Source organism: Streptomyces sp. R11 (assembly GCF_041051905.1).
Taxonomy (GTDB): domain Bacteria; phylum Actinomycetota; class Actinomycetes; order Streptomycetales; family Streptomycetaceae; genus Streptomyces.
Genome location: NZ_CP163432.1, coordinates 512127 through 737345 on the forward strand (window position 1 = coordinate 512127; position 225219 = coordinate 737345).

General features: G+C 71.3%; 201 protein-coding genes and 3 pseudogenes (2 of these 204 running past the window's edge). 105 read left to right on the forward strand and 99 right to left on the reverse strand.

Features of this window, described 5'->3' with window-relative positions:
- From treS to AB5J55_RS02445, 4 genes are all read left to right on the forward strand, one after another.
- Window positions 1-590: the 3' end of a maltose alpha-D-glucosyltransferase gene (gene treS / locus AB5J55_RS02430; RefSeq protein ID WP_369269032.1), read on the forward strand. It extends 1129 nt beyond the left edge of the window; only the last 590 of its 1719 coding nucleotides appear in the window; its start codon lies beyond the left edge, outside the window; the stop codon is at window positions 588-590.
- Between the two features lie 41 nt (window positions 591-631).
- Window positions 632-1993, forward strand: a complete 1362-nt coding sequence (locus AB5J55_RS02435; RefSeq protein ID WP_369269033.1) for a maltokinase — start codon at window positions 632-634, stop codon at window positions 1991-1993.
- A gap of 3 nt (window positions 1994-1996) precedes the next feature.
- Window positions 1997-4216: a 1,4-alpha-glucan branching enzyme gene (gene glgB / locus AB5J55_RS02440; protein WP_369269034.1), complete on the forward strand. Its 2220-nt coding sequence runs from the start codon at window positions 1997-1999 to the stop codon at window positions 4214-4216.
- Window positions 4217-4352: 136 nt separating this feature from the next.
- A complete protein-coding gene (locus tag AB5J55_RS02445; RefSeq protein WP_369269035.1) occupies window positions 4353-6260 on the forward strand; it encodes a long-chain fatty acid--CoA ligase in 1908 nt (635 codons plus the stop codon).
- 6 nt (window positions 6261-6266) lie between these two features.
- Here AB5J55_RS02445 and AB5J55_RS02450 read toward each other — a convergent pair whose 3' ends face one another.
- Together AB5J55_RS02450 and AB5J55_RS02455 are read right to left on the reverse strand one after the other, a co-directional pair.
- Window positions 6267-6836 carry a fibronectin type III domain-containing protein gene (locus AB5J55_RS02450; RefSeq protein WP_369269036.1) on the reverse strand — a complete coding sequence of 190 codons (570 nt, stop codon included), beginning with the start codon at window positions 6834-6836 and terminating at the stop codon, window positions 6267-6269.
- 10 nt (window positions 6837-6846) lie between these two features.
- The gene (locus tag AB5J55_RS02455) at window positions 6847-7449 is read right to left on the reverse strand and encodes a hypothetical protein (protein WP_369269037.1); all 603 of its coding nucleotides are present in this window, start codon (window positions 7447-7449) and stop codon (window positions 6847-6849) included.
- A gap of 347 nt (window positions 7450-7796) precedes the next feature.
- Here AB5J55_RS02455 and AB5J55_RS02460 point away from each other — a divergent pair, with 347 nt between their 5' ends.
- From AB5J55_RS02460 to AB5J55_RS02480, 5 genes are all read left to right on the forward strand, one after another.
- Complete coding sequence (locus AB5J55_RS02460; protein ID WP_369276066.1) at window positions 7797-9188, forward strand: NAD(P)/FAD-dependent oxidoreductase; 1392 nt, start codon at window positions 7797-7799, stop codon at window positions 9186-9188.
- A gap of 71 nt (window positions 9189-9259) precedes the next feature.
- Window positions 9260-11503, forward strand: coding sequence for an FUSC family protein (locus tag AB5J55_RS02465; protein WP_369269038.1), 2244 nt, complete (start codon window positions 9260-9262; stop codon window positions 11501-11503).
- Window positions 11504-11565: 62 nt separating this feature from the next.
- Window positions 11566-11787, forward strand: coding sequence for a hypothetical protein (locus AB5J55_RS02470; RefSeq protein WP_362389116.1), 222 nt, complete (start codon window positions 11566-11568; stop codon window positions 11785-11787).
- Window positions 11788-11833: 46 nt separating this feature from the next.
- Window positions 11834-13309 carry an aminotransferase class I/II-fold pyridoxal phosphate-dependent enzyme gene (locus AB5J55_RS02475; RefSeq protein WP_369269039.1) on the forward strand — a complete coding sequence of 492 codons (1476 nt, stop codon included), beginning with the start codon at window positions 11834-11836 and terminating at the stop codon, window positions 13307-13309.
- Between the two features lie 304 nt (window positions 13310-13613).
- On the forward strand, window positions 13614-14069 hold the full coding sequence (locus AB5J55_RS02480) for a cyclic nucleotide-binding domain-containing protein (RefSeq protein WP_369269040.1): 456 nt from the start codon (window positions 13614-13616) through the stop codon (window positions 14067-14069).
- A gap of 3 nt (window positions 14070-14072) precedes the next feature.
- Here AB5J55_RS02480 and AB5J55_RS02485 read toward each other — a convergent pair whose 3' ends face one another.
- Together AB5J55_RS02485 and AB5J55_RS02490 are read right to left on the reverse strand one after the other, a co-directional pair.
- On the reverse strand, window positions 14073-15371 hold the full coding sequence (locus AB5J55_RS02485) for an MFS transporter (protein ID WP_369269041.1): 1299 nt from the start codon (window positions 15369-15371) through the stop codon (window positions 14073-14075).
- A gap of 77 nt (window positions 15372-15448) precedes the next feature.
- Window positions 15449-16072, reverse strand: a complete 624-nt coding sequence (locus tag AB5J55_RS02490) for a LysE/ArgO family amino acid transporter (protein WP_369269042.1) — start codon at window positions 16070-16072, stop codon at window positions 15449-15451.
- 66 nt (window positions 16073-16138) lie between these two features.
- Here AB5J55_RS02490 and AB5J55_RS02495 point away from each other — a divergent pair, with 66 nt between their 5' ends.
- Window positions 16139-17047: a LysR family transcriptional regulator ArgP gene (locus AB5J55_RS02495; RefSeq protein WP_369269043.1), complete on the forward strand. Its 909-nt coding sequence runs from the start codon at window positions 16139-16141 to the stop codon at window positions 17045-17047.
- 145 nt (window positions 17048-17192) lie between these two features.
- Here AB5J55_RS02495 and AB5J55_RS02500 read toward each other — a convergent pair whose 3' ends face one another.
- Window positions 17193-17894, reverse strand: coding sequence for a TetR/AcrR family transcriptional regulator (locus AB5J55_RS02500; protein ID WP_369276067.1), 702 nt, complete (start codon window positions 17892-17894; stop codon window positions 17193-17195).
- A 142-nt stretch (window positions 17895-18036) separates the two neighbouring features.
- Between AB5J55_RS02500 and AB5J55_RS02505 the strand changes: the two genes are divergently transcribed.
- Window positions 18037-19254 carry a saccharopine dehydrogenase family protein gene (locus AB5J55_RS02505; protein ID WP_369269044.1) on the forward strand — a complete coding sequence of 406 codons (1218 nt, stop codon included), beginning with the start codon at window positions 18037-18039 and terminating at the stop codon, window positions 19252-19254.
- 104 nt (window positions 19255-19358) lie between these two features.
- A complete protein-coding gene (locus tag AB5J55_RS02510) occupies window positions 19359-19592 on the forward strand; it encodes a WhiB family transcriptional regulator (protein ID WP_369269045.1) in 234 nt (77 codons plus the stop codon).
- Between the two features lie 174 nt (window positions 19593-19766).
- On the opposite strand, the gene AB5J55_RS02515 is transcribed toward AB5J55_RS02510, so the two are convergent.
- Window positions 19767-20555 carry a hypothetical protein gene (locus tag AB5J55_RS02515; protein ID WP_369269046.1) on the reverse strand — a complete coding sequence of 263 codons (789 nt, stop codon included), beginning with the start codon at window positions 20553-20555 and terminating at the stop codon, window positions 19767-19769.
- Between the two features lie 117 nt (window positions 20556-20672).
- Here AB5J55_RS02515 and AB5J55_RS02520 point away from each other — a divergent pair, with 117 nt between their 5' ends.
- Entirely contained in the window at window positions 20673-21023 is a 351-nt protein-coding gene (locus AB5J55_RS02520) for a DUF488 domain-containing protein (RefSeq protein ID WP_369269047.1), read from the forward strand.
- A gap of 22 nt (window positions 21024-21045) precedes the next feature.
- On the opposite strand, the gene AB5J55_RS02525 is transcribed toward AB5J55_RS02520, so the two are convergent.
- Window positions 21046-22719 (reverse strand): FAD-binding dehydrogenase, encoded by a 1674-nt coding sequence (locus AB5J55_RS02525; protein WP_369269048.1) that lies wholly within the window; start codon window positions 22717-22719, stop codon window positions 21046-21048.
- Between the two features lie 24 nt (window positions 22720-22743).
- A complete protein-coding gene (locus AB5J55_RS02530) occupies window positions 22744-23370 on the reverse strand; it encodes a TetR/AcrR family transcriptional regulator (RefSeq protein ID WP_369269049.1) in 627 nt (208 codons plus the stop codon).
- A 119-nt stretch (window positions 23371-23489) separates the two neighbouring features.
- On the opposite strand from AB5J55_RS02530, the gene AB5J55_RS02535 reads away from it, so the two are divergent.
- The 3 genes from AB5J55_RS02535 to AB5J55_RS02545 all read left to right on the forward strand — a co-directional run bounded on the left by AB5J55_RS02535 (window position 23490) and on the right by AB5J55_RS02545 (window position 26327).
- Window positions 23490-24119 (forward strand): alpha-ketoglutarate-dependent dioxygenase AlkB, encoded by a 630-nt coding sequence (locus AB5J55_RS02535; RefSeq protein WP_369269050.1) that lies wholly within the window; start codon window positions 23490-23492, stop codon window positions 24117-24119.
- 185 nt (window positions 24120-24304) lie between these two features.
- Complete coding sequence (locus AB5J55_RS02540) at window positions 24305-25051, forward strand: MBL fold metallo-hydrolase (protein WP_369269051.1); 747 nt, start codon at window positions 24305-24307, stop codon at window positions 25049-25051.
- A gap of 40 nt (window positions 25052-25091) precedes the next feature.
- Entirely contained in the window at window positions 25092-26327 is a 1236-nt protein-coding gene (locus AB5J55_RS02545; RefSeq protein ID WP_369269052.1) for a DUF4032 domain-containing protein, read from the forward strand.
- A 12-nt stretch (window positions 26328-26339) separates the two neighbouring features.
- Here the strand turns inward: AB5J55_RS02545 and AB5J55_RS02550 are convergent, their stop codons facing one another.
- Window positions 26340-27212 carry a universal stress protein gene (locus tag AB5J55_RS02550; RefSeq protein WP_369269053.1) on the reverse strand — a complete coding sequence of 291 codons (873 nt, stop codon included), beginning with the start codon at window positions 27210-27212 and terminating at the stop codon, window positions 26340-26342.
- A 63-nt stretch (window positions 27213-27275) separates the two neighbouring features.
- Here AB5J55_RS02550 and AB5J55_RS02555 point away from each other — a divergent pair, with 63 nt between their 5' ends.
- From AB5J55_RS02555 to AB5J55_RS02575, 5 genes are all read left to right on the forward strand, one after another.
- The gene (locus AB5J55_RS02555) at window positions 27276-27632 is read left to right on the forward strand and encodes a VOC family protein (RefSeq protein WP_369269054.1); all 357 of its coding nucleotides are present in this window, start codon (window positions 27276-27278) and stop codon (window positions 27630-27632) included.
- Between the two features lie 131 nt (window positions 27633-27763).
- Window positions 27764-29440 carry an FAD-dependent oxidoreductase gene (locus tag AB5J55_RS02560; protein ID WP_369269055.1) on the forward strand — a complete coding sequence of 559 codons (1677 nt, stop codon included), beginning with the start codon at window positions 27764-27766 and terminating at the stop codon, window positions 29438-29440.
- Window positions 29437-30876 (forward strand): ATP-binding protein, encoded by a 1440-nt coding sequence (locus tag AB5J55_RS02565; protein ID WP_369269056.1) that lies wholly within the window; start codon window positions 29437-29439, stop codon window positions 30874-30876. The genes AB5J55_RS02560 and AB5J55_RS02565 overlap by 4 nt, the downstream gene beginning before the upstream one ends.
- Window positions 30873-31226: a UBP-type zinc finger domain-containing protein gene (locus AB5J55_RS02570; RefSeq protein ID WP_369269057.1), complete on the forward strand. Its 354-nt coding sequence runs from the start codon at window positions 30873-30875 to the stop codon at window positions 31224-31226. The genes AB5J55_RS02565 and AB5J55_RS02570 overlap by 4 nt, the downstream gene beginning before the upstream one ends.
- A gap of 41 nt (window positions 31227-31267) precedes the next feature.
- Entirely contained in the window at window positions 31268-34210 is a 2943-nt protein-coding gene (locus tag AB5J55_RS02575; protein WP_369269058.1) for an AAA family ATPase, read from the forward strand.
- Between the two features lie 16 nt (window positions 34211-34226).
- On the opposite strand, the gene AB5J55_RS02580 is transcribed toward AB5J55_RS02575, so the two are convergent.
- The 4 genes from AB5J55_RS02580 to AB5J55_RS02595 all read right to left on the reverse strand — a co-directional run bounded on the left by AB5J55_RS02580 (window position 34227) and on the right by AB5J55_RS02595 (window position 40871).
- Window positions 34227-35387 carry an SGNH/GDSL hydrolase family protein gene (locus AB5J55_RS02580; protein WP_369276068.1) on the reverse strand — a complete coding sequence of 387 codons (1161 nt, stop codon included), beginning with the start codon at window positions 35385-35387 and terminating at the stop codon, window positions 34227-34229.
- A 26-nt stretch (window positions 35388-35413) separates the two neighbouring features.
- Complete coding sequence (locus AB5J55_RS02585) at window positions 35414-37789, reverse strand: glycoside hydrolase N-terminal domain-containing protein (protein ID WP_369269059.1); 2376 nt, start codon at window positions 37787-37789, stop codon at window positions 35414-35416.
- Between the two features lie 62 nt (window positions 37790-37851).
- Window positions 37852-39660 (reverse strand): CBM35 domain-containing protein, encoded by a 1809-nt coding sequence (locus tag AB5J55_RS02590; RefSeq protein ID WP_369269060.1) that lies wholly within the window; start codon window positions 39658-39660, stop codon window positions 37852-37854.
- Window positions 39661-39683: 23 nt separating this feature from the next.
- Window positions 39684-40871, reverse strand: a complete 1188-nt coding sequence (locus AB5J55_RS02595; protein ID WP_369269061.1) for an ROK family protein — start codon at window positions 40869-40871, stop codon at window positions 39684-39686.
- Between the two features lie 206 nt (window positions 40872-41077).
- Between AB5J55_RS02595 and AB5J55_RS02600 the strand changes: the two genes are divergently transcribed.
- From AB5J55_RS02600 to AB5J55_RS02630, 7 genes are all read left to right on the forward strand, one after another.
- Entirely contained in the window at window positions 41078-42328 is a 1251-nt protein-coding gene (locus AB5J55_RS02600; RefSeq protein ID WP_369269062.1) for a serine hydrolase domain-containing protein, read from the forward strand.
- 100 nt (window positions 42329-42428) lie between these two features.
- On the forward strand, window positions 42429-43799 hold the full coding sequence (locus tag AB5J55_RS02605; RefSeq protein WP_369269063.1) for a CAP domain-containing protein: 1371 nt from the start codon (window positions 42429-42431) through the stop codon (window positions 43797-43799).
- 67 nt (window positions 43800-43866) lie between these two features.
- Window positions 43867-44544, forward strand: coding sequence for an AIM24 family protein (locus AB5J55_RS02610; protein ID WP_328883815.1), 678 nt, complete (start codon window positions 43867-43869; stop codon window positions 44542-44544).
- A 204-nt stretch (window positions 44545-44748) separates the two neighbouring features.
- Complete coding sequence (locus tag AB5J55_RS02615) at window positions 44749-45813, forward strand: tetratricopeptide repeat protein (RefSeq protein WP_369276069.1); 1065 nt, start codon at window positions 44749-44751, stop codon at window positions 45811-45813.
- An 89-nt stretch (window positions 45814-45902) separates the two neighbouring features.
- The gene (locus tag AB5J55_RS02620) at window positions 45903-46883 is read left to right on the forward strand and encodes a polyprenyl synthetase family protein (RefSeq protein WP_369276070.1); all 981 of its coding nucleotides are present in this window, start codon (window positions 45903-45905) and stop codon (window positions 46881-46883) included.
- A gap of 311 nt (window positions 46884-47194) precedes the next feature.
- Complete coding sequence (locus tag AB5J55_RS02625) at window positions 47195-48154, forward strand: threonine/serine dehydratase (protein WP_369269064.1); 960 nt, start codon at window positions 47195-47197, stop codon at window positions 48152-48154.
- 154 nt (window positions 48155-48308) lie between these two features.
- Window positions 48309-49919 (forward strand): serine/threonine protein kinase, encoded by a 1611-nt coding sequence (locus AB5J55_RS02630; RefSeq protein WP_369269065.1) that lies wholly within the window; start codon window positions 48309-48311, stop codon window positions 49917-49919.
- Here the strand turns inward: AB5J55_RS02630 and AB5J55_RS02635 are convergent, their stop codons facing one another.
- Window positions 49920-51356 (reverse strand): serine hydrolase domain-containing protein, encoded by a 1437-nt coding sequence (locus AB5J55_RS02635; RefSeq protein ID WP_369269066.1) that lies wholly within the window; start codon window positions 51354-51356, stop codon window positions 49920-49922.
- A 119-nt stretch (window positions 51357-51475) separates the two neighbouring features.
- On the opposite strand from AB5J55_RS02635, the gene AB5J55_RS02640 reads away from it, so the two are divergent.
- The gene (locus tag AB5J55_RS02640; RefSeq protein ID WP_369269067.1) at window positions 51476-52447 is read left to right on the forward strand and encodes an LLM class F420-dependent oxidoreductase; all 972 of its coding nucleotides are present in this window, start codon (window positions 51476-51478) and stop codon (window positions 52445-52447) included.
- A 142-nt stretch (window positions 52448-52589) separates the two neighbouring features.
- Window positions 52590-53633: a hypothetical protein gene (locus AB5J55_RS02645; RefSeq protein WP_369269068.1), complete on the forward strand. Its 1044-nt coding sequence runs from the start codon at window positions 52590-52592 to the stop codon at window positions 53631-53633.
- A 27-nt stretch (window positions 53634-53660) separates the two neighbouring features.
- Here AB5J55_RS02645 and AB5J55_RS02650 read toward each other — a convergent pair whose 3' ends face one another.
- Both AB5J55_RS02650 and AB5J55_RS02655 read right to left on the reverse strand, forming a co-directional pair.
- Window positions 53661-54143, reverse strand: coding sequence for a DUF6328 family protein (locus AB5J55_RS02650; RefSeq protein WP_369269069.1), 483 nt, complete (start codon window positions 54141-54143; stop codon window positions 53661-53663).
- A gap of 85 nt (window positions 54144-54228) precedes the next feature.
- Window positions 54229-55212, reverse strand: coding sequence for an aldo/keto reductase (locus AB5J55_RS02655; protein WP_369269070.1), 984 nt, complete (start codon window positions 55210-55212; stop codon window positions 54229-54231).
- A gap of 137 nt (window positions 55213-55349) precedes the next feature.
- On the opposite strand from AB5J55_RS02655, the gene AB5J55_RS02660 reads away from it, so the two are divergent.
- Window positions 55350-57041 carry a cholesterol oxidase substrate-binding domain-containing protein gene (locus AB5J55_RS02660; RefSeq protein WP_369269071.1) on the forward strand — a complete coding sequence of 564 codons (1692 nt, stop codon included), beginning with the start codon at window positions 55350-55352 and terminating at the stop codon, window positions 57039-57041.
- Between the two features lie 42 nt (window positions 57042-57083).
- Here AB5J55_RS02660 and AB5J55_RS02665 read toward each other — a convergent pair whose 3' ends face one another.
- Window positions 57084-58307, reverse strand: a complete 1224-nt coding sequence (locus AB5J55_RS02665) for an FAD-dependent monooxygenase (RefSeq protein WP_369269072.1) — start codon at window positions 58305-58307, stop codon at window positions 57084-57086.
- 347 nt (window positions 58308-58654) lie between these two features.
- On the opposite strand from AB5J55_RS02665, the gene AB5J55_RS02670 reads away from it, so the two are divergent.
- Complete coding sequence (locus AB5J55_RS02670; RefSeq protein WP_369269073.1) at window positions 58655-59077, forward strand: tyrosinase cofactor; 423 nt, start codon at window positions 58655-58657, stop codon at window positions 59075-59077.
- A 90-nt stretch (window positions 59078-59167) separates the two neighbouring features.
- A complete protein-coding gene (locus AB5J55_RS02675; RefSeq protein ID WP_369269074.1) occupies window positions 59168-59992 on the forward strand; it encodes a tyrosinase family protein in 825 nt (274 codons plus the stop codon).
- Between the two features lie 18 nt (window positions 59993-60010).
- On the opposite strand, the gene AB5J55_RS02680 is transcribed toward AB5J55_RS02675, so the two are convergent.
- A complete protein-coding gene (locus AB5J55_RS02680) occupies window positions 60011-60706 on the reverse strand; it encodes a ribonuclease H (protein WP_369269075.1) in 696 nt (231 codons plus the stop codon).
- 38 nt (window positions 60707-60744) lie between these two features.
- A complete protein-coding gene (locus AB5J55_RS02685; RefSeq protein ID WP_369269076.1) occupies window positions 60745-61548 on the reverse strand; it encodes a VOC family protein in 804 nt (267 codons plus the stop codon).
- 150 nt (window positions 61549-61698) lie between these two features.
- Here AB5J55_RS02685 and AB5J55_RS02690 point away from each other — a divergent pair, with 150 nt between their 5' ends.
- The 5 genes from AB5J55_RS02690 to AB5J55_RS02710 all read left to right on the forward strand — a co-directional run bounded on the left by AB5J55_RS02690 (window position 61699) and on the right by AB5J55_RS02710 (window position 67544).
- The gene (locus AB5J55_RS02690; RefSeq protein WP_369276071.1) at window positions 61699-62706 is read left to right on the forward strand and encodes a zinc-binding alcohol dehydrogenase family protein; all 1008 of its coding nucleotides are present in this window, start codon (window positions 61699-61701) and stop codon (window positions 62704-62706) included.
- A 319-nt stretch (window positions 62707-63025) separates the two neighbouring features.
- Window positions 63026-64462 carry a family 2B encapsulin nanocompartment shell protein gene (locus AB5J55_RS02695; protein ID WP_369269077.1) on the forward strand — a complete coding sequence of 479 codons (1437 nt, stop codon included), beginning with the start codon at window positions 63026-63028 and terminating at the stop codon, window positions 64460-64462.
- A gap of 16 nt (window positions 64463-64478) precedes the next feature.
- Window positions 64479-65537: a family 2 encapsulin nanocompartment cargo protein terpene cyclase gene (locus tag AB5J55_RS02700; protein WP_369269078.1), complete on the forward strand. Its 1059-nt coding sequence runs from the start codon at window positions 64479-64481 to the stop codon at window positions 65535-65537.
- Window positions 65538-65587: 50 nt separating this feature from the next.
- Entirely contained in the window at window positions 65588-66466 is an 879-nt protein-coding gene (locus tag AB5J55_RS02705; RefSeq protein ID WP_369269079.1) for a geranyl diphosphate 2-C-methyltransferase, read from the forward strand.
- A 118-nt stretch (window positions 66467-66584) separates the two neighbouring features.
- Window positions 66585-67544: an SGNH/GDSL hydrolase family protein gene (locus AB5J55_RS02710; protein ID WP_369269080.1), complete on the forward strand. Its 960-nt coding sequence runs from the start codon at window positions 66585-66587 to the stop codon at window positions 67542-67544.
- Between the two features lie 16 nt (window positions 67545-67560).
- On the opposite strand, the gene AB5J55_RS02715 is transcribed toward AB5J55_RS02710, so the two are convergent.
- Window positions 67561-68040 carry a VOC family protein gene (locus tag AB5J55_RS02715; protein WP_369269081.1) on the reverse strand — a complete coding sequence of 160 codons (480 nt, stop codon included), beginning with the start codon at window positions 68038-68040 and terminating at the stop codon, window positions 67561-67563.
- 124 nt (window positions 68041-68164) lie between these two features.
- On the opposite strand from AB5J55_RS02715, the gene AB5J55_RS02720 reads away from it, so the two are divergent.
- The 3 genes from AB5J55_RS02720 to AB5J55_RS02730 all read left to right on the forward strand — a co-directional run bounded on the left by AB5J55_RS02720 (window position 68165) and on the right by AB5J55_RS02730 (window position 70723).
- Entirely contained in the window at window positions 68165-69370 is a 1206-nt protein-coding gene (locus AB5J55_RS02720) for an epoxide hydrolase family protein (RefSeq protein WP_369269082.1), read from the forward strand.
- A gap of 110 nt (window positions 69371-69480) precedes the next feature.
- Window positions 69481-70119, forward strand: coding sequence for an ATP-dependent Clp protease proteolytic subunit (locus AB5J55_RS02725; protein ID WP_369269083.1), 639 nt, complete (start codon window positions 69481-69483; stop codon window positions 70117-70119).
- A gap of 1 nt (window position 70120) precedes the next feature.
- Window positions 70121-70723, forward strand: coding sequence for a ClpP family protease (locus AB5J55_RS02730; protein WP_369269084.1), 603 nt, complete (start codon window positions 70121-70123; stop codon window positions 70721-70723).
- Between the two features lie 15 nt (window positions 70724-70738).
- Here the strand turns inward: AB5J55_RS02730 and AB5J55_RS02735 are convergent, their stop codons facing one another.
- The 3 genes from AB5J55_RS02735 to AB5J55_RS02745 form a co-directional block, all read right to left on the reverse strand.
- Complete coding sequence (locus tag AB5J55_RS02735; RefSeq protein ID WP_369269085.1) at window positions 70739-71188, reverse strand: helix-turn-helix domain-containing protein; 450 nt, start codon at window positions 71186-71188, stop codon at window positions 70739-70741.
- Window positions 71189-71287: 99 nt separating this feature from the next.
- Window positions 71288-71743: an ATP-binding protein gene (locus AB5J55_RS02740; RefSeq protein ID WP_369269086.1), complete on the reverse strand. Its 456-nt coding sequence runs from the start codon at window positions 71741-71743 to the stop codon at window positions 71288-71290.
- A 99-nt stretch (window positions 71744-71842) separates the two neighbouring features.
- Window positions 71843-72991: a DUF6777 domain-containing protein gene (locus AB5J55_RS02745; protein ID WP_369269087.1), complete on the reverse strand. Its 1149-nt coding sequence runs from the start codon at window positions 72989-72991 to the stop codon at window positions 71843-71845.
- 170 nt (window positions 72992-73161) lie between these two features.
- On the opposite strand from AB5J55_RS02745, the gene AB5J55_RS02750 reads away from it, so the two are divergent.
- A complete protein-coding gene (locus tag AB5J55_RS02750; RefSeq protein ID WP_369269088.1) occupies window positions 73162-74448 on the forward strand; it encodes a streptophobe family protein in 1287 nt (428 codons plus the stop codon).
- A 19-nt stretch (window positions 74449-74467) separates the two neighbouring features.
- On the opposite strand, the gene AB5J55_RS02755 is transcribed toward AB5J55_RS02750, so the two are convergent.
- The 4 genes from AB5J55_RS02755 to AB5J55_RS02770 all read right to left on the reverse strand — a co-directional run bounded on the left by AB5J55_RS02755 (window position 74468) and on the right by AB5J55_RS02770 (window position 78858).
- The gene (locus AB5J55_RS02755; protein WP_369269089.1) at window positions 74468-75466 is read right to left on the reverse strand and encodes a serine/threonine-protein kinase; all 999 of its coding nucleotides are present in this window, start codon (window positions 75464-75466) and stop codon (window positions 74468-74470) included.
- The gene (locus tag AB5J55_RS02760) at window positions 75456-76001 is read right to left on the reverse strand and encodes a hypothetical protein (protein WP_369269090.1); all 546 of its coding nucleotides are present in this window, start codon (window positions 75999-76001) and stop codon (window positions 75456-75458) included. The genes AB5J55_RS02755 and AB5J55_RS02760 overlap by 11 nt, the downstream gene beginning before the upstream one ends.
- A gap of 10 nt (window positions 76002-76011) precedes the next feature.
- Window positions 76012-78357, reverse strand: coding sequence for an FHA domain-containing protein (locus AB5J55_RS02765; protein WP_369269091.1), 2346 nt, complete (start codon window positions 78355-78357; stop codon window positions 76012-76014).
- Between the two features lie 90 nt (window positions 78358-78447).
- Window positions 78448-78858: a hypothetical protein gene (locus AB5J55_RS02770; protein WP_369269092.1), complete on the reverse strand. Its 411-nt coding sequence runs from the start codon at window positions 78856-78858 to the stop codon at window positions 78448-78450.
- A 344-nt stretch (window positions 78859-79202) separates the two neighbouring features.
- Between AB5J55_RS02770 and AB5J55_RS02775 the strand changes: the two genes are divergently transcribed.
- Together AB5J55_RS02775 and AB5J55_RS02780 are read left to right on the forward strand one after the other, a co-directional pair.
- Window positions 79203-79598: a nuclear transport factor 2 family protein gene (locus AB5J55_RS02775; protein WP_369269093.1), complete on the forward strand. Its 396-nt coding sequence runs from the start codon at window positions 79203-79205 to the stop codon at window positions 79596-79598.
- A 70-nt stretch (window positions 79599-79668) separates the two neighbouring features.
- Window positions 79669-79956 (forward strand): DUF1905 domain-containing protein, encoded by a 288-nt coding sequence (locus AB5J55_RS02780; RefSeq protein WP_369269094.1) that lies wholly within the window; start codon window positions 79669-79671, stop codon window positions 79954-79956.
- Here the strand turns inward: AB5J55_RS02780 and AB5J55_RS02785 are convergent.
- A complete protein-coding gene (locus AB5J55_RS02785; RefSeq protein WP_369269095.1) occupies window positions 79946-80869 on the reverse strand; it encodes an AraC family transcriptional regulator in 924 nt (307 codons plus the stop codon). The two genes, AB5J55_RS02780 and AB5J55_RS02785, sit on opposite strands and share 11 nt — an antisense overlap.
- 101 nt (window positions 80870-80970) lie before the next feature.
- Between AB5J55_RS02785 and AB5J55_RS02790 the strand changes: the two genes are divergently transcribed.
- Complete coding sequence (locus tag AB5J55_RS02790; protein WP_369269096.1) at window positions 80971-81954, forward strand: oxidoreductase; 984 nt, start codon at window positions 80971-80973, stop codon at window positions 81952-81954.
- Here AB5J55_RS02790 and mgrA read toward each other — a convergent pair.
- Entirely contained in the window at window positions 81944-82939 is a 996-nt protein-coding gene (gene mgrA / locus AB5J55_RS02795; RefSeq protein WP_328883779.1) for an L-glyceraldehyde 3-phosphate reductase, read from the reverse strand. The genes AB5J55_RS02790 and mgrA overlap by 11 nt on opposite strands.
- Before the next feature lie 137 nt (window positions 82940-83076).
- Here mgrA and AB5J55_RS02800 point away from each other — a divergent pair, with 137 nt between their 5' ends.
- Window positions 83077-83964, forward strand: a complete 888-nt coding sequence (locus AB5J55_RS02800) for a LysR substrate-binding domain-containing protein (protein ID WP_369269097.1) — start codon at window positions 83077-83079, stop codon at window positions 83962-83964.
- A gap of 25 nt (window positions 83965-83989) precedes the next feature.
- Window positions 83990-84499 carry a DUF664 domain-containing protein gene (locus tag AB5J55_RS02805; RefSeq protein ID WP_369269098.1) on the forward strand — a complete coding sequence of 170 codons (510 nt, stop codon included), beginning with the start codon at window positions 83990-83992 and terminating at the stop codon, window positions 84497-84499.
- A 25-nt stretch (window positions 84500-84524) separates the two neighbouring features.
- Here AB5J55_RS02805 and AB5J55_RS02810 read toward each other — a convergent pair whose 3' ends face one another.
- Window positions 84525-85595 carry an adenosine deaminase gene (locus AB5J55_RS02810; RefSeq protein WP_369269099.1) on the reverse strand — a complete coding sequence of 357 codons (1071 nt, stop codon included), beginning with the start codon at window positions 85593-85595 and terminating at the stop codon, window positions 84525-84527.
- Between the two features lie 72 nt (window positions 85596-85667).
- Window positions 85668-86054 (reverse strand): VOC family protein, encoded by a 387-nt coding sequence (locus AB5J55_RS02815; RefSeq protein WP_369269100.1) that lies wholly within the window; start codon window positions 86052-86054, stop codon window positions 85668-85670.
- A 134-nt stretch (window positions 86055-86188) separates the two neighbouring features.
- On the opposite strand from AB5J55_RS02815, the gene AB5J55_RS02820 reads away from it, so the two are divergent.
- Both AB5J55_RS02820 and sph read left to right on the forward strand, forming a co-directional pair.
- A complete protein-coding gene (locus AB5J55_RS02820; protein WP_369269101.1) occupies window positions 86189-86647 on the forward strand; it encodes a pyridoxamine 5'-phosphate oxidase family protein in 459 nt (152 codons plus the stop codon).
- Window positions 86648-86766: 119 nt separating this feature from the next.
- The gene (sph, locus tag AB5J55_RS02825; RefSeq protein WP_369269102.1) at window positions 86767-87753 is read left to right on the forward strand and encodes a sphingomyelin phosphodiesterase; all 987 of its coding nucleotides are present in this window, start codon (window positions 86767-86769) and stop codon (window positions 87751-87753) included.
- A 22-nt stretch (window positions 87754-87775) separates the two neighbouring features.
- On the opposite strand, the gene AB5J55_RS02830 is transcribed toward sph, so the two are convergent.
- The 10 genes from AB5J55_RS02830 to AB5J55_RS02875 form a co-directional block, all read right to left on the reverse strand.
- Complete coding sequence (locus AB5J55_RS02830; protein ID WP_369269103.1) at window positions 87776-88681, reverse strand: aldo/keto reductase; 906 nt, start codon at window positions 88679-88681, stop codon at window positions 87776-87778.
- A 38-nt stretch (window positions 88682-88719) separates the two neighbouring features.
- The gene (locus AB5J55_RS02835; protein WP_369269104.1) at window positions 88720-89430 is read right to left on the reverse strand and encodes a chitinase; all 711 of its coding nucleotides are present in this window, start codon (window positions 89428-89430) and stop codon (window positions 88720-88722) included.
- A 334-nt stretch (window positions 89431-89764) separates the two neighbouring features.
- Window positions 89765-92530, reverse strand: coding sequence for a fumarate reductase/succinate dehydrogenase flavoprotein subunit (locus AB5J55_RS02840; RefSeq protein ID WP_369269105.1), 2766 nt, complete (start codon window positions 92528-92530; stop codon window positions 89765-89767).
- Window positions 92531-93042: 512 nt separating this feature from the next.
- On the reverse strand, window positions 93043-93864 hold the full coding sequence (locus tag AB5J55_RS02845) for an ABC transporter ATP-binding protein (protein WP_369269106.1): 822 nt from the start codon (window positions 93862-93864) through the stop codon (window positions 93043-93045).
- The gene (locus tag AB5J55_RS02850; protein ID WP_369269107.1) at window positions 93861-94721 is read right to left on the reverse strand and encodes an ABC transporter permease; all 861 of its coding nucleotides are present in this window, start codon (window positions 94719-94721) and stop codon (window positions 93861-93863) included. Before AB5J55_RS02850 ends, AB5J55_RS02845 begins: the two co-directional genes overlap by 4 nt.
- Complete coding sequence (locus tag AB5J55_RS02855) at window positions 94718-96073, reverse strand: ABC transporter substrate-binding protein (protein ID WP_369269108.1); 1356 nt, start codon at window positions 96071-96073, stop codon at window positions 94718-94720. The genes AB5J55_RS02850 and AB5J55_RS02855 overlap by 4 nt, the downstream gene beginning before the upstream one ends.
- A 14-nt stretch (window positions 96074-96087) precedes the next feature.
- Window positions 96088-96315 (reverse strand): ferredoxin family protein, encoded by a 228-nt coding sequence (locus tag AB5J55_RS02860; RefSeq protein ID WP_031480193.1) that lies wholly within the window; start codon window positions 96313-96315, stop codon window positions 96088-96090.
- An 85-nt stretch (window positions 96316-96400) separates the two neighbouring features.
- Entirely contained in the window at window positions 96401-97171 is a 771-nt protein-coding gene (locus AB5J55_RS02865; protein WP_369269109.1) for a GntR family transcriptional regulator, read from the reverse strand.
- Window positions 97172-97308: 137 nt separating this feature from the next.
- Window positions 97309-98502, reverse strand: coding sequence for an RNA polymerase sigma factor (locus AB5J55_RS02870; RefSeq protein WP_369269110.1), 1194 nt, complete (start codon window positions 98500-98502; stop codon window positions 97309-97311).
- On the reverse strand, window positions 98502-98855 hold the full coding sequence (locus AB5J55_RS02875; RefSeq protein ID WP_369269111.1) for a YciI family protein: 354 nt from the start codon (window positions 98853-98855) through the stop codon (window positions 98502-98504). Before AB5J55_RS02875 ends, AB5J55_RS02870 begins: the two co-directional genes overlap by 1 nt.
- Window positions 98856-99110: 255 nt before the next feature.
- Here AB5J55_RS02875 and AB5J55_RS02880 point away from each other — a divergent pair, with 255 nt between their 5' ends.
- The gene (locus AB5J55_RS02880; RefSeq protein ID WP_369269112.1) at window positions 99111-99551 is read left to right on the forward strand and encodes an SPW repeat protein; all 441 of its coding nucleotides are present in this window, start codon (window positions 99111-99113) and stop codon (window positions 99549-99551) included.
- A gap of 80 nt (window positions 99552-99631) precedes the next feature.
- Here AB5J55_RS02880 and AB5J55_RS02885 read toward each other — a convergent pair whose 3' ends face one another.
- Window positions 99632-100399, reverse strand: coding sequence for an ArsR/SmtB family transcription factor (locus AB5J55_RS02885; RefSeq protein ID WP_369276072.1), 768 nt, complete (start codon window positions 100397-100399; stop codon window positions 99632-99634).
- Window positions 100400-100598: 199 nt separating this feature from the next.
- Here AB5J55_RS02885 and AB5J55_RS02890 point away from each other — a divergent pair, with 199 nt between their 5' ends.
- The 3 genes from AB5J55_RS02890 (at window position 100599) to AB5J55_RS02900 (ending at window position 102151) form a co-directional block, all read left to right on the forward strand.
- Window positions 100599-101198: a hypothetical protein gene (locus AB5J55_RS02890; RefSeq protein WP_369269113.1), complete on the forward strand. Its 600-nt coding sequence runs from the start codon at window positions 100599-100601 to the stop codon at window positions 101196-101198.
- Between the two features lie 56 nt (window positions 101199-101254).
- Window positions 101255-101818, forward strand: coding sequence for a hypothetical protein (locus AB5J55_RS02895; protein ID WP_369269114.1), 564 nt, complete (start codon window positions 101255-101257; stop codon window positions 101816-101818).
- Between the two features lie 69 nt (window positions 101819-101887).
- Window positions 101888-102151 (forward strand): GlsB/YeaQ/YmgE family stress response membrane protein, encoded by a 264-nt coding sequence (locus tag AB5J55_RS02900; protein ID WP_328429850.1) that lies wholly within the window; start codon window positions 101888-101890, stop codon window positions 102149-102151.
- 92 nt (window positions 102152-102243) lie between these two features.
- Here the strand turns inward: AB5J55_RS02900 and AB5J55_RS02905 are convergent, their stop codons facing one another.
- Complete coding sequence (locus tag AB5J55_RS02905) at window positions 102244-103020, reverse strand: GNAT family N-acetyltransferase (protein WP_369269115.1); 777 nt, start codon at window positions 103018-103020, stop codon at window positions 102244-102246.
- Window positions 103021-103155: 135 nt separating this feature from the next.
- Here AB5J55_RS02905 and AB5J55_RS02910 point away from each other — a divergent pair, with 135 nt between their 5' ends.
- Window positions 103156-103641 (forward strand): nucleoside deaminase, encoded by a 486-nt coding sequence (locus tag AB5J55_RS02910; protein WP_369269116.1) that lies wholly within the window; start codon window positions 103156-103158, stop codon window positions 103639-103641.
- A 9-nt stretch (window positions 103642-103650) separates the two neighbouring features.
- On the opposite strand, the gene AB5J55_RS02915 is transcribed toward AB5J55_RS02910, so the two are convergent.
- Together AB5J55_RS02915 and AB5J55_RS02920 are read right to left on the reverse strand one after the other, a co-directional pair.
- Complete coding sequence (locus tag AB5J55_RS02915) at window positions 103651-104505, reverse strand: GNAT family N-acetyltransferase (RefSeq protein ID WP_369269117.1); 855 nt, start codon at window positions 104503-104505, stop codon at window positions 103651-103653.
- A gap of 204 nt (window positions 104506-104709) precedes the next feature.
- Complete coding sequence (locus tag AB5J55_RS02920; protein ID WP_369269118.1) at window positions 104710-105363, reverse strand: chaplin; 654 nt, start codon at window positions 105361-105363, stop codon at window positions 104710-104712.
- Window positions 105364-105634: 271 nt separating this feature from the next.
- Here AB5J55_RS02920 and AB5J55_RS02925 point away from each other — a divergent pair, with 271 nt between their 5' ends.
- Both AB5J55_RS02925 and AB5J55_RS02930 read left to right on the forward strand, forming a co-directional pair.
- Window positions 105635-107251, forward strand: a complete 1617-nt coding sequence (locus tag AB5J55_RS02925) for an alpha/beta hydrolase (protein ID WP_369269119.1) — start codon at window positions 105635-105637, stop codon at window positions 107249-107251.
- Between the two features lie 65 nt (window positions 107252-107316).
- Complete coding sequence (locus AB5J55_RS02930) at window positions 107317-108414, forward strand: chemotaxis protein (protein WP_369269120.1); 1098 nt, start codon at window positions 107317-107319, stop codon at window positions 108412-108414.
- Between the two features lie 70 nt (window positions 108415-108484).
- Here the strand turns inward: AB5J55_RS02930 and AB5J55_RS02935 are convergent, their stop codons facing one another.
- Window positions 108485-108898 carry an SsgA family sporulation/cell division regulator gene (locus AB5J55_RS02935; RefSeq protein WP_369269121.1) on the reverse strand — a complete coding sequence of 138 codons (414 nt, stop codon included), beginning with the start codon at window positions 108896-108898 and terminating at the stop codon, window positions 108485-108487.
- 434 nt (window positions 108899-109332) lie between these two features.
- Between AB5J55_RS02935 and AB5J55_RS02940 the strand changes: the two genes are divergently transcribed.
- Window positions 109333-110763, forward strand: a complete 1431-nt coding sequence (locus AB5J55_RS02940) for a PP2C family protein-serine/threonine phosphatase (protein ID WP_369269122.1) — start codon at window positions 109333-109335, stop codon at window positions 110761-110763.
- Window positions 110764-110821: 58 nt separating this feature from the next.
- On the opposite strand, the gene AB5J55_RS02945 is transcribed toward AB5J55_RS02940, so the two are convergent.
- Window positions 110822-112318 carry a hypothetical protein gene (locus AB5J55_RS02945; protein WP_369269123.1) on the reverse strand — a complete coding sequence of 499 codons (1497 nt, stop codon included), beginning with the start codon at window positions 112316-112318 and terminating at the stop codon, window positions 110822-110824.
- Window positions 112319-112564: 246 nt separating this feature from the next.
- Between AB5J55_RS02945 and AB5J55_RS02950 the strand changes: the two genes are divergently transcribed.
- A complete protein-coding gene (locus tag AB5J55_RS02950) occupies window positions 112565-113710 on the forward strand; it encodes an aminoglycoside phosphotransferase family protein (RefSeq protein ID WP_369269124.1) in 1146 nt (381 codons plus the stop codon).
- A gap of 243 nt (window positions 113711-113953) precedes the next feature.
- On the forward strand, window positions 113954-115885 hold the full coding sequence (locus AB5J55_RS02955) for an N-acetylmuramoyl-L-alanine amidase (RefSeq protein ID WP_369276073.1): 1932 nt from the start codon (window positions 113954-113956) through the stop codon (window positions 115883-115885).
- A 10-nt stretch (window positions 115886-115895) separates the two neighbouring features.
- On the opposite strand, the gene AB5J55_RS02960 is transcribed toward AB5J55_RS02955, so the two are convergent.
- From AB5J55_RS02960 to AB5J55_RS02990, 7 genes are all read right to left on the reverse strand, one after another.
- Complete coding sequence (locus tag AB5J55_RS02960) at window positions 115896-116393, reverse strand: hypothetical protein (protein WP_328883748.1); 498 nt, start codon at window positions 116391-116393, stop codon at window positions 115896-115898.
- 149 nt (window positions 116394-116542) lie between these two features.
- The gene (locus AB5J55_RS02965) at window positions 116543-117445 is read right to left on the reverse strand and encodes a universal stress protein (protein ID WP_369269125.1); all 903 of its coding nucleotides are present in this window, start codon (window positions 117443-117445) and stop codon (window positions 116543-116545) included.
- Window positions 117446-117627: 182 nt separating this feature from the next.
- Window positions 117628-117870 (reverse strand): DUF397 domain-containing protein, encoded by a 243-nt coding sequence (locus tag AB5J55_RS02970; RefSeq protein ID WP_363043009.1) that lies wholly within the window; start codon window positions 117868-117870, stop codon window positions 117628-117630.
- An 83-nt stretch (window positions 117871-117953) separates the two neighbouring features.
- Window positions 117954-119120 (reverse strand): thiolase domain-containing protein, encoded by a 1167-nt coding sequence (locus tag AB5J55_RS02975; protein WP_369269126.1) that lies wholly within the window; start codon window positions 119118-119120, stop codon window positions 117954-117956.
- Window positions 119117-120166 (reverse strand): thiolase domain-containing protein, encoded by a 1050-nt coding sequence (locus tag AB5J55_RS02980; RefSeq protein WP_369269127.1) that lies wholly within the window; start codon window positions 120164-120166, stop codon window positions 119117-119119. The genes AB5J55_RS02975 and AB5J55_RS02980 overlap by 4 nt, the downstream gene beginning before the upstream one ends.
- Window positions 120163-121134 (reverse strand): Zn-ribbon domain-containing OB-fold protein, encoded by a 972-nt coding sequence (locus AB5J55_RS02985; protein ID WP_369269128.1) that lies wholly within the window; start codon window positions 121132-121134, stop codon window positions 120163-120165. The genes AB5J55_RS02980 and AB5J55_RS02985 overlap by 4 nt, the downstream gene beginning before the upstream one ends.
- A 94-nt stretch (window positions 121135-121228) precedes the next feature.
- Complete coding sequence (locus tag AB5J55_RS02990; protein WP_369269129.1) at window positions 121229-122029, reverse strand: crotonase/enoyl-CoA hydratase family protein; 801 nt, start codon at window positions 122027-122029, stop codon at window positions 121229-121231.
- A 178-nt stretch (window positions 122030-122207) separates the two neighbouring features.
- Between AB5J55_RS02990 and AB5J55_RS02995 the strand changes: the two genes are divergently transcribed.
- The 3 genes from AB5J55_RS02995 to paaK all read left to right on the forward strand — a co-directional run bounded on the left by AB5J55_RS02995 (window position 122208) and on the right by paaK (window position 127393).
- Window positions 122208-123836 carry an acyl-CoA synthetase gene (locus tag AB5J55_RS02995; protein ID WP_369269130.1) on the forward strand — a complete coding sequence of 543 codons (1629 nt, stop codon included), beginning with the start codon at window positions 122208-122210 and terminating at the stop codon, window positions 123834-123836.
- A 116-nt stretch (window positions 123837-123952) separates the two neighbouring features.
- Complete coding sequence (locus AB5J55_RS03000; protein WP_369269131.1) at window positions 123953-125851, forward strand: sulfatase; 1899 nt, start codon at window positions 123953-123955, stop codon at window positions 125849-125851.
- Between the two features lie 246 nt (window positions 125852-126097).
- A complete protein-coding gene (paaK, locus tag AB5J55_RS03005) occupies window positions 126098-127393 on the forward strand; it encodes a phenylacetate--CoA ligase PaaK (protein WP_369269132.1) in 1296 nt (431 codons plus the stop codon).
- A gap of 27 nt (window positions 127394-127420) precedes the next feature.
- Here paaK and AB5J55_RS03010 read toward each other — a convergent pair whose 3' ends face one another.
- Window positions 127421-128920, reverse strand: coding sequence for an acyl-CoA synthetase (locus AB5J55_RS03010; protein ID WP_369269133.1), 1500 nt, complete (start codon window positions 128918-128920; stop codon window positions 127421-127423).
- Between the two features lie 119 nt (window positions 128921-129039).
- Here AB5J55_RS03010 and AB5J55_RS03015 point away from each other — a divergent pair, with 119 nt between their 5' ends.
- From AB5J55_RS03015 to AB5J55_RS03030, 4 genes are all read left to right on the forward strand, one after another.
- Window positions 129040-131466 carry a penicillin acylase family protein gene (locus tag AB5J55_RS03015; RefSeq protein ID WP_369269134.1) on the forward strand — a complete coding sequence of 809 codons (2427 nt, stop codon included), beginning with the start codon at window positions 129040-129042 and terminating at the stop codon, window positions 131464-131466.
- 336 nt (window positions 131467-131802) lie between these two features.
- A complete protein-coding gene (locus AB5J55_RS03020; protein WP_369269135.1) occupies window positions 131803-133179 on the forward strand; it encodes a cytochrome P450 in 1377 nt (458 codons plus the stop codon).
- Complete coding sequence (locus tag AB5J55_RS03025) at window positions 133154-134170, forward strand: (-)-alpha-amorphene synthase (protein WP_369269136.1); 1017 nt, start codon at window positions 133154-133156, stop codon at window positions 134168-134170. Before AB5J55_RS03020 ends, AB5J55_RS03025 begins: the two co-directional genes overlap by 26 nt.
- A 185-nt stretch (window positions 134171-134355) precedes the next feature.
- Window positions 134356-137265, forward strand: a complete 2910-nt coding sequence (locus AB5J55_RS03030) for an AAA family ATPase (protein WP_369269137.1) — start codon at window positions 134356-134358, stop codon at window positions 137263-137265.
- A 2-nt stretch (window positions 137266-137267) separates the two neighbouring features.
- Here AB5J55_RS03030 and AB5J55_RS03035 read toward each other — a convergent pair whose 3' ends face one another.
- Together AB5J55_RS03035 and AB5J55_RS03040 are read right to left on the reverse strand one after the other, a co-directional pair.
- The gene (locus AB5J55_RS03035; protein WP_369269138.1) at window positions 137268-138845 is read right to left on the reverse strand and encodes an acyl-CoA synthetase; all 1578 of its coding nucleotides are present in this window, start codon (window positions 138843-138845) and stop codon (window positions 137268-137270) included.
- Window positions 138842-139951: an NAD(P)H-dependent flavin oxidoreductase gene (locus AB5J55_RS03040; RefSeq protein WP_369269139.1), complete on the reverse strand. Its 1110-nt coding sequence runs from the start codon at window positions 139949-139951 to the stop codon at window positions 138842-138844. Before AB5J55_RS03040 ends, AB5J55_RS03035 begins: the two co-directional genes overlap by 4 nt.
- 167 nt (window positions 139952-140118) lie before the next feature.
- Between AB5J55_RS03040 and AB5J55_RS03045 the strand changes: the two genes are divergently transcribed.
- On the forward strand, window positions 140119-141894 hold the full coding sequence (locus tag AB5J55_RS03045) for a serine hydrolase (protein WP_369269140.1): 1776 nt from the start codon (window positions 140119-140121) through the stop codon (window positions 141892-141894).
- Between the two features lie 22 nt (window positions 141895-141916).
- On the opposite strand, the pseudogene AB5J55_RS03050 reads toward AB5J55_RS03045, so the two are convergent.
- Window positions 141917-142062 (reverse strand): annotated as a pseudogene (locus AB5J55_RS03050) (transcriptional regulator); the annotation flags it as partial.
- 28 nt (window positions 142063-142090) lie between these two features.
- Here AB5J55_RS03050 and AB5J55_RS03055 point away from each other — a divergent pair.
- A pseudogene (locus AB5J55_RS03055) lies at window positions 142091-142243 on the forward strand (SDR family oxidoreductase); the annotation flags it as partial.
- Between the two features lie 12 nt (window positions 142244-142255).
- Here the strand turns inward: AB5J55_RS03055 and AB5J55_RS03060 are convergent.
- From AB5J55_RS03060 to AB5J55_RS03080, 5 genes are all read right to left on the reverse strand, one after another.
- Complete coding sequence (locus tag AB5J55_RS03060; protein WP_369269141.1) at window positions 142256-143833, reverse strand: phytoene desaturase family protein; 1578 nt, start codon at window positions 143831-143833, stop codon at window positions 142256-142258.
- A gap of 74 nt (window positions 143834-143907) precedes the next feature.
- Window positions 143908-146148, reverse strand: a complete 2241-nt coding sequence (locus tag AB5J55_RS03065; protein ID WP_369269142.1) for a tetratricopeptide repeat protein — start codon at window positions 146146-146148, stop codon at window positions 143908-143910.
- Between the two features lie 63 nt (window positions 146149-146211).
- Complete coding sequence (locus tag AB5J55_RS03070) at window positions 146212-147054, reverse strand: oxygenase MpaB family protein (protein ID WP_369269143.1); 843 nt, start codon at window positions 147052-147054, stop codon at window positions 146212-146214.
- Between the two features lie 9 nt (window positions 147055-147063).
- Window positions 147064-148242 (reverse strand): acyl-CoA dehydrogenase family protein, encoded by a 1179-nt coding sequence (locus tag AB5J55_RS03075; RefSeq protein ID WP_369269144.1) that lies wholly within the window; start codon window positions 148240-148242, stop codon window positions 147064-147066.
- Between the two features lie 101 nt (window positions 148243-148343).
- Window positions 148344-148727, reverse strand: coding sequence for a ferredoxin (locus tag AB5J55_RS03080; protein WP_369269145.1), 384 nt, complete (start codon window positions 148725-148727; stop codon window positions 148344-148346).
- A 139-nt stretch (window positions 148728-148866) separates the two neighbouring features.
- On the opposite strand from AB5J55_RS03080, the gene AB5J55_RS03085 reads away from it, so the two are divergent.
- Window positions 148867-149208, forward strand: coding sequence for a DUF6479 family protein (locus AB5J55_RS03085; RefSeq protein WP_369269146.1), 342 nt, complete (start codon window positions 148867-148869; stop codon window positions 149206-149208).
- A 93-nt stretch (window positions 149209-149301) separates the two neighbouring features.
- Window positions 149302-150105 carry a polyphosphate kinase 2 gene (gene ppk2, locus AB5J55_RS03090; RefSeq protein ID WP_369269147.1) on the forward strand — a complete coding sequence of 268 codons (804 nt, stop codon included), beginning with the start codon at window positions 149302-149304 and terminating at the stop codon, window positions 150103-150105.
- 3 nt (window positions 150106-150108) lie between these two features.
- On the opposite strand, the gene AB5J55_RS03095 is transcribed toward ppk2, so the two are convergent.
- From AB5J55_RS03095 to AB5J55_RS03110, 4 genes are all read right to left on the reverse strand, one after another.
- Entirely contained in the window at window positions 150109-150990 is an 882-nt protein-coding gene (locus tag AB5J55_RS03095) for a universal stress protein (protein WP_369269148.1), read from the reverse strand.
- Between the two features lie 132 nt (window positions 150991-151122).
- Window positions 151123-153603, reverse strand: a complete 2481-nt coding sequence (locus AB5J55_RS03100; RefSeq protein ID WP_369276074.1) for a glycoside hydrolase family 65 protein — start codon at window positions 153601-153603, stop codon at window positions 151123-151125.
- Entirely contained in the window at window positions 153603-154376 is a 774-nt protein-coding gene (locus AB5J55_RS03105) for an HAD family hydrolase (protein WP_369269149.1), read from the reverse strand. The genes AB5J55_RS03100 and AB5J55_RS03105 overlap by 1 nt, the downstream gene beginning before the upstream one ends.
- Before the next feature lie 424 nt (window positions 154377-154800).
- Window positions 154801-155655, reverse strand: a complete 855-nt coding sequence (locus AB5J55_RS03110; RefSeq protein ID WP_369276075.1) for a LysR family transcriptional regulator — start codon at window positions 155653-155655, stop codon at window positions 154801-154803.
- An 80-nt stretch (window positions 155656-155735) separates the two neighbouring features.
- Here AB5J55_RS03110 and AB5J55_RS03115 point away from each other — a divergent pair, with 80 nt between their 5' ends.
- Window positions 155736-156695: a DMT family transporter gene (locus AB5J55_RS03115; RefSeq protein ID WP_369269150.1), complete on the forward strand. Its 960-nt coding sequence runs from the start codon at window positions 155736-155738 to the stop codon at window positions 156693-156695.
- Between the two features lie 89 nt (window positions 156696-156784).
- Here AB5J55_RS03115 and AB5J55_RS03120 read toward each other — a convergent pair whose 3' ends face one another.
- Window positions 156785-157450, reverse strand: a complete 666-nt coding sequence (locus tag AB5J55_RS03120; RefSeq protein ID WP_369269151.1) for a GntR family transcriptional regulator — start codon at window positions 157448-157450, stop codon at window positions 156785-156787.
- A gap of 94 nt (window positions 157451-157544) precedes the next feature.
- Between AB5J55_RS03120 and glyA the strand changes: the two genes are divergently transcribed.
- From glyA to AB5J55_RS03170, 10 genes are all read left to right on the forward strand, one after another.
- Window positions 157545-158879 carry a serine hydroxymethyltransferase gene (glyA, locus tag AB5J55_RS03125; RefSeq protein ID WP_369269152.1) on the forward strand — a complete coding sequence of 445 codons (1335 nt, stop codon included), beginning with the start codon at window positions 157545-157547 and terminating at the stop codon, window positions 158877-158879.
- Window positions 158876-160096 (forward strand): sarcosine oxidase subunit beta family protein, encoded by a 1221-nt coding sequence (locus AB5J55_RS03130; RefSeq protein WP_369269153.1) that lies wholly within the window; start codon window positions 158876-158878, stop codon window positions 160094-160096. The genes glyA and AB5J55_RS03130 overlap by 4 nt, the downstream gene beginning before the upstream one ends.
- A gap of 23 nt (window positions 160097-160119) precedes the next feature.
- Window positions 160120-160419: a sarcosine oxidase subunit delta gene (locus AB5J55_RS03135; protein ID WP_369269154.1), complete on the forward strand. Its 300-nt coding sequence runs from the start codon at window positions 160120-160122 to the stop codon at window positions 160417-160419.
- On the forward strand, window positions 160416-163280 hold the full coding sequence (locus tag AB5J55_RS03140; protein WP_369269155.1) for a sarcosine oxidase subunit alpha family protein: 2865 nt from the start codon (window positions 160416-160418) through the stop codon (window positions 163278-163280). Before AB5J55_RS03135 ends, AB5J55_RS03140 begins: the two co-directional genes overlap by 4 nt.
- A complete protein-coding gene (locus AB5J55_RS03145) occupies window positions 163273-163896 on the forward strand; it encodes a sarcosine oxidase subunit gamma (RefSeq protein WP_369269156.1) in 624 nt (207 codons plus the stop codon). Before AB5J55_RS03140 ends, AB5J55_RS03145 begins: the two co-directional genes overlap by 8 nt.
- Window positions 163897-164257: 361 nt before the next feature.
- On the forward strand, window positions 164258-165904 hold the full coding sequence (locus AB5J55_RS03150; RefSeq protein ID WP_369276076.1) for a serine/threonine-protein kinase: 1647 nt from the start codon (window positions 164258-164260) through the stop codon (window positions 165902-165904).
- 93 nt (window positions 165905-165997) lie between these two features.
- On the forward strand, window positions 165998-167959 hold the full coding sequence (locus AB5J55_RS03155) for an FHA domain-containing protein (RefSeq protein ID WP_369269157.1): 1962 nt from the start codon (window positions 165998-166000) through the stop codon (window positions 167957-167959).
- A 380-nt stretch (window positions 167960-168339) separates the two neighbouring features.
- Window positions 168340-169332, forward strand: a complete 993-nt coding sequence (gene dhaK, locus AB5J55_RS03160) for a dihydroxyacetone kinase subunit DhaK (protein WP_369269158.1) — start codon at window positions 168340-168342, stop codon at window positions 169330-169332.
- Window positions 169333-169378: 46 nt separating this feature from the next.
- Window positions 169379-169978: a dihydroxyacetone kinase subunit DhaL gene (gene dhaL, locus AB5J55_RS03165; protein ID WP_369269159.1), complete on the forward strand. Its 600-nt coding sequence runs from the start codon at window positions 169379-169381 to the stop codon at window positions 169976-169978.
- On the forward strand, window positions 169971-170393 hold the full coding sequence (locus AB5J55_RS03170) for a PTS-dependent dihydroxyacetone kinase phosphotransferase subunit DhaM (RefSeq protein WP_369269160.1): 423 nt from the start codon (window positions 169971-169973) through the stop codon (window positions 170391-170393). Before dhaL ends, AB5J55_RS03170 begins: the two co-directional genes overlap by 8 nt.
- Before the next feature lie 568 nt (window positions 170394-170961).
- Here the strand turns inward: AB5J55_RS03170 and AB5J55_RS03175 are convergent.
- Entirely contained in the window at window positions 170962-171624 is a 663-nt protein-coding gene (locus AB5J55_RS03175) for a TetR/AcrR family transcriptional regulator (protein ID WP_369269161.1), read from the reverse strand.
- A 156-nt stretch (window positions 171625-171780) separates the two neighbouring features.
- On the opposite strand from AB5J55_RS03175, the gene AB5J55_RS03180 reads away from it, so the two are divergent.
- From AB5J55_RS03180 to AB5J55_RS03190, 3 genes are all read left to right on the forward strand, one after another.
- Window positions 171781-172542, forward strand: coding sequence for an SDR family NAD(P)-dependent oxidoreductase (locus tag AB5J55_RS03180; RefSeq protein WP_369269162.1), 762 nt, complete (start codon window positions 171781-171783; stop codon window positions 172540-172542).
- 331 nt (window positions 172543-172873) lie between these two features.
- Window positions 172874-173851 (forward strand): fibronectin type III domain-containing protein, encoded by a 978-nt coding sequence (locus AB5J55_RS03185; protein ID WP_369269163.1) that lies wholly within the window; start codon window positions 172874-172876, stop codon window positions 173849-173851.
- A 167-nt stretch (window positions 173852-174018) separates the two neighbouring features.
- The gene (locus tag AB5J55_RS03190; protein WP_369269164.1) at window positions 174019-174552 is read left to right on the forward strand and encodes a hypothetical protein; all 534 of its coding nucleotides are present in this window, start codon (window positions 174019-174021) and stop codon (window positions 174550-174552) included.
- Between the two features lie 33 nt (window positions 174553-174585).
- Here AB5J55_RS03190 and AB5J55_RS03195 read toward each other — a convergent pair whose 3' ends face one another.
- A complete protein-coding gene (locus AB5J55_RS03195; protein WP_369269165.1) occupies window positions 174586-175137 on the reverse strand; it encodes a PadR family transcriptional regulator in 552 nt (183 codons plus the stop codon).
- Window positions 175138-175191: 54 nt separating this feature from the next.
- Window positions 175192-177207, reverse strand: coding sequence for an FAD-dependent oxidoreductase (locus AB5J55_RS03200; RefSeq protein ID WP_369269166.1), 2016 nt, complete (start codon window positions 177205-177207; stop codon window positions 175192-175194).
- A gap of 166 nt (window positions 177208-177373) precedes the next feature.
- Between AB5J55_RS03200 and AB5J55_RS03205 the strand changes: the two genes are divergently transcribed.
- Window positions 177374-178534, forward strand: a complete 1161-nt coding sequence (locus AB5J55_RS03205) for a M20 family metallopeptidase (RefSeq protein WP_369269167.1) — start codon at window positions 177374-177376, stop codon at window positions 178532-178534.
- A 19-nt stretch (window positions 178535-178553) separates the two neighbouring features.
- Here AB5J55_RS03205 and AB5J55_RS03210 read toward each other — a convergent pair whose 3' ends face one another.
- The gene (locus tag AB5J55_RS03210) at window positions 178554-178934 is read right to left on the reverse strand and encodes a hypothetical protein (RefSeq protein ID WP_369269168.1); all 381 of its coding nucleotides are present in this window, start codon (window positions 178932-178934) and stop codon (window positions 178554-178556) included.
- Between the two features lie 156 nt (window positions 178935-179090).
- On the reverse strand, window positions 179091-179960 hold the full coding sequence (locus AB5J55_RS03215; RefSeq protein WP_369269169.1) for a hypothetical protein: 870 nt from the start codon (window positions 179958-179960) through the stop codon (window positions 179091-179093).
- Window positions 179961-180230: 270 nt separating this feature from the next.
- Here AB5J55_RS03215 and AB5J55_RS03220 point away from each other — a divergent pair, with 270 nt between their 5' ends.
- A complete protein-coding gene (locus tag AB5J55_RS03220; protein ID WP_369269170.1) occupies window positions 180231-182312 on the forward strand; it encodes a SpoIIE family protein phosphatase in 2082 nt (693 codons plus the stop codon).
- Window positions 182313-182371: 59 nt separating this feature from the next.
- Here AB5J55_RS03220 and AB5J55_RS03225 read toward each other — a convergent pair whose 3' ends face one another.
- A complete protein-coding gene (locus AB5J55_RS03225) occupies window positions 182372-183223 on the reverse strand; it encodes a putative protein N(5)-glutamine methyltransferase (RefSeq protein ID WP_369269171.1) in 852 nt (283 codons plus the stop codon).
- Window positions 183224-183528: 305 nt separating this feature from the next.
- On the opposite strand from AB5J55_RS03225, the gene AB5J55_RS03230 reads away from it, so the two are divergent.
- The 3 genes from AB5J55_RS03230 (at window position 183529) to AB5J55_RS03240 (ending at window position 185578) form a co-directional block, all read left to right on the forward strand.
- A complete protein-coding gene (locus tag AB5J55_RS03230; protein ID WP_369269172.1) occupies window positions 183529-184134 on the forward strand; it encodes a sulfite oxidase-like oxidoreductase in 606 nt (201 codons plus the stop codon).
- Window positions 184135-184138: 4 nt separating this feature from the next.
- Window positions 184139-184918 (forward strand): ferredoxin reductase, encoded by a 780-nt coding sequence (locus AB5J55_RS03235; protein ID WP_369269173.1) that lies wholly within the window; start codon window positions 184139-184141, stop codon window positions 184916-184918.
- A 75-nt stretch (window positions 184919-184993) separates the two neighbouring features.
- On the forward strand, window positions 184994-185578 hold the full coding sequence (locus AB5J55_RS03240) for a hypothetical protein (RefSeq protein WP_369269174.1): 585 nt from the start codon (window positions 184994-184996) through the stop codon (window positions 185576-185578).
- 55 nt (window positions 185579-185633) lie between these two features.
- On the opposite strand, the gene AB5J55_RS03245 is transcribed toward AB5J55_RS03240, so the two are convergent.
- Entirely contained in the window at window positions 185634-187013 is a 1380-nt protein-coding gene (locus AB5J55_RS03245; RefSeq protein WP_369269175.1) for an 8-oxoguanine deaminase, read from the reverse strand.
- A 103-nt stretch (window positions 187014-187116) separates the two neighbouring features.
- Here AB5J55_RS03245 and AB5J55_RS03250 point away from each other — a divergent pair, with 103 nt between their 5' ends.
- From AB5J55_RS03250 to AB5J55_RS03265, 4 genes are all read left to right on the forward strand, one after another.
- Window positions 187117-188085, forward strand: coding sequence for an acetylxylan esterase (locus tag AB5J55_RS03250; protein ID WP_369269176.1), 969 nt, complete (start codon window positions 187117-187119; stop codon window positions 188083-188085).
- A 10-nt stretch (window positions 188086-188095) separates the two neighbouring features.
- Window positions 188096-188500, forward strand: a complete 405-nt coding sequence (locus AB5J55_RS03255) for a nuclear transport factor 2 family protein (RefSeq protein ID WP_369269177.1) — start codon at window positions 188096-188098, stop codon at window positions 188498-188500.
- Between the two features lie 125 nt (window positions 188501-188625).
- Window positions 188626-189792, forward strand: a complete 1167-nt coding sequence (locus tag AB5J55_RS03260; RefSeq protein ID WP_369269178.1) for a serine hydrolase domain-containing protein — start codon at window positions 188626-188628, stop codon at window positions 189790-189792.
- Between the two features lie 130 nt (window positions 189793-189922).
- Entirely contained in the window at window positions 189923-190681 is a 759-nt protein-coding gene (locus AB5J55_RS03265) for a GntR family transcriptional regulator (protein WP_369269179.1), read from the forward strand.
- On the opposite strand, the gene AB5J55_RS03270 is transcribed toward AB5J55_RS03265, so the two are convergent.
- Window positions 190651-191412 carry a class I SAM-dependent methyltransferase gene (locus AB5J55_RS03270; RefSeq protein ID WP_369269180.1) on the reverse strand — a complete coding sequence of 254 codons (762 nt, stop codon included), beginning with the start codon at window positions 191410-191412 and terminating at the stop codon, window positions 190651-190653. The genes AB5J55_RS03265 and AB5J55_RS03270 overlap by 31 nt on opposite strands.
- 5 nt (window positions 191413-191417) lie before the next feature.
- Window positions 191418-191975: a PadR family transcriptional regulator gene (locus AB5J55_RS03275; protein WP_369269181.1), complete on the reverse strand. Its 558-nt coding sequence runs from the start codon at window positions 191973-191975 to the stop codon at window positions 191418-191420.
- Between the two features lie 70 nt (window positions 191976-192045).
- On the opposite strand from AB5J55_RS03275, the gene AB5J55_RS03280 reads away from it, so the two are divergent.
- Window positions 192046-192444, forward strand: coding sequence for a nuclear transport factor 2 family protein (locus AB5J55_RS03280; RefSeq protein ID WP_369269182.1), 399 nt, complete (start codon window positions 192046-192048; stop codon window positions 192442-192444).
- Between the two features lie 111 nt (window positions 192445-192555).
- Here the strand turns inward: AB5J55_RS03280 and AB5J55_RS03285 are convergent, their stop codons facing one another.
- From AB5J55_RS03285 to AB5J55_RS03295, 3 genes are read right to left on the reverse strand one after another with little or no spacing between them, the layout of a single operon-like run.
- Window positions 192556-193818 (reverse strand): RNA polymerase sigma factor, encoded by a 1263-nt coding sequence (locus AB5J55_RS03285; protein WP_369269183.1) that lies wholly within the window; start codon window positions 193816-193818, stop codon window positions 192556-192558.
- Window positions 193815-194156, reverse strand: a complete 342-nt coding sequence (locus AB5J55_RS03290; RefSeq protein WP_369269184.1) for a YciI family protein — start codon at window positions 194154-194156, stop codon at window positions 193815-193817. The genes AB5J55_RS03285 and AB5J55_RS03290 overlap by 4 nt, the downstream gene beginning before the upstream one ends.
- Entirely contained in the window at window positions 194153-194866 is a 714-nt protein-coding gene (locus tag AB5J55_RS03295) for a YciI family protein (RefSeq protein WP_369269185.1), read from the reverse strand. The genes AB5J55_RS03290 and AB5J55_RS03295 overlap by 4 nt, the downstream gene beginning before the upstream one ends.
- Window positions 194867-194995: 129 nt before the next feature.
- On the opposite strand from AB5J55_RS03295, the gene AB5J55_RS03300 reads away from it, so the two are divergent.
- The 3 genes and pseudogenes from AB5J55_RS03300 to AB5J55_RS03310 form a co-directional block, all read left to right on the forward strand.
- Entirely contained in the window at window positions 194996-195823 is an 828-nt protein-coding gene (locus tag AB5J55_RS03300; protein ID WP_369269186.1) for a class I SAM-dependent methyltransferase, read from the forward strand.
- Window positions 195824-196066: 243 nt separating this feature from the next.
- Complete coding sequence (rho, locus tag AB5J55_RS03305; protein WP_369269187.1) at window positions 196067-197197, forward strand: transcription termination factor Rho; 1131 nt, start codon at window positions 196067-196069, stop codon at window positions 197195-197197.
- Between the two features lie 247 nt (window positions 197198-197444).
- A pseudogene (locus tag AB5J55_RS03310) lies at window positions 197445-198176 on the forward strand (D-alanyl-D-alanine carboxypeptidase family protein); the annotation flags it as partial.
- A gap of 32 nt (window positions 198177-198208) precedes the next feature.
- Here the strand turns inward: AB5J55_RS03310 and AB5J55_RS03315 are convergent.
- The 15 genes from AB5J55_RS03315 to AB5J55_RS03385 form a co-directional block, all read right to left on the reverse strand.
- Window positions 198209-199561, reverse strand: coding sequence for a glycosyltransferase 87 family protein (locus AB5J55_RS03315; RefSeq protein ID WP_369269188.1), 1353 nt, complete (start codon window positions 199559-199561; stop codon window positions 198209-198211).
- Window positions 199558-200952 (reverse strand): polyprenol phosphomannose-dependent alpha 1,6 mannosyltransferase MptB, encoded by a 1395-nt coding sequence (gene mptB / locus AB5J55_RS03320; protein WP_369269189.1) that lies wholly within the window; start codon window positions 200950-200952, stop codon window positions 199558-199560. Before mptB ends, AB5J55_RS03315 begins: the two co-directional genes overlap by 4 nt.
- A gap of 223 nt (window positions 200953-201175) precedes the next feature.
- A complete protein-coding gene (locus AB5J55_RS03325; protein ID WP_369269190.1) occupies window positions 201176-202117 on the reverse strand; it encodes a glutaminase in 942 nt (313 codons plus the stop codon).
- Between the two features lie 47 nt (window positions 202118-202164).
- Complete coding sequence (gene aspA / locus AB5J55_RS03330) at window positions 202165-203574, reverse strand: aspartate ammonia-lyase (protein ID WP_369269191.1); 1410 nt, start codon at window positions 203572-203574, stop codon at window positions 202165-202167.
- Between the two features lie 118 nt (window positions 203575-203692).
- Entirely contained in the window at window positions 203693-204709 is a 1017-nt protein-coding gene (locus tag AB5J55_RS03335; RefSeq protein ID WP_369269192.1) for an asparaginase, read from the reverse strand.
- Between the two features lie 49 nt (window positions 204710-204758).
- Window positions 204759-206198, reverse strand: coding sequence for an amino acid permease (locus tag AB5J55_RS03340; protein ID WP_369269193.1), 1440 nt, complete (start codon window positions 206196-206198; stop codon window positions 204759-204761).
- Window positions 206195-206872: a FadR/GntR family transcriptional regulator gene (locus AB5J55_RS03345; protein ID WP_369276077.1), complete on the reverse strand. Its 678-nt coding sequence runs from the start codon at window positions 206870-206872 to the stop codon at window positions 206195-206197. Before AB5J55_RS03345 ends, AB5J55_RS03340 begins: the two co-directional genes overlap by 4 nt.
- A 172-nt stretch (window positions 206873-207044) precedes the next feature.
- Window positions 207045-207884 carry an undecaprenyl-diphosphate phosphatase gene (locus tag AB5J55_RS03350; protein ID WP_369269194.1) on the reverse strand — a complete coding sequence of 280 codons (840 nt, stop codon included), beginning with the start codon at window positions 207882-207884 and terminating at the stop codon, window positions 207045-207047.
- A 95-nt stretch (window positions 207885-207979) separates the two neighbouring features.
- Window positions 207980-208354 carry a fluoride efflux transporter CrcB gene (gene crcB / locus AB5J55_RS03355; RefSeq protein WP_369269195.1) on the reverse strand — a complete coding sequence of 125 codons (375 nt, stop codon included), beginning with the start codon at window positions 208352-208354 and terminating at the stop codon, window positions 207980-207982.
- Complete coding sequence (locus AB5J55_RS03360) at window positions 208351-208698, reverse strand: DUF190 domain-containing protein (RefSeq protein ID WP_369269196.1); 348 nt, start codon at window positions 208696-208698, stop codon at window positions 208351-208353. The genes crcB (AB5J55_RS03355) and AB5J55_RS03360 overlap by 4 nt, the downstream gene beginning before the upstream one ends.
- Entirely contained in the window at window positions 208695-209144 is a 450-nt protein-coding gene (crcB, locus tag AB5J55_RS03365) for a fluoride efflux transporter CrcB (protein ID WP_369269197.1), read from the reverse strand. Before crcB (AB5J55_RS03365) ends, AB5J55_RS03360 begins: the two co-directional genes overlap by 4 nt.
- A gap of 163 nt (window positions 209145-209307) precedes the next feature.
- Window positions 209308-210282, reverse strand: a complete 975-nt coding sequence (locus AB5J55_RS03370) for an SMP-30/gluconolactonase/LRE family protein (RefSeq protein ID WP_369269198.1) — start codon at window positions 210280-210282, stop codon at window positions 209308-209310.
- 72 nt (window positions 210283-210354) lie between these two features.
- Window positions 210355-210642: an ArsR family transcriptional regulator gene (locus AB5J55_RS03375; protein ID WP_369269199.1), complete on the reverse strand. Its 288-nt coding sequence runs from the start codon at window positions 210640-210642 to the stop codon at window positions 210355-210357.
- Between the two features lie 222 nt (window positions 210643-210864).
- Complete coding sequence (locus tag AB5J55_RS03380) at window positions 210865-212433, reverse strand: arabinogalactan endo-beta-1,4-galactanase (protein ID WP_369269200.1); 1569 nt, start codon at window positions 212431-212433, stop codon at window positions 210865-210867.
- A gap of 121 nt (window positions 212434-212554) precedes the next feature.
- Entirely contained in the window at window positions 212555-214576 is a 2022-nt protein-coding gene (locus AB5J55_RS03385) for a beta-galactosidase (protein WP_369269201.1), read from the reverse strand.
- 184 nt (window positions 214577-214760) lie between these two features.
- Here AB5J55_RS03385 and AB5J55_RS03390 point away from each other — a divergent pair, with 184 nt between their 5' ends.
- The 6 genes from AB5J55_RS03390 (at window position 214761) to AB5J55_RS03415 (ending at window position 219937) form a co-directional block, all read left to right on the forward strand.
- Window positions 214761-216092, forward strand: coding sequence for an ABC transporter substrate-binding protein (locus tag AB5J55_RS03390; protein ID WP_369269202.1), 1332 nt, complete (start codon window positions 214761-214763; stop codon window positions 216090-216092).
- Window positions 216089-217012: a carbohydrate ABC transporter permease gene (locus AB5J55_RS03395; RefSeq protein WP_369269203.1), complete on the forward strand. Its 924-nt coding sequence runs from the start codon at window positions 216089-216091 to the stop codon at window positions 217010-217012. The genes AB5J55_RS03390 and AB5J55_RS03395 overlap by 4 nt, the downstream gene beginning before the upstream one ends.
- Entirely contained in the window at window positions 217009-217917 is a 909-nt protein-coding gene (locus AB5J55_RS03400) for a carbohydrate ABC transporter permease (RefSeq protein WP_369269204.1), read from the forward strand. The genes AB5J55_RS03395 and AB5J55_RS03400 overlap by 4 nt, the downstream gene beginning before the upstream one ends.
- Window positions 217914-218945 carry a LacI family DNA-binding transcriptional regulator gene (locus tag AB5J55_RS03405; RefSeq protein WP_369269205.1) on the forward strand — a complete coding sequence of 344 codons (1032 nt, stop codon included), beginning with the start codon at window positions 217914-217916 and terminating at the stop codon, window positions 218943-218945. The genes AB5J55_RS03400 and AB5J55_RS03405 overlap by 4 nt, the downstream gene beginning before the upstream one ends.
- A gap of 162 nt (window positions 218946-219107) precedes the next feature.
- The gene (locus tag AB5J55_RS03410) at window positions 219108-219458 is read left to right on the forward strand and encodes a VOC family protein (RefSeq protein WP_369269206.1); all 351 of its coding nucleotides are present in this window, start codon (window positions 219108-219110) and stop codon (window positions 219456-219458) included.
- An 89-nt stretch (window positions 219459-219547) separates the two neighbouring features.
- Complete coding sequence (locus tag AB5J55_RS03415) at window positions 219548-219937, forward strand: MarR family winged helix-turn-helix transcriptional regulator (RefSeq protein WP_369269207.1); 390 nt, start codon at window positions 219548-219550, stop codon at window positions 219935-219937.
- Window positions 219938-219983: 46 nt separating this feature from the next.
- Here the strand turns inward: AB5J55_RS03415 and AB5J55_RS03420 are convergent, their stop codons facing one another.
- The 4 genes from AB5J55_RS03420 to AB5J55_RS03435 all read right to left on the reverse strand — a co-directional run bounded on the left by AB5J55_RS03420 (window position 219984) and on the right by AB5J55_RS03435 (window position 222641).
- Window positions 219984-220835, reverse strand: coding sequence for an MBL fold metallo-hydrolase (locus AB5J55_RS03420; protein WP_369269208.1), 852 nt, complete (start codon window positions 220833-220835; stop codon window positions 219984-219986).
- Between the two features lie 237 nt (window positions 220836-221072).
- On the reverse strand, window positions 221073-221474 hold the full coding sequence (locus AB5J55_RS03425) for an SseB family protein (protein ID WP_369269209.1): 402 nt from the start codon (window positions 221472-221474) through the stop codon (window positions 221073-221075).
- A 163-nt stretch (window positions 221475-221637) separates the two neighbouring features.
- Window positions 221638-221892: a hypothetical protein gene (locus tag AB5J55_RS03430; RefSeq protein ID WP_369269210.1), complete on the reverse strand. Its 255-nt coding sequence runs from the start codon at window positions 221890-221892 to the stop codon at window positions 221638-221640.
- Window positions 221889-222641 carry a Type 1 glutamine amidotransferase-like domain-containing protein gene (locus tag AB5J55_RS03435; RefSeq protein ID WP_369269211.1) on the reverse strand — a complete coding sequence of 251 codons (753 nt, stop codon included), beginning with the start codon at window positions 222639-222641 and terminating at the stop codon, window positions 221889-221891. Before AB5J55_RS03435 ends, AB5J55_RS03430 begins: the two co-directional genes overlap by 4 nt.
- Before the next feature lie 224 nt (window positions 222642-222865).
- Here AB5J55_RS03435 and AB5J55_RS03440 point away from each other — a divergent pair, with 224 nt between their 5' ends.
- Window positions 222866-224212 (forward strand): phosphoribosyltransferase family protein, encoded by a 1347-nt coding sequence (locus tag AB5J55_RS03440; RefSeq protein WP_369269212.1) that lies wholly within the window; start codon window positions 222866-222868, stop codon window positions 224210-224212.
- Window positions 224213-224340: 128 nt separating this feature from the next.
- On the forward strand, window positions 224341-225219 hold the 5' portion of the coding sequence (locus tag AB5J55_RS03445) for a peptidoglycan-binding protein (protein WP_369269213.1). The gene runs 126 nt beyond the window's last position; only the first 879 of its 1005 coding nucleotides appear in the window; the start codon lies at window positions 224341-224343; its stop codon lies beyond the right edge, outside the window.

Consider the following 225219-nt stretch of genomic DNA (forward strand, 5'->3'; position numbering starts at 1 on the left):
AGCTGTTCACGGCCCTGCTGCTCGCCCTGCCGGGCAGCCCGATCCTGTACTACGGCGACGAGATCGGCATGGGCGACAACATCTGGCTCGGCGACCGCGACGCCGTCCGCACCCCGATGCAGTGGACGCCGGACCGCAACGCCGGCTTCTCCACCTGCGACCCGGGCCAGCTCTGCCTGCCGACCATCATGGACCCGGTCTACGGCTACCAGGTGACGAACGTGGAGGCGTCGATGGCCTCGCCGTCCTCACTGCTGCACTGGACCCGCCGCATGATCGAGATCCGCAAGCAGAACCCGGCCTTCGGACTCGGCACCTACACAGAACTCCAGTCCTCCAACCCGGCGGTGCTCGCCTTCCTGCGCGAATACGAGGACGACCTGGTGCTGTGCGTGAACAACTTCGCGCGCTTCGCACAGCCCACGGAACTCGACCTGCGCGAGTTCGCCGGCCGCCACCCGGTCGAGCTGTTCGGCGGGGTCCGTTTCCCGGCGATCGGCGAACTGCCGTATCTGCTGACCCTCGGGGGCCACGGCTTCTACTGGTTCCGACTCTCCCGAGTCGCATCCCGCATCGGCCGACGACTTTGAGCGTGAGCTTCGAGCGTGTGCCGAGGAAAGGACGGGTCACCATGCAGAAGACCGCAACTCCCCGATCGAGCCGTACGGTCGACGCGAGCCCCATGGCCTCGCTCGCCGGACTGCTGCGCGAGTGGCTGCCACGGCAGCGCTGGTTCGCGGGCAAGGACCGGCCCGTCACGGACCTCGCGCTGCTGTCGATGACGGAGCTGTTCCCGGGCTGTCTGCATCTGCTGGTGCACGCCGGTCACTCCGCGGTGCCCGCGCCCGGCGGCGCTCCCCCGGCCGGTGACTGCTACCAGCTGCTGCTCGGCGTACGCCAGCATCTGTCGCCACGGCTCGGCCGGGCGCTGATCGGCCGTGCGGAGGAGGGGCCGCTGGCCGGCCTGACGGTCTTCGACGCGTTGCAGGACCCCCGTTCGGCCCAGCTGCTCCTGGAGCGGCTGCGGCATCCCGGCACGGCGGGCCCGCTGTGCTTCGAGGCGGACCCGTCCGTGTCGGTGCCGGCGGGGCTCGTGCCCCGGGTGCTGGACGCCGAGCAGTCCAACTCCTCGCTGGTGTACGGCGATACGTTCATCCTCAAGCTGTTCCGACGCATCCAGCCCGGCGTCAATCCCGACCTGGAGCTGTCCGGCGCACTGGCCGAGCAGGGCTGCGGGCGAGTCCCGGCCCCCGTGGCCTGGTTCCGGACGACGCACCCGTGGGAGGCCACGCTCGGCGTGCTGCAGCCGTTCCTGCGTGACGCCTCCGACGGCTGGACGCTGGCGCTGGACGCGCTGGGCTCCGGCGGCGACTTCACGGCGGAGGCCCGCCAGCTGGGGCGAGCGACGGCGGAGGTGCATCTGGCCCTGGCGTCGGCCTTCCCGTCCCGGGCGCACGGCGAGAACGCCCGGATGGCGGCGGCGATGACCGAGCGTCTGGAGATCGCCGCGCACTTCGTCCCGGCCCTGCAGCCCTATGTGCCCGGCCTGCGCACCGCCTTCGGCGCGCTCGCCAGCTGCGACCCCGGGCCGCCTGACCAGCGCATCCATGGCGATCTGCACCTGGGGCAGGTGCTGCGGGCGGGCCGTGAGTGGTTCGTCATCGACTTCGAGGGCGAGCCGTCCCGCCCGCTCGCCGAGCGGCGCGGCGTCCACTCGCCGGTGCGGGACATCGCCGGCATGCTGCGCTCCTTCGACTACGCCGCCCGGCAGCGCCGTCCGTGGCGTCCGGAGTGGGCGCGCCGCTGCCGGGAGGCCTACTGCGCGGGCTATGCCGCCCTCGCAGGCTGGGACCCGCGCAAGAAGCACGGCTTGCTGCGTGCGTATGAGACCGACCGCGCCGTGTACGAGGTCCTGTACGAGGCCCGGCACCGACCCGACTGGTTGCCCGTACCGATGGCGGCGATCGAACGCCTCGCCGTGAGAGGAGCCTGACCCATGGCCCTGCACGAGACCTCGCGCCCCGAATCGGCCGGCCCGGGCCGGCGCGCTGCCGCGCCCGCACTCGATCCGGTCGACCGTGAGCGCCTCCTGTCGGGCGCCCACCACGATCCGCACGCGCTGCTCGGGGCGCATCCGGTCCCGGGCGGGATCGCCTTCCGGGCGCTGCGCCCATTCGCGCGTGCGGTGAGCGTCGTGGCCGACGGCGAGCGCACCGCGCTGGTCTCGGAGGGCGGCGGCCTCTTCTCCGGCGTGCTGCCGCTCAGGGAGATCCCGGCGTACACGCTGCTGGTGGCGTACGCCGAGGACGGGTCCGACGAGTGCGAGGTCCACGACCCGTACCGCTTCCTGCCCGCCCTCGGTGAGCTGGACCTCCACCTCATCCGGGAGGGACGGCACGAGGAACTGTGGAAGGCGCTCGGCGCGGAGCCGATGACCCACCAGGGCGTGACGGGCACCCGCTTCACCGTGTGGGCGCCGAACGCTCAGGGCGTGCGGGTCGCCGGGGACTTCACCTGCTGGGACGGGACGGCGTTCCCGATGCGGTCCCTCGGGGCGTCCGGGGTGTGGGAGCTGTTCCTGCCGGGCATCGGCGAGGGCACCCGGTACAAGTTCGAGATCACCTCCCGGTACGGCGGCCGGTTCCTCAAGGCCGACCCGATGGCGCGCCGTGCGGAGGTCCCGCCGGACACGGCGTCGATCGTGCACGCCTCGCACCACGAGTGGGGCGACGCGCAGTGGATGGCGCGCCGGGGTGACGTCCCGGTGCATCAAGCACCCTTCTCGGTCTACGAGGTGCACCTTCCGTCATGGCGCCCGGGGCTGACGTACCGCCAACTCGCCGAGGAGCTGCCCGCGTACGTCAAGGACCTGGGCTTCACCCATGTCGAGCTGATGCCGGTCGCACAGCACCCCTTCGCCGGGTCCTGGGGCTACCAGGTCACCGGCTTCTACGCGCCGGCCTCGCGGCTCGGTACGCCCGACGACTTCAAGTACCTCGTGGACGCCCTGCACCAGGCCGGCATCGGGGTGATCGTGGACTGGGTGCCGGCCCACTTCCCCAAGGACGACTGGGCGCTGAGCAGGTTCGACGGGGAACCGCTGTACGAACCCGGGGACGAGCGGCGCGCCGAGCACCCGGACTGGGGGACGTACGAGTTCGACTACGGACGCACCGAGGTGCGCAACTTCCTGGTCGCCAACGCCACGTACTGGTGCGAGGAGTTCCACATCGACGGGCTCCGGGTGGACGCCGTCGCCTCGATGCTCTACCTCGACTACTCACGGGAGTCCGGGCAGTGGGCGCCGAACGCCTTCGGCGGGCGGGAGGACCTGGCCGCGATGGCGTTCCTGCAGGAGATGAACGCGACCGTGTACCGGCGCAACCCGGGCGTCATCACCATCGCGGAGGAGTCGACCGCCTGGGACGGGGTGACGCGGCCGACCGACAGCGGCGGCCTCGGGTTCGGGCTGAAGTGGAACATGGGCTGGATGCACGACTCCCTGGAGTACATCGCCAAGGAGCCGGTGCACCGCAAGTACCACCACAACGAGATGACGTTCTCGATGGTGTACGCCTACAGCGAGAACTACGTCCTGCCGATCTCCCACGACGAGGTCGTGCACGGCAAGCAGGCGCTGGTCTCCAAGATGCCCGGCGACTGGTGGCAGCGACGCGCCAACCACCGCGCCTACCTGGGCTTCATGTGGGCCCACCCCGGCAAGCAGCTCCTCTTCATGGGCCAGGAGTTCGCGCAGGGCGCCGAGTGGTCCCAGGAGCACGGTCCCGAGTGGTGGCTGCTGGATCCCGGTTACGCGTCCGCGGGTGACCATCGCGGCGTCCAGGATCTGGTCCGGGACCTCAACGCGCGCTACCGGACGACGCCCGCTCTCTGGGAGCGGGACACCGAACCCGGTGGCTTCCAGTGGGTGCTGGGGGACGCGGCGGACGACAACGTCTTCGCCTTCCTCCGGTTCGGTGCCGACGGCAGCCCCCTGCTCGCCGTCTCCAACTTCTCCCCCGTCGTGCGGCACGACTACGCCCTGTGGGTGCCGGATGACGTCATCGCCTGGCAGGAGACCCTCAACACGGACGCCGCCCGGTACGGCGGCAGCGACGTCGTCAACCCCGACCCGGTGAAGCCGCAGGACAGCCGCATCCGGTTGACGTTGCCGCCCCTCGCCACGGTGTGGCTGTCGCCCTGCCCTCGCGCCTGAGATCACGCCTGAGATCACCGAACGGGGTCAATTGTCAGTTCTCGACACCACGCGCTCTCAGCTGGGCTAGATTCGGGCACCGCCGATAACGGAACTCATCGGTGATGTCACACCCGGTACACATCAGGAGCAGCGCATGCGCGACCTCGGCCTCGCTCCCCCGACTGTCACGCCCCTGACCGGCGGGCTCGCCGACAGCGTCTTCGAGATGGCGGCCCTCGATCCGACACTGCCGATGCTCGCGCGCCACCCCGATCCCTCCTCCACCACGTGGGAGGAGGTGACCGCCGTGGAACTGCGCGACGAAGTGACCGATCTGGCCAAGGGTCTGATCGCGGCCGGGATCTCACCGGGCCACCGCGTGGCCGTCATGGCCCGCACCCGCTACGAGTGGACGGTGTTCTGCTACGCCCTGTGGGCGGTGGGCGCCGAGGTCGTGCCGATCTATCCGACGTCGTCGCGCGACCAGGTCGAGTGGATCCTGCGGGACGCCGAATGCGTGGCCGTGGTGGTCGAGGACGAACAGGCCATCATGACGGTGGGTTCCGTGTGCGGATCGCTCCCGATGCTGCGCCATGTGTGGCAGTTGGACGCCGGGGGGCTTCAGCAGCTCGTGGAGTGCGGCGAGTTCATCCCGTTCGCGACGGTCGATTCGCTGCGCCGCATCGTACTGCCGGACTCCACCGCGGCCGTCGTCTACACCTCCGGCACCACGGGTCACCCGCTGGGCTGCGCGCTGAGCCACCGCGGTCTGGCGAGCACCTGCGACACCCTCCTCGCGGGCTGGGGCCACACCGTGATCCCGCCCGGCGAGCAGCAGGCGTCGGTCCTCGCCTTCCTGCCCTTCTCCCATGTGTACGGCCTGGTGGTGCAGGGGCTGGCCATCCGCGGCGGCATGCTGATGGGCCACGAACCCGAGCTGAACGCGGAGGCGTTGTCGACGGCGCTGCGCACCTTCCGGCCGACCTATCTGTGCGCCGTACCGTCGATCTTCGAGAAGATCTACAAGAACTTCCTGCGCACGGCCCAGCAGGCCGGCCGTGGCGCGCTGTTCGAGCGGGCCGCCGACACCGCCCGGGACTTCGCGGCGGCACTGGAACGGCAGCGGCTGGGCGGCGGGCCCGGGCCCCGTTACGATCTGCGGCTGCAACACGCCCTGTACGAACGCACGGTGTACCGCAAACTGCGGGCCGCGCTGGGCGGCAGGGTATGCCGGGCGACGTCCGCCGGCTCGTCCCTGAACCGTGAACTGTCCCTGTTCTACGAGGGCATCGGCATCTACGTGAACGACGCCTACGGTCTCACCGAGACCTGCGGCGGGGTCACGGCACCACCGCTGGGCCGGGAGCTGTCGGGAACGGTCGGGAAGGCACTGCCGGGGATGGACATCCGGGTGGCCGACGACGGGGAGATCCTCGTGCGCGGGCCATCGGTGTTCCAGGGCTATGTGAACGACGAGGCCGCGACACGTGCGGCGCTGCGCGGCGGCTGGCTGGCCACCGGGGATCTCGGGCGGCTGGACTCCGAGGGCTATCTGACGATCACCGGGCGCAAGAAGGAAGTCATCATCACGAGCGGCGGCAAGAGCGTCTCACCGGCGCTCCTGGAGCAGCGCCTGAGGATGCATCCGATGATCCATCAGGCGGTGATCGTGGGTGACAACCGGCCCTGTGTCGGGGCCCTGATCACCCTGGACCCCGACTTCCTGGCCTACTGGCGGGAATCACTCACGCTGCGCAGTGACGCGCGGATCCGGGAGGCGCGCGAGGAGAACGCGCTGCGGGAGGAGATCGGCCGGGCCGTGGCCGCCGCGAACAGCGCGGTGTCGCGCGCGGAGTCCATTCGCGTGTTCCGGGTGCTGCCGGCGCCGTTCGACGTGGCCAGCGGCCTGATGACGCCGTCGATGAAGCTGCGCCGGGACGCCATCGTGCGGCACTACGCCCTCCAGATCGACGCGATGTACCAGGCCCGTTCACGTGTGCCGCGAGACCACCTGGTGGACGAGCCGCCGCACTGGGACGACGCGGACAACGTCTTCGGCTGAGCGCACCTACTCGCCCGTGGTGAGCCGTACGACATTCGACTGTTCACCGAGGACGAAGGCGCGGATCCGGAAGGTGGCGTTCTTCTCGCCGGGCAGGGTGACCAGCGTCGTGGCGGTGACGTCCGGATCGACGACGGCGACGGGTTCGTACCCGGTGCTGTTCTTCTCGCGCATCTCCAGGAGGAATCCGTCCTCGTCCGAGGACGTGTCGGTCCAGGTGAAGCGGATGCCGTCCGGCAGTTCGGCGCGGGCCGGCCGGGAGACGGGGCCCCGGTAGGTCCGCAGGCGGTAGTGGAACGTGGTGTGCGGCATGAGGTCCGGGTGGCGGTAGTCCGACACCCGCCGGGGCAGGTAGTCCAGGACCGTGTAGGGACCCGTTTCCTCGGTGGCGAACTCCAGCAGGTGGCCCGCGACTCCCGGTCGGTGGTCCGTCCAGTCGAGGTCGATGTCCGTGGGTGTCGTGAGGACACCTCGCAGTGGCTTGTCGGCGTCCGCGGAGCCGGCCGAGCAGGCCGAGCAGGCCGGCAGCGCCAGGATCAGCGCTGCCGACGCCGCGATGCGCGCCTTTCCTCGCATACGGCAGCCGCTACTTGCGCCAGAATCGGATGTTGCTCCACTCCACGGTGGCCTGCCCGCTGCCGCTGTTGGTGCGGTAGGCGCCGAACTTGTCGTAGAAACTGCCGCCGGGGCTGTCGTACGAGTGCTTGAGCGAGCCGTTGATGTAGGTGCGGTGCTCGACGCCGACCTGGTGGACCGTGTTGACGCGGACCGTCGCGCCGACGGTCCCGGCGTTGGACAGCGTGGCACCGCCGTGCACCGCGTACAGCCGGCCGCCGCGCTCGACGGCGAGCATGAAGTACGGGCCGGAACCGGACTCGTTGAAGGTCTGCTTGAGGCTGATCCGGGTGCCGCTGAGGCTGGTGATGCGGAAGTAGCCCTCGAACTGGCGGGTTCCGCCGGTGTAGGTGGCGTAGCGCCGTTCAGCCCGTTGGTCGCCGCTCGCGGTGGAGCAGGTGAGCCGGAACGTCAGGCCGTCGACCTGGCCGCAGCCCCGTTCCTGCACGGTGTAGCTCGGTGACACCGACTGCCAGCCGCCGGGCTCGACTTCGGCGAAGGCATGCGGTGCGGCGAGCAGGGAGGTGGCGCACAGCGTCGTGGTGACGGTGAGAGTGCGCAGGCGTACGAGCATCCTGCCTCCTGTCGGATGGGGGGTGGACCGCACGTCACGCATCCGGCCACGCACATGGTGACGTACGCGGTCACGTACATGAACCACGATCCCTGACATGGACGATCGAGACGGACGTTAGGTTCAGACCAATCAGTCGTCAAGAGATCGAGCGGACACGTCTTTCACACCCGAACCGGTGTGCCCCCGCGCCGGTTGGGGCAAGGTGGCTGACGACGGGTTCATCTGCCTGCCGCACCCGGCTGGCGGAACGGCCGGTGGCGCGGTGGGATCGAGGCGTGCGAAGCCGCGATCCAGGGGCAGGCGAACGACGTCGAGGCAGACCGCCTGGAGCCGCAGAAGGGAAGATCACCGTGACACGACCCAGGATCCTGGTGGTTGGCGCAGGCTTCGCCGGAGTCGGCTGCGTTCGCCGACTCGAACGCAAACTCTCCGCCGACGAGGCCGAGATCACCTTGGTGACGCCGTCCTCCTACCAGCTCTACCTGCCACTTCTGCCCCAGGTCGCCTCCGGCGTCCTGACGCCCCAGTCGATCGCCGTGTCCCTGCGCCGCAGCCGCAGGTACCGCACCCGGATCATCCCGGGCGGCGCCATCGGCGTGGACCTCGCGGCCAAGGTCTGCGTCATCCGCACCATCACCGACCGGATCGTCAACGAGCCGTACGACTACATCGTGCTGGCCCCCGGCAGCGTCACCCGCACCTTCGACATCCCCGGGCTCACCGACAACGCGTACGGCATGAAGACGCTGGCGGAGGCCGCCTACCTGCGCGACCACGTCATCTCCCAGCTGGACCTCGCCGACGCCAGCCAGGACCCGGCCGAGCGCGCCGCCCGGCTGCAGTTCGTGGTGGTCGGCGGCGGATACGCGGGCACCGAGACCGCCGCATGTCTGCAGATGCTGACGCACAACGCGGTCAAGCGCTATCCGCGGCTCGACCCGCACCTGATCAAGTGGCATCTGATCGACATCGCGCCGAGGCTGATGCCCGAACTCGGCGAGAAGCTGGGCACCGCGGCCCAGAAAATCCTGCGCAGGCGCGGTGTCGACATCTCGCTGGGCGTGTCCATCGCCAAGGCGGGCCCCGAGGAGGTCACCTTCACCGACGGCCGGGTGGTCCCCACCCGGACCCTGATCTGGACCGCCGGTGTGGTCGCCAGCCCGCTGATCGGCACGCTGGGCGCGGACACGGTCCGAGGCCGGCTCGCGGTCACCGCGGAGATGAAACTGCCCGGCGACGACGGTGTGTTCGCGCTCGGCGACGCCGCCGCCGTACCCGACATCGCCAAGGACGAGGAGGGCGCCGTCTGCCCGCCCACCGCCCAGCACGCCATGCGCCAGGGCAAGGTCGTGGCCGACAACGTCATCGCGTCCCTGCGCAACCAGCCGCTGCGGCGGTACGAGCACAAGGACCTCGGCCTGGTAGTCGACCTCGGCGGCCGCGACGCCGTCTCCAAGCCCCTCGGCGTCGAGCTGAAGGGTCTGCCGGCGATGGCCGTCGCCCGCGGCTACCACTGGTCGGCGCTGCGCACCAATGTCGCCAAGACGCGCGTCATGACGAACTGGCTGCTCAACGCAGTCGCCGGAGACGATTTCGTGCGTACCGGGTTCCAGGCCCGCAGGCCGGCCAAGCTGAAGGACTTCGAGTTCATCCACGCGTACCTGACGCCGGAGCAGCTGCGGGAGCGCGTGGCCGGGAAGGGCGGTTCCGAGGCGCCCGAAGGGACGGCTGAGTGAGGTGACGGCCTCGGCTGGAAGCCTTCGGTTCACGGTGTGACCGGAAAGAGAGCGGGAGAGAGTACGTCGGCGTGAGGTCAGCGGGAGGGCCGGTCCGGGCGCGCGTGCGGGACCGTGTCGCGGCGTCGGACCCCGGGCTGCTGCGGCTGGCCGCGGGGCTGCGCACGGCGGGTGCGATCGCCCTCGCGGTGGCCGTGCTCGCCCTGCTGGGCGCCGATGTGACGCACCTGGTGACGGGCGCGCTGGCGGCGATGGTCGCCACCTTCGCCATCCGGGAGAAACAGCGCGGGCCGCAGGCCGTCACCCTCGCCCTGGGCCTCCCGGTGGCGCTGGCCTCGATGTCCCTGGCGGCAGTGCTGCACCGTCATGTCGTGGCCGGTGACCTGGCCTTCGTGGCGCTCATCTTCTGTGCCGTCTACGGCCGCAGGTTCGGCGACCGCGGCACCGCGCTCGGCCTGATCGGCTTCCAGACCTACTTCATGTCCCTTTTCGTCGGCGCCACCGTGTCCGGCCTGCCCGCGCTGTGCGGCGCGGTCGCCGTGGCCTTCGCGTGCAGCGCGCTGGTGCGGTTCGTGCTCGTGCCCGAGACACCGACTGGGGTGCTCGAACGGCTGCGCGGCGCCTTCCGCGCCCGGCTGGCCCAGCTGCTGTCGGCGCAGCTCGAGCTGCTCGGCGCCGGCCCTCAGGAGGCGGACCGGGCCCTGGAGCACGTACGCGAGGGCACCGCCCGCCTGCACGAGACGGCGCTGCTGATCCAGGGCCGGCTGGAGGAGGGAACCGCCGACGAGGCGATGGCCCGGCTCGTCCAACGGCGCGTCGCGGACGCCGAGATCGCGGCCGAACGCCTGGGGCTGTCGCTGCTCGCCGCACGCGGCGCCGAGCGCGCCGACACCCTGGCCATGCATCTGCCGGGCGCCCCCGTCCCGTCGGGCAGCCGGCATCCCGTCCGGGAGGAGGCCACCGTCACGCTGCGCCGTGACCTCGAGGCCCTGCGCCTGCTCGTCCTGCACCCCGTCGGTCAGGCCTCCGGCACAGCGCTGGCACAGGTCCGCAACCGGCTCCTCGCCTACCGCGACGAGGAGAACCTGCCCGACGCCTCCCCCGCCGTGCAGGATGCCTTCCGGGCCGTCGGCGAGGCCGCCCGCGCGGTCCTCGGGCTGCGGATCGCACTGGGCGGGGCCCCGGACGAGTCGGACGACAGCCCGGCCACGGCGCGCTCACGCGAGGAGCTGGACGCGGAGGACGCCGTGCTCGACGCCGGGGAGGAGGCCCCGTCGGAGGAGCCCGGCGGGCTGCGGCGCCCCACGACGCGTGCCGCCGTGCAGGTGGCCGTGGGTTCGACGCTGGCCATCATCGGCGGCGAGCTGCTGTCCCACGACCGCTGGTACTGGGCGGTGCTGACCTGTTGGATCGTGTTCCTCAACACCGCCTCCACGGGCGAGATCCTGGTCAAGGGCTACCGTCGTCTGCTGGGCACCGTGCTCGGCGTCCTGGCCGGCATCGTGCTGGCGGGTGCCGTCGGCCGTCACACCTGGACGGCGTTCGCGCTGGTGCTGCTGTTCGTCTTCGCGATGTTCTACTCGGCACCGCTGTCGTACACGCTGTCGTCCTTCTTCGTCACCTCGGCGCTCGGGCTGCTGTACACCCTGCTGCAGACCTACAGCCTCTCGGTGCTCGTGCTGCGCATCGAGGAGACCGCGCTCGGCGCGGCCTGCGGGGTGATCGCGGCCGCGCTGGTCCTGCCGGTGCAGACGGACCGCCGTACGAACGAACTGCTCGCCACCGTGCTGGAACGGCTCGGCGAGGTCACCCGCAGTTCCGTCGACCAGCTCAGTGGCGGACCGCCCGTCGAGCTGCTCGACCAGGCGCGCGACCTGGACCAGGCGCTCGCCGACCTGCGGGCCGCCACGCAGCCGCTCACGCATCCGGTGACGCCTCTGCGGGCCCGCAAGGAGACCGCACGCTATGTCGTCGCGCTGCTGGAGACCTGCGCCTATCACGCGCGTTCGCTGGCGGCGACCGCCGAACTGTTGCCCACCCATCCCTCGATCGCGGCGGACCCCCGGCTGCGCCGGGCCGCGGGGCGCATCGCGCACAACATCGAGGCGATCGCCGCGCACGTCACCGACGAGCTCTCCACGGCGGGCATCGAGACCGGCCCGAGCATCGCCTCGCTCCTGGGCCGGACCGTCCCCGGGGCACCGCGCTACGGCCGCGTCACCGACCGTGTCCTGCGGCATCTGCAACGCCTCGACGAGGCCGTGTCCGGTCTGGCCCGTCCACTGGGCGTGCCCGTGAAGGCGTCGGACGGATGACGGCTTGTCTGCGATACCGGGGATGAGGGCTCGTCCCGGCGATACCGGGGTACGCGGAAGTCATGACCGATGTCGTGGACTCAGACGAACTGCTGAGGCGCATGCAGCGCGCCAGGGCCTACGCCCGGCGGGAGGAGCGGGTCTGGCAGGCCCGCAGCAACGAGCTGGAGCATGCCGACCCCGCCGGCGCCCGGGACGCCGCCGTGCGGATGATCGCCTACGAGAGCGTGATCAACGTGCTGGACGAGTTCCTCTCCCCCGGCTCGCACACCGACGACGGCTGACCGGCGCCGCCGATTGGCACCGTCCCCGGTGGGCACCCGAGGCCGCATGACAGCCGATCACACCCGGGCCCCGGTCCTGGAAGCGCTGGCCGACTACCACCGCAAGGGGCGGACGTCGTTCTCGCCGCCCGGTCACAAGCAGGCCCGGGGAGCCGATCCCGCGGTGCGGGAGGTGCTGGGCGACGCGGTGTTCCTCAGCGACGTACTGGCCTCGGGAGGTCTGGACGACCGGCTGCACCACAGCGGCGTCCTGGAGCACGCCGAGGATCTGATGGCCGACGCCGTGCACGCGGAGCACACGTACTTCACCACGTGCGGCAGTTCCCTGTCCGTCAAGGCGGCGATGCTGGCCGTCGCGGGCCCGCACGAGAAGCTGCTGCTCGGCCGGGACGCCCACAAGTCGGTCGTGTCGGGTCTGGTCCTGTCCGGCATCGAGCCCGTCTGGGTCGAGCCGCAGTGGGACGCCGACCGGCATCTGGCCCACCCTCCGTCCGCGGCGGAGTTCGACAGGGCCTTCGAGCGCCATCCCGACGCCAAGGGCGCGCTGGTCACCAGTCCGACGCCGTACGGCAGTTGCGCGGACCTGCGGGCGATCGCCGACGTCTGCCATCGCCGCTCGCACCCGCTGGTCGTCGACGAGGCCTGGGGTGCGCATCTGCCGTTCCATCCCGGACTGCCGTCGTGGGCGATGGACGCGGGCGCCGACGTCTGCGTGACCAGCATCCACAAGATGGGCAGCGGCCTGGAGCAGGGTTCGGTCTTCCATCTGCAGGGGGATCTCGTCCCGGCGACGGTGCTGCGCATGCGGGCGGACCTGCTGGGCACCACCAGTCCGTCGGTGCTGATCTTCGCCGGCATGGACGGCTGGCGGCGGCAGATGGCCCTGCGCGGCGAGGAGCTCATGGGCTCCGCGCTCGATCTCGTGGCCGAGGTGCGGGCCGCCGTCGAGGAGATCCACGGGATGCACGTCAACGACCGGGACGACTTCTGCGGTGCGGAACTCGCCGCGGACTTCGACCCGCTGCCGGTCGTCATCGACCTCGACGGTCTCGGCATCTCCGGATTCCAGGCCGCGGACTGGCTGCGGGAGCACCGGAACGTGGACGCCCATCTGAACGACCACCGCCGCATCGCCACCCAGATCACCCACGGCGACGACCACGGGACGGCCGGCGAACTGCTCGACGCGCTCAAGTCCCTCGCCGAGGCGGCACCCGAGCTGCGCCCCGCGCCCCGGATCGACGTGCCGCCGCCGGCGCAGCTGCGCATGGAGCAGGACGTCACGCCCCGGGACGCGTTCTTCGCCGCAGCCGAGGACGTCCCGGTGGACAGGGCCGCCGGACGCGTCGCCGCCGAGATGATCACGCCGTATCCGCCCGGGATCCCGGTCGTGCTGCCGGGTGAGCGGCTGAGCGGACCGGTCCTGCGCTATCTCACCACCGGTCTCGCCGCGGGTATGAACCTCCCCGATCCGAGCGATCCTCGACTGGAGACGGTCAGGGTGGTGGCGGAGGGCAAGTGAAACCGGTCACTTACCCCGGTCTCGGCTACGCGGAACCCGCCAAGATGGTTTACGGTTCATTCATAAGTGGTCTCGGGGTAGACCGCGGGAAGACCGCAACCGTCCCCCCTGCACCACCAAATACGGCCCTGGCTGGTCTCCCCCGTCCAGCCAGGGCTTTTTAATGCCGCGGGCGCCCTGTCCCGCGACGATTCCCGGCCAAAACCGAAACCACGCTCCGCCGAGGTGCTCACGGCCGCCGTAGCGGCTGAAATGGACGCAGGGAAGCACCGGAACCTCAGTCGTCGGTGAGGAGCCCCGTGTCATGACCAAAGCGATCAAACTGCTGACCGCCCTTCCGCCGCCTCAGCGCCAGCACCTGATGGCGCTCGCCCGGGAGGTCTCCTTCCCGGAGGACGCCCGGATCTTCGAGGCGGGCGGCACGGCCGACCGCTTCTGGGTCATCCGCTCGGGCGCCGTCTCCCTCGACCAGCGCGTGACATCCGTGCAGCGCGTCACTGTGGCCAGCCTCGGCGCGGGCGATCTTCTCGGCTGGTCCTGGCTGTTCCCGCCGTACCAGTGGGACTTCGGCGCGGAGGCCTTCAGCCAAGTGCGCGCCTACGAGTTCGAAGCCGATGCCGTGCTCCGGCTGTGCGAGGAGGAACCGGCGCTCGGCATGTCCCTGATCAGGCACGTCGCCGAAATCCTCGCGCACCGGCTGGAGATGACCCGGGGCAAGCTCATGGAGCAGTACGGGCAGCATCGGCGCAGCGCGCTCTGACCCTCAGACCCGGTAGCGGCGCAGGGCGGGCACCGCCGCGGCGAGGCCCAGCATCGCGACGACGACGAGCAGTCCGCCGCCCACGGTCGCCGTGCGCGCCCCGAAGGCCGAGCCCGCCGTGCCGTGCAGTACGTCGGCGAGGCGCGGGCCGCCCGCCACGACCACCGTGAAGACGCCCTGCATCCGGCCGCGCATCTCGTCGCTGGCGGCGGACAGCAGGATCGACCCGCGGAAGACCATCGAGACCATGTCGGCGACCCCGGCGAGGGCCAGGAACACCACCGCGACCCACAGGCTGCCGCTCAGTCCGAATCCGGTGATGGCGGCCCCCCAGGCGACGACCGCGCCGATCACCATCCAGCCGTGCCGGCGGGCCCGGGAGAACGTGCCGGAGAACAGCCCGCCCAGCACGGCACCGATGGGGATCGCCGCGAACAGCAGGCCGAGGGCGAGTCCTTCGCCGTACGGCGCGTAGGTCTGGCTCGCGAGTTGCGGGAACAGGGCGCGTGGCATGCCGAAGACCATGGCGATGATGTCGGCCAGGAAGGACAGCAACAGCACCTTGTGCAGGGCCATGTAACGGAAGCCGTCCACGATCTCCCGTACGCCCGCGCGGCGTTGGGTGGTGGCGGCCAAGGGCGGCAGCGCGGGCAACCGTACGACGGCCCAGACGGTGACGCACAGGGCCAGCGCGTCGATGAGGTACAGCTCGGCCAGGCCGATCACGGGTATGAGCACGCCTGCCAGCAGCGGTCCGACCACCTGGCCCGTCTGCATGACCGTCGAGCCGAGGGCGTTCGCGGCGGGCAGTTCGTCGGCGGGCACCAGGCGGGCGATGGAGGCGCTGCGGGCCGGCGCGTTGAGCCCCCAGAACGCCTGTTGCACGGCGAGCAGCACCATCAGCACGGCCACCGACGCGGCGCCGGTGACGGCCTGGAGCCAGAACAGCACCGAGGTGACCGCGATGCCGCTGTTGGTGATCAGCAGCAGCTTGCGCCGGTCCATGCTGTCCGCGATGGCCCCGCCCCATAGCGCGAACACCACCAGCGGCAGCAGCCCGGCGAGGCTCGCGGCGCCCACCCAGGCCGAGGAGCCGGTGATGTCGTAGATCTGCTTGGGCACGGCGACCGCTGTGAGCTGGCTGCCGACGGCCGTGACGATGGTCGAGGACCACAGCCGGCGGTAGGCCGGGCGGCGCAGGGGCCGGGTGTCCATGGCCCAGCGTCGCCGGCCGCGCCGCGCGGGTATCACCGCGGACGGGTCCTTCTCCTGTGGTTCGGTGCTGCTCTCGCTGGTGTCCACGCGCTTCCTGGATGCTCGTTACATCTTTCTCGTCGGGGATCACTATCGCACCACCGGGCTGGTGTTCGGAGGACGGATCAGGAGCCGCCACCCCCGGAGATCAGGGAGATCCCCAGGACGACCATCGTCGCGGCGACCAGTCCGTCCAGGACGCGCCACGCGACGGGCTTCGCCAGGGGACGGCTCAGCAGGCGCGCCCCGAAGCCCAGCGCCGCGAACCAGCACAGGCTGGCGAGTACGGCGCCGAGGCCGAACGTCCAGCGCATCGGCCCGCGGTCGGCGGCGACCGTGCCGAGCAGGAAGACGGTGTCGAGGTAGACGTGCGGGTTGAGCCACGTCATCGCGAGGCAGGTCAGCACCGCCCGCCGCCGTGACCGCACCGCCTCGCCCTCCGCGAGCAGGGCGCCGCCCGGCTTGACGGCGCGGCGGGCGGCGAGGGCGCCGTAGCAGAGCAGGTACGCCCCGCCGACCCAGGCGACCGCGGTGAGCACCCCGGGCCACGCCACGACCACCGCGCCGACACCGGCCACGCCCAGGGTGATCAGGAGCGCGTCGGACAGGGCGCAGATGCCGACGACGGCGAGGACCGCGTCGCGGCGGATTCCCTGGCGCAGCACGAAGGCGTTCTGGGCGCCGATGGCGACGATCAGTGAGAGGCCGGTGCCGAATCCGGCGGCCGCGGTGGTCAAGGCGTTTGTCATGCCATTGACGCTAGGGAAGCGATCTCCTGACGTACAGCTAAAGATTCTTACGTATCATTAGCTCTCGTGAAGACCGAGCTGACCGAGCTTCCCCTCGACCAGGTGCGGACCCTGCTCGCCGTGGTCGATGAGGGCACCTTCGACGCGGCCGCTGCGGCGCTGCATGTGACGCCGTCCGCGGTGAGTCAGCGGGTGAAGGCACTGGAGCAGCGCACGGGGCGGGTGCTGCTGGTGCGCACGAAACCGGTGCGGCCGACGGAGTCGGGCGCGGTCGTCGTCCGGTTCGGCCGTCAGCTGGCCCGGCTGGAGCGGGACGCGCGGGCCGAGCTCGGCATGAGCGGCGCCGGGGAGGCGACCCAGGTGTCGATCGCGGTCAACGCGGACTCGCTGGCGACGTGGTTCCTGGCGGCGCTGACCCGTGTGCCGGAGGAGCCACAGCTCTGCTTCGAGCTGCGGCGCGAGGACGAGAGCCGTACCGCGATGCTGCTGCGGGAGGGCCTGGTGATGGCCGCGGTGACCTCCTCGCCGGATCCCGTGGCCGGGTGTTCCGTACGGCCGCTGGGCCGGATGCGCTATCTGGCGGCGGCGAGCCCGGAGTTCGCCGAACGGCATCTCGGCGGCTCGCTCGGGGACGCACTCACGCGGGCGCCGGTGATGTCCTTCGACCGCAGTGACGATCTCGAGGACGCGTTCGTCCGCAGGCTGCGGCACAGCCGCACAGGCGCGAGCGCTCTGCGGCACTACGTCCCCACCTCGGAGGGCTTCCTGTCGGCCGTGGTCGCCGGACTGGGCTGGGGCCTGATCCCGGAGGTCCAGGCGGAGCCCCTCCTCAAGGCCGGCCGCCTCGTGCACCTCGCCCCGGACAGGCCTCTCGACGTCCCGCTGTACTGGCAGCAGTGGAAGCTGGACTCACCGGCGCTGGCGGCGGTCACGCAGGCGGTTACGGAAGCGGCGTCCGAGGCACTTCGCGGCTGACGTCACGAGCGACCTGTTGCCGACGGTTCTGCGACGCCCTCGAGGGGCGCGGGCGGTATCCCTGTGCGGCTCAGCCGCGTATGGGCGACCGGCCACGACGGCGCCGCACCCGCACGACGGCATATCGCGGCACAACCATCGAGCACTACAACGCCTCCAACTCCGCCGCCGCGCTGGCCAAGAGCATCTCCAGCGCCGTCGGATACGCACTGGTCACCATCCGGTTCGCCAGCAAAGGCGCCGCCTCGGCGATCCGGGGATGGGTGGCCCGGGGCAACCGCGCGTACGTCGACCGCCACATGCTCTCGTCCGAACGCAGCGAGTCACTCGGCAGTGCCAACGACGCGGCGTCGAGCGCCGCGAACGCCAGCGCCTGGTCGATGAAGGCGTGGTAGATCCGCACGGTGTCCGGCAGCGAGAAGCCGGCGGTCCGCAGGACGTCCAGCACGGCCTCGTCGGCGGCGAGCTCGTTGGCCCGGCCGGTGACCCGGCTGGTCGTCAGCGCGGCGGCCTGCGGATGGGCCACGTACGCGGCGTGGATGCGCAGCCCGACAGCGCGCAGGTCCTCCCGCCACTCCCCCGTCCGCTCCCAGCCCTCCAGCGCCTGGCCGATGAGGGCGTCGCCGATGGCGAGGGTCAGGTCGTCCATGCCGCGGAAGTAGCGGTACAGCGTGCTCGGGTCGGCGTCGAGGGCCAGGCCCAGGCGGCGGGCGGTCAGGCCGGCGCTGCCGTGTTCGCGCAGCATGCGCAGGGCCGTCTCGACGATGAGCTGCTCGGAGAGGACCGTGCCGCTTTTCGTGGGACGGCGTCGGCGCCGTTTCTCCTCAGGAACGACCGGTTTCGGCACCATGCTCTCCGTTCCTGTGCCGCAGTCCCATGCCGCACGCTCCGCCTTATGCCAACGGCATTGACCTTACGTGAAGGGACCGCGTTGTATCTCTCGCGGGGCCCCACCACGTCGTAGACCTTCAATCCGAGGGAGTCTTGTCATGCGTGTACTGCTCGTGGGTGCCGGCGGGGTGGGTAGCGCCATCACCCGGATCGCCGCCCGGCGTCCGTTCTTCGAGGCGATGGTGGTCGCCGACTACGACCTCGCGCGCGCCGAGGCGGCCGTGGCGGCCCTCGGCGGCGACGCCCGGTTCCGGCCGGAGCGCGTCGACGCGAACGACGAGGCGGCGGTGGCCGCCCTGCTGGAGCGGCACGCGTGCGACGTGCTGCTCAACGCCACCGACCCGCGGTTCGTGATGCCGCTGTTCGGCGCCGCCCGCACGGCCGGGGCCACCTATGTCGACATGGCGATGTCGCTGTCACGGCCGCATCCGGAGCGGCCGTACGCGGAGTGCGGGGTCAAGCTGGGCGACGCCCAGTTCGAGGCGGCGGCCGACTGGGAGAAGGCGGGCGCGCTGGCCCTCGTCGGGATGGGCGTGGAGCCGGGCCTGTCGGATGTGTTCGCCCGGCACGCTGCCGACGAACTGTTCGACGAGATCGAGGAGATCGGCGTCCGCGACGGCGCGAACCTCACAGTCGACGGCTATGACTTCGCGCCGTCCTTCAGCATCTGGACGACGATCGAGGAGTGCCTCAACCCGCCGGTGGTCTACGAGGCCGGCCGCGGCTGGTTCACCACCGAACCGTTCAGCGAGCCGGAGGTGTTCGACTTCCCCGAGGGCATCGGCCCGGTCGAGTGCGTGAACGTGGAGCACGAGGAGGTGCTCCTGATGCCGCGCTGGGTCGACGCACGCCGGGTGACCTTCAAGTACGGCCTGGGCGAGGAGTTCATCGGCACACTGAAGACGCTGCACCTGCTGGGCCTGGACAGCACCGAGCCGGTGACCGTGCCGAGCGCCTCCGGGCCGGTGGCGGTCTCGCCCCGGGACGTCGTCGCCGCGTGTCTGCCGGACCCGGCGACGCTGGGCGAGCGGATGCACGGCAAGACCTGCGCGGGCACCTGGGTGCGGGGCGTCAAGGACGGCAACCCGCGCGAGGTGTACCTCTACCACGTGGTCGACAACCAGTGGTCCATGGCGGAGTACGGCAGCCAGGCCGTGGTGTGGCAGACCGCCATCAACCCGGTCGTCGCCCTCGAACTCCTCGCCACCGGCGCCTGGTCGGGCGCGGGCGTGCTGGGCCCGGAGGCCTTCCCGGCCCGTCCCTTCCTGGACCTGCTGACCGCGTACGGCTCCCCGTGGGGCATGCGCGAACAGTGACTGGAATCGCCGGTGTCCAACCGGGTTTCACTCACGCATCGACAGGCGACTCGAAAACGAGTAATGCTCCACCGAGGGCACGTCGACGATCGCAGGTGACTTTGATGGACGACTGGCGAGGGCACGGCGCCTGCCGCCATGAGGACCCGGACCTCTTCTTCCCGATCGGCACGTCCGGACCGACCTTGCTGCAGACGGAGCAGGCGAAGGCCGTCTGCCGGCGCTGCTCCGTCCGGGAGGAGTGTCTGCGCTGGGCGCTCGACATGGACCAGTTCATCGGGATCTGGGGCGGCAAGAGCGAGGCCGAGCGAAGGGCGTTGCGGCAGCGGGCCGGATGACCCATGGATCACGGAACGGCGCCGTCGGGCTCGGCGGCGACCGCCAACCGCAATGTGAACACGGACCCGGCGCCGGGGCTCGACCGTCCCCCTGGTGCGCGCCTTGCGCCGGGCCTCCAACCACTCGCGCCACTCGGCGAGTTCGTTGGGGGGCCCTGAGCCGTTCGGGGGACGTCAGCGGGCCAGCGACTCGGCGTCGCCCATGACGATGACGGGATGCCGCTCGGGATCCAGCGCCAGCAGGAGCAGCCTCATATGCTCCCGCGCGAGACTGACACAGGCCTGGGTGGGCGCTTCGTGGTCCACGTGGAGCCAGATGCCGCCGCCGAGCCCGGTGCCGAGCGGGCGGGTCCGGTCGAGGGGCGAGGTGCCGGTCCTGCGGTTGTAGTCGATGGCGATCACATAGTCGAAGGAACCGGCGAGGGGTTCGCCCTCGAAGCCGGTACCGCTGGCGGTGAATCCGTCGCTGTAGTGGTACGACAGCCTGGTCCCGGGGTCCTCGAGCAGGCCCCCGGCGTCCGTCAGTGTGAAGACCCCGATGGGTGAGCGCAGGTCGCCGGCAAGGTGGTTGTCGGTCCAGCCGCGCAACGCGTTGCGAGCGGGCCAGCTGCTGCCCGCCTTCCAACCGGTGTCAGTGCGCTCGTACAGGACGACGGTGGAGTATGAGGAGTTCCTGCCGCGTCCGGTCACGACGACGGCCTGCCGGGTCTCGGACGGCACCCTGGCCCAGGTCGCCGGGCCCAGTCCGGGCAGCTTCCACGCGGCGGCTCGGGCAGCGGCTTCGGTGGCGGCTCGAGCGGCGGCTTCGGTGGCGGCTCGAGCGGCGGCTTCGGCGGCGTGGGCGGGCCTGGGGGCGCGGGTGACAGCGGGCTCCTGATCCGGCGTCGCCGTGGCACCGGCGCCGCAGCCGGTCAGCAGCAGGGAGGCGACCAGCAGGGCGACACGGGACTTGTGCGTGATCATGCATCGACCTTGACCGACACTTGTAAGGAACTTGTAAGGATCCGTCGGATTCGGCGGGTCGCCACGCGCATCCGAGGGGCTCGCATCCGAGCGCGAGCGTCCGAGAAGGGCCCGGTCATGAGCGTTCGAATCCGTCGCGTCTACGAAGCACCCGAAGCCGGGGACGGCGTGCGTGTCCTGGTCGACCGGCTGTGGCCGCGCGGTCTGTCGAAGGACGCGGCCCACGTCGACGAGTGGCCCAAAGGACTGACCCCGTCGACCGAGCTGCGCCGCTGGTATCACGCGGGTGAGAGGTCATACGAGGAGTTCGCCGACCGTTACGAGGCTGAGCTGGCCACTCCGGAGGCGGCCGAACTCATCGACCGGGTAAGGGAGTTGGCCGACAAGGGCGCGGTGACGCTGTTGACCTCGTCGAAGACTCCCGAGCAGAGCCACGCCGCCGTGCTGGCCCGTCTCCTCCAGGAGTGAGGAGACGGGCCGTACGCCGCCGTCAGGCGGTCTGCCGCGCCGCGGCGCGTCCCGCCGTGCGGCCCGAGAAGAGGCAGCCGCCGAGGAAGGTGCCCTCCAGGGCGTTGTAGCCGTGGACGCCGCCACCACCGAAGCCGGCGACCTCGCCGGCCGCGTACAGACCGTCGATGGGCGTCCCGTCGGCTCCGAGCGCACGGGAGTCGAGGTCGGTCTGGATGCCGCCGAGGGTCTTGCGGGTCAGGATGTGCAGCTTGACGCCGATCAGCGGGCCGGCCGCGGGGTCGAGGATGCGGTGCGGGGTGGCGACACGGCCGAGGCGGTCGCCGACGTAGCGGCGGGCGTTGCGGATGCCCTGCACCTGGGCGTCCTTGCTGTAGGGGTTCGCGATCTGCAGGTCACGGGCCTCGATCTGGCGCCGGATGCCCTCCGCGTCGAGCAGCGGCTTGTCCGTCATCTGGTTCATCTTCTCGACCAGCTGCTCCAGGTTCGGCGCGGTCACGAAGTCCGCGCCGTTGCGCACGAACGCCGCCACCGGCCCCGGGGCGCCCTTGCCGAGCACCCGCTCCTTCAGGAACCCGGCACGGTCCTTGGCGGTGATGTCGGGGTTCTGCTCGGAGCCCGACAGCGCGAACTCCTTCTCGATGATCTTCTGGCTGAGGATGAACCAGGAGTGGTCGTGGCCGGCGATGTCCGCGTCGGTGCGCAGATGCCTCAGGGTGCCGAGGGTGTCGTAGCCCGGCAGGCACGGGTCGGGCAGTCGGCGGCCGAGGGCGTCGAACCACATGGAGGACGGCCCGGGCAGGATGCGGATGCCGTGGCCGGGCCAGATCGGGTCCCAATTCTGCAGACCCTCGGTGTAGTGCCACATCCGGTCGCGGTTGACCAGCCGTACGCCCGCCTCCGCGCTGATGTCGAGCATCCGGCCGTCCACGTAGGCGGGGACACCGGTGACCATCTCGGTGGGCGGGGTGCCGAGGCGTTCGGGCCAGTAGCGGCGGACGATGTCGTGGTTGGCGCCGATGCCGCCGGTGGTGACGACGACGGCCTGGGCGGTCAGCTCGAACTCGCCGACCCGGTCGCGGTTGGAGGCGACGCCCCGCGGAGAGTTGTCGTCGGCCAGGACGGTGCCGCGCACGCCGCGCACTGCGCCCTCCGCTATGACCAGCGCGTCGACCTGGTGCCGGTGGTAGAAGGTGAGCAGCCCGTCGTGCGCGGCCTGCCTGGCGTACCGGACGAAGGGCTCCACGACCCCCGTGCCGGTTCCCCAGGCGATGTGGAACCGGGGCACCGAGTTGCCGTGGCCATCGGCGCGCAGGTCGCCGCGCTCGGCCCAGCCGACCGTGGGCAGGAACTTGATGCCGTGCGTGTCCAGCCAGGTCCGCTTCTCGCCGGCGGCGAACTCCACGTACGCACGCGCCCAGCGCACCGCCCACGAGTCCTCGTCGTCCAGGCGGTCGAACCGGGCGCTGCCCTGCCAGTCGTTCCAGGCCAGGTCGAGGGAGTCCTTGATGCCCAGGCGGCGCTGCTCCGGGGAGTCGACGAGGAAGAGCCCGCCGAAGGACCAGAAGGCCTGCCCGCCGAGGTTGGCGGCGTTCTCCTGGTCCACCAGCGCGACCCTGCGGCCCCGGCTGGTCAGTTCGCTCGCGGCGACCAGGCCCGCGAGTCCTGCTCCGACGACGATGACGTCGGCATCCATGGCGACCGTCCCTTCCTCATGTCCTCATGCGGTGGTGTCGCTGCCGTCGGTGAGCAGCGCGGTGAGCAGTTGCCCCAGCCAGACGCGAGCGTGCTCGACGTCCTTGTCCAGCAGCAGTTGGGTGGTGACTCCGTCGTAGGCGGCGACCACGGCGTGCGCGGCGCCGTCGATGTCGCCGAGTACGGCGGGCAGCGCGCTGTGCACCTGTGCGCGGGAGAGCCGGTCGGCGATCGCCCCGCGCAGCCGTGCGCGGTGTTCCAGCAGGGTCCGCGCGACGGCCGGGTCGCGGGCTGCGTGCACCAGGAAGTCCGTCTTCACCAGCAGCCAGTCGCGGTCCAGCAGCAGCACGTCCGTCACCCGGTCCACGGCGGCCGGCACGTCCAGGTCGGGCCCGTCCTGGGCGAGCGCCCCGGACACCTGCTCCGCGATCAGGTCCGCGCGCTGCTGGTAGAGGGCGAAGAACAGCTCGTCCAGGCTGTCGAAGTTGGAGTAGAAGGCGCCCCTGCTGTAACCGGCGGCCTCGCAGACCTCCTCAATGGAGACACGGCCGAACCCCTTGGCGGCGAACACCGCGAACGCGGCGTCGAGGAGATTGGCGCGCGTGCGGACGCGGCGCCTGGTGACGCGCTTGGCCGTGCCCTCCACCGCCATGTCCGGACCTCCATTCGATACGGGAATGTATCCGATACATGAATGTATCCAAAGGGGGTTCGGTCAAGAACGAGGAATTCGATGGGAACAGATTTTCGATTCAGGAGTACGCTGAGACCATGGCCATGCACCTCCAGGGCTCCCTGTTCGACCAAACCGACGAGCTGCGGCTCGGGTCCCTCCCCGGGATCCGCCGGACCCCGCTCGGCCACGGCGCCTGGATCGACGTGCTGCCCGGCTGGCTCAGCGGGGCCGACGCCCTGTTCGAACTGCTGGCAGCCGAGGTGCCCTGGCGTGCGGAACGGCGCACGATGTACGACAACGTCGTCGACGTACCTCGCCTGCTCGCCTTCTACGGCGCTGACGACGCCCTCCCGCACCGTGTCCTGGTGGAGGCGCGCGACGCTCTGTCCGCGCACTACTCCGAGGAGTTGGGCGAACCGTTCACCACGGCCGGGCTCTGCTACTACCGCGACGGCCGGGACAGCGTCGCCTGGCACGGGGACCGGATCGGGCGGGGCGCGCGCGAGGACACGATGGTCGCGATCCTCTCGGTGGGCGCGCCCAGGGATCTGCTGCTGCGCCCCGCGCGGGGCGGCGGCGGGACGGTGCGCAGGCCGCTGGGACACGGCGACCTCATCGTGATGGGCGGCTCCTGCCAGCGGACGTGGGAACATTCCATTCCGAAGACCACGCGCGCCGCGGGACCGCGCATCAGCATCCAGTTCCGCCCGCACGGCGTGCACTGAGGCGGAGAGGCGGCCGCTTCGGGTGCGCGCGGGGGCTGCCTCCGGTGGACGGTGCCGGAGGCAGCCCTTCCACTGGGCAAAGCCCCATCACGCCCCCCCCACACGGTACGGACCCGCCGAACTCGCTTTCACCGAGATCTGCTTTGCTGTGTCCGTCGAGCACGGACCTCACACGCGGGACGATCATGCGCGCAGATGTGCAGCAAGTCGCGGACGGCACCTATCTGGTGCACGGCAGCAACACCAACTGGGTGATCCTGGCCGAAGGGGACGCCGTCACGCTGATCGACACGGGCTACCCCGGGGACCGGTCGAAGCTCCTCGCCTCCCTTGCCGAGGTGGGCAGTTCACCTCAGGCCGTCAGCGCCGTCCTGATCACCCACGCCCACACCGACCACCTGGGCAACGCCGAGTACCTGCGCGCCACGTACGGCACGCCCGTGTACCTCCACGAGGCCGAAGTACCGCACGCGCGCCGGGAGTTCCTGCACCAGGTCGACGTCGGGACGGTCCTGAGGAACGGCTGGCGCCCCGGTGTCCTGCCCTGGGCGATCCACGCGATCCGCTCCGGCGGCACCGCGCACGTCCCCGTCACCTCCCCCGAGCCGTTCCCGTCGGCCGGCCCGCTGGACCTCCCCGGCCGACCCGTCCCAGTGCACACGCCCGGCCACACCGACGGGCACTGCGCCTACCATCTGCCCGGCGCCGGAGTGGTGGTCTCGGGCGACGCCCTGGTCAGCGGGCACTCCACTTCTCGGATCAAGGGACCGCAACTGCTGCCCGACATGTTCCACCGCGAGCGGGCCCGCGCCGTCGCCTCGCTGGACGTCCTCGAAGGGCTCAAGGGCGATGTGCTGCTCCCCGGGCACGGCCCCGTACACCGTGGAGCCGTGCACGAAGCCGCTCTTCAGGCCCGGGAGCGCGCGCTCTAAGGTGAGCTGACGATCACGGCTAGGCGAGGACGAACGCCCCATGGCACTGCAGATCAGCGCGACGAACCCGGAGCACCCCGCGCTCCTGCTGGAACTGCCCTGGCAGCTGCCGCTCGAGGAGTGGCCGGAGGACATCCTGGTCCCGCTGCCGCGCGGTATATCCCGGCACGTCGTGCGCTACGCCCGCGCCGGCAGCGAGGTGATCGCCGTCAAGGAGCTCGCCGAGCGCCCGGCGCTGCGCGAGTACGAGCTCCTGCGCGACCTGGACCGCATCGGCATCCCGTCCGTCGACCCGCTCGCCGTGGTCACCGGCCGCACCGCCGCCGGCGGCGGCTCCCTGGAGTCGGTCCTGATCACCCGGCACCTGGGCGGCTCGATGCCGTACCGCTCGATGTTCGAGACGACGATGCGCCCGGCCACCATGCACCGCCTCATGGACGCGCTGGCCGTGCTGCTGGTCCGCCTCCACCTCGCCGGGTTCGCCTGGGGCGACTGCTCGCTGTCCAACACGCTCTTCCGGCGCGACGCCGGCGCCTACGCCGCGTATCTGGTGGACGCGGAGACGGGCGATCTGCACCCGCAGCTCAGCAACGGCCAGCGCGACTACGACCTGGATCTCGCCCGGGTCAACATCAGCGGTGAACTGCTGGACCTGGAGGCGTCCGGGGCCCTGCACCCCTCGGTGGACCCGATCGAGTTCGGCACCGAGATCTGCGCCCGCTACCACGGCCTGTGGGGGGAACTGACCCGCACGTCGGTGTACCCGGCGGGCAAGTACCACTACATAGAGCGCCGGATACGGCGACTGAACGACCTCGGTTTCGACGTGGCCGAGATGCAGATCGAGCACGCCACCAACGGCGACACGGTCACCTTCGTGCCCAAGGTCGTCGACGCCGGGCACCACCAACGGCAACTGCTGCGTCTGACGGGCCTGGACACCGAGGAGAACCAGGCCCGGCGCCTCCTGAACGACCTGGAGAGCTGGATGGCCACCCAGGACGACTACGCCCCGGGCGACCCCCTCGGCGCCCGCCCCGAGGTCCTCGCGCACCGGTGGGTGCGGGACGTCTTCCGGCCCACCGTGCGGGCCGTGCCCCTGGAGCTGCGCGGCTCCATGGACGCGGCCGAGATCTACCACGAACTGCTCGAACACCGCTGGTACCTGTGCGAGCGGGCGCAGCACGACATCGGCCTGGACGCGGTGGTCGAGGACTACATCACGAACATCCTGCCCAAGGCCCGGGAGACGCTGCAGCCGACTACGTCCGACTGACGTCCGGCCGGCTCAGTCGTGCGGCACCACGGCCACCGGGCAGTCCGCGAGGTGCAGCATGCCGTGCGCCACCGAGCCGATCCGGGCGCCCACGGCCGTCCGGTGCGCACGGCGCCCCACGACCATCAGCTGGGCCCGCCCGGAGACCGACAGCAGCACCTGCCCGCCGCTGCCCATCTCCACGTGCTCGACGACAGGGACGTCGGGGAAGCGCTCCCGCCACGGCCGCAGCGCCTCGCCCAGCGCCTTCTTCTCGTACGGCTCCAGTCCCCCGGCCTCGTCGAGGAGCTTCAGGGAGCCCGGGCTGTAGGCGAACAGCGGCGGCAGGGTCCAGGCCCGCACGGCGCGCACGGTCGCGCCACGCGCCGCGGCCGTCTCGAAGGCGAACCGCAGCGCGGCGGCGCTGTCCTCGGGGTCGCCCTGCTGACCCACGACGATCTCGCGCCCGGCGGCCTCGCCGGACGGCTCGTCCCCGGCCCGTACCCGCACGACGGGCCGCGTGGCCCCGGCGATCGCCTGCTGCCCGACGGAGCCCAGCAGGAACCCGACGACCCGGCCGTGGCCGCGCGAGCCCAGCACCAGTATCTCGGCCTCGTCCGCGGCGGCGATGAGCGTCTCGGCGGGCGGGCCTTCGACGATGTCGGTGGTCACGTCCAGGCCTTGGTGCCGCTCGGTGACGGTGCGGGCCGCCTCGGCCAGTCCGTCGCGCACCCACTGTGCCTGGGTGTCCTCGTCCCCCGCGTCGATCGCGTCGTGCGGCTGGAACCGCCAGGCGTGCACCACCCGCAGGGGGAGCCCCCGGCGGACGGCTTCGCGGGCGGCCCAGGCCAGCCCGGCGAGGCTCTCCTCCGATCCGTCCACCCCTGCCGTGATCGGGCGAGTCATTCCGGCTGCCTCCTCGTGTCGCGGTCACGTTCGTCGAACCCCAGTCTTCACTACCCTGCACCCATGGCTTTGGAGTGGGAGCAGGTGAACGTCGACGCGGCCGACGCCGTGGCCCTCGGCCGCTGGTGGGCCAAGGCTCTCGGCTGGGTCGTGCTCAACGACTCGGCCGACGAGTTCGAGATCCGGCCCGCACCGGACCGGCTGCCCGGCCTGATCTTCGGGCCGGTCCCGGAGGGCAAGACGGTCAAGAACCGCCTCCACCTCGACTTCCGCCCCGACGACCAGGAGGCGGAGGTCGCCCGCCTCCTCGCCCTCGGCGCGCGCCACGCGGACGTCGGGCAGAGCGGCGAGGAGCCGTGGGTCACGCTGGCGGATCCCGAGGGCAACGAGTTTTGCGTGCTCGGCCCACGGCGCACCTGAGCGCGGTCGGCGCCCGCATACCTGAGCGAAGCGGGCGGATCGAACATACGATGGCCGAAAGTCGGCTCGGCGACCGCGCCTCCTGACGTTCGCCGCCGCGCCGTGAACGCGAAGCCCGGGGTGGGAGACGTATGGCACAGGCGTCCGACGCAGCGCGGACCGTCATCCTGACCGTGGACGACGACCCGGGAGTGTCCCGTGCGGTCGCCCGCGACCTGCGGCGGCGCTACGGCGAGTCGCACCGGATCGTGCGCGCGGAGTCCGGCGAGTCCGCGCTGCAGGCGCTGCGCGAGCTGAAGCTGCGCGGCGATCTCGTGGCCGTGATCCTGGCCGACTACCGCATGCCCCAGATGAACGGCATCGAGTTCCTCGAACAGGCCCTGGACGTCTACCCCGGCGCCCGCCGCGTGCTGCTGACCGCGTACGCGGACACGAGCGCGGCGATCGACGCGATCAACGTCGTCGACCTCGATCACTACCTGCTCAAGCCGTGGGATCCGCCGGAGGAGAAGCTCTACCCGGTCCTGGACGACCTGCTGGAGGCGTGGCGGCGCAGCGACTACCGGCCGGTGCCCAGCACCAAGGTCGTCGGCCACCGCTGGTCGGCGCGCTCCTCGGAGGTGCGCGAGTTCCTGGCCCGCAACCAGGTGCCGTACCGCTGGTACTCCGCCGACGAGCCCGAGGGCCGGCGGTTGCTGGCCGCCGCCGAGCAGGACGGGCAGCGGCTGCCGCTGGTGATCACGCCGGACGGGACGCCCCTGGTGGCGCCCGAGGCACCCGAGCTGGCCTCGAAGGTGGGGCTGGCCACGATGCCGACGGCCGACTTCTACGACCTCGTCGTCATCGGCGGCGGCCCGGCCGGGCTCGGCGCGGCCGTGTACGGGGCGTCGGAGGGGCTGCGGACCGTGCTGGTGGAGCGGTCGGCGACGGGCGGGCAGGCCGGGCAGAGCTCCCGGATCGAGAACTACCTCGGCTTCCCGGACGGCGTGTCGGGGGCGCAGCTCACCGACCGGGCCCGGCGGCAGGCGGCGCGGTTCGGCGCCGAGATCCTCACCGCGCGCGAGGTGACGGGGCTGGAGGTCAGCGGGGCCGCCCGGATCGTACGGTTCTCGGACGGCTCGGCGGTCGCCGCGCACAGCGTGATCCTGGCGACCGGCGTGTCGTACCGGCAGCTGGCGGCGCCCGGCTGCGACGACCTGACCGGCCGCGGGCTGTACTACGGGTCGGCGCTCACGGAGGCGCCCGCCTGCCAGGGCCAGGACGTGTACATCGTCGGCGGGGCCAACTCCGCCGGGCAGGCGGCGATGTACCTGGCGCGGGGCGCCAAGTCGGTGACGCTGCTGGTCCGCGGCGAGTCCCTGTCGGCGTCCATGTCGTACTACCTGGTCCAGCAGATCGAAGAGGCGCCGAACATCTCGGTGCGGGCCCGGACGGTCGTGGAGTCCGCGCACGGCTCCGACCACCTGGAGCAGCTGACGCTGCGCGACGTGGACGGCGGGGGGACCGAACTCGTCGACGCCCAGTGGATGTTCGTGTTCATCGGCGCCGCTCCGCTGACCGACTGGCTGGACGAGACGGTGCTGCGGGACGAGCGCGGGTTCATCCTCGCCGGGCCCGACCTGTCGTCCGACGGGCGGCCGCCGGCCGGCTGGGAGCTGGACAGGCCGCCGTACCACCTGGAGACCAACGTCCCCGGCGTGTTCGTGGCGGGTGACGCGCGCTCCGAGTCCGCCAAGCGCGTCGCGTCCGCCGTCGGAGAGGGAGCCATGGCCGTCATGCTCGTCCACCGCTATCTGGAGCAGTCATGAGCGGGCAGCCGATGCCGTGCAACGCCCAGGAGATCGGGTCCCTGTTCCTGTTCGAGAAGCTCACCCCCGAGCAGCTCGGCAGGCTGTGCGACGAGGGGCGGGTGGAGCAGTTCGAGCCCGGACCCGTGTACACCGAGGGTGACCCCTCGACCTGTTTCTACGTGATGATCGAGGGCACCGTCGTGCTGTCCCGCCGGGTCGCCGGCGACGACGTGGAGGTGACGCGGACCTCGCAGCGCGGGGTGTACGCGGGGTCCATGCAGGCGTATCTGGGTGACCGGGTGCGGCAGGTCTACAACAACTCCATGCGCGTCACCGAGCCGACGCGGTTCTTCGTACTGCCCGCGGACACCTTCGCGCAGATCATGCAGGAGTGGTTCCCGATGGCGGTGCATCTGCTGGAGGGGCTCTTTTTCGGTTCGAAGAGCACCCAGCAGGCCATCGGGCAGCGCGAACGGCTGCTGGCGCTCGGCTCGTTGTCCGCCGGACTCACTCATGAGCTCAACAACCCCGCGGCGGCGGCCGTACGGGCGACCTCCACGTTGCGCGAACGCGTGGGCAAGATGCGGCACAAGCTCGCCATCATCACGCAGGGTTCGTACTCCCCCGAGGTCATCGCCAACCTCATCGAGATCCAGGAACGCACCGCCGAGCGGGTCGCCAAGGCCCCCACACTGAGTCCGCTGGAGGCCGCCGACCGGGAGGACGCGCTCAGCGACTGGCTCGACGACCAGGGCATCCAGGAGGGCTGGCGGATCGCGCCCACCTTCGTCCAGGCCGGTCTCGACGTGGACTGGCTGGACCAGGTCGCGGCGGCCGTGGACGAGGAGATCCTGCCGAGCGCGATCGGATGGCTCAACTACACCGTCGAGACCGAGCTGTTGATGGACGAGATCAACGACTCGACCACCCGCATCTCGCATCTCGTGGACGCCGCCAAGCAGTACTCGCAGCTCGACCGCGCGCCCTTCCAGAACGCCGACGTGCACGAACTCCTCGACAGCACCCTGCTGATGCTGTCGGGCAAGATCGGCCCGCAGATCAAGGTCGTCAAGGAGTACGACCGTACGCTCCCGAGGGTTCCCGCGTACCCGGCGGAACTCAACCAGGTGTGGACGAACCTGATCGACAACGCCGTCTCGGCCATCAACAGCGCGGGGGGCGAAGGGACGTTGACCGTGCGGACGGCTCCGGATCACGACCGGCTGCTGGTGGAGTTCCGTGACACGGGTGTCGGCATCCCGGCGGAGAACCGGGGGCGGATCTTCGATCCGTTCTTCACGACGAAGCCCGTGGGTGAGGGCACCGGGCTCGGGCTCGACATCTCCTGGCGGATCGTGACCAACAAGCACCACGGCACGATCCAGGTGCAGTCCGAACCGGGCGACACGCGCTTCCAGGTCCTGCTTCCACTCACGTCCGAGGAGGCTTCATGAACGACGTCAACGGCATCGATCCGAGCGTGCCGCCGAGCGGCAGTGGGTGCGGGGACTGCGACGCGGCCGGCGGGTGGTGGTTCCATCTGCGGCGGTGTGCGCAGTGCGGGCATGTGGGGTGCTGTGACAGTTCGCCCGCGAAGCACGCGACGGCGCATTTCCGGGAGACCGGACATCCCTTCGTGCAGAGCTTCGAGCCGGGTGAGAGCTGGTACTGGAACTACGACACGAACGAGATGTACGAGTCGGGGCCCGAGCTTGCGGCGCCCGGGAGTCATCCGGCCGAGCAGCCGACGCCGGGGCCCGCGGGGCGGGTGCCGGACGACTGGGCGAAGACGTTGCGCGCCTGACGGGCAGAAGCCATGTCGGTGGTGAGTGACAGGATGTATGCGTGTCGCAGACCTCTTTCACCACGCCGCTCATCGGGCGAGACGGCGAGCTCGCTCGCCTCTTCACGGCGCTGGAGCGTGCCCGGGACGGTGAGGCCCGGGCCGTCCTGATCTCCGGGGACGCCGGGGTGGGCAAGACCCGGGTGCTGGACGAGGTCGCGGGGCGGGCGGCTCGGGACGGCATGGTCGTCCTCACCGGGCACTGTGTCGATCTCGGCGATGTCGGGCTGCCGTATCTGCCGTTCACCGAGGTGCTGGGAGTGCTCGCCGGTGACGAGCGGTTCGCGGACGTCCTCACCGCGCATCCGGTGGTCGGGCGGCTGTTGGGGGGCGGTACGGACGCCGTGAGTGACCGGCTGCGGTTGTTCGAGGGCGTCGCCGGGCTGCTGGCCGATCTGGCGGACGTCGCACCGGTGCTGCTGGTGCTGGAGGATCTGCACTGGGCCGACCAGTCGTCGAGGGATCTGCTGCGGTTCCTGCTGAGTCGTGGGCTCTTGCAGCGGCAGGCGGGTGGGGCGCCCGCGCATCGGTTGGCCGTGCTCGCGTCGTACCGCGCGGACGACCTGCATCGGCGGCATCCGCTGCGGCCGCTGCTGGCCGAACTGGTGCGCCTGCCCGTCGTGGAGCGGCTGGAGCTGCGCCCGATGGCCGACACCGAGGTGGCCCGGCTGGTGCGCGCCGTCCAGGAGCGACCGCTGCCGGACAGCACGGTCCGGCGGATCGTCGAGCGGGCCGAGGGAAACGCCTTCTACGCCGAAGAACTGGTCGCGGCGACGGACACCGAGGCCTGCGGGGTGCCCAGCGGGCTGGCCGACGTCCTCCTCATCCGGTTCGAGCAGCTGTCCGACACCACCCAACAGGTGCTGCGTACGGCCGCCGTGGCCGGGCGTCGCGTCGAGCACGACCTGTTGCGCGGCGCCGTGGGGATTTCGGAGGAGGAACTGGAGTCGGCGCTGCGTGAGGCAGTGGGACGGCAGTTGCTCGTGTCGGGCGACGGCGACACGTACGCGTTCCGGCACGCCCTCGCGCGTGAGGCGGTGTACGCGGATCTGCTGCCCGGTGAACGGGCCCGGCTGCACGGTGCGTTCGCCCGGCTGCTCGCCGGACGCGGCCGGCCGGACGAGACGGCGGCGGAGCGCGCCCACCACTACCGCGAGAGCCACGATCTGGCCGAGGCCCTGGCCGCCTCGCTGGAGGCCGCCGACCAGGCGCACCGGGTCGGCGCGCCCGCCGAGGAGCTGCGGCACCTGGAGAGCGCCCTGGATTTGTGGTCGTCGGTGGAGCCGTCCGCGCGGCCGTCGGGCGAGGGCACCGACCGGGTGACGCTGACGCTGCGCGCCTCGGCCGCCGCCGCGCACGCCGGGGAGTCGCACCGCGCGGTCTCCCTCACCCGCTCCGCGCTCGCGGACGTCGGGCAGGACACCGACGCCGAACTCGCCGCCCGGGTGCGCTACACACTCGCCGGGAACCTGCTCGGCGTCGACAGTCTGACAGCGGCCTACGCCTACAGCAGCGAGGCACTCGCCCTGATCCCGGCGAAGCCCCCGTCGCGGACGTGGGTGTGGGCGGCGGCCACGCATGTCCTGGCGGCCCGCCACGTCGGGGAGAAGGAGACCGCCCTGCGGGTCGCCCGCGAAGCCCTGCGCATCGCCGAGAAACTCCAGGTGACGGACGCCCGGGCGGACCTGCTCATCTCGCTGGCCGTTCTTGAGGCCGGCGGCCGGCGCACACCGCAGGGGCGTGAACGGCTGCGCGAGGCCCGGGATCTGGCGCAGCGTTCGGGTAACGCCCCGGTGGAAATGCGTGCCCTGTTCAGCCTCGCCGTCGGCTGCTACGAGTCCGGGGACCTCGAGGAATCGCTGCCCTGGTTGGCGGAAGGGCTGGACCGGGCCCGGCGTGCCGGGTTGCTGTCCTCGCTGTATCCCCTGGAGATGCGGTACCTGCGGCTGCTCGTGCTGTACACGCTGGGCCGTTGGGACGAATGCCTGAGCGTGGCGGCGGCCGACGCCGACGTGCTGCCCGCGGCGGGCGGATACACGGCCGGTCCCGCGCTGTACGTCGCTCTCGCGCGCGGTGACTTCGCGGCCGTCGAGCAGGCCCGCGCCCTGCTGGCGGGTCACTTCGACTGGATGGGCACGCTCATCGCGGGCATCGCGCTCACCGACGCCGCCGCGTGGCGCGGTGACGTGGAGGCTGCGGTGGAGCGGATGCGGTCCTCGGTCGCGGCGCTCACCGACGACGCGGGGACGCTTCCCGACGCCACGATCCGGCTGGCCGCCCTCGCGCTGTCCGCGGTCGGCGACCGGGCGGCCGAGCTGCGCCTGGCCGGTGACGAGGCGGGGCTGCGCCGCTGGGCGGACACGGCGACCGAACTGGTCGAGCTGGCGCGGACGACGGCCGCACGCGGCGGGGACGGCAGGCCTCAGGGCCCGGAAGGCATGGCGTGGCTGGCCCGTGCGGAGGCGGAGTGGGCGCGGACGGTGTCCGGGCCGGACGTGCGGGCGTGGGCGCAGGCGGTGGCGGCGTTCGACTACGGCGACGCGTACGAGCGGGCGCGCTGCCGGCTGCGGCACGCCGAGGCCCTGCTGGCGGCGGACGAGCGTGAGGCGGCGGCCACCGAGGCCCGGGCGGCACGGGAGACGGCGGCCCGCCTCGGTGCGACGCTGCTGCTGGAGCGCGTGGACGCACTGATCCGCCGGGGCCGCCTGGCGGACACCCCCGCCGACCGCTCCTCCTCGCTCACGGCCCGCGAGCAGGACGTGCTGCGGCTCCTCGCCCTCGGCCGCAGCAACCGGCAGATAGGCGAGGAGCTGTACATCACGGGCAAGACGGCGAGCGTCCACGTCTCCAACATCCTCGCCAAGCTGGGCGCCGCGAGCCGTACGGAGGCGGTGGCGATCGCCTACAGGGAAGACCTGATCACCCGCGAGGATGCGGTGGGCTGACGCCCCGTCGTGCACGTCAGCCGGTGGTGTCGCAGTCCAGGGCGGTCAGGTCGACGGCGTCGGCCATCGCCTGCATGCCCTTGTCGTTGGGGTGGATGTGGTCGCCGCCATCGAGGGCGGGCAGCATCCGTGCGGGGTCGTAGGGACTGCGCAGGACGCGGTCGAAGTCGGTGACGGCGTCGAACTCGCCGCTGGTGCGGATGAACTCGTTGACCTCCTGGCGTACGGCCTCGCCGGCCGGGTCCCATTCGTGCCAGCCCTTGAAGGGGGCGACGGTCGCGCCGACGACGCACTTGCCGGCCGCGTGCGCCCGGTCGACGATCTCGCGGTAGCCCTCGATCAGGTCGTCGGCCGTGACCCCCGTATGGGCCTTGATGTCGTTCACGCCCTGGAAGAGGAACACGGTCCGCACACCCGGGTGGGACAGGACGTCCCGCTCCAGCCGGTTCAGCGCGCTCTCTCCGGGGCCGTCCTCAAGAACCTTGTTCCCGGAGATCCCCTCGTTGGCCACGCCCTTCACCGCCGTGTCCGAGCGTTGCAGTCGGCGGGCGAGATAGTCGGGCCAGCGGCGGTTCAGGTCGGTGGTGGACTGCCAGCCGTCGGTGATGGAGTCCCCGAGGGCGGCCACCGCTCCGGTGCCCGCGCGGGCACGCACGGAGACGGCGTCGAGATAGAACCAGGACCCGGTCGGGATGGTCCAGGCGGCGCCGCCCTCGTCGGCGGCGTGGTCGCCCTGGGTCGCGTACGACGTCTGCATGGCCATCCAGTGCCCGGTCGCCGGGCCGCCCGCGTCCGGGCTGTGCAGGCTGACGACGAGGTTGGTCGCGGCGGGCAGCCTGCCGGGCAGCGGGTCGCTCCACACGGTCTCGCCGGCCGGCACGGTGACCGAGCGCTCACCGCCGAAGCTCAGCCGCCGGTTGCTGCCGCGCCGCAGCTCCGCGCCCTGCTTCTGGATGCCCGCGTAGACGTTGTCGAAGGTCAGGGGCCGGTCCCCGAAGGCGTTGGAGAGCCGGATCCGGGTGTCCGTTCCGCCCACGCTGGTATGCACGACGAGCCGGTAGCTGCGGCCGGCGACGCCGTCTGCCATGCGGTCGGCGCTCGCCGCCCAGGTGACGACACCGCTCGCGTCGGCGGTCGCCTCCGCGGGCGGCGACTGGCAGGCGACGACCGTCAGCAGGACGGCGGCCAGCGGGAGCCCGGCCCTCACTCGGCGAAGTCCTTCAGCGTGACCGACGCGCCGGGCCGCAGGGTGACCGTGCGGGACACATCACCGAAAGCGACCGTCGTGGTGCGGCCGCCGACGCTGTGGATCCGGGCCTCGGTCGGGCGTCCGCCGCGCCAGCGCAGATCGACCTCGAAACCGCCCCGCGCCGGGACGCCCCGCACATGGCCCGAGTCGGCCCAGGCGTCGGGGAGCGCCGGGAGGAGCTCGACGTGGCCCGGCCGGGAGTACAGCAGCATCTCCACCATCGCGGCCGGGGTCCCGAAGTTGGCGTCGATCTGGAAGATGCCCCGGCCGCGCTCCACCTCGTAGATGTCGAAGAGGTTGAACGCGGTGCCGTTGCTGCCGTCGGTCGACGGGCGGAGGTTGTTGACGACCAGCTGGTAGGCGTTGTCCGCGTTCTTCAGGCGGGCCCAGCACAGGCTGCGCCAGGCGTTGGCCCAGCCGAAGCTCTCCATGCCGCGCGCGGTGAGCAGGGCGGTGGCGCCGGCGACGATCTCGGCCGGGGTGGAGCCGTCGGGGCGGATGCGGTCGCCGGGGAACAGGTTGATCAGCGGGGACAGGTGGCGGTGCGTGGTCTCACCGAGATTGTCGGGCGACATCCACTCCTCCAGCCAGCCGGTGGTCGGGCTGACCTGCGGCAGGTACAGCTTTCTGCGCAGTGCGGCGATCGTATCGGCGTAGTCGGTGTCCCGCCGGAGTTCGGCGGCCGCGGTGCAATAGTTCCCGAACATTGTCCACACGACTTCCTGAGCATAGGTGATGCCCTTGGCGTCCTGCGGACCGTGCTCGGGAGACCAGTCGCGGTCGTCCACGAGCACCTCCTTCGAGGTGCCGGGGAGGGTGACGGTGAGCAGCCGCGCCTCCCAGAACTCGCACGCGCCCTTGAGGAGCGGATAGATCTTCCTCAGGTACTCGCGTGACCCGGTGTACTCGTAGTGCTCCCACAAGGTGGTGCACAACCAGGCGTTGCCCGCCGGATGCCACCACCAGCCGCTGCCGCCGTAGGGGTTGGTGGAGAAGGCGACGGCCCAGCCTGCGTTCTTGCCGCTGGAGTTGCGGTAGCGGTTGCGCGGGTCGTTGAACAGGCGGCGGGTGGTGTCGGTCCAGGAGGAGAGCTGGGCGAGGCAGTAGTCCGTGAAGGCGTCGAAGCAGGGTGACAGGCCGGTGCGGTCGGCCATCCAGTAGTTCATCTGGATGTTGATGTCGGTGTGGTAGTCACCCATCCAGTCCGGGTCGTTGCCGTCCAGCCAAAGGCCCTGGAGGCCCATCGGCAGGCTGTCACGCGAGCTGGTGATCATGAGATACCGGCCGTACTGGAGGTAGGCCGCTTCCAGTTCCGGGTCGGGTTCGGGATCGCGGGTGCGGGCGTGCAGGCGCTCCCAGGTGTCCAGTTCGCGCTGCGCGTCGGTGGAGGTGCCGAGGGAGAGGCCGAGTCGTCCGTACAGGGCGCGGTAGTCGGCGACGTGGGTGCGCCGCAGGGCGTCGGCGGATTCCTCGGCGGCGGCGCGGGTCTTCGTACGGGCGAGGCGCTCCGGGTCGAGGGAGGGGTTGCGGAAGCCGGCCTCGGCGTCGGGCGCGTAGTTGGTGCCGGCGCTGACGACCACGGTGAGGTCCTTGCAGCCGGAGAAGTCGATACGGGTGCCGTTGACGGTGACCTTGCCGCCGCTGCCGCGGGCCTGTACGGCGGCGCCGTAGCGCAGGCCGTTGGGGAGGGCCGCGCCGAACGACTCGGCGGTGGTCGGCTTCTCGCCGTGGGTGCCGGTCAGGGTGATGGTGCCGGTGTAGCGGCCGCCGCCGCTCTGCGTGAAGCGCAGGACGATGACGTCGTCGGGGTGGCTGGCGTACATCTCGCGCCGGTAGGTCACGCCGGAGCGGACGTAGGAGCTGGTGACCAGGCCCTGGGCGAGGTCGAGGGTGCGGCGGTAGCCGGAGACGGCGCCGAGGTCGTGGTCGGGGATGTCGGCGGTGAGCCTGGCGAGCAGCGTGAAGGAGCCGAAGTCGGAACGGCCGTAGGGGAACTGGCCGTCCTGGTCCAGGGTGTCGTTGAGACCGCCGGTCCACATGGTGGCGTCGGTGATCAGGAGAAGCTCACGGCCGGGGTCGTTGCTCGCGAGGGCTCCGATGCGGCCGTTGCCCAGGGGGAGGCCCTGTTCGATGAGTGAGCTTTCGTCGCCCGGGGCCTGCCACCACAGCCGCTCGCTGGAGGCGTCGGCGGGGAGCGGGACTTCGGCGGGGCGGACGGGGGCGGCGGAGGCGGTGAACGTGGGCAGCGTGCCGAGGGCGGCGGTGAGGCCGGCGGTGGTGGCGAGGGAGAGGAGGGTTCTTCGGCTCGGCTCGTTCGGGCTGGTGTTCATGCGGGGCTCCGGATGCGTCTGGGCCGGGGCCCGGCGCGCGGCCGGGCCCCGATGGAGGGAGGTCAGAGAGACTTCTGCACGTCGATCCGGTCGATGTCCGGCGCGTAGCCGGTCCCGCTGTCGAACGTGATCGTGTTCGCCCCGGCCTTCAGCTTCACCGGCACGTGGACGCTGTTCACCGTGCCCCAGTCGCCCGTGGACGCGAACTTGTGCGAGGTGCCGCCGCCTCCGTTGGCCGAGACGGAGATCGAACGGGCGTCACCGCTGACGTAGGCGACCTTGATCTGGTAGGTGCCGGCCGTGGGGACCACTACGTCGTCGAGGGTCAGCTTGCCTCCGGTGTAGAGGTTGCCGACCTTGCGGCCGTCGGAGCAGGCGGAGCAGTCGGCGACGGAGGCGTTGCCGCTCAGGGTGCCCGCCTCGGCCTCGTAGGCGGTCCAGGCGAGGTCGGTGCCGCGCGGGGTGACGGTGAACAGGCGGGAGCCGTGCGCGGGGAGGGCCTGGGTGATCTTGTCGGCGTGGGAGCCGAGGCTCTCCTCGTGCCACACGTCGCGCACCGAGGCCCTGCCCTTGAAGCCGAGGGTCGACCAGTTGGCGGTCACCGAGGCGGGGGCGTCGGAGAGGTTGAACAGCGCGACGGTGTAGGTGCCGTTCGGGTTCTTCGCGGCCCACACCTGCTGGGGGTCGGAGGCGGTGACGGGCTCGGCGGGCGGGGCGCTGCTCTGGTTGATCGCGATGACCTCGCGGTTGGTCAGCAGCGACAGGCCGTAGGAGTCGAGCCTGGTGAGGTCGTCGCCAGTGAACAGCGGAGACTTGGCTATGGCCCACAGGGTCGCGTAGCTCTGCCGCTCGGCTTTGGTGAGGCCGTCCATCTCGCCGTTGCCGACGTTGAGGGAGTCGAGGTCGTTCCAGCCACCGGGTCCGGCGTGGGCGGTCCAGGCGGGGGCGTCGTCCCAGCGGTCGTCGACCGAGTTCTCCCAGGTGACCAGGGTGTTGCAGTAGCACTCGACGTCGGTGTCGATGCGCCAGCCGTTGGAGTACTTCTTCCAGTCCTCGACGTGCCCGTAGTCGAGGGACCAGGACAGCTCCAGGTGGATCGGGCGGCCGGCGGTCCTGATGGCCCTCTGCCAGGCGGCGACGTCGGCGACGTTGTTGTAGTTGTCACCGCTCTTGAAGGAGCCGGGGCCCACGCCGTCGAGCTTCAGGAAGTCGTAGCCCCAGTCGGCGAACATCTGCGCCTGGGAGTCGATGTACTTCTGGGCGCAGGGGTTCGAGAAGTCGATCTTGTAGGCGCTGTCCCAGCCGTTGGTGGTGCGCAGGTCGTCGTGGACGATGTCGCCGGTGGTGCAGCCGTCGGCGTTCCAGATCGGGTTCTTGCCGTCGTTGTACGCCCCCTTCTCCAGGCCGACCGGAAGATAGATGCCGGCCTTCAGGCCCTTGGAGTGGATGCGGTCGGCGACGGCCTTCATGCCGCTGGGGAAGCGCAACGGGTCGGCCTTCTGCCGGCCGTACTCGTCGAACTGCGACTTCCAGGACCAGTCCATCCACCAGCCGGCGTCGATGTTGACGTACTCGTAGCCGTACTTCTTCAGCTTGGCGGCCATGGCGTCGGTCTGCTTGGTGACGTTGGCCTCGGACAGGTAGCTGTAGTCGCCCTTCGGGTTGAGGCCCGGGTACTTCGACGACTGCATGGTCCAGCTCGTCCAGCCCATGTAGGGCTTGGCGGCCACGGTGGAGGGCGGGGCGGCCGGCGGCATGGGCGTCTCGGCCTGTGCGGCGGGGACGGCGGCCGTGACACCGGCGGTGAGGGCCAGGACCACGACGGCTCTCAGGGCGCGTGCGGGCATGACGGAGTACGAGGATGACCTCATGGGTCGTACCTCCCGGGGTTGGTTCAGCGGTACTGGGGCTGGTCGTCGGCTCTGATGAAGGACTGGATCGCGGTGGCCGCGGCCCCGCGCGCCCACTCCTCGAAGGGCAGCGGGCGGGTCTGAACGTCGCACTGGGCGGCGGAGCCGAACGCGGCCGCGGCGAAGGCGTCGCGGATCTGTTCGGCGAACAGGTCGTAGGCGGCGAGTCCCTCGCCGGAGATGATCACCCGCTCGGGGCCGAGCAGGTTGGCCACGGTGGCGATGCCGCGTCCGATCGCCGCGCCGGCGCGCGCGTAGGCCTCGCGCGCTCCGGCGACACCGCGGTGGGCGAGGGCCACGGCCTCTGCGGTGTCGGCGACCTCGACGCCGGTGGTCTCGCGGATCCGCCGGACGATCGCGGCGTCCCCCGCGATGGCCTCCACACAGCCGCGGTTGCCGCAGTGGCAGGGCGGGCCGGCAGGGTCGACGGTCACGTGCCCGATCTCCCCGGCCACGCCGTGCGCACCGGCGACGACGCGGCCGTGCACCACGAGGCCGCACCCGATACCGGCGCCGACGGTCACCACGGCGAAGTCGGAGAGCCCCACGCCGGCGCCGAACCACTGCTCGGCGACGGTCAGGGCCCGTACGTCGTTGTCGACGGTGACCGGCAATCCGGTGGTCGCGGCGGCGAGTTCGGCGAGGGGCACGTCCCGCCACTCCAGGAACGGGGAGTAGCGGACGACTCCGGCGCCGCGGTCCACGTCACCGGAGACGGCGATTCCGAGGCCGAGGACCGGCACGCCCGAGTCGCCGGCCTCGGCGAGCAGTTCGCCCGCCAGCTCGGCGACCGAGGCCAGCACGCGCTTGGGCTCCCGGTCCGGGAGCGGGGCGTGCCGGGCGACGCGGATGCGGCAGCACAGGTCGGTGAGGACGGCGATGACCTCGTCGCCGGTCACCTTGATGCCGATGAACAGCGCCCGTCCGCCGTCGACCCGAACCGGGTTGGCGGGGCGGCCCAGCGCGGGCCGGGCCGGCTCGTCCACGTCCTCCACCAGGTAGCCGGCTTCGATGAGCGGCCGGACCGCCTTGGTGACGGCGGCCGGGGACAGTCCCGCGCGCCGGGCCACCTCCAGGCGGGTGAGCGGGCCATGGCTCAGGACCGTGGTGAAGATCTGCGAGGCGGCCGGTGTGTTCGCCGGGAACGTCTCGGCACGGCGGATCGAGGACATGCCCGGAACCTAGAGGGCTTATTTTCCGCCGTCAATAAAAGAAGCAGGATTCCTTGACGAACCACTGAAGGACTCCCACCCGGTGATCCCAGCCTGTCCAACTGTGCGTCGTCTGTGGCGATCTGACGCGATGCGAGAGGGTTGCCCCGCGCGAAGCTGATCGTTCTCGTATGAGCAGCACATAGACAGAAACGTGAGGAATCCGGATGGTCTCAGCAACGGTGGTCAGAGGTACGGCGGTAGCGGCGGCCGTGATGTCGCTCCTGGCGGTTCCCGCCCACGCCGCGCCCGGGCGACCCGGCGCCGCCGCGGTCGACGCCAAGGCGGCCGGCCTGCCCGCCCCCGACGTCGACGGCATCTGGACCGTCCTGCGCACGGCGCGGCAGCACGGCGCACCCGGCGCGATCGCGCGCCTCGACGACGGCGACTCCGCCCACTGGGCGGCGGTGGGCGTCGCCGACCGCAAGTCAGGGCGGGCCATCAGCAACGCCGATCGGTTCCGTATCGGCAGCGTCACCAAGACCTTCTCGGCCGTCGTCCTGCTGCAACTGGTCCAGGAGAAGCGGCTGCAGCTGGACGCTCCGGTCAACCGCTATCTGCCGGGGCTGCTGCCCGACGGCGGCATCACGGTGCGGCATGTGCTCAGCCACCGCAGCGGCCTGCACGACTACACCAACGAGATGTTCGCGCGGACGGTTCCCGGCTTCGAGGCGGTCCGCACCAAGGTGTTCACGTACCGTCAGCTGGTGAACCGGTCCCTGAGCAAGCCGCGGACCACGAAGCCGGGCGGCGCCTACTCCTACTCCAACACCAACTTCGTCGTCGCCGGAATGCTCATCGAGAAGCTCACCGGGCGCTCCGTGGGCACCGAGTACCGGAAACGCATCATCGAACCGCTGAAGCTGCGCGACACCTTCTACGTGCACCCCGGCACGAAGATCCCCGGGCGTCACACCCGCGGCTATCTCACCCCGGACACGGCCGGCGCGGCGCTCGTCGACGCCACCGAGCAGACGGTGTCCTGGGCGCAGAGCGCGGGCGCGGTCGTCTCCAGCACCCGGGACCTCAACACGTTCCTGTCGGCGCTGCTCGGCGGCCGGCTCACCTCCCGGGCCCAGCTGGCCCAGATGCAGCGCTGGGTACCGGCGGGCGGCGTGCAGTCGTACGGGCTGGGACTGCGGCGCCGCGATCTGTCGTGCGGGGTCTCCGTGTACGGCCACACCGGCGCCGTGCAGGGCTACTACACGTACGCGTTCGCCTCCAAGGACGGCAGGCGCAGCCTCGCCGCGCTCGCCAACACCTCCAACAACGGCACGGTCCTCAACTCCATGATGGGCACGCTGGAGTCCGCCTTCTGCGGCAAGAAGGCGAAGCCGCAAAAGCGTGCCGCTGTGGTCGAACGGCACGAGGACATCGAACCCGGGATCCGGCTCCCCCTGGGCCCGAACGCGAGCTGAGGACGCGGGCGGGTCGGGAACCCGCGAGATCCGGTGGACGTTTCCAGGACAACCCCACCGGCATCCCACCGGATCTCGTACGACCCACCAGGACGGCCCGATGAGCGAGTTGGTTCCCGGGGGCAATCTGCCCCTCCCGGGCGGCAGCGTGACCGTCCGGGTGCCCGGCCCGTTCGACGTGTCCGCGCTCATCACCGACGACAGCGGCAAGGTCCGCGGCGATGCCGACTTCGTGTTCTACAACCAGCCGTCCGCGTCGGGCGCCCTGCTCCAGGGCGACGCCCTGACCGTCGACCCGCCGCGCCTGCGCCCCGGGGCCACGCGGGTCACGGTGGTCGTCAGCCCCGCCGACCCGGGTACTCCCCTGGGCCGCCTACCGGCCCCCGTGCTCCACGTCAGCGGCCCGGGCGGCCGCGCGGTCGCCCGGTTCGCACCGCCGCGCCCACGGCAGGAGACCTTGCTGCTGCTCGCGGAGATCTACCGGCGTGGCGAAGGATGGAAGCTGCGGGCCCTGGGGCAGGGGTACGCGGACGGGCTGGCGGGGCTGGCGCGCGACTTCGGAGTGGACGTCGTCGAGGACGCGACGCCGAGCCCGGTCGCGGCGGCACCCTCACCGATCACTCCGGCCGGACCGGCGGCTCGGTCCACGATGCACACCCTGTCCGCCCTCACCGTCCCGCACGTCCCCGCCCCCGATCGCGACGGCTTCCTTGGCCTGGTCAACTCCGCGCGCGCCAGTGCAGGTTCACCGCCCGTGGCCCTTGACGCGCGCCTGGCCTCCGCCGCGCAGGCCCACGCCTCCGCCATGGCAGCGGCGAACCAGCTCGGCGTCGAGGGCCGCGACGGCGTCTCCGTGTACCAGCGCATCACCGGGACCGGGTACGCGTATCTCACCGTCGGCGAGCACCTGGTCTCCGGCCCCCGCACCCCCGCCGACTTCGTCGCGTACTGCCTGCGCACCGAGCAGCCCCGCCGCACCCTGCACGACCCGGCCTTCACCCACGCCGCGCTGGCGCACGTCACGGGCGGCCGCTCGGGCGACACGTACTGGACGGCGCTGTGGGCCAGGCCGTTGGCCCCCGGCGACCTGTCCCGCACGGCGACCGAGGTCGTCGACCTCACCAACCGGGAGCGGGCCCGGGCCGGCCTGCGTCCCCTCGCCGTCGATCCCGCGCTCAGCACCGCGGCGCAGGCCTACAGCGCCGACATGGCGACCCGCGCCTTCTACTCCCACACCTCGCCCGAGGGAAGCCAACCCTGGGACCGGGCCGCCGCCGCGGGCTCCCGCATGCGCTCGATCGGCGAGAACATCGCGTGCGGCCAGCGCTCCCCCGCCGAGGTCGTGGATGGCTGGATGAACAGCCCGGGCCACCGCGCCAACATCCTCAAGCGCGACTTCACCCACATCGGGATCGGCTTCGCGGGCGGCGGGCCAGCCGGCACGTACTGGACTCAACTCTTCGGCGCCTGACGGTTCCGGGGGAATCCGACACGCCGCGATCTAGGCAGAACGGGAGCGTCCGGGACAGGATGCCCGCATGAAGGGTGACCTCTTTTCCAACGAGCACATGGTCCAGCCCGCCACGGCGCCGGGCATGACGATCGAGAACGCCAAATGCATCAAGTACGCGGTGAACGGCGAGATGCACGCCCGTCAGGGGGCGATGGTCGCCTACCGCGGCAACCTCCAGTTCGAGCGCAAGGGCCAGGGCGTGGGCGGCATGCTCAAGCGGGCGGTGACCGGTGAGGGGCTGCCGCTGATGGCGGTGCGCGGGCAGGGCGAGGCCTGGTTCGCGCACGAGGCGCAGAACTGCTTCGTCGTCGACGTGGACCCCGGCGACGAGTTCACGGTCAACGGTCGCAACGTCCTGTGTTTCGACGCCTCGTTGTCGTACCGGATAGCGACGGTGAAGGGCGCCGGCATCACCGGCGGCGGCCTGTTCAACAGCGTCTTCACGGGGCAGGGCAGGCTGGGCCTGGTGTGTGAGGGCAATCCGCTGGTCATCCCGGTCTCGCCGCAGTACCCGGTGTACGTCGACACGGACGCCGTCGTCGGCTGGACCGCGGGCCTGGACACCTCGCTGCACCGCTCGCAGTCGCTCGGCTCGATGCTGCGCGGCGGTTCCGGGGAGGCCGTGCAACTGATGCTGCAGGGCCAGGGCCATGTCGTCGTCCGGCCGAGCGAGGCGACACCGCAGAAGTCCCAGCAGCACTGAGACCGCCCGTGAGGTGATCTGCGCCTCACGAGCAACCCTGTCCGCCTTGCCGACGTCTTGATCGACAACAAGTGAAGCCCTGGCCGCCCTTTCCGGCCAGGGCAGGTTTTCAACGCTCTATACACGCCATGTATACCCATTACGTATACGCACTGCGTATACACAGAGGGTAGAGACGGCGTGTATATCGATCGAGAGGCATCGATGTACGGCAAGGCATTCGCCCCGGAGTACCAGGGAGCCCTGACCAAGCTGTCCGTGAACTCCTCGCTGACCGACGTACTGGCCGCCGGCACCGAGCAGTTGAGAGCGGCCGAGCGCGCCGGGCAGCACGGCGAGGCGGCACGCTCGGGGCTCGCGGTCGCCGAGGCGCACCGCCGGCTGGGGCAGATCGGGGACGCGGACCGGGCGTGGAAGGCCAGCTACCGCGCCGCCCGGGAGGCCGACGACACCGCGGCGATGGCCTGGGCGCTGTGGAGCGGCGGCACGCTGGCCCGGCAGCGCGGGTCGTTCGCCCTGGCCCGGCGGCTGCTGCAGCTCGCGGCGGACTTCGGCGAGCGCGGCGGCGACATCGTCGTACGCGGCTACTCCCTGGCCGGTCTCGCCGAGACCGGCCGCATCCAGGGCGACTACGACGCCGTCCACCGGCTGCACGAGCAGCTGCTGGCCGAGGCTCGGCGGCGCGGCGAGGCGCGGCACACCGTGTGGGCCCTGGAGGGCATCGCGCAGATCCACCGCAACACCGGCTCGTACGACACCGCGTACGACCTGTTCGAGGAGGCGGCCGAGATCGCCGCGGGCGCCGAGGACCGGCGTGGCCATGCCTGGGCGCTGCGCGGGCTCGCCGACGTCGTCTCCGTGCGGGACGGCGACACGGAACGGGCCCTGACCCTGCTGTCCGAGGCGGAGACCACGTGCCGGGCGATGAGGCTGTCCAGCGCGCTGGCCTACAACCACAAGATGCGCGGCAACGTCCTCTACCGCGCCGGGCGTTACGCCGAGGCCCGGGACCTGTACGAGCAGGCGCTCGCCGAGTTCCGCGCCATGAGCGAGCCGCGCGGGGAGGCGCTGTCCCGGCTGGGGCTGGCCAAGTCGCGTGCGCAGCTGGGGTGCGACCGTGCCGAGACGGCCGCCGAACTGACCGAGCTCGCCGGGGTGCTGGAGCGGATCGGGCTGCGGCACGCCCGGGAGATGGTGGCGCGGGCGCAGGAGGAGTTCGGCGTCGGCGAGGATGCCATGGCGGGCGCCGGGGCGGGGGCCGTACGGTGACGGCTTCTCCTTCTGCTCTCCGAGCTCCGTCCGGCGTCCAGCAGCACACTTCGTCGGTTCAGGCTCCTCCACCCGACGCCCGCCAAGTCCTGGACCGCTGCCGCGCATTGGTGCGGCCCGCGCTGCGGGAGGCCGTGGGGCGGACCCATCCGTGGGTCGGTGAGATGGCCGCGTACTCCTTCGGCTGGTGCGAGGTGGGTGGCGCGCCGGCCGCCGCCTCAGGCGGGAAGGGCGTACGGCAGACGCTGGCCGTGCTCGGGGCCGAGGCGGTCGGCGCGCCCGGGCGGCTCGCGGTGCCCGGGGCCGTCGCGGTGGAGCTGGTGCACGCCTTCTCCTTGCTGCACGACGACATCATGGACGGCGACACGTCCCGGCGCCGCCGCCCCACCGTGTGGAAGGCGTACGGCACGGGGCCCGCTGTCCTCGCGGGTGACGCGCTGTTCGCGCTCGCCGTCGAGACGCTGGCCGCGGCACCGGCGGGGCCGCAGGCCGTACGGCTGCTGTCCGTGGCGTTGCAGGACCTGGTGCGCGGGCAGGCGGACGACCTGCTGTTCGCCACGCGTCCGTGGACGGGGCCGGAGCGCGTGCGGCCGGACGAGTACCGGACGATGGCCGAGCACAAGACGGGCGCCCTGCTGGGCTGCGCGGCCGCGCTGGGGGCCCTGCTCGGCGGTGCGCCGCCCGCGACGGTCACCGCGCTCGACCGGGCGGGCCGGCACCTGGGCGTCGCCTTCCAGGTGGTCGACGATCTGCTGGGCATCTGGGGCGACCCGGCCGTCACCGGCAAACCGGTGTACGGCGATCTGCGGGAGCGCAAGAAGACGTTCCCCGTGCTTGCCGCGCTCGACTCGCCCGACGGCGGCCGTCTCGCCGCCCTCCTGGAGTCGTCCGCCGACCCCGCCGAGGTGGCCTCGCTGATCGAGGAGGCGGACGGCCGCTCGGCCGCGCTCGCGGAGGCCCGGCGCCACGTGACCGCCGTGGAATCCGCACTGGCCGACGTACCCCTGAAGGCCGGGCCCGCCGCGGAGTTGCGGTCACTGCTCGACTTCCTGATGCGGCGCGACCTGTGAGGGCCCGGCTCCGAGCTGGGCGGTGATCGCCGAATCATCATCGCGCCCGCGGCGAGCCCATGTTGACCGCGTCATGTGACCGCCACTCAGCCCCCTCAGGCCGACGTACCACTGCAGGCCCGTCCGCCGGGGAACTGCGGTCGCTGCTCGACTTCCTGATGCGGCGCGACTCGTGAGGGCCCGGCTCCGAGCGGGGCGGGGATCGTCGAGTCATCGTGCCGTCCGCGGCGACCCCGAGTTGACCGGCGCCGTCTCCCGCGTCAGGGTGCCAACGGCGTGGACCCCGCCCCCACGCCGGAAGGGTGACTGCCTTGATCGGGATCTCCGACGTCGAAGCCGCGGCCGACCTCATCGCCGGCCACGTCGTCCACACGCCGACCGTGCCCAGCCCCGGACTGTCGGCCCTGCTCGGCGTCCCGGTGACGGCCAAGCTCGAACTGCTGCAGCGCACCGGCTCGTTCAAGGCCCGAGGGGCGACGGCGAAGCTGCTGTCGCTGACCGAGGCGCAGCGCGCGGCCGGGGTGGTGGCGGTCAGCGGCGGCAACCACGGGATCGCCCTCGCGATGACGGCCGCCGGCCTCGATGTGAAGGCGACCGTGGTGATGCCGCGCTCGGCGCCGGCCCGCGCCGTGGAGATCGCCCGGCACGCCGGGGCGTCGGTCCGGCTGACGGACGATATGGACGGAGCGTTCTCCCTCGTCACGCGGCTGCGGGACGAGGGGCTGACGCTGGTCCACCCCTTCGACGACCCGTTGGTGATCGCCGGCCAGGGCACCGTCGGACTGGAGCTCGCCGACGACGCCGGTGAGCTCACGGACGTGATCGTCAGCGTCGGGGGCGGCGGACTCATCTCCGGCGTCGCGGTCGCACTGCGGGCCCGCCGTCCGGACGTACGGATCTGGGGCGTGGAGACCGAGGGCGCCGAGGCGATGTCCGAGGCGCTGGCGGCGGGCGGGCCGGTACCGGTGGCGCTGTCGTCGATCGTGTCCACGCTGTGCGCGCCGGCCGCGTCCCGGCTGACGTACGACCATGTGTCCGCCCTGGTCGACGAGGTGCTCGTGGTGCCGGACCGGGAGGCGGTGCGGGGCGTGCTCGACCTCGCCGAGCACGCCAAGGTGTGGACCGAGCCGGCCGCCGGCTGTCTGCTGCCCGCGGCGCGGCGCGTCCTGGACCGGGTCGGGGACGGCGCGCGGCTCGGGCTGGTGGTATGCGGGGGCAACGCGACGACCGGGGACGTGCTGCGCTGGGCGGCGGATTTCGGGGTTCACTGAAACGCCGGCTCGAATTCCTTACTTTTTCGTCAGGTTACTCACGCGTCAGAAGCAAAGGAAAGGAACGGCCCTTTAGTTGAGGATTTCGTTGAACGCTTCCCGTCCCGTCTCTCGTACTTCCTGTGAGAAATGAGAAACAGGGGTTCAGCGAGGGATGGCCATGGTCAAGGCGCGCGTCTCCACATCCGAGTTGGTCGCCGGGAGGTACCGGCTCGTCGATATCGTGCACAGCGAGACGAACCGCGTCAGTTACTACGGCGAGGACATCGAAACCGAACGCCCGTTCCTCCTGATACAGATCGGGCTCCCCGACGACCCGAGCCCGGACGACAGGCGCCGAACCACCTCGCGCCTCCTGCGCACCTCCGAGCGGATGGGGCTGCTGCGCCCGGGCGCGGTCGCCACGGTCGTGGACGCCATCGAGGACGGCGGGAACCTGTGGATCGTCACCGAGTGGATCGACGGCACGCCCCTCGGTGAACTCCTCACCCAGCAGGGCACGTTCAACTATGTGCGGGCCGCGCGCATCGGCCTCGAACTGCTCGACGTACTGGAGGCGGCGCACGTCGCCGGCATCACGCACGGCGAACTGAGCCCCGGCCAGGTCTTCGTGCGCGGCGACGGCACCGTGGTGGTCACCGGCTTCGGGCTGGCCGGCGCCACCCTTGCGCCCCGGGTCGCCGCACCGTCGTACGCCTCACCGGAGCAGGCCCGCGACGAGCGCATCGGGCCGGCGTCCGACCTGTGGGCGCTGGGCGCGATCCTCTACGCCATGGTCGAGGGGCGTCCGCCGTATCGCGAACGGGACCGGCCCGAGGCCACGTTGAAGGGCGTGGACCGGCTTCCGCTGCGCGCCCCAGTGCGTGCCGGGCCGCTCACCCAGGCCGTGCAGGGACTGCTGCGCAAGGACTCCCGGGAGCGGCTGAGCAGACCCGTGGTCCGCGAGGCGTTCGTGCGCGCCCTCAACGAGGATCCCGAGACGCCCCTGCCGTCCGAGCCGCGCCCCCGGATGCGCGGTCTGTACGCCGTCGGACCGGGCCGGGGCAGGCGCGCCATGATCGCCGGCACCGCGCTCGCCGTCGTCACGGTCGCCGCGGCCGTCCTGTTGGTGACCAGCGACCGGTCGGACGACTCGGACCCCACGGCGGCCGGTACGGCACCCAGCCCGTCGGCCTCCGCCGAGGAGCCCACGGCTCCGGCTCCGACGGCGTCCCCCACGAAGGAACCCACGGCCTCCCCCACGAAGAGCGCGCCGGAGACCGCATCGCCCACCGCGTCCCCTTCGGGCACGGCGCTGCCCTCCGGCTTCCGGACGTACACCTCACCGGAGGGCTTCTCCCTCGCCCTTCCCCAGGACTTCAAACCCCTGAACACCACGCGCGCCTCGGACCTGGCCTACCGGGTCGTGTTCGGCGCGCAGGGCGATCCGCGCACGCTCGCGGTCACCTACAGCGAACGCGTCGGCCCGGACCCCGTCGCCGTGTGGCGCGACGACGTCGAGCCCGGACTGAAGCAGGCCGACGCCGACTACGAACGCATCGGCGACATCGAGGCCACCACGTACCAGGGGTACAAGGCCGCCGACATCCAGTGGCTCGCCGATGGGGACGACACCCGGGTGCGCACCTTCGGCCGCGGCTTCCTCATCGGCGACCATCTGGGCTACTCGCTGCGCTGGACGACCCCGGCGGACGACTGGAACGACGCCGACAACCAGGAGGCCCTGGACACCGTCCTGCGCACCTTCCGGGTGCCCGAAGCCTGATCAGGCCGGCATGCGGGGTGCGCACATCGCCCGCAGCGGCAGGCGGTGCAGCGGTTCCGTCCGCCAACGCGTCGTGAACGTCCGGTCCTTGAGCGAACACGTCACCTCCAGGTGGTGCGGGGTCTCCAGGAAGGCGATGTCCACGACGAGGGTGTCCGCGTCGGTCCAGCCGCCACTGACCGCGGTGGGCACGGCCCCCTCGGTGACGGTCCAGCCGGCCTTCCCGAGCCGCAGCCGAAGCGGGTGGCCGTCCTCGGTGAGCGTCAGGGCCCAGCCGTCTCCGTCCGGCGCGAGATCGATCGAGGTCAGCCTCGACAGGTTCTCGTCGACATCGCCGTACGGGGTGAACGCGGCGGCGGACCAGGCCTCGGCCTGCCGGGGCGGCTCGGGCTCGCCGGCAGCGGGCGGCAGCGCCAGGCCCGCCAGCCGCTCGGCCAGGGCCACGTCCGCCGCCTCGCCGCCCGTCAGGGGCGCCGGGCGGAACGCGGGCAGCAGATGCTCCCAGACCAGGTCCAGGAGAGCCTGCATGTTCCAGGTGTCCGCGGTCGTCGCGATCACGGCGTCCTGCTCGGGCAGCACCAGGCAGAACTGACCGAACGCGCCGTCTCCGCGATAGCCGTGCCGGGACATCCAGAACTTGAAGCCGTACCCGTGCTGCCAGTCGTCCCCGGGCATGACACCGGAGTTCGAGATCTGCGGGCGTGTCGCCTCGGCCACCCACCACTCGGGCAGCAGCCGCCGGCCGTCCCACACCCCGCCCCGCAGATACAGCCGGCCCAGCCGGGCGATCGCGTCAGTCGTGGCGTGCAGTCCGCTGAACCCGAGCTCCCGGCCGTCGCGGTAGCGCAGCCACGCGACCTCGCCGATGCCGAGCGGGTCCAGCAGGCGCGGCCGGAGATAGTCGGTCAGCGACTGGCCGCTCGCACGCTGGACGATGGCGGCGAGCGTGAAGGTGGCGGGCTGGTTGTAGGCGAAGACCGTGCCCGGGTCGCGGGGCGGCGCTGCCAGCAGGAACCCGCGGACGAGGTCCTCACGGTCCAGTGCGCGCGCCTCGTCGAGTGCGTCGGTCTCGTGCCCGGTGGCCATGGACGCCACATGCCGCACGAGCATCGCGCGGCTGCGCGGATCGGTGATGTCGGCGTCGAACTCGGGGAAGTACGAGATCACCGGGTCGTCGAGGCGGATGAGCCCCTCGCCGGCGGCGATCCCGGCTGCGGTCGAGGTGAAGCTCTTGCTGATCGAGTAGAGCAGGTGCGGGCGTTCGGGGGTGTACGGCGCCCACCAGCCGGACGCGACGAGCCGGTCGTGGCGCAGGATCATCAGGCTGTGCGGCTCGATGTCGGGGGCGGCGTCGAGGGCGTCGAGGAAGGCGAGGACACCGGAGGCGTCGACGCCCTGGGCGGCGGGCGTGCTCGAAGGCAACGGGCGAACACTCATACGAGCATCCTCTCCGATGCCGGGGCGATGACAGAGGCATTCGCGCCCGGACTCCGGACACCGTCCCGTGCGTCCCGTCGATCCCGTTTTCACCACCCGTGTCCGGGGACTCGGGCCGCATGGTGCAGATCGGATACACGATGATGACCGAGCAGGCCGCCCCTCGTGACCTGGTGGACCATCTGGTCCGCGCCGAGGAAGCCGGCTTCGACTTCTCTGTGACCTCGGACCACTACTTTCCGTGGCTGCGTTCGCAGGGTCACTCTCCGTACGCGTGGAGTCTCCTGGGCGCGGCCGCCCAGGCAACGTCGCGGATTCCCCTGATGACCTACGTGACGTGTCCGACGTTCCGCTACCACCCGGCGGTGGTGGCGCAGAAGGCGGCCACCATGCAACTGCTGTCCGAGGGACGGTTCCGGTTGGGGCTCGGCTCCGGCGAGAACCTCAACGAGCATGTCGTGGGCGGTGGTTGGCCGTCCGTGGATGTGCGGCACGAGATGTTCGAGGAGGCGGTGGAGATCATCCGCGCGCTCTTCGAGGGCGGCCATGTGAACCGTCGCGGCACGCACTTCGACGTGGAGTCGGCCCGCCTGTGGGACCTGCCGGACCAGCCGCCGCCCATCGGCATCGCCGTCTCCGGTGAGCAGTCCTGCGAACTCGCGGGCCGGCTCGGCGACCTGGTGATCGCCACGGAGCCCAAGGCGGACCTGCTGGCGGCGTTCGACCGGCACGGCGGCGCGGGCAAGCCGCGCGTGGGGCAGCTGCCCGTGTGCTACGACCCCGACCGGGACACCGCGATCAAGCGCGCCCACTCCCAGTTCCGCTGGTTCGGCGGCGGCTGGAAGGTCAACGCGGAGCTGCCGCACCCGGACTCCTTCGAGGCGGCGACCCGGTCCGTCACGCCGGACGATGTCGCCGACGCGATCCCGTGCGGCGACGACGTGGACGCCTTCGTCGAGGCCGTCCGCCCGTTCGCCGCGGCCGGCTTCACCGAGGTCGCCCTCGTCCAGATCGGCGGCGAGGAGCAACGGCCCTACATCGACTGGGCGGAGACGACGCTGCTGCCCGCGCTGCGGGACGCGCTCGGCTGACGCACGCGAGCGCACACGCACCGCACCGCACCCGGCGGCACGGGGACCGCGAGAGCGTCGTCCGCGGGTGCCATAGGCTGCCGGTCGGCACCTGCGCCTTCCCGGCGGTGCCTTCCGAGCAGCCCCAACAGGAGAGTCATCCGTGACACTGGCGTTCGTCCCGCCCGAGACGTCCCCCGCGTCCCAGCCCCCGTTGTCCGATCTCGTCGCGCGGGACGCGCGTGAGTTCGGGGTCTACGCGCGGACCGGAGGGTGGGCCTTCGGCCTCATGGTGGCGCGCAGCGTACGGCCCGGCGGGCAGAGCGCGGGCGAGACGCCGAAGGTGTCCGCAAAGGAGTTCGCCGAACTCGCCGGATGCTCCCCCGACCGCGTCATGCGCTACTACAAGGCCTGGGACCGCGCCGCCGACGACGGTCTCGTCCCGCACTTCGAGGCGCTCACGCCGGGCGAGGAGGTGGAGCTGCCCGACTCCGACGTGTGGCTCAGCTACTACGTCTCCCGCAACAGCGCCACCTCGGAGCGGGGCACCGCCATCACCGAGGCCGCCGAGGCCGAGGGCATCCGCCCGACGAAGGCGCTGGAGGTCGCCGAGAACCCCACCGCGCTGCGTGCCGCGATCCTCGCCGACCCCTCGACCGCCCGCGCGGCCCGCCAGGCGCTCCTCGACCGGGTACGCGAGGACCCCGATCTGCAGGCCGAGTTGGCGCGGGACGTCGTCCGCACCGACGACCTCAAGAAAGCCGTCGCCACCGAGAGCCGGGCGGCCGACCGGATCGGGTACGTCCGCCAGATCGCCGAGTCCGGCCAGATCAAGACCCCGGCCGGGCAGACCGTGGACGCGCCCGTCGACGTGCGCCAGGAGGCCGAGCGGCACTTGTCGCTCATCGACGAGCTGGAGGACGAGCAGGACACCGGCGAGTGGGCCACCGAGGCCTACGACACCATGAAGTCCCTCGTCGCCGAGACCGTGGAGGCCGACCCCGAGCTGCGGGTGCAGGAGCGGCGGACGAAGTTCTACAGCAGCCTGCAGCGGGCGACGAAGGTCTTCGAGGAGCTGACCTTCGACGATGTGCAGGAGTTCGTCGAGGACGACATGGTCCAGCAGTTGGAGGAGCTCCAGCAGGCCATCACCACGTGTATCACCGCGCTGCGCGGGGCCCGGTCAGGCCCCGGGCGGGAGGAGTAGCCGCTCACATCCGGGGGCGCCGCCGCTTCACTCCGTGTGGCGGTGGCGTGCCCACAGCGGCAGCACGAACCAGCACAGCAGGTACCAGAGGACCACGCCCGTGACCAACCAGGGGACGTAGTCGTCGTGGGTGGCGACACGGAGGATGAGCAGCAGCGAGCACGCTGTCGTGGCGAGGAGCAGGAGCAGGCCGACCAAGGTCAGCCGAGAGGCCCACTGCACGGCATGCTGCTTGATGCGTCGTCCCGACACCAGCCGGTGCAGGGACACGGGACCGATCAGGGCTCCGGTGGCGGTGGCACCCAGCACGACCGTCACGATGTAGATCGTCTGGTCGGTGCCGCTGAGCGTGTCGTACTTCGTCGTGAACACGACGGTGAGCAGAAAGCCGAACAGGATCTGGACACCCATCTGGGCGACCCGGACCTCTTGGAGCAGGTCGGTCCACATGCGGTCGGCCCGCTCGTCCTCGGTCTCGTCGCGTCCCGTCCGTCTTTCATGCTCAGTCATGCGCTACGAGTAACCGCAGCGCCGAGCGCTCAAACGGTGTGGTTCCGGGAGCAGTCGGGTGGCCACCGCCGCAGACGCAGCGCGTCTACCAGCGGCCCGCCACCTGGTCCTGGATCCGCCGGTCGTAGAGGTCCCGGATCGCGGTGAGCGTGTCCCGGGACAGCTCCGGCAGCGCGGCGGCGGCAGCGTTGGCGCGGGCCTGCTCGGGGGTACGGGCGCCCGGGATCACGGTGGTCACACCCGGCTGCTGGATGATCCAGCGCAGCGCGAGCTGGGCCGGCGTGTAGCCCTCCGGGACGAGTTCGGCGAACTCCGCGGCGGCCTCGACGCCGGTGGCGTAGTCGACGCCCGAGAAGGTCTCGCCCTGGTCGAAGGACTCGCCGTGCCGGTTGTAGGTGCGGTGGTCGTTCGCGGCGAAGACGGTGTCCTTGGTGTACTTGCCCGACAGCAGGCCGGAGGCCAGCGGCACCCGGGCGATGATGCCGACGCCGGCCTCGTGCGCGGCGGGCAGCACCTCGCGCAGGGGCTTCATGCGGAACGGGTTGAGGATGATCTGCACGCTCGTGACACCCGGGCGGGCGATCGCGGTCAGCGCCTCCTCACAGGTCTCCACGCTGACGCCGTACCGGGCGATGCGCTCCTCCGCGACCAGGGTGTCGAGGGCGTCGAACACCTCGTCCGTCGAGTAGACGGGCGTCGGCGGGCAGTGCAGCTGGACCAGGTCGAGGCGGTCGACGCCGAGGTTGCGCCGCGAACGGTCGTTCCAGGCGCGGAAGTTGTCGAGGACGTAGTTCTCGGGGATCTGGTCGACGCGGCGGCCCATCTTGGTCGCCACGAAGATGTCCAGCTCGGGCCTGGCGCGCAGGAACGTGGCGATGGTCTGCTCGCTGCGCCCGTCGCCGTACACGTCGGCCGTGTCGAAGAAGGTCACTCCCGACTCGACCGCCGCCTCCAGCACCGCCAGGGCTTCCTTGTCGTCGACGTCTCCCCAGTCGGCGCCCAGCTGCCACGTACCGAGACCGACGACGGATACCCGCTGACCCGACCTACCGATTACACGCTCGTCCATGGCGTCAGTGTGTCATTCGCCATCCATGTCCGCGGAACAGGCCCCTCCGCCTCGTCACCTGTGAATCCATCACTCACACGGGTGAATCAAATCGACAGGCGAGCAGTGCCTGTCAAGGCGGTCCCTAGCGTGAGCCCGTGACCGACGACTTCAGCCGCAGGGGCTTCCTGCGCACGGCAGCCGCCCTGACGGCCGTACCGACTCTTCTGCCGGCGGATCCGGCCGCCGCGGCACAGGAGTTGCCCGACTTCCCGGCCGATGTGGCGCTCTACCGCTCGGCGTACCGCAACTGGGTCGGCGAGATCACTGCCGACGGCCTGTGGGCCTGCGCACCGGCCCGCCCCGAGCGGGTGGTCGCCGTCGTCAACTGGGCCTGGCGGCACGGTTGGAGAGTCCGCGCGCGAGGTGCCTCGCACGGCTGGTCGCCGCTGACGATCACGCAGGGCACCCCGTCGGACGCGCCGGTCCTCCTGGTGGACACCGCCTCCCATCTCACCGGCCTGTCACTGGAGTCGCCGACGGCCGTGCGCGCCGGCACCGGCGTCACTTTGGAGGCCCTGCTCACCTACCTCGAGGAACACGGCCTCGGCGTCACCGCCGCGCCCGCGCCCGGCAACCTCACCCTGGGCGGCGCCCTGGCCGTCGACGCGCACGGCACCGCCGTACCGGCGCGCGGCGAACAGCGGCTGCCCGGGCACACGTACGGTTCGCTGAGCAATCTCGTATTGTCGCTGACGGCCGTCGTCTGGGACGACGCCAGTAGCGCGTACGTGCTGCGGACGTACGGCCGTGACGAGGCGGACTGCGCCGCCCTGCTCGCCCATCTCGGCCGCTCCCTGGTCACCGAGGTCGTGCTGCGCGTGGGCGCGAACACCAACCTTCGGTGCGTCAGCCGTACGGACATCCCGGCCGCCGAGCTGTTCGCCGCGCCCGGCACCGACGGACGCACCTTCGCGAGCTTCCTGGACCGGGCCGGGCGGGTCGAGGCGATCTGGTTCGCCTTCACCGAGTTCCCGTGGCTGAAGGTGTGGAGTGTCTCCCCCACCCGGCCCCCGGCCTCGAGGCGCGTGACCGGGCCGTACAACTATCCCTTCTCCGACAACGTCCCGACCCCGGTCGCGGACCTGGTGGGGCACATCGTGTCGGACGGGGCCTGGTATCTGGCACCGGTGCTCGGCAACGCGCAGTACGACGTGGCCGCGCTCGGACTCGTGGCGACGCTGTCGGCCGACATCTGGGGGCCGTCGAAGAACACGCTGCTGTACTTGCGGCCGACCACGCTGAGGATCGCCACGAACGGCTACGCCGTGCTCACCAGCAGGGCGCAAGTGCAGCGCGTCGTCGCCGAGTTCACGGCCTTCTACCGGGAGCGTCTCGCGGCGTACGCCGACCGGGGGCAGTTCCCCGTCAACGGGTCGGTGGAGATCCGGGTCACCGGCCTCGACGATCCGGCGGACGCCGGCCTGGACGGGGCGCGGACCCCCCTGCTGTCGGCGCTCCGCCCACGCGACGACCGTCCCGAGTGGGACACCGCCGTCTGGCTGAACATCCTGACGTTGCCCACGACGCCGTACGCGGAGGCCTTCCTGAGCCAGATCGAGCGGTTTCTGCTGCGCACCTTCGACGGCGAGTACGCCATGACCCGCGCCGAGTGGTCCAAGGGCTGGGCCTACACGAAGGAGGCCGCCTGGAGCGACGGAGAGGTGCTGGGCACGGTCGTGCCCGGCACGTTCGGGGAGGGCGTGTGGGGCGGGGCTTCCGGTGTCCTGGACCGCCTCGACCCGCACGGCGTGTTCGGCAACGCCTTCCTCGACCGGTTGTTCCGGTGAGGCTCCAGGCCCGCGGCACCGGCATGATCCAGACGACTGGCTCTAGGTGCGGGACGCCAGGGACCTGGCGTGCACGGTGCGTGCGACCTTCGGTCCGAGCCAGCGCTTGAGACGGCGCATGGCCTCCAGTTGCCCGGCCGCCCTGTCGATCTTGTAGTAGAGCTGGGGCGGCAGGTGCGGCAGCAGGGGTGAGTGGCGCTGGCCGAGCAGCGCGAACATCTGGTCCGGGGGCAGCTGGAGGTAGCGGGGCAGGTTCTCGTACCACTGGGCGCTGTAGCGGGCCGCGCTCTGGATGGACAACAGGGCCTGCTTGCGCTCCTGTTCGTAGTGGGCGAGCGCCTCCGGGAGGACCGGGTGCTCGTGCAGCGCGTCGGCGAGGGCGATGGCGTCCTCCAGGGCGAGGGTGGTGCCGGCCCCGATGGAGTAGTGCGTGGTGTGGGCGGCGTCGCCGAGCAGGACGAGGTTGTCGTGGTACCAGGTTTGGTTGGAGAAGGTGCGGAAGGGCCGCCACCGGTCGCTGCCGTCGGCGCCGGAGCGGCCGATGAGGGGGTGGCCCTCGAGGACGTCGGCGAAGAGCCTCTCCAGCAGGGCCAGTCCATCGGCCTCACTCGCGGTGTCGAAGCCCAGGCCGGTCCAGGTCTCGGGGGCGCATTCGACGACGCAGGTGCTGGCGCCGGGACCGAAGCCCTGGCCGTAGCCGTACCCGTAGCACCAGATCCAGCCGTGGGCGGTCTCGACGAAGGCGAAGGTGAACGCGTCGAAGACCTTGCTGGTGCCGAGCCAGAGGTAGCGGTTGCGGCCGGCCCTGGCCCGGGTACCGAAGTGGTCGGCGTACTGGGTGCGCAGGGAGCTGTGGACGCCGTCGCCCGCGACGACCAGGTCGGCGGCGGGAAGGTTCTCCGGCGTGATCTCGTGCTCGTAGTCCAGCCGTACACCCAGTGCGCGGGCGCGTTCGGCGAGGATCTCCAGCAGCCGGTGGCGGCCGATGCCGTGCCCCGAGTCGCTGGGCCGACGGGTCGTCACGCCCCGGACATGGGCGACGCCTTCGTCCCAGCGGACCGAGCTCTCCTCGATGGCGCGAGCGGACACGGGGTCGTGCTCGTACAACTTGACGAGCAGTCCACGCCAGTAGGTGACGCCCCAGCCGTAGGTGGAGCCCTCCGGATTGCGCTCGTGGACGGTGATGTCGTGCGACGGGTCCCGCAGCTTCAGCAGGATCGAGAGGTAGAGGCCGGCGGGCCCGCCACCGACACAGGCGATCTTCACACATACCCCTTGAAAATATGCAAATCGACCATATCCACTCGGCAGGGTAGCAGGACGGACACCCCTTCCCGCGGCATTGCGGATCGCGCCACTTTCCGCGCGTGAGGTGGACCACGCGCGCCGGCTCCGCCGGTGAAGGACCATCCGGAACGCGATCTCCCGGGGGAGGAATTTCCCGTTCCGGGGCTTGACGGCCGCCATCGCGGCAAGATCACCTTCATTCAACCTTGCACGACATGTAGTTACTTGTCCGGATCGGGGCCAACCACTGCCGAGGGATTTCTTCCGCTCCCGTCCGGCCCGATAGGCATGCGGAGTCGTCAACCGAACGAACTCAGGAGGTCCGCATGCCGGAACTCAGCCGTCGCCGTGCGCTCACCGCCGCGGCCGCCCTCGCCACCGTGGCCGGTGTCCAGACGGTCACCGCCCCCACCGCCACGACCGCGTCCGCCACCCCCACCGCGTCCACCAGGTCCTCCGGATCCGCCGCCGGGCACGACCACCACGTCCCGACCCCGTCGCCCTTCGACGAGGTCTACAAGGGCCGCCGGATACAGGGCGGGCCGGCTTCGGGCGGCGGTCACGAGCACCACGGCGGCGGATACGCCGTGCTGGTCGACGGGGTGGAACTGCATGTGATGCGCAACGCCGACGGCAGCTGGATCAGCGTCGTCAGCCACTACGAGCCGGTGCCCACGCCGCGCGCCGCGGCCCGCGCCGCCGTGGACGAACTGCAGGGCGCCGCACTCCTCCCCTTCCCCACCGGCTGACCGCCGACCGACACACCGGCCGACCGCCGACTGCCCGCCGTCCGTACGCCAACTGACGCGCCCCACCCGCACTTTGGAGCACCAGCGACCATGACCGTCCGCAAGAACCAGGCCCTGCTCACCGCCGACGAGAAGCGGCGATTCGTCTCCGCGCTCCTGGAGTTGAAGCGCAGCGGCCGCTACGACGAGTTCGTCACGACCCACAACGCCTTCATCGTCGGCGACACCGACAACGGCGAGCGCACCGGACACCGTTCACCGTCCTTCCTGCCCTGGCACCGCAGATTCCTGCTCGAATTCGAGCGCGCGCTGCAGGAGGTGGACGCCTCGGTCGCGCTGCCGTACTGGGACTGGAGCACCGACCGCTCGATACGGTCCTCGCTGTGGGCGCCCGACTTCCTCGGCGGTACGGGGCGCAGCCGCGACGGACAGGTGACGGACGGGCCGTTCGCGGCATCGACCGGCAACTGGCAGATCAACGTACGCGTCGACGGGCGTACGTTTCTGCGACGGGCGCTCGGCGCCGGCGTCCGGGAGCTGCCGACCCGGGCCGAGGTGGAGTCGGTGCTCGCCATGCCGACGTACGACATGGCGCCCTGGAACAGCGCCTCGGACGGCTTCCGCAACCACCTGGAGGGCTGGCGCGGCGTCAATCTGCACAATAGGGTGCATGTGTGGGTCGGCGGGCAGATGGCGACCGGCGCGTCGCCCAACGACCCGGTGTTCTGGCTGCACCACGCCTACATCGACAAACTGTGGGCGGACTGGCAGCGCCGGCACCCCGGCTCTCCCTATCTGCCGGCGGCCGGAACGCCCAACGTGATCGACCTCAACGACACGATGAAGCCGTGGAACGACGTACGCCCCGCGGACCTGCTGGACCACACCGCGCACTACACCTTCGACGCGGCCTGAGCCCCGTAGGGCGCATCGTCATGCCTCGGCGGTCCGGCACTCCGGGTGGCCCCAGCCCTGGGGGTTCTTGGCGATGGACTCGCCCGCCGCGTAGCCGCGGCCGCAGAGGCAGCGGCCCGGGAACTTGGCCTTGATGGTGCGCGAGGAGCTGCCGTTCTTCCGCGGCGCGGCAGACTTGCGGCGCGGGGCCGACTTGGCCTTCGGGGTGTCCGGGGAGGGCGGCGGCTCCGGTGAGCCGAGCCCGCTGCCCGCGGCCTCCTGCACGGTCGCGGCCTGGCTTGCGGCGCGGTCGGCGAAGTCGTTCAGCGGGTCGCCGTCGACCTGGTGGGCGGGGACGTAGCGGAACTCGACCGTGCGGCCGTCGAGCAGTTCGTCGATGCGTACGACCAGATCCTGGTTGGCGACCGGCTTGCCGGCGGCCGTCTTCCAGCCGTTGCGCTTCCAGCCCGGCAGCCAGGTGGTGACGGCCTTCATGGCGTACTGCGAGTCCATGCGGATCTCCAGCGGTACGCCGGGGTCGGTCGCGGTGAGCAGCTGTTCCAGGGCGGTGAGTTCCGCGACGTTGTTGGTGGCCCTGCCGAGCGGCCCCGCCTCCCAGCGGGCCGGAGCCTCGGTCTCGTCGGCAACGACCCAGGCCCAGCCCGCCGGTCCGGGGTTTCCCTTCGAAGCCCCGTCGCACGCGGCCACTACACGTTCACGCATGTGCCCGATCATGCCATGGGCGGGCCGGGTGCCCGGAATCGCGGAGTCGGTCAGGAGACGTCGCTGAGCTTGGGCATGTCGCCCTCGGTCGTGCTGGTGTCGATCACCGAGAAGTTCGCGCCCTGCGGGTCGCTCAGCGCCGCGAACCGACCGAACGGGCTGGTCATCGGGCCGAAGCGCAGCACGCCGCCGAGCTTGGTGGCCTTGGCGACGGCGTCGTCGCAGTCGGGGACGTTGAAATAGACGTTGATCCACGGCGGGATGTCGGGCGGGAAGTCGTCCGTCATCTTCATCCGGCCCAGGGCCATGTTGTCCTTGCCGAGCGTGTAGAGCCGGAAGTCCATCTCCCCGTCTTCCATCTGCTGCTGCCCGTAGCCGAAGACGGCGGGGAAGAAGGCGTCGGACTTCTCCGGCTCACGGGTGAAGATCTCCGACCAGCAGAAGGCCCCGTGCTGATCCATCTCCGTCTCGAAGCCCTTGTGGGTGCCGGGCTGCCAGACACCGAAGACGACACCGCCGGGGTCCCGGGCCAGGCACATGCTGCCGAACTCGCCGACCGCCATCGGCTCCATCAGGACCTCGCCACCGTTCTCACGGATCTTGGCGGCGCTCGCGCCCGCGTCGGAGGAGGCGAAGTAGAGGCACCACTGCGACTGGCCCTCCTGGCCGGGCATCGGCGGCACCACCGCGGCGGCCGCCTTGCCGTTCGCGTAGGCCTGGGTGTAGTTGCCGAACTCCGTCGACTCCTCGCCGAAGGTCCAGCCCAGGACGTCGCCGTAGAAGCTCTTCGCTCCCTCGACGTCACTGAACATCGCGTCGGCCCAGATCGGGGTTCCTTCAGGTTTCACGGCCATGGTCGCGGCCCTCTCCCGGATCGGTGAGTTGTCCGGATTCTTACGCTAGCCACCAGGCCCTCCGGCCGCGCGCCGAATGGCCGGTTCCGCTCCAGACTGGGGTGGACGGCAGCCGGTCGGCGAACGGGACACGGTATGGCGGACGGGACGATGCGCGCGTGGTCGGTGGTCGAGCCGGGGCCGGTCGAGTCGGGGTCCCTGCGCCCGGTCGAGAAGCCGGTGCCGGTGCCGGGGGACGACGAGCTGCTCGTGCGCGTGCTGGCGTGCGGGGTGTGCCGTACGGATCTGCACGTCGCCGAGGGTGATCTGGAGGTGCATCGGCCGGGTGTGACGCCGGGGCACGAGGTCGTCGGCGTGGTCGCGGGGTTCGGTGCGGCCGTGGGCGGTTTCGGCATCGGGGAGCGGGTGGGGGTGGCCTGGCTGCGGCGGACCGACGGTTCGTGCGGGTACTGCGCGCGGGGCGCCGAGAACCTGTGCCCGGCCTCGACGTACACCGGCTGGGACGCCGACGGGGGGTACGCCGAGTACACGACCGTGCCGGCCGCGTTCGCGTACCGGCTGCCCGCCGGCCTGGACGACGTGGCGGGCGCGCCGCTGCTCTGCGCCGGGATCATCGGGTACCGCGCCCTGCGACGGGCCGCGCTGCCACCCGGCGGGCGGCTCGGGCTGTACGGCTTCGGGGGCAGCGCCCATCTCTGCGCGCAGGTGGCGATGGCCGAGGGTGCCACCGTGCACGTCCTCACGCGCGGGGCGGCCGCGCGGCGGCTGGCGCTCGATCTGGGCGCCGCCTCGGCGCGCGACGCGCAGCAGATGCCGCCCGAGCCGCTGGACAGCGCGATCCTGTTCGCGCCGGTCGGCGAGCTGGTCCCGGTCGCGCTGCGGGCCCTCGACCGGGGCGGCACGCTGGCCGTCGCGGGCATCCACCTCTCCGACGTCCCGGCACTGCGCTACGAGACCGAGCTGTTCTACGAGAAGCAGCTGCGCAGCGTCACCTCCAACACGCGCGCGGACGGCCGTGAGTTCCTGGCGCTCGCCGCCGAGCACTCCGTACGTGCCACCACGCACACCTATCCCCTCTCCCGGGCGGACGAGGCGCTGCGGGATCTCAAGGCCGGACGCTTCGACGGGGCGGCCGTGCTGGTGAACGACCTCTCCTGAGCCGCGCGCCGCCCACGCGCCGGACGGGGCACGAAGCACGAGAGCTCGCAGATCGCACCCCTCGCGCCCGCACCTCGGGGCGAACGCGACCGGCGTGCAGGCATGGGCGAGTGTGCCCTCTGCTTCCAGGGAGAGTTTGCACCACCCAGGTGATCAAACCGCCCCCTTCACGCCGTACCGACCCCACCACCTGCGCTGTTTGGCTTGTCCCTGCGGCGCGTGCGGCTCACCAGTGCCACTGGGCACCCTCATCACGCGCCCGCGGTTGCCGTCGCCACCGACCACTTCGCTCACGCCCGATCACCCTCTAGGGAGATACGTGTCCGTACCCGACAGCGCCACCGGACCCGCCACCGACGACTCCGCCCCCTCCGCCGACGGACAACTCACCAGTCTCAGCACCCATGCGGCGCGCCAGCTCACCACGACCACCAAGTCCGAACCGCAGATGCAGGCCATCTCCTCGCGGTGGCTGCTGAAGATGCTGCCGTGGGTGGACGTCAAGGGCGGCACCTACCGGGTCAACCGGCGCCTGCAGCTGCGCGTGGGCCGTGGCCGGGTGCAGTTCGAGCACAACGGCGCCGACGACATCAAGGTCATCCCGCAGACGCTCACCGAACTGCCCACCCTTCGCGGCTACTCCGACATCGATGTCCTCAAGGAGATCGCGAGCCGTTTCCGGGTGCGCGAGGTCCGGGCCGGCCAGGTGCTCGTCGCGGCCGGGCAGTCGGTCACGGAGGCCTATCTCGTCGTGCACGGCCGCTTCACCCGCTTCACCGAGGGCAAGTACGGCGAGGAGGAGATCCTCGGGGTCGTCACCGACGGCGACCAGATCGGCGACGAGGCCATCGGCCAGTCCGACCCGCTGTGGCGGAGCTCGGTGCGTGCGGAGACCGCGGGCGTACTGCTGGCACTCCCCTGGGCCGTGGTCGCGGAGTTCGTCGACCGGGTGCCGTCCCTCGCGGCGCACCTGGAGGCCTACGGCGAACGCCAGAAGCTGCCCATGAACCGCAAGGGCGAGGCCGACGTTCCGGTGCAGGCCGGCCACATCGGCGAGCCGACGATCGACGGTGGCTTCGTCGACTACGAACTCGCCCCGCGCGAGTACGAGTTGTCCCTCACCCAGACCGTGCTGCGCGTGCACACCCGGGTGGCCGACCTCTTCAACGACCCGATGAACCAGACCGAGCAGCAACTCCGCCTCACCATCGAGGAGATCCGCGAACGGCAGGAGTGGGAGCTGGTCAACAACCGGGAGTTCGGGCTGCTGGCCAACGCCGACCACGGGCAGCGCGTCAGCACCTTCACGGGGCCGCCGACCCCCGACGACATGGACGAACTGCTGTCGATGCGCCGCAAGACCAAACTGTTCATCGCCCACCCGAAGGCGATCTCGGCCTTCTTCCGGCAGTGCAACCGGCGCGGTCTGGTGCCGGGCACGGCGAACGTCGACGGGCACGAGATCCCCGCCTGGCGCGGTGTGCCGATCTTCCCGTGCAACAAGATCCCGATCAGCCCGCAGCACACCAGCAGCATCATCGCGCTGCGCACCGGGGAGGGCGACCAGGGAGCCATCGGCCTGTATCAGACGGGCATCCCGGAGGAGTACCAGCCGGGCCTGAACGTGCGGTTCATGGGCATCGACGCCAACTCGATCATGCGCTACCTCGTCACCGCCTACTACTCGATGGCGATCCTCGTCCCCGACGCGGTCGGGATCCTGGAGAACGCCCAGATCGGCCGGACGGCCGAGTGACCGCGTGGAGCACCCGATGAGCACGCCCTCCCCCGCCTCCGACTTCGCGCTGCCGGGACCGCCGAACATCGCGAGCTCGTTCCGCACCCAGCGGCGCACCGGGGCGATCCCCGGGCTCCGGTACCGGCAGGTGGCTCCCGCCGATCCCGTGAAGGCCGCGGAGGTCGACCGCAGGCTGGAGGAGTGGGCCCGGCATCTCGATCTGTTCCCCGAGGCGTGGAAGGGCGACTTCTCGGGGTTCCAGTTCGGGCGGGCCGTGGTGCTCCAGCACCCGGAGGCGCTCGATCTGGAACGTCTGACGGCCGCGGGCGAGTTGCTGCTCGCCGAGAACGTCGTCGACTCCTGCTACTGCGAGGAGGACGAGGGGCGGGGCGGCGCGCGCCGCGGCCTCGGAGGCCGGCTGATCATGGCCCAGTCGGCGCTCGACCCGTACCACGGCATTCCCGAGCTGGAGGAGGAGTGGCGGCACGGCGTGCGGGCCGACGGTCCGCTGCGCTCGTACCACTTCGCCCTCCAGGACTACGCCGCCTTCGCCACCCCGAGCCAGACCGACCGCTTCGTCCACGACATCGCCCGGCTCCACCTGGGCTACCTCGCCGAGGCGGCCTGGGCGGAGACCCGGTACGTCCCGCAGGTCTGGGAGTACCTGGTGATGCGGCAGTTCAACAACTTCCGCCCCTGTCTGTCGATCGTGGACGCCGTCGACGGCTACGAACTGCCCGAGGCGGTCTACGCCCGCCCCGAGATCCAGCGGATCACGGCGCTGGCCTGCAACGCCACCACGATCGTCAACGACCTGTACTCCTTCACCAAGGAGCTGGCGAGCGACCCCACCCATCTGAACCTGCCGCAGGTCATCGCCGCGAACGAGCGCTGCGGTCTGAAGGCCGCCTACCTCAAGGCCGTCGAGATCCACAACCGGATCATGGCGGCCTTCGAGGAGGAGTCGGCCCTGCTGTCCGCCACTTCACCGCTGGTCGAGCGGTACGCCCGCGGGCTGTCCGACTGGGTGGCCGGCAACCACGAGTGGCACTCCACCAACACCCACCGCTACCACCTGCCCAACTACTGGTAAAGCGCGATCGAATGACAGAGCGTCACAGGTACCAGCACGAGGAGTCACCGTTGACCATCGCCCCCGACGCCGGCACCAAGGCAGCATCGGTGCCTACCCAGTCCACGTACCAGACCCGCGTCGCGGACTACTGGAACGCCGAGGAGAACCCGGTCAACCTGGAACTCGGAAAGCTCGACGACCTCTACCACCATCACTACGGCATCGGAGCCGCCGACCGCTCCGTGCTCGACGAACGCGACCCGGACCTGCGGCGGGAGCGCATCACCACCGAACTGCACCGGCTGGAGCACGCCCAGGCCGAACTCCTCGCCGAGCGGCTCGGCCCCCTCTCCCCCACCGACCGCGTCTTCGACGCCGGTTGCGGGCGCGGCGGCGGCAGCGTCACGGCACATCTGCGGTACGGCTGCCACGCCGACGGCGTCACCATCTCGCAGAAGCAGGCGGAGTTCGCGAACGCCCAGGCCCGCAAGCGAGGCATCGACGGCCGGGTGCGCTACCACCACCGCAACATGCTGGACACCGGGCTGCAGACCGGGGCGTACGCGGCCTCCTGGAACAACGAGTCGACCATGTACGTCGAGCTCGACCTGCTGTTCGCCGAGCACGCCCGGCTGCTGCGCCGCGGCGGCCGCTACGTGACCATCACCGGCTGCTACAACGACACCTACGGGCGCGCCTCCCGCGAGGTGTCCCTGATCAATGCCCACTACATCTGCGACATCCACCCACGCTCGGAGTACTTCCGCGCCATGGCCCGCAACCGGCTCGTCCCGGTCCATGTGGAGGACCTCACCGAGGCGACCATCCCCTACTGGGAGCTGCGCCGTGAGGCCGAGCACCTGGTGACGGGCATCGAGGACACGTTCCTGAACGCGTACCGCAACGGCAGTTTCCAGTACCTGCTGATCGCGGCGGACCGCGTCTGACCGACCGTCGGGCTCGCGTCGGCCATGGGTCTGCCATGGCCGACGCGCGTCTTCCGCCTTGGGCCCGGCTGTGCTTGCCTGGGAAACCGTTTTCGGTGCCCGGGGCGGGAGTTGCCGTATGCGCAGGCCGTGGATCGTGGGGCTACTGCTGGCCGTCGTACTGCTCGGCGCGTGCGGTGATCCGGCGTCCGGTCCGGAGGCAGCGCCGCCTCCCGACTCACCGCAGGCCTCGGTGACCACCCAGCAGCGGGCGCCGGCCTCGCCGAGCGCGAGCGCCGCCACTGGCACTGGCACTGGCACTGGCACTGGCACTGGCACTGGCACTGGCAAGAACGCCCCTGCGGAGGGCCCCGCCGTGCTGTACCTGGGCGACTCGCTCGCCATGGAGGCGCAGGACGTGCTCGGGCAGGAGCTGCGCCGCGAGCTGGGGGCGACGTACACGAGCGCGCCGTATTCGGGAACGACCCTGTGCGACTACCTGGAGGGCACCGGCGAGCGGTCCCTCGTGCCGGTCGCGGACAAGGCGGCCGCCCTGGTGCGCAGGTTGCGGCCGGACTTCGTGGTGCTGCAGTTCTGGGGGAACGCGTGGGGCTACACGCCGTGCATGGACGGGATCACCCATGACGCCTCGCCCGAGAAGTACTTCAAGCGGTACGAGGCCGACCTCAAGCGGCTCACGGACCAGATCGCCGCGGCCGGTGAGACGCGGATCGTCTGGGTGCTGCAGGGCCCGGACCCGATCACTCCCGACCGGGTCCGGCGCGTCAACGCCCTGTACGAGTTGCGGGCCGGCGCCTCGGACGGCCTGCTCGCCGACGCGGGCAAGGCGCTGAGCGCGGCCGGGGCCCGTCACTCCTGGGTCCAGTACCTGCCGTGCACGGCGTACGAGCGCGAGCACGCCGAGTACTGCACCCAGCCCGACCGCGGCCGGACCGCCCTGCACCGCGACGACGACTACTTGCACTTCTGTCTGGCGCCCACGACCTCGAAGCCGAGGCCGTGCCCGGTCCGCTCGCCCGGGATCCTGCGGATGGCTCGGGAGATCACGCGGGTGATCGGCACGCACGCCGGCGGTTGATTGCGGGGCCGGTTCCCTACCCGACGTAGGCCTTCTCCAGGGCGGCGATGTCGAACTTGCTCATCTCCATGAAGGCCTTGGTCACGCGGGCCGCCTTCGCCGGGTCCGGGTCGGTGACCATGGCGTCGAGAGTGTCCGGAACGACCTGCCAGGACAGCCCGAACCGGTCCTTGAGCCAGCCGCAGGGGCCGGGCTCGCCGCCGCCCTCCGTGAGCTTGGCCCAGTAGTAGTCGATCTCCTCCTGGTTCCCGCAGAAGATCATGAAGGAGGTCGCCTCGGTGAACTTGAACTGGGGGCCGCCGTTGAGCGCGAGGAACTTCTGGCCGTTGGCCGTGAACTCGACGGTCATGACCGAGCCCGCCGGCTGGAACGCGCCCTCCGGGTAGCGCGCAACCTTGCCGATGCTGGAGTTCTTGAACACGGAGACGTAAAAGTTGGCGGCCTCCTCGGCCTGGCCGTCGTACCAGAGACACGTCGTGAATCCGTCGGTTGCCATGGGTACCTCCTGGGCGTGCGGAACGCTGTCATCTGTACCGACCGATCCTCGCCCCGGAACTCATCGGTCGCGCGGCCGGCTAATCCACGTGGCCGTTACATCATTCGGAACTAGCATCGCCGTCATGACGCCTTCGCCCGCCGACAACGGCATCCACCCCTTCCGCATCGACATTCCACAGAGCGACCTGGACGACCTGCACGACCGCCTGGACCGCATCCGGTGGCCCGACGAACTCCCCGGGGTCGGATGGACCTACGGCGTGCCTTCGGAGTACCTGCGCGAGCTGGTGCGCCACTGGCGGCACGAGTACGACTGGCGGGCGGCGGAGGCGCGGCTGAACGAGTGGCCGCAGTTCACGACCGAGATCGACGGGGCGCATGTGCACTTCGCGCACATCCGCTCGCCCGAGCCCGACGCCACCCCGCTGATCATCACGCACGGCTGGCCGGGTTCGATCGTGGAATTCATGGACGTCGTCGGTCCGTTGTCGGACCCGGCCGCGCACGGCGGCGATCCCGCCGACGCCTTCCACGTGGTCCTGCCGAGCATCCCCGGGTTCGGGTTCTCCGGACCCACCCGGGAGACCGGCTGGGAGGCCCGCCGGATCGCCGACGCGTGGGTCGAGTTGATGACACGCCTCGGCTATGAGAGGTTCGGTGCCCAGGGCGGCGACTGGGGCGCCGGGATCTCCCGCGAGCTGGGCCGCGTCCACCCCGACCGGGTCATCGGCATCCACCTCAACCTCCTGCCCGGCGCGCAGGCGTCCTCCGAGCCGACTGAGCAGGAGCTGGCGCGGCTGAGCCCCGAGGAGCGGGAGCGGACGCTCAGCTCGTGGCGCCGATGGGCCAAGTGGTTCCGGGACGGGACGGGCTACTTCCACCTGCAGTCCACCCGGCCGCAGACCCTGTCGTACGCGCTGACGGACTCGCCGGTCGGCCAACTCGCCTGGATCGTCGAGAAGTTCCAGGAGTGGACCGACTCCGAGCAGTTGCCCGAGGAGGCCGTCGACCGGGACCTGATGCTCACCAACGTGACGCTGTACTGGCTGACGGGCACGGCGGGATCGTCCGCCCGGGTGTACTACGAGCGCGCCCATGCCAAGGGAGACCGCGTGGCCGCGCAGCACGAGCCCTCGACCGCCCCGACCGCGGTGGCGTCCTTCCCCGGCGACCCGCAGATCCCCCTGCGGCACAAGGCGGAGCGGACGGAGAACATCGTGCGCTGGACGGAGTTCGACCGGGGCGGGCACTTCGCGGCGATGGAGGAGCCGGACCTGCTCGTCGGGGACGTACGGGCGTTCTTCCGGCAGGTGCGCGAGAAGGGCTGACGCCCCGCTCTGCCGGTAGCGAATCTGCCGCGGGCAGAGAATCCGCATTCCGGCGTCGTCCGAGGTCAAGAGTGGAGTCGAAGGCATCCCCGCCACCACGAGGAGAACCGATGACTCCACTCACCACGCTCGCGCCGCGGGCAGAGGAGGGTGACACCGCGCCCACCCGCTTCGACGACCAGCTGGCCGCCCAGCTCCTCGGCCAGCGCATCGTCCTGCTGGGCACCCAGGTCGACGAGGTCTCCGCGAACCGGGTCTGCGCGCAACTGCTGATCCTGTCCGCGGAGGACCCGCGCACCGACATCAGCCTGTACATCAACAGCCCGGGCGGCTCGGTGCACGCGGGTCTGGCCATCTACGACACGATGCGGCTGATCCCGAACGACGTCGCGACACTCGCCATGGGCTTCGCGGCCAGCATGGGCCAGTTCCTGCTGAGCGTGGGCAGCGCGGGCAAGCGCTACGCGCTGCCGAACGCGCGGATCATGATGCACCAGCCGTCGGCGGGCATCGGCGGCACCACCGCGGACATCGAGATCCAGGCGGAGAACCTGGAGTTCACGAAGAGGACCATCGAGCGGATCACCGCCGAGCACACCGGCCAGACCCCGGAGACCATCTCCCGGGACGGTGACCGCGACCGCTGGTTCACGGCCGAGGAGGCCAGGGAGTACGGCATGGTGGACCAGGTCGTGGAGTCCCTCGCGGATGTCCGCCCGGCCGCCTCCAAGCGACGGATGGGGCTGTGACATGGGGAACTACACGATTCCGTACGTCGTCGAGCGGACCGCGCACGGCGAGCGGTCCTCCGACGTGTTCAGCCGGCTGCTGTCGGAGCGGATCATCTTCCTGGGCACGGAGATCGACGACGGTGTGGCCAACGTCGTCATCGCGCAACTCCTGCATCTGGAGTCTTCGGCTCCGGAGAACGAGATCGCGATCTACCTCAACTCCCCCGGCGGCTCGTTCACTTCGCTCATGGCGATCTACGACACGATGACGTTCGTGCAGGCGCCGATCTCCACCTTCTGCGTCGGGCAGGCGGCGTCCACGGCGGCCGTGCTGCTGGCCGGCGGGGACCCCGGGCGGCGGTTCGTGCTGGAGCACGCGCGGGTGCTGCTAGGTCAGCCCGCCTCCGGCGGCAGCCGTGGCGTGGTGTCCGATCTGGCCCTCCAGGCCAAGGAGATGGTCCGGATCCGCTCGCAGGTCGAGGAGGTGCTGGCCCGGCACACCCACCACGACATCACGACGCTGCGCGCGGACATGGACCGCGACAAGGTGTTCACCGCCGAGGAGGCCGTGGCGTACGGCCTGGCCGACGAGGTGCTGAGCCGGCGCCTGGTGGGGGTCTGAGGCGCCGGCGCGACCTCACGCCGCGAGGCACATCCCGTCGTGGCGTGAACCGGCCCTGGTGCGGCTGCCGGTGGCGGCTCGGTGACCGGTGAGCCGGACGAGCTCGCCCTGCGCCTGCGACAGCAGGTCGGCGAGGCCGAGTCCCAGGGCGTGGGCGGCGGCCGCGAGAACCTCCGAGGAGGCCTCCTTGCGGCCGCGCTCCACCTCCGAGAGATACGGCATGGAGATCCGGGCCGCGTCGGCCACGTCCTTCAAGGTGCGCTCCTGGGCGAGGCGCTCGCGGCGCAGGACGTCGCCGACGAGGTCGCGCCACAGGGGTTCCCTGGGGGCCGGGGCGGGCGGTGCGGCGGCGGGCGCGGGCGCAGGGGTGGCAGGGCGTTCGGACGCGGGGCGGGTCGTTCCCGGGCGGGCGGCGGGCGGGCGCAGGGGAATGACGCGGGCTTCGTTCGGCGCTTGTTTGCTCACTTTCCCAGCCTATGAGCGTGGGACGGCAGGGGAAGGGGTCGGCGTTCCGCCCTGGGGGAAATCGCGGCTACGAACCGGCACGGGATTCCCGGCCGGCCTTCACTCGTCGGCCAGCCTCAGCACGGCCCGCACCCGCTTGCCGACCGGCACCCGTTCCACGGCGACTTCGGCGACCAGCGCGTGGACGATCTCCAGTCCGTGCCGGCCGACCCGCTGCGGATCCTTGGGGTAGCGGCGGGGCAGCGCGGCACTGCTGTCGTACACGCACACCGTCACCGCGTCGTCGGTGCCCTCCAGATCCAGGATGTACGGGCCGTTGCTGTGCCGGTCGGCGTTGGTGACCAGCTCGCTGACCACCAACAGCACCTTGTCCTCGGCCGGCTGCCCGATCGTGGCGCACCACTCGGTCCTGAGCCGCCCGAGGAACAGCGCCGCGAAGGACCGCGCCTCGGCGATGCATCCCTGTTCGCCGCTGTAGTGCGCCGCCCGCCGAAGCGGTTCCACGGGCACGTCGAAACCAGTCGGAATCACTGCCCCGTCCACGTGCTCGATCATGCGTTTCTCTCTCGGAAGCCGGCCCCGGCCGGACGCTGCTGCACCAGTCCTGTTACCCAGAGCGGGGCCGCGCAGTCCCCGTGCAGGTCGCGCCGTACGTCACAGCGGCGACGACTGCGATGTGTCCTCCGTGGGCGCCGACTGGGGCGTCGTGGTCGTGTCCTCGTCCGGCGGCGGGACAGAGGTCTCGGGCGACTCGGGCTCGGTCGTCGGGGGTTCGGAGGTCGAGGGTTGCGGAGTGGACGGTTCCGGGGTTGGTGTCGGCGGGCTGGACGGGGAACTCGGCGACTTCGGCGTCGAGACGCTCACCGACGGGGAGGGCTTCACCGGCCGGTCGGTCTTCCGGTCCTTGTCGCCGTCGTCGCCGCGCTCGCGGGCGACCCACTCGTCGCGCTCGTCGTCGAAGATGACGAACACGTTGACGACCGTCGTCGAGGGCACGACCACGACGACGTTCGAGGAGCGGTACGACGGCCAGGAGTCTCCCGTCCGCTTGAGTGTGCCCTGCTGGGCGACCGGCGGGGTCAGCGGGTTGCCGCATGCGCAGCGCACCCGGGGCACCCCGCGGTCGTCGACCATGACCGCCGTACCGCTCTGGAGGACGGCCTGGTAGCCGTTGGCGGCGCCGTCGCGGTAGCCGTGGTTGGTGACGCGGGTGTCCATGCGCAGCTGGACGGGGGTGAGCGAGCGCAGATAGGCGGGGACGTCGGAGGGGTCGACACGGGCGACCGAGGCGAATGCCCTGTTCTTCTCCGGAGCCGCTTGAAGGTACTCGATCTGTTTCTCGACGTCGCATGCGGCGGCGTTGCGGCTGCCGCCGTACAGGCCGGGCGCGCCGCCGTCGACCCCGCGTACCGCGTTCGACGGTGCCGACTCGGTGGCCGCGGTGGGGGTGGCGGGCGGGGCGGAGCTGTCCGTGGCGGTGGACTCGGTGAACGGGTCGGGTCCCGTCTTGCCGGCGGCCTGGAGGAAGACCTCGCCGCCGGCGGTCGTGCCGTTGCCGCCGTTGCCGCCGTCACCGCGGGAGAGGACGACGGCGAGGATCACTGCGGCCACGACCACGACGGCGATCGCGGCGATGCGGGGCGCGGACCGCCACCAGGGGCGGCCCGGTTCGGGGCCGGGTGCTCCGGTGCCGCCGGCGGACGGGGGCTGCGAGGGCGGGCCGGAGGGTGGCTGGGAGGGGCCCGACAGGGGGCCCGAGGGCGGTCCTGTGGGGCGGCCGGACGACGGAGGTTCGACGCTCACGAAGCCTTCTTCCCAGCGTGCTGGATGGCGCTTTCGCCGCGCACCTTTGTCTCTTTTGTCGCTTCTCTACGTTGAACCCATTCTGTGCTCCGGTGCCGCGTCGCCCGCAAGCCGACGCGGACGGACCTCCCGGCGGGCGGGGCGGTGAGGCGCTGCTTAGCGTGGGCAGGGTGAGCGCGCTGACCACCTCCCGTCCGGCCGTGGCCGCCCATGGCTGGGTGCAGGCCCTTCTCGCGGTGCTGGCCGGGCTGGTGGCGATGGTGGTGGTCGCCACGCTCGGGCTGTGGGCGGCCGGGGCCGCGGACCTCCCGGACAACGCCTTCCCCCGTGTCGTAGCGGCGACCGTCGTCACGGCGGTCGGCGGCACGATCGAGCTCTCGGGGAACGCGGGAGGGCTGGCCGAGTCCGACGCCGGTCTGACCGTGATCCCGCTGTCCGTCACACTCACCGGTGCGCTCGTCCTGGCCGCCGGTTTCCTGCGTCCGCTGCGGCATCGGGCGGTCGCCGGCGCCTGGGAACTGGCCGGCTGGGCCGCCAGGATCGCCGTACTGTGGCTGGTCGCGCTCCTGGGGCTGTCCCTCGCCGCCAGCCAGACGTTCACCCTCTCCCTGCGTGACCTCGGGGAGGACGCGCTCGGCGACCTCGGCGACCTGTTCGGCATCTCGCCCGAGGTCGGCTTCACCACGCACGTCCCGGCGACCTTGTTCTTCGGCCTGCTGTGGCTGGCGGGCATGCTGGTGCTGGCCCTGCTGGTGTCGCGCGGGGCTCCGCTGCCGGGCCGGCTGCTGCGCTTCCAGGAGTCGGTGCGGCCGGCCGCGTACGCCATGGTGGCGCTGCTGCTCACCTATGTCGTGGTGGGGGTCATCATCGGCCTGGTCGTGGCGGCGACGCGCGGGCACGCGTCCGAGACGTTCGCGGTGATGCTGCTCGGTCTGCCGAACCTGGTGTGGCTCGCCCTGACGATCGGGCTCGGCGCGACCTGGAACGGGCGGGTGGACGGGCCGTTCGGACTGCCCATGCCGCACGTACTTGACGAGGTGCTGCGCGGTCGGGAGGCGGCCGAGCTCAATCTGGGCACGCTCGCCGAACACGACGGCAGGGTGTGGTGGCTGGTCGCCGTCGACGCGGTCCTGCTGCTGGCGGCCGCGTTCGTGATGGCGAGGCGTTCACCGGCCCGGTTGCGGGCCTGGCAGCACGCCGTGCACATGGCGGTCGCGCTCGCACTGACGGTATTGATGATCTGCCTCGTCGGCCGGACGTCGGCGCACTACGGCCTGTCGGTGCTGGGCATCGGTGACCTCGGCGGGGATCTGGGCGGCGAGCTGTTCCTGCGGCCCGAGGTGTGGGGCGCCATCGGCCTGGCACTGCTGTGGGGGCTGGTCACCGGGTTCCTCGGCGGGCTGTCGGCGAAGCGGGTGCGGCACCGGGGCGAGGTGCCGCCGCGCGCGGAAGGATGAGCCGCCGCACCGGCCCCGGTCACCGCCGGAAGACCGGCTCGGCCCAGCGGGGCGGTGGTTTCGGCTCGCCCTTCGCGGACCCCTTCGGACGCTCCACGACCCTCAGGTCCACCTCCGTCGGCGGGTGCCCCTTCGCCGCACCGCCCGCGACCGCGGCGCGCAGGTCGGCGACGAAGGCGAGGCAGGAGTCCTGCCGGTCGTCGGGGCTCTTGGCCAGGGCCCTGGCGAACACCGCGTCGACGGCCGCAGCGAGGTCCGGGCGTGCGTCGGTCAGGGGCGGTGGCTCGTCGTACTGGTGGGCCCACAGCAGGGCCATGTCGTTGTCGCGGCGCAGCGGCGGGTGGCCCGCCAGGCACTCGTAGACCACGCAGGCGAAGCCGTAGACGTCGCAGCGCGCGTCCACCGGCTTGCCCGAGATCTGCTCAGGGGCCACGTAGTCGAGGGTGCCGACGAACTGACCGACGGTCGTGAAGCCGGTCAGGGACAGCGACTTCTTCGTCAGACCGAAGTCGGTGAGGTACACGTGCTCGGGGTGATCGCTGTCGGTGCCGCGCGCGACGAGGATGTTGCCCGGCTTCACGTCCCGGTGGACCAGGCCGTGGTCGTGCGCCGCATCGAGGGCGGAGGCGACCTGGGCGGCGATGCGCAGGGCCGTCGGGGGCGGCAAGGGGCCCTGGCGGTCGAGGAGATGGCGCAGGTCGCTGCCGGAGACGTAGCGCATGGCGATGTACAGGACGCCGTCCGTCTCACCCGCCTCGAACACCGGCACGATGTGCGGATGGTCGATCGCGGCGGCGACCCGGGACTCGTGGGTGAAGCGGCTCCGGAAGGTGTCGTTGCGGGAGAGTTCGGGGGCGAGGAGCTTCAGGGCGACGGTGCGGTCCAGGCGCAGGTCGCGGGCGCGGTAGACGACCGCCATGCCCCCGCGGCCGATCTCGCGCTCGATGCGGTAGCCCGCGATCTCCCGGCCGATCAGCTCCGAGGGGCGGCCGGAGAACAGGCTCGTGTCACGGACCATCGGGTGTCACGACCTGGGTCGGGGCGTGGCCGGGGTCCGTGGCGGCGCGGGGACCGTCGTCCGTGGCGTACGTGCTCAGCCGGGTGCCGTCCGCGTACGCCCACCGGCCGTGGTCGGCGTCGTAGAGCCACATCGACTCACCGTCGACGACGACCCCGATGCGCAGCCCCGACGTGCGGATGCGGAAGGCCTCGCCGTCCAGGCCGCCGGCCGCGAGGTCCTCGACCGCGGACCGGTAGCCGGCCAGCACCCGCTCGACGCGGGTGAGCAGCGGGCGCGGGTCGGCGGCACTCGTGAGCGGGGCGTCGTCGGCGGTGGGCGGGTCCTGCGGTACGGCGACCAGGTGGCGGCCGTCGACCCAGGCCGACCAGCCGTTGGCGCACAGGATGTGCCCCCAGTCGCCCTGCCGCTCGACGAGCTGGACCGGCAGGAACGCGTCGAGGGGCACGGTGGGCCGGGCGGGGTCGGGTGTTTCCCAGGCGGGCATGCCGTGCTGGGGGACGACGTGGGTGGGCCGGAAGCCGGGGGAAGCCATGGGCTCTCGCCTACTTCCGCATGACGACGGGTTCGCGGCGGCGCAGCAGCCGGGAGACGACGTAGCCGAAGACCGCCGAGAGCGCGACGAGCATGGCCACGTTGAGCAGCCACACGCCGGCGGAGTGCTCGAACAGCGGGTCGCCGGTCAGGTCGCCGGGGACGAGCCGGGACAGCTCCAGGGTGCCGGCCATCGCGCCGAGCGCCCATCGGGAGGGCACGACCCAGGACAGCTGCTCCAGGCCGGGAACGCCGTGGAGTTTGAGCAGTGCTCCGCAGAACACGACCTGGACGATGGCGAGCAGCACCAGCAGCGGCATCGTCACCTCCTCCTTGCGCACCAGCGCGGAGACGACCAGGCCGAGCATCATCGCGGTGAAGGCCAGCAGGGCGACGGCGACGGTGATCTCGACCAGCGGCGGCATCACCACACCCTCGCCGCCGGGGGCGTTGAGATCGACGCCGAGCAGGGCCACCAGGGTCAGTACGACCGCCTGCAGCACGGTGATCGTCCCCAGGACCACCACCTTGGACATCAGGTACGCCGATCTGGACAGGCCGACCGCCCGCTCCCGCCGGTAGATGACGCGCTCCTTGACGAGCTCGCGCACGGCGTTCGCCGCGCCCGTCAGGACGCCGCCGACGCACAGGATGAGCAGCGCGTTCATCGCCGTCTCCTGGGTCAGCCGGCTGCCGGCCAGGGCGCGGGCCATCGCGCCCATCACGAACGGCAGGGCGATCATGATCGCGAGGAAGGTGCGGTCGGCGGCGAGCGCGGTGGCGTAGCGGCGGATGAGCGTGCCGAGCTGGGCGCCGCGGCTGCGCGGCCGGGGCGGCCGGGCGATCACGACCGGGCCGGTGCGGGGCTGCCGGGGCTGTCCGGTCGCGTCCGAGATGTACTGCCGGTGGTAGAGCGAGCTGCGGTAGTCGCCCGCCCAGTCCCGCTCCTGGTCGCGTTCGAACGCCTCGAAGGCCTCCGGCCAGTGCTCGAACCCGAAGAAGAGCAGGGCCTCCTCGGGCGGACCGTAGTAGGCGATGCGTCCACCGGGGGCGAGGACGAGGAGCCGGTCGCAGATGTCGAGGCTGAGCACGCTGTGCGTGACGACGATGACGGTACGGCCGTCGTCGGCCAGGCCGCGCAGCATGTTCATCACCGAGCGGTCCATGCCGGGGTCGAGCCCGGAGGTCGGCTCGTCGAGGAACAGCAGCGACGGCTTGGTCAGCAGTTCCAGGGCGACGCTCACGCGCTTGCGCTGCCCGCCGGAGAGGCTGTGCACGGGCTGCCCGGCGCGCTGCTCCAGGCCCAGCTCGTGGATGACCTCGTCGACCCGGGCCCGGCGCTCGGCCTTGGCGGTGTCCTGGGGGAAGCGCAGCTCGGCGGCGTAGGACAGGGCGCTGCGGACGGTGAGTTGTGCGTGCAGGATGTCGTCCTGCGGGACCAGGCCGATGCGCTGCCGCAGCTCGGCGTAGTCGCGGTAGAGGTCGCGGCCGTCGTAGAGAACGGTGCCGTGGTCGGCGGGGCGCTGGCCGGTGAGGGCGTTGAGCAGCGTGGACTTCCCGGCACCGCTCGGTCCGACGACGGCGAGCAGGCACTTCTCCCCCACCGGGAAGGAGACGTGGTCGAGGAGGGTCTTGCGGCCGTGGTCGACGGCGACCGCGAGGTCCTGCACCTCCAGGGAGACCTCTCCGGTGTCGACGTACTCCTGCAGCTGGTCCCCGACCAGGCAGAACGCGGAGTGGCCGATGCCGACGATGTCGCCGGGGCCGATGGGGGCGGTGGTGACCGGACTGCCGTTGAGGTAGGTGCGGTTGTGGCTGCCCAGGTCGGCGATCTCGTACGTCCCGTCGGGCAGGACGTGCAGCTCGGCATGGTGGCGGGAGACGACCAGGTCGTCGATGACCAGGTCGTTGTCGGCGGCGCGGCCGATGCGGACTGCGCGGGTGGGCAGGGGGCGGACGGAGGTGGGTCGGCGGAAGGTGCCGGTGAGGCCGGGCATGGATATCGCCGAGGGGCGTTCCGGCGCGGCGGGCGGGCCCGGGCGGTCCAGCAGCACCGCGCGGGGGCCGTCGGCCGGGTTGCCGAAGCGGATGACGGTGCCGGGTCCGACGTCCCACTCGCGGATGCGGTGGCCTTCGGTGTAGGTGCCGTTCGTGCTGTTCTCGTCCGCGAGGGTCCAGTGGTCGGCGCCGGGCCGCAGTACCGCGTGGTGCCAGGAGACACGGGCGTCGTCGATGACGATGTCGCTCAGCGGGTCGCGTCCGACGCGGTAGTCACGGCCGGGGGTCATCACGGTGGAGCCCGACTCGGTCTCCAGGACCAGTACGGGCGCAGTCGGTGCGACCGGCCGCTCCGCCATGCCAGGATTCTATCGATCTGCCCCTGTATGCGCTGCCTGCGCTCACGGCGTCCCCCTGCGCTCGGGGCGCGTTCCTTCGGCAGCGGGGGTTCAGGCGACGGGGACGACCAGCGCCGGGACGGTCCGCTGCATCCGCAGGGCGTCGATCGACTCGGCGAGCAGTTCGTACTCGGTGGTCTCGTCGCTCACGGCGATCCGCACCAGCCGACCGGCCGCCAACTCGTCGGCCACCAGCTCCTGTTGATCGTCGTCGCCGCACCATGCGCGCAGCACGGCCGGCACGTCGGGCACATTGTCCGCGACCGGGACGAGCGCACTCGCAGGGAAGTGCGCGGCGTCCGGTCGCGGGTCTAATCGCTCGGCCATCCAGGAGGCCCGGTCACGCAACCACCACAGCGCGAGGGCCAGGGTGGGCGCCCGGTAGGTTCCCAGGGGTACACCTATGCGCCGGCCGCCGCAGACGCCGTACGCGGTGACATGGCAAAGGAACTCGTCGTGCACGTGACCTCCCCCGTGTTGCCGTGTTCGCCTGTCGGCGGACCTCGCTTTCCCTACGGCTCGTGAGCGGTGCGTAAGGGCGCCGTCGCCCCATGTGAGGCACCCTCGTAGTTGAGTATGTTCACTACTGAAACACTGTCACCATGACTTTCCGGCCAGTCTCCTGGCATATTCACAGCCGGTGTTGGCCGAAACACGGCGGGTACACGTCAACCCCGTGCATGACCGGGCATTACCTCAGGAGTAATCGAGCTTTCCGGCGCCGGCGGGCATCGTTGCGGTACCCGGTCACCGCGAGCGGGATCCGGGTTCCCACCACTGACGACCTCGTTGGAGGCTGATCGCCCATGTCCGCGTCCGCGCCCGTGACCACCGAACGCTACGAGATCGCCGTCGCCCGCTACTTCGACGCGTGGAACACCCGCGAGCCCAATGCGCTGGCCCGGGCGGTCGCCAACGCCTGGTCCCCGCAGGGCGGTTACACCGACCCGCTCGCGGACGTCCGGGGCCATGAGGGGATCGCGGCCGTCGTCGCGGCGGCGCACGCACGGTTCCCCGGCTTCGTCTTCCGGCGGACCGGCTCCGTCGACGGCCACCACGACACGGCACGGTTCTCCTGGGAGCTGGTGAGCGAGGTCGACGGGGCGGCTCCGGTCGCCGGGTCCGACGTGATCACGCTGGACGCCGAGGGACGGATCCTGTCCGTCCTCGGGTTTCTGGACCGAGTGCCGGGCGGGGCGTGAACTCCGCGATGAGTTTCCGGGCTCGCGGTGGTCTCCTCAGTACGTGACCACCGCGAGCGAAGGAACCACCATGACCACCACCGCCAAGCTGGACGAGGAGTTCACCGCCGTCCTGCGCAAGAGTCCGAGCGAGGGCGGCTGGACCTATCTCGTCTGGCCGAGGAGCGTGGAGTTCTTCGGCACCCGCGGGCTCGTCAAGGTCCGCGGCACGATCGACGGGCAGCCCTTCCGCAGTTCGTTCATGGCCATGGGCGACGGCACGCACAAGCTGCCCGTGAAGGCCGACATCCGCAAGGCCATCGGCAAGGCGGAGGGCGACACCGTGACCGTGCGTCTGGAGGAGCGGATCAGCTCCTAGCCGCCTCACGATAGCGCCGGGGCGCGACGCCCAGCGCCCGCTTGAAGGCGTTGCTGAAGGCGCTCTCGGAGGTGTAGCCGACGGAACGGGCGAGCGCCGCGACCGGGGCAGTGTCCTGCCTGAGGGCACGGGCGGCCAGGCTCATGCGCCAGTTCAGCAGATAGGTCAGGGGCGGCACCCCGGCCGCCTCCTTGAACCGTACGGCGAAGGTGGTCCGGGACATCGCGGCCGCCCGGGCGAGGTCCTCCAGCTGCCAGGGGTGGCCCGGATCGCCGTGCATCAGGCGCAGGGCCGGGGCGAGCCGTTCGTCGGCCAGGGCCCGCAGCCAGCCCGGCGGCAGCCCCTCGGACTCGACGAGGCAGACCCGCAGCACCTGCACGAACATCAGCTGGGCCAACTGGTCGGAGGCGAACTCGACACCGGCCCGGCGCGTCTTCATCTCCTCGGCCAGCTGCCCGATCAGCCAGCGCAGCGCCGAAGCCTCGGCCACGTCGGACCGTACGTGGATCAGCTCCGGGAGCGCCCGGCGCAGCAGTTCACCGCTGTCCCGGCTCAGGTCGATGTGCCCGGAGACGCAGGAGACATCCTCGTCCGTGCCCTCACCGAGCCGGGCCGAAGAGGTGACGGGGTCCACCGTGACGTCGGCGGAGTCCAGTGGTTCGACGCCGAGCGCGCTGCACAGGACGTACGGCCGGCGCCCGTCGGAGACCACCACGTCCCCCTCGGACAGCTTCAGCGGCTCGCCGCCGTCCTCGCGGACCAGCAGGCAGCCGCCCCGCACCACGGCGATCACCTTCAGCTTGTCGCGCCCGCGCAGCCGGATCGCCCAGGTGCCGCCTGCGGTGAAGCCACCGGAGAACACGCTGCGGGCATCGGCGACTGCGAGGGCCTCGGACAGCGGATCTGCGGTCATGCTCGAACTATCACGCAAGTAATGCGGATTCTCAAGCATTCATCGTACGGATACCCGAACCTACGGTGGTCTGGTCGGCTCACATCGAGGAGATACGCACCATGACCACCGCACAGCACCCCCTGCCCTCCGGCTTCGGCGCCGCGTCCACCGCCGAGGAGGTGATCAAGGGGGTCGACCTGACCGGCAGGGTCGCGATCGTCACCGGCGGCTACTCCGGCATCGGGCTGGAGACGGCCCGGGTGCTGCGCTCCGCCGGCGCCGAGGTCGTCGTACCGGCGCGGGACCTGGAGCGGGCACGGGCCGCGCTGCAGGACGTGCCCGGCGCCGAGGTCGAGTACCTGGACCTGCTGGATCCGGCGTCGATCGACGCCTTCGCGGGTAAGTTCCTGGCCTCCGGGCGTCCGCTGCACATCCTGGTCAACAGCGCCGGGATCATGGCGACCCCGCTGACCCGGGACGCACGCGGGTACGAGGCACAGTTCGCCACCAACCACCTGGGGCACTTCCAGCTGGTCGCCCGGCTGTGGCCCGCCCTGGTCGCGGCTGACGGGGCGCGGGTCGTGGCCGTGTCGTCGCGGGGCATCCGCTTCGGCAACGTCGACTTCGACGACCTGCACTTCGAGCACCGCGCCTACGAGCCGTTCGCCGCCTACGGCCAGTCCAAGACGGCGAACGCGCTCTTCGCCGTGGAACTCGACCGGCGCGGGCGGGGCCAGGGGGTGCGGGCCTTCGCCGTGCACCCGGGCACGATCATCGAGACCGGCCTCGCCAAGCACGTCTCCGCCGAGGTGGTCCGGGCGGCCGGTGTCCTCGACGAGCACGGACGGCCCGTACGGGACCCGTCCCGCCAGCTGAAGACGGTCGGGCAGGGAGCCGCCACCAGCGTCTGGTGCGCCACCAGCCCGCAGCTGACCGCACTGGGCGGGGTCTACTGCGAGAACTGCGACGTCAGCCCCCTGGTGGCCGAGGCCGAGGAGGCCGAGTGGCGCGCCGGAGCGGAGACGCCGGGCGTGCTGTCGTACGCCGTGGACCCAGAGGCGGCGGCCCGCCTCTGGGAGGTCAGTGAACGCCTTATGGCTTGAGGATCGCCTCGATGCGGGCCAGTTCGTCGGCGTCGAAGTCCAGGTTGCGGGTGGCCGCGACGCTGTCCTCGATCTGCTGCGCGCTGCTCGCGCCGACGAGCGCCGAGGTCACCCGGCCGCCGCGCAGCACCCAGGCCAGGGCCAGCTGCGCCAGGGTCTGGCTGCGGGACTTGGCGATCTCGTCGAGGGCCCGGAGCTTGCCCAGCAGCTCGTCGGTGATCGCGTCGGCGTTCAGGAACGGGCTGCCGCTCGCGGCCCGCGAGTCCTTCGGGATGCCGTCGAGGTAGCGGGAGGTCAGCTGGCCCTGCGCGAGCGGGGAGAAGACGATCGAGCCGACCTGGAGCTCGTCGAGGGCGTCGAGGAGTCCCTCCTCCTCGGGGCGGCGGTTCAGCATCGAGTAGGCAGGCTGGTGGATGAGCAGCGGCGTGCCCAGCTCGCCCAGGATGCGGGCGGCCTCGCGGGTCTGCTCCGCCGAGTAGTTGGAGACGCCGACGTACAGCGCCTTGCCCTGCTGCACCGCCGAGTGCAGGGCGCCCATCGTCTCCTCCAGCGGAGTGTCCGGGTCGGGGCGGTGCGAGTAGAAGATGTCGACGTAGTCCAGGCCCATCCGCTTCAGGCTCTGGTCGAGCGAGGACAGCATGTACTTGCGCGAGCCCCACTCGCCGTACGGGCCGGGCCACATCAGATAGCCGGCCTTGGTGGAGATGATCAGCTCGTCCCGGTACGGCGCGAAGTCCGCCTTCAGCGCCTCGCCGAACGCCGACTCGGCGGCGCCGGGCGGCGGGCCGTAGTTGTTGGCCAGGTCGAAGTGGGTGACGCCGAGGTCGAAGGCGCGGCGCAGGATGGCCCGCTGGTGCTCGACCGAGCGGTCCGCCGGGCCGAAGTTGTGCCACAGGCCGAGGGACAGCGCGGGAAGCTTGAGTCCGCTGCGGCCGGTGCGCCGGTAGGGCATGTCCGCGTAGCGGTCGGTGTGTGCGGTGTACAACGCGACTCCAGAGGGGTTGGCACAGGGAGGACGGCTCCGAGGAACCGGTGTTCCAGTCGCCGTCCACTCTGTCGTGACCTGCCGGCAGTGGTCCAACAGGTAAATCAGATGGGATTCAGCGGCTACGCTGCTCAATCATGGAACTGCGCCATCTCCAGCATTTCGTGGCGGTCGCCGAGGACCAGCACTTCACCCGGGCGGCCGAGCGCCTCCTGGTGTCCCAGTCGGGTCTGTCGGCCTCGATCCGGGCCCTGGAGCGGGAGTTGCAGACCCCGCTGTTCGTGCGGACGACGCGCCGGGTGACGCTCACCCCTGCCGGCCGGGCGCTGCTGTGCGAGGCGGAACGGATCCTCGCGCAGGTGCGGGCCGCCCATGAGGCGGTGGCGGCGGTGCAGGGCGTGCTGCGCGGGATGCTGGCGCTCGGGTCCGAGCAGTGCATCGCCGGGGTGCATGTGGCGGGACTGCTGGCGGCCTTCCGGCGGGCGCATCCGGACGTGGAGATCTGCCTGCGTCAGGCGGGCTCGGGTGCGCTCGCGGAGGAGGTCGCGGCCGGACGCCTCGATCTGGCCTTCGCCGTACGGACCGCGCAGGAGGACACCGACCAGCTGCGGGTCGTACCGCTGACCGGCGAGCCGATGACCGTCCTGTGCCATCCGAGCCACCGCCTCGCCACCGCCGGCGCCGCCGTCACTCCGGAGGAGCTGGGCGGCGAGGTCTTCGTCGACTTCCACCCGGACTGGGGGCCGCGCCGCACCACCGACGCCGTCTTCGCCGCCGCGGGCGTACGGCGTACCGTCGCCCTGGAGGTCAACGACGTGCACAGCCTCCTGGACCTGGTGGACGAGGACCTCGGCATCGCCGTCGTGCCCCGCCACTTCCGGGACAAGCGGCGCTCACTGACGGCCCTGCCGGTGAAGGGCACCGGCGAGACCGTCTACGAGACGGTCGCCCTCCTGCCGCCCGAGCAGGCCACCAGCCCGGCGGCCCGGGCGCTCATGGCACTGCTGGAAACAGAGGGCGCGTGACGGACGGGTGCGCGATGGTGGAGTCATGCATGCGAAGGACATCCTCATCGACGGGTACAACCGCATCCAGGAAGAAGTCCACGCCGCCGTCGAGGGTCTCGACCCCGACGACCTGCACGCCCGCCCCTCCCCCGAGGCCAACTCCGTCGCCTGGCTGATCTGGCATCTCACCCGGGTCCAGGACGACCACATCGCCGACGCCTTCGGCCTCGACCAGGTGTGGCTGACGCAGGACTTCCAGAAGACCTTCGGGCTCGACCTGCCGCGCCACGACACCGGCTACGGCCACACCTCGGCGAAGGTCGCCAAAGTACGGGTGGACTCCGGTGACCTGCTGACCGGCTACTACGACGCCGTTCACGCCCAGAGTCTGGGGGCGCTGCGGGAGGTGGCCGCCAAGGATCTGGAGCGCATCGTGGACGAGCGCTGGGATCCACCGGTCAGCCTGGGCGCACGGTTGGTCAGCGTCCTGTCCGACGATCTCCAGCACGTCGGACAGGCCGCCTACGTCCGCGGGCTGGTCGTGGGCTCCTAGCCCGCGGACCGGTGCGGACCGCTGCTCAGAGCGCGGACCCGTAACCGGGCAGTACGACGTCCTCGATGAGGGCATTGCGCTCGTCGAACGGGATGAACGCGCTCTTCAGGGCGTTCACCGTGACCGTGCGCAGGTCCTCGACCGTCCACCCGGCCTGCTCGACCAGCAGGGACATCTCGCGCGTCATCGTCGTACCGGACACCAGACGGTTGTCGGTGTTGAGGGTGACGCGGAAGCCGAGGTCCTTCAGCGCGGTGATCGGGTGCTCGGCTATGGACGTGGCGGCGCCCGTCTGGAGGTTGGAGGTCGGGCACATCTCCAGCGCGACACGGCGGTCGCGCACCCAGCCGGCGAGCCGGCCGAGCTTGCCGTCCACGATGTCGTCCGTGATGCGCACGCCGTGCCCGATGCGCTGGGCGCCGCACACCTGGAGGGCCTGGTGGATGCTGGACAGGCCGTCGGCCTCACCGGCGTGGATGGTGAAGGGCACGCTCTCGCGGCGCAGGTGCTCGAAGGCGTCGACGTGGTCGGCGGCGGGGAAGCCCGCCTCGGCACCGGCGATGTCGAAGCCGACGACACCGGCGTCCCGGAAGGCGACGGCCAGGTCGGCCGCCTCGCGCACCCGGTCGAACATCCGCATCCCGCACAGCAGGGTGCCGACGCGCACCGGAGTGCCGGCGGCCGCGGCCTTGGCCATGCCCGCCGCCAGGCCCTCCTGGACGGTCTCGACGACCTCGGCGAGGGTCAGCCCGCCGTTGGTGTTCAGCTCGGGGGCGTAGCGCACCTCGCCGTAGACGACGCCGTCCGCGGCCAGGTCGAGGACGTACTCCTCGGCGGTGCGCAGGAGCCCCTCGCGGCTCTGCATCACGGCGAGGGTGTGCTCGAAGGTGGCGATGTATCGGACCAGGTCGCCGGAGTTCGCGGCCTCGAAGTACCAGGCGGCGAGCTCGTCCGGGTCGGTGGTGGGCAGGGTGTGGCCGACCGCCTCGGCGAGCTCCACCACGGTGGCGGGGCGCAGGCCGCCGTCGAGGTGGTCGTGCAGCACGGCCTTGGGGAGGCGACGGATGACGTCGGCGTCTACGCGCGTAGCAGTCATGGCGGAGTCTTTCCTTGAGCGGGGCGGTTCGAAGCGGCGGGCGGAGGGGCGGCCCAGGAGGTGGGAGGTGGATCAGCCAGCGGGCTGGAGCAGGTCCCAGCGGTTGCCGTACAGGTCCTGGAAGACGGCGACCGAGCCGTAGGACTCGTGCCGGGGCTCCTCCAGGAAGGTCACGCCCGCGGCGAGCATGCGGGCGTGGTCGCGGGCGAAGTCGTCGGTGTGCAGGAAGAACCCGACGCGCCCGCCGGTCTGGTCGCCGACCCGGGCCCGCTGCTCGTCGCCCTTGGCGCGGGCCAGCAGCAGTCCGGTTCCCTGATCGCCCGCCGCCACGACGACCCAGCGGGAGCCGTCCGGGCGCGGGGTGTCCTCGACCAGCCGGAAGCCGAGGGCTTCGGTGTAGAAGCGGATCGCCTCGTCGTAGTCGTCGACGACGAGGGTGACCAGGGCGATGTGTCGCATCGAGACCTTCCTTGAGGTGCGATTGACGGGAGAGGTTATACGTAAAACGTCCAGGGCGCCAGTCCTGACCGGGACCGCGGCCCCAGGCCCGCCGCCCGAGGTGCGACAGGCGGTCGCCGACTAGCGTGCCGGGAATGACGATCATGGATGGTGCGCGCAGCCCCGAGCGCCGCAAGCAGGACGTTCTGGACCGGCTGGAACGGGAGACGGACATCTGGGTGGCCTCGGCGGACAGCCACGGGGTGCCATGTCTGGTCGCGCTGTGGTTCGTCTGGGACGGCGAGGCGTTGTGGATGGCCACTCGCCCCGGCAACCCCACAGGGCGCAACCTCCGCATCGGACGTCGGACCCGGCTGGCTCTCGGGGACACCCGGGACGTCGTCCTCATCGACGGCGGCGTGGAGGTCCACGGCGCCGACGAGGTGCCGGCCGCGGCTGCCGAGGCGTTTCACGCGAAGACGGGCTGGGATCCACGGAACGACTCGCCGACGTACGCCTACTACCGGGTGCGGCCGCGCTCCGTACAGGCCTGGCACGAGGTGCACGAACTGCCGCAGCGGCACCTCATGCGAAACGGAACGTGGCTTGTCTGAACAAGTTTCGCGCGTACGTCCCCACGCCATCCATTTCCCGCACAGGTGTTACCTGGGAGTAACTCCTGATGGTTTGATGTGCGGCGCCACGCAACCCCCTTCAACCACAGGGAGATCCAGTGACGCTCTCCGCACACCGCCGCGCACAGGGCTCGATCGTGCTCGCGCTCTCGCTCGCCGGTGCCGGTCTTGCCTGCTCGGCGCCCGCCGCGTCGGCCGCCGAGCAGGCGCCGCCGCTCAAGTTGTTGTCGTACAACGTCTTCCTCTTCAGCAAGACTCTGTACCCGAACTGGGGCCAGGACCACCGGGCCGCCGAGATCGCCAAGGCGCCGTTCGTGCAGGGCAACGACGTGGTCGTGTTCCAGGAGATGTTCGACAACTCCTCCTCGGACGCGCTGAAGAACTCCCTCGCCGGCCGCTACCCCTACCAGACGCCGGTGGTCGGACGCGGCAAGAGCGGCTGGGACGCCACCGGTGGCGCCTACTCGGCGACCACACCCGAGGACGGCGGAGTCACGATCCTGAGCAAGTGGCCGGTGCTGCGCAAGGAGCAGTACGTGTTCAAGGACGCGTGCGGATCGGACTGGTGGTCGAACAAGGGCTTCGCGTACGTGGTGCTGAACGTGAACGGCACCAAGGTGCACGTCGTGGGCACGCACGCGCAGTCGACCGATCCGGGCTGCGACGCCGGTGAGGCCGCCGCGACGCGCAGCCGGCAGTTCAAGGCGATCGACGCGTTCCTGGACGCGAAGAACATCCCCGCGAGCGAGCAGGTTCTGGTCGCCGGTGACATGAACGTCGACTCGCACACGTCCGAGTACGGCTCGATGCTCGCCGACGGCGGGCTGGTCGGGGCCGACGCGCGGACCGGGCACCCGTACTCCTTCGACACGGCGGACAACTCCATAGCCCGCGACCGCTACCCCGACGACCCGCGCGAGGACCTGGACTACGTCCTGCACCGCGCGGGTCACGCCCGTCCCACCGTCTGGAAGAACGACGTCGTCAAGGAGCAGAGCGCGCCCTGGACGGTGTCGAGCTGGGGCACCGACTACACATACACGAACCTCTCCGACCACTATCCGGTGACCGGGTTCGCCGGCTGAACCATGCCCTGCCGGCTGCGGCTCAACCGGTCTGCTGTCGCGCCGTGTTGAGCCGGGCCAGCTCGTCGCCGGTGAGGCGCAGAGCTCCCGCGGCCACGTTCTCGGCGAGGTGGTCGGGGTTGCCGGTGCCGGGGATGGCGAGGACGTGCGGGCCCTGGTGCAGGGTCCAGGCGATGCGCACCTGGGCGGGGCTCACTCCGTGCGCCTGCGCCACGGCGAGTACCTCGTCGCCGTGGGCACCGGACGCCCCCCGCTCCCCGGTGTCGCCCGCGACGGCGTAGAACGGCACGAAGGCGATGCCCTGCTCGCCGCACAGGCGCAGCAGTTCGTCGGCCTCGGGGTCGGGCCGGTCGAGCGCGTACCGGTTCTGCACGCTCACCACGGGCGCGATGGCCTGTGCCTCGGCGAGGTGCCGTGGCTCCACGGCGGAGACGCCCAGGTGCCGGATCAGGCCCGCCTCGCGCAGTTCGGCCAGGGCGCCGAAGTGCTCGGCGATGGAGTCCTGCCGCATGCGGCGCAGGTATACGACGTCCAGGTGGTCGCGGCCGAGCTGGCGCAGGTTCTCCTCGACGTGGCCGCGCAGCTGGTCGGGGCGGGCCGAGGTGCCCCATTCCCCGGCGTAGTCGCGGAACGGGCCGACCTTCGTCGCGATGACCAGGTCGTCGGCATACGGCCCCAGCGCGGTGTTGATGAGTTCGTTGGCCGCGCGCAGGGCGGAGAAGTAGAAGGCGGCCGTGTCGATGTGGTCGACGCCCAGCTCGACCGCCTTGCGCAGTACGGCGATCGAGCGTCCCCGGTCACTGGGCGTCCCGTGGTGGAAGGCGGCGCTGCCCGTCAGCCGCATCGCGCCGAAGCCGACGCGGGTCACGGACAGGTCGCCGAGCTTCCAGGTGCCCGCGGCGTGCGCGGTGATCATCTCTGAGGTCATCGGCGGAGTCTCGCACACGCCTCAGGCACAGGGGGGCGTCAGCAGTAGAGGTTGCCGCCAGGAGTGACGCCGAGGATCTGCGTGAAGCGCTGGTAGGCGTCCACGCGGCTCTGGACCTGCGCGGGGTTCTTGCCGTCGCACTCCAGGGAGCCGTTGATGCTGCGGATGGTCTGACCGAAGCCGGCCTGGTTCACCATGGCGTTGTGGGGGGTCATGGTGCCGGGGCCGGACTGGGTGTTCCAGTACCACAGCCCGGTCTTCCAGGCGACGGCCGACTCGTTCTGCACCCGCCAGGGGTTGTTCAGCAGATCGATCCCGAGCGCGTCACCCGCGGCCTTGTAGTTGAAGTTCCACGACAGCTGGATCGGACCGCGGCCGTAGTAGGCGTCCTGGCCCGCGGGACAGCCGTACGGCTGGCTCCGGTCGCAGTAGTGGGGGTAGTTGGCGGTGTTCTGCTCGACAATGTGGACCAGGCCGCCGGTCTCGTGGTTGACGTTGGCGAGGAAGGCGGCCGCCTCCTGCTTCTTCACCGTGTCGCCGCCGGTGTTGGCGAAGCCGGGGTAGGCGCTGAGGGCGGCGGTCAGCCCGCTGTACGTGTAGAACGAATTCCGGTTCGGGAACATCTGGTTGAACTGCGACTCGCTCACGACGAACCCGGCGGCGGACGCGCTCGGGGCCGGCTGAAGCAGCAGAGCTGCGCTGCCCAGGGCGAGTGAGGACAGCAGTGCGGCTATGCGGCGCCTCGACACAGGATCAACTCCTTTGCGGAGCACGGCCGCACCCGGACAAGGGCAGGACGAAGCAGAGCCTTGAGCGCACGCGCCGACGGGGTCGGCCACGGCGTGGGGGCGGCCGTGGTGGGGGGTGTGGAGACACACTCAACCGCGTTGGTATGTACCAGTCAAGGGTGTAGACCAAATAAGGTGTAGACCAATCAATCGGCCCGGGGGCCAATGGAGTCGAGACGGCCACGCGGGCGCCCCCAGCCGTGGCTGTGAGCGCCCGGGGGCGGTGATCCGGCGTACGAGCGGCTTCCGGTTGCGTGACGCCGGCCAGCTCAAGGGAGTTGGCGGCGGCGCCGGATCACCGCACCGCTCGGCCCGCGTACGCCCGGACGTCTGCGTCCGGGTCGTTCACCGCGGTGGCCAGTGCCGCACGGGCGTCCTCGTGTGCGGCATGCCGCAGCAGGCTGAGTACCGCGGCCTTGCGCACGTCGGCGTCGGTGTCGCGCAGCAGCTGGGCGAGGGCGGGGACACCGTCTTCCGGTGCCGCTCCGCCGAGGGCCTTCGCGGCGCCCGCGCGGACCTGCCACGCCGGGTCGGTGAGCGCCGCCGTCACGGTGGCGCGGAGTCCGTCCGGGACGCCGAGGACGCCCAGCGCTTCCAGGGCCGCGGCACGGACCAGGACGTCGGGGTCGTGGGTCAGGGCGTGCAGGGCGGAAGGCGTACCTTGCTGCGCCCGCGCGATGTGCGTGGCCAGGGCGGCGAACCCGCGCGCCACGGCGACCCGTACCTCACGCGCGGCGTCGCCGGCCGCCTCCGACAGGGCCTCGACCGCGTCCACCGAGACCAGGGCGCGTACGGTGGCCAGGCGTACCTCGGTGTCCGGGTCGGCCAGATGCACGGCGAACAGGGCCGCGTCGCCCAGGCGCAGGGCGCGCAGCACGTCCAGGGCCGCGGCGCGGGCCGTCGGATCCGCCGCCGTCAGTGCGGAGACCAACGGTGCCCTCAACTCCGGCTCCGCCGTGAGGACTTCGGCCAGCTCGCGCAGTGACGACGCGGCCGCGGCGCGCACCTGTCCGTCACTGTCGGTCAGGGCTGAGCCCAGCGCGGGGCCCGTTCCGGGTGGGGCCGTCTCGGTCAGCGCCTTCACGGCCGCGAGACGTACGGCGGCGTCCGGGTCCTTCAGGTAGGGCTCCAGCGCCGGGAGATCGGGTTCCTCCTCCGAGAGCGCGACCAGTTCGAGGATCCGTTCCCGGTTGGACTCCGAGGCTCCGTGCGTCGGGCCGTCGGACGGTGCGTTCTCGCCCGGTTCCGCGGGGCCCACCGCCGGCGGTACCTCCCGGCGTCCCGCCGTGGCCGTCGGGAGCGGATCCACCTCGCCCAGGTGGCGGGAGGGGCCGCCGGTGGGGGTGAACTCGTCGACGGGCACGAGGTAGGGGGCGACGGGACGCGCCGTGAACTCCATGGCTCCCGAAGGACCCTTGCGCAGGTCGAGGTGGTGCAGCCACTCCGTGTCGTCCCGCTGGGGGTGGTCGAGGCGCTCGTGGTAGAGGCCCCAGCGGGACTCGGTGCGGGCGAGCGACGACCGGGCCGCCATCTCCGCGCAGTCGCGGATGAACGAGACCTCCGCGCAGCGCATCAACTCGTGCGGTGTCCGGGCCCCCATCTCGGCGATCTCGTCCCGCATCCGCTCGAAGTGCTCCAGCGCCAGGGAGAGCCGGGCGCCGCTCTTGGGCGGAGCGACGTAGTCGTTGACGAAGCGGCGCAGCTTGTACTCGACCTGGGGCTGAGCCGGACCGTCGGGGTTGCGCAGCGGTCGGTAGATCAACTCGTGGGCCTCGGCGAGCTGGTCCTGCGGCAGCTCGCCCCGGTACGCCTTGTACCGGGCCGCGTCCTCGCCCGCGAGGTCTCCGAAGACGAACGCCCCGATCATGTAGTTGTGCGGGACGCAGGCCAGGTCGCCCGCCGCGTACAGGCCGGGGACGGTGGTGCGGGCGTGGTCGTCCACCCGTACGCCCGAGGCGGAGTGCCCGCCGCACAGGCCGATCTCGGAGATGTGCATCTCCACGTCGTGGGTGCGGTAGTCGTGGCCGCGCCCGGAGTGGAAGGTGCCGCGGGTGGGGCGCTCGGTGGAGTGCAGGATGGACTCCAGGGCCGAGATCGACTCCTCGGGCAGATGACTGAGCTTGAGGTAGACCGGTCCTCGGTCGGAGGCGACCTCGGCGGCGAACTCGGCCATCATCTGCCCGGACCAGTAGTCGGAGTCGACGAACCGCTGCCCGTGCCGGTTGACCTGGTGGCCGCCGAACGGGTTGGCGACATAGGCGCAGGCCGGGCCGTTGTAGTCCTTGATGAGCGGGTTGATCTGGAAGCACTCGATACCCGTGAGCTCCGCGCCCGCGTGGTACGCCATCGCGTAGCCGTCCCCGGCGTTGGTGGGGTTCTCGTACGTGCCGTACAGATAGCCGCTCGCGGGCAGCCCCAGCCGGCCGCAGGCCCCGGTCGCGAGGATGACGGCACCCGCCCGCACGACCACGAAGGCCCCGGTGCGGGTGTTGAAGGCCGCGGCGCCGACCGCCTTGCCGTCCGCGGTCAGGACCCGCACCGGCATCAGCCGGTTCTCGATACGGACCTTCTCGCGCACCTCCCGCCTGCGCAGCTGCCGGTAGAGGACCTTCTTGACGTCCTTGCCCTCGGGCATGGGCAGCACGTACGAGCCCGAACGGTGCACCTGGCGCACCGCGTACTCGCCGTGCTCGTCCTTCTCGAACTTCACCCCGTAAGACTCCAGACGCTGCACCATCTCGAAGCCCCGGGTGGCCGTCTGACGGACCGTCGACTGGTCGACGATGCCGTCGTTGGCGCGGGTGATCTCGGCGACGTAGTCGTCCGGTTCGGCACGGCCGGGGATGACGGCGTTGTTGACGCCGTCCATGCCCATGGCCAGCGCTCCGGAGTGCCGTACGTGTGCCTTCTCCAGCAGCAGCACGGACGCACCGCGCCCGGCGGCGGTGAGCGCGGCCATGGTGCCGGCGGTACCGCCGCCGATCACCAGGACGTCGCAGCTCAGCTCCTCCGCCGAGTCGAGGGCGGGGATCTCCGTCAGGGTCGCGGTCGCGGTGGTCATGGCAGGGGTGCCTTTCAGGACGTACGGGGGCAGCCGGGGGTCGCGCGGGGAGCCGGTGGGTGCTCGGGACGTGGGGCCGGGGCTACTCGAACGCGGGGGGCGAGGTTGCTTCGGAAGTACGGGAGCCGATGGTTGCTCGTGGAGTGCAAGGGCCGAGGGTCGCTCGGGAGGTACAGGGGCGAGGGTTGCCCGGGAGTGCGGGGCCGAGGGTCGCTCGGGACGTACGAGGCCGAGGGTCGCTCGGGACGTACGAGGCCGAGGGTCGCTCGGGACGTGCAGAGGCCGAAGGTTGCTCGGAACCTGCAATGGCCGAACGTCGCTCGGAACATGCAGGAGGCCGAAGGTTGCTCGGAACATGCAGGAGGCCGAAGGTTGCTCGGAACATGCAGGAGGCCGAAGGTTGCTCGGGACGTGCAGGGGGCCGAAGGTTGCTCGGAACGTGCCTGGGCCGGAAGGGCTCGGACCTGCCGGAGCCGAGGAAGGTCGGACGGACCGTGGCGGCCGAGGTCCCTTCAGGACGAGCGCGAGCCGAGGGACTCGAGGATGTCGTGGCGCAGTGCCACCGTCGCGGGATCGTCGCGGGCTCCGCGGTCACGGGGTCGCGGTACCGTCCGGACATCGGTGAGGCCCCCCGCGCCGAGCAGGGCGACGCGGTCGCCGAGGAACAGTGCCTCGTCCACGTCATGGGTGACGAAGACGACGGTGGCGCCGGTCCCGCGCAGCACCTCCACCAGCAACTGCTGCATGCCCGCCCGGGTCTGGGCGTCCAGGGCACCGAAGGGCTCATCCATGAGCACGGCCCGCGGCTGCCCGGCGAGCGCGCGGGCGAGTTGCACCCGCTGGCGCTGCCCTCCGGAGAGCCGGTGCGGCAACTGCCGCTTCAGGTCGGGCAGGCCGACCCGGTCCAGCCACTCCTCCGCCCTGGACCTGCGCTCGACGCGGCCCAGCCCTCTGATGGCCAGCGGCAGTTCGACGTTGGCGCGGGCCGTACGCCATGGCAGCAGCGCGTCCTCCTGGAAGACCAGCGCCCGGTCCGCGCCGGGACCCGTGACGGGTCGCCCGTCCTGGGCGACCCGTCCGGCGAGCGCGGGCAGCAGCCCGGCCAGCGTCCGCAGCAGGGTCGACTTCCCGCACCCGGACGGGCCGACCACCGTCAGGATCTCGCCGGGGGCGGCTTCGAGATCGACCCCGTGCAGTACGACGGCACCGGGTCGTCCGAGGTCCGTCCCGGTGAGGCTGAGACGCGCCCCGGAGGCGGGAGGTTCGGCCTTCGAGGCGGTGGAGGACGTATGGATGGCGGCGCCGGTGACGGCGGTGTCCGATTTCGTGCTCATGACGTGGCAGTCCCCTCGCGTCGCGGCAGCCAGTGCGTCAGGCGGCGTCCCAGGAGCTCCACCACGGTGGAGGTCAGCCAGCCGAGCACGCCGATGCTGACGATGCCGGTGAACACGCCCGGGTAGTCGAGGACGGTGTAGTCCTGCCAGGTGCGGTAGCCGATCCCGTACTCGCCGGAGATCATCTCCGCGGAGATCACGCAGATCCAGGAGACGCCGATCCCGACCGACAGCCCGCCGAAGATCCCCGGCAGCGCGCCGGGCAGCACCACGGAGGCGAGCACCCGCCACCGTCCGCCGCCCATGGTGAGCACCGCCTCCTCCCACACCGGGGCCAGCGCACGCACCGCGTGCCGGGTGGCGACCAGGACCGGGAAGAAGGCGGCGGTGAAGGTGATGAAGACGATGCCCTGCTCGTTGCTGGGGAAGAGCAGGATCGCCACGGGTACCAGCGCGATCGCCGGGACGGGCCGCAGCACCTCCAGGACCGGTCCGATCAGGTCCGCTGCCCAGCGGGAGCGGCCGACTGCCACGCCCGCTGCGACGCCGAGCACCGCCGCGAGCAGGAACCCGGTGACGATCCTGCGCAGACTGTCGGTCACGTCCTGCCAGTACGCCCCGTCGGCGAGCCGTTGGCCGAACTCCCGGGCCACGTCGGTGACCGACGGGAACTGGTCGAAACGCAGCCACAGTTGGACGTCCAGCGTGGTGAGCAGCTGCCACACCGCGAGCGCCGCAAGCAGAGACAGCACGCGTACGACCGGTCGGAGGCGGGCCGTGCGCCGAGCGGGTGCCGGCCGCACGGACGCCTTGCTCGCTTGCCCCGGCTTCCTCGGCGGGGCGGTCACCGCGGTCATGACGCCTGCTCCAGTGCGGTGGCGTAGGAGACGGTACGGGCGCTGGGGTGGGCCTGGATGTACGCGCGGGCGGCGGAGGCGGTGACGAACGGCCGCAGCTCCTTGCCGTCCTGGACCCAGACCGCCTTGGCGGCGTACCAGCGGGTGCCGTTGGCGGCGTCCGGTACGTAGGCGGCGCGCACATCGCCCTTGTGCCCGGCGACGAACTTCAGCAGCGCGGCGGGCGAGTCGAAGGGCCGGGTGCTGTCCTCGCCGTCGAGCCACACCTCGCTGCGCGAGGGCTCGGAGGTGGCGGCGAGCCGCTCGGCGTACTCCTTGCCGTACACGCGCTTGATCGGGCCGTCGTCGACGAAGGCGTCCACGTCCACGTCGCCCACGAGTTTCGCCGAGCGCAGGACTGACACGTCCTTCTTCAGCGCGGAGACGAGCTGGGGCTTGACGGTCGGGTCGAAGGTGGCGATGCCGCCGCTGCCGTTGTAGAGGTAGACGACCTCCGGGGGCAGGCCGGTGGCCTCGGCGACCTTCTCGGCGGCCTGGACGGGGTTTTCGTTCAGGTATCGCGTCGCCTCGATCTGCGCGGCGAGGAAGGCGTCGAGCACCTTCGGCCGCTGCTCCGCGAAGTCTTCACGGACCGTCACCCCGTGGAAGGTGGGCAGGTTCAGTTCCGCACCGTCGTACAGTGCCTTCGCCTTGCCCTGGAAGGCGAGCAGTCCGGGCCACGCCACGAACTGCGACAGGGCGTCGGCGCTGCCCGCCTGCAGTGCCGAAGCGCCCACCGACGGCTGCTGGTTGAGCTTGCGGATGTCCTTCTCCGGGTCGAGTCCGGCGCGCTGCAGCGCCCGTACGAGGGTCCCGTCGGCCGCCGAACCGATGCTGGTGGACACGTTCTTGCCCCGCAGGTCCTTGAGCGAGGCGAGCTTCGAGTCCGGCGCCGTGACCACGGTGTTGAGGGCGCCGCGCAGGTTGTAGCCGGTGACCGAGACGAGCCGGGTGGGGCGGTTCAGCTGTTTGCCGCGGGCGGCGTTGATCAGCAGCGGGAAGTCGCCCATGGACCCGATGTCCATCTTCCCCGCGGTCATCTGCGCGGTGATGGGCGCGCCCGTGGCGTAGTCCTGCCACTGGACCTTGTAGGAGATCCCGTCCCGTTTGCCCTGGGCGGCGAGTTCGCGTTCGAAGTAGCCGAGGGAGCGCAGCAGGGTGCCGGCGGTGACGGTGTTGATGGTCTTGGACTGGTAGCCGACGGTGACCGTGACGTGCTTGTCGTCGCCGGCCGCCGCATTGCCGCCGCAGCCCGTGACGAGCGTGCTGACGAGAGCTGCCGCGAGCAGGGCCGCGGGAGTCGTGCGTTTCATGGGGAGAGGGCCTTTCACCGCAGCAGGTAGGGCATGTTGACCGTGACGGCCCCGGTGGGGCAGCGGGCGGCGCAAGGGCCGCAGTACCAGCATTCGTCCACGTGCATGTACGCCTTGCCGCTGTCGGGGTTGATCGCCAGGGAGTCCAGCGGACACATGTCGACACAGAGCGTGCAGCCGTCGATGCACTTCGACTCGTCGACGGTCACGGGCACGTCGGCCCGCTGGGGCACCAAGGGCATGGCTGTCTCCAGTGAGGTACTGCGAGGGGTGAGTTACGCCTGATGTCCGACTCCTGGCATCAGGCTCCGCGTGGATCGCGGGTGATCACAGGGAGCGGCGCAGCAGCCCGCTCATCGCGATCCGGTCCCCGCGGAACCGGATGAACTCCAGGTCCACGGGCCTGCCGTCGCACAGATGGGTGAGGCGCTCCAGCATCAGCACGGCGGTGCCGCGCGGTGCCTGCAGGACGGTGGCGGAGTGCGCGTCGGCGTTGACGGCCTCCAGGGTGATCTCCGCGTGCCCGAGCGGTTGCCCGGTGATCTGCTCCAGCAACCGGAAGACGTCGGTGTTCTCCAGGTCGGCGCCGATCAGTTCACTGCCGATGTCCAGCGGCAGATAGGTGAGGTCGAGGGAGAGCGGCAGACCGTTCAGCTTGCGCAGCCGCTCGATGTAGAGGACGTCGGTGCCGGTGGGCAGCCGCAGTCGCTCGGCCACGGGTGCGGGCGCGGCGACCGGGCCCATGGTGCGCACCTCGTTGCTGACCTGGCCGTGTTCTCGCAGGGTCTCCGCGAGTCCCATCAGCCGGTCGAGTCCGTGCGAGTACTTCTCGGCGACGACGACGGTGCCCACGCCGGGCAGCCGCTCGACGAGCTGCTCGGCACGCAGCAGGTCCAGTGCGTGCCGGACGGTGTTCCGTGACATCTGGTAGTCGGCGGCGAGCACGTCCTCGTGCGGCAGTACGCCCCGGGGAAATCCCCCGGTCAGCACGAGGTGCCGCAGCAGGTCCGCGAGTTGCCGCGCCCGGTCGGCACGCAGCCGCCGGCGGCGGGCTGCGGCGAGCGGCGCGGTGTGCTCGCGGGTTCGTTCTGCTGGCATGCGGTGACCATACCGACGGTTGTCGCTCAGTGGTGTTACCGAACTATTGCGCCACCTGATTGCCTCTCACCAGGACGCTGACCTGCAACTTCCCGGGACTGCGTCCCGGTTTCGCCACTACGCGCCCTGCTCGGCCGTCAGCTGCGGACGAGTTCACGGCGGCGGCGTTCGAGGTACGCCCGCTCCGCGGGGTTCTCCGCCAGCGCGAGGGCGGACTCGTACTCTCGCACGGCCTCCGTGTGGCGGCCCAGGCGGCGCAGGAGGTCCGCGCGGACGGCGTGGAAGACGTGGTAGCCGTCGAGATCCAGCGCGTCCACGAGGTCGAGGGCCGGAGCCGGGCCTTCGACCTCGGCCACGGCGACGGCTCGGTTCAGAGCCACGACGGGGCTGGGAGCGATGGCCAGGAGGTGGTCGTAAAGCTGTCGGACCTGTCCCCAGTCCGTGGCCTGCGGGGTCGGCGCGTCGCTGTGCACCGCCTGGATCGCGGCCTGGATCTGGTACGGCCCCGGCCGGCCCAGGCGCAGGCAGCGGCGGACGAGCGACTGTCCCTCGGCGATCAGTTCACGGTCCCAGCGGCCGCGGTCCTGTTCCGGGAGCGGTACGAGCTCGCCGCGTTCGTCCTGCCGGGCGGCCCGGCGGGACTCGACGAGGAGCATCAGCGCGAGCAGCCCGGTCACCTCGGGCTCGTCCGGCATGAGTTCGGCCAGCAGACGACCGAGGCGTACGGCTTCCGCGCACAGGCCCGCCTCACCCTCGTACCCCTGGTTGAAGATCAAGTAGAGGACGGCCAGCACCCCCGCGAGCCGGTCCGGCAGGTCGGCGTCGCGGGGCACGCGGTACGGGATGCCGGCGTTGCGGATCTTCGCCTTGGCCCGCACCAGCCGCTGGGCCATCGTCGGCTCCGGCACCAGGAAGGCGCGCGCGATCTGCGCGGTGGTGAGCCCGCCCAGCAGGCGCAGGGTCAGGGCGACCCGCGCCTGGACGGCCAGGGCGGGGTGGCAGCAGGTGAAGATGAGCCAGAGCCGGTCGTCGCGCACGGGGCCCTCCTCGGGAGGTGCATCGGAGGTGTGCAACAGGGCCGCCTGGGTGTGCCGTTCGGTCCTGGTGGCTTCGCGGCGCAGCCGGTCGACGGCGCGGTTGCGGGCGGTGGTGATGATCCAGCCGGCGGGGCTCGGCGGCACGCCGGTTTCCGGCCAGCGCCGCAGGGCCGTGGTGAAGGCGTCCTGGACCGCTTCCTCGGCGAGGTCGATGTCGCCGAGGAAGCGGACGAGTACGGCGACCGCGCGGCCGTACTCCGCACGGAAGACGCCTTCGACGTCAGCGGCCGTCATCAGTCCTCGGCCTCGCCCATGAACGGTCGCACCTCGATCGGCAGTGTGGTCGCCAGCGCAAGCTTGCGGCCCCATCCCAACGCCGCGTCCAGATCGGGCGCCTTGATGAGGCTGATGCCGCCGAGCATCTCCTTGCCCTCGGCGTACGGTCCGTCGGTGACCAGGACGTCGCCGTCGCGGGGCCGCAGCACGGTGGAGGACTCAGGGCCGTGCAGTCCCCCGGCGAACACCCAGGCTCCGGCCTCGCGCAGCTCCCGGTTGAGGGTGTCGAGGTTCTTCTCGATCTCGCCGAGGACGTCCGGAGCGGGCGGTTCTCCGACGGGTTGCATCACATTGAGCAGGTAGTACTTCATGACGGTCTCCTGGGACGACGTGGTGGTCTGCCGGTCTCCCGGCCTCTCACCTCCTACACGAACGGCATCCGCCCGGATCGACACACCGCACACGGACACCGGTGAGAAGTTTCCGGAGAGCCACTCCGCATACATCGCCATGAACCCGTCGAGCTCTACACATAAAGAAAAAATAAGCGCAGAATGTATTTAGGCGGCGCTTACCGCACACCGCACCAGACGCGGTCAGAGCCTGCGATTCAAAGGAGACGAGTCATGGCCAACGTCTCGCCCACCAGAGGTGACATCACAGCTCACCCCGATGTACCCGAAATGCGCGACCGCTACGACCGCATGCTCGGCGGTCGCGATGTGGCGCTCGTGGACGGACCGGTGTTCCTGCTCGGTCTGTACTGCGCGGCATCCCCCTGGATCCTGCACTACACGACGAGCCAGCCGGCACTCGTGACCCACAACCTGATCATGGGCATCGCGATCGGCCTGCTGGCCCTCGGGTTCACCCGGGCACCGGAACGCATGTACGGCCTGAGCTGGGCCTTCTGCGCGATGGGGGTCTGGATGATCATCGCACCGTGGGTCGTCGGGGAGAGCCCGGACGCGGGCGTCATCGTGAACAACGTCATCATCGGCGCGCTGGCCGTGATCCTGGGGCTGGTGTGCGCCGGTACGGCGGCGAAGAGCACCCCGAGGCCATAGCGGCAGACCAAGAGCAGGACGCGTAGGCCGGTCCGCGCCCGCGGGTCGGCCCACGTGCGTCCGCCTCCGGGCGACCACGCTCATCGGGTCGGCATCAACCACGGTTCCTGGGGCAGGACATGGCCGGTCTCCAGGAGCGACTTGAGGTTGGACAGCACCGCCGGCCAGCCGGACGACACGTCGGCACGCGCGCTCTCGTCCGGCAGGTCCTCGTGGGTCACGGTGAGACGGACGATCTCGGCGTGCTGCTGGATGTCGAAGGTGACCCGGGAGTACTTGTCGTCCTGCCCCTCCTCGTCGGGCGCCACCCAGGTGGTGACAAGACGGCTGGGACGCTCGCTCTCCACGACGGTGCCCACCACGTCGGCGATGCCCGAACCGTCCGTACGGACGTGCTCCCAGCGGGAACCGGCCCGCCAGTCCGAGACGTTGCTGTGGCCCCAGTAGGCGGCGGTCAGATCGGCGTCGGTGAGGGCGTCCCAGACCTTCTCGGCGGTGCTCTCGATGTAGGTGACGTACACGTACGTGGGCTTGTCGGTCATGGCTTCCTCGGCTCGTCGTTTCACTGCCCCGAGCACGCGCAGGCGCGGACTCTCGAACTTGTCGATCCACCGCTCCTGGATCTCGTGGAGCGGTACCGGATTGAGGTAGTGCAGCTTTTCCCGCCCCCGCCGCACCGTGCTGACCAGGTTGGCGGCCTCGAGGACGGCCAGATGCTGGGTCACCGACTGGCGCGCCATGTCGATACGCGCACACAGCTCACCCAGTGTCTGCCCGTTGTCCTCGTGCAGCCGGTCCAGCAGCCGCCGGCGGGTTCCGTCGCTCAGCGCCTTGAAGACCTGGTCCATCTCGGGGTCATCATCTGATCGCACACTCAACGTTATGCAGGTAATTACCTGCATGTCAATCGGGACAGGTGAGCCACCTTGCCCGCTTCTACCCATAGCTGCCGAATGCCTGTTACACGACATATGGGAGCCCTTGATGAGGGATCCGTAGCTTCGAACGCATCGGCACGAACGAACCCCACCGAAGGACGATCCACTGATGCGTGCTCCCCGCACCCTGCGCACCGCCCTCATCGCCACCGGCGTCACCGCCGCGGTGGGCGTCTCGGCCGCCGGCGCCTTCGCCGTCGACGCGCCCTCCACCCCGACCGTCAGGCCCGCGGCACACCTGTCCAAGACCAAGCGCGTCCACGTGAAGACGGTGAAGCTCGCGGACAGGGTCACCCGGGCCAAGGTCTACAAGACCGGCAAGAACCGCTACGAGGCGGAGCTCTGGGCCAAGGACCGCCGGTACGGCGCCCTCTACACCCAGGGCAGGGCCGCCTACGCCCAGAACAACGGGCTGCACGTCACCCTCCACCCGAACGGCAAGGTCACATCCTGGGTCCAGCAGGCCAAGCCGAAGCCCAAGCCGGTGGCCAAGCGCGTCCTGGTCGCCGCGCCGACGCTGGCGGACGGCACGACGAAGGCGAAGCTCTACAAGCTGACGGACAACCACTACGAGGCCGACCTCTACGCGGGCACCACCCACCTCGACACCCTCGTCGCCCACGGCCACGCCGCGCACGGCGAGGACAACGGCCTGCACGTGTCCCTGCAGCCGGACGGCGAGTTGAGGTCCTGGCTGGACGAGCACTGACCTGGACGAGCAAAAACGCCTCGCCAAGCGTCCCCGCTCCCGGGCACCCTGCCCGCATGGACCAAGCGGAAGTACTGCTCATCGGCGGAAGGGCCGGGGTCGGAAAGACGACGGTCGGCTGGGAGGTGTCGGCCCGGCTGCGGGATGCGCAAGTGGCGCATGCCGTGATCGACGGTGACTTCATGGGGGCCGTCCATCCGGCGCCGACGGGCGACGCACACCGGGCCGGTGTCACGGAGCGGAACCTGGTTGCCGTGTGGGGGAACTACGTCGCCCTCGGATACCGGCGTCTCGTCTACACGAACACGGTGAGCGTGCTCGACGAGGCCGCGCCCATGTTCCGGCGGGCCATGGGCGCCGGCGTACGGCTCGTACGGGTCCTGCTCACCGCCACCGACGAGACTGCCGAACAGCGGCTGGCGGGGCGGGAGCTGGGCTCGGAGCTGGAGCACGAGACGAGGAGCAGCGCGCGCAACGCTCGGCTTCTTGAGGAGCGGGCGCCTGTGGGTGTGGTGCGCGTGGTGACGGACGGCCGCTCGGTGATCGACATCGCCTCGGAAGTGGTGGCCGTCACCGGCTGGGCCGACATGGGAGTTGGCGGGGCGTCGGCCACTGGTTGAACCGGGACGGACTGTCCCTGCCTGGAGGGGGAACTCAACCCTTGCGGGGACAGGAGGAAGAGGGGCGAAATGGAGATCTCGGGCATCATCAGTGCCATCGTGATCGGCATCATCATCGGTGTGCTCGGGCGGCTCGTGATTCCGGGCCGTCAGCGCATCGGAGTCCTGTGGACGATCCTCGTCGGCATCGTGGCCGCACTGCTCGGTTCGGCGATCGCGGCCGGCCTCGACGTGGGCGACACCGACGGCGTCGACTGGGTCGAGTGGCTCATCCAGATCGGCCTCGCCGCGCTCGGCGTCGCCGCACTGGACCGGACGAAGGCTCGCCGCTGACGCCGCACCCGAAGACAAGGGGCAGCGTGACGTTCAGGCGATTCCCGCGACGGCCCGCACGGGCGGCGAGGCCGTCGCGGCGAGCCACGCCGCTACGGAGTGAACACGTACGGGGTCGTGGTGGTCAGCGGCTCGAAGCCCAGCCGTTCCAGGATGGGACGGCTCGTACTCATGGCGTCGACCTGGAGGTACCGATAGCCGCGATCCGCGGCGGCGCGGGCGCGGTGGGCGACGAGTGTGCGGTAGATGCCGCGGCCCCGCCAGCCCTCGACGGTCCCGCCTCCCCACAGCCCTGCGAACCGCGTCCCCGGCACGAGCTCCATCCGCGCGGCGCTCACCGGAGTGTCACCGGCCAGCGCGACGACGGCGACCACCGTGTCCGGGGCGGCCGTGAGCCTGCCGAGCAATTGGTGCCGGAGCGCAGAGCCGTCGACGCCGAAGGCCTTCTCGTGCACTTCGGCCACCAGGTCGACGCCCGCCCGGTCGGTCACGGGCAGCACCCGGATGCCTTCCGGCGGCTCGGCGTCCAGGGTCAGGTCGGCGACCTCGCCGATCATCAACGTCTCCTCGGGCCGGGGCGCGAAGCCGGCGTCCCTGAGCCGTTGTCCGAGGTCCGCCGGGAGATCATGGCCGTAGAGCTTCCACTCGAACTCGCGCCCGAGCCCGGAGAAATGGGCGATCTGCCCGGCGATCGCCTCGTCGACGCTCGCCTCGTCCAGGTCGGACCACACGATGCCGTTCCAGCCGCGCGCGGACGACACCTGGCGCACGACCCCGTCCACCCGCTCGACCAGGGCGTCGGGGCCGTCCGGCCGCGCGCCTTCGCGCATGTCCCGGTCGAAGAGGGCGAGCACCGCGGCATGATCCATGGCGCGACCTCATCACGGGGCCACTGCCCGGGCAACACCTTTTATGACGAGCCGGCACCTCCTCGCCGTCCGGCCGTACGTCGACGAAGCTGGGGTGCGCAGGGAAAGCCGCACCGCTGGGAGGGCCCGTACACCATGGCCGCGAAGGACACCGAACTGCCGTATCTGCGCCGCTGCGTCGCGCTCGCGACCGAGGCTCTCGAGGCCGGGGACGAGCCGTTCGGCTCGGTGCTGGTGGGGGCGGACGGCACCGTGCTCGCCGAGGACCACAACCGGGTGGCCTCGGGCGACCGCACTCGGCACCCCGAGTTCGAGCTGGCACGCTGGTCCGCGGCCCATATGACGCCCGAGGAACGGGCGGCCGCGACGGTGTACACCTCGGGCGAGCACTGCCCGATGTGCGCGGCCGCGCACGCCTGGGTCGGCCTGGGACGCATCGTGTATGTCGCCTCTTCGGAGCAACTGACCGTCTGGCTGGCCGAGTTGGGCGTACCCGCCGGACCGGTACGGCCGCTGCCGATCCGGGAGATCGCACCGGGCGTGACCGTCGAGGGCCCGGTACCCGAACTCACGGAGATCGTCCGCGCGCTGCACGTCCGGTTCCACCGGCCTCAGGGCTGAGCCCGCCCGCTAGCCGAGCTCCAGCGTGGTGACGCCGAAGACGCGCTCCCGGGCGTACCGCCGCACCGGCCCGGTGTACATACGGGCGGTTTCGAAGGACGGCGTGAGCCCTGCCTCCTCGGCGAGCGCGACGCCCGCCGGGTTGGTCTCGGGCACGTCGACGGCGACCTCACGGCCGGCCGCCTCGGCGGTCAGGGCGGCGAACAGGGCCCGCGCGTCCTCAGGAGTGTCGGCGAAGAGCGGGCCGATGCGCGGGCAGTCGTGGCCGGGGCGGATCACGCCGTAGCCGGTGACCCGGCCGCCGGTGCGGCGGACGACGGCGTGATGTCCTGGGCCGGTGAGCCAGTGCGCGAGGAAGCGAGGGCGGTCGGCGGGGGTGCAGGCGCTGTCGTACGCGGTGATCTCCGCCAGATCCTCCGGCCGTACGGCGTGGACGTCCGCCGGGGCCTGGGCGGCGGGCGCGGTTCCGCTGAAGCGGAAGGTGCGGTGGGCGAGCTCGAAGCCGGAGCGGCGGTAGTTGTCCTGCTGGTCGACGACGCCGTCGAGGCCCACCGTGCGGTTCTCCGCGTGCGCCAGCGCGGTCTTCCAGGTGGTGAGGCCGAAGCCCTGGCCGCGGACGTCGGGGCGGACCAGGTACCAGCCCAGGAAGCTGTAGTCCGCTCCGTAATTGACGACGGAGATCGCCGAGACGGGCTCGCCGTCGATCCGGCCGATGAAGAAGCCCTCGGGGTCCTGCGCGAAGAATGCCTCACTGTCCGCGAGCCCCGGGTTCCAGCCCTCGCCGACGGCCCATCCGCGGACGACCGGCCAGTCGTCGAGGCCGGCCTGCGTGATCACGAGGTCCTGGGGGGCCGGGGACGCCATGGGTGTGCTCCGTTCCGTGCGGGTTCGGGGGATGCGGGCGTGGTGATCGCCCGCGCCCACAGCATCCTCGCGGATCTTCCGGGAGCACGTCACGGCATGATCAAGCCGTTGCCCCGCGCAGGTGGCCGTTCGGACGGATGTGCGCATGACGAAGGCCCCACCGCCCGCCGGGTGGGGCCTTCCCTACCGCGCGTGAGGCGCGGGTCAGCTCACCGCCTGCGGGCGGAAGCGCCGGTACAGCACGGCTCCGCCCACTACGAGGAGCGTGCCGCCCGCCGCTGCCGCGGCGAGGGCCTGGTCCGCGCCCGTGTGGGCGAGGGTGCCCTCGGGCTCCCCCTGCGGGACGGGCGCGGGCGGGGCCGGCCGGGGCTGGTGTGCCCGGGGCGGTGCCGGCTTCGGCGCCGGCTTCGCGGTGTCGGAAGGGCGGTCGCCGGGACCGTTCACCGACTCGTTGTCGATCGCCGCGTTCCCGACGCCGACCACGTTCACGCTGTTCCCGCTGACGTTCACCGGGAGGTGAACCGGGAGCTCGACGACGTTGCCGGACGCGATGCCCGGCGAATCCTTTCCGCGGCCCTGGGCCGAAGCCCCGCTGTGCGACGCCGCGCGCTTCTTGCCGCCGTCCTCGTTGGCGCAGGTGTTGCCGACGGCCGGATTGAGCAGCCCCACCACGTTCACGGTGTTCCCGCACACGTTCACCGGCACATGCACCGGCAGCTGAACGGTGTTGCCGGAGAGAAGCCCCGGCGATTCGGCCGCAGCACCATCCGCCACGGAGTCGGCATACGCCGGGAACGTCACAGCCATCGCGCCCGAGGCGGCGACGGCGATCACACCGTATCGGGTAACCCGTCTCATAGGTTCCCTGCCTTCCAGACATGGTCGCGGGCACTCGCCCGCACCGGATAAAACGCAGGCGAACCATCCGAGTTATGGCTAATCGGCCATTCACCCCATCGAGCGTCAGGGTTGTCGAACTAGCGGTAAAAACTTCCACCGGCAACGAAAGGGGCACAGGGTACGCCCGCACGGGCGGTCCCGCACGTCCGGAGGCGTGCGTTCCGGGGCCCGCCTATCGTGAGCCAGGACGCCGTTTACCGGTCCGCGACGGGCGTCCCTGGAGGCATCGATGCTTGCCCACCTGTCAACGCGGCCCGTGCTTCGCCGCTGCGCGGTGACCGGCGCGGTCGGGCTGGCCCTGCTCGGCACGGGGCTGCCCACGGCCACGGACAGCGCCGAGCCGGACCTCACGCGGTTCTACCGGCAGAAGGTCACCTGGGCGAAGTGTCCGGGCGAGGCGCCGAAGGACATGCAGTGCGGCAAGGTCACCGTCCCTCTCGACTATGCCCGCCCCAAGGAGGGGACGCTCGACCTGGCGCTCGCCCGCTACCGGGCCACCGGCGACAAGCAGGGCTCGGTGCTGGTGAACTTCGGCGGGCCGGGCGGTGCCGGCGTCCCCCAGTTCGCCATGGGCGGCAAGGAGTTCATGGAGCTGACGGACGGCTACGACATCGTGACGTTCGATCCGCGCGGCGTCGGCAGGTCCTCGCCGGTCAGCTGCGGGGACGGCGAGGAGAACATCGACATGGCCGAGGACGGCACGGAGCTCGGCCGTGATCCGCAGTCCGTCCTCGCCCACTTGAAGAAGGCGGCCGACGCGTGCGCCCGGCACTCCGGCCCCGTCCTCCCCTACATAGGCACGATCAACGCCTCGCGCGACATGGACGTGATGCGCGCGGCCCTCGGCGACAAGAAGCTCAACTATCTCGGCTTCTCCTACGGCACACGGCTCGGCTCGGTGTACGCAGCCCAGTTCCCCGACAAGGTCGGCCGGTTCGTGCTCGACGGCGTGGACACGCTGACCGAGTCGCTGATGGAGCAGGGCGTCGCGAGCGCCAAGGGGCAGCAGCAGGCGCTGGACGAGTTCATCAACTGGTGTGTGCAGGACATCGCCTGTCCGTTCGGGCAGGACGCGCGCGAGGCCCGCAAGCAGGTCGTACGACTCGTCGACTCACTGGACGAGAATCCGGTGCCCTCGGCGTTCGGCGAGCCGTTCACCGGCCAGGACCTGGTCGGCGCCCTCGGCCAGGGGCTCTACAGCGAGGAGATGTGGCCCTCCCTGGAGCGGGCCCTTGCCTCGCTGGTCGAGGACGGCGACACCCACGCCATCGAGGCCTTCGCGGCCGGCGGTGCCGCGCCCTGGCGGCGCGCGGAGACCGAAGACCCCGAGGGGACCGATGGCCCCCAGGAGTCCGAGGAGCCCGACGGCGGCCTGGTCGACGAGGAGGACGTCCCCCTCGACAACCTCCCCGCGGCCCTGATGGCGGTCAACTGCGCGGACGACCCCGACCGCCCCACCGGCAAGCAGATCGTCGACGGCCTCGACGACCTGCGCGCCGAGTACGAGCAGGCGTCGCCGGTCTTCGGCCCCTACCGGCTCACCGGGGTGCTGATGTGCTACGGCCGCCCCAAGGGCACGGACTTCATACGCGACGACGTGAAGGACGTGGACACGCCGAAGATGCTCCTCGTGGGCACCCGCGGCGACCCGGCCACGCCTTACCGCTGGACCGAGGAGACGGCGAAGCGACTCGGCCCATCCGCCGTGGTCCTCGACAACAAGGGCAGCGGCCACACCGGATACGCCTCTTCCAAGTGCGTGCACCGCAAGGTCGACGCCTTCCTGCTGTACGGCACGCTGCCGCCCGACGGCAGCTCCTGCGGGCCCGAGGAGCGCCGGCAGTAGATCCAGGGCGAGGGTGATGGATTGCCCCAAATGCCCGATCGGTGAATCGGTCCTATCGTGCTCTTATGGAGCACGCACTCAGTCCCACGACCCTCTCCGAGCTGCGGCGCCCGCGCCCCTATCCGGCCGTGTCCGTGCTGACGCCCACGCATCCCCGGGAGCCCTATCGGGCCCAGGACCAGGTCCGGCTGCGCAATGTCGTGGCCGAGGCCAAGAAACAGCTGGAGGCCGATCCTTCGGTCACCCGCGAGCGCCGGGTCGATGTCGAACGGCAGCTCGATCAGGCCCTCGCCGAGATCGACCTGACGCACGCCGAGGACGGCCTGGTGATCTTCGCCGCTCCGGGCGAGCACCAGGTGTGGTCGGTCGCCCGCACCGTGCCCGAGCGCGTGGTGCTCTCGGACACCTTCCTGACCCGCAACCTCGTCTCCGCACAGGCCGCCGAGCGACCGTTCTGGGTGCTCTCGGTCTCCGCGGACCGCATCACCCTGTGGCACGGCGCCCTGGACCGCGTCACCGAGGCCCGCGTCGGCGGCTTCCCGCTGACCCGGGACATCCAGAACTTCGACGCGGAGCGCCAGGAACAGATCGGCGACGTGCCGAGCAAGTTCCGCGACGAGGACACGCGCCACTTCCTGAAGGAGGCGGACTCCGCGCTGGGCGCGGTACTGCAGCACAACCCGGGGCAGCTGTACGTCACCGGTGAGCCGGCCGCGCTGTCCCTGCTGGACGAGATCGGCGGCATCACCAAGTCCGCCGTGCACGTCCCCCACGGCGGGCTCGCGCACGGCACCCGCGAGGCGGTGTGGCAGGCGGTCCGGCCGGTCATCGACGCCGAGAACCGCAGGGGGACCGACGCCGTGGCCCGGGAGCTCGAAACCGCCCTCGGCCGCAAGGCGTTCGCCGCCGGCGTCGACGAGGTGTGGCGCAGCGCGCGCGAGGGCCGGGTGCGGCTGCTGGCCGTCGAGGAGAACTACCGCGTGACGGTGCGCGGCGAGGACGGCGATCATCTGATCCCGGCGGAGAGCGGCGACCTCGACGCCCGCGAGGACATCGTGGACGAGATCGTCGAGCAGTGCCTGGAGACCGGCGCCGAGGTCCGCTTCGTGCCGGACGGCACGCTGATCGACGCCCAGGGGATCGCAGGCGTGCTGCGGTACTGACGCCGAAGCGTCGAGGAGGCACAGCGGCCGCCCGTTCGCCTCCTCGTACGCTGCCGCGGGCGCGCTCACGTCATACGCTGCCGAAGAGCGCGCTCAGGCCGCGCTCCACGACCGCCCCGAGGTCCTCGTCACCGGACGCGACCACCGCGTACGTCCGCAGCAGGAAGCGGTTCAGGGCGGCGGTGTCGAACTGGAGCAGGGCCATGCCGTAGGGCGAGTGCAGCTCCACGACCGTACGCTCCTCGCCGCACGGCCAGATGTGCACGTCCCCGTCCCCGGCCGGCCCACGCAGCCCCGCTTCCAGCAGGCCGCGGGCAAAGGTCCAGGTCGCACCGTGACCGTCGAGGGAGACGTCGCCCGGGAAGTCGACGTACACCGCCAGCGGGTCCGTGGAGGCGTAGCGCAGCTTGGCGGGCACGGACAGTTCGCGCTCGTCCCCGGTGATCAGACGGGCGTGGGCGGGCTGCTCGAGGGCGATGTCCATGGGCGGTCTCCCCTGCGGGTCGGCGGTCGGGCTCGGTTTTTTGCCGCTGCCCTCTTACGACCCCGCAAGTGCCCTTTGCATTACGTCCAAGTGGACATCATTTTTGTGACCTGCGTCACTACCGATGAGTGCAACCCCGCGAGGGGTACCCGTCACCGCCCCACCCCTAGAACATGCGACCGTCGAACATCCGAATGACCGCCGTACAATCGCCCGCGAGGACCGCCAAGTGGCGTACGCCGCCTACGACTTGACCCACCCGACGACGTACACCATCAGTATCGGATGAGCCCTCCGTGAAGACTCTGGCATATGCCGGACGCACCACCGAATCGGGTGTTGCCAAATCCCTTACGGGGCGTCGCGGGCTGTGCGACAGTCGTAACGGTCCTTCCGTCAGCCTTGGTCGTACCGTCCCCGCATCGGAGTGCGTCATGCCGTCCCATCTCTCTGCGGACCGCCCCGCCGCTCAGCCGCCCGGACGCGGCTCGGTCGACGCGCTGATAACGCAGACGCGACGGCTCAAGGGCGACGTCGACGCCGTACGGCGGGACACGCACAGCGACGGTTCGGACCCGCAGGAGCGGTGGCAGCGGGCCCTGTGCGATCTCGCCCTGCACCATCTCAACGATCTCGACGAGCACCTGGCCCAACTGCGGGACGGCCCGGCTCCCGCCTCCCCGGCGCCCGACACCGCGCCCCTCGGCCGTGCCGTGCCGCCCGCTCCCCGGCGCGGCTCACTGCTCAGCCGGGTCGGCAGCGCGGAGTGGAACCTGCTGACGGACGAGGCCAGTTGGTCCGGCGAGCTCTACGAGATCCTGGGGCGCGACCCCGCCGCTCCACCCCTCACCCTTGACGAGCTGCCGTCCCTGGTGCTCGACGAGGACCGGTCGAAGCTGACGGCGATGGTCACCGACTGCCTCATCGACGCGAAGCCCATCGACGGGGAGTTCCGGATCGTACGGCCGGACGGCGAGGCCCGGACCGTGCACATGATGGGCGAGCCCGTGCTCGACACTGACGGCAGCACCGCTTCGATGTGGGCCGTGCTGCGGGACGTCAGCGAACTGCGCCGCTGTCGGCGTGCGGTGAGTGAGACCCGTGACTCGCTCCAGCGCGACCGGCACCACGCACAGACCGAGCACCGGCTCGCGGTCGAGCTGCAGGAGGCCGTGCTGCCGCCGTGGCGTGGCTCCCTGCGGCTCCCGCACCAGGGCCCCCGGACACTGGACCTCGCAGCCCGGCACATGCCGTCGTCGACGAGCACGCTGATCGGCGGCGACTGGTACGACGCGCTCGCACTGGCCGACGGCGAAACGCTGTTGAGCGTCGGTGACCTCACCGGGCACGGCGTCGCCGTGGCCTCCGGCATGGCGACCCTGCTGGGGGCCGTACGCGGCATGGCGATGGCCGGCACCCAACCGGGGCAACTGATGTCCTGGCTCAACCAGTTACTCGACGCCACCGTCCAACCGGCTCTCGGCAGCGCCGTCTGCTGCCGCTACCGGCCCGAGACCCGCACCCTGGTCTGGGCGCAGGCCGGACACCCCGCCCCGCTGCTGTTCCGCGACGGGACGGGGCGCATGCTGAACGCGCCGGACGGCGTCCTGCTCGGCGCCACCTCGGGTGCCGTCTACGCGCAGGCCGAAGAGACCCTCGAGGTGGGCGACGTGCTCCTGCTGCACACCGACGGGCTGGTGCCGGGGCACAGCGCGGCGGACTCCGTGAACAGCCTCCTCGGCCTGGGCCCCCGCATCGCCGAGGCAGGCACCGCACAGGACTGCGTACGGCTGGTCGTCGAGGAGTTCGGTGAGAGCGAGCGCGAGGACAACGCCTCTGTGCTCGTGGCCAGGGTGACGTCCTAGAACTTCAGCGGCCCAGGACGTTCCGGAACTTCCGGGAAGGGATCAGCGCACAGTCCCCTTACGCCCGTGCGCTGTTGCCGCCGCCCGGCTTCTTCATCTTGGGCAGCGCCAACTGGATCTCCTCCCGCAGTTCGTGGATCTTCGGGTAGCTGGAGTACTCGGCGGTGAGTCGGTACATCTGGCGCAGCCGGTCCCAGGTGCGGCCCGACGAGTTGGAGCCCATCGACATCAGGGCCAGTCGTGCGTAACGGTCGGCCTGTTCGGGGTCGTCCGCGATGAAGCAGGCGGACGCCATGGACAGATGGTCGAAGATCTTCGACCGCTCGCGCCCGTCGACGCGCAGGGCCAGGGCCTTCTCCGCGAAGTGCTGGGCGTGTGCGGCCGCGCCCGGCTCGAACTCGGCCAGCGTGCGGTAGGCCAGGGCCTGCATGCCGTACAGATCCTCGTCCTTGAAGGTCTGCATCCAGCTCGGTGGCGGCACGTCGCTCTTGTCGGAGACGAAGAGGTCCTCCGCCTGTCCCAGGGTGCGGCGCATGGCCTGGCCCCGGCCCATCGACGCCTGCGCCCAGGCCTCGATGGTGTGGAACATGGCCCGGGTGCGCGGCAGCACCTCGTCACCGGAGCCGGACTGGGCGAGTTTCATGAGGTCGAGTGCGTCGTCGGGCCGGCCGAGGTGCACCATCTGGCGAGCCGCTCGGGAGAGCGCCTCTCCGGCGCGGGGCCGGTCGCCGCCCTCTCGGGCCGCGTGGGCGGCGATGACGAAGTACTTCTGGGCCGTGGGTTCCAGGCCGACGTCGTGCGACATCCAGCCCGCGAGGACGGCGAGGTTGGCTGCGACGCCCCACAGGCGCCGCTGCAGATGTTCGGGGTGATGGTAGGCGAGCATGCCGCCCACCTCGTTGAGTTGTCCTACGACTGCCTTGCGCTGCAGCCCGCCGCCGCGGGCCGCGTCCCAGGCCCGGAACACCTCGACCGAGCGCTCCAGTTCCTCGATCTCCTGCGACCCGATGGGGGCGGCCTCGTAGCGGTCGAACCCGGCAGGGTCGGCGTGCAGGGGGTCGTCGAACTGGGGGGCGTCGGCCTTGAGGGCCGGGTCGGTGTGCAGCCAGTCGTGCATGGCGCTGCTGAGTGCGGATCCCGCGGCGAGCGCGGCACCCGCGCCCACCAAGCCGCGTCGGTTGAGCATGAGGTCCATTCCCGTGAATTCGGTGAGGACCGCGGCGGTCCGTTCGGGCGCCCACGGCACACCGTCGGGATGCTCAACGCTCCCGCCGTCCTGCCGTTTCCCCGCACGCCCGTGCCGGACCAGACCGAGGTCCTCGATGGTCACGACACGGCCGAGACGCTCGGTGAACAGGGCTGCCAGCACCCGCGGCACCGGATCGCGCGGGATCTCTCCCATGTCGATCCACCGCCGCACCCGCGAGGTGTCGGTCGACAGCTGGGGGTGGCCCATGGCCGCCGCCTGCCGGTTGACCAGCCTCGCGAGTTCGCCCTTGGACCAGCCGGCCAGGCCGAACAGGTCCGATAGGCGGGTGTTGGGTTCTCCGCTCACGTCAAGCCCCCAGGTTCTCGGCTGAGTTGACAGTAGCCCGGTGAAAGATGCCGGGCGACTATTCGCCAGGGTTCGCCAGGGTGCGCCAGATGGTGTGCCACTGCGCATCGGGTGTCAGGTAGGAACGCGCCACCCCGACCCGGTCGCCCTTTGGAATATGGCTAGTGCATTCCCCAGGGTGCACCCGGGCGGCCGGATCGGGCAGCGCATCGTCGTCGCAGGCACACGAAGGGATCTGTTTCTCCCATGTACGCAGCATCGTCCTCCGTGTCCGCCCCGCCCCGGTCGCTACGTTCCCGCCCGGCGGGCAGCGGCCCCTACCTCGCCCCCGCGCGGCCGGCGCCCGCCCCCGTGCTCGGCGCGGGCCGGCCGCCGCGTGCCGCGGGGCTCGGCACCCAACCGCTCAGCGGGAGACTCGACTTGTCCGGCCCCCAGGGCACCCAGCTGCGCACCGCGATCGCGTCGGTGCACCGGATCTGCCCGGAGTTCGCTCCGGTGCAGGTGCTGCGCCGCAGCGGGCGGTCCGTCCTCCTGGTCGGCACGACCGGGCGCAGCACGGCCGTCGCCAAGTGTTTACTCGACCACTCCCCGGAGTGGTCGGAGCGGATCCGCCACGAAATAGCGGCATACCGCTCGTTCGTCCGGCACCGCCCTCCGGTGCGCGTGCCGAGACTGATCGCAGCGGATCCGGACAACTGCACCCTCGTCATCGAGCGGATGCCGGGCCGGGTGGCGGCACTGCAGCGGCACCCGTTGGAGACGCCGCCGCGTGCGGACATCCGGGCGGCACTCGGCGCGATCTGCCGGCTCAACGCGTGGCGGCCGCCGGCGGGCACGTTCGACGCGCCGCTGGACTACGCGGCCAAGATCTCCCGGTTCCACGAACTCGGGCTGCTCACCGACCGGGACATGGGGGATCTGCAGAAGCTGCTGCACGGCATCGCGGCGACCGCGGGCCGGCAGGGCATGGGCCAGTTCTGCCACGGCGACGCACTGCTCTCGAACATCCTGCTCTCACCGGCCGGTCCAGTGCTGGTGGACTGGGAGCACGCGGGCTGGTACCTGCCGGGCTACGACCTGGCGGTGCTGTGGTCGGTGCTGGGGGACGCGCCGGTGGCCCGGCGGCAGATCAGCCAGATCGCCCAGTCGGCGGGTCCGGCGTCACGGGACGCGTTCCTCGTGAACCTGATGCTCGTGCTGACCCGTGAGATCCGTACCTACGAGACGGCCGTGCAGCGTTCGATGCACGACGCTCCGACCCCGGCGGCACCGGGAGTGGCCCACCCGGGTGCTGCGCCGTCCGGCGAGGAACAGCGGCTGCTGCTGCGGCGGCTGCACGACGACTGCCAACTGGCCCGACGGGCCGTGCGCGCGGCGGTCGGCACTCGCTGACGGGGACGGTGGTCCGCGGTGCGCCCTGGAGACAGCGGCGTACCGCGGGCTTTCGTGTGCACGGCGTCATTGGGATACGCCACTGACGCCCCGCAGGCCAGGAGACCGCCGCCACGAAACTCCCGGGAATCCCGCTTGACAAGGGAATTCGCCTGCTCATTGGCATGATTGACGGATCGTCGGACAGCCGGTACCACAGACGCACGCCCGGCCCCCGCACGGCTCAACGCGTCCGACCGTCCCCTGGAGGCTCCCTTGCGTGGATCCGTCACCGCCTTGGCAGCAGCGACACTGTTGTTCCCGTTGCTCGGCGCGGCGCCGTCCGACGCCGGGAGCTCGGCGAACGGCCTGCAGTCGGCCTTCGCGTCCGCCGCCGCCGAGTACCACGTGCCGCAGAGCGTGCTGCTGGGCGTCTCCTACCTGCAGTCCCGCTGGGACGTGCACGCGGGCGCGCCGAGTGTGACCGGCGGTTACGGCCCGATGCACCTCACCGACGCCCGTACCGCCCTCGCCGAGGCGCCGCCGCACCACAGTGAGGGCTCGGAGGACGCGCGCGGCGACAGCGCCCGCGCGCCCCTGCTCCCCAAGACGAAGCTGCCGGAGCCCGCCACGATCCCGGCCCGCCTCAGGACGCTGCCGAAGGCTGCCGAACTGACCGGACTGAGCGCTGAGCGGCTGCGCAGGGACCCGGCGGCGAACGTGGCCGGCGGCGCCGCCCTGCTCGCCGCCGCGCAGAAGGAGCTGGGCGAACCGCTGAGCTCCGACCCGGCCGACTGGTACGGCGCGGTGGCCCGCTTCACCGGCGCCGACGACACGGCGGCTGCGGCGGCGTACGCGAACGACGTCTACGACGTGCTGCGCACCGGACAGAAGCGCCACACGGACGCGGGGCAACTGGTCGCCCTGGCCGCCCATCCGGGCCTCTCCCCCGACGCCGGGCAATTGCGGCGGGCGGGGCTGCGCAAGCCCGGCGCCGCCGAGACCGAGTGCCCGCCCACGGTGTCCTGCGAGTGGATCCCGGCGCCGTACGAGGAGTTCGGGGACAGCGACTACGGCAACCACGACCTGGGAGGCCGGCCGGCGTCCCAGAAGATCGAGAACATCGTCATCCATGACACGGAGGGCGCCTGGGAGGGCGTCCTCGAGATGGTGCAGGACCCGACGTATGTGTCGTGGCAGTACTCGCTGCGCTCCACCGACGGCCACATCGCCCAGCATGTGAAGGCCAAGGACGTCGCCTGGCACGCGGGCAACTGGTACGTCAACTCCAAGTCGATCGGCCTGGAGCACGAGGGTTTCCTGGCGAAGCCGGACGCCTGGTACACGGAGGCGATGTACCGGTCCTCCGCGCGCCTGGTGACGTACCTCGCCAAGAAGTACGGCATCCCGCTGGACCGGCAGCACATCCTCGGCCACGACACCGTGCCGGGTCCGACCTCGTCGACGATCGGTGGCATGCACACCGACCCTGGCCCGTACTGGGACTGGCGGCACTACTTCGAGCTGCTGGGCCGCCCCTTGGTGCCCACCGCGGGCCCGAACGGCGGTCTGGTGACGATCCGCCCCGACTACGCGACCAACAGGCCCCGGTACACGGGCTGTGTCACCGCGGGCCAGCCGTGCGCGGACCACGGTTCGAGTGCGGTACGGCTGTATTCCGGGCCCGGCGAGTCGTATCCCCTGATCAAGGACGTCGGCTTGGGTTCGGCCCCGACCACCGGCGTCAACGATCTGTCGTCACGGGTCTCGACCGGCCAGCAGTACGCGGTCGCCGGACGGGACGGCGACTGGACGGCGATCTGGTACCTGGGCCAGAAGGCGTGGTTCAAGAACCCGGCCACGAACCCGACCGCGGTGCACGCGGCCGGCCGCGTGGTGACGCCCAAGGACGGCGTGCAGACCGTCCCGGTGTACGGACGCGCCTACCCCGAGGCCTCTGCCTATCCGTCGGACGTGCCGGCCCAGGCGGTGTCACCGCTGCCGTACACCCTGCCCGCGGGCCAGAGGTATGTGGTCGGTGCCAAGGTGCCGGGCGAGTACTACTACGCGGTGTCCTTCGACACGGCCTCGCACCGGGTCGTGACCGGCAAGGACATGTACTACGAGATCCAGTTCGGGCACCGCGTGGCGTACGTGCGGGCGGCGGATGTGCGGGAGCTGCCCTCGGGGTCGTAGCCGGGACGATTCAGCCCTGCTGGAAGAGCTCCGCGGGCAGCGGCTTCAGGAGGGCGTAGAGGTCGTCCGTGATGGGGCGGTCCCACGCGGCGATGGTGACCAGGACGTTGTCGCTGCGGTCGAACTGCACGCAGGAGATCCGGCTCTCGGAGAGCTTCAGGCGGCGCACGATCAGGAGGTTGTCGCCCTGCATCACCGGCACGTCCTCGCTGCCGACGACGGTGACCTCCTCGTCGTTCTCCAGGGCCAGCAGCAGCTGTGCGACCTCGAAGGGGATCTCGTCCTCGTCGACCTCGCGGGCCGGGGAGCCCTCCGGCAGGTTGCCGATGATCATCGCGGGGCCGCGGCCGCCGAAGAGGTCGTAGCGCAGGAAGACGCCCTGGCAGCTGCCGTCGGGGGCGGGCAGCAGCCCGGCGCCCAGATTGCCGGGCCAGTCGCCCGGATCCATGGCCAGAACGTCGAAGTCGGGCCCGGCGGGCGTGGCGCTGCGGCGGCGGAGGAACGACATGTCGCCATGGTACGTGGCCGGGCCTTATGCGTGGCGTGCGGGCATGGGTTCGAGGCGTGCTGCCTGGCCTTCGGGAGAGGTTTCCGAGTTGTCTCACGACGAGGGCGTGGTGCGGCCCGTGGCGGAGGAGGTGACCCGCCTCGGGCCCCTCAATCCTCCGGCGGCGGCGGTACGACGGCGACCGGGCCGGCGGTGTGCAGGAGGACGGCGTGGGTCACCGAGCCGATCATGCGGGCGGGGGCCAGGAGGCGCCGTCGATGGCGGCCCACGACGACCAGGTCCGCGTCCCTGGACGCCGAGACGAGGTGGCCGGCCGCGTCGCCCGGGGCGATGTAGAGCCGGGCGTGGACCTCGGGGTGGCGCTCGCGGTGCTGGGCGAGAGAGCCCTCGGCGAGGGTGCGGGTCTCGGCCTCGACGGCGTCCTGGTCCTCGGACGGGGGCACGATCTGGGCGGTGGCTGCCGTCCAGACGTGCAGCGGCCAGTCGTAGGCGGCGATGACCTGGAGCCGGGCGCCGCGCAGGGCGGCCTCGGTGAAGGCGAAGGCGAGGGTGGTCTCGTCGGGACTGTCGACCTGAAGGCCGACGACGACCCGCGGGCCAGGCTCGATCGGCGTGTCGTCGTGGACCTCGCGTCCCGGCTTGGGTACCACGACGACCGGACATCCGGCATCGCGTGCGGCGGCCATGCCGTTGGAGCCGAGCAGCAGGCTGGCGAAGCCGCCACGACCCCGGCTGCCGAGCACCAACAGCTGCGCGGTGGAGCCCAGTTCGGCAAGCATCGCGGCGGGAGCGCCCCCGAGGGCGAGATACTCCGTGGCCGGCCGCTCGGCTCTCCCCTCCAGATACCGGCGTACCCGCTCGAGAACCGGATCATCCGCCGGATCCGGCCGGCCGGTGGGCAGTGCGACGGGCTGGGCCCACGCGGCGTACTGCTGCACGTGGACCACCCGCAGCGGCGCCTCGCGCACCAGGGCGGCCTCGAAGGCCCAGTCCAGTGCGACCAGGCTGTCGTCCGAGCCGTCGACCGCTGCGATGACCGGCAGGGTGCTCATCGGTTCCTCACCTCCGGAAATACGACCCTTCCCGCTTCCGGGGCCAGCCTGGCTCAGGCGTCGGCCCGAGGGGCGTTCTCAAGGTCGCGTGTCCGGAAAAACGGGCGGAACACCCCCGGATCGGCCCGAAGGCGGCCGACGCGCGGGGCGACCGCCCGCCGGCTCGCCTGCGTCCCACGGTGTCAGGTCAGGTCGAACTCGCCCTCCCTCGCACCCGACACGAAGGCACCCCACTCGGCGGGTGTGAAGATCAGGGATGGGCTCTCCGGGCGGCCGCTGTTGCGCATCGCGATGAACCCCTCGACAAAGGCGATCTGGACATCCCCCAGGCCACGGCTGCTCGAGTGCCAATCGGCGTCTGCGAGGTCCAGCTCCGGCTTGTCCCAGCCCGTGATCGGCTGCTGCTGGATGGTGCTCTCGGCCACGTCCGTGCTCCTCCCGATTCGTCGTCCGCGGGCCAGCCTAGCGATCGGTTCCGGGTGCCGACAGGCCACGTGAGGGGGACCTTTCAGGACGTCGGGGGTTCTGCTCCCACGAGCCACATCGAGAAGAACTGGGACCCGCCTCCGTAGGCGTGCCCGAGGACCCTCCTGGCCCGCTCCACCTGGTGTTCTCCGGCCTGACCGCGCACCTGGAGGGCCGCCTCCGCGAACCGGATCATGCCGGACGCCCCGATGGGGTTGGTGGAGAGGACGCCGCCCGACATGTTGACGGGCAGGTCGCCGTCCAGCTCGGTCACGCCGGACTCGGTGAGCTTCCAGCCCTCGCCCTCGGCGGCGAAGCCGAGGTTCTCCAGCCACATGGGCTCGTACCAGGAGAACGGCACGTAGATCTCGGCGGCGTCGATGTCCCGGCGCGGGTCGGCGATCCCCGCCTGCCGGTAGACGTCGGCCGCGCAGTCCTTGCCGGCCTGCGGCGACACGGCGTCCTTGCCGGCGAAGAGGGTGGGCTCACTGCGCATCGCCCCGCCGAGCATCCAGGCGGGCGGGCGGGGGGCGCGGGCGGCTCCGGCGCGGTCGGTGAGGATCATCGCGCAAGCGCCGTCGGAGGAGGGGCAGGTCTCCGAGTAGCGGATGGGGTCCCACAGCATGGGCGAGGCCTGGACCTTCTCCAGGGTGATGTCGTGCTCGTGCAGGTGGGCGTAGGGGTTCTTCAGCGCGTTGCGCCGGTCCTTGTACGCCACCAGCGAGCCGACCGTGTCGGGCGCGCCGCTGCGCCGCATGTACGCGCGCACGTGCGGGGCGAAGAAGCCGCCCGCCCCGGCGAGCAGGGGCTGCTGGAAGGGGATCGGCAGGGACAGTCCCCACATGGCGTTCGACTCGGACTGCTTCTCGAAGGCCAGGGTCAGCACGGTGCCGTGCACGCGGGCCGCGACCAGGTTGGCGGCGACCAGCGCCGTGGATCCGCCGACCGAGCCGGCCGTGTGCACCCGCAGCATGGGCTTGCCCACCGCGCCGAGCGCGTCGGCGAGGTACAGCTCCGGCATCATGACGCCCTCGAAGAAGTCGGGCGCCTTGCCGATGACGACGGCGTCGATGTCGGCCCAGGTCAACTCGGCGTCGTCGAGGGCGCTTCGGGCCGCTTCCCGCACGAGCCCGGCGATCGACACGTCCCGGCGCGCCGCGACGTGCTTGGTCTGGCCGATGCCTACGACGGCCACGGGCTCCTTGCTCATCGCGGATCCCCTTCGAGTACGGCGACCAGGTTCTGTTGCAGACAGGGTCCGGAGGTGGCGTGCGCGAGTGCCCGGTCGGACTCGCCCCGGTGGACACGGGCGGCGGCCTCTCCGATGCGGATGAGTCCGGCGGCCATCACGGGGTTGGCGCCGAGCGCTCCGCCGGAGGGGTTGACGCGCACGCCGTCGCCGAGCTTCAGCGCCTTGCGCAGGACGATCTCCTGGGAGGTGAAGGGCGCGTGCAACTCCGCGGTGTCTACAGGCCGTTCGAACGCACCGGCCCGCTCGGCGGCGAGCCGGGTCGAGGGCGAGTCGGTCAGGTCACGGACGCCCAGGCTGTGTGCCTCGATGCGGTGATCGATGCCGCGGATCCAGGCGGGCCGGTCGCACAGTTCGCGGGCCCGCTCCCCCGCCGCGAGGATCACCGCGGCGGCACCGTCACCGATGGGCGGGCAGTCGCCGGTACGCAGCGGTCGTACGACGTACTCCCCCTGTGGCACCGAACCCCGTAGCTGAGCATGCGAGTTGGCGGTCGCGTCGGTGCGGCTGCGGGCGGCGACGGCGGCGAGCGCGGGTTCGTCCGTGTCGCCGGCGTCGATGAGGGCCTGGGCCTGGAGGGCGGCCAGGGCGACGGAGTCGGGCCAGAGCGGGGCGACGTAGTAGGGGTCGAGCTGGCGGGTGAGGACGTCGCGGAGCGGACCCGGTGAGGACTTGCCGTAGGAGTAGACGAGCGCGGTGTCGGCGTCCCCGGTCAGCAGCTTGGTCCACGCCTCGTACAGCGCCCAGGCGCCGTCCGTCTCGACGTGCGACTCGGAGATCGGCGGCCAGGCGCCGACGCCGTCGAGGGCGAGGGTGAAGGAGAAGGCACGGCCGGCGAGGTAGTCGCTGGAGCCGGAGCAGGTGAAGCCGATGTCGGCGGTCTTCAGGCCGGTCTGCGCCAGCACCTCGTGCAGGACAGGCATGAGCATCTCCACCTCGGAGAGCTCCTCGCTGGTGCGCCGGTGGTCGGTCTGCGCGAAGGCGACGACGGCGATCTCGCGGTTCACAGCAGCTCCCTGTAGGTGTCGTAGTCCGCGTCGGGCTCGCCCGTGGGCCGGTAGTGGTCGGGGAAGCGGGAGCCCTGGGTCCACACCGGTCCGACCCGCAGGCCCATGCGCACCTGGTCGTACGGGATGCCGCCGATACGGGCGTGCAGGGCGAGGTCGGCGCCGTCGAGGGCGATGTGGGCGTAGACGTACGGCACTTCGATGTCGAGGTTCTTCGCCTTGATGTTGACGATGCAGAACGTGGTGACTGTGCCGCTGGGGCCCACTTCAACCTGTTCCAATGTGGCCACGCCACATGTGGGGCACGCACCCCTCGGCGGGACGTACACCTTGCGGCAGGACGGACAGCGTTCGCCGACGTTGCGTCGCTCGGCCAGGGCGTTGATGTAGGCGGTCTGGGCGCGGCCCGGTGAGTACGTGTAGTCGAGCCGGGCGGCGGCGACGATGCCGGTGATCGGGTCCTCGAACCGGCCGGTGTGACGCACCGGTTGGGCCGAGCTGCCGTCGTCCGGGCCGTGGTCCTCCGGGGCGTCGTCGTACGGCTCGAAGCAGGCGATGTCCGTGATGGCGCCGGTGCGTTCCCCGGCCCAGCGGACGCGGACACGCATGCCGGTGTGCACGGCGTCGGGGCCGGGGGCGTCGAGGGCGTGCAGGAGGGCGGTGTCGGCACCGTCGAGGCGGACCAGTGCCCAGGCGAAGGGCGTGTCGAGGGGCTGGTCGCGGCGGGGGGCGTGGTTCCAGGCCCAGGTGGTGACCGTGCCGGTGGGGGCGACCTCGACCAGGTCGCGGATCTCCTCGGCGGTGACGGGGTCGTACTCGACGGGTGGGACGAGCGTGCGGCCGTCGCTGGTCCGTACCCCCAGCACGACGCGTTCGCGCAGGCCGGTGAGGAAGGCGCTCTGGACGGGGCCGAGGGAACGGGTAAAGGGGAACTCGACGACGAGCGGTGCTTTGAGGACTTCGGGCATCGAGAGCGTGCCTCCTTCGGAGGTCGGGGTGCGGGAGGCGGGCGGCAAGCCGCATACGGCCTTCGGGCTCCAAAGGGCCCGGGCCGGCGCGGCGCTACGCGCGCTTGTAGACGGGTGGCCGCTTCTCCGCGAAGGCGCGGGCGCCCTCCTTGGCGTCCGCCGTGTCGAAGACCGGCCAGCCGCGCTTGAGCTCGGCGGCCAGACCATCGGCCTCCGTCATCTCGGCCGTCTCGTAGACCGACGCCTTGACGGCCTCGACGGCCAGCGGGCCGCAGGCGTTGATCTGTTCGGCGATCTCCAGGGCCTTGGCGAGTGCCGTGCCGTCGGGGACGACATGCCCGATCAGGCCGACGCCGGCGGCCTCGCGGGCGCTGTACGGGCGGCCGGTGAGCAGCATCTCCAGGGCGTGGGTGCGCGGGATCTGGCGTTGCAGACGGACCGTGGAGCCGCCGATCGGGAACAGACCGCGCTTCACCTCGAACAGCCCGAACGTGGCCGACTCGCCCGCGACCCGGATGTCCGTGCCCTGGAGCATCTCGGTGCCGCCCGCCACGCAGTACCCCTCGACCGCCGCGATCACCGGCTTGCGCGGCCGGTGGTGGCGGAGCATCGCCTTCCAGTGCAGGTCGGGATCGGCCTTGAGCCGGTCGCGGTACTGCTCGCCCGCCATGCCGTTCCCGGCCAGGGCCTTGAGATCCATGCCCGCGCAGAAGGTGCCACCGGCCCCCGTGAACACGATCGAGCGGATCGAGTCGTCCGCGTCGGCCTCGGCCCAGCCGTCGTGGAGGCCGACCAGCATCGGCAACGAGAGCGCGTTCTTCGCCTCGGGCCTGTTGAGCGTGAGCACCAGTGTGGCGCCCTCGCGCCGCACGGCGAGATGTTCCGTCCCAGCCATGACCAGTCTCCCCTCTTACAGAACGAGAACAGGTTGCAGTAGGCGCGGAGGCACTTCAAGGGTTTTCTGACAGTCAGTCAGATTCTTTTGCGCGGAGGCTTCACAGTTGTGCCGCCCTTTGCTCTGATGACCGGCGAACCGTTGGAGAGCCAGGCCGTGGCCGAGGTCAGGAGGAGCGGTGGAGTACAACATTGCCGACCTGTTCGAGTCGGTCGTCGACGCGGTTCCCGACCGCGAGGCGCTCGTGTACATCGACCACCCGGGCACGGGCGTGGAGCGCCGACTGACGTACGCGCAGCTGGACGCGGCCGCCAACCGGATCGCGCACCATCTGATCGACAGCGGGATCCGCCCCGGCGAACACCTCGGGCTCCATCTCTACAACGGCATCGAGTACCTGCAGACGGTGCTGGGCTGCCTGAAGGCGCGGATCGTTCCCGTCAACGTCAACTACCGCTACGTGGAAGAGGAGTTGGTGTACCTCTACCGGGACGCCGATCTGGTGGCCCTGGTCTTCGAGGCGGAGTTCACGGACCGGGTGGCGGCGGCACTGCCGCGGGTGGACGGGCTGCGGCATCTGGTGCGGGTGGGCAGCGTGACCCCGGGCGCCGCCAAGGCGCCGGTCGTGCCCGCCGTGGCCTTCACGGATGCCGAGGCCGCCGGGTCGCCCGAGCGCGGATTCCCGGCGCGGTCGGGCGACGACCAGTTCATCATCTACACCGGCGGCACCACGGGGATGCCCAAGGGCGTGATGTGGCGCCAGGAGGATCTGTTCTTCTCGGGCCTGGGCGGAGGGGCGCCCACCGGCGAGCCGGTGAAGAAGCCGGAGGAACTCGCCGAGCGGGTGGCGGCCGGCGGCGACGGGATCACCTTCTTCCCGACCGCCCCGCTGATGCACGGGACGTCCACGCTGACCGCCTTCATCGGCTTCAACTTCGGCCAACGCATCGTGATCCACCGCAAGTTCGTCCCGGAGGAGGTCCTGCGGACGATCGAGAAGGAGAAGGTCACCAGCGTTTCGCTGGTCGGCGACGCGATGCTGCGGCCGCTGGTCGACGCGCTGAACGGGCCGATGAAGGGCACGGACTGCTCGTCGATGTTCAGCGTGTCGTCGTCCGGGGCGATCATGTCGGACACGGTGCGCCGGCAGTTCCAGGAGCTGGTTCCGAACGTGATGCTGCTGAACAACTTCGGCTCCTCGGAATCCGGCTTCAACGGTACGGCGACCGAGGACTCCGGCCCCGAGCGCGGCTTCCGCATCCGCGTCAACTCCCGTACGCAGGTGGTCGATCCGGCGACCCACGAGCCGGTCGCCGTCGGCGAGGTGGGCCGGGTCGCGCAGTGCGGTCACGTGCCGCTCGGCTACTACAACGACCCGGGGAAGACCGCCGAGACCTTCTTCGAGAAGGACGGCGAGCGGTGGGTGCTGCTCGGCGACATGGCCACGGTCGACGCGGAGGGCGTCGTCACGGTGCTGGGCCGCGGCTCGCAGTGCATCAACACCGGAGGCGAGAAGGTGTACCCGGAGGAGGTCGAGCAGGCGCTCAAGTCCCACCCCGACGTGTACGACGCCCTGGTGGCCGGGGTGGCGGACCCGAAGTGGGGGCATCACGTGGCGGCCGTGGTGCAGTTGCGGGCGGGGGCGGTACGGCCGTCGCTGGCGGACATCCAGACGCACTGCCGCTCCCATCTCGCGGGTTACAAGATCCCCCGCCAGCTGGTGATCACCGACTCGATCCGGCGCTCGCCCAGCGGCAAGGCGGACTACCGGTGGGCGCGCGAGGTGGCGGCGGCAGCGGACGGATGAATTCCGGGCAGGTCTGATTGAACCTAAGGTGACGTGCGGACGTACTCGTGGTGGCAGGCTCGATCATCGGGCGCTGTTTGCCATGCCATCGCAAGACCGCACGGGAGGACCTCCGGGTGTCGCAGGAGGCAGCAGAGCAGGTAACACGAGAGCCGGAGGACTCGACAACGGCTGAAGCGGGCGAGGCCGCCGAGGCGGTCGACGCGGCTGAGGGGGAAACGGCGGTCGAGGAGGCCGACCCGGCCGAGGCGAAGGAGGCGGCCGAGGGGGCCGACCCGGCTGAGGCGGAGGCGGCGGCGGCGGTCGAAGGCACCGACCCGGCCGAGGCGAGCAGCCCTGCGGAGCCGCCCGGCTCCCCGTCCCCCGGCTGGTTCGGCTGGCGCCGCCGCTACCCCCGTACGGCACGCGGCGTCACCGTGGGCACGACCGTGCTGGCCGGGGCGTTCCTGCTGTTCGCGCTCCTCGTGCCGAACCGGCTCGAACGGCTCGGCCCCGAGGCGTTCTTCCGTCTCCCCGCCGAGGGGATCCTGCTCGCGGGCCTGCTGCTGGCCCTGCCACCGCGGTCACGGCGGCTGATGGCGGTGGTCTCCGGTGCGCTGCTCGGGCTGCTCACCGTCCTGAAGTTCGTCGACATGGGCTTCTACCAGGTGCTGGCCCGCCCCTTCGACCTGGTCCTGGACTGGATCCTGCTCGACGACGCGGCGGAGTTCGTGCGGGAGTCCTTCGGCCGGACCGGGCAGGTGCTGGCGGTCGTCGGCGTGATCGTGCTGTTCGTCGCCGTGCTGGTCCTCATGACGCTCGCCATGGTGCGGGTGACGAACCTCATGGTCGGCCACCGTGCCGTCGCCGCCCGCACGACGCTGATCCTCGGTACCGCGTGGATCACCTGCATGACGCTGGGCATCCAGGTCACCGGCGTGCCGCTCGCCACCAAGGGCAACGCCGAGTTCCTCAACAACCGTGTCGAGCAGGTGCGCGCGGGCCTCAGGGACGGGCGGGTCTTCCAGAAGCAGGCGGCCGTCGACGCCTTCGCGAAGACCCCGCCGGACCAGCTGCTGACCGGGTTGCGCGGCAAGGACGTCCTGTTCACGTTCATCGAGAGCTACGGCCGTGTAGCCATCGACGACCCTGCGATGGCACCCCAGCTCGACGCGACGCTCAAGGAGGGGACGAGCAGGCTCAAGGCGGCCGGGTTCCAGTCGCGCAGCGCCTGGCTGAAGTCCCCGGTGACAGGGGCCGGCAGCTGGCTCGCCCACTCCACCTTCCTCTCCGGTCTGTGGATCAAGAACCAGCAGCGGTACCGGAGTCTGACGACCAGCGACCGCGCGACGCTGAACAGCTACTTCCGCAAGACCGGCGCGTGGCGCACGGTCGGCGTCGTGCCCGGCGTGCGGCGGGCCTGGCCGGAGGGCAAATACTTCGCCCTCGACCACATCTACGACTCCGAGCACCTGGGCTACCAGGGCCCGTACTTCAGCTGGACTCCCGTGCCCGACCAGTTCAGCCTGGAGGCCTTCCAGCGTCTGGAGCACGGCAAGAAGGACCGCGAGCCGATCATGGCGGAGATCATCCTGGCCTCCAGCCACAACCCCTGGTCACCCATCGCGCGCATGATCGACTGGGACGACCTCGGCGACGGCTCGGTCTTCCACCGGATCAAGAAGGAGGGCACGGACCCCAAGGAGGTCTGGAAGGACCCCGAGCGCGTCCGCACCGAGTACCGCCGCGCCATCGAGTACTCGATCCACAGCCTCACCGAATGGGTCGAGCGCTACGGCACCGACGACACGGTCCTCGTCTTCCTCGGCGACCACCAGCCCGTGCCGACCGTCACCGCCGGCAGCACCAGCAAGGACGTCCCCGTCACGGTCGTCGCCCGCGACCCGAAGGTCCTCGAAAGGATCGCCGACTGGCACTGGACGGACGGCCTCAAGCCCGAGCAGAACGCTCCGACCTGGGGCATGGACAAGTTCCGGGATCGCTTCATGACGGCGTACGGGCCGCAGGCGAAGTGAGGACCACTCGGGTCGAGCCGAGTCATACCGAACGTCGGGACGCGCCGCCCTCCGTCCCTCGGGGCGGCAGGGCGCCAGTGGCGTTGTCCCGTCCCTCCCGCCGCACTTCCCGCTGCGCGCTCTCACTCGCAGAAAGTGCGGCCCGCCCCCTTGCCTGATCAACGAGCTCCTGGATTACTGATCCCGAACACCCAGACCGAATGATCGGTCGTCCGGATTGGCGCGGTTGGCGAGGGAGAAGTCCCCATGGCGGATGCGACGGAGCTGCTGGACTCGGGGGAACGGCTCGCGCCGGAAGCGTTGCGGGCGTTGCAGCTGGAGCGGTTGCGGACGTCGCTGCGGCATGCGTACGACAACGTGCCCTTCTACCGGGACTCCTTCGACAAGGCGGGCGTACGGCCCGACGACTGCCGTTCGCTCGCCGATCTGGCGCACTTCCCGTTCACGACCAAGGCCGACCTGCGCGAGAACTACCCGTACGGGATGTTCGCCGTGGAGCAGGACCGTATCCGCCGCATCCACGCGTCCAGCGGCACGACCGGCCGGCCCACGGTTGTCGGCTACACGGACGGCGACCTGTCCCTGTGGGCCGACATGGTGGCCCGGTCCATCCGGGCGGCGGGCGGCCGGCCCGGGGACAAGGTGCATGTGGCGTACGGCTATGGGCTGTTCACCGGCGGGCTCGGCGCGCACTACGGTGCCGAACGGCTCGGCTGTACGGTCATCCCCGCGTCCGGCGGCATGACGGCCCGCCAGGTCCAGCTGATCCAGGATCTCAAGCCCGAGATCATCATGGTGACGCCGTCGTACATGCTCACCCTCCTCGACGAGTTCGAACGGCAGGGCGTCGATCCGCGCGGGACCTCCCTGCGGGTGGGCGTCTTCGGGGCCGAACCCTGGACCGAGCAGATGCGTCGCGAGATCGAGGAGCGGTTCGCGATCGACGCCGTGGACATATACGGGCTGTCGGAGGTCATCGGGCCCGGGGTCGCGCAGGAGTGCGTGGAGACCAAGGACGGGCTGCATGTGTGGGAGGACCACTTCTTCCCCGAGATCGTCGACCCGATCACGGGCGAGGTGCTGCCCGACGGCGAGGACGGCGAGCTGGTGTTCACCTCCCTCACCAAGGAGGCCATGCCCGTCATCCGCTACCGCACCCGGGACTTGACGCGGCTGCTACCGGGGACCGCCCGGGTGTTCCGGCGGATGGAGAAGGTCACCGGGCGCAGCGACGACATGGTCATCCTGCGCGGCGTCAATCTCTTCCCCACCCAGATCGAGGAGATCGTGCTCCGGACGCCGGGTGTGGCACCCCACTTCCAGCTGCGTCTCACCCGTGAAGGCCGGCTCGACGCCCTGACCGTCCGGGCGGAGGCCCGCCCCGGCGCGTCCGCCGAGACCCGGGACGCGGCGGCGCAGGTCATCGCGGCGGCCGTGAAGGACGGCATCGGGGTGTCGGTCGCCGTGGAGATCGTCGAACCGGAGTCGCTGGAACGCTCCGTGGGCAAGATCCGGCGCATCCAGGACCTGCGCCCCCGCTAGGGCCTGTTGCCCTGGGCGCCGGCGAGATCAATCGCGAGCGAACCTCTCCCGCAGCTCCCGCTTGAGGATCTTCCCGCTCGCGTTGCGCGGCAGCCCGTCCACGAACACCACCCGCTTCGGCGCCTTGAAGTGGGCGAGCTTCTCGCGCGCGTGGTCGATGAGTTCGGTGTCGCTCACCTCGCCGCGCGGGACGACGACCGCCGTGACGGCCTCGATCCAGCGCTCGTCGGGCAGGCCGATCACGGCGACCTCCGCGACGCACGCGTGGGTGTACAGGGCGTCCTCGACCTCACGTGACGCGACCAGTACGCCACCGGAGTTGATGACGTCCTTCACCCGGTCGACGATCGTGAAATAGCCCTGCGCGTCGCGCACCGCGAGGTCCCCGGAGCGGAACCAGCCGTCCCGGAAGGCGTCCGCGGTCTCCTCGGGCTTGTCCCAGTAGCCCTCGCAGAGCTGCGGGGAGCGGTAGACGATCTCGCCGGCCGTGCCGTCCGGCACCTCCTCGCCGTCCTCGTCGACCACCCGGGCATCGACGAAGAGGACGGTCCGGCCGCAGGAGTCCATCCGGCCCTTGTGTTCGTCGGGGGCCAGAACCGTGGCCAGCGGGCCGATCTCGCTCTGGCCGAAGCAGTTGTAGAAGGCGAGCTTCGGCCACCGCTCACGCAGCTGCTCCAGGACCGGCACCGGCATGATCGAGGCGCCGTAGTACGCCTTGCGCAGTCCCTCGAGGTCGCGGGTCGCGAAGTCGGGGCGGCCGGCGAGGCCGATCCAGACCGTGGGCGGGGCGAACAGGCTGTCCGCGCGGCCCGCCTCGATGAGGTCGAAGAGCTGGTCGCCGTCGGGCGACTCCAGAATGATGTTGGTGGCACCGACCGCCAGGTACGGCATGAGGAACACGTGCATCTGCGCCGAGTGGTAGAGCGGGAGCGAGTGGACGGGACGGTCGCCGGGGCTCAGATCGAGGGCGGTGATCGCGCTCAGGTACTCGTGGACCAGGGCGCGGTGGGTCATCATCGCGCCCTTCGGGAGGGCCGTCGTACCGGAGGTGTAGAGCAGCTGGACCAGGTCCTCGCCGCGCGGCTCCGGGCCGTCGTGGGCGGCTGCCGTGGCCTGCCGTGCCAGCAGTGAGTCGTCGGCGTCGCGCAGCGGCATCGCGGGGACGCCGTCGGGCAGTCGGCCTGCCAGGCCGGGGTCGGCGAGGATCAGGGAGCTGCCGGACTGGCGGACGATGTAGGCGAGGTCGTCGCCGGTGAGGTTCTGGTTGACGGGGACGTGCACGAGGCCTGCGCGGGCGCACGCCAGGAAGGCGATCAGATACGCGCTCGAGTTGTGGCCGTAGGCGGCCACCCGGTCGCCGGGGGTGAGGCCCTGGTCGAGCAGGACGCTCGCCGCTCGGGAGACGGCCTCGTCGAGTTCCTCGTACGTCCACGCACGCTCGCGGTCCTCGACCGCGACGCGTGCCGGGGTGCGTCGGGCGCTGCGGCGCAGCACTCCGTCAACCGTGCTGCCGTGTCCTGGCGTCATGACACATGATCCTCGGTGCGTCGCAGGGACGGGTCAAGAAGCAGGCCCGACACTGACCGGGGACACATACCCGTTGGTATGCTCAACGGCTCCTTCCCTCAATGACGTTGGGAGGCACCATGCGCACCCGCCCCAGACGGTTCGTCGTCGCGGCCGTCGCCCTGCTCGCCACCGTGGCCGGGCTGCCCGCGGCCGCGGCCGACCGGCAGGACCCGCACAACCGGCACGAACAGCTCTCGCACGGCGGTCTGTCCGCCGTCGTCCGCTATACCGAGTACGGCATTCCGCACATAGTCGCCAAGGACTACAGGTCCATGGGCTTCGGCACCGGTTGGGCGCAGGCCGCCGACCAGGTGTGCACGCTCGCCGACGGGTTCGTGACCGTGCGCGGTGAGCGTTCGCGTTTCTTCGGCACGGACGCGGCGACCGACCTGTCACTGTCCTCGGCCACCACGAACCTCTCCAGCGACCTGTACTTCCGTGGCGTACGCCAGACCCGCACCGTGGAGAAGTTGCTCGCCGAACCCGCTCCGCGCGGCCCGAGCCGGCAGGCCGAAGACCTCATGCGTGGCTTCGCCGCCGGGTACAACACCTGGCTGAAGCAGAACCGGATCACCGACCCCGCGTGCAAGGGCGCGGCCTGGGTGCGGCCGATCACCCCGCTGGACGTGGCCGCGCGCTCCTACGCCTTCGCGGTGCTCGGCGGCCAGGGCGGCGCCGTGGACGACATCACCTCCGCCCGGCCGCCCAGCGGTTCGGCCGCCCGCGGCAGGGGCATCGGGACGAGCCCGGATGCCGCGGCCCTGGTCCGGGCCGTGCGCGAGCGGACCGCCGACGCGGACATGGGGTCGAACGCGGTCGCCTTCCGCGGTGACACCACGGCCAACAGGCGCGGTCTGCTACTGGGCAACCCGCACTACCCGTGGCACGGCGGACGCCGCTTCTGGCAGGCGCAGCAGACGATTCCCGGCGAGCTCGACGTCGCCGGTGGATCCCTGCTCGGGTCGCCGACGATCTCCATCGGCTACAACTCCCATGTGGCGTGGAGCCACACCGTCGCGACGGGTGTCCCGTTCAATCTGCACAGGCTGACGCTGGATCCTGCCGACCCCACGGTCTACCTCGTGGACGGCAGACCGGAGCGGATGAAGAAGCGGACCGTGACCGTCGCGGTCAGGGGCGGTGCCCCTGTCAGCCGCACCCAGTGGTGGACACGGTACGGCCCGGTCGTCGCGTCCACCGACGGTGACCTCCCGCTGCCGTGGACGGCTACGACGGCGTACGCGCTCAACGACCCGAACGCGGCCAACATGCGGTTCGCCGACACCTCGCTCGGCTTCAGCAAGGCGCGCGGCACGGCCGACGTTCTCGCCACCCTCGCCCGTCACCAGGGTCTCCCGTGGGTGAACACCATCGCCGCGGACCGCTCGGGGCACTCCCTCTTCACCCAGTCGCAGGTGCTGCCCCGCATCACCGACGACCTGGCGGCGCGGTGCTCCACGGACGTCGGCAAGGCCACCTACCCGGCCGCGGGACTCGCGGTCCTCGACGGCTCCCGCGGCGACTGCGCGCTCGGCAGCGACGCCGACGCCGTTCAGCCCGGGATCTTCGGGCCCGCGCGCATGCCGACGCTGAAGGACGCGCCGTACGCGGAGAACTCCAACGACAGCGCCTGGCTGGCCAATGCCGACCGGCCGCTCACCGGCTACGAGCGGGTCTTCGGCACCATCGGCACGCAGCGCTCCCTGCGCACCCGCGGCGCGATCGAGGACGTGGCGGCGATGGCGGAGCGGGGCGGTCTGACCGTCCGGGATCTGGAGCGCCAACAGTTCAGGAACCGCGTGCCGGCGGCCGCCCTGGCCGCGACCGACATGGCGAAGGCGTGCGCCGCGCTGCCGGGCGGCACGGCAACGGGCAGTGACGGCAAGGCGGTTGACATCACGCAAGCCTGCCCGGTGCTCGCGGCGTGGGACCGCACCATGGACACCGGCAGCCGGGGTGCCCTGCTCTTCGACCGGTTCTGGCGGAAGCTGACGGCGAAGGTGCCGGCCGCCCAGCGGTGGAAGGTGCCGTTCTCGGCGTCGGACCCGGTGCGCACGCCGAACACGCTCAACACCGCGGCGCCCGGCTTCGCCACGGCCCTCGCGGACACGGTCGCCGAACTGCGGGCGGCGGGCATCGCCCTCGACTCCCGCCTCGGCGAGCACCAGTTCGTCGTGCGCAACGGTCAGCGCATCCCCGTTCCGGGCGGCACGGAGGGACTCGGGGTGTGGAACAAGATCGAGCCGGTGTGGAAGGCGGCTCAGAGGGGCTACACCGAGGTGACGACCGGCTCCAGCCACATCCAGGCGGTGGGCTGGGACGGCAGCCGCTGCCCGGTGGCCCGGACGCTGCTGACGTACGCGCAGTCGTCGAACCCGAACTCGGCCCACTTCCGGGACCAGACGCGGTTGTTCTCGGGTGAGCGATGGGTGACGGCGCGGTTCTGTGAGAAGGACATCCTGTCGTCGCCCGTCCTGAAGGTGATCCGCGTGCACGAACGCTGAACGACTGTGGTCCCGTCCCCTATGGGACGGGACCACACCTGAGTGACGGATGAAGACGGCCCGTCGAAGCACGATGCACAAACGACCATTTCGACGAATGCTTCTTTTGCCACTCTGTGCTCCCGTGCGCCCCTTTGGAGAAAGGTTTCGGGAAACCGAACACCGCTCGGACTGGGCAGGACTTGTCTCAAGTATCAAGTCCGTGGCACGTTCAGCGATTTCGCGTGCCGCGTCAGGCAGGAGGTATACATGAGCCGTGATGTTCCCGCCCAGGAGCGAGTATGGCGGACAGGTACTGCTCCAGGCATATTCCCCATCCTCGGTCACGGTATCCCGTTGTTCCGCCGACCGCTGGCGTTTCTGAATTCTTTGCCCTCGTACGGGGATCTGGTCGAGATACGGCTGGGCCCCCGGCGTGCCTGGATGGTGTGCCACCCGGAGCTGGTCCACACGATGCTCAAGGACCCGCACACCTTCGACAAGGGGGGCCCGCTGTACGACAGGCTCGGGAAGCTGATGGGCGACGGCCTCGTCACCTGCCGACAGCCGACGCATCGGGAAAAGCGCACACTGTTGCAGCCCGCCTTCCGCCCTTCCCACGTCGCCGAGTACACGGACCTGGTGACCGAGGAGGCTGAGGCCGTGTGCCGCGCATGGCCGATCGGTCAGGATGTTCCTGTCACCGAGGCGATGATGGCGCTCACGACACGGGTGACCAGCCGTGTCCTCCTCTCCGATTCCCTGGACGACCGGACGACTGCCGAGGTGCGGGACTGTCTCACCGCGGTCGTCCGCGGCCTGTTCGTCCGCACGGTCGTACCGATCGACGCCCTGTTCCGCCTCCCGACCCCCGCCAACCGCCGCTATCGGCGCGCGCTCTCGCGCCTGCACGAGATCATCGACACGTCGATCGCGGAGCGTCGCCGGGGCGCCGACCGCGACGACGTGCTGGGCACGCTGCTGAAGGCCGCGAACGGCGACGGACCGACGTCGGCGATCACCGATCAGGAGGTCCACGACCACCTGATCACGCTGCTGCTGACGGGCGTCGAGACCCAGGCGCTCGCCCTGGCCGCCGCTTTCAGTCTGCTGGCCCGCAATCCGGAGGCGGAGCGACGTCTGCACGCCGAGCTCGACTCCGTCCTCGCCGAAGGCCGGCGGCCCGGTCCCGAGGATCTGCCGTACCTCGTCTACACCCGGTGCGTCGTATCCGAAACGCTGCGCCACTCCTCGCCCGGTTGGCTGTTCACGCGCGTCGCCACCAAGGAGACGGAACTCGCCGGATGCCGCCTGCCCGAGGGAGCCGCCGTCCTGTACAGCCCCTACCTCCTGCACCACGATCCCTCGTCGTTCCCGGAACCCGAGCGTTTCGATCCCGACCGCTGGCTGCCGGGGCGGCCCACCGCCGAACAACGTCGCGCGATGATGCCGTTCTCCACGGGCAACCGCAAATGCCTCGGTGACGAGTTCGCGATGGTGGAGGCCACCCTCGCGCTCGCGACCATCGCCGGCCGCCGGCGCCTGCGCCATCTGCCGGACCATGCCGACCGGAAAGCGCGCCCCGGGATCACGATGGGACCGCGTGCCCTGGTCATGATCTGCGAACCCCGTTCCCGTGTGCCCTCCCCCGACTCGCGCCCGCCCCGAGCGATGGCCGCTCAGCGCACGCCGGACACCCGAACGGCAGGTGACCACGTTGTCGACGACGCATGAGGAAATCACGCTGGCCGTACCGGACGGAATGCCGGACTCCAACCTCCGGGACCTGATCGACACCAACCTCCACATGCCTTTCCCATTCCGGCGGAATCCTCATGAAGCCGAGGCCGCGACCGGGGTCGACGCATGGCTGAGGGTATGGGGGCTGACGGACGAACCGGATGTGGCGGCGATGATCGCCCGCACTCGCCCCGCGGAACTCGCCAGCTACACCAGTCCCACCGTGGATTTGGGCGTCCTTCAGATCGTGGCCCACCAGATCGCCTATCAGTTCGTCTTCGACGACCTCGCCGAGGACCTCGGTCGAAGCTCTCCGGGCAGGCTGCTGCCCATGCTGTGCGAGAGTGTCGCGATTCTGCGGGACGGGCGACCGCCCAGCACTCGCCTCGGAGCCGCCCTGGCCGATCTCCACCGCCAGGTCCGGGAGCACTGCACACCCGCGCAGGCAGCGCGATGGGCCTGGCAGAGCTGTGAATACGTGCACGGCCTGTTGTACGAAGCCGTGGCCCAGACCCACCCCCTTGTGCTGCGCACCGGCGACTGCACCTCCATACGGTCGCTGACCGCGGGCGTCGAGCCGTTCTACCCGCTGTACGAGGGCGCCCGGGCGAGCGAACTGACCGACGCCGAGGTGCATCATCCCGTCGTGCGGCGACTGAGCCGGCTGTCGGCCGACGCGGCGGTGTGGACGGCCGATCTGTTCTCCGCGGTGAAGGAGCAGCACGCGGGCGAACTGATCAACCTTGCCCTGGCCCACCAGCGCGAACGACGGTGCTCCCTGCAGGCGGCCGTACTCCTGGCCATCGAGGAGATCAACAGCACCATCGAGCAGTTCCAAAGGCTCCGGGCCGGGATCGAACCGGCGTTGAGCCCCACGGGCATCGCCTATGTGGAGGGCATGATCGGCTGGATCCGCGGGTGCTACGACTGGGCCCGCACCGTGCCTCGCTACGCGGATGTGACTTCGGTGCCGGCCGTGCCGTAGCCCCTCCTGACGTGCTCCCGTTTCCATCACCAGGGAGACGTCCATCCGAGTCCACTACCCAGCGGGAGGGCGTTCTCCCACCTACGGTGCACGATTCACCCTATGGTGCTCAATTCGGCCTGCCGCACCTCGCCGAGGCGTACGCTCGGCTCCTCCGAGCCGAACGACAGAAGGCGGTACGGCACATGGCGATGGAGCCGCGGCACCCGATCACGGAACAGCGGACGTTGATCGAGCGCCGACGGGAACTTCAGGCCCTCGACGCCGCGTTCAAGGAACTGCGACGTACCTCGGACGGTGTGCCGCAAGCCAGGCGCAGGGGGCTGCTCGCCTTCAGCGGACCGGCTGGGTTGGGCAAGACAGCACTCATCACGCAAGCACGTGAGCGCGCCATGGCATCGGGATTCACCGTGCTGTCGGGCAGAGGCGGGGAGAAGGAACAGGGGTCGGCGTTCCGCGTGGTGCGCCAGTTCGTGCAGCCCTCGCTGGCGAGGATGGACGGAGCGGAACTGCGCGCCTTCCTGGGAAGCTGGTACGACGTCATGGCCGCCGTGCTCGGCCTCGAGGCGAGGGGCCCCGCCCCCGCACCGGATCCGACCGGGGTCCGCGAAGGCCTCGACTGGGTCATGACGTGCCTCACCATCAAGAAGGCACCCGTTGTCCTGCTCCTGGACGACCTGCACTGGGCGGACGCCGAGTCCCTGAGTTGGCTCGATTCCTTCGCGTCACGGGTCGATGACCTGCCCCTGCTGATCGTGGTCGCCTACCGGCCCGAGGAACTGCCGTCCGAAGCGGGCGAACTCCGTACGCTCGTCGGACATCACGGAGAGCGCCCTCACGACCTCGCATGCCTCACCGCCGACGGCGTGGCACAGATCATCAGGAACCAAGTCGGTGAGAGAGCCGACGACGTGTTCTGCAAGGAATGCTGGTCGGCCACGGGAGGGAGCCCTTTCGAGACGGTCGAACTCGCCATCGGCCTCGCCGAGCGGAAACTGAGCGGCAGCGAGGACGACCTTCCCGCGATGCGTGAACTGGCCGCCGCGATCAAGGGTCCGGGGCTGATCGAGCGTCTGGAAGGCCTCGACACCGCGACCGTCCGCTTCGCGCATGCCGCCGCCGTGCTGGGGTCGCCCTTCTCACCACAGCTCGCCGCGACCATCGCGGTACTCGGCGACGAGACCGCCGCCGAGGCGACGCAGAAGCTCCGCGCGGCGCGGATCCTCACCGACGGCCACGGCCCCGAGGGTGAGCTCGAGTTCGTCCATCCGCTGATCACCACGACGATCTACCGGTCCATCCGCTCCGGCTTCAGGGCCGGTCTGCACAACGCGGCCGCGGAGGCCGTCCTGAACGCGGGGTACGGCCCCACCGCCGCCGCCCGGCATCTGCTGGAGGTGCCCTGCGAGGGCAGACCCGAGACGGTCGACTGCCTGCGCGAGGCCGCTCGCGAGTACCTCGGCGCCGGGGCGACCGAGGCCGCCCGGCGCATGCTCACCCGCGCGTTGAAGGAGCCACCGAGCCCCGAGGACCGCGCCGCGGTCCTGCACGAACTCGCGTGCGCCACCTTCCTGATCGAGCCCACGGCCACGGTGCGCCATCTCCGGCAGGCGCTGGCGGAGCCCGACGTCGACCCCGACCTGCGCGCTTCCATCGTCTATCGGCTGACGACGGCGCTCGCCCACACCGATCGGATGGCCGAGGCCGCGACCGTGGCCGCCGAGGAGGCCCGGCAGGCCACGAATCCGCGCGTCAAACTGCGTATGCAGGCCGATCAGTTCGTCTGGAGCACGATGCGCGCCGACGATCCCGACTCACCCGCCCGCTCCCGGACACTGGCGCGGCTGGCCGAGCAGCTGCCCGGCCGCAGCCTGGAGGAGCGCTACATCCTGGGACTGCGGGCCTGGGACGCCGTCCTGCGCGGCGAACCGCGCCGGACCGCCCTCACCTATGCGGAGAAGTCCCTGCGCGGCGGCATGAGCTGGACCGATGAGAACCGGGGCTTCGAGGTCCCCCTCTCGGTCGCCCTGGTGTTCATGTACAGCGACCAGCCGCGACGGGCCGAGGAGCTGTTCGAGCAGGGGATCGCGGAATGCGTGGGCAAGGGCTGGCACGGCTCCCACCTGGCCTTCGGCCAGTCCATCGCCGGCTATGTCCGCTACCACCGCGGTTGTCTGGCCGAAGCCGAGGACCTGGTCCGGGAAGGCCTGCGCATCGCCGACAAGGTGGACGGCGTCGTGGCCGCCCAGTGGTACGGCGTCAGCGTCCTGATCCAGACGTTGCTGGCCCGTGGCCGGATCGCCGAGGCCCGCGCGCTCGCCGACGACAACCACTTCGGTGAGATGGCTCCGAACGCCGTCATCTATCCCGACCCGCGCACCGTGTACGCGGAACTGCTCCTGGCCGAGGGACGGCACACGGAAGCGGCGGCGCTGCTGTCCGCGGTGGGGGACTGGCTGGACGGACGGGCCTGGCGCAACCCGGCCTGGTGCCCGTGGCAGCTGCGGCTCGCGACAGCGCTCGCCCCCACCGCCCCGGACGAGGCGATCCACCACGCCCAGGACGCCGTCAAACGTGCCCGGGACTTCGGCGCCGCCTCCACCATCGGGCAGGCCCTCCACACCCTCGCCGAGGTGACCGGCGGACCGGCCGCACTCGACCTGTACGCGGAGGCGATCGACCACCTGGAGCAGTCCCCCGCCTCGTACGAACTCGCTCGCGCCCAAGTCGGCCACGGCGCCGCGCTGTCCCGCAACGGTCGGCTCCAGGAGGCTGCCGACCGGCTCTACCAGGGTCTGGAAGGCGCCGTCCACTGCGGTGCCGAGGCGCTCGCCGTCCGCGCCCGGGAGGAACTCTCGACGGCCGGTCTGCGCCCGCTGCCCCTGCGCTACGTGCAGGCGGACACACTGACCGCGCAGGAGCACCGTACGGCCGAACTGGCCGTCGAGGGACACCCGGTGACTGTGATCGCCAAGGAACTGCACCTGACCGAGCAAGGCGTGCGGCAGTTGCTGTCCAGCGTCTACCGCAAGATCGGCACCGACGCGGCAGGCCTCGCCAAGGCCTTGGAGGCACCGCCTCGTCTGCGTCCTTGACGTCACACGGGGCGCGTGCGCCCCTCCCAGTACGGTTCCCGCAACCGCCGCTTGTACAGCTTCCCGTTGGGATCCCGCGGCATCTCGGCGATGAAGTCGACGCTCTTGGGCCGCTTGTACCCGGCGAGTTGCCCGGCACAGTGGTCGAGGATCGCGGCGGCGAGGGCGGGACCGGGCTCGTGGCCGGGGGCCGGTTCGACGACGGCCTTGACCTCCTCGCCCCAGTCGTCGTGCGGGATGCCGAAGGCGGCGGCGTCGGCAACGGCCGGGTGGGCGAGCAGGGCGGACTCGATCTCGGCCGGGTAGATGTTGACCCCGCCGGAGATGATCATGTCGATCTTGCGGTCGCGGAGGAAGAGATAGCCGTCCTCGTCGAGGCAGCCCAGGTCGCCCACGGTGAAGAAGTCGCCGATGCGGTTCCTCCTCGTCTTGGCCTCGTCCTTGTGATAGCTGAAGCCGCCGGTGTTCATCTTCATGTAGACGGTGCCGAGTTCGCCGGGCGCGAGACGGTTGCCGTCGTCGTCGAAGATCGCGAGCTCGCTGATCGGCCAGGCCTTGCCGACCGTTCCGGGCTTCTTCAGCCAGTCCTCGGCGGTCGCGAAGGCCCCACCGCCCTCACTGGCGGCGTAGTACTCCTCCACGCAGTGGCCCCACCACTCGATCATGGCCCGTTTCACATGGTCGGGGCACGGGGCGGCGCCGTGGATGGCGTGCCGCATGGAGGAGACGTCGTAGCGGCCCCGTACGTCTTCCGGGAGCGCGAGGAGACGGTGGAACTGGGTCGGGACCATATGGGTGTGCGTGCACGTGTGGTTGTCGATCAGGCGGAGCATCTCCTCGGGCGTCCACTTGTCCATCAGGACCAGCCCGTGGCCGATGTGCAGGGACGCGCCCGCGAACTGGAGGACCGCGGTGTGGTAGAGCGGCGAGCAGACGAGGTGCACGTTGGCGTCGAACGGCTTGATGCCGAAGATGCCGAGGAAGCCGCCCAGGTAGGACTCCTCGGGCGGTTTGCCGGGCAGGGGGCGGCGGATGCCGCGGGGGCGGCCCGTCGTGCCGGAGGTGTAGTTCATGACCCAGCCGAGCTCGCGCTCCGCGGGTGCCGACTCCGGTCGTCCGTCGACGAGTTCGGCGTACGGCCTGAAGCCCTCGATCTCGCCGACGGCGTACCGGTGGGTGGCCGGGAGGCCGGCCTCGTCGGCGGCCTGGCGGGCGGGGTCGGCGTAGCGCTCGTGGGCGATGAGCACCTTGGCGCCGGAGTCGGCGACGATCCAGGCGATCTCGGGGCCGACGAGGTGGTGGTTGACGGGGACCAGGTAGAGGCCGGCCTGGGTGGCGGCCAGGTATGCCGTGAAGAACTCGACGCTGTTGGGGAGGACGACCGCGAAGGCGTCGCCGCGTCCGAGGCCGGCCGCGCGCAGGCCGTGGACGAGACGGTTGGCAGCGGCGTGCAGACGTCCGGCGGTCCACTGCTCGCCGTCGGGGGCGACGAGGACCGGGCGGTCGGGATCGGCGGCGGCCTGGGCCCAGAAGCCGACCGGCGGGGTGCTCCCGGTGGGGGTGGCGGGGGTGCTCGTCACTGGCCGCTCCTTCCGGCGATGCGGTTGATGCGGTGCACGGCCTGTTCGAAGCCGCGGGTGAGGTCGTCGACGACGGCCTGGACACTGCGTTCGCTGTTCATCCGGCCCACGATCTGGCCGACGGGTGTGCCGAGCAGCGGCTCGACCTCGTACTTCTGGATCCGGGAGACGGCCTCGGCCACCAGGAGTCCCTGCAGGGGCATGGGGAGGGTGCCGGGCCCGTCCGGGTCGTCCCAGGCGTCGGTCCACTCGGTGCGCAGCTGGCGTGCGGGCTTGCCCGTCAGGGCGCGGGAGCGGACGGTGTCGCCCGACCCGGCGGCGAGCAGTTTGCGGGTCAGGCCGGGCGAGTGCAGATCGGCCTCTGTGGTGGTCAGCCACATGGAGCCCAGCCATACACCCTGGGCGCCGAGGGTGAGTGCCGCCGCCACCTGTTGGCCGCTGCCGATGCCCCCGGCAGCCAGCACGGGCAGGGGGTCGACCGCCTCCACCACCTCCGGGGTGAGCACCATGGAGGCGATCTCACCGGTGTGGCCGCCCGCCTCGTAGCCCTGGGCGACGACGATGTCGATCCCCGCCTCCGCGTGCTTGCGGGCGTGCCGGGCACTGCCGGCAAGAGCCGCGACGAGCACGCCCCGGTCATGCGCGCGTTCCACGACGTCCGCGGGCGGTGAACCGAGGGCGTTGGCGAGCAGCTTGATCGGATAGTCGAAGGCGACGTCGAGCTGGGTGCGTGCGACCTGCTCCATCCACCCGGTGATCCGCCAGCCGGACGCCTCGCCCTCGGCCAGTTCGGGCACGCCGTACTTGGCGAGGGTGGCCTCGACGAACTGCCGGTGCCCTTCCGGGATCATCGCCTCGACGTCGGCTTCCGTGACGCCCTCGACCTTCTTCGCGGGCATGACGACGTCCAGCCCGTAGGGCCTGCCGTCGACATGCGCCTCGACCCAGTCGAGGTCGCGTTTGAGGTCGTCGGGGGCGGTGTAGCGGACCGCGCCGAGCACTCCGAAGCCGCCGGCCCTGCCGATGGCCGCGGCGACGGCGGGGAACGGCGTGAAGCCGAATATGGCGTGCTCGACTCCCAGTTTCTTGCTCAGCTCCGTCTGCATGGGCGCAGGATGCCGCAGTCCTCCGGACGACGGAAGGCCTTTTCTGATACACCGTCAGATCTCTTGAGTGGCGATCCCGTTGACACCACTCCCACCTGACACGAAAGTTTCATCACGCAAGGTGATCCCGAAAGATACTTTCAGCCGGAGTGGCGGGAGGAACCTCGATGACCGACGGCAGAACCGGACTGACCAGGCGTCAACTGGGCAGAACCGCGATGGCCTTGGGCGGCGCCCTGACCATCGCCTCCTTGCCCGCGGGACCCGCGGCGGCAGCCGCAGCGACGCGCACCGCAAGCCCCACCCTGCGCCACGGCTCCCCCGAACGCGCCGGCCTCCTCCCCACCCATCTCCGCCGGCTCGTCACCGACGCCGAGAGGTTCCTGGGCCCCTCCCCCAAGCACCCCTGGTACGCCGGCGCCGTCCTCCTCGCGGGCCGCGGCGGCACCGTGGCCCTGCACCAGCCCATCGGGATGGCCGTGCGCTACGAGGCGTACGACGAGAAGACCGACACGGGCGTGGAGTTCCCGGCCGACCAGCAGATCCCGATGGCCGAGGACACCGTCTTCGACCTGGCCTCGGTGTCCAAGCTCTTCACGTCGATCCTCGCGGTGCAGCAGATCGAACGGGGCGAGCTCGGGCTGGAGGCGACGGTCGCCTCCCACCTCCCGGATTTCGGCCGCGCGGGCAAGCAGGACATCACGGTCCGTCAGCTCCTCACCCACACCTCGGGGTTCCGCGCCTGGATCCCGCTGTACAACGCGCCGACGTACGAGGAGAAGCTCCAACTCATCTGGAACGAGGCGCCGCTGAACCCTCCGGGCACCAAGTACCTCTACTCCGATCTGAATCTGATCTCCCTCCAGCTCGTCCTGGAGAAGATCACCGGCCGCAGCCTCGACGCCCTCCTCCACGACGAGATCACCGGCCCGCTCGGCATGCGCCGCACCCGCTACAACCCGCCCACCGCCTGGAAGCCGAGGATCGCGGCCACCGAGGACGCCCGGCTGCCGTGGTCCGGCCTGGACCGTGGGCTCGTCCGGGGCGAAGTGCATGACGAGAACGCCTTCAGCCTGGGCGGGGTCGCGGGCCACGCAGGCGTCTTCTCGAACGCTTGGGACCTGGCGGTTCTCGGCCGGACGCTGCTCAACGGGGGCGCGTACGGCAGGTGCCGCATCCTGGAGCCGGAGTCCGTGGAGCTGATGTTCACCGACTTCAACACCGCCTTCCCCGGCGACGAGCACGGCCTGGGCTTCGAGCTCTACCAGCACTGGTACATGGGCGCCATGGCCACCCCGCGCACAGCGGGACACACCGGTTTCACCGGCACCTCTCTCGTTCTCGACCCGACGACCGACTCCTTCCTCGTCGTCCTCGGCAACTCGGTTCATCCGGTGCGCAGTTGGCGCTCCGGTTCCGCGCCCCGGGTCGCCGCGGCCGACAACATGGCCCGTGCCGCAGCGGTCCGCCCGCGCCACGGCCGTACGGCATGGTTCTCGGGAATGGCGACCGCCACGAGCGCGACGCTCGCGCTCCCCGCCCTCGACACCTCCTCCGGCGAGGCAGAGCTGCACTGCGACCTGTGGTGGGACACCGAGCCGCAGGCGGACGTCCTCGTCCTGGAGTCCACGACGGACGGCGGCACTACCTGGGCTCCGCTCCCCTTCGCGACGAAACGCCAGGGCGAGCGGCCGCAGGCCCACCCGACCGGCGCCGTGACCGGCTGGTCGGGCCGCGTCTGGCACCGCCTCACGGCGCAACTCCCCGCGCACCGGCAGCTGGTGGTCCGCTGGCGATACACCACCGACAAGCTCTACGTGGGCCGCGGTGCGTACGTCGACGGTCTGCACGTCGAGACGGCGCACAGCGTCCTCTTCGACGAGGCCCGGCCGGCGGACGCGGCGCGGATCACGGCGAGCGGGTGGACCGCTTCCGCGAACTGACCGGCGAGCCGGCGCCGACGGCTCAGCCGGGCACGTCCAGGCGTTGCGTGCCGATGACGGACAGCAGTCGTAGCGCCTCCTCGGAGGGCTGCCCGGGGTGGCGGTGTAGATGACGACTCGCTGGTCGCGGCCGGTGATGTCCAGGACGTCGCAGTTGACGGTGGCGGGGCATGGTCGACAAGTGGGAGCGGAACACCCCGGCATCATCGACCGGCTCACCGCGCAGAACCCGTTGGGCCGGGCCGCCGACCCCGAGGAGACCGCCCAGGCTGCCGCCTGGCTGCTGAGCGACCGCGCGTCCTATGTGACCGGCGTGATCCTCCAGGTGGACGGCGGCGTCCGGGTCTGACCAGGGCCGGCGTCAGTCGCCGGCCGCCTCCAGCACCGCCATCGCCGCGTTGTGCCCCGGCACCCCGCTCACCCCTCCCCCGCGCACCGCGCCCGCCCCGCACAGCAGCACGTTCGGGTGGCGGGTCTCCACGCCCCAGCGGCCGGTGTCCTCCTGGGCGTACGGCCAGGCCAGGTCACGGTGGAAGATGTTGCCGCCGGGAAGGCGCAGGTCACGCTCAAGGTCCAGCGGGGTCTTCGCCTCGATGCAGGGCCGTCCGTCGGCGTCCGTCGCCAGACAGTCGGCGAGCGGCTCGGCGAGGTGGGCGTCCAGCTGGGCGAGCGTCGACTTCAGCAGTTCGTCGCGTACGGCGTCGTTGTCGCGCACGAAGAGCCGGGCCGGGGTGTGCAGGCCGAACAGGGTGAGGGTCTGGTAGCCCCGTTCGACGAGGGCGGGGCCGAGGATCGTCGGGTCGGTCAGCGAGTGGCAGTAGATCTCGGACGGCGGGGCGGCGGGGAGTTCACCGGCGGCGGCCTGGGCGTGGGCGGCGGCCAGCTGGTCGTAGCCCTCGGCGATGTGGAAGGTGCCGGCGAACGCCTCGCGCGGGTCGACGGAGCTGTCGCGCAGCCGGGGCAGGCGCTTGAGCAGCATGTTCACCTTGAGCTGGGCGCCCTCGGCGGGGGCCGGGGTGGTGTCGCCGGTCAGGGCGGCCAGTTCCTGCGGGGAGGCGTTCACCAGGACCTGCCGGGCGGCGACGACGCCCTCGCCGTCGGCCGTGCGATAGCTGATCTCCGCCGTACGGCCGTCCGTGTCGATCCGTACCGCCTCGTGCCCGGTGACGACCACGGCGCCCGCGTCGCGCGCAGCTGTGGCCAGGGCGTCGGTGAGGGCGCCCATGCCGCCGACGGGGACGTCCCAGTCGCCGGTGCCGCCGCCGATCACGTGGTACAGGAAGCAACGGTTCTGCTTGAGGGAGGCGTCATGGGCGTCGGCGAAGGTGCCGATCAGGGCGTCCGTCAGGACCACGCCCCGGATCAGGTCGTCCGCGAAGCGGTCCTCGATCGCGACGCCGATCGGCTCCTCGAAGAGGGTCCGCCAGGCCTCCTCGTCGTCCACCCGGCGGCGCAGCTCCTCGCGGCTCGGCAGGGGCTCGGTGAGCGTCGGGAAGACCCGCTGGGCGACCTCGCCGGTCATGGCGTAGAAGCGCTGCCAGGCCGCGTACTCGCGCTCACCCCCGGTCAGCCGGGCGAACGCCTCCCGGGTGCGCCGCTCGCCGCCGCCCACGAGCAGTCCGGTCGGCCGGCCGTCCCGGTCAACGGGCGTGTACGACGAGACGTTGCGCGTACGGACGCGGAAGTCCAGGCCGAGGTCCCGGACGATCTTCTTGGGCAGCAGGCTGACCAGGTACGAGTAGCGGGAGAGACGAGCGTCGACGCCGGCGAACGGGCGCGTGGAGACCGCGGCGCCCCCGGTGCGGTCCAGTCGCTCCAGCACCAGCACGGACCGTCCGGCCCGGGCCAGGTAGGCGGCGGCGACGAGGCCGTTGTGGCCTCCGCCGACGATGACGGCGTCGTACGTACGGTGTCCCGGGTGTCCCTCGTGTGCTGGCATGGTTCTTCGTAACACGTGATGATCTAGGTCGGCCATAGGTGGGACGCGCCGGAGTAACGGCTCGCCACCGGGCTTCACCGGCCTCCGGACGCCCGCTGCTGCCGCAGCACCGCCACCCTCCGGTACAGCTCGACCGCCTCCGCGCCCCGCCCGAGCTGCTCCAGGCAGTGGGCCTCGTCGTTCCGGCTGGCGAGGGTGTCGGGGTGGTCGGCGCCGAGGACGTGTTCACGGGCGGCGGCCACCCTGCGGTACTCGGTTAGCGCGTCCGGCCAGCGGCCCAGCCAGCCGAGGCTCACCGCGACCTCGCGTCGGCTGACCAGGGTGTCGGTGTGGTCGGGTCCCAGCACGCGCTCACGGATCGCGCACACGTCCCGTGACTCGGCGAGGGCCTCCTCCCAGCGCCCGAGGCGCCCGAGGTTCACGCCGAGGCCGTGGCGCGCGCGCAGGGTCTCGGGGTGGGCGGGGCCGTGGACGCGGGTGCGGTCGTCGATCAGGTCGAGGTAGAGCTGGAGCGCCTCCGCGCTGCGGCCGAGACGGCCGAGGCTGATGCCGACCTCATAGCGGGCGGCGAGCGTGTCGGGGTGGTCCGGGCCGAGGGCCTGGGCGCGGGCGTCGGCGACCTCGCGGTAGGTCTGCAGGGCCTCGACCCAGCGGCCCAACTGGCCGAGCGCGTAGGCGACTTCGTAGCGCGTGACCAGGGTGTCGGGGTGGTGCGGGCCGAGGACGCGGGCGCGTGCGACGGCGACCTCGCCGGCCATGCGGTACGAGTCCTCCAGGCGGCCGAGTCTGCTCAGGTTGAAGGCGAGGTTGTGGCGGCAGCGCAGCGTGTCGGGGTGGTCGGCGCCCATCGCGCGCTCTCGTGCCGTCAGTACGGACGTGTAGACCTGGTGCGCGTCGAAGTGGCGCCCCAACTGGCCGAGCACGTACGCCATTTCCTGCCGGGCGGCGAGCGTCTCGGGGTGGTCGGGGCCGAGCGAGAGGCTGCGGGCGCGGGCGACGTGCTTGTACTCGCGCAGGGCGTCGGCGGCGCGGCCGGTGCGGCTGAGGGTGAAGGCGACCTCGTAGCGGCTGGCGAGGGTGTCCGGGTGGTCGGGGCCGAGGAGGTGCTCACGCTCGGCGGCGACGGCCCGGTGCACCTCGCCCGCCTCGGTCCAGCGGCCCAGTCGGCCCAGGCTGAGACCGGCGTTGTGCCGTCCGGCCAGCGCGGCGAGCGCCGCCGCGGTGGGGGTGGGCGTTTCGTCGGGTACGGCGGCCTCCTGCGGCCGGCCGGTCGTGGGTCGGGGGATCCACTCGCCGGTGAGACCGGCCGCCGCGTCCGGCGGTGTGGTGCGCAGGCCCGCGCCGGTGGCCTTGTGGCCGGTGGTCATGCCGCGGGTCCAGGACGGCAGGCGGGGCTCGCGGGTCACGGGCGCCGGGGGCCCGAGGTCCGGCTGCGGGGTCACCACGGTCGGCACATACGTCGGTGTCGTACGGCCCAGACCGATCCGGCGGCCCAACTCGCGTCCGTCGTGCGGGCGTTCCTCGGGGCGCTTCGCCAGCAGGTCGAGGATGACCTGCTCGAAGTACTCGGGCAGCTCGGCGCGGTGGCTGCGCGGCGGCCGGGGCGCGGTGTCGCGGTGGCCGACGAGGATCGCCCAGGGGTCGTCCAGGTCGAACGGCGGTACGCCGGTGGCGATCTCGTACAGCACGCACCCCAGCGAGTACAGGTCGCTGCGCTGGTCCACCTCCTCCCCGCCGATCTGCTCCGGCGACATGTAGTGCGGGGTGCCCATCGCGATGCCGGTGCCGGTCAGCCGGGAGGTGAAGCCGATGTCATGGGCGAGGCGCGCTATGCCGAAGTCGCAGATCTTCACCGTGCCGTCGGCGAGCCGCATGATGTTCGCGGGCTTCAGGTCGCGGTGCACGATGCCCTGCTGGTGGGTGTAGGCGAGGGCGGCGGCGACCTGGTCGGCGATCTCGACGACGTCCGGGACGGGCAGCGGATGGTGCTTGTTGTCCTCCAGGAGCTGGCTGAGGTTGCGGCCCTGGAGCAACTCCATGACCAGGAACAGAATTCCGTCGGACTCGCCGAAGTCGTGGACCACGGTCACCCCGCGGTGCTGGAGCGCCGCGGCCACCCGCGCCTCGCGGCGAAACCGCTCCCGCAGGACACGCGTGAAGGAGTGGTCGTGCTGCGGTCCCAGCGGCTTGAGGCACTTCACGGCGACATGCCGGCCCAGCGACTCGTCGCGCGCACGCCACACCTCGCCCATACCACCGCGCCCGATCGGATCGAGCAGTCGGTACCGGCCCTGGATCAGCCTGCTCTCCGCCATCGCCCGCGATCGCCCCCCGTCACGGTCAGCCTTGCCCTCCCCCGGCTCGTCCAGTATGGCGAGCTATCGTCCGAGTTTGTACGGTGCCGGGCGCGAGCCGGGGCCGAGTCGCGCCATGGCGCGCAGGATGTGTTTGGGCGGGAGTTGCCAGCGCAGACGTGCGGGAACAGCGCGCAGCAGGGTGCCCGTGGCACGCAACTGACGGGTGACGGTGGCGGGTTTCGGCGCCGGTCTGCCGTACAGCTCGTGGGCGTACGGCGGCAGAGCGGCGTACGCCAGCTGCGCCACGCGCCGCCACAACACCTCGCGCGCCGGGACGAGAAGGGGATGCGTCGGCGGGCGGAGCAGGAAGTCGTCCACCGCGCGTGCCTCGGGTCCGCACGCGAGCTGGGGCCGCACCTTCTCGAAGTACGTGGCCATCTCGGCCTGGTTCGCCGGTACGGCGTCGGGGTCCAGGCCCACCAGGCGGGCGCTGACCCGGTGTTCGTCGATGTAGCGGTCGGCCTGCGCGTCGGTGAGGCGGAAGCCGGAGCGCCGCGCGACCTGCAGATACGAGTCGATCTCCGCGCAGTGCACCCACAGCAGCAGCTCGGGTTCGTCGACGCCGTACCGCTCCTGGGTGTCCGGGTCGGTGGCGCTGAGCATGCTGTGGATCTTCCGCACGCGCGCGCCCGCCTTCTCGGCGGCCTCGGTGGTGCCGTACGAGATCGTCCCGACGAAGTCGGCGGTGCGCAGGAGGCGGCCCCAGGCGTCGTGCCGGAAGTCGCTGTTCTGCATGACGCCGCGTACGGCACGCGGATGGAGGGCTTGGAAGTAGAGCGCGCGGATTCCGGCGACCCACATCATGGGGTCGCCGTGCATCTGCCAGGTCACGGAACGCGGCGTGAACAGCCCGGGATCGCCCATGCCCGCAGGCTAACGCCGCACCCTCGGCATCCCCAGCCCGATCCACGAGATGATCTCCCGCTGGATCTCGTTGTTGCCGCCGCCGAAGGTGAAGATGACGGCCGAGCGGTAGCCGCGCTCCAGCTCGCCGTGCAGTACGGCCCCCGCCGAACCCTCCTTCAGTGCGCCGGGTGCGGCGACGATCTCCATCAGCCAGGCGTACGCGTCCCGGCGCGCCTCGGAGCCGTAGACCTTCACCGCGGAGGCGTCCTGCGGGGTGAGCGTGCCGTCCTGCACGGCGCTCACCATCTTCCAGTTCAGGAGCTTGAGGGCGTCGAGCTTGGCGTGGGTCTGGGCGAGCCGGCGGCGCACCCAGGGGAGGTCGACCACCCGGCGGCCGTCGGCGAGCTTGGTCTCCATGGCCCAGCGCTGGACGTCGTGCAGGGCGCGGATGGCCATGGTGCCGTGGGCGGCGAGGGTGACGCGCTCGTGGTTGAGCTGGTTGGTGATCAGGCGCCAGCCCTGGTTCTCGGCGCCGACGCGGCGGGCGACCGGGACGCGGATGTTCTCGTAGTAGCTGGCGGTGGTGTCGTGCGAGGCGAGGGTGTTGATGAGGGTGCAGGAGTAGCCGGGGTCGGTGGTCGGGACGAGGAGCATGGTGATGCCCTTGTGGGGCGGGGCGTCCGGGTCGGTGCGGACGGCCAGCCAGACCCAGTCGGCGGTGTCGCCGTTGGTCGTCCAGATCTTCTGGCCGCTGACGACGTACTCGTCGCCGTCGCGCACGGCGCGGGTCCGCAGGGCGGCCAGGTCCGTGCCCGCGTCGGGCTCGCTGTAGCCGATCGCGAAGTCGATCTCGCCGGAGAGGATCCTCGGCAGGAAGTACGCCTTCTGCTCGTCCGTCCCGTACTGCATGATCGTCGGGCCGACGGTGTTGAGCGCCATCAGCGGCAGCGGTACGCCCGCCTGGGCCGCCTCGTCGAAGAAGATGAACTGTTCCATCGCGGTCAGGCCCCGGCCGCCGTACTCCTTGGGCCAGCCCACACCGAGCCAGCCGTCCGTGCCGAGCCGGCGGATCGTCCTGCGGTAGTAGCGCTTCTGGGCGGCCGGGTCGGTGAAGCGGGTCTGCGCGAGGTCGGGCACCAACTTGGCGAAGTAGTCGCGCAGTTCGGTGCGCAGCCGCTGCTGCTCGGGCGTGTATTCGAGATGCACGGCGCCTCCAGGCTCCCCAAGGCCGGTCCTGTCGGCGCACACCGTAGAACGTGTTCCAGAAATTGGGAATGCCGAGGAGCGGCGGGATGCGGTGCGGCCCGTCAGTCGAGCGTGCTCATGAAGTCCGTGCAGGCCCGTGCGCAGGCACGGCAGGCCTTCGCGGCGTCCTCGGCGCCCGGGTGCCGGTCGAAGACCTGCGCACACTCCAGGCACACGGACCGGGTCCACTCCAGCTGGACCCGGAGCGCGGCCTCGGCGCCCTCGTCCATGCCGCCCTGCTCGGACAGCACACGGCAGGCCGTGTCGCACACCTCGGCGCACAGGATGCCCTTGCGTCGCACGAGTTCCTGGTCCTCCGCCGCGTCCGGATCGACGAGGCTCGCACGCAGGGCGCAGGTCCGAGCGCACTCGGTGCAGGCCTGGGCGCACGCGAAGCGGTCCTCGAGGAACTGGACGAGTTCTTGCTGGGATGCTGTCGATGTCACAAGGGGCGGGTAGCCGGTGCCGGGGGCACCAAACCCGACTCTCTCTCCTTGCGGCCGGGCGTTCCGGCTGGTCGTGGCAAACGGGTTCTTATGGGATGCCGTACGTGTTCATCGAGGTACCAGGGGTACCCGCGAGCCCATGGACACCACTTGGATGGACATCGCCGCAGGTCGGGGCGCGCTCGCCATCGGGTTGCTCGTCGCCGGTGTGGTCGTCGTGGCGCTGCTCATCGGCGCCTTCGTCCTGGGCAGCCGCGTCAGGCGCCGGGAATCGCGTCCGCCCCGCCCCGAGGAGCAGCCCAGGCTGCCCGCCGAGGGCCCGGTCCACGAGGTCCGGGAGCACCGGGAGCCCGCCGAGGTACCGAAGAGCGACCAGCGGATCACCCCGCACGACCTTCCCGCCCACGGCAACATTCCCTCCCGGACCAGCCCGTCGCAGGAGCGCCCGCGCTGGAGCGAGGGCGGCAGCGGCGGTTCGTGACGCCTCCGACCAGCGCCCATCCTGCCGGCGGGCGTGCGCCCCCCGTCGCCTGTCAGTACGGTGCTGTTCTGGCGTTCGAAGCTGGGAGGCGGCATGGCCGGCAACAAGGCGGAGAAGCTGCCGCGCAAGGCGTATGAGAAGGAACTGCTGCGCCTGCAGATGGAGTTGGCGAAACTGCAGGAGTGGGTGCGGGCCGAGGGTGCCCGGCTGGTCGTGATCTTCGAGGGGCGGGACGCGGCGGGCAAGGGCGGCACGATCAAGCGGGTCACGGAGCACCTCAATCCCCGGGTCGCGCGGATCGCGGCGCTGCCCAAGCCGACCGAGCGCGAGCGGACCCAGTGGTACTTCCAGCGGTACATCGGGCATCTGCCCGCCGCCGGTGAGATCGTCCTGTTCGACCGCAGCTGGTACAACCGCGCCGGTGTCGAGCGTGTCATGGGCTTTTGCAGCAAGGAGGAGTACCAGCTGTTCCTGCGCCAGTGCCCCCTCTTCGAGCGGATGCTGGTGGAGGACGGGATCCTCCTGCGCAAGTACTGGTTCTCGGTGAGCGACGAGGAGCAGCAGGAACGCTTCCGGCGCCGGCTGGAGGATCCCCTGCGGCGCTGGAAGCTGTCCCCGATGGACCTGGAGTCGGTCGCCCGCTGGGAGGAGTACTCCCGGGCCAAGGACGAGATGATGGTGCACACCGACATCACCGAGGCACCCTGGTACGTCGTGGAGAGCGACGACAAGCGCCGGGCCCGGCTGAACATGATCGCCCACCTGCTGGGCTCCCTGGCGTACCAGGACGTCCTCCCGCCCGCCCTGGACCTGCCCGAACGTCCGGAGTCGACCGGCTACCGGCGACCGCCGCGCGAGCTGCGGAACTACGTCCCGGACCACGCGGCGAGCCTGTGAGCCTCACTCCGCACCGGAACGGACGACGGCGACCGGGCACTGCGCGTGGTGGAGCAGTGCCTGACTGACCGAGCCGAGCAGCAGCCCGGCGAACCCGCCCCGGCCGCGCGCCCCCACCACCACGAGACCGGCGTCTGCGCTCGCCTCGATGAGGGTGTGACGGATCCGGCCGCGCACCAGCCTGCGGCGCACGGCGACATCGGGATACAACTCGCGCAGTCCGCCCAGCGCCTCGGCGAGCACGCGCTCCTCCTCGTCGCGCAGCCGGCCCTCGTCGTAGGTCACGAAGGGCGGGTCGGCGGGGCTTTCGTAGGCACGCTCCGAGCGGGTGCTCCAGGCGTGCAGCGCCACCAGGTCCGTGCCGTGCGCGGCCGCCACCGCGAAGGCGAACTCGACGGCTCCCCGGGCCGCGGGCGAGCCGTCGACGGCGAGGAGTACGGGCCCCTCCGGGTCCGGCCTGCCGCGTACCACCAGCACGGGGCAGGCGGCGTGGGCGGCCATGTGACCGGCGGTGGAACCGAGCAGCAGGGCGCCGAACCGGGTGTGGCCCCGGCTTCCCACCACGGCAAGGGACGCGGTGCGCGACTCGATCTCCAGCACCGTCACCGGTTCCCCCACGACGACGTCACGCGTGATCTCGACGTCCGGCGCCAGCTCGTGGGCGCGCTGCTCGGCCTTGGCGAGCGTGCCGTCGATCAACTCTCGCATCCCGGCGCCACTCGGCTCCCAGGGCCGCCCGCCGTGCGGGATGTGCGCGGCCGGCCAGCCGAAGGCGTGCACCAGCCGCAGCCCCACGCCGTGCAGCCCGGCCTCGCGCGCCGCGATCCCCACGGCCGCCATGCTCGACGGCGAGCCGTCCACCCCTACGACAACCGGGCCGTGCATCGCGCTCCCCTTTCCGCGCGGGGTCGACTGTCCGCGCAGGATCCGCGAGGGTTGTCCTCCCAGCCTCCCCCGGTCGGCCGCATCCCGCACCGGGCGGGGTGTCGCAAAGGCCGAATCCGACGACGGGCCAGGTCAGTCGTGAAGCACCAGCCGCCCCGTCGCCCCCGGCTGCAGCGACACACCGCGACCCGGCAGCCGGACGTCGATCGGTGAGGCGTCGGAGGACGGCACCTCGATCTCCAGCAGCCCGCGTTCCAGGCGCAGCCGTACGCCCCAGTGGCCCTGGTAGCGCAGGGGAAACCCGTAGGAGGACAGCTCCGGCAGCGGTACGGGGTCGAGCCACAGGGCGCCGCCGCGGGTCTCCAGGCCGGTCAGGCCGCGCTGGACGAGGTCGAGGGTGCCGGCCATGGCGCCGAGGTGGATGCCCTCGCCGGTGGTGCCGCCCTGGACGTCGGCGATGTCGCCCTGGAGGGCCTCCTGGACGAACTTCCACGCCTCGCTGCGCCGGCACCGGGCCAGGACCCAGCCGTGGACCAGGCCGCTGAGGGTGGAGCCGTGGCTGGTGCGGTGCATGTAGTAGTCGACGGTGCGCTGCCACATGTGCTCGTCCAGCCGGACGCCCAACCGGTGGAACAGGCTGCCCAGTTCGGACGGCGCGAAGAGGTAGCCGAGCATCAGGACGTCCGCCTGTTTGGAGGCCTTGTAGCGATTGACGGTATCGCCCTCCGCCTCCAGGATCCGGTCCAGCCGCCGGATGTCGCCGTACTGGCCGCGGTAGCCGTCCCAGTCGAGCTCGGCGAGGTCGCCGTAGCCCGCGAACTGACTGATGACGTCGTCGTGGAAGGGGACATGGAGGGTGTGCGAGACGTCGTCCCACCGTTCGAGCTCACCCCCGTCCAGGCCGGTGCGTTCGGCGAGTTCGCGCCGACGGGGCTCGGGCAGGCTCTCCAGCAGTTCGAGAGTGCGGGTGAGCACCCAGGCCGCTGTGACGTTGGTGTACGCGTTGTCGTCCAGGCCGGGTGTGTCGGCGTCCGGGTACGCCTCGTGGTACTCGTCGGGGCCGACGACGCCCTTGATGCGATGGCGGCCCAGCCTGTCGTCGTAGACGGCCTTGTCCGCCCAGAAGCGGGCGATCTGCAGCAGCATCTCGGCGCCCTTGGTGTGCAGGAACTCCATGTCGCCGCTCGCCTCGCAGTACTGCCACACGTTGTACGCGATCGCCGAGCCCACGTGATGCTGGAGCCGGGAGTGGTCGGGCAGCCAACGTCCCGAGCGCGGGTTGAGATGGAGCTGCTGGGTCTCCTCACGGCCGTCGCTGCCGCTCTGCCAGGGATACATCGCGCCCTTGTGGCCCGCCGCCCTGGCGCTGGTGCGGGCCTGTTCGAGGCGTCGGTGGCGGTGGCGGAGCAGGGCGCGGGAGACCTCCGGGAAGTGCATGTTGAGGTAGGGCAGCACGAACAGCTCGTCCCAGAAGACATGGCCGCGGTAGGCCTCGCCGTGCAGCCCGCGGGCGGGGACGCCCACGTCGAGGTCGGCGGTGTGCGGGGAGAGCGTCTGCAGGACATGGAAGAGGTGCAGCCGCAGGATGCGGCCCGACTCGCCGGGGACGTCGAGTGCGGCCCGGCGCCAGAGCTGGGCCCAGGCCGTGAGGTGCGACCCGACCAGCGCGTCGAATCCGGGGGCGCCGCCCACCCGGTCGACGGCGGCGTGCAGCGGGTCGCTGATCGCCGGGTCGCGGGAGGTGTGCAGGGCGACGGTCTTGTCGACGGTGACGGTGCGGCCGGGGGCCAGGTCGATGGTCAACCGCTGGATGGCGTACGGCCGTTCATGGCTGATCGTGACCGGAACGTCGGCGTCGGTGGTCAGCCGGGAGGCGATGCCGATCCGGATGTCGGAGGTGCGGGTGCGGCAGCGCAGCCAGACCGTGTCGGGGGCGGCGGTGCCGGTGTGGATGTGGGTCAGATGGCGGCCGTCGAGGTCCCGGTATCGGGCCACGCCGGAGTTGGTGACGCCCCCGTCCAGGGCTGCCTCCACTTCCAGCGGGCCGGAGAATCCCTCGGCCGTGAACTCGGTGCGCAGCCCCGCCAGATGAGGGTCGGCCATGTGCACCATCCGCTGCTGACGTACCGTCAACACGCCTTCGTCGCCTAGGCCGTACCGCGTCCGGCGCTCCAGCAGCCCCACGGACAGGTGCAGCATCAGCCGGTGGTCGAGCACGTCCGCGGTGTCGGGGACGATCCAGTCTCCGTCGGGCAGGCGGAAGCGCAGGGGCAGCCAGTTCGGGACGTTGACCATGTCCTCGTTCTCGACCTTGCGGCCCGCGACCTTCGACGTGAGCCGGTTGTAGATGCCGGCCACATACGTCCCCGGATAGTGGACGTCGTCGGCGGCGCACTCGGGCAGCGCGCCCCGGCTCGCGAAGTAGCCGTTGCCGAGCGTGCACAGCGATTCCCGGAGTCGTTCGTCGCCGGGCTTGTAGCCCTCGTACTCCCAGCTCCAGCCCGTTCCGTCGACCTGCGAGCCCAGATCCGTTCCGTCGGCCTGCGAGATCGGCTCTGCTTCCTCGGCCACCGAGCTCAGGTCAGCTCCCTCGGCCTCCAGGCTCCGGTCCATCACGTCGGCGCTCCTCCCGCGCAGAGTTCTCCGAGGTCCCGTACGACGATGTCGGCGCCGTGCCGCAGCAGCCGCGCCCCGGTGTCGGCGCCCGCTGCCCGGTCCACGCCGACCACCAGGGCGAATCCGCCGCGTCGGCCCGCCTCCACGCCCGCCAGGGCGTCCTCGACGACGGCGGCCCGACCGGCGGGTGCGCCGAGCCTGCGGACCGCCTCCAGGAACAGGTCGGGCTCCGGCTTGCCCGCGAGGCCCAGGCGGGCCGTCTCACCGCCGTCCACCAGGGCGTCGAACAGGTCGAGGATGCCGGCCCGCTCCAGCAGTTCACCGGCGTGCCGGGACGCGGAGGCGGCCGCGCGGGGCACGCCGGCCGCGCGCAGCGCCCGCACCAGCCGTACCGTCCCCGGATAGGCGTCGACGCCGTGCTCGCGCAGTCTCTCGGTGAAGAGGCGCTCCTTGTCCTCGGCGACGGCACGAACTGTCTCGTCCGACGCGTCGATGCCCCGTGCGGCGAGGAAGGCCGCGGCGCCGTCGAGGCGGGACTTGCCGTCCACGTGGCGCAGATAGTCGTCCCCGACGTCGAAGGGGCGGCGCTGATCGGGGTCCTCGGGCGGGTGGGCGTGCAGGTAGTCGTCGAAGGCCACTTTCCACGCGGCGGCATGCACCCGGGCCGAGTCGGTGATCACTCCGTCGGTGTCGAAGACGACGGCGCGCACGTCGCGCAGGGCGGGGTCGAGCGCCTCGCGCGCCGTGTCGGGGGTGAGGGGCCTGTGCATCGGTCACCCCCGCCGCGGCAGGTCGTCATCCGGGCTGTGGGCGGGCCGAGGCCGGGCACCTACGGCATCCGGGGGATGTCCGCGTGCACCGGCGTCACAGAACGCGATCACGGCGCCCTCACCTCCGTTCGACGTCGCTCCCGCACCCGGCGGGATCCGCTCATGGGTACCCGCCGGACCCGCGTTGTCACCTCCTGGCAACCGCTACCGCCGCCGCCTGCCGCCCAGGTGCGCCGACCGGCCCTGGCGCATCAGCCGCGCTCATGGTGTGCTGGAGGTGACGGGAAGGACCCAGACCGGCGCGGGGAAGCGGATGACGGCCGCGCACCGCGCAATCAGGATCCGCGAGAAGTGGATAGGGCCCTTCCCGCCCCAGTGTCCTGCTACGTCCCCGTGATGTCGCCCGGGCGCTCCCGTGCGTGCGTCAGTCGCCCCGGTAGAGCGCCGTGAGCAGTTCGATCGCCGCCTGAGCAGCGGGAGGCGGGTCGTCGCGCCACCAGGCCAGTCGCACGGCGATGGGTTCGGCGTCCCTCAGCGGCCGGTAGACGACACCGGGGCGCGGGTACTGGTGGGCGGTGGCCTCGGCGGTCATGCCGACGCAGCGGCCGGTGGAGATCACCGTGAGCCAGTCGTCGACGTCGTGCGTCTCCTCGGTCGCCGGACGCGAGTCGGGCGGCCACAGGTCGGTCGTCGTGGTACCGGTGCGGCGGTCGACGAGGAGGGTGCGGCCGCTGAGGTCGGCCAGCCTGACCGAGCGGCGCCGGGCCAGCGGATCGTCGGCGGCCACGGCGCACAGCCGCCGCTCCAGCCCGACGATGGCGGTCTCGAACCGCCGGTCGTCCACCGGCCGACGCACGACGGACAGATCGCAGGCGCCTTCCACCAGTCCCGCGGTGGGCGAGTTGACGCGGACGAGCTGCAGGCCGGTGCCGGGGTGGGCGGCGGCCCAGCGGCGCTGGAACGCCGGGGTGTGCCGGCCGAGCGCCGCCCAGGCGTAGCCCATCCGCAGCCGGGCGTGCCCGGAGGCGGCCTCCCGGACCAGGTCGTCCACCTCGCCGAGCACCCGCCGCGCGTGCGCCAGGACCCGCAGCCCGGTACCCGTCGGGGTCACCTCGCGGGAGGTCCGCCGCAACAGCCGTACGCCCAGGGCGCGTTCGAGCGAGGCCAGCGAGCGGGACACGGCCGCCTGGGAGACGCCGAGGGCGATCGCGGCATCGGTGAACGTGCCCTCGTCGACGATCGCGACGAGACAGCGCAGCTGCCGCAGCTCCAGATCCATGGCCCGATCCATGACTCAAGCGTATAGATGACGGCACGGACGCATTTTGCGCAAAGATCGAGCGTACGCACGATCGGCGTATGCGCACCCGTCCCGCCACCGCGCCCGCCACCGCACCCGCGTCCGCCACCGCGCCCCCACTCGTTCCCGCGTCCACGCCGACCCCGGCGCCCTCGTTCACGGTCCCGCTCGATGACCGCAAGCTGGCCGGTGGACGTCTCGCCGGTGTCGCCACGATGATCGGCAGTGGACTGTCCACCCAGACCGGCGCCGCGATCGGCTCCCTCGCGTTCCCCGTCCTGGGGCCGGTCGGTGTCGTCGCCGTGCGGCAGTACGTCGCCGCCGTCGTCCTGCTGGCCGTGAGCAGGCCGAGGCTGCGTTCGTTCACCTGGAGTCAGTGGTGGCCGGTCGCCGCGCTGGCCCTGGTGTTCGGCACCATGAACCTCTCGCTGTACTCGTCGATCGAGCGCGTCGGCCTGGGGTTGGCGGTCACGCTGGAGTTCCTCGGCCCGCTCACCATCGCTCTGGCCACGTCGCGCCGCCGCGTGGACGTGTGCTGCGCGGTGATCGCCGCGGCCGGTGTCATCACCCTCATGCGCCCGCAGCCCTCGACCGACTACGTCGGGCTGGCGCTGGGCGTGCTGGCCGCCGTCTGCTGGGCGTCGTACATCCTGCTCAACCGCACCGTCGGCCGGCGCATCCCCGGGGCCCAGGGCGCGGCGGCCGCGTCCGGCATCTCCGCCGTGATGTTCCTGCCGATCGGCATCGTCATCGCCGTCCAGCACCCGCCCACGGCCGGCGCCCTCGCCTGCGCCATCGCCGCGGGGCTGCTTTCCTCGGCCGTGCCGTACCTCGCGGACCTGTTCACCCTCCGCCACGTCCCGGCCCGGGCCTTCGGCCTGTTCATGAGCGTCAACCCGGTCCTGGCGGCCGTGGTCGGCCTGGTCGGCCTGGGGCAGGACCTGGGCGGGCTCGAGTGGGCGGGCATCGGTGCCATCGTCGCCGCCAACGCGCTGAGCATCATCACGTCACGGGGCTGAGGCGAGGGCGGCCTTGAGGTGATCGGGGTCGTGCAGCGCGGGGACGTGGGCGCGCGAGTGGCGCCGTATCTCTGGTGACCCCGCGCGGATCAGATGGCCTCGCGGATGGCCTTCTCGAAGCCCTCGACATGGCTGCGGGCGAGCTGCGCCGCCTTGTCGGGTTCCCCGGCGACGATCGCCTCGACCAGTGGTCCGTGTTCCTCGACATGGCCGGCCATGTCGGACAGCCGGTCGACGAACAGGCACCAGATGCGGGTCGCCAGGTTGTCGTGGCGGACGAGGGTGTCCTCCAGGTACGGATTGTGCGTGGCGGCGTAGATGGCGCGGTGGACCTGAAGGTCCAGGTGCATGAGCTCGGCGGCGTCGCGCTGTCGGGGCCCCTCGCTCTCCAGCTCCACCCGCAGGGCCGTCAGGACTGCCCGGTCCGCGGCCGTCGCACGGCGTGCGGCCTGGGCGGCGGCCAGGGGTTCCAGTTCCAGGCGCACCTCGGAGATGTGAGCCAGGTCGGTGATGTTGACGTCGGTGGCGAAGGTGCCGCGACGCGGGTAGGTCGTGATGAGCCGCTCGTACTGGAGCCGCTTGAGCGCCTCGCGCACCGGCGTCCGTCCGACGCCGAGGGACTGCGCCAGCTGGTCCTCGTTGATCGGCGCGCCCGGGCGGATCTCGAGCATGACGAGCCGGTCGCGGATGGCACGGTAGGCCCGCTCGGCGAGGGACACTTCCTCACCGCTGGGCGCGGTCGCCACGTTCTGCATGAGGCCCCCTTGACCTGTCCGGCGAGCTCTCATACCGTACCGCAGAGGTTGATATATCAGTTGCTCATTAGTTGGCTCCCAGGATGGTGCACAGATGGCAGCGAACCCGTCGATCACCACGTCCGCCTCTCCCCTCTCCCTCCCGCTGAGCGAGCTCGACCCGGATGTCGCCGCCGCCGTCGGCGCGGAGCTCCACCGGCAGCAGTCCACCCTGGAGATGATCGCCTCGGAGAACTTCGCCCCGGCCGCCGTCATGGAGGCCCAGGGGTCGGTGCTGACCAACAAGTACGCCGAGGGCTACCCGGGCCGTCGCTACTACGGCGGCTGCGAACACGTGGACGTCGTCGAGCAGTTGGCCATCGCCCGGGTGAAGGAACTCTTCGGCGCCGAGGCCGCGAACGTGCAGCCGCACTCGGGCGCCCAGGCCAACGCGGCCGCGATGTTCGCGCTGCTGGACCCCGGCGACACGATCCTCGGCCTCGACCTGGCGCACGGCGGTCACCTGACCCACGGCATGCGCATCAACTACTCCGGCAAGCTGTACAACGTCGTGCCGTACCACGTGCGCGAGTCCGACCTGCGTGTCGACATGGACGAGGTCGAGCAGCTCGCCCTGGCCCACCGGCCGAAGATGATCGTCGCCGGCTGGTCGGCCTACCCCCGGCGGCTGGACTTCGCCGCGTTCCGGCGGATCGCCGACGAGGTGGGCGCGTACCTGATGGTGGACATGGCGCACTTCGCCGGCCTGGTGGCCGCGGGCCTGCACCCGAGCCCGGTGCCGTACGCCGACGTCGTGACGACCACCACGCACAAGACCCTCGGCGGCCCGCGCGGCGGGGTGATCCTCAGTCGGGCCGACCTGGCCAAGAAGATCAACTCGGCGGTCTTCCCGGGCCAGCAGGGCGGCCCGCTGGAGCATGTCATCGCGGCGAAGGCGGTGGCCTTCAAGGTGGCGGCGGGCGAGGAGTTCAAGGAGCGCCAGCGGCGCACTCTGGACGGCGCCCGCATCCTCGCCGGACGGCTGCTGGCCGATGACGTGGCCGAGGCCGGGATCACCGTGCTGACCGGCGGCACCGAGGTCCATCTGGTCCTCGTCGACCTGCGCAACTCCGCGCTCGACGGGAAGCAGGCCGAGGACCGGCTGCACCGCATCGGCATCACCGTCAACCGCAACGCGGTGCCGTTCGACCCGCGCCCGCCGATGATCTCGTCGGGGCTGCGGATCGGGACCCCGGCCCTGGCCACGCGCGGCTTCGGCGAGACGGAGTTCCGCGAGGTCGCCGACATCATCGCCCAGGCCCTGATGGCGGAGCAGCTCGGCGACGAGCGCGCGGGCCTGCTGCGGGAGCGGGTCGCGAAGCTCGCCGGTGCGTTCCCCCTCTATCCCCACCTGACCGGGAACCCCCACCTGATCGGAGACGCGGCATGACCGCCCAGCCGCTGCCGGAGCACCCGGACTTCCTCTGGCGCAACCCCGAGCCGCGTTCCTCCTACGACGTCGTCATCGTCGGCGCCGGAGGGCACGGCCTGGCGACCGCGTACTACCTCGCCAAGAACCACGGCATCACCGACGTCGCCGTCCTGGAGAAGGGCTGGCTGGCCGGCGGCAACATGGCGCGCAACACCACGATCATCCGCTCGAACTACCTGTGGGACGAGAGCGCGGCGATCTACGAGTACGCGCTCAAGCTGTGGGAGGGCCTCCCGCAGGAGCTGGACTACGACTTCCTGTTCAGCCAGCGAGGCGTCCTCAACCTCGCACACACCCTGCAGGACGTCCGTGAGGGCGTGCGCCGCGTCAACGCCAACCGCCTCAACGGAGTCGACGCCCAGTGGCTCGAACCGGACGAGGTCGCCAAGGTCTGCCCCATCCTCAACGTCTCGCCCCGCACCCGCTATCCGGTCCTGGGCGGCACTTTCCAGCCCCGGGCCGGCATCGCCAAGCACGACCACGTCGCCTGGGCGCTGGCCCGCCGGGCCGACGAGATGGGCGTGGACCTGATCCAGGGCTGCGAGGTCACCGGCTTCCTCAAGGATGGCGACCGGGTCGTGGGCGTCGAGACCAACCGGGGCCGTGTCCTCGCCGGCCGGGTCGGCCTCGCGTCCGCCGGACACAGCAGCGTGCTGGCCGAGCGGGCGGGCGTACGGCTGCCGGTGCAGTCCCACCCGCTGCAGGCACTGGTCTCCGAGCTGCACGAGCCGGTGCACCCCACGGTTGTCATGTCGAATCACGTGCACGTCTACGTCTCCCAGGCGCACAAGGGCGAGCTGGTGATGGGCGCGGGTGTCGACTCGTACAACGGCTACGGCCAGCGCGGTTCCTTCCACGTCATCGAGCAGCAGATGGCCGCCGCCGTCGAGCTGTTCCCCGTCTTCGCCCGGGCGCACGTGCTGCGGACCTGGGGCGGCATCGTGGACGTCACTCCGGACGCCTCCCCGATCATCGGGACCACGCCCGTCGAGAACCTCTACGTCAACTGCGGCTGGGGCACCGGCGGTTTCAAGGCCACCCCGGCGGCGGGCTGGACCTTCGCGCACACCATCGCCACGGGCGAACCGCATCCGCTGAACGCCCCCTTCGCCCTCGAACGTTTCGCGACGGGCGCGTTGATCGACGAGCACGGCGCGGCAGCCGTGGCCCACTGAAAGCCTGTTGAGAGAAGGACACCGTGCTGCTGATCAGCTGCCCGTGGTGCGGCCCCCGCGACGAGACCGAGTACCACTACGGCGGACAGGCCCATGTCCCCTACCCCGAGACCCCCTCCGACCTCACCGACGAGCAGTGGGCCGAGTACGTCTTCTACCGCGACAACCCCAAGGGCCCCTTCGCCGAGCGGTGGATGCACAGCACCGGGTGCCGGCGCTGGTTCAACGTCCTGCGCGACACCGTCACTTACGAGGTGCTGAGCTCCTACCGGCTCGACGAGCCCCGCCCCGAACTGCCCCAGGCCGGAGGGAACAACCGATGACCGACCAGCGATTCCGGCGACGGCAGGGCGGCCGTATCGACCGTGCCCGCGTGCTGCGGTTCACCGTCGACGGACGGGAGATGACCGGTCACCCCGGAGACACCGTCGCCTCCGCGATGCTGGCGAACGGTGTCGTCGGGGTCGCCCCGTCGCTCTACCGCGGCCGCCCGCGCGGCATCGTTGCCGCGGGCGTGGAGGAACCCAACGCCCTGGTGCAGATCGACGGTTCGTGCTCGGAGGGCATGCTCCCGGCCACGACCGTGGAGTTGTACGACGGGCTGTCCGCCACCACCCTCTCCGGGATGGGCCGGCTCGACCCGGCCCCCGACCCCGCCGTGTACGACAAGAAGTACGTCCACACCGACGTCCTGGTCGTCGGCGCCGGACCGGCCGGACTCGCGGCCGCCGCCGCTGCCGCCGGCTCCGGCGCCCGGGTGATCCTCGTCGACGACCAGCCCGAGCCCGGCGGTTCGCTGCTCTCCGGCACGCGGACCGGCCTCGAATGGGTCGCCGAGGTGCGCGCGGCACTCGACGCCGCCCCCGAGGTCGTGGTCCTCCAACGCACCACGGCCTTCGGCTCGTACGACGACAACTACGTACTGGCCCTCCAGCGGCGCACCGACCACCTCGGAGCCGACGCCCCCGACCCGTCCGAGGGCATCTCGCGCCAACGGCTGTGGCACATCCGTGCCCGCCAGGTCGTCCTGGCGACCGGGGCCCACGAACGTCCGCTGGTGTTCGCCGGTAACGACCTGCCCGGGGTGATGCTCGCCGGCGCCGTGCGCTCGTATCTCAACCGGTATGCGGTCGTGCCGGGTTCGAGGGCTGTCGTCAGCACGACCAGCGACAGCGCGTACGACACCGTCGCCGATCTCCACGCCGCAGGGATCGACATCGCCGCCGTCGTGGACGCGCGCCCCGAACTGTCCCACCGGGCCGCCGAGGTCGCCGGGGCGACCGGGGTGCGGGTGCTGTCGGGCAGTGCGGTGGTCTCCGCGGCGGGCGCCGGACGGCTGACCGGCGTCACCGTGCAGGCCCTGGACGAGGACGGCCGACTCGTGGGTGCCGCAGAGTCGTTCGACTGCGACCTGCTCGCCGTCTCGGGCGGGTGGAGCCCGGTGGTGCACCTGCACAGCCAGCGTCAGGGTCGGCTGCGCTGGGACGAGGAGCAGGTCGCGTTCGTCCCCGACGGAACCGTGCGGGACCAGCAGGTCGTGGGGGCGGCGCGTGGGACGTACGACCTCGACGGTTGTCTGGCCGAAGGGGCGCGGGCGGGGGCACAGGCCGCGACGGACGCCGGTTTCCCGGTCGTCGTACCGTCGCTCGGCGATGCGCGATCCGCGCCCGGTCCGGTGCGCGCACTGTGGCTGGTCCCCGCCCCCGACGGCGAACCCGCCACCTGGGACACCCACTTCGTCGACCTCCAACGCGACGTCAGCGTCGCCGACGTCTGGCGGTCCACCGGTGCCGGCATGCGCGGTGTGGAGCACGTCAAGCGCTACACGTCGCTCGGCACGGCGAACGACCAGGGCAAGACCTCCGGCGTCAACGCGATCGGCGTGATCGCCGAGGCCCTCGGCGGTTCGCTGGGCGAGATCGGCACCACGGCCTACCGCGCGCCGTACACGCCGATCGCATTCGCCGCCCTGGCCGGGCGTGAGCGGGGCGAGCTGTTCGACCCGGAGCGCACGACGTCCATCCACACGTGGCACGTCGCTCAAGGGGCGGTGTTCGAGGACGTCGGGCAGTGGAAACGGCCCCGGTACTACCCCGGCCCCGGCGAGGACATGGACACGGCTGTGGCCCGCGAGTGCCGGGCGGCCCGTGAGGGGGTGGCGTTCATGGACGCCTCCACCCTCGGCAAGATCGAGATCTGGGGCGCGGACGCGGGCGAGTTCCTCAACCGCATGTACACGAACGCCTTCAAGAAGCTGAAGCCCGGCACGGCACGCTACGGCGTCATGTGCAAGCCCGACGGCATGATCTTCGACGACGGCGTGACCCTGCGCCTCGACGACAACCGCTACTTCATGACCACCACGACCGGCGGTGCCGCCGGGGTCCTGGACTGGCTGGAGGAGTGGCTGCAGACGGAGTGGCCCGAACTCGACGTCCACTGCACCTCGGTGACCGAGCAGTGGGCGACCATCGCCGTCGTGGGCCCGCAGTCGCGCGAGGTCGTCGCTCACCTCGCCCCCGACGTCGACCTGTCGAACGAAGCGTTCCCCTTCATGGCCTTCCGCGAGACCACCCTCGCCTCCGGCATACCGGCCCGCATCTGCCGGATCTCCTTCTCCGGTGAACTCGCCTACGAGATCAACGTCTCCGCCTGGTACGGCCTGGCGGTCTGGGAGGAGGTGTACGCGATCGGCCGGCCGTACGACATCGCCCCGTACGGCACCGAGACCATGCACGTCCTGCGCGCCGAGAAGGGCTACATCATCGTCGGCCAGGACACCGACGGCACCGTCACCCCGCAGGACGCGGGCATGTCCTGGGTGGTCTCGAAGCAGAAGGACTTCATCGGAAAGCGGTCCTACGCCCGCGCCGACACCCGCCGCACCGACCGCAAGCAACTGGTCGGCCTGCTGCCGACCGACCGCACCACCCGGCTGCCCGAGGGCGCCCAACTCGTGGCGCCGGACGTCTCCTTGGAGACGGTGCCCGTGCCGATGCTCGGCCACGTCACCTCCAGCTACCACAGCCCGGCCCTCGGCCGCCCGTTCGCCCTCGCCCTGGTCGCCGACGGGCGGGCGAGGATCGGCGAGACCCTGCTCGCCCCCGTGGGTGAGGGCCTGGTGCCCGTCGAGGTGACCGACTTCGTCCTCTACGACCCCGAAGGGACCAAGCGAGATGGCTGAGCCCACGACCGACACGGGCTCCGGCCCGGTGGCACCGCGCACCAGCCCCCTGGCGCATCTGGAGGAACGGATGCGCGCCGCGACCGTCAGCGGCGCCCGGGGCGTCGCGCTGGCCGAGCGGCCGTTCCTCACGATGGTGAACCTGCGCGTCGATCCCGCCTCCGAGGCGGCCGACCGCATGGCCAAGACCCTGGGGGCACCACTCCCCCAGCACTGCGGCCACACCACCGCGTCCGATGCCCACACGATCGTCTGGCTCGGCCCCGACGAGTGGCTCGTACTGTCCGAAGCCCCCTCCGTGGCCACCGAGTTGAAGGAGGCACTCGGTGCGGACCCCGGCTCGGTCGTCAACGTCTCGGCGAACCGCACCACCCTGGAGCTGAGCGGCCCGACCGCCCGGCAGGTGCTGGAGAAAGGCTGCCCGCTGGACCTGCACCCTCGGGCCTTCGGTCCCGGCCGGGCGGTGTCGACCACGGTGGGGCCGGTAGCCGTACTGCTGTGGCAGGTCGACGACGAGCCGACGTACCGGCTCTTCCCACGGTCCTCGTTCGCCGACTACCTGGCCCGCTGGCTCATCGACGCGATGCGCGAGTACCGGGGGCCGGAGATTCCCTGACTCGTTGTCTCCCACGATGGGTGGAACCCTTCGAACCGGCTTCGGCGTGTAGCACAAGGCGGCCCCTGGAAGGTCCGGGAAGCGGCGGGCGGCACCGGCCCCGTCGCCTCCGCGCGAGGAACTGTCCGGGAGGGACGGCGCGTTGTCGGGGGGAACGGGCGGGGGGCCATGACGGCCGGTCGGGCACGTGCGACATCATGTGTCCGCGCCGGTCGGTGATCGCCGGGCCGCGACGCGGGAGGCCACCCTCGGGGTGGCGGGCTCGCCGTCGAGCGCTGTATACGGGGATGCGGAACTGCTGCGCGAGGGCGACATCGGCGATCGCCCCGGCCGCCGCACGAGGAGAGGGAGAGCCGTCCGGATGCACAACAAGGAGGCCGTGCAGGTGCCACCGGACCAGGGGCGGAGGGTCGCGGGCCGCTACCTGCTGCTGTCGCGCCTCGGCGAGGGCGGCATGGGAACGGTGTGGCGGGCGCGCGACGAGACGCTCCACCGCGACGTCGCCGTCAAGGAGGTGCGTGCCCCGGCCGGGCTGTCCGCCGTGCACATCGAGAGGATGTACACCCGGCTCGAGCGCGAGGCCTGGGCCGCCGCCCGCATCCCCAACCGCAACGTGGTGACCGTCTATGACGTGGCCACCGACGACGGCCGCCCCTGGATCGTCATGGAACTCGTGCGGGGGCGCTCCCTCGGAGACCTGCTGCGCGCCGAGGGACCGCTGGCCCCGAAGCGGGCGGCGCAGATCGCCGCCGAGGTCCTGTCAGCTCTGCGCGCCGCGCACGGCGAGGGGGTACTGCACCGCGATGTGAAGCCCGCGAACGTGTTGCTGGGCGACGACGGCAGCGTCGTACTCACCGACTTCGGCATAGCCATGGTCGAGGGCGACTCCTCGCTGACCATGACCGGCGAGGTCGTGGGCTCCCCCGAGTACCTTCCGCCCGAGCGGGCCCTCGGCCGCACTCCCGGTCCCGAGTCCGACCTGTGGTCGCTCGGCGTTCTGCTCTACGCGGCCGTGGAGGGCCTCTCCCCGTTCCGTCAGGACACCCCGCTCAGCACTCTGCGCGCGATCGTCGACGAGGACCCCCCGACGCCGCGCCGGTGCGGCCCGCTGACCCCGATCATCGAGGGGCTTCTGCGCAAGGAGCCCACCGAGCGGATGCCCGCCGAGCAGGCCGAGCGGGAGCTGCGGGCGATCGCGGTGGGTGGTACGGCCGCGACGCCCCCGACGGCCGCCGAGGAAGCGCCCACGAGCGCCGCCCTCGAAGCCCCCGCGGCCGGCGCCTCGCAGGTCCCGACGGCCGACGGAACCCTCACCGTCGGTGACGCGCCCACGGTGGGTGACATCCCCACGGTTGGTGACGCACCGACCGCCGGTGACGGTACGTCAGCGGCGGCGGCGACGCGCGATGTGACCGAGGCATCACCGGCCCAGCCCACACAGTCCCCTCGGCCGCCGCAGCCCGCTCAACCCGCCGTCACCGCACCGCCCGGCGTCTTCGGCCCGCCCATCCCCTTCGAGCCGCAGCCTGCCGGCGTCCCGCGCCGCCGCCGACGCACCGCGGCCCTGATCGCCGCCGCGGCGGCCTGCGCCCTCCTCGCCGCGGGGCTGAGCTACGTGCTGGTCAATCGGGGCGCGGACGAGGGCGGGAACGACAAGGACACCGCCACATCGCAGCAGGTCCGTGCGACGGTGACGGGCGTGAACACGACCTATGCCGGGGAGTGTTCGCCGCCGGCCGACCAGGCGCCCACCTTCACGGCGACGTTCGCCGTGGACGAGGTACCGGCCAGGATCACCTACCGGTGGGTGTCCAAGGACGGTTCGGTGGTCGATCGCGAGTGGCGCTCCCTCAACTTCACGAGCGACGGGGACCGTACGGGCCAGGACGTCGTTCGCCTGACGGCGTACTCCAGGGCCGGAACCTTCACCAGCGAGATCGGCGTGGAGGTCAAGGGCCCCCTGGGGACGACCTCGAACACGGTGCCCTTCTCGGTGACGTGCGAGTAGACCAGTGTTCCAAGATCGGTTGAACCGCGGCGGGGCATACTTACGTGTATGTCCCGGGGGGGTTCCCTCACACAGAGTGCGAGGAGTACGCAGGTGCCGTCGATCATCGTGGGACAAACCGGTCCCTTCACTGGTCAGAGTGTGGTTCTGGACGGTGCACCGCTGACCCTCGGCCGTAAGGGCGACAATGGCATCGTGCTGGTGAGCGCCAATGCCTCGCGCCTGCACGCCGAGATCGTCTCGGAGGACGCCGGGTTCGTCCTGTACGACCGTGACAGCCGCAACGGCACCTACGTCAACGACGAACGCGTCACGCGACACGTGCTGCGGCCCAACGACTGCATACGAATAGGCGACGAAACCTTCCTCTACGAAGCGCAGGAAGCGATGGAGACGGTCATGGACCTCTCCCTCCTCAACTCCCCGCGCATCGACCCGAGCGCCGACTCGGGAACCCTGCGCGTCACGGTCACCGGCGGTGGGCCGGTCGGTCTCGCCTTCGCCCTGGCGCTGGAGGAGCAACTCCGGGGACGTACGCAGATCACCGTGTACGACGCCCGTTGGCGCAAGGAGGGCTCCACCGTCGTCTGGAAGGACGAGCGGCACGGCAACGTACGGCGCCAGCAGGTCGTGACGGTGCAGAGCCGGCAGTACCTGGCGCTGTCCGAGGAGGTCCGCTCGGCGCTGTTCGACAACGCGGCCGGCTACTCGGAGATGTGGCCCGTCGGACCGGACTCGGTGGACGGCCGTCCGCCGCGCAACATCCGTATCGCCTACGTCGAGGACCAGTTGCTGGAGCTGGCAAACAGGCGCGAGGGCATCAGGCTGGTCCCCAAGCGCTTCGACGTGGCGGAGCAGCAGAGCCGGATCGCCCAGGACCACGTGCTCGTCATCGCCGAGGGCGGGCGTTCCCGTACCCGCGAACACTATGCCGACCGCTTCGGAGCGGCCGACGCCTCGATCTACTCCCTCGACGGTGAGCACCTGCGGGACATCGTGCTGGGACTGCGGGTGAAGTCGACGCTGCCGGACCCGATGAGCGTCCTGCTCACCGTGTCCCAGAACCGTTTCCTGCTCAACTCGCTGCGCGGCGAGGGCTTCCTGAACATGCGGCTCACCCGCGAGGAGGCCGAGGACGTGATCGGCATCGACCCGGTCCGCAAGGTCTTCGAGGAGTGCATCGCCGCCCGGCCCTGCGTGATGACCCGCGGCGAGCACAACGAGTTCACCTGCCCCACGCACGGAACCCTGTTCCTGCCGGCCCTGCTTCAAGGTTCGCCGCTGTGGAAGCGGATCCTGGAGGGGCTGAAGATGTTCGGGGTGCCCGAGGAGGACCTGTCGGCGGTCACCTCCTTCCGGCTGGACATGGTGCAGCGCCCGCGCTTCACGGCCCAGCTCAGCCGGCCCACCGCGAAGAGCCCGGGAACCTTCGGTTTCCTGCTGGGCGACGCGGCGAACGCCATCCACTTCTGGCCCGGCCGCGGCCTCAACAGCGGCCTGGCGTCGGCCACTTCACTCGCCCGCTCCCTCAGCCGGGTCTGGCAGGGCCGACCGCTTCGCGACGCCGACTTCATCCGGCACGAGGCGGCGATGTCGATGCTTCAGTACCGGCACAAGTCCCGGGCCTGGAACGCGATGGTGGCCACCGACGACGAGGGCATCACCCGCGCCATCAAGGACATCGTCGCCCGCAGCATGCGGCCGGACGACGGCTCCGCCGCGAAGCGCTCCGACCTCGACCTGCTGCTCGACCGCATGATCGCCATCCGCGAGCGCCTGTCGTCCCGCCTGCCGGGCATGCCGACCGACGAGGTGCTGCGCGCCCACCTCGCCGAGCTCGCCCCGGAGACACTGCGCACGCTTCAGGAGAGCGGGGCGTGGGACACCCTGATCGTCAGCGGTGAGGAGGCCGACATCGACATCTTCTACCAGTCGGAAGTCCCCGTCTTCGTGCCCCGCCCTCCCGACCCGCGCACCGACCTCGCGCCGCAGGTGCCGCAGGAGGCCAGGTTCCTCAACCCGCACGACGCGGGCCCGGCAGTCGCACCGTCGTGAGCCGCTGCCCGTGACGGGTGCCGCCTCCGGATCCGGCGGCCGTGAGCGGCCGCCGTTCCTCCCCTTCCCGCTGGTCAGCGCGCTGTCTGCCGTGCGCGACCGACTGACGGAGGACCTGCCGGCGCACCAGGTCACGACGGCGGGTCGAGGGCACCCTCCTGGCCACGGGCGCGCCCCGAGTACCTGTGCACGTGACCTTCGCTGCCACAAGGGCGATACTGCCGACATCAGGGCTTCGGCGACGACACGCCGTTTCGCCGGAACCTCCCGAAACCGCCCACGACCGCCACGGACCGCCAAGATCGAAGCCTTGCCCCACCTTCCCTGACCTGGACAAGCGCAGGTCAGGAGGTTGGCGCCAGTCTCACCAGGAGGTACCCATGAAGATGCTGATCAACGTCGCGGAGACCGTGGTCGCGGACGCGCTGCGCGGAATGGCTGCCGCTCATCCCGAGCTGGTCGTCGATGTGGACAACCGGGTGATCGTTCGGCGAGACGCCCCCGTGGAGGGGAAGGTCGCCCTCATTTCCGGCGGCGGGTCGGGGCACGAGCCGCTGCACGGTGGATTCGTCGGTCCGGGGATGCTGTCGGCGGCCTGTCCGGGCGAGGTGTTCACGTCGCCGGTGCCGGACCAGATGGCGCGGGCCGCGGCCGCCGTGGACGGCGGGGCGGGTGTGCTGTTCATCGTGAAGAACTACACGGGCGACGTCCTCAACTTCGACATGGCCGCCGAGCTGGCCGAGGACGAGGGCATCCAGGTCGCGAAGGTGCTCGTCAACGACGACGTGGCGGTCACCGACAGCCTCTACACGGCCGGGCGGCGCGGCACGGGCGCGACCCTGTTCGTGGAGAAGATCGCCGGTGCCGCCGCCGACGAGGGGCAGCCGCTGGAGCGGGTCGAGGCGATCGGGCGGCAGGTCAACGAGAACTCCCGCAGCTTCGGCGTCGCCCTCAGCGCCTGCACCACCCCCGCCAAGGGCAGCCCCACCTTCGATCTGCCGCCCGGCGAGCTGGAGTTGGGCATCGGCATCCACGGCGAGCCCGGCCGGGAACGGCGCGCGATGATGACCTCGGGCGAGATCGCCGACTTCTCGGTGGGCGCGATCCTGGACGACATGACCCCGCGCAATCCCGTGCTCGTCCTGGTCAACGGCATGGGCGCGACGCCGCTGTTGGAGCTGTACGGCTTCAACGCCGAGGTCCAGCGGGTGCTCGCCCAGCGCGGAGTGACCGTCGCCCACACTCTCGTCGGCAACTACGTCACCTCCCTCGACATGGCCGGCGCCTCGGTCACCCTGTGCCAGGTCGACGAGGAGCTGCTGCGGCTGTGGAACGCGCCGGTGAAGACGCCGGGGCTGCGGTGGGGTATGTGATCCGGAGCCGGGCGACCGCAACGCACCTGCCATGCAAGGAGATCCAGTGCTCGACGCCGATTTCTTCCGCCGTTGGATGACGGCGACCACCGCCTCCGTCGACCGTGAGGCGGAACGGCTCACCTCCCTCGACTCACCGATCGGGGACGCCGACCACGGCAGCAACCTGCAACGCGGGTTCACCGCCGTCGCGACGGCGCTGGAGAAGGAGGACCCGCAGACGCCCGGTGCGATCCTGATGCTCGCCGGGCGGCAGCTGATCTCGACGGTCGGCGGGGCGTCCGGCCCGCTGTACGGGACCTTGCTGCGCCGGACCGGCAAGGCCCTCGGGGATACCGGCGAGGTGAGCGAGGACCAGTTCGGCCAGGCGCTGCGGGCCGGGGTGGACGCGGTCATGACGCTCGGGGGTGCGGCGCCGGGCGACAAGACCATGATCGACGCGCTGGTGCCGGCCGTGGACGCCCTCGGTGACGGTTTCGCCGCGGCGCGGGCCGCGGCCGAGGAGGGTGCCCTGGCGACGACGCCGTTGCAGGCCCGCAAGGGGCGGGCGAGCTATCTCGGCGAGCGCAGCATCGGCCACCAGGATCCCGGCGCCACGTCATCGGCGCTGCTGATCGCGGCACTGGCGGAGGCCAACGGTGAGTGAGGCGAAGAAGGACGAGGGACTGGTAGGCGTGGTGCTGGTCTCGCACAGCGCGCAGGTGGCCGCGTCGGTCGCCGAGCTGGCCCAGGGGCTCGCGGGCGGCTCGACGACCGTGCCGGTGGCCCCGGCGGGCGGCACCGAGGGCGGCGAGCTCGGCACCAGCTCCGAACTGATCGCCGCCGCTGCCGCCTCCGTCGACCGCGGCGCCGGGGTCGCGGTCCTCACCGACCTGGGCAGCGCGGTCCTCACCGTCAAGGCCCTCCTCGCGGAGGGCGACGAACTCCCCGACAACACACGCCTGGTGGACGCCCCGTTCGTCGAGGGCGCGGTGGCCGCGGTCGTCACCGCAGCGGCGGGCGCCGACCTGGCGGCGGTGGAGGCGGCGGCTGCGGAGGCGTACACGTACCGGAAGGTGTAGGACGCCCTACGGCAGCCGTGACGGCCAGGGCCCCTCGGCGGTGTTCCGGCGACCGGGATGCGTGCCGCGGGGCCCTGCCCGCCGGTGCCGCTCTGCGAGCGGTGGCCGGGCCCCTGGACCTTGGCGTCTGGACCCACGGGGTCTCGGCCCCATGACGGCGGCCCGCACCCCAGCGCGCCCCTCTCCCGCCCGCCACCGCTCCTCGGCCGCACCCCACGAAACCTCAACCACACTGCACGCGCCCGGCGGCCGCCCGGGCGGAGGCCACGCTCCCCTGGGCCGTTGACGGCCGACCCGCGGGATCCCAACCCCTTGACGCCGGCCCGCCGCCCCAGCGTCCGCCGACCACCGCCCCTCGGCCGCGCCCCCCGGGCCCCTCCCCCACCCCACGTGCTTGGCGGCCGTGCCCTGAGGCACTCGCTGCCGCTCCCTGCGGCCGACTTCCCCGCAACACCGCGAGGTGATGGCCACCGCTCCCGGCGTCGGGAGGCGTCCCGCCGATGCCCCGGTGCGCCTGGCGAGCGGGCGGCCCGACACCGCAGCTTCGCGCAGGTACGGCCCGGCTCCCCTACCCGACCCCCTCCGCCACAACCCCCAGCGCCGAGCGCAGCGTCGCCGCCAGTTCGGTCTGGGCCGTCGTGCGGTCGGGGTGGGTGTCGGCCGTGTGCCAGGCGTAGTGCTCGACCGCGGCGCGCAGGGCCGCGTTGAAGATCGCTGCCTGGATCGTGGGACGGAGGCCGTCGGCGGGTAGGCCGGCCCGTTCGGCGAGGGCTCGGGCGAAGGCCGGTTCGGCCTCGTCGTAGGCCTGGAGCCAGATCGCGCGCAGGCCGGGCTCGGTACGGGTCAGCCGTACCAGCGCACCGACGGTCGCGCGGTCCGGGCCGGCGAGTTCGTGCTGCTCGTCCGCGAGTTCCTGGTCGAGGAGTTCCTCCAAGGGCTGCCCGGCCCGCCACCGCCGCAGGCAGTCGGCGATCAGGTCGATCCCGGCCGAGAAGAGCGGACGTACGCAGTTCTCCTTGCTCGGGAAGTAGCGCCACACGGTCCGCGAGGAGACTCCGACCGCCGCTGCGATCTGCTCGCCCGTGGTCGCCGCCACGCCCTGGGTGACGAACAGGTCCACGGCCGCCCGCGCGATCTCCAGCCGGATCTCGGCCTTGCGCTCGTCGGTCAGGGGCGGTCGCCCCGTGGGCCGGCTCGCGGCTTGGCTCGTACGTCCACGGGCTGCGGTCATGGTGTCCTCCGGCCGACGCTGATCGCTCTCCCGGAATTCTCCCCGACGACTTTATGTCACTCAGCGACATTAAGTCGTATGGTGAGGCCCCCGGGCCCGGTCGCCACGCCGCCCGGCGGACAGGACACCCCCTCGCCACACGTATGGGAGCACTTCATGAGCGGCGGACTGGACGGGCGCAGCGTCATCGTCACCGGAGCGGGCTCGGGCATCGGGCGCGCGGCCGCCCTGGCGTTCGCGAAGGAGGGCGCCCGGGTCGTGGCGGCGGACCTCGACGCCGAGGGCGCGGAGGCGGTCGTCAAGGAGATCGCGCAGGCCGGCGGCAGCGCGGTCGCGGTGCCGGGCGACCTGAGCGAGCAGGCCGTCGTGAACCGGGTCGTCGAGACCGCCGTCGAACGCTTCGGCGGCGTCGACGTCCTGGTCAACAACGCCGGGATCATGGACCGCATGTCGGCCCTGGCGGACGTCACCGACGCCGAGTGGGAGCGGGTCATACGCGTCAACCTCACCGCCCCGTTCCTGCTCACCCGGGCCGCGCTGCCGCACATGCTGGAGGCGGGCCGGGGTGCCATCGTGAACACGGCGTCGGAGGCCGGCCTGCGGGGCAGTGCGGCCGGTGCCGCGTACACGGCGTCGAAGCACGGCGTAGTGGGGCTGACGAAGTCCCTCGCGGTGATGTACCGCAAGCAGGGAATCCGGGCCAACGCCATCGCCCCGGGCGGCACCCGGACGGGCATGGTCGTGGATGCGGCGCAGGACACGCACGGGCCGGCCGCCCTCGGCCCCCACTTCGTCAACCTCGGCAGGCTGGCCCAGCCGGAGGAGCAGGCCGCCGCCATCGTCTTCCTCGCCTCGGACGCGGCGAGCAACATCAACGGCGTGATCCTGCCTGTCGACGACGGCTGGTCGGCGGTCTGACGGCCCTATTCACTCGCCGACGACGACACGAGGGCCCGACGACACGACGACCGCCCCGAACTTCCGCCAGGGGCCGGGGGCCTGAGCCCGCGACAGGACCCGGCCGCCCGGCCACCCGCGTCCGGCGCGGGATCAGCGACGACAGCGGGCCCGCGCAGGCGGCATGAACTCCCCAGCCCTCAGGGTGAGTTCGGCCGTGAGGAGCTTCAGCATACGTAACCCGCCGGACGGACCACCAACGACCACCACCTACCGCCCTCTTGATGTGATCGCGTCAGCCGCGTCATATTGGTCCGGACCATTGCCGCGAGGCCGCCCGGGAGGCAGAGTCGTGCGACGCGTTCTGGCACTCGTTTCCGCCCTCTGTGCGGCGCTCGCGCTGCTCTCGTCCTGTACATGGGGCGGCGCGGACGGGGACGGGGCCCGGCCGCCCGGGGCGCCCACGGGCGTCACGGCAGCCGCGGGCAGCGCGACCAGCGTGCATGTCATGTGGACCGCGGTCTCCACGGAAGGGGGCGTCCGCGTCTACGAGGTGTATCGAGGCCCCACAAAGGTCAAGGAAGTGCCGGGCTCCGCACACATGGTGGATGTCACCATGCTCAAGCCCGCCACCACATATGCGTTCACCGTCCGGGCCCGTGACACGGGCGGGCGGCTCGGGCCGCCGAGCAAGGAGGTCCGGGCGACGACACCCAGGGCCGTGGCCGCCGACCGTGCCGCCCCGACACGGCCGGGGAAGATCACCGGCCGGGCGGTCGGCAGCCGAGCGGTTCAGCTGTCGTGGTCGACGGCCACGGACAACCGGGACGTGGTGTCGTACGACATCCATCAGGGCGACACAAAGATCCACAGTGTGGGCGGCAACCAGACAGCGACCGTGGTCACCGGGCTCAGGCCGGGCACCCGCTACTCCTTCACCGTCCGGGCCCGCGACGCGGCCGACAACCTGTCACCGGCCACGGCGCCCGTCCGGATCAGCACGCCCGGCACCGACGACGGGCGCGGCACCGCGCCGACCGCCTTCCGGGCGACGACACATCGCGCGGACGGGGCGTACCACCTCGACCTGAGCTGGGTGCCGCCGCGCACGGACGGCGTCGTGGCGGAGTACCAGATCCAGCTCGACGGCAGGGCGGCCACCTCGCTGGTGTACGGCGGAAACCCGCCCCGCGACAAGGCCACGTACAGCTTCTACCTGGGCCCCGACTCCGGGGTCAGCCACCGGGTGCGGATCCGGGGCAGGCTACCGGACGGCACCTGGGGCGGCTTCTCGGCGGAACGGACGGTGACGACCGGTGCGCAGGGCTGACAGCCGGTCCGGCCTCCCCCGGATGCAGCAAGGTGTCACCTGACCGGGGGCGGCCCGCATGCGGGGCGGACCCGGGGCGCGTTGGCTGCCCCTGAGGCAGCACGGGCGTTCCCGACCCTCGGCGGCGCAAGGGATGTACCGCCAACCGTGCCGCCGGAGGGCATTCCATGCGCAATTCATCGCTCTTCCTCCGCTCGGGCCTGACCGTGGCAGCCGCCTCACTCCCCTTCGTCGTGGCCGCCGGTCCGGCCGCCGCGCAATCGGGGATCTCCGTGAGCACCACCGGGTCCACGGTCTCCGTCACGACCAGTGCGTGCACCAATGTCAACGGCAGTTGGGGCACCACCTCGCTGCTCACCAGGAGCCAGGCGAACTTCTCGCAGGGGCGGCAGGTCTCCCTGTCCGGCACGGACCGGCTCCAGTCGGCGGCGTGGTCGGGCGTGAACCCGGGCACCTACACCGTCATCGTCGTGTGCTCCAACGGCTCGACGGCGGGCACCCAGTCGGTCATCGTCTCGACCAGCCCGACCCGCACACCCACCCCCAGGACCTCACCCTCGCGCGGCGTGATGGGCGGCGTGGGCGGTTCCTCGACGGACTTCGGCACCCTCACACTGGTGGGCGGCGGCGTCCTGGTGGGCGCGGGCGGCCTGGCAGCGGCCTGGTATCTGCGCCGCAAGGCCAAGCCGTACCGGCTCTGAGGGCCGGGCCCCCGGCACAGCTGCCGGGCCGGCTCACGCAGGCTCCCGCCCCGGCAGCTCGGCGAACTCCTCCAGCGCGTGCGTGAGCCACTGCGTCCAGAAGGTCTCCAGATCGATGCCGGCACGCAGCACCAGGTGCCGCAACCGGTCCTGGGAGCTGTCCTTGCCGGGCGGGAAGTCGCGCTGCTCGATCTCCTCGTACTCGGCCAACTGCCGCCGATGCAGATCGAGATGGCGCCGCAGATCGGCCTCGATGCCCTCGGTCCCCACCACCGCCGCGGCACGCATCCGCAGCAGCAGGGTGTCGCGGTGGGGCCTCGGGTCCTGGGACGCGGCCGTCCAGCGGGCCAGTTCGGCGCGGCCCGCGGGCAGGACGTCGTAGGACTTCTTCTGCCCGCGGGCCGGCTGCTCGCTCGGCAGGGTGCGGATGAACCCCTCGCTCTCCAGTTTTCCCAGCTCGCGATAGATCTGCTGATGCGTCGCCGACCAAAAGTACCCGATCGACTTGTCGAAGCGACGGGTCAGCTCCAGCCCCGAGGACGGCTTTTCGAGCAGGGCGGTGAGGATCGCGTGCGGGAGTGACATGTGGCTCATCCTAGGGACGCGAGGAGGTCGTCTTCCGAATGCGACCACTCGCTCCTACAGGCTCGCCGCCAGCTCCGTGCCCTGCTTGATGGCCCGCTTGGCGTCCAGTTCGGCGGCCACGTCGGCGCCGCCGATCAGGTGTGCGCTGCGGCCCGCGGCGATGAGCGCCTCGTACAGGTCTCGACGCGGCTCCTGCCCGGTGCACAGCACGATCGTGTCGACCTCGAGGACCGTGCTCTCCTCGCCGACGGTGACATGCAGTCCGGCGTCGTCGATACGGTCGTAGCGCACGCCCGGGACCATGGTGACGCCCCGGTGCTTGAGCTCGGCGCGGTGGATCCAGCCGGTGGTCTTGCCGAGGCCGGCGCCGACCTTGCTGGTCTTGCGCTGGAGCAGGTGGACGGTGCGCGGCGGGGCGGGCCGCTCGGGGGCGGCGAGGCCGCCAGGGCCGGTGTAGTCCATGTCGACGCCCCAGAGGCGGAAGTACGTCTCCGGGTCCTCGCTCGCCTTGTCGCCGCCGTCGGTGAGGAACTCGGCGACGTCGAAGCCGATGCCGCCCGCGCCGAGGACGGCGACGCGCTCGCCGACGTGGACCTCATCACGCAGGACGTCGAGGTAGCCCACGACGCTCGGGTGGTCGACGCCGGGGATGTCCGGGGTGCGCGGGCTGACGCCGGTGGCGACCACGACCTCGTCGTAGCCCGCGAGGTCGTCGGCCGCCACCGGGGTGTTCAGCCGAACGTCCACGCCCTGCCAGTCGAGCTGGTGGCGGAAGTAGCGCAGGGTCTCGTCGAACTCCTGCTTGCCGGGGACCTTGCGGGCGACGTTCAGCTGCCCGCCGATCTCGCTCGCGGCGTCGAACAGCGTGACCTCGTGGCCGCGTTCGGCCGCGCTCACGGCACAGGCGAGACCGGCGGGGCCGGCGCCCACGACGGCGACCCGCTTGCGCAGTCGGGTCGGGGACAGCGTCAGCTCGGTCTCGTGGCAGGCGCGCGGGTTGACCAGGCAGGACGTGATCTTGCCGCTGAAGGTGTGGTCGAGGCAGGCCTGGTTGCAGCCGATGCAGGTGTTGATGGCCTCGGGCTTCCCGGCGGCGGCCTTGGCGACGAAGTCGGGGTCGGCGAGCATCGGGCGGGCCATGGACACCATGTCCGCGCAGCCGTCGGCCAGCAACTCCTCGGCCAGTTCGGGGGTGTTGATGCGGTTGGTGGTGACGAGCGGGACCGAGACCTCGCCCATCAGCCGCTTCGTCACCCAGGTGTACGCGCCGCGGGGCACCGAGGTGGCGATGGTCGGGATGCGCGCCTCGTGCCAGCCGATGCCGGTGTTGATGATCGTCGCCCCGGCGGCCTCGACGGCCTTCGCGAGCGTGATCACCTCGTCGAGGGTCGAGCCGCCGGGCACAAGGTCCAGCATGGACAGCCGGTAGACGATGATGAAGTCCTCGCCGACGGCCTCGCGCACCCGCCGGACGATCTCGACCGGGAACCGCATCCGGTTCTCGTACGAACCGCCCCAGCGGTCGGTACGGCGGTTGGTCTGCCTGGCGATGAACTCGTTGATGAGGTAGCCCTCGGAGCCCATGATCTCCACGCCGTCGTAGCCGGCATGCCGGGCCAGGCGGGCGGCGCGCGCGTAGTCGTCGATGGTCCGCTCGACCTCGGCGTCGGTGAGTTCGCGGGGCTGGAAGGGGCTGATCGGCGCCTGGATCGGGCTCGGGGCGACGAGGTCCTGGTGGTACGCGTACCGGCCGAAGTGCAGGATCTGCATCGCGATCCGGCCGCCCGCGCTGTGTACGGCGTCGGTGATGACCCGGTGCTGCTCGGCCTCCGCATCGGTGGTGAGCTTGGCGCCGCCCTCGTAGGGCCGCCCCGCGTCGTTGGGCGCGATGCCACCGGTGACGATGAGCCCCACTCCCCCGCGCGCCCGCTCGGCGTAGAACGCGGCCATGCGCTCGAAGCCGCGCTCGGCCTCCTCCAGGCCCACGTGCATGGAGCCCATGAGGACGCGGTTGGGCAGCGTGGTGAAGCCCAGGTCGAGCGGGCTCAGCAGGTGCGGGTAACGGCTCATGGGGACCCTCCGTGGGCGGTGTCGTGCCTGACGTAGTTGTAGAGGACCGCACCCCGTTTATGCAACTAGTTGCACAACCACGAAGGGGTGACACCGACCACTGCCGTCGCCCGCGACACCGACCGCGCTCGGGCACAGTGGCGCCATGACCCCACACGGAGGCCCCATGACCGCACACGCCGACGTGATCGACCTCGCCCAGCGCCTGATCCGCCGCCCCAGCCGCGCCGGCATCGACGACTACGGGCCAGTCCTCCGCGTCCTGGAGGACTGGCTCGCCGCGCGGGAGCTGCCGTATCGCCGCCTCTACGGCGCCACGGGCAGCGCCGTCGGCCTGCTGATGGAGGTTGCGGGAGGCCGGCCCGGCCCTTGGTGGGCACTGGACGCCTGCCTCGACACCGCCCCCTACGGCGACGAGGCCGCCTGGTCGTTCGCGCCCGACTCCGGCGAGGTCGTCGACGGCTGGCTGCGCGGCAGGGGCGCCGCGGACTCCAAGCTCGCCGCAGCGATGTTCTGCGGCATCGCGGCCGAACTGCACGGGCGGGCCGACGCCCTGCACGGCGGACTCGCGGTGCTCCTCGACGTCGACGAGCACACGGGCGGCTTCGGCGGCGCCCGCTCCTACCTCGCCGACTCGGAAGCGCCCCGCCCGGCCGGGGTGATGATCGGCTACCCGGGGCTCGACGAGGTCGTGGTCGGCGGGCGGGGCCTGTGGCGGGCCACGATCGCGGTGCACTCGGCCTCGGGCCACTCGGGGTCACGCCGTTCGACGCCCGGAGCCATCTCGCGCGCGGCGCATCTCGTACGGCTCCTGGAGGAAGCGGAACTCCCCGGCGCCGACGGCGAGTTCCCCCTGCCGCCGAAGCTGACCGTGACCTCCTGCCACGGCGGCCAGGGCTTCTCGGTGGTGCCCGACCTGTGCGAGCTGGGAGTCGACATCCGCACCACCCCGGGCTTCGACGCCCGCGCCGCCGAGCAGTTGGTTCGCGAGGCGGTGGCCGAGCTGGACGCGAAAGCATCGGCCCCGCGGGCGACCACGGTGACGCCGGTGGCGTCCTGGCCGCCGTATCGACTGGGCACGGGTCTGCAGCCCGCGGCGGCGCTGCTGGATGCCGCCGCCGGGGAGGGCCTCACCGTGCGGCCGAAGACCGCCGGCCCGTCGAACATCGGCAATCTGCTCGCGGGCGAGGGCATCCCGGCCACTGCGGGCTTCGGCGTCCGTCACGAGGGGCTGCACGGCGTGGACGAGCGGGCCTGCCTGGAGGACCTGCCCGCCGTCCACGCCGTCTACCGGCGTGCCGTGCTCAGCCTGCTGGCCCCGCCGTGAGGGGCCCGGGACGTGCGTGTCACGACGTGCCGGACCGGCTCTCCAGCACCACGTGCAGCTCCCGCTCCTGGTCGCCCGAGGCCGAGGTCAGGTCGTGCACCGTGAACAGCGAGTCCAACGTCGTACGGAGCCGTTCGATGGCCCAGTAGCCGCCCTGTGCATCGGCCTCGACGGACGCCGAGAGCCGGGCGGGCGCCGGGCACTCCTGGGCGTCCGTCACCTCGAACGTGCCGAGCCACACCATGGGGCGCGTCTCATGGAGCTGCTGCGGCACGTCCTCGGGGGTCCGGTCGGACTCGAAGCACGCATTCAGCGCGTCGAACACGATCCGGGCGTCTTCCTTGCTGCATCCGCTGATCTCGACGGAGACGGGTTCCTCGTGCAGTCGTTCACGGACCATCGTGATCGCTCCTCTCGTGGCCGCACCGCGGTGCCACGGGTTGCCCGCGGAACCGGACCCCAATCCCAAGAAAAGCACCACGTTCGGCCCGGCACTACCGGCGGAACCGCACCGTCCGCACCCGGGAGAGGACCCGGGCGCCCGTGAACCGGCAGGTCATCGCGTGAACCGGTACGTCTTGCTGTCCGTCAGCACGCAGAAGCCCGGCGAGATGACGATCACGCGCAGGGTGCCGGTACGGCGGTCGTAGTCGATGCCCTCCGTCTCGAACTCGCCCGAGCAGGAGCTGCGCAGCGGGAGCTGGCGCAGGGCCGTGACGTGTCCGGTCACGTCGGACGAGCCGGGCTCGGCGGACAGGTCGATCCGGAGCAGCGGCTTGGTCATGCCGAAGAGGGTGCCCGCGGGGTCGTCGGAGGCGCACAGCAGGGTCGTGGCGCTGAGGAAGTCGCAGCCCTGGATGTCGCGTACGGCGTGGTCCAGCCGGATGCTGGACGTCCAGGGGAGGTTCGCCGACGGTGACGTGCCGGCGTTGACGCCCGGGGTCGGGTGGACCAGCAGGCGGGTCATGGTGCCCCACTCGCCCGAGACCATCCACTGGCCGCCGGGCGTGATGGCGACGAAGGAGTTGTTCAGCGCCTCACCGGAGCCCAGCGCGTGGACGTACTCGGACCAGGTCCCGTTCGGTGCCTGCACCCGGAACATCTTCGCGCTGCCGGAGTCCGCCTGGTACGGCTCGACGTAGTAGCCGTTGTAGGAGGCGTCGGGGTCGCCCACGTGGTTCCAGCCACGGCTGCTGACCGAGACGGGGATGGTGCCGATGCCCGTGTAACGGTTCGGGCTGTTCGCCGGGACCTCCACGGAGGTCAGCCCCTGGCTCTCGGTCAGCGGGTCGGCGCGGTCGGAGCCCACCTCCGTCCAGATGTCGGCGGCCTGAGCTGGCGTCGCGGTGGACAGCACGGCGGCGGAGGCGAGGGCGACGAGGCAGGTCAGAGCGGCTTGACAACGTTGCCGGGCGCGCAGGGCCATGGGACCGACTCCTTGGGGGGTGGGTGCGGGTCGGCGGACAGTCTCGCGCGGCTCTCTGGTCATGTACAGACCAAGCGGGCGAACAAGCGCTGTCTGGTCGGCCACAGTCACGTGCCCCGGCGCTGACTTCGGCGGACGCCCGCCGCCGTGTTGAGGGATGGTGGAGGAGAACGACCAAGGGGGGCCCGGGGACGGTTGAACGCGGTAGAACAAGGGGAGTCGGCACGGGGGAATGGCGTGCCGCGAGGAGGATGGGCGAAGGCGGTGCGGATGTCAGCAGCCGAACGTCCCGTGGCCGGGGGCGACGAGCCGGTGCGCGGGCCGGTAGGGCCGAGCGGACTGCTCGATGTGCTCGGCGTGGCCTCGGTCGTGCTGGACGTCGAAGGCCGCATCGTGCTGTGGAGCCCCCAGGCCGAGGAGTTGTTCGGCTATCCGGCGCGGGAGGCGCTGGGCGAGTACGCCGCCCGGATCATGGTCCACGAGCAGTACGTGGACCTGGTCGTCAAGCTGTTCGCCGACGTCATGGAGACCGGTGAGGGCTGGGCCGGGGCGTTCCCGATCCGGCGCAAGGACGGCAGCACGCGACTGGTGGAGTTCCGCAACATGCGGCTGCTGGACGACCAGGGGGACGTCTACGCACTGGGTCTGTGCGCCGACCAGACGACGGTCCGCCAGGTGGAGCGGGACGTCGCACTGTCGACCCGGACGATCGCCCAGGCTCCGATCGGGCTGGCCGTCATGGACACCGAGCTGCGCTACGTCTCGGTCAACCCGGCGCTGGCGCAGCTCAACGGCATCCCGGCCGACGAGCACCTCGGCCGCACGCCACGTGAGCTGCTGCCCGATCCCGACGCCGCCGAGGCCATCGAAACGGCCCTGCGCGAGGTGCTGCGGACCGGCGATGCGCTCATCAACCAGCGCATCATGGGCCGGACCCTGGCCGACCCGGAGATGCTGCACTTCTGGTCCATCTCGCTGTACCGGCTGGAGGACTCCGCCGGGACGGTGCTCGGTGTGGCCGGCATGGCGATGGACATCACCGAGCAGCACCAGGCGGCCGTCGAGGCCGAGACGGCACGGCGGCGTCTGGCCCTGATCGCCGACGCCACCGCGCGCATCGGCACCACGCTGGAGCTGGACCGCACGGCACACGAGCTGGCCGAGGTCGCCGTGCCGGAGCTCGCCGACGTGGCGGCCGTGGATCTGCTGGAAGCCGTGGTGGAGGGCAGACGCAGCAGCCTCGGGCCCGCGGAGTCGGCGGTGATCCGCGCCCTGGCCGTCAAGGCGGGGCACGACACGGTGGCCCTCGACGCCGCCGACCCGCCCGGCCAGGTCGCCCGCTACGGTCCCGATCGCCTGGTCACGGAGTGCGTGCGCACCGCCGGCCCGATCATGGTGGCGCACGTCGAGGAGAAGGACCTGGCGCGCATCGCCCGCTCCCCCGAGGCCGCCGTCCAGCTGGGCCGCGCGGGCGTGCACTCCTATCTGGCGGTGCCGCTGATCGCGCGCGGCGAGGTGCTCGGCGCCCTCGACCTCAAGCGCACCCGCAATCCGCTGCCGTTCAGCGAGGACGACCTGCTGCTGGCCCGTGAGTTGGCGTCCCGCGCGGCCGTGCAGATCGACAACGCCCGCTGGTACCAGAACGCCCGCGACACCGCCCTCACCCTGCAGCGCAGCCTGCTGCCCAGCCATCCTCCGGTGACCGGCGGCCTGGAGGTCGCCTCCCGCTACCAGCCGGCGGGCGCCAGCGCCGAGGTCGGCGGCGACTGGTTCGACGTGATTCCGCTGGAGGGCGGCAAGACCGCGCTCGTCGTCGGCGACGTGATGGGCAGCGGCATCGACGCCGCGACGACCATGGGCCGACTGCGCACCGCGACGCACACCCTGGCCTCCCTCGACCTCGAACCGGCGCGGCTCCTGGAGCACCTCGACAAGATCACCGAGGGCCTCGACCACTCCATCGCCACCTGCGTCTACGTCGTCCACGACCCGCAGCAGCGCCAGTGCCGGATCGCGAACGCGGGGCACCTGCCGCCGGCCCGCCTCCGCCCCGGCCGGAACCCGCGGTTCCTGGAACTGCCGACCGGAGTACCGCTGGGTGTCGGCGGAGTCCCGTTCTCCACGACGACCGTCGACCTCGAACCCGGTGACCGCCTGGTTCTCTACACCGACGGCCTCGTCGAGACCCGCCAACACCCGCTCGACGAACGCCTGGCCGCCCTCCTGGAACTCCTCGACGGCCCCGACCGTCCGCTGGAGGAGGTCTGCGATCTCCTGCTGCGCACTCTCCACCAGCCCGAGAACTCCGACGACGTGGCGCTGCTCATAGCCCGTGTTCTGCCACCGGGTTGATCGACGGTGCCACCGAGGGGCGCGAGCAAGGACACCCGATCCAAATCCGCGCCCCAGCCCTAGCGAGATGCCTGGTTGAGGCCGACCACGACATTCGCGTACAGCTCCTCCGAGACGATCAGACGCGACGACAGTCCACTGCGGGTGAAGGCCTCCAGGGCCGTCGGCGCCTGGCGTTCGCTCGTCTCGATCAGCAGGCAGCCGCCGGGGGCCAGCCATCGAGGCGCCTCGGCGGCGACCCGGCGCAGCACGTCGAGTCCGTCCGGACCTCCGTCGAGGGCGACGTGCGGCTCGTGGTCGCGGGCCTCCGGGGGCAGGAGTCCGACTTCGTCGGTGGGCACGTACGGCACGTTCGCCGCGAGTATCCCGACCCGGCCGCGCAGGGTGCCGGGCAGCGCCTCGAACAGGTCGCCGGTGTGCACCTGACCGCCGAAGGGGCGCACGTTGCGGCGGGCGCAGCACACCGCCGCCGGGTCGATGTCGGCGGCGTGCAGTTCGACCGGGCCGAGTGCCGCGGCCAGCGCCGCGCCGACCGCGCCCGAGCCGCAGCACAGGTCCACGACGAGGGACGCGTCCCGGGCGTGGGCGACGGCCTGCTCGACCAGGAACTCGGTACGGCGACGGGGGACGAAGACGCCGGGTTCCACGGCGATGCGCAGCCCGCGGAACTCGGCCCAGCCCAGGACGAGTTCGAGGGGCAGGCCGGTGACCCGCCGGTCCACCATGGCGGCCAGCTCGTCCGGGGTGCCGGCTGCGGCCAGGATCAGCCGGGCCTCGTCCTCGGCGAAGACACAGCCGGCGGCGCGGAGTGCGGTCACGACGGCGTCGCCCGAGAGCGGCGAGGGAGCAGCAGGCAAGGCGGACGTGGGCGACGGAGAAGACGAGGCTGACGGGGAGGAGAGAGAAGGCATGGAAGCCGAGAGCCTTTCGGAAGCCGAAGGATGCTCTCGCGGCCGCCTACCGGCGGTGACCCGCGCCGATTCGAGGTGAGAGCACCCGACCTGACACAGCGGTAATGGGTCTCACCTCCTGGACTCCGTGCGGCGGGGACTGTCCCGGCCGGAGGGCAACCCTACCCCAACGATCACGAACGCTCCCGGGCATCGGGGAAGGCGGGCCACCGGAGCGCGTACGGTTGAATGAGCAAGAATGAGCAAGCACTGATCACGCTCGACCCGCGGGCCGCCGCCGACGGCGGCCTGGAGGCACCACCCGCATGAACGTCACCCGAGGCTTCACCGGCCGCCCCCGCGTCCGGAACGCCGCACTGCCGCCCGGCCAGTACGACGCGGGCGACGACTGGCCCGTCCTGTCCGCCGAGGTCACCCCCGAGCTGACGCCCGCCGAGTGGACCTTCCGCATCGACGGTCTGGTGGCTGAGCCACGGAGCTGGACCTGGGATCAGGCGCACGAGCTGCCGACGTCCGGGTACGAGGGCGACATCCACTGCGTGACGAGCTGGTCGAAGTTCGGCGTGCGGTTCGGGGGCGTCTCGCTGGACGCCTTCCTTGCTGTGGTCCGGCCCCAGGTGTCCGCCACACATGCCGTCGCCTATTCACACACCGGGTACTCCACCAACCTTCCGCTCGCCGACCTGACCGGCGGGCGGGCCTGGATCGCCTGGGAGTACGACGGGAAGCCGCTGGCCCCGGAGCACGGTGGCCCGGCACGGCTGCTGGTGCCGCACCTGTACTTCTGGAAGAGCGCCAAGTGGATCGCGGGCCTGAGGATCCTCGACCACGACGAGCCCGGCTTCTGGGAGCAGAACGGCTACCACGCCCGCGGCAACCCGTGGGAAGAGCAGCGGTACTCGGGTGACTGAGGCGATGGACGTGACTGAAGCAACCGAGGCAACCCTGGCGTTCGCTCCTCCGACCCGTTTCGCCGTGCCCGGTCGGATCGCCGTCGCCGACCAGGCAGCCGCGATGTGGCAGACCGCCACGATCACCGAGGTACGCCGCGAGACCCCGCACGCCGCCACGTTCCGTCTCGCGGTGCCTGCCTGGGTGGGCCATCTGCCCGGCCAGCACCTGTTGCTGCGCCTGCGGGCACAGGACGGCTACGTGGCCCAGCGCCACTACTCGATCGCGTCCGCGCCGGACGACTCGGGCCACATCGAGCTCACCGTGGACCATGTCGAGGACGGTGAGGTCTCCAGCTGGTTCCACACGGTGGCCGAGCCCGGTGACACGGTCGAGGTGCGCGGCCCGGTCAGCGGCTTCTTCGCCTGGCCCGGCGACCGGCCCGCGCTGCTGATCGGCGCCGGCTCCGGAGTCGTACCGCTGATGTCGATGGTGCGGCACCACCGGGCGCGGGGCCTGGACATTCCGCTGCGCCTGCTGGTGTCGGCGCGCAGCCCCGAGGAGCTGATCTACGCGCGGGAGTACGGCGCGGAGACGACGCCTGTGTTCACGCGCAGTGCGCCGGAGGGTGTGCCCGTGGGACGTATGGCCGCCGCCCATGTGGCGCCACTCCTGGCCGCGCAGCCTCCCGGTGGGTGGGAGGCCTATGTGTGCGGCTCCAACGGATTCGCCGAGCACGCCTCGCGCCTGCTCGTGGCTGCAGGTCAGCCCGTGGACCGCATCCGGATCGAACGCTTCGGCTGAACGACGGCCGGCACGGGACGTATTTCGTCCGGAATCGTCAGGAGCCATGTCCGGCGTACGGGGTACCTGGACGCCATGCGATATCGGGTGCGTGGCTGGCGCTGGCGGCGCAGTCCACTGCGGCGCCGGTCGGATGTCGTCGAGGCGTGGACGGTACTCACGGTGGCGCTCTCGCTGCTCGTGGTCGCGCCCTTGGTCGGAGTGGTTGCGGCATGGTGGGCCCATGACGGCGCCCGGGGCGTGGCCCGGGAGCAGCGGGCCGATCGCCGGCACGTCAGGGCCGAGGTCCTCGGCAAGTCCTCCGACGCGCTTCCCATGGCACATGGCGGGCGGCAGCCGTCAGCCAGAACGACGGTGCGCTGGACCGAGCCGGAAGGCGGTCCGCGTACGGCCACGGCGCGCGTCCCGGCGGGCACGCGGGTCGGCGACACGGTCGACGTGTGGCTGGACTCCCGGGGCCGGAGCACGGCCCCGCCGGTGAGCGGAACGGCCGTCTGGCAGCACACCGTCACCATCGGAGTCTGTGCCGCGGGCGGCGCGGTCGCGGTGATTCTGCTCGGCCATGCCGTCGTACGCCGCAGGGCGATGCGGCGGCGGCTGGCCGAGTGGGAGCAGGAGTGGGCCCAGACGGAGCCGGACTGGTCGGACCGGCGGGCGTGACCGTGGCGCGCGCCTGGCGAGGCCGCCTGCCGCGGGGCCGTCTGCCGTGTGCCGTCTAGGCACGCTGCTGCATCCGCCGTGCGATCCGCTCGTGCCCGCGCAACGCGTCCGCCAGCCCGGCCAACCGGGGCTCGCCCCGGTCCACCAGGATCCGGCCGCCGACCACCGTGGTCCAGGCCCGGGCCGGCCCGCAGCGCAGCCAGGCCTCGACGGGGTCGCTCAATGCGCCGGCGAGAGCGACCTCGTGCAGGTCCCAGACGACCAGGTCGGCACAGGCCCCGGGCCGCAGGTGCCCCAGTTCGTCGTCCCGGCCGACGCAGCGCGCCGAGCCGCGGGTAGCGATGTCGAGGGCGTCGCGTGCGGTCATCGCGCCGGGTCCGCCGCGGTAGCGGCCCAGCAGCAGTGCCGTCCGGGTCTCCATCCAGAGCGAGGCGTGGTCCGTGGAGGCGGAGCCGTCGCAGCCGATACCGACGGGCAGACCCAGCTCGCGCATCTCCTTCACGCGCGCGGTGCCGCCGCCGATGAGCATGTTGGAGCTGGGGCAGTGCGCCACGCCGACGCCCGCGGCGGCGAGTCGGCGCAGCTCGTCGCCGGTCGGGTAGATGCAGTGCGCGACCCAGCTGCGGTCGCTCATCCACCCCGTCTGCTCGAAGTACTCGACGGGACGGCAACCGTAGGTTTCGAGGCAGTACGTGTCCTCGTCGTGGTCCTCGGCGAGGTGCGTGTGCAGTCGTACGTCGTGGCGCTCGGCGAGTTCGGCGGTCGCCGTCATCAGCGACTTGGTGACCGAGAACGGCGAGCAGGGCGCGAGCGCGACCCGCACCAGCGCTCCGGGTTCGGGGTCGTGGTACGTCGTGATCAGGCGCTCGCTGTCGGCCAGCACCTCGTCCTCGGTCTGGGTGACGCTCCTCGGCGGCAGGCCTCCGTCGTCGACGGAGCGGGTCATCGAGCCACGCGTGGCGTGGAAGCGGAAGCCGATGTCTCGGGCGGCACGGATCTCGGCGTCTACCAGGCGCGGGCGGGGATGGACGTAGAGGTGGTCGGAGGACGTGGTGCAGCCGCCCATCAGCAGTTCGGCCATGCCGACGTACGCCGACACGTACGCGCCCTCCTCGTCGAGGTCCGCCCAGAGGGGATAGAGGGTGGTCAGCCAGTCGAACAGGGAGCCGTTCACCGCGGGCGCGTAGGAGCGGGTGAGGTTCTGGTAGATGTGATGGTGGGTGTTGACCAGGCCCGGGGTGACGAGGCGTCCGGCCGCCGAGACGGTTGTGCGGGCCTCGGGCTCGCTCCCGGCGGTACCGACGCCGGTGACCCGACCACCGGTGACGGCCAGCCAGCCGCCCGGGATCTCCCGGTCCCCGTCCACGATGAGCAGTTCCGCGTCCTTGACCAGCAGTTCCGCGGCCCTGACCGGGGGTTCGACGGCAGACGTCATGGCGCCATCGTAGGCACACGGCAAGGCAAAGTTCTGGCGAGTCGTCCGATCATCCACGTACGGTGTGATCATCCGCAGTCACTCTTGGCAAAGGCGGTCCTTCATGGCCCTGTTCGACCTTCCGCTCGACGAACTGCGCGAGTACCGCAGCAAGTCCGTCGAACCCGAGGACTTCGACTCGTTCTGGTCCAAGACCCTTGGGGAGGCGCGCGAACACGATCTGGACGCCCGCTTCGAGCCGGTCGACACGGGGCTGGCCACGGTGCAGGTGTACGACGTGACGTTCGCCGGTTTCGGCGGTCACCCGGTGAAGGGCTGGCTGCGGCTGCCCGCCGGAGCCGCCGAGCCGGTGCCGCTGGTGGTGGAGTTCCTCGGGTACGGCGGCGGGCGCGGCCTGCCGCACGAGAACCTGCTGTGGGCCTCCTCGGGCCGGGCACACTTCATGATGGACACGCGCGGCCAGGGCAGCGCGTGGGGCGCCGGTGGTGGCACGCCGGACCCGGTGGGTGCGGCGCCCGCGTACCCCGGGTTCATGACGCGAGGCGTCGACGCGCCCGAGAACTACTACTACCGCCGGGTGTTCACGGACGCGGTCCGTGCCGTCGAGGCGGCCCGTTCCCACCCGCTGGCGGACGCCTCGCGCACGGTCGCGCTGGGCTCGAGCCAGGGCGGCGGAATCACGATCGCGGTCGGCGGCCTGGTCCCGGACCTGACGGCGATCGCGCCAGACGTGCCGTTCCTGTGCGACTACCCGCGCGCGGCAACCCTGACGGACCGTCACCCGTACCGCGAGATCGCCCTCTACCTCAAGACGCACCGGGGCCGCACCGAGGACGTCCTGCGCACCCTGTCGTACTTCGACGGCGTCCACTTCGCGGCCCGCGGCCGGGCTCCCGCCCTGTTCTCGGCGGCCCTGGAGGACCAGACCTGCCCGCCGTCCACCGTCTTCGCGGCCTTCAACGCCTGGGCCCACCACGAGAAGGCCATCGAGGTGTACGACTTCAACGACCACGAGGGCGGCGGCCCGTTCCACGAGGCGACCAAGCTGGACTGGCTGCGCACGCACGCCTGAGAGGTCGGGCATGGAGACGCGTGAGGTCGCGGAGCGGTTCGTCCGGGTCTGGCAGCGGGCCTGGGCCGGGCACGACGTGGACGCGCTGCTGGAGCAGTACGCCGAGGGGTGCGTCCACCGCTCGATGCCGTTCCGCGAGCCGCACCGCGGGCGAGCGGCGCTTGCCGAGTATCTGCGCTGGTCGTTCGCCGGTGAGCGGGTGACCGAGGTGCGCTTCTCCGCGCCGGTCGTTGGTGAGGACGGGGTGGCCATGGCCGAGTTCCGGGTGCTCGCCGAGGAGGACGGCGTGCCGACCACGCTGGCCGGCTGTGTCCTCGTGCGGTTCGACGCCGCCGGGCTCGCCGTCGAGACCCGCGACTACTGGCACACCGTCGAAGGGCACCGGGAGCCGGAAGGCGCACTGTTCTTCGGATGAGTTCGTGCGTTCGGCGTGTTCGACGCCTTCCGCCCAGTCCGACCAGTCGGTACGTTCAGGGGGCCCGGTCGCGCGGTCGCGGTCCGGGTTTCCGGCGGACGTCTGCGGACGACTAGGGGTGGGCCATGGCGGAGCACGAGGCACAGGTGCACGGGCACTGCGATCCGCGGTTCGCGGCGGTGCGAACGGCGTTCGAGGCGAACTTCCGCGAGCGCGGGGAGCTGGGCGCCGCGGTCGCGGTCAGGGTCGGCGGCGAGACCGTCGTGGACCTGTGGGGCGGGTGGGCCGACGCGGCGCACAGTCGCCCCTGGGAGCGCGACACGCTGGTCAACGTGTGGTCGACGACCAAGGGGCCCACGGCACTGTGCGCGCACATCCTCGCCGACCGGGGGCTGCTCGACCTGGACGCACCGGTGGCCACGTACTGGCCGGAGTTCGCCGCCGCGGGCAAGGAGCAGATCCTCGTACGGCACCTGCTGTCGCACCGCGCAGGACTGTCCGGGCTGCGGGAGCCGCACTCGCTTCAGCAGCTCTGCGACTGGGAGTTGACGACCCAGCGGCTCGCGGCGATGGAGCCGTGGTGGGCGCCGGGGACGCAGTCCGGATATCACGCGCTGACGTACGGGTTCCTGGTCGGGGAGGTCGTGCGGCGGGTCTCGGGGCTGCTGCCCGGAGCCTTCCTGGAGCGGGAGGTGACCGGGCCGCTCGGCATCGACTTCGTGATCGGGTTGCCGGAGAAGGAGTATGGACGGGCGGCCGAGCTGGTGCATGCGCCGGTCGCGTCGGGCAGTGAACAGGCGGCGATCTTCAGCCAGTTGGCGCCCGCCGCCATCGCCGCGCTGGCCAACCCCGCCGTGGGGGCGGCTCAGGCCAACTCGGCCGAGTGGCGGGCTGCCGAGGTCCCGGCCGCGAACGGGCACGGCACGGCTCGGGCGGTCGCCGCGCTGTACGGCATCTTCGCGGGGCGCGGGTCGCACGACGGCCAGCGCATCCTCTCCCCCGAGGCGGCCGAGCGGGTGCGCGAGGGGCAGGGTGCCTGCCGGGATCTGGTGCTCGGGGCCGGGTTCGAGAGCGAGACGGAGGTCGCGCTCGGCCTGTGGCTGAGCGGGGCCAACGGGTCGTACGGGCCCAACCCGCGGGCTTTCGGACACGACGGCTTCGGCGGCTCCTGCGGTCTGGCCGACCCGGAGGCCGGGGTGTCACTGGGCTATGTGATGAACCGGATGGGGCCTCATATCGCCGACGACCCGCGGAAGATGGCACTGATCGACGCCCTGTACGACGCCCTGTGACGGCCTGTCCGCGCGGACCGTTTCGGCCGAAGTGACGGACCACCCTTCCGTCGTGGTTTAGACCAATGCTTAGATCTGGTGGCGCAACGAACCCGCACGGCTACAACACGTCACCAACAGGAGGCGCGGCATGGCCCGCACCACCCCGCACTACCGCCCCCTCGCCGAAGCGCAGCCGCTGTACTGGAGAATCGCCACCCGGTTGCTCGACGAGCTGGGCGACGGAACCATCCCGCCCGGCGAACGGCTTCCGTCGGAACGGCAGTTGGCGCTGCACTACGAGGTCAGCCGGGAGACCGTACGGCAGGCGCTGGAGGTGCTGCGCCACCGGGGCCTGGTCGCCACCGACCGCCGGGGCAGCCATGCCACCCTGTCCGGTCCGCCGGTCGAGACCCCTTCGACCCTCACCTTCCCGGTCGGCGCCCGCCCGGCCGGCCCGGGCGCCGTGGACCGGGCGACGGTCGCCTGGGAGACTCCCCCGCCGGAGCACGCCGCGGCCCTGGGGCTGGCCACGCACCGGGCGACCCTGGTGCACCGGTACGAGTCCGCGGGCGCCGACGGTCGCGGTCGGCGTACGGCGGTGACGTCGTTCTCGGCTGTGGCCCTCGCCGAGGTGGCGGAGCTCGCCCGCTGCCGCGACCGGGCCGACGGCGACCGCGCCGACAGCACCGGGTCCGCCCAACTGCGCCGCACCTACGACTGGATGCGCAAGGCGGGCCTGACCCTGCACCACCGGGACACCATCACCCGGCTCCCGGGCGCACCCTCGGTGCGGGTCACCCGGCGCGTGCACGACCAGTACGCCCGCCCCCTGGAGATCACGGACCTGGTGATGGACGCCCAACAGGACGCTCTGGTCTACGAGTTCACGCTGCCCGCGGCGGTCTGACCAGCCTGGTCCAGGCGCCGCGCCACCACCATCCGCACCCGGGGGCTCCCGTCCCGCCGCCGTCCGAACTCGGGCAGAACCTGCGACTCCACCTCGAAGCCGGCGTGGGCCAGTTCGTCACGTACCTCCGAGAGCCGGAAGGCCCGGTAGTACATGACGAACTGCGGCCGCCACACGGCGTTGCGCACCCGCATCACCGTGTCGAAGCCCAGCAGCATCCAGTAGCCGAGGGAAGCGGGGCGGGGCGGGGCCGCGACCGGGAAGGCGAAGCACCCGCCGGGCCGCAGGACGGAGTGGACCTGGGCGAACAGGCCCGGCAGCTCACGCGGAAGGAAGTGCCCGAACGCGCCGAAGCTGACCACGAGGTCGAAGGCCGGGGCGAACGGCAGGGCGCGGGCGTCGGCACGCACCCAGCCGACGCGCCGATCCCCGACCCGCACCCGCCCCCGGGCGACGTCGAGCATGCCGGCGCTGAAGTCGACGCCGGTGACGCTGCGCCGGCACACCTCGGCCAACACGTCGACACCCGCGCCCGTACCGCAGCACAGGTCGAGGCCGTCGTCGTACGAGCCCGTTCGGCCGAGCGCCGATGCGACCGCGCGGAGCACGGAATCCGGCGTGCGGAACGGCGTGTGGTCGAACTTCGGGGCGAGCAGGTCGTATCCGCGCTCGACCGACGACAGGGCCTGGACGGCGAGTTCGCGCAGGGAGGGTCCTTGGGGGCTGAACATCCCGGTCACCCCGTGGCCACTCGGTGCTGCAGGACGGTGAGCACGCGCTCGCACCAGCGCAGAATCTCCTGCTCGAAGGAGATTCCGGCCAGCAGCGTCAGATACGGCCCGATGCGGTCCGACTCACGCAGGTACTCGTCCTCGGTGCGCCCGTCGAGGAGGCGGTCGCGGACGCGTTCGTAGCGGTCGAGCTTGCCGCGCGACCACGTCATGCGCTCCTCGATCAGGGCGCGGGTGGCCTCGGGGTCCTCCATGGCCTGGAGTTTGATCAGGAGTTCGTCACGGATGGCGGTGGGCCGCCGGGGCGGCTCGGCGGCGAAGGTTCGCAGGTCCTCGCGCCCGGCGTCGGTGAGCGTGAACATCCGCTTGTTCGGCCGTCGTTCCTGCTGCACGAACCGGGCCTCGACGAGGCCGTCCTGCGCGAGCCGCTCCAGCTCCCGGTAGAGCTGCTGCGGCGTCGCGGGCCAGAAGTTGGCGAACGAGACGTCGAAGACCTTCGACAGCTCGTAACCCGAGGCCTCGCCCTCCAGGAGGGCGGCGAGGACGGCGTACTTGAGGGACATGTGGACACGTTAACAGCAGGTGATTATTCTCATCCGCACCTACTCAACTATTTGACTATGAGGTGATCCGATGCGCGCGTTCCGCGAGGCGGTGGAAGCAGGCGACACCGAGGCTGTCGAGGCCCTGTTGGCGGAGGACGTCGTCTTCACCAGCCCGGCCGTGTTCAAGCCGTACGCCGGCAAGGCGATCACCGCGGCGATCCTGCGCGCCGTCGTGCGGGTCTTCGAGGACTTCCGCTATGTGCGCGAGATCAACGACCCCGGCGGTCGCGATCACGCGCTGGTCTTCACCGCGCGCGTGGGCGACCGGGAGATCACCGGCTGCGACTTCCTCCACGTCGACGAGGACGGGCTGATCGACGACTTCATGGTCATGGTCCGTCCGCTGTCGGGCCTGCAGGCGCTGGCAGAGGCGATGGGCGCGCAGTTCGACCGGATCGCGAAGGAGGCGGCGGCGCAGTCGGCGTGACGGCCGTCTCCGGCCGCTCGGGACGTCGACGCCGGGCCCGCGCAGCACTACCGGCGCGCAGGCCGTGGTCGGCGCCACCGAAGGGCGCTGTCACCCCACCGACGAACGGGCCTACCCGGATCGACACTCCGCGAGCCGCCTTTCGAGGAACCTCCGTTCCGCGTCGTTCTCCACCAGTTCCAGCGCCATGAGGTATGCCTGCGCCGCCTCGTCCGTACGGCCACTGCGGCGCAGCAGATCGGCGCGGGTGGCCGGCAGCAGGTGGTACCCGGCCAGGTCGCCCTGCTCCTCCAGCTCCGCGACCAGGGCGAGGCCCGCGTCCGTGCCCTCGGCCATGCCGACGGCCACCGCACGGTTCAGTCGGACCACGGCGGAGGGCACCAGGCGCGCCAACTCGCCGTACAGGGCGGCGATGTCGCCCCAGTCGGTGTCCTCGGCGGTGGGCGCGGTGGTGTGGCAGGCGGCGATGGCGGCCTGGATCTGGTACGGCCCCGGGCGGCCGCGCCGCAGCGCGGTCTCCAGCAGGGCGGCACCCTCGTCGGCCTCGGCACGGTCCCAGGCCGTACGGTCCTGGTCCTCCAGGGTCACCAGGTCGCCGGCGGCGTCCACGCGTGCGTGCCGGCGGGCGTCGTGCAGCAACAGGAGCGCGAGCAGGCCGAGCACCTCGGGCTCGTCGGGCATCAGGCCGGCCAGGACGCGCGCCAGGCGGATCGCCTCGGCGCAGAGGTTCGTACGGACGAGATCGGTGCCGGCGGTGGCCGCGTAGCCCTCGTTGAACAGCAGGTAGATCACACCGAGCACGCCGGTCGTGCGCTCGGGCAGGAGGTGCGCGGGCGGGATCCGGTACGGGATTCCGGCGTTGCGGATCTTCCGTTTGGCGCGCACCAGGCGCTGCGCCATGGTCGCCTCGGGGACGAGGAAGGCGCGGGCGATCTCCGGTGTGGTCAGCCCCGCGAGCGTGCGCAGCGTCAGCGCGACCCTGGCCTCGATGGGCAGCGCGGGGTGACAGCAGGTGAAGATCAGCCGCAGCCGGTCGTCCTGCACGCCGCTGCCGTCGCCGCTGCCGTTCTCGGGTCCGTACGAGGGTTCGTCGCGGGCCAGCACCGCCACCTCCCGAAGTTTGGCCGCCCCCACCGCCTCCCGGCGCAGCACGTCCAGGGCACGGTTGCGGGCGGTCGTGGTCAGCCAGGCGCCGGGGCGGCGCGGCACTCCGTCGCGCCGCCACCGGTCGAGGGCCTGGGTGAAGGCGTCCTGTGCGCACTCCTCGGCGAGGTCCCAGTCGCCGGTCACCCGGATCAGGGTCGCGACGACCTGGCCCCATTCCTCGCGGAAGGCCTCGGCGACGGCCTCCTCGACGCGGTTCGTGGCGCTCACTCCCAGACCGGCCGCACTTCGATCGAGCCGCCGCCGAGGGCCGCGGGATGCCGGGACGCCAGCGAGATGGCCTCGTCCAGGTCGGCGACCTCGATGATGTCGATGCCGGCGACGTACTCCTTGGACTCCACGAAGGGCCCGTCGCTGAGCAGCACTTCGTCGCCCTGGACGCGCACGGTCGTGGCGTCGGTGTGCGGCCGCAGGCGGGCCCCGCCCTTGACGACGTCACGGCTGCGGACCTCGTCGATGTACGAGGTGAAACGGGGGTCCTCGGCGATCTCCTCGGGGCTGAGTTCCTCGCCGCCGACCGGTGTGCAGATGAACAGGACGTACTTCATGACCGCTCCTCGGTGGTGGGGGAGATGTGTTCGTGCGCGATCAGCCAGCGCAGACCGACATCGCGGTAGCCGGTGGTGACGCGCATCAGGTCGTCGATCGGGGCGCCGTCCGTGCGGGTGGCGCGCAAGCGGACGAGGGCGTGGCCGAAGGCGATGCTCTCGTCGACGTGGACGCGGAAGTCCAGTACCTCACGGGTGACAGGGCCGACGACGTGGCTGAGCCCTTCCTCCATCGACTTGCGCAGGGCGCCGACCCCACGGTGTTCCCGGCCTTCGCGGAACTCCGCCACGTCCGGCGCGTAGCAGGCAGCCACGCGGTCGACGTCGCGCTGCCGCAGCCCCGCGGTCAGTTCGGCATCGAGCGCGCGAATCCGTGTCTCGGCGTCTTCTTCCTCCCAGAAGGGCCGCACCTCCATGGCCCCGACGGCGGCGACGGGATGCCGCGCTGCCGCCTCGACCGCCTCCTCCAGGCTGTCGCACTCCAGGATGTCGAACCCTGCGACGTACTCCTTGGTCTCCGCGAACGGGCCGTCGCTGCGCAGCACCTCGCCGCCGCGCACCCGTACGGTGACGGCCCGGTCGGGGAGCGCGAGCCGGTGGCCGTGCAGGCGTACGCGGCGGTCGCCGAGGTCTTCGACCCAGGGCTCGACGGGTGTCATGCCCGAGGCGTCGGCGGTGTCGTCACCGCAGACGAGCAGCATGTACTTCATGGATCCTCCCGGTCCTCATGAGCTTCCTACACCCCACCGACGAACGGGACCGGACCGAATCGACACCCGGGCGGCCCACGCCCGGGATTTCTGCTCCCGCGCATGCTCCGTTCGCGATTGGATGTCCTCATGACCACCGACGAGCACGCGCGGATGATGTCGGCCAACCAGGCGAACTGGGACGCCCGCACCCCCGTCCACCTCGCCAGCCGGTTCTACGGCCTCGACCGGGATCTCGATCCCGCGCGCTGGTTCGCCTCCTTCGAGTGGGACGACCTCGGTGAGCTGGCCGGCCGCGATGTGCTCCATCTCCAGTGCCACCTCGGCACCGAGACCATCGCCTTCGCGCAGCGCGGGGCGCGGGCCGTCGGCCTGGACTTCTCCGCGGCGTCCGTGGCCGCCGCCAACGGCCTCGCGCAGAAGGCCGGGCTCGACGTCACGTACGTACAGGCCAATGTGTACGACGCCGTGCAGGCCCTGGGGCAACGCCAGTTCGACGTGGTGTACACGGGCAAGGGCGCGCTGTGCTACCTGCCCGACCTCGATCGCTGGGCCGGTGTGGTGGCCCAACTCCTGCGTCCGGGCGGGCGGTTGTACATCGTCGAGTTCCACCCGCTGCTCAACTCCCTCGGCCCCAAGCCCGGTCCGGGCGAGGGACCCGAGCTGCTCCTGCGCCATGACTACCTGGGCGGCGACGGTGCCGTGCACCGGGACGCGACACGCACCTACACCGACGGGCCCGCCGTCGCAGGCGCCACGGACAGTTACGAGTGGATGCACGGAATAGGAGAGGTCGTAGACGCGTTGACGGGCGCAGGACTGACCATCCGGCGGCTGCGTGAGAGTGACGAGCTGCCTTGGCAGCGCTGGCCGCAGATGGAGGCCACCCCCTCCGGCTGGTGGCGCCTCGCCGAGCCGCGCATCCCACTGCTTTACGGATTGCTCGCCACGCGCTGAGCCTTCGTGCTACCGTCGCGTCAGCACCTGTGTACGCCCGGTTGTGGCGCCGGTGCCAGTTCTTACTCAGTTCGCCGGTAGGCGTACCGGCTTCTCATCACCATCTCGAAGACCCGCGATTCCGCCCGTCCGAGGTGTTGTTTCCCGCCGCCCGAAGGCGCTCTGTCCGCCTTCCCGATGTCCGCGGCACGCCTCTTCCCTCCGCATGCCCCATGCCTTCCGTCCGTGAAAGGACACACCAACATGACCACCACACTCGAACACCCCCCAGTCCAGCAGCAGGCCCCGGCCGTCACCGGTGTCCTCGACATCGACACGAGCGGCAAGGGGCACCTGCGCGCCGACAACCTGCTGCCCTCGCCCTCCGACCTTCAGGTCTCCCCCGCGCTCATCCGCCGCTACGGCCTGCGCAAGGGCGACCTCGTCGACGGCGTACGCGGCGACCGGCGCACCCTCACCGAGGTCGCCCACGTCAATGGCCGCACCCCCGCCAGGAACCGCCGCAGCTTCGGCGACCTGACGCCGCTGCACCCGCGTGAGCGGATCCGCCTCGAACACCCGGCGTCCGGCCTGGCCGGGCGGGTCAACGACCTGATCGCCCCTGTCGGCAAGGGCCAGCGGGGTCTGATCGTCGCCCCGCCCAAGACCGGCAAGACCGTGCTGCTCCAGCAGATCGCGGCGGCCGTCGCGGGTAACCACCCGGAGTGCCGGCTGATGGTGGTGCTTCTCGACGAACGTCCCGAGGAGGTCACCGACATGCGACGCTCGGTGCGGGGCGAGGTGTACGCCTCGACCTTCGACCGGGCGCCCAAGCAGCACATCGCGCTGGCCGAGCTCGTCATCGAACGCGCCAAGCGGCTCGTCGAGGCGGGCGAGGACGTCGTCATCCTGCTCGACTCGCTGACCCGGCTGTGCCGGGCGCACAACAACGCGGCCGGGTCCGGTGGCCGCACCCTGAGCGGCGGCGTCGACGCGGCCGCGCTGCAGGGTCCGAAGCGGTTCTTCGGCGCCGCGCGCCTCGCCGAGGAGGGCGGTTCGCTCACCATCCTCGCCACGGCTCTCGTGGAGACCGGCTCCCGGGCCGACGACTTCTACTTCGAGGAGCTCAAGAGCACCGGCAACATGGAGCTGCGCCTGAGCCGGGACCTCGCCTCCCGCCGCGTCTTCCCCGCCGTCGACATCAACTCCTCCGGCACCCGCCGCGAGGAACTGCTCCTGCCCCCGGCCGAGTTGACAGCCCTGCGCGGTCTGCGCCGGGCCTTGCAGACCCGGGACGGCCAGTCCAACCTGGAGACCCTCCTGGAGCGCATGCGCGAGACGCCCGACAACGCCACGTTCCTTCGGCGGATCCAGCCGACGCTTCCCGGCGAATGACAGATCCGCGCAGGCATCGCCCGTCCGGGTGCCGACGCGCCCCGACCGGCCCGGGCAGCGCGGTGTAAGGCGCGTCCGTTCCTACGTTGACGGTATGAAGATCGGATTTACTTCCCGGGCCCTGGTGTCCACCTGCGCGCTGTGCGCGACCGGCCTGCTGGCGCTCGCGCCCGCCTCCGCCGTCGCCCGCCCCGGGCGCGACCCCGACACCCCAGGCAGGCACCAGGCGGCAACGCCACCCCCCACCATGCTGTACGGGTCCGGCACACAGGTGCGGCCGTACGCCGGGGCACCCCGAGTTCCGAGTGTCTCCGCGCGGTCGTGGCTGGTGGCCGACGCCGACACCGGCGAGGTGCTCGCCGCGTACGACGCGCACCGGAAGCTGCCGCCCGCCAGCACGCTCAAGTCGCTGTTCGCCCTCACCGTGCTGCCGACCCTGCCCGGCATCATCCGGCACACGGTGCGCGAGGAGGAGCTCGCCGGGATCGGGCCCGGCAGCAGTCTGGTCGGGGTCGCCGAGGGGCGTACGTACCAGGTCGCCGATCTGTGGCGCGGGGTGTTCCTCAGCTCCGGCAACGACGCCGTGCGGGTGCTGGCCTCGCTCAACGGCGGCTGGCGCGTCACGGCCGAGCGCATGCAGGCCAAGGCGCGCTTCCTGGGCGCCCTCGACACGTACGTGGTGTCGCCGGACGGCTACGACGCGCCCGGCCAGGTGTCGTCGGCGTACGACCTGGCGGTGTTCGGCCGGGCGGGGCTGCGCAACGCCGAGTTCACGCGGTACTGCGGCACCGCGCAGTCGCGGTTCCCGGGCCGGGGCGGCTGGGCGTACGGGATCCAGAACACCAACCGCCTGTTGACCGGCGCGGACGGCGTGGACCGCTACCCGGGCTTGATCGGCATCAAGAACGGCTACACCAGCCAGGCGGGCAACACGCTCATCGCCGCCGCCCGCCGGGGCGAGCGCACTCTCGTCGTCACCGTGATGAACCCCCGGGCGGGCGGGTTCGCCGTCTACGAGGAGGCCGGCGAACTGCTCGACTGGGGGTTCGGGGCGGCCGGGCGGGTCGAACCGGTGGGCTCACTGGACGCGTTGCGGGTCAGGCCGAGGCCGGGGCCCGCGGCGGTGCCCGTGGTCGCCGCGGTGGAACCGGAGGACGAGCCGGGCTGGGCCGAGGCCTTCGCGATCGCCGGCGCCGCCGGCATGGGCGCCGGTGCCGTGTCACTGGTGACCCGGGGCAGGGTCGAGCGGTCGACGCCGAGTTGACCGACGGGCAGCCACAGCAGCAGACCCAGCGTGATCCAGGCGTAGGTGTTGCTGCCCAGGAAGCCGTCGACGCCGGACGCGTCGTCGAACCACAGCCACACCACGCTGGTGCACAGCACCGCGTACAGGGCGCCCGCGATCCGCAGGTGCCCGGCGCGGACGAGGACGGCGAAGGACGGCAGCAACCACACCAGGTGGTGGACCCAGGTGATCGGGCTGACCAGACAGGCGGTCAGCCCGGTCAGGGCGAACGCCGCCGTCCAGTCCCCCGCCGCGACCGCGCGGCGGGTGCGCACCACCCAGACGCCCAGGACCACCAGCACCACGACCGCCCAGACCTCGCGGCTCGACACGTCCAGCCGGGCCAGGATGCCCTGCACCGACTGGTTGGAGACGTAGTCCAGGCGGCCCACGCGGGTGGTGTCCCACATCGCGTGCGTCCAGTAGAAGCGGGAGGCGTCGGGGGCCACCCAGGCCGCCAGCGCCGTGGCCGCGGCGGCGACGGCCGTGGCCACCGCGGCGGCACGCCAGCGCCGGGCCACCAGCAGCAGGCCGATGAACGCGGCCGGCGTCAGCTTGATCGCGGCCGCGAGCCCGATGCCCACGCCCGCCCAGCGCTCCCGGCCCGTCGCGAGCAACCAGCAGTCGAGGAGTACCAGGGCCAGCAGCAGGATGTTCACCTGGCCGAAGCTGAAGGTGTCCCTCAGCGGTTCGAACAGGGCCAGCCCGCACGCGACGAGGCCGACGCCGTACCAGCCGTGGCGCCGCCAGGACCGTCCCGCCAGCACGCGCAGCGAGAAGGCCAGTGCCGCCAGGTTGAGCAGCAGTGCCACCGCGATCGCGACGTGCAGGCCGACCAGCGCCATGGGCAGCATGACGACGGCGGCGAACGGCGGGTAGGTGAAGCCGTACGTCGTGCCCGGCACCCGGTAGTCGTAGAGACGGCCGTCATGGTGGATCCAGCTGTCCACGGTGCCGTAGTAGACGCGCAGGTCGAACCAGTCACGCAGCAGCGGCACGGTGGCGGTGAAGACGGTCACCGCGGCTGCGAGCACGAGGACCAGCCCGAGCCGGCCGCGGTCGGTACGCGGAAGTTTCATGCGGTGCGCTCCAGAGCCGGGGCCTGCGCAGCAAGATGCGCCTGCCACAGAACGACCACGGCGAGCGCGCCCCCGGAGACCGCCAGCACCAACTGGCCGGCGTCCGCGGCGCCGCCGCTGGGCAGGACGGCGAGCGCGAGCACTCCCGTCAGGGCCGCCACCCGGTGCCGTACCGAGGTGCTGGGTGCGGCGGCGGCGATGAGGAAAAGGCCCCACAGGGCGTACCAGGGGCGGATCGCCGGTCCGAAGGCGGCCACGGCCGCAAGGCTCAGGCCGAGCGCGTACACGGGGCGCGGTCGCCAGCGCCACCATATGAGGAGCACCAGGACCGCCGTGAGCACGATGCCGAAGGTGTGCCAGACCGGGACGGCCAGCGGCGCCAGGTCGCTGCCGGCCTGTTCCAGGAGCGAGGCGGTGGCACGGCCGAGCAGGCTGGTGAGCGCCCAGTTCTGCGAGGAGACCGGGGTGTCCAGGGCGCCTATCCAGCCGTATCCCGTGCCCGCCACGGCCGTCGCGGCGACCGTGGTGGCGGTGGCCGCGGCCGCCGTGGTCAACACGGCCTTCACCGGGTGGTGCCCGGCCCGCATCTGGAGCAGTACGACCGCGGCGAGGCCCAGCGCCGCGGGCGCCTTGACGAGGGCGGCGAGCGTGACGAGTACGGCGCCCAGGACCGGCCACCGGCCGAGCGCGGCGACCAGTCCCGCACCCAGCAGGCCGAGCATGATGGCATCGTTGTGGGCGCCCGCGACCAGGTGCAGCAGTACGAGCGGGTTCAGGGCCCCCAGCCACAGCGCCGCGGACGGGTCGGCTCCGCTGTGCCGGGCCAGGCGCGGCAGCGCGGCCGCCATCAGCGCCACCCCGAGGAGGGCTATCACGCGCATGCCGAGGAGCCCGGCGGGGAGTTCACCGCGGGTCACGGTGGACAGGGCGGAGGCGACGCCGAGGAACACCGGGCCGTACGGGGCGCCGGTGTGCCGCCACAGCGGGGCGACCTCGTCCGCGAGCGGGCCGCCGAGGTGGGAGGGGCCGTACGAGTACACGTCGATGTGCGCGTCGACCATGGCCCCTTGCGCCAGGTAGCTGTACACGTCCCGGCTGAACAGCGGCGGCGCGATCAGCAGCGGGGTGGCCCACACTGCCAGCACCAGCAGCAGGGCCCGAGGAGTCGGCGGATCGGCGCTGCGCACGAGGCGCCCGAGCATCAGCCAGGCCGCTATCAGCAGGACTACGCCGAAGTACACGCCGACCAGGCCCAGCGCCGCGTGCGCCGAGCTCGGGGCCAGGATTTCCCGGACCGGCAGCGCACCGGCCGACTCACCGCCCAGGGCGAGGAAGGCGGTGCCGGCCAGACCGAGGATCTGGCAGCGGCGGAGATCGATGGGGAAAGCCATGGCCAACACTCGGTCAGGGTGTCAACGCCGGGTGGCTTTGAGTTGACGCCGGCCCCTCCGGAGGGCAGCCGGAGTGTGGCCGGACGGTGATCCAGTGCGAAGAGGTTGCAGGCTGCTACGCGTCTGCCGGGTGCGGTGATTCGCGGCTGCGGGCCGGTGGGGGCTTGTCGCGCAGTTCCCGCGCCCCTTCGGGGCATGTCCGCATCGGCATTGAGTAGTTCCGTCAGAACACCGAGAGGCCTGTCAGGGTCGTGAATCTGTCCAGGGCCGCCACTCCTGCCACCGAGTTGCCTCGCTCGTCCAGGCCGGGGCTCCACACGCACAGCGTGCACCGCCCCGGTACCACCGCGATGATTCCGCCGCCCACGCCGCTCTTGCCGGGCAGGCCCACCCGGTAGGCGAATTCGCCCGCCGCGTCGTACGTCCCGCAGGTCAGCATGACCGCGTTGACCTGTTTGGCCTGGCTGCGGGTGAGCAGCCGGGTGCCGTCGGCGCGGACGCCGTGGCGGGCCAGGAAGGTGGTGGCCAGGGCGAGGTCGGCGCAGGACGCCGTGATGGAGCACTGGCGGAAGTACTGGTCGAGCAGGACCGGCACGGGGTTGTCGATGTTGCCGTACGACGCCATGAAGTGGCCGAGCGCGGCGTTGCGGTCCCCGTGCATGGACTCGGAGGCGGCGACGTCCTTGTCGAAGTCCAGGGTGGAATTGCCGCTCTCGGCACGCAGGAAGGCCAGGAGTTCGCCCGCAGCGTCTCCGGTACGGGTCTGGAGCCGGTCGGTGACCACGAGGGCGCCGGCGTTGATGAACGGGTTGCGTGGGATGCCGTTCTCGTACTCCAGCTGGATCAGGGAGTTGAAGGCGTTGCCGGAGGGCTCGCGGCCCACGTGCTCCCAGAGTTCGTCGCCCTCGCGGGCCAGGTCGAGCGCGAGGGTGAAGACCTTGGTGATGGACTGCGTGGAGAACGGCTCGCGCCAGTCCCCCACGCCGTACACCGTGCCGTCGAGTTCCGCGACGGCCATGCCGAAGCTGCGCGGGTCGCGGGCCGCGAGCGCCGGGATGTAGTCGGCGGGCCAGCCGCGGCCGGGGGTCCGCTCGATCTCCTCGGCGATGCGCTCCAGGATCGGCTGGAAGGTCAGTGACGACGTCGACGCTGCCATGATCACCATTGTGCCTCCCTGCCGGTCCTGGTGCGCTTCAGCGGTCCACGGCCGGTTCAGGCCAGGGCCTGGCCGCTGCCCGCGACGATCTCCGGGCGCAGCAGGTCGGCGAGGGTCTCGGCGGGCAACAGGCCCTTCTCCAGGACGAGTTCGGCCACACCACGGCCGCTGACGAGGGCTTCCTTGGCGATGTCGGTGGCAGCCGTGTAGCCGATGTGCGGGTTCAGGGCGGTGACCAGGCCGATGGAGTTCTCCACGGTCCGGCGCAGCGCCTCGGTGTTGGCGGTGATGCCGTCCACGCAGCGCTCGGCGAGCGTCAGGCAGGCGGCCCGCAGATGGGTGATGGACTCCGACAGGGAGTGCAGGATGATCGGCTCGAAGGCGTTGAGCTGGAGCTGTCCGGCCTCGGCGGCCATGGTGATGGCGACGTCGTTGCCGATCACCTCGAAGGCGACCTGGTTGACGACCTCGGGGATCACCGGGTTGACCTTGCCGGGCATGATGGACGAACCGGCCTGCACCGGAGGCAGGTTGATCTCGCCGAGACCCGCGCGCGGACCGGACGACAGCAGCCGCAGGTCGTTGCAGCTCTTGCTGAGCTTGACGGCGATGCGCTTGAGCACGCCGGACATCTGGACGAACGCGCCGCAGTCCTGGGTCGCCTCGACCAGGTTGGCGGCAGTGACCAGCTGGAGCCCGGTGATCTCGGAGAGGTGGCGTCGGGCCGACTCGGCGTACCCGGCGGGGGCGTTCAGCCCCGTACCGATGGCCGTCGCGCCCAGGTTGATCTCATGGATCAGCTCGACGGCCTCGGCGAGACGGGACCGGTCCTCGTCGATCATGACGGCATACGCGGAGAACTCCTGACCGAGTGTCATCGGCACCGCGTCCTGCAGCTGCGTACGGCCCATCTTGAGCACGTCGCGGAATTCGACGGCCTTACGGGCGAACGCGTCCTGAAGGACAGCCATCGCCTTGAGCAGCCCGCGCACCGCGAACACCGTCGCGATCTTGACGGCGGTCGGGTAGACGTCGTTGGTCGACTGGCCGAGGTTGACGTCCTCGTTGGGGTGCAGGTGCTGGTACTGCCCCTTCTCGAACCCCAGCAGCTCCAACGCCCGGTTGGCCACGACCTCGTTGGCGTTCATGTTGGTGGACGTGCCTGCACCGCCCTGGATGACGTCCACGACGAACTGGTCGTGCAGCTTGCCGGAGCGGATCTCCCGACAGGCGGCGACGATGGCGGCGGCCTTGTCGGGGTCGAGGAGCCCCAGCTCCTCGTTCGCGAGGGCAGCGGCCTCCTTGACGGCGGCCAGGGCGTCGATCAGGTGCGGGTAGGCGGAGATCGGCGTCCCGGTGATGGGGAAGTTCTCGGTGGCGCGCAGGGTGTGAACACCCCAGTAGGCGTCGGCGGGGACGTCACGGTCGCCGAGCAGGTCGTGTTCGCTACGAGTGGCGGTGGTCATGAGGGGACGGGTCCTCTTTCTGAGGGGCGTGAGGGTGAGCGCCCCTTCAGGGGCGCGGGGAACTGCGCGACCAGCCGCATACGGCCCGCAGTCGCCGAACCGGATGTCCGGCACATCCTTAGGCGCAGGCGGAAACAGCAACCGGCTCCAACGAACGAACGGGCCGCACACACCCGACCGCCTGACCGCCCCCAAGCAGCGCCTCTCCTTGGAATTCGGCGAGCGACTCCGAATCAATACCGGCCCACGCAAGAGCCGCGGCAGCAACCGGCACCCGCGCCCGATTCGCCCCATCGGCGATCTTCACGGCGACGGCACGCCCGTCCGGCAGCGCAGCGACCTGCACCCCTTCGAACCCATCCTTGGCAAGCAGCCCCGGCACGGCCCGCATCAGCGCGGCCACATCCCTCCCCGACCCGGACGCCATCTCCGCATGCTCCCGCATCGCGTCGGCGACCCGAGCCTCGGGCGTACCCGGCGCCGCAGTGGTGATACGGGCAGCCGCACGGGCGAGGCCGTGCAGCGAGACGGAGAACAGCGGCGCCCCGCACCCGTCGACCGTCACTCTCGCGATCCGCTGCCCCGTGAGGTCCTCGACGATCTCGGCGATCGCCTGCTGCAGCGGGTGCCCCGGGTCGAGGTAGTCCTCCAGGGACCAGCCGTTGAGCGCGCAGGTGTACAGCATCGCCGCGTGCTTGCCGGAGCAGTTCTGGGCGAGCCGGGAGGGCAGGCGGCCCTCCCGCACCCAGGCGTCCCGGACGACCGGGTCGAACGGCATGTCCGGGACGTTGCGCAGGTGGTCCTCGGTGAGCGCGGCGAGTTCGAGGATGCGCCGGGTTCCGGCGAGGTGGCGTTCCTCGCCGGAGTGGCTCGCGGCGGTGAGCGAGAGGAGCTCCCCGTCGAGCGGGAGCCCGGCCCGGGCCATGGCGACGGCCTGGACGGGCTTGAGGGCGGAGCGCGGGTAGAAGGCGGCCTCGATGTCACCGAGCTGGAACTCCACCTTGCCGTCGGCGCCGAGGACGACGACGGAGCCGTAGTGGGTGCCTTCGATCATTCCGCCGCGTATGAGGTGGGCGACGGGGGCGTGGAGGGGTTCGCGGACAAGGGGTGCGTCCGCCATGGAGCTGCTGTACATCACTGCCTGGCTGTCCTGGGTCGATGAGGGGTCGTCGACCGACACGGGTTCACGCGTCGGCCTTGGTGGCGGTGCGGGCGACACGGCCGCGGATGGCGTACCAGCCCGCGACCAGCGCTCCGACGATCAGCGGCAGGCACAGCACGGTGGTGCGGCCGGCGCCTCCGTCGGCGTACATGAGGACCAGGACGGAGGCGAGGAACGCCAGCGTCACGAGTTCGGTCCAGGGAGAGCCCGGCAGTCGGTAGCCGGGCCGGTCGAGTTCGCCCTTCTGGGTCTTCTGCCAGAAGAGCAGGTGACAGATCATGATCATGCCCCAGGTGGCGAGGATGCCGATCGCGGCGAAGTTCAGCACGATCTCGAACGCATCGGCCGGGACGACGAAGTTGAGTCCGACGCCGAGGACACAGATACCGCTGGTCAGCAGGATGCCGCCGTACGGGACCTGGCTGCGGCTCATCACCGAGGTGAACTTCGGGGCGGAGCCGGACATCGCCATGGAGCGCAGGATGCGGCCCGTGGAGTACAGGCCGGAGTTGAGCGAGGACATGGCCGCGGTCATCACGACCAGGTTCATGACGCCGCCGGCCGCCGGGATGCCGATGTTGGACAGCACGGTGACGAAGGGGCTCTCACCGGCCTTGTACGACGACCAGGGCAGCAGCATCGAGAGCAGGAGGACGGAGCCGACGTAGAAGAGGCCCACCCGCCACATGATCGAGTTGATCGCCTTCGGCATGATCTTCTCGGGGTTCTCGGTCTCACCGGCGGCGACGCCGACCAGCTCGACGGAGGCGTAGGCGAAGACGACGCCCTGGACGATCAGCAGCATGGGCAGCAGGCCGTTGGGGAAGAGGCCGCCGTTGTCGGTGATCAGGGACGGGCCGGGGGTGTGGCCGTCCACGGGCTGCTGGGTGACCAGCAGGAAGATGCCGATGCACATGAAGACGACGAGCGCGCCGACCTTGATGATCGCGAACCAGAACTCCAGCTCGCCGAAGATCTTCACCGAGATCAGGTTCACGGTGAGGACGACCGCGAGGGCGATGAGCGCGATCACCCACTGCGGGATGTCGGAGAACATGCCCCAGTAGTGCGTGTACGTCGCCACCGCGGTGATGTCGGCGATGCCGGTGGTCGCCCAGTTCAGGAAGTACATCCAGCCCGCGGTGTACGCGCCCTTCTCTCCCATGAACTCCCGGGCGTACGACACGAAGGCGCCGGAGGACGGGCGGTAGAGGACGAGTTCGCCGAGGGCGCGCACGACGAGGAAGGCGAAGACGCCGCAGACCGCGTAGGCGATGAACAGGGACGGCCCGGCGTCGGCGAGCCGGCCTCCGGCGCCCAGGAACAGGCCGGTGCCGATGGCTCCGCCGATGGCGATCATGTTGACGTGCCGCGATTTCAGCGACTTGCTGTAGCCGGCGTCTCCGGCGTCGACATGGCCGGAACGTTTCTGCACGCCCTCGTGCAGGGACTGCTCACTCACGCCTCGGGTCCGCCTTCCGTGGTGCTGTCCGTGCGCGCGGGGCGCACGATGTCGGTGAGGGTCGTCTCGACGCGGTCCAGGTGGTGGGCCATGGCATCGGTGGCGTCGAGTTCGGAACCGTCGATCAGCGCCTCGACGATCGCCCGGTGCTCGCGGTTGGACTGCTCGCGCCGGCCGCCCAGCTCGTTGAGGAAGGCCGACTGACGCGCCAGTGCGTCGCGGATCTCCTCGATGACCCGGCGGAAGACCGGGTTCTGGGCTGCCTCGGCCACGGCCAGGTGGAAGAGGGTGTCCATCGCGACCCACGCGGTGGTGTCCGTCTCCCGCTCCATACGGTCGAGCAGGTGAGCCAGGTGGTCGAGGTTCTCCGGGGTGCGGCGCAGTGCCGCGTATCCGGCGACCGGGATCTCGACGTGCCGGCGCACCTCCAGCAGGTCGCTGGCCGCGTAGTCGCCGAAGGTCGGGTCCTCGACCGCGCTGGCGACGACGAAGGTGCCTTTGCCCGTCTTGGAGACGGTCAGGCCCATGGTCTGCAGGGCCCTGAGGGCCTCGCGCAGCACGGGCCGACTGATCTCCAGGCTGCGGCAGAGCTCCGCCTCGGAGGGGAGTTTGTCCCCGATGGCGTACTCGCCGCGCTCGATGGCACTGCGCAGGTGCGCCAGGACCGCTTCCATGGCGCTGACCCGCCTCGGCGGCTGTCCGGCTGTCCGGCTGTCTGACAGGTTCACGGGAGTGATACTCCGGGTGAGGTGTGGGTGGTGTCAAGGGGAGCCGGTGGGTGAGGTTCACCGGGTGTGAAACCGCAAAGCCGACCCCGCCCGGCCGGCCGACGGGCGGGCGCCTGTGTCAGCTGCTGATCACGCCCGCACCCAAGAGCCCGAAGAGCAGCAGCCCGACCACGATCCGGTAGATCACGAAGGCGTTGAAGGAGTGCTTGGCGACGAACTTCAGCAGCCAGGCGATGGAGGCGTAGGCGACGACGAAGGAGACGGCGGTGCCGACGGCCAGCGGCAGCGCGCCCGTGCCCGTCGTGCCGAGGGCGTCCTTCAGCTCGTAGATGCCGGCGCCGGTAAGGGCGGGGATGCCGAGGAAGAAGGACAGCCGGGTGGCGGCGACGCGGTCCAGGTCGAGCATCAGCGCGGTGGACATCGTGGCGCCGGAGCGCGAGAAGCCCGGGAACAGCAGGGCGAGGATCTGGGAGCTGCCGACGAGCATCGCGTCCTTGAAGGAGGTGTCGTCCTCCCCTCGCTTGTGCCGGCCCATCCGGTCCGCGGCCCACATCACACCGCTGCCGACGATCAGGGAGCCGGCGACCACCCACAGGGAGGCGAGCGGCCCCTTGATGAGCGGCTTGGCGGCCAGGCCCACGGCGATGATCGGGATCGTCGCGCAGATCACCCACCAGGCGAACTGGTAGTCGTGGTGGTATCGCTCCTCCTTGTCCCGCAGCCCGCGCAGCCATGCGGAGACGATCCGCACGATGTCCTTGAAGAAGTACACGAGCACGGCGGCGATCGCGCCGACCTGGATGACGGCCGAGAACCCGATGACCGCGTCGTCGTCCACGGGGATGCCCATGAGCCCCTCGGCGATCTTCAGATGCCCGGTCGAGGACACGGGCAGGAACTCGGTCACCCCCTCGATGGCTCCGAGGACAACGGCCTGACCGACGCTGATGGCGCTCATGGGATCCAGTTCCGGGGTCGGCGGGACAGCAGTGGCGCGCACTGTCCTACCAGGTGCGGGTGTGGTTCCTGCGGCAACAGCGGCGGTGTCGTCGTCTAGGACCACACCGCCTGGGCGATCGCCACCCCCGCGAACGCCGCGCCGAGGCCCGCGATCACACTCCCCACGGCATTGACGACGGCGTAGAGTCCGGCTCCCGTCTCGGTCAGCCGCAGGGTCTCGTACGAGAACGTCGAGTACGTGGTCAGAGCCCCGCACAGCCCGGTGCCGAGCAGCAGCTGGAGGTGGGAACTCGCGGCTCCCTCGGCCGCCGCGCCGGTGAGCAGGCCGAGGACCAGGCAGCCGCTGACGTTGACGACGAAGGTGCCCCAGGGGAACACGGAGTCGTGCCGGGACTGCACCGCCCGGTCGGTGAGATAGCGCAGCGGCGCGCCGACGACGGCACCCGCGATCACCAGGAGCCAGTTCACGGCGACTTCTCACCTTCCGCGGACCGGATGACCTCGCAGGCGTCGAGGGTGACGAGCCCTTCGGTGACGAGTTCGTCGAGCTGCGGCAGGAAGGCCCGTACGCGTTCCTCGGTGTCGACGATCACGATCGCGACCGGCAGGTCCTCGCTCAGGGACAGCAGCCGTGAGGTGTGGATCAGTGAGGAGGCGCCGAAGCCCTCGATGCCGCGGAAGACGCTGGCGCCCGCGAGGCCGGCCGCGTGGGCGCGGTGCACGATCTCCGAGTAGAGGGGCTTGTGGTGCCAGGTGTCGTGTTCGCCGACGAAGACGGTGAGGCGCAGGGCGCTGCCGGTCGGCCTGGTCATGACTGCCTCCGTTTCAGGACGCGGCGAGTCGCCGCCGTCGCCAGCCGGACTGCCGTGAGCGCCGCGATCAGGGTGGCGGCGAGGTAGGCCAGTCCGGTGCGGGCGTGGCCGCTGTCGACGAGTTGCTGGATGTCGACGGCGTACGTGGAGAAGGTGGTGAAGCCGCCGAGCACCCCGGTGCCGACGAAGGGGCGGACGAGGCGGTGGGCGGGCCGGACCTCGGTGATGATCACCATGAGCACGCCGATCATGGCGCAGCCGACGACGTTGATCCAGAAGGTCGCCCAGGGGAAGCCCCCGGGCTGGGCGGGCCACCACAGGGAGACCGCGTACCGGGCCGTGGCGCCGATGGCTCCGCCGAAAGCCACCACCGCGACGATCGGCGCCTGCGTCCGCCATGCGGGCTGCCGCGGGGCGCGCAGGCTCTCGGTGTCCGGGGCTGTCATGGTCGTACGTCTCCTACTCGCCGGGGCCCGGGCAGATGGGCGCGGTCGCAAGTAGGGACCGTTGGCGGCATGCGCGCCGCGGTTCGGGTACGGCGGGCCCCACCGCCGCGCCGCGACGATGATCGCGGCTGCTGAACAGCCTAACCCCGGACGCGAAGGCCGGTCACTTCTGATCGGGCAGTTCGCAGAGCGCCACGCCCCGCTCCCACAGGCTCCCGAGGACCAGGTGGCCCCCGGTCTCGCAGACGCTGGTGACCATGCGGAAGCCGGAGTGGCGGCGGGCCAGGTGGTGGACGACCCGGCCGGTGTCGTCGAGGGCGAGCACGCCGATCGTGCCCGTGGGACGGAACGGGGCGCGCACGGCGACGCGGGCGGCGGTGCGGCGTACGGCGGGGGCGGCGCGGTGCAAGAGCTCCAGCGGCGGCACGCGCGGGCCGGCCAGCGCCACCCAGATCGGGCCGTCGGGTGTGCCGCGCCAGAGGTTGTCCGGCATGCCCGGCAGGTTCTCGGCGAAGGGCTCGCCGTGTCCGGCGCGGGGCCCGGTGAGCCAGTAGCGGGTGAGGCGGCACTCGCTGGTCTCGGCGACGACCAGGAAGGAACCGTCGGCGCTCGGGGCGAGGCCGTTGGCGAACTGGAGTCCTTCCAGGAGGACTTCGGGGGTGTCACTGTCGGGGGCGAGGCGCAGCAGGCGGCCCGTGGCGGTGTGTTCGACGAGGTCGCCGATCCAGTGCTCCAGGGGGTGCCGGCGACTGCTGACGGTGAAATAGACGCTGCCGTCGGGCAGGGCGACGACATTGCTGCAGAACCGCAGCCGCTCCCCCGCCGCCGAGTCGGCGAGGATGCGTACGGTGCCGTCGGTGAGGTCGACGCGGAGCAGTCCGCGTTCGGCGTCGCACACCAACAGGGCGTCGTCCGGCAGGAGTTCGAGGCCCAGTGGCCGGCCGCCGGTCTCGGCGAGCACCTCGACACGGACCTCGGCACGGGGCTCGGCGGCGTCCGCCAAGCCGTCCAGGCGCAGGATACGGCCGTCCTCGAGGCCGGTCAGGACACGGCCGCGGGCGTCGGCGACGACGTCCTCCGGGCCTCGGCCGCCGATCGCGACGTAGCGGTGCGGGACGAGCGCCCCCGGACGTTCCATGTGCGTCTTCCCTTCGCCGCCCCGGTGTGCCCGGGCCCCTCGACTCCCGGCTCTGCGTTCTCGGTTCGCCGCCTACCAGCCCTTCTCAAACATGCGCGCGACCTCGGCGATCCGCATGTCGTCGCGACGGTAGTACACGCGCCGCCGGATCCGCTTGGTGCGCAGCATGCCGAGGCCCGCGAGCAGGCCGAGGTGGGCCTCGGCGACCTTCCGCGGCACGCCGAGCTTCGCGGCCACGGCGTCCGCGGTGACGCCGTCCTCGACGGGATCGCCGTGTCGCCGCTTCGGGAAGTGCGCGACCGGATCCTTCAGCCATTCCAGGATGTCCAGTCGCGTCGCGCTGACGGGAGTCCTCAGCATCTCGTCCCCCCTCCGTCGGGCCGCGTCGTAGCGCGTATTCCCACTGTCCCGCAGTCGAAGCAGCCGTGTCCGCGACTCTTGGACCCTTGTCCGGTACCGAACGGCCGTACGACATAGGGATGTTCGGCGGAGCGCCGACCTTCTGCGTCCCGGACGCGGTGGGGCCCGGCCGCGGGGGCTCGGCCGGGCCAAATGGTCACGGAATCAACGGACTCGGCGAACTCACCGGTGGCTGAACCACGCCATCGAGGACAGGGCCGTGTCGTCGTAGCCGAACAGGGCCTGGTTCTCCCAGCCGTTGCCGGAGGAGGCGTCGGTCGGGTCCCAGCCGTTGCCGGTGACGGCGGTCCAGGTCGCCTCCCAGTAGAAGACGCCGAGCCCACGGCCGTTCGGGACGGCCTCCACGATGCTCGTCACGTCGTTCATCCAGCGGCGCTGCCCGGCCGTGTTCGCCGGATAGCCGGAGACCAGTTCGCCGGTGGTGTTGATGATCTCCTCGTGCGAGTCCTTGCTGTCCAGCCGGAACGGGTAGGCCGTCTCGGCGACGAAGACCGGCTTGCCGTAGCGGGCGGCCGCGTCGTCCAGGGTTGTCTGGAAGTCGTGGAGCGAGCCGTGCCAGTAGCCGTAGAACGACAGGCCGATCGCGTCGAACTTCACGCCGTTCCCGACCGCGCTGTCGAACCACCAGCGGGTGCCGGACAGGTCACCGCCCTTGGCGAGGTGCAGCGCGACGGTGGTGCCCGAGTTGACGGCCTTGACCGCGTCATAGCCCGAGTTGAGCAGGCCGGCGAGCTGCGACCAATTGTCCGTGGAACCCTCGGACCACAGCATGCCGCCGTTGATCTCGTTGCCCACCTGGACCATGTCGGCGGTGGTGCCCTGGGCTTTCAACGCGTTCAACACGTCGTACGTGTGGTTGTACACGTCGGTCTTGAGCTGACTGTACGAGTGACCGGCCCAGGCGGCCGGCTTGCTCTGGGCGCCCGGGTCGGCCCAGGTGTCCGAGTAGTGGAAGTCGACCAGCAGCTTCATGCCGGCCGCCTTGATGCGCTTGGCCATGGCCAGCACGCGCGTCTTGTTGTTGTAGCCGTCGGCCGGGTTGACCCAGACCTTCAGCCGCGCGTAGTTCATGCCGGCGTTCTTCAGGATGGTGATCGCGTCGCCGGTCGTGCCGGAACCGGTCCTGTAGACGCCGCCCTTGGCCTCGCTCTTGGCGAGGGAGGAGATGTCTGCGCCGTGGATCGACGTGCCGCCCGTGCCGGACGCGAAGGTCAGGTCGTCGACATTGATCCAGTTGCCCGCGTTCGCGTCGCTGTTGATGCTGATCGTGCACTGGTTGGCGGTCACCGCGACCGGCACGACGATACGGATCCAGCCGCTCGCCGAGACCGGAAGGTCGGTGCGCTGCTCGGCGCCGCCGCAGTTCTTCAGCGCTATGTACGCCGAGTTCTGGCCACCGCCGGAGCGGACCCAGGCGGTGAGCCGGTAGTTCCCGTTGGTCAGCCCGGACAGGTACTGATACGTCTCCACCTTGTAGGCGGCGGACGCCCAGTGGGTCAGTCGGTGACTCCCGCCGTGGCCACCGGCCTCGGTGAAGGAGGCCGCGCTCTGGCCGGACGCCGAGTACGTGGACCAGCCGACCGGGGTGGCGGTGCCGGTGCCGTCGGACTCGAAGCCTGCGTTGGTGAGCGTGCTCGCCGCCGAGGCGCTCTGTGCGGGCAGGGCGGTGAGGGCGAGTCCGGCGGCGAGCGGCAGCAGCAGGGCTCGGAGGGTGCGTCTGGGATGGAACATCGTCGTCCGTCGTCCCTTCGACGTATGGGGTTGGGGATCCCTCACCGCCGCGGTGGGGAAACTGCGGTGAGGAGCCCCTCCGCCCGCGGCTCGTGGCACGCACGGGCGGAGGGGAGTCGGCTCAGCCGTCGAGTCGTACGACCCGTACGGCTCCCGCGGGGACCTCGAGGCGGCCCGCGGCGCGTTCGCCGGTCAGCAGCTCGGTGCCGGGCACCTCCAGCGGCACCTTGGCGTCCGACACGGTGTGGTTGATCGCGAACAGGTAGCTTCCCGACTCGCCGGTACGGCGTACGACCTCGACATCGCGGGGCAGGTCGGCACGCGGGGCGACCTGCGCGTCCTCGGTCGCCCGGCCCAGCAGCGCGTCGAGACCCTCGGCGCCCAGGCGCGTGGAGACGTACCAGGCGGTGCCCGCGCCGAGGCGGTGCCGGGTGACGGCGGGGTGTCCGGCGGTCAGGCCGTCGGCGTACGTCCAGACGGTCTCGGCGCCGCGCGGGACGACGAACTCGCTCCACACGTCGCCGCGCAGCTCGGAGCCGTCCGGGCCGCTGATGCGCACCAGCTGGTCCTGGAGCAGCGGCGAGAACTCCTCGACGGTCAGGCCGAGGACGTCCCGAAGCGGCCCGGGGTAGGCGCCCTCGTGCACGGCATCGTGCTCGTCGACGATGCCGGAGAAGTACGACACGACGAGGGTGCCGCCGTTCTCGACGTACTCCGTGAGGTTGCTCCCGGCCGCCTCGGTCATCAGGTACGAGGCCGGTACGACGACAAGGGGATACCTCGACAAGTCGGCTTCGGGGTGGGCGAAGTCGACCGTGAGGTGCCGGTCGTAGAGCGCCTCGTAGAAGGCGTCGGCGCGCTCGCGGGCGTCGTGCTCCTCGCTGGGGTGCCAGTCGAGGCTCTGCGCCCACCAGGAGTGCCAGTCCCACAGCATCGCCACGTCGGCCTGCGTGCGGGTGCCGCGCACGGCGTCCAACGAGTCGAGAGCGGCGCCGAGTTCGACGACCTCACGCCACACACGTGTGTCGGTGCCGCCGTGCGGGACCATCCCCGAGTGGAACTTCTCGGCGCCGCGCCGGGACTGCCGCCACTGGAAGAACATGGCGCCCTCGGAGCCGCGCGCCACGTGGGCGAGGGAGTTGCGGGCCATCTGGCCGGGGGCCTTGGCGGGGTTGCGGGGCTGCCAGTTGACGCCCGAGGTGGAGTGCTCCAGCAGGATCCAGGGGGCTCCCCCGGCGACCGAGCGGGTGAGGTCGGCGGCCATGGCGAGGTTGACGTGGGTGCGGCGGCCGTCGGTGATCAGGTAGTGGTCGTTGGTGACGATGTCGACCTCGCGCCCCCAGGCCCAGTAGTCGACGGAGTCGCACTGGCTGAGGGCCGTCATGAAGTTGGTCGTGACCGGGACGCCCGGCGCGAGGCGGTGCAGGATGTCCCGTTCCATACGGAAGTTCTCGCGCATGGTGGCGTCGGCGAACCGCTTGTAGTCAAGCGCCTGGGCCGGGTTGACGGCCGTCGGCGTCAGGCGCGGCGGGTTGATCTCCTCGAGGTCCGAGTACCGCTGCCCCCAGAAGGCCGTGCCCCAGGCCTCGTTGACCGCCTCGACCGTGGCGTACGTCGACTCCAGCCAGCGTCTGAAGTGTGCCGCGCAGGAGTCGCAGTAACAGGCCGAGACGGGGACGCCGTACTCGTTGTGCACGTGCCACATCGCCAGCGCCGGGTGGTCGCCGTAGCGCTCGGCGAGCCGGGTGGTGATGCTCGCGGCGGCCGCGCGGTAGTCGGCGTTGCTGTGACAGATGGCGGCGCGCGACCCGAACTCGTGGCGCACGCCCTCCCGCGTCATGGGCAGGGCCTCGGGGTGGGCGCGGTAGAACCACACCGGCGGGCAGACGGTGGGTGTGCCCAGGTCGACGCGGATGCCGTTCTCGTGCAGCAGGTCGAACAGGCGGTCCAGCCAGCCGAAGTCGTACGCCCCCGGTGACGGCTCCAGCAGTGCCCAGGAGAAGATCCCGACGCTCACCATCGTGACGCCGGCCTCCCGCATGAGCCGGACGTCCTCCTGCCAGACGCCCTCCGGCCACTGCTCGGGGTTGTAGTCCCCACCGAAGGCGAGCCTCGTGAGCCCCCTGGGGCTGGTCTCCGGCATGGAATGCCTCCCGATTTATCGATCAGTTGGGAACGTGCACACACATCGTCGGCAGTGCGAGCCCAACATAACCGCACAGCAACAACCATTGACAAGTGTCCGGGATGTTTCTCTACTGTGAACGCTCACAGAAGCATGGCAGGTCTTCGCAGCAGGCGGAGACCCCAGGTCAGGGGAGAGATCCATGCCCATTGCGAAGCGCCGGCGGCTCTTCGTCACAAGCGCCGCCACCTCCGTCGCCATCGCACTCGGCGCCACCGCCCTCGCCGCGTGCGGCTCGTCCGGGAGCGACAGCGAGGCCGAGTCCGGTCCCGTGTCGCTGACGTACTGGACCTGGACGCCCGGCATGGACAAGGTCGTCGACCTGTGGAACAAGGGCCAGGGCCAGAAGGACCGGATCACGGTCACGGTGAAGAAGCAGGCGTCCGGCGACACGCTGGTCACCAAGATCCTCACCGCCCACAAGGCGGGCAAGGCGCCCGACCTGGTCCAGGCCGAGTACCAGGCGCTGCCGACGCTGGTCAGCAATGACGCGGTCGCGGACATAGCGAGCGAGGTCGGCGACGCGAAGGGCAAGTTCGCCGAGGGTGTCTGGCAGCAGACGACGCTGGGCACGGACGCGGTCTACGCGGTCCCGCAGGACATCGGGCCGATGATGTTCTACTACCGCGAGGACCTCTTCAAGCAGTACGGCCTGAAGGTCCCGGCCACCTGGGACGAGTTCGCCGAGACCGCCCGCGCGCTGAAGAAGAAGGCGCCGGACAAGGACCTGACCACCTTCTCCGCCAATGACTCCGGTCTCTTCGCGGGGCTGGCCCAGCAGGCCGGCGCCAAGTGGTGGACGACCTCCGGCGAGAAGTGGAAGGTCGGCATCGACGACGCCGCCTCCCAGAAGGTCGCCAAGTTCTGGGGCGACCTCGTCAAGGAGGGCGCCATCGACAACCAGCCGATGTACACGCCGGCCTGGAACAAGGCGCTCAACACCGGTAAGCAGATCGCCTGGGTCAGCGCCGTGTGGGCCCCGGGCACCCTGACCACGGCCGCGCCCGACACCAAGGGCAAGTGGGCCATGGCCCCGCTCCCCCAGTGGTCCGACTCGGACAACATCACCGGCAGCTGGGGCGGTTCCTCCACCGCCGTCACCACTGACTCCAAGCACAAGGCGGCCGCCGCGAAGTTCGCCGCCTGGCTGAACACCGACGGCGACGCCCTCAACGCGCTGGCCAAGGAGAGCGGCATCTACCCGGCCTCCACCTCGGCCCAGCTCAGCGGCGCCTTCACCACGCCGCCGGACTACTTCTCCAACCAGGCCGACTTCTACACGAAGGCCGCCGAGATCGCCGAGAGCACGGCGCCGTCCGCTTGGGGCCCGAACGTGAACGTCGCATACACGACCTTCAAGGACGCCTTCGGCTCCGCCGCCAAGAACAAGTCGGACTTCGGCGCCGCCCTGAGGACCATGCAGGACGACACGGTCGCCGACCTCGAGAAGCAGGGCTTCGAGGTCTCCGAGTGACCAGCACAAGCCGGAGGGCGTACGGGGTGAAGGGGGCCCCGTACGCCTTCCTCGTCCCCGCCACGGTCCTCTTCCTGCTCTTCTTCGCCCTGCCCATCGGCTACGCGATCTGGCTCAGCTTCCGCAAGGTGCGGGTCTCCGGGCTCGGGCTCGGTTCCGGCGCCCGCAAGGAGGTCTGGGCCGGCCTGGAGAACTACACCGACGCACTCACCGACAGCGAGTTGCTCAACGGCGCGCTGCGCGTGCTCGGCTACGGCTGCATCGTGGTGCCGGTGATGCTGGGCCTCGCCCTGCTGTTCGCGCTGATGCTGGACTCCGAGAAGGTGCGGCTGGCGCCGTTCACCCGACTCGCGATCTTCCTGCCGTACGCCATTCCGGGCGTGGTGGCCGCACTGCTGTGGGGCTTTCTGTACCTGCCGGACGTCAGCCCGTTCTACTTCGTGCTCGACAGGCTGGGCATGCCGCAGCCGGACCTGCTCGACGGCGGTCCGCTGTACCTCGCCCTGTCGAACATCGCGGTCTGGGGCGGCACCGGCTTCAACATGATCGTCATCTACACGTCGCTGCAGGCCATCCCGGCCGAGGTGTACGAGGCGGCCAAGCTGGACGGTGCCACGCCGCTGCAGATCGCACTGCGGATCAAGATCCCGATGGTGGCGCCCTCGCTGGTGCTGACCTTCTTCTTCTCGATCATCGCCACGCTCCAGGTGTTCAACGAGCCGACCACCCTCAAGCCGCTCACCAACTCCGTGTCCACGACGTGGAGTCCGCTGATGAAGGTGTACCAGGACGCCTTCGGCAAGGGCGACATCCACGCGGCGGCCGCCCAGGCCACGATCATCGCCCTGGCCACGCTGCTGCTGTCCTTCGGCTTCCTGCGGGCCGCGAACCGTCGTAACAAGCAGGAGGCGGCACGATGAGTTCTCTTGCTGTGCACAAGACCGGGCGGGCCGCCGACACCACCCCCGGCACCGTCCGGAACCGCCCGCCGCTGCGCCGCCGCATCGCACTGATCCCGACGGTCACGCTGCTGCTCGGCGCGGTGTACTGCCTGCTGCCGGTCGCCTGGGTGGTGATCGCGGCGACGAAGTCCGGCAGCGAACTGTTCTCCACCTTCACCTTCCTGCCGGGCACGGGCTTCGCCGACAACTTCTCGGACCTGAGCGCCTACCGCGACGGCGTGTACTGGCAGTGGATGGGCAACTCCGCCCTGTACGCCGGTCTCGGCGCCCTGCTGTCGACGGTCGTCTCGGCGTTCAGCGGCTACGCGCTCGCCATCTACCGCTTCCCGGGCCGCGAGACGATCTTCAACGTGCTGCTGGCGGGCGTGCTGATGCCGCCGGTCATCCTCGCCATCCCGCAGTACCTGCTGCTGGCGAAGGCCGACCTCACGGACTCGTACCTGTCCGTGCTGCTGCCGCAGATCCTCTCGCCGTACGGCGTCTACCTCTCGCGGATCTACGCGGCCGCCGCCGTCCCCGCCGACGTGGTCGAGGCCGGGCGGATGGACGGCGCGAGCGAGTGGCGGATCTTCACGCGGGTCGCGCTGCCGATGATGGTGCCCGGCATGGTCACGGTGTTCCTGTTCCAGTTCGTGGCGATCTGGAACAACTTCCTGCTCCCGTACATCATGCTCAGCGACGACGAGAAGTTCCCGATCACGCTCGGTCTGTACACACTCCTCGAACAGGGCGCCAACACCCCGGCGCTGTACACGCTGGTGATCACCGGCGCGTTCCTCGCGGTGCTCCCGCTGGTCGCGCTCTTCCTGGTCATCCAGCGGTTCTGGAGCCTGGATCTGCTCTCCGGGGCCGTAAAGTCATGACCATGAGCAACACGGGGGGCCGACGCAAGCCGCCGACGATCCACGACGTGGCGCGCGAGGCCGGAGTCTCACGGGGCACGGTCTCGCGGGTGCTCAACGGCGGGCACTACGTCAGCCCGACCGCGCAGGAGGCGGTCAACGCGGCGATCCGCAAGACGGGTTACGTCGTCAACCGGCATGCCCGCTCGCTGATCACGGGGCGTTCGGACTCGATCGGCTTCCTGCTGACCGAGCCGCAGGAGAGGTTCTTCGAGGACCCCAACTTCAACGTCCTGCTGAGCGGTTGCACGCAGGCGCTGGCCGCGCACGACATCCCGTTGCTGCTGATGCTGGCCGGCACGAAGGACGAACGGCGGCGCATCACGCGGTACATCACGGCGGGGCACGTGGACGGGGTGCTGCTGGTGTCCAGCCACTCCGGTGACCGGGTCGCCGAGGAACTGCGCGAGGCGGGCGTGCCGCTCGTGCAGTGCGGCAAGCCCATGGGGCCCGGCTCCAAGGTGAGTTACGTTGCGGCGGACGACCGGGACGGCGCCCGTGACATGGTGCGCCATCTGCTGTCCGTGGGGCGCCGCCGGATCGGCGTGGTGAGCGGTCCGCTGGACACGCCGGGCGGTGTCGATCGGCTCGCCGGCTACAAGGAGGTACTCACTGAGGCGGGCGTCGGGATCGACGAGCGGCTCATCGTCTCCGGCGACTACAGCCGTGCCAGCGGCGAGGCGGGCACCGAGCGACTGCTGGCGCAGGCCCCTGACATGGACGCCTTGTTCGTGGCGTCCGACCTGATGGCCCAGGGCGCCCTGGCCGCGCTGCACCGGGCCGGTCGCCGGGTGCCCGAGGACGTGGCCGTGGGCGGCTTCGACGACTCCGCCGCGGCGACGGAGGCAACCCCCGCCCTCACGACGATCCGCCAGCCCTACGACCGCATCAGCGCCGAGATGGTGCGGCTGCTGCTCGCGCAGATCGGCGGCGAGGACCCGGCGGCGGTGATCCTGCCGACGGAGTTGGTGAAGCGGGAGTCGACGTAGTCGCGTGAGCGGCCTGCGGGGGCGCGCTGCACGGCCACGCGGCCGTCGGCGCGCCCTCGGTCTGCGACCGGTCAGGAATGAAGAAGCGGCCCCGGACTCCCCCGCCCTAGCGTGAAACCACCGACGAAAACCGTCGAGCACACTTCACCTCAGGAGGGCGTCATGACCGCCGGAGTCAACACGATCATCTACCCCGTCAAGGACCTGGACCTGGCGAAGACCCTGTTCAAGGCCCTGCTGGGCACGGAACCGTATGCGGACGAGCCCTACTACGTCGGCTTCAAGGACGCCGGACAGGACGTCGGCCTCGACCCCAGCGGACACGCGAAGGGCATGACCGGTCCGGTCCCCTACTGGCACGTCGACGACATCAGGACGACCCTCGCCGCCCTGTTGGAGGCGGGTGCCGAGGCGCTGCAGGACGTCCACGACGTCGGTGGCGGCCGGCTGATCGCCTCCGTGAAGGACGCGGACGGCAATCTCGTCGGGCTGCTTCAGGACCCGACCGGCTGAGACCCGCCCCGAAGCTCGCCCACGATTCCATTGCGCGCGCACTAGTTGCACAGGCAACAAATGGCCGGATCGGTGCTACCGTGCCAGGTATGGCAGTGAAGACGGCCGACACCGGGCTCGAGGAACGGTGGCGGGACATCCTCTCCGTGCACGCGCGCACGATGTGCGAGATCGACCGCGTGCTGCACCCGCACGGCCTGGGCGCGAGCGACTTCGAGGTGCTCGACATCCTCGCGGCGGCGACCCCCAAGGAGGGCGAGCCGTGCCGGGTGCAGAACCTGGTCGGCCGGGTGCATCTCAGCCAGAGCGCGTTGTCCCGGCTCATAGGGCGGCTGGAGAAGGACGGCCTGGTGGAGCGATCCGTCTGCGCCGAGGACCGGCGCGGCGTCTACGTCACCCTCACCCGCAAGGGGCGTGATCTGCACGCCGAGGTGCTCCCGCTGCAGCGGGATGCGCTGGCGCGGATGCTGACCGGCTGAGGGCTGGACGTCGGACGACGAATGACGGGGCTCGGGCATCGGGCCGTCAGATCACGAACTCGGTCCCGTCCGCAAGCACTTCCACGCCCGCCTCGGACACCTGTGCACGAGCCGCGGAGGCGGGGTCGAGCAGGGGATTCGTGTCGGTCAGGTGGGTGTAGATCCGGCGGGCGTGCGGGTGCCGGGCCAGGGCGGCGAGGCTGCCGGCCGGTCCCGAGACGGACAGTCGGCGGCCGGCCTGCGGCGTCTCGTCCGGCGCGAAGTGCGTGCCGTCCATGACGACGCAGTCCGCCGTCTCGATCAGGTCGTCCAGCATCGGGCTCCAGGTGCGCAGGCGGGGCGCGTACACGAGGACACCGCCGGTCGCCAGGTCCTCGATGCGGTACGCCGTCACCCAGCGGTCGTCGGACGACCGGGCCGGTACGTACGCCGGCGGCTCACCGACGACGGGGTGGGCCGTGACGACCAGGCCGCCGGCCAGCACGAACCCGCCCTCCGTCAGGCTGTCCGCCCACTCCCACGGGTCGTGACGGTCGAGCGCCGCCCGCGCCGGGGCCAGGGCGGCGAGGACGGGTGGGGCGGCGTATGTCTTCAGCCCGGGCACATCACGCAGCACGGCAAGGCCCGCCACGTGATTCGCCTCGGCGTCGGTCAGCAGCACTCCCCGTACGGGAGTGTGCCGCGGGCTGGGCCACAGGGCGGAGGCCGCGGTGAGCTGGGCGCGGATGTCGGGCGAGGTGTTCAGCAGCCACCAGTCGCGGGAGTTGCCGGTGACGGCCGCGCATTCGGGGCTGCGGGCGGGCAGCTTGCCGTCGCGGGCCGCGGCGCATCGCGCGCAGGCACAGTTCCAGCGTGGAAACCCGCCTCCGGCGGCGGTACCGAGCAGGACGAACCTCAAGACGACCCCCCACCCATTCGCGTCGGCCCTCCCGGTGGGATCTTCCCTCTCCGTACGGCCGAAGCACCCCGCGGCGGGGAGCAGTTCCGGCCGACCTTCACCGGCCGTCCGGGGCTGTCCTGGGTGCCGTCAGTGGCGGCTGGGGTGACACAGCGTGAAGGGGACGAGCGGCTGGGGTGCCACTCGTCCCCTTCACGTCTTCACCTCGCCGTCGGCGCTGTACGGCCGATCGTCGGGCTAGGGCCGCGCCAGCAGGGTCCGCACGCCCTCCGACGTCAGCGTCAGCGGGTGTGAGGAGCCGGCGTCTATGGTCAGGGCCAGGTCCTCGGACGGCCACTGCGAGGCGAGTGCGCCCAGCGGAACCAGGCGGTAGCGGGAGACGAAGGGCAGCAGCTCGGCCATCGCGGGCTCGGAGGTGAAGACGGGGACGACCGGCTCGCCGTCCGACCGCTCGATGACCGGAAGCGCCACTGCGCCGGGGTCGATGGCGTCCTGCTCATTGGCGTCGTCGGGGACGGGGACGAGGACGTCGCTGCTCGCGAGCGTGTCCATCGCCGTCCTGTCCTCGCTGTTCCCGGCCAGCGCGTCCAGCGCACGCCGGGCCGGTGTGGCGGTGTTGTCGTTCGCTGGTGTCTCCATGACAGATCCCCTGGTAGCGGCGGTAGTGCGGGCCGCCCGGGACGTGATCGACCTGGTGCGGCCCTGCTCGCGTACCCGATCCGGACCGGAGCATTCCTATCGCCGTCCAGGGGATGGGAATGCTGTCCGAGGGTCCTTCTCAGGGCAGCACCCGGCGGAGGAATCAGGGGATCAACGGAATGTGGTCGGACGGCTGTCGTCGAACGCCGAGCGCGTCCCAGCACCCACGCTCCGCGAGACGCTCCTTCTCCTCGGCCCAGGCCGTGGGCTGCCCCTCCATGAACAGCAGATGATCCACCAACATCCACAGGGCCGTCTCGCCCCCGAACATCCCGGGCCGCCGAAGCGCGGGGTTCAGCTGCTCGACGAGGTAGGCGTGGATCTCCTCGGCGGAGGCCGAGGCTCTGGATTCGGTCATGGCAGCAAGCCTCCCGCATCCGGAGTACCGGACAGACGACGACAGGGCAGAGCCCGCTCCTGGACGACGCCCCCATCTCCGTCGTCCGCCTCCACCCGGTACACATGCGCACCCGGCGCACACGTCACCGCCTCCGTCATGCTGCCGTCGGTGAAGAGAGCCCCAGTCCCGTCGTCCAGAGCCCACCCGGCGGGTAGGGCTCCGCCGCCCACCGCCGACCGATAGGAGGACCGGCGTCCCGGTTCGCTGTCGTAGTGCGGGCAGACCGAGCCCGGCAGCAGCCCCAAGCCGTCCGGCAGGCAGGTCAGCGGGCCGAAGGAGTCGGTGTGGGAGGCCTCGGCCCAGCAGTTGGCGCCCGCGCTGATGCCGCACAGCAGGGTGCCGCGGTCGTAGGCCTCACGCAGAAGCCGGTCCACTCCGTGTACGCGCCATACGGCGAGCAGGTTCGCGGTGTTTCCGCCGCCGACGTAGACCACGTCCTGCGCTAGCAGGTACGCACGCAGGGCCTCGTCGTCGAGCGTCCGTTGGAACAGTGGCAGGACCGAGGGAGCGCAGGAGGGGCGCGTACGGAACGCGGTCAGGAACCTCTCCGCGTACGCCGGGGCGTCCCCGCTCGCGGTGGGCAGGAAGCAGACCTTCGGCCGGGGGGTGCGCGCGTGTCCGAGGAGCCAGTCATCGAGCAGGCCGTCGTCCTCGGTGGAGAAACCGCCTCCGAGGAGGGCCAGGCGGCGGGGCGGAGCGTCGGGCACCGGTGGGCCTCCTCGGGGCCGGGAAGTGTTCGGGAACGATGCCGTGGTCCGGGCGGCGCGCGCAATCGAGATTGGCACTGCCGGCGCAGGAGGCGACTGTGCGTAGGCCCTCGTGCGTGGGCCGTCCGCACCCGGTCGGCGGGCCGAGGTCCACGGCGGGCGAACAGTCGTAGCCTGAAGAGGTAAGGACAGGCTCCCGCCCTCGTGGGCGCGGGAGGCGGCGTATGCGGTACGACGATCGCAGGGCGGCCGGGCAGCTGCTGGCCGAGGCGCTGGAGGAGTGGCGCGGCCAGGACGTGGTGGTGCTGGGGCTGCCGCGCGGCGGGATGCCCGTGGCGGCCGAAGTGGCCCGGCATCTCGGCGCCCCGCTGGATGTGCTGGTGGTGCGCAAGCTGGGCGTGCCCCAGCAGCCGGAGTGGGGGTTCGGCGCGATCGGCGAGCACGGTGTCCGCGTCCTCAACCAGGATGTGATCAGCGAGGCCGGGCTGGACCTGGCCGAGCAGAACGCCGTGGAGCGAGCGGAGCGGGCCGAGCTGGAGCGGCGTGTGAGTCAGTACCGGCAGGGCCGGGCCGCGCTGCCGGTCGCGGGGCGTGTCGCGGTCGTGGTGGACGACGGGCTCGCCACCGGCGCCACGGCCGAGGCGGCCTGTCGGGTCGTACGGGGTCAGGGCGCGGCCCGGGTCGTGCTCGCCGTCCCCGTCGGGCCCACTCGCAGCGTCGCCCGACTGCGGCGGGTCGCCGACGAGGTGGTGTGTCCGCAGCCGCTGCGGGCCCTCGGCTCGGTGGGCGCCTGGTACCGGAACTTCACCCAGACCTCGGACGCCGAGGTAGCGTACCTGCTCGCCGAGGCCGCCCGCGCCATGCCCCGCTCCCCCGCCGGGCAGTCCCCCGAGGGGGAACCCTCGTCACGGTCGAACCGGGAGGTGCTGATCCCCGCCGCGGGGGCCCGGCTGGGCGCCCACCTGGTCGTGCCGGACGAGGCCCCCGCGGCCGTGGCGTTCGCGCACGGCAGCGGCAGCGGCCGGCACAGCCCGCGCAACCGCTACGTCGCCTCCGCCCTCAACCGCGCCGGACTGGCCACACTGCTGCTCGACCTGCTCAGCGACGACGAGGCCCACGACCGGCACAACGTCTTCGACATCTTCCTGCTCGCCCGCCGCCTGCACGCCGCGTCCCTGTGGCTGCGCAGTGAAACCGGCCTGCCCGTCGCCTACTTCGGGGCCAGTACCGGAGCCGCCGCGGCACTGGAGGCCGCCGCGCTGTCCGGCTCCGGCATCCGCTCCGTCGTCTCCCGCGGCGGCCGCCCCGACCTGGCCACCCCGGCGGCGCTGACCCGCCTGCGGGCGCCGACCCTGCTCATCGTCGGCAGCCGCGACACCCAGGTCCTCAGCCTCAACCGCCTGGCCGCCGACCGGATGCACTGCGAGCACCGGATCGCCGTCGTCCCGGGCGCAACCCACCTCTTCGAGGAACACGGCACTCTCACCACCGTCGCCGAACTGGCCCGCGACTGGTTCACCGCCCACCTCGACCGGCCCACCGCTGGGACGTCGCCGCGCCGGTCGCGGTAGCGACGACGGTCCCCGCGCGACTTGATCCGGTCGGTCCGGAGGCCCCGGTTCCACCCACACCCAGGGTGATGGAGATTATGTGCAGGACATATGCCCGGACCCAGGATCCTGCACCGAGAGGGACCCCCGTGAGCGAACCCAACGGCCCCGTCTGCCCGGAGTGCGGCACACCCCGGGCATCGGACGGAACTCCGGCCTGCTCCTGCACCCGCCTCGCCTCCGACGCCCGCCGCGACGCGCGCACGGCTGAGGCGGCCGCAGCGGAGGACTTCGCTCCGCTGCGGATACGACCGTTCGTGGAGCTGGGTGACGATGCCGGGGCGGCGGACCTGGCGACGGCGGACGAAGTACCGCCACGCTCAACGGGCTTGGAGACATCAAGGGACCTGGCGAGGCAAGGGGACGCTGGGGGCGCCGGGACCGCTGAGCTCGCCGGGGACGCGGACGACAGCCCCACGTCCCCTGTCCCCGCCCCCGTCCCCGCCTCCCCAGACACAGCACTCGGCGAGACCCCCGCCCCCGAAGCGGAAGCCCCGCAAGGCCCCCCACGCAAGCGCCGCCCCCTTCTGATCGCCGGAGCGGGCGCCGCCATGGTCGTCCTGGTGACCGGTGCCGTCCTGGGCGGGCTCCACCTCTACGACAGCCCCTCCCGGGGCAGGGCCGCGTCCGACGACGTACGGGCCCCCGTCCCGGACAGCTCCACCGAGGACGGCACATCCGCCGAGGGCCAGTCCGCCGCCACGGCCACCGCGTCGCCGGCTTCGAGCCCGACGCCCTCGCCCAGTACGCCCCCGACCGACAGCGCGGCAACCCGAACCAACTCCTCCGCCACCCCCGCCGCTGCCCCCTCCAGCGGCGGCGTCGGCCCCAGCGCCGCCGCCCCCGAACCCACGGCCGCGGAGGGTGAGCCTCCGGTCCTCCGGCTCGGCGACCAGGGACCCCAAGTCACGGAACTCCAACTGCGCCTGCGCCAGATCGGCCTCTACGCGGGAGACATCGACGGCGAC

What these genes read in the sequence shown, in the direction of transcription:
- AB5J55_RS02640 (WP_369269067.1), top strand. Translation starts at nt 51,476, where the DNA reads ATGGTGCAGATCGGATACACGATGATGACCGAGCAGGCCGCCCCTCGT.
- AB5J55_RS02760 (WP_369269090.1), bottom strand. Translation starts at nt 76,001, where the DNA reads ATGGCTTCCCCCGGCTTCCGGCCCACCCACGTCGTCCCCCAGCACGGC.
- AB5J55_RS02935 (WP_369269121.1), bottom strand. Translation starts at nt 108,898, where the DNA reads ATGGACATCGCCCTCGAGCAGCCCGCCCACGCCCGTCTGATCACCGGG.
- AB5J55_RS02925 (WP_369269119.1), top strand. Translation starts at nt 105,635, where the DNA reads ATGCTTGCCCACCTGTCAACGCGGCCCGTGCTTCGCCGCTGCGCGGTG.
- AB5J55_RS03295 (WP_369269185.1), bottom strand. Translation starts at nt 194,866, where the DNA reads ATGAAGTACATGCTGCTCGTCTGCGGTGACGACACCGCCGACGCCTCG.
- rho (WP_369269187.1), top strand. Translation starts at nt 196,067, where the DNA reads ATGACCACCACACTCGAACACCCCCCAGTCCAGCAGCAGGCCCCGGCC.
- AB5J55_RS03350 (WP_369269194.1), bottom strand. Translation starts at nt 207,884, where the DNA reads ATGAGCGCCATCAGCGTCGGTCAGGCCGTTGTCCTCGGAGCCATCGAG.
- AB5J55_RS03085 (WP_369269146.1), top strand. Translation starts at nt 148,867, where the DNA reads ATGGACACCACTTGGATGGACATCGCCGCAGGTCGGGGCGCGCTCGCC.
- paaK (WP_369269132.1), top strand. Translation starts at nt 126,098, where the DNA reads ATGGCGGATGCGACGGAGCTGCTGGACTCGGGGGAACGGCTCGCGCCG.
- AB5J55_RS02990 (WP_369269129.1), bottom strand. Translation starts at nt 122,029, where the DNA reads ATGGCTGGGACGGAACATCTCGCCGTGCGGCGCGAGGGCGCCACACTG.
- AB5J55_RS03410 (WP_369269206.1), top strand. Translation starts at nt 219,108, where the DNA reads ATGACCGCCGGAGTCAACACGATCATCTACCCCGTCAAGGACCTGGAC.
- AB5J55_RS03390 (WP_369269202.1), top strand. Translation starts at nt 214,761, where the DNA reads ATGCCCATTGCGAAGCGCCGGCGGCTCTTCGTCACAAGCGCCGCCACC.
- AB5J55_RS02740 (WP_369269086.1), bottom strand. Translation starts at nt 71,743, where the DNA reads ATGATCGAGCACGTGGACGGGGCAGTGATTCCGACTGGTTTCGACGTG.
- AB5J55_RS03225 (WP_369269171.1), bottom strand. Translation starts at nt 183,223, where the DNA reads ATGCCTTCTCTCTCCTCCCCGTCAGCCTCGTCTTCTCCGTCGCCCACG.
- AB5J55_RS03145 (WP_369269156.1), top strand. Translation starts at nt 163,273, where the DNA reads ATGGCTGAGCCCACGACCGACACGGGCTCCGGCCCGGTGGCACCGCGC.
- AB5J55_RS03300 (WP_369269186.1), top strand. Translation starts at nt 194,996, where the DNA reads ATGACCACCGACGAGCACGCGCGGATGATGTCGGCCAACCAGGCGAAC.
- AB5J55_RS02680 (WP_369269075.1), bottom strand. Translation starts at nt 60,706, where the DNA reads ATGATCGGGCACATGCGTGAACGTGTAGTGGCCGCGTGCGACGGGGCT.
- AB5J55_RS02765 (WP_369269091.1), bottom strand. Translation starts at nt 78,357, where the DNA reads ATGGCGGAGCGGCCGGTCGCACCGACTGCGCCCGTACTGGTCCTGGAG.
- AB5J55_RS02865 (WP_369269109.1), bottom strand. Translation starts at nt 97,171, where the DNA reads ATGCCAGCAGAACGAACCCGCGAGCACACCGCGCCGCTCGCCGCAGCC.
- ppk2 (WP_369269147.1), top strand. Translation starts at nt 149,302, where the DNA reads ATGGCCGGCAACAAGGCGGAGAAGCTGCCGCGCAAGGCGTATGAGAAG.
- AB5J55_RS02820 (WP_369269101.1), top strand. Translation starts at nt 86,189, where the DNA reads ATGACGATCATGGATGGTGCGCGCAGCCCCGAGCGCCGCAAGCAGGAC.
- AB5J55_RS02855 (WP_369269108.1), bottom strand. Translation starts at nt 96,073, where the DNA reads ATGAAACGCACGACTCCCGCGGCCCTGCTCGCGGCAGCTCTCGTCAGC.
- AB5J55_RS02550 (WP_369269053.1), bottom strand. Translation starts at nt 27,212, where the DNA reads ATGACTCGCCCGATCACGGCAGGGGTGGACGGATCGGAGGAGAGCCTC.
- AB5J55_RS03065 (WP_369269142.1), bottom strand. Translation starts at nt 146,148, where the DNA reads ATGGCGGAGAGCAGGCTGATCCAGGGCCGGTACCGACTGCTCGATCCG.
- AB5J55_RS03290 (WP_369269184.1), bottom strand. Translation starts at nt 194,156, where the DNA reads ATGAAGTACGTCCTGTTCATCTGCACACCGGTCGGCGGCGAGGAACTC.
- AB5J55_RS03400 (WP_369269204.1), top strand. Translation starts at nt 217,009, where the DNA reads ATGAGTTCTCTTGCTGTGCACAAGACCGGGCGGGCCGCCGACACCACC.
- dhaK (WP_369269158.1), top strand. Translation starts at nt 168,340, where the DNA reads ATGAAGATGCTGATCAACGTCGCGGAGACCGTGGTCGCGGACGCGCTG.
- AB5J55_RS03270 (WP_369269180.1), bottom strand. Translation starts at nt 191,412, where the DNA reads ATGTTCAGCCCCCAAGGACCCTCCCTGCGCGAACTCGCCGTCCAGGCC.
- AB5J55_RS02780 (WP_369269094.1), top strand. Translation starts at nt 79,669, where the DNA reads ATGACCACCACCGCCAAGCTGGACGAGGAGTTCACCGCCGTCCTGCGC.
- AB5J55_RS03325 (WP_369269190.1), bottom strand. Translation starts at nt 202,117, where the DNA reads ATGGTGATCATGGCAGCGTCGACGTCGTCACTGACCTTCCAGCCGATC.
- AB5J55_RS02570 (WP_369269057.1), top strand. Translation starts at nt 30,873, where the DNA reads ATGAACGACGTCAACGGCATCGATCCGAGCGTGCCGCCGAGCGGCAGT.
- AB5J55_RS02905 (WP_369269115.1), bottom strand. Translation starts at nt 103,020, where the DNA reads ATGGATCATGCCGCGGTGCTCGCCCTCTTCGACCGGGACATGCGCGAA.
- AB5J55_RS02965 (WP_369269125.1), bottom strand. Translation starts at nt 117,445, where the DNA reads ATGAGCACCCTGCCGGTCATCGCAGCGGTCGACGGCTCGGACGACAGC.
- AB5J55_RS03260 (WP_369269178.1), top strand. Translation starts at nt 188,626, where the DNA reads ATGGCGGAGCACGAGGCACAGGTGCACGGGCACTGCGATCCGCGGTTC.
- AB5J55_RS02560 (WP_369269055.1), top strand. Translation starts at nt 27,764, where the DNA reads ATGGCACAGGCGTCCGACGCAGCGCGGACCGTCATCCTGACCGTGGAC.
- AB5J55_RS02655 (WP_369269070.1), bottom strand. Translation starts at nt 55,212, where the DNA reads ATGGACGAGCGTGTAATCGGTAGGTCGGGTCAGCGGGTATCCGTCGTC.
- AB5J55_RS02730 (WP_369269084.1), top strand. Translation starts at nt 70,121, where the DNA reads ATGGGGAACTACACGATTCCGTACGTCGTCGAGCGGACCGCGCACGGC.
- AB5J55_RS02715 (WP_369269081.1), bottom strand. Translation starts at nt 68,040, where the DNA reads ATGGCAACCGACGGATTCACGACGTGTCTCTGGTACGACGGCCAGGCC.
- AB5J55_RS02725 (WP_369269083.1), top strand. Translation starts at nt 69,481, where the DNA reads ATGACTCCACTCACCACGCTCGCGCCGCGGGCAGAGGAGGGTGACACC.
- AB5J55_RS03265 (WP_369269179.1), top strand. Translation starts at nt 189,923, where the DNA reads ATGGCCCGCACCACCCCGCACTACCGCCCCCTCGCCGAAGCGCAGCCG.
- AB5J55_RS03280 (WP_369269182.1), top strand. Translation starts at nt 192,046, where the DNA reads ATGCGCGCGTTCCGCGAGGCGGTGGAAGCAGGCGACACCGAGGCTGTC.
- AB5J55_RS03370 (WP_369269198.1), bottom strand. Translation starts at nt 210,282, where the DNA reads ATGGAACGTCCGGGGGCGCTCGTCCCGCACCGCTACGTCGCGATCGGC.
- AB5J55_RS03210 (WP_369269168.1), bottom strand. Translation starts at nt 178,934, where the DNA reads ATGGTCCGTGAACGACTGCACGAGGAACCCGTCTCCGTCGAGATCAGC.
- AB5J55_RS02470 (WP_362389116.1), top strand. Translation starts at nt 11,566, where the DNA reads ATGACCGATGTCGTGGACTCAGACGAACTGCTGAGGCGCATGCAGCGC.
- AB5J55_RS03115 (WP_369269150.1), top strand. Translation starts at nt 155,736, where the DNA reads ATGCGCACCCGTCCCGCCACCGCGCCCGCCACCGCACCCGCGTCCGCC.
- AB5J55_RS03440 (WP_369269212.1), top strand. Translation starts at nt 222,866, where the DNA reads ATGCGGTACGACGATCGCAGGGCGGCCGGGCAGCTGCTGGCCGAGGCG.
- AB5J55_RS02515 (WP_369269046.1), bottom strand. Translation starts at nt 20,555, where the DNA reads ATGATCACGCACAAGTCCCGTGTCGCCCTGCTGGTCGCCTCCCTGCTG.
- AB5J55_RS02810 (WP_369269099.1), bottom strand. Translation starts at nt 85,595, where the DNA reads ATGACTGCTACGCGCGTAGACGCCGACGTCATCCGTCGCCTCCCCAAG.
- AB5J55_RS03015 (WP_369269134.1), top strand. Translation starts at nt 129,040, where the DNA reads ATGCGCACCCGCCCCAGACGGTTCGTCGTCGCGGCCGTCGCCCTGCTC.
- AB5J55_RS02920 (WP_369269118.1), bottom strand. Translation starts at nt 105,363, where the DNA reads ATGAGACGGGTTACCCGATACGGTGTGATCGCCGTCGCCGCCTCGGGC.
- AB5J55_RS02785 (WP_369269095.1), bottom strand. Translation starts at nt 80,869, where the DNA reads ATGACCGCAGATCCGCTGTCCGAGGCCCTCGCAGTCGCCGATGCCCGC.
- AB5J55_RS03425 (WP_369269209.1), bottom strand. Translation starts at nt 221,474, where the DNA reads ATGGAGACACCAGCGAACGACAACACCGCCACACCGGCCCGGCGTGCG.
- AB5J55_RS02520 (WP_369269047.1), top strand. Translation starts at nt 20,673, where the DNA reads ATGAGCGTTCGAATCCGTCGCGTCTACGAAGCACCCGAAGCCGGGGAC.
- AB5J55_RS02805 (WP_369269098.1), top strand. Translation starts at nt 83,990, where the DNA reads ATGCATGCGAAGGACATCCTCATCGACGGGTACAACCGCATCCAGGAA.
- AB5J55_RS03430 (WP_369269210.1), bottom strand. Translation starts at nt 221,892, where the DNA reads ATGACCGAATCCAGAGCCTCGGCCTCCGCCGAGGAGATCCACGCCTAC.
- AB5J55_RS02605 (WP_369269063.1), top strand. Translation starts at nt 42,429, where the DNA reads ATGAGCGAGTTGGTTCCCGGGGGCAATCTGCCCCTCCCGGGCGGCAGC.
- AB5J55_RS03195 (WP_369269165.1), bottom strand. Translation starts at nt 175,137, where the DNA reads ATGTCACTCCCGCACGCGATCCTCACCGCCCTGCTCGAAAAGCCGTCC.
- AB5J55_RS02830 (WP_369269103.1), bottom strand. Translation starts at nt 88,681, where the DNA reads ATGACCTCAGAGATGATCACCGCGCACGCCGCGGGCACCTGGAAGCTC.
- AB5J55_RS03275 (WP_369269181.1), bottom strand. Translation starts at nt 191,975, where the DNA reads ATGTCCCTCAAGTACGCCGTCCTCGCCGCCCTCCTGGAGGGCGAGGCC.
- AB5J55_RS03205 (WP_369269167.1), top strand. Translation starts at nt 177,374, where the DNA reads ATGACCGCACACGCCGACGTGATCGACCTCGCCCAGCGCCTGATCCGC.
- AB5J55_RS02870 (WP_369269110.1), bottom strand. Translation starts at nt 98,502, where the DNA reads ATGACGGCCGCTGACGTCGAAGGCGTCTTCCGTGCGGAGTACGGCCGC.
- AB5J55_RS02480 (WP_369269040.1), top strand. Translation starts at nt 13,614, where the DNA reads ATGACCAAAGCGATCAAACTGCTGACCGCCCTTCCGCCGCCTCAGCGC.
- AB5J55_RS03040 (WP_369269139.1), bottom strand. Translation starts at nt 139,951, where the DNA reads ATGCAGACGGAGCTGAGCAAGAAACTGGGAGTCGAGCACGCCATATTC.
- AB5J55_RS02525 (WP_369269048.1), bottom strand. Translation starts at nt 22,719, where the DNA reads ATGGATGCCGACGTCATCGTCGTCGGAGCAGGACTCGCGGGCCTGGTC.
- AB5J55_RS02910 (WP_369269116.1), top strand. Translation starts at nt 103,156, where the DNA reads ATGGCCGCGAAGGACACCGAACTGCCGTATCTGCGCCGCTGCGTCGCG.
- AB5J55_RS02895 (WP_369269114.1), top strand. Translation starts at nt 101,255, where the DNA reads ATGGACCAAGCGGAAGTACTGCTCATCGGCGGAAGGGCCGGGGTCGGA.
- AB5J55_RS02540 (WP_369269051.1), top strand. Translation starts at nt 24,305, where the DNA reads ATGCGCGCAGATGTGCAGCAAGTCGCGGACGGCACCTATCTGGTGCAC.
- AB5J55_RS02635 (WP_369269066.1), bottom strand. Translation starts at nt 51,356, where the DNA reads ATGAGTGTTCGCCCGTTGCCTTCGAGCACGCCCGCCGCCCAGGGCGTC.
- AB5J55_RS03230 (WP_369269172.1), top strand. Translation starts at nt 183,529, where the DNA reads ATGAACGTCACCCGAGGCTTCACCGGCCGCCCCCGCGTCCGGAACGCC.
- AB5J55_RS02800 (WP_369269097.1), top strand. Translation starts at nt 83,077, where the DNA reads ATGGAACTGCGCCATCTCCAGCATTTCGTGGCGGTCGCCGAGGACCAG.
- AB5J55_RS03250 (WP_369269176.1), top strand. Translation starts at nt 187,117, where the DNA reads ATGGCCCTGTTCGACCTTCCGCTCGACGAACTGCGCGAGTACCGCAGC.
- aspA (WP_369269191.1), bottom strand. Translation starts at nt 203,574, where the DNA reads ATGACCACCGCCACTCGTAGCGAACACGACCTGCTCGGCGACCGTGAC.
- AB5J55_RS02840 (WP_369269105.1), bottom strand. Translation starts at nt 92,530, where the DNA reads ATGACCACCGCGACCGCGACCCTGACGGAGATCCCCGCCCTCGACTCG.
- AB5J55_RS03190 (WP_369269164.1), top strand. Translation starts at nt 174,019, where the DNA reads ATGCGCAATTCATCGCTCTTCCTCCGCTCGGGCCTGACCGTGGCAGCC.
- AB5J55_RS03200 (WP_369269166.1), bottom strand. Translation starts at nt 177,207, where the DNA reads ATGAGCCGTTACCCGCACCTGCTGAGCCCGCTCGACCTGGGCTTCACC.
- AB5J55_RS02975 (WP_369269126.1), bottom strand. Translation starts at nt 119,120, where the DNA reads ATGAGCAAGGAGCCCGTGGCCGTCGTAGGCATCGGCCAGACCAAGCAC.
- AB5J55_RS03375 (WP_369269199.1), bottom strand. Translation starts at nt 210,642, where the DNA reads ATGCTGAGGACTCCCGTCAGCGCGACGCGACTGGACATCCTGGAATGG.
- AB5J55_RS02450 (WP_369269036.1), bottom strand. Translation starts at nt 6,836, where the DNA reads ATGCGAGGAAAGGCGCGCATCGCGGCGTCGGCAGCGCTGATCCTGGCG.
- AB5J55_RS03240 (WP_369269174.1), top strand. Translation starts at nt 184,994, where the DNA reads ATGCGATATCGGGTGCGTGGCTGGCGCTGGCGGCGCAGTCCACTGCGG.
- AB5J55_RS03140 (WP_369269155.1), top strand. Translation starts at nt 160,416, where the DNA reads ATGACCGACCAGCGATTCCGGCGACGGCAGGGCGGCCGTATCGACCGT.
- AB5J55_RS03255 (WP_369269177.1), top strand. Translation starts at nt 188,096, where the DNA reads ATGGAGACGCGTGAGGTCGCGGAGCGGTTCGTCCGGGTCTGGCAGCGG.
- AB5J55_RS02940 (WP_369269122.1), top strand. Translation starts at nt 109,333, where the DNA reads ATGCCGTCCCATCTCTCTGCGGACCGCCCCGCCGCTCAGCCGCCCGGA.
- AB5J55_RS03415 (WP_369269207.1), top strand. Translation starts at nt 219,548, where the DNA reads ATGGCAGTGAAGACGGCCGACACCGGGCTCGAGGAACGGTGGCGGGAC.
- AB5J55_RS03130 (WP_369269153.1), top strand. Translation starts at nt 158,876, where the DNA reads ATGACCGCCCAGCCGCTGCCGGAGCACCCGGACTTCCTCTGGCGCAAC.
- AB5J55_RS03120 (WP_369269151.1), bottom strand. Translation starts at nt 157,450, where the DNA reads ATGCAGAACGTGGCGACCGCGCCCAGCGGTGAGGAAGTGTCCCTCGCC.
- AB5J55_RS03180 (WP_369269162.1), top strand. Translation starts at nt 171,781, where the DNA reads ATGAGCGGCGGACTGGACGGGCGCAGCGTCATCGTCACCGGAGCGGGC.
- AB5J55_RS02960 (WP_328883748.1), bottom strand. Translation starts at nt 116,393, where the DNA reads ATGTCGTTCCTCCGCCGCCGCAGCGCCACGCCCGCCGGGCCCGACTTC.
- AB5J55_RS02650 (WP_369269069.1), bottom strand. Translation starts at nt 54,143, where the DNA reads ATGACTGAGCATGAAAGACGGACGGGACGCGACGAGACCGAGGACGAG.
- AB5J55_RS03215 (WP_369269169.1), bottom strand. Translation starts at nt 179,960, where the DNA reads ATGGCCCTGCGCGCCCGGCAACGTTGTCAAGCCGCTCTGACCTGCCTC.
- AB5J55_RS03030 (WP_369269137.1), top strand. Translation starts at nt 134,356, where the DNA reads ATGGCGATGGAGCCGCGGCACCCGATCACGGAACAGCGGACGTTGATC.
- AB5J55_RS03315 (WP_369269188.1), bottom strand. Translation starts at nt 199,561, where the DNA reads ATGAAACTTCCGCGTACCGACCGCGGCCGGCTCGGGCTGGTCCTCGTG.
- AB5J55_RS02700 (WP_369269078.1), top strand. Translation starts at nt 64,479, where the DNA reads ATGAGCACGCCCTCCCCCGCCTCCGACTTCGCGCTGCCGGGACCGCCG.
- AB5J55_RS03345 (WP_369276077.1), bottom strand. Translation starts at nt 206,872, where the DNA reads ATGGAAGCGGTCCTGGCGCACCTGCGCAGTGCCATCGAGCGCGGCGAG.
- AB5J55_RS02815 (WP_369269100.1), bottom strand. Translation starts at nt 86,054, where the DNA reads ATGCGACACATCGCCCTGGTCACCCTCGTCGTCGACGACTACGACGAG.
- AB5J55_RS03245 (WP_369269175.1), bottom strand. Translation starts at nt 187,013, where the DNA reads ATGACGTCTGCCGTCGAACCCCCGGTCAGGGCCGCGGAACTGCTGGTC.
- AB5J55_RS02590 (WP_369269060.1), bottom strand. Translation starts at nt 39,660, where the DNA reads ATGAGGTCATCCTCGTACTCCGTCATGCCCGCACGCGCCCTGAGAGCC.
- glgB (WP_369269034.1), top strand. Translation starts at nt 1,997, where the DNA reads ATGGCCCTGCACGAGACCTCGCGCCCCGAATCGGCCGGCCCGGGCCGG.
- AB5J55_RS02845 (WP_369269106.1), bottom strand. Translation starts at nt 93,864, where the DNA reads ATGAGCACGAAATCGGACACCGCCGTCACCGGCGCCGCCATCCATACG.
- AB5J55_RS02790 (WP_369269096.1), top strand. Translation starts at nt 80,971, where the DNA reads ATGACCACCGCACAGCACCCCCTGCCCTCCGGCTTCGGCGCCGCGTCC.
- AB5J55_RS02985 (WP_369269128.1), bottom strand. Translation starts at nt 121,134, where the DNA reads ATGCCCGAAGTCCTCAAAGCACCGCTCGTCGTCGAGTTCCCCTTTACC.
- AB5J55_RS02535 (WP_369269050.1), top strand. Translation starts at nt 23,490, where the DNA reads ATGGCCATGCACCTCCAGGGCTCCCTGTTCGACCAAACCGACGAGCTG.
- AB5J55_RS02950 (WP_369269124.1), top strand. Translation starts at nt 112,565, where the DNA reads ATGTACGCAGCATCGTCCTCCGTGTCCGCCCCGCCCCGGTCGCTACGT.
- AB5J55_RS02915 (WP_369269117.1), bottom strand. Translation starts at nt 104,505, where the DNA reads ATGGCGTCCCCGGCCCCCCAGGACCTCGTGATCACGCAGGCCGGCCTC.
- AB5J55_RS02875 (WP_369269111.1), bottom strand. Translation starts at nt 98,855, where the DNA reads ATGAAGTACTACCTGCTCAATGTGATGCAACCCGTCGGAGAACCGCCC.
- mptB (WP_369269189.1), bottom strand. Translation starts at nt 200,952, where the DNA reads ATGGCTTTCCCCATCGATCTCCGCCGCTGCCAGATCCTCGGTCTGGCC.
- AB5J55_RS02690 (WP_369276071.1), top strand. Translation starts at nt 61,699, where the DNA reads ATGCGCGCGTGGTCGGTGGTCGAGCCGGGGCCGGTCGAGTCGGGGTCC.
- AB5J55_RS02685 (WP_369269076.1), bottom strand. Translation starts at nt 61,548, where the DNA reads ATGGCCGTGAAACCTGAAGGAACCCCGATCTGGGCCGACGCGATGTTC.
- AB5J55_RS02630 (WP_369269065.1), top strand. Translation starts at nt 48,309, where the DNA reads ATGGCCATGGTCAAGGCGCGCGTCTCCACATCCGAGTTGGTCGCCGGG.
- AB5J55_RS03380 (WP_369269200.1), bottom strand. Translation starts at nt 212,433, where the DNA reads ATGTTCCATCCCAGACGCACCCTCCGAGCCCTGCTGCTGCCGCTCGCC.
- AB5J55_RS03105 (WP_369269149.1), bottom strand. Translation starts at nt 154,376, where the DNA reads ATGCACAGGCCCCTCACCCCCGACACGGCGCGCGAGGCGCTCGACCCC.
- AB5J55_RS03095 (WP_369269148.1), bottom strand. Translation starts at nt 150,990, where the DNA reads ATGCACGGCCCGGTTGTCGTAGGGGTGGACGGCTCGCCGTCGAGCATG.
- AB5J55_RS03070 (WP_369269143.1), bottom strand. Translation starts at nt 147,054, where the DNA reads ATGGGCGATCCCGGGCTGTTCACGCCGCGTTCCGTGACCTGGCAGATG.
- AB5J55_RS02720 (WP_369269082.1), top strand. Translation starts at nt 68,165, where the DNA reads ATGACGCCTTCGCCCGCCGACAACGGCATCCACCCCTTCCGCATCGAC.
- AB5J55_RS02775 (WP_369269093.1), top strand. Translation starts at nt 79,203, where the DNA reads ATGTCCGCGTCCGCGCCCGTGACCACCGAACGCTACGAGATCGCCGTC.
- AB5J55_RS03100 (WP_369276074.1), bottom strand. Translation starts at nt 153,603, where the DNA reads ATGGACCGGAGCCTGGAGGCCGAGGGAGCTGACCTGAGCTCGGTGGCC.
- AB5J55_RS02455 (WP_369269037.1), bottom strand. Translation starts at nt 7,449, where the DNA reads ATGCTCGTACGCCTGCGCACTCTCACCGTCACCACGACGCTGTGCGCC.
- AB5J55_RS02860 (WP_031480193.1), bottom strand. Translation starts at nt 96,315, where the DNA reads ATGCCCTTGGTGCCCCAGCGGGCCGACGTGCCCGTGACCGTCGACGAG.
- crcB (WP_369269197.1), bottom strand. Translation starts at nt 209,144, where the DNA reads ATGACAGCCCCGGACACCGAGAGCCTGCGCGCCCCGCGGCAGCCCGCA.
- AB5J55_RS03060 (WP_369269141.1), bottom strand. Translation starts at nt 143,833, where the DNA reads ATGCCAGCACACGAGGGACACCCGGGACACCGTACGTACGACGCCGTC.
- AB5J55_RS02505 (WP_369269044.1), top strand. Translation starts at nt 18,037, where the DNA reads ATGCGTGTACTGCTCGTGGGTGCCGGCGGGGTGGGTAGCGCCATCACC.
- AB5J55_RS03150 (WP_369276076.1), top strand. Translation starts at nt 164,258, where the DNA reads ATGCACAACAAGGAGGCCGTGCAGGTGCCACCGGACCAGGGGCGGAGG.
- AB5J55_RS02900 (WP_328429850.1), top strand. Translation starts at nt 101,888, where the DNA reads ATGGAGATCTCGGGCATCATCAGTGCCATCGTGATCGGCATCATCATC.
- AB5J55_RS03235 (WP_369269173.1), top strand. Translation starts at nt 184,139, where the DNA reads ATGGACGTGACTGAAGCAACCGAGGCAACCCTGGCGTTCGCTCCTCCG.
- AB5J55_RS02565 (WP_369269056.1), top strand. Translation starts at nt 29,437, where the DNA reads ATGAGCGGGCAGCCGATGCCGTGCAACGCCCAGGAGATCGGGTCCCTG.
- AB5J55_RS02880 (WP_369269112.1), top strand. Translation starts at nt 99,111, where the DNA reads ATGGCCAACGTCTCGCCCACCAGAGGTGACATCACAGCTCACCCCGAT.
- AB5J55_RS03045 (WP_369269140.1), top strand. Translation starts at nt 140,119, where the DNA reads ATGACCGACGGCAGAACCGGACTGACCAGGCGTCAACTGGGCAGAACC.
- AB5J55_RS02475 (WP_369269039.1), top strand. Translation starts at nt 11,834, where the DNA reads ATGACAGCCGATCACACCCGGGCCCCGGTCCTGGAAGCGCTGGCCGAC.
- AB5J55_RS02930 (WP_369269120.1), top strand. Translation starts at nt 107,317, where the DNA reads ATGGAGCACGCACTCAGTCCCACGACCCTCTCCGAGCTGCGGCGCCCG.
- AB5J55_RS02890 (WP_369269113.1), top strand. Translation starts at nt 100,599, where the DNA reads ATGCGTGCTCCCCGCACCCTGCGCACCGCCCTCATCGCCACCGGCGTC.
- AB5J55_RS02510 (WP_369269045.1), top strand. Translation starts at nt 19,359, where the DNA reads ATGGACGACTGGCGAGGGCACGGCGCCTGCCGCCATGAGGACCCGGAC.
- AB5J55_RS02710 (WP_369269080.1), top strand. Translation starts at nt 66,585, where the DNA reads ATGCGCAGGCCGTGGATCGTGGGGCTACTGCTGGCCGTCGTACTGCTC.
- AB5J55_RS02595 (WP_369269061.1), bottom strand. Translation starts at nt 40,871, where the DNA reads ATGTCCTCGATCCGCCGTGCCGAGACGTTCCCGGCGAACACACCGGCC.
- AB5J55_RS02675 (WP_369269074.1), top strand. Translation starts at nt 59,168, where the DNA reads ATGACCGTCCGCAAGAACCAGGCCCTGCTCACCGCCGACGAGAAGCGG.
- AB5J55_RS02670 (WP_369269073.1), top strand. Translation starts at nt 58,655, where the DNA reads ATGCCGGAACTCAGCCGTCGCCGTGCGCTCACCGCCGCGGCCGCCCTC.
- AB5J55_RS02610 (WP_328883815.1), top strand. Translation starts at nt 43,867, where the DNA reads ATGAAGGGTGACCTCTTTTCCAACGAGCACATGGTCCAGCCCGCCACG.
- AB5J55_RS03385 (WP_369269201.1), bottom strand. Translation starts at nt 214,576, where the DNA reads ATGCCGGAGACCAGCCCCAGGGGGCTCACGAGGCTCGCCTTCGGTGGG.
- AB5J55_RS02490 (WP_369269042.1), bottom strand. Translation starts at nt 16,072, where the DNA reads ATGACAAACGCCTTGACCACCGCGGCCGCCGGATTCGGCACCGGCCTC.
- AB5J55_RS03110 (WP_369276075.1), bottom strand. Translation starts at nt 155,655, where the DNA reads ATGGATCTGGAGCTGCGGCAGCTGCGCTGTCTCGTCGCGATCGTCGAC.
- AB5J55_RS02545 (WP_369269052.1), top strand. Translation starts at nt 25,092, where the DNA reads ATGGCACTGCAGATCAGCGCGACGAACCCGGAGCACCCCGCGCTCCTG.
- AB5J55_RS02435 (WP_369269033.1), top strand. Translation starts at nt 632, where the DNA reads ATGCAGAAGACCGCAACTCCCCGATCGAGCCGTACGGTCGACGCGAGC.
- AB5J55_RS02755 (WP_369269089.1), bottom strand. Translation starts at nt 75,466, where the DNA reads ATGGTCCGTGACACGAGCCTGTTCTCCGGCCGCCCCTCGGAGCTGATC.
- AB5J55_RS02600 (WP_369269062.1), top strand. Translation starts at nt 41,078, where the DNA reads ATGGTCTCAGCAACGGTGGTCAGAGGTACGGCGGTAGCGGCGGCCGTG.
- AB5J55_RS03335 (WP_369269192.1), bottom strand. Translation starts at nt 204,709, where the DNA reads ATGTACAGCAGCTCCATGGCGGACGCACCCCTTGTCCGCGAACCCCTC.
- AB5J55_RS03175 (WP_369269161.1), bottom strand. Translation starts at nt 171,624, where the DNA reads ATGACCGCAGCCCGTGGACGTACGAGCCAAGCCGCGAGCCGGCCCACG.
- AB5J55_RS02445 (WP_369269035.1), top strand. Translation starts at nt 4,353, where the DNA reads ATGCGCGACCTCGGCCTCGCTCCCCCGACTGTCACGCCCCTGACCGGC.
- AB5J55_RS02555 (WP_369269054.1), top strand. Translation starts at nt 27,276, where the DNA reads ATGGCTTTGGAGTGGGAGCAGGTGAACGTCGACGCGGCCGACGCCGTG.
- AB5J55_RS02530 (WP_369269049.1), bottom strand. Translation starts at nt 23,370, where the DNA reads ATGGCGGTGGAGGGCACGGCCAAGCGCGTCACCAGGCGCCGCGTCCGC.
- AB5J55_RS02615 (WP_369276069.1), top strand. Translation starts at nt 44,749, where the DNA reads ATGTACGGCAAGGCATTCGCCCCGGAGTACCAGGGAGCCCTGACCAAG.
- AB5J55_RS03405 (WP_369269205.1), top strand. Translation starts at nt 217,914, where the DNA reads ATGACCATGAGCAACACGGGGGGCCGACGCAAGCCGCCGACGATCCAC.
- AB5J55_RS03220 (WP_369269170.1), top strand. Translation starts at nt 180,231, where the DNA reads ATGTCAGCAGCCGAACGTCCCGTGGCCGGGGGCGACGAGCCGGTGCGC.
- AB5J55_RS02850 (WP_369269107.1), bottom strand. Translation starts at nt 94,721, where the DNA reads ATGACCGCGGTGACCGCCCCGCCGAGGAAGCCGGGGCAAGCGAGCAAG.
- AB5J55_RS02885 (WP_369276072.1), bottom strand. Translation starts at nt 100,399, where the DNA reads ATGGACCAGGTCTTCAAGGCGCTGAGCGACGGAACCCGCCGGCGGCTG.
- AB5J55_RS02585 (WP_369269059.1), bottom strand. Translation starts at nt 37,789, where the DNA reads ATGAACACCAGCCCGAACGAGCCGAGCCGAAGAACCCTCCTCTCCCTC.
- AB5J55_RS03010 (WP_369269133.1), bottom strand. Translation starts at nt 128,920, where the DNA reads ATGACGCCAGGACACGGCAGCACGGTTGACGGAGTGCTGCGCCGCAGC.
- glyA (WP_369269152.1), top strand. Translation starts at nt 157,545, where the DNA reads ATGGCAGCGAACCCGTCGATCACCACGTCCGCCTCTCCCCTCTCCCTC.
- AB5J55_RS03360 (WP_369269196.1), bottom strand. Translation starts at nt 208,698, where the DNA reads ATGACCAGGCCGACCGGCAGCGCCCTGCGCCTCACCGTCTTCGTCGGC.